Source organism: Cobetia sp. QF-1, from assembly GCF_002213105.1.
GTDB classification, from domain to species: Bacteria; Pseudomonadota; Gammaproteobacteria; order Pseudomonadales; family Halomonadaceae; genus Cobetia; species Cobetia crustatorum.
The window spans coordinates 575,039-775,497 of the sequence record NZ_NBVS01000001.1 but is presented as its reverse complement, the minus strand read 5'-3'; the positions used below and the strand labels follow the sequence as shown (position 1 = coordinate 775,497).

The window sequence follows — 200,459 nt, the reverse complement described above, 5'->3', positions numbered from 1 at the left end:
CTTAGCGCCGATGGTAGTGTGGAGTTTCTCCATGCGAGAGTAGGTCATCGTCAGGCACCTATACTGAACCGCCCCTGTAGCCTTGCTGCAGGGGCGGTTCTCTTTGTAAGTCAAAAAGTATGCGTGAGATTTAATGCTTCGGTGATTCAGTCACTGCAGCCATGCGTGCACGTTTGTAGAAGGTAGGGGCAAGACGTTAGACTCCCCAGCCTTCTGTACTGGAGATGATGATGCAACCTCAAGAACTGTTGCTGTATTGCCGCCCTGGCTTCGAGGCTGATCTTGCTGCAGAAGTCTGTGAGAAAGCTGCCTATGTTGGTGCGCCGGGCTACCCCATTGCGGCACGTAACAGTGGTTTTGTGCGTTACGTGGTGACTGGCGACGAGCCTGCCAACACCTTGCATCGTGAGATGCCGCTGGAAGCACTGGTGTTTGCGCGCCAGACGCTCGTGGCATTGGAGCCGATGGTAGGCATGTCACGCGAGAATCGCGTCTCTCCGATTCTGCAGCAGGTGGTGGATGCTGGCTGGAGCTTTGAAGAGATTCGTCACGAGATGCCGGACACCAATGACGGCAAGGCGCTCTCCGGGCTTGGCAAGGCGGTAGGTCGCCCGTTGGAATCTGCGCTCAAGAAGCGTGGTGCACTGCGTCGCAAGGCTGGTGGTCGTGCGCTGCATGTGTTCTGGACTGATGGCGATGAAGTACAGCTGGGGATGAGTTTCCCGGGTAACCGTAGTGAGTACGCCAATGGTATTCGCCACTTACGTTCGCCGAGTCGCGCACCGAGCCGCTCTACTCTCAAGCTGGAAGAGGCGTGGCATGAATTCGTACCGCGCGATCAGTGGGAGCGTCGTATTGCGACCGGTATGCAAGCTGCTGATCTGGGGGCTGCGCCGGGAGGCTGGACTTTCCAATTGGTAGAGAAGGGCATGTTTGTGTTTGCCATCGATAATGGCCCCATGAACAAGGACCTGATGGCGACCGGACAGGTAGAGCACCTCAAGGAGGATGGCTTTACCTGGGAGCCGCCATTGCGCCTTGATTGGTTGGTCTGCGATATTGTTGATCGCCCCATCCGTGTGACTGAGATGGTCGAGCGCTGGCTGAAGAAGCGCTGGTGCAACGAAGCGGTCTTCAATCTCAAGCTGCCGATGAAACAGCGCTGGAAAGAAGTGTCGCGTTGCCTTGATTACCTGGCACAGAGTCTTGAGAACTCTCATGTCGGGGCTGAGATTCGCTGTCGCCATCTCTACCATGATCGGGAAGAAGTCACTGTACACGTACGTATCACGCACTAAGCTCAGCCATCTTGTGGCCTGATATATCAACAAAAATCCCACGGCCGCGATTGCGGTACGTGGGATTTTTGTTTCAGTCTTTCGTTTTCGCTTTGAGTAGCCAACCAGCAGCCGAATGCACTCAGGTGTGCTCGAGCATCACGATACGCTCAGGTTGGGATAGCATGGGGCCCAGACGCGCCATCATACGGTCTCGTGCGTTACTGACTGACCATTCCTGCCAGGCTCTTGCATCTCGCCATGAGGTAATCAAAATACGATGACCTGGGCGGCCACTTTCCACCAGGTTCTCACCGGAAATGAAGCCTTGTGCATGCATGGCCTCCCTCACGACTTCTCGTGAAGCTTGTTCGTAATCCTGTTCCAGCCCCGGCATGATATGCCGTTCGATCAGTACCTTGATCATGCCTGTCTCCCCCCACTTTGCACATGCCGTCTCTTGGCGGCAGGATTTTCAGGAGCCTTCGATGACCGATACTACTCTACCTGTGCCTGATGCTGAACTCGAAACCAGTGGGCTATATTGCCCAGAGCCCATCATGATGCTGCACAATAAGGTACGTGAGCTATCTTCTGGAGATTTGCTCAAAGTGATAGCTACTGACCCCGCGACCACTCGGGATGTGCCCAAGTTTTGCACCTTCCTTGGACACACTCTGGAGCTACGTCATGAAACGCCGGAGCAATTCCTGTATTACATCCGCATCAGCTGAGCTCAGCAGGTAGCAGGTTCAGCATGTCAGGCTTCGCAGTCATGAACCCCTACGCTGACCTGATCGCTGTTGTCGCCGGTCATCATCACCGCGAGAGCTTCCAGCGTTGCCGGGTCCTGCTCACGAATCTGATTGGCTACGGCGCGCTGGAAGAAATAGACCATATCGTGGCGACTCCGACCAGGATATAGGCAGTCATCGCCCGCCAATACTGGAGTCTGCGTTACACGAGCCTCATCGACCAGTAACGCTTCGATATTGCCATCACTGTACAGACGCCAGCCAAAGACCTGCTTGAGCTGCCACTGCGATGCACTATTCGTCATGCATAGTGCATGAGTTCCCAGCGTATCGGGTAGCTGCTGCAATAGCGTGGTCTTTTCCGATGCTTCATAGTCGTAATAGGCCGCCGCGTGTTCCAGCTCGAACACCTTGTGATCAGGTGCCAGCATGAAAACATCATCGGTTTCCGGATCGCGATAACCGACAAAATGGCCTTGCTGTGGGTCTTCAAGCTCGTGGCAGGGGATTAGACTCTCCATCCACGGCACCATACCGACCACTTCACCATCCTCACGTAGCCCCCAAGCCAGCACTGGAATGCTGTAATAGCTCTCCGGGTCGCTGTCGAGTTGATAGAGCATTTCGAGACCATCGTTTTCCGGTGCAAGACGGAGAACGCGGCGTCTTGCCCGCATTCTGTCGCGCATGACACTTAGGTCGATGACCTTGGCAGAGCGGGGGGAAGAAACTGGTACGCCCATGACGAACCCTCCTCAGCAGCTTGTCGATCGCCCTCGGCGTGTGCTGGTACGTCTTTCCCCGTGCAGAAAGATCAAGTCTTGGGGTAAAGAACGTACCGCCCTCAATAACCATTAGCACAGCCTTAGCCTTGACGGTAACCCCTTCTTGGACGAAATGACCGTCCATGTTCACTTTTCTGTTTAAACGCAAGAGCTCACTGACCAGATGGGAACCAGTCAGTGAGCTCTTGTGGAATGCTATGTCGCGTTAGATAAAGCCTGTAATGGCGCCTCGTAATCAAGCACTCGAGGAGTGCTTGATTACATGCAGTACTTATCCGGGCAGGCCATCACCCTTGATAGCGCGACGCGCAATGACCCATAGCCGCCAACCGAGAAGAATCGCTGCGACGGTGAGTCCCGCGACCATGCCAATCCAATAGCCATAGACGCCCATTTCCTCTACAGGCCATGGCCAGACAGGGAAGGCTTCACTGCCGACGCCCAGGAGATGGCCACCGCCAAGTCCGACGACCCAATAGGCGAACATGGTAATCAACATGATGATACGAGTGTCCTTGAAGCCACGTAGTGCGCCTGCCATCGCGACCTGCAGGGAGTCGGACACCTGGTAAAGCATCGCTAGCGTTATCAATGACAGTGCCAGCGCCTGTACTTTGAGGTTGCTGGTATAGAGAGCAACTGCTGGTTCTGCCAACACCCAGATCACCATATCATTGACCAGCGCCACTACTAGCGAGAAAGCGACACCATTCCATGCGACGAAGCGCGCCTCACGCATATCTCCACGTCCGATGGTATGGCCGACCCTCACGGTAAGCGCCATTGCCATCGATAGCGGCAGCATGAACAACAGCGAGGTGAAGTTGAGTGCTACTTGATGTGCAGCGACCTTGATTTCACCAAAGCTAGCCACGAATAGAGCAATGACCGTGAACAGAGTGACTTCAAAGAAGATGGCGATGCCAATAGGCAGGCCGACCTTGAGCAGTTCCGCTATTTTCTTGAACTGTGGCGGGCTGGGCTGGCACCACAGCGCGACTGCACGATATGCGCTGCTGCGACGAGTATAGGCGAACATGCTCAGGCACATGATCCACATGGCGAGACCTGTTGCAATGCCACAACCGGCGGCACCCATGGCGGGAATATCGCCCAATATTCCGGGAAGGGTGATTCCCAGCAGCTCGTCTACCCCCGCGGAGCCGTAAATCAATACGTAATTGAGCGGGATATTCGATAGCAGCCCTACCAGGCTGATGATCAAGGCAGGCCGGGTATGATTCATGCCATCGGAATAGGCGCGCAGTACCTGATAGAAGGCTGCGCCTGGCATCCCCCATGCAATGGCCATCAAATAGAGCGTCGCTTGCTCAGCAACAGCAGAAGGCACGTCCATTGCCGTGAATATAGGGACTGCCAGATACCAAAGTGCAAGCCCTGATACGCTACCGAGCACGAGTGAAATCCATAGTGATTGGTGCACATTATCGCGCACCTCACCGCTACGATTACCGCCCATCAATTGCGCGACGACCGGCGTCAGCCCCATCAGCGTGCCAGCCATCAGTAGCAACAAGGGTACCCACAGGCTTGAGCCTACTGAAACCGCGGCAAGATCTGTGGCACTGGAGCGCCCTGTCATCAGTATGTCTACGGCACTCATACCAGCCTGAGCCAGCTGAGCGCCACAGATAGGCAGCGCTAGTTTAAGCAGGCGCGAGGTTTCTATGCGCACCCTGGGAAGAAGGGGGGGAGGTGGGCCTGAAGAGGGCGGTGAATCAGCGGCGTGCACGATGGGCTCCTGCTAGTAATCGAGAATCATTCTTGCTTAAGGGCGCCATCCTAGCAGATAAGGCCTGCCCGCGGGACGGAGTAGAGTGAATTATCGTGGCTGTGCAATGAGCTGTCAGCTGAAATGACGTTCGATGGGCAAGCCACGTATAATGACAACGTTTAGAGGGCTAAAATCTGCCTGCTGTGCCTTCCACTGACATTGTCACGCATGACGTGATTGCTGAGAGTTGCCCGTGCTGCCGTCTTCCGAGTTCTCCTCTACTTGTCGCTCGTTCATGCCCAGTAAAGCCATCCTTGATGCGCCTGTATCGACGCTAGTGCATGGCCATGAACTGGCACCCCTGATCGCGCTGTTCGATGGCCTGTTCGCCGAGACATTCAATACGTTGCTGCGCCGCGCACCTGAAGAACCGCTTTATCTGCCGGCAGGCATGCGCCTGACGCAAACAGGCGAGAGAGGTGATGATGACGAGCGTGAAGAGAGAGAGAGTCGCCATCACCGTATTTATCTGGCGCGTGGCTTCTTCTCCAGTGCATTGCATGAAGTCCATGCATCTCTTTAAAGGTTGACATGCTAGGGAACTCATGTTCGGATGATGTACATCCTAAGGGGATCCTATAATAGGTATGAAAGCAACCCTCAATGATCTTTTTAAATCAACAGCGAGAGTTATCCATTTAAGCCACTTTTATAAGGGACGGTTGATTTGGAAGGAGGGGGAAGCGGACGACGAATATGAATATCACTTTTCCCACCTAGAAGGCTGCGGTTATTTTCCAAAGATGTCAGTCATCCTTCAATCAAACGGACTGCCCTGGGATATTGGTAATGCCTATTTGTTAGGCCAATTAGAAAAGCCAAGCCTTTCTAATATGAGAACGCTCACAGCGAGAGCGACTCACTTAAAGTACTATCTCCAGTACTTAGAAGACTCAGGGCAACATTTTCTAGATCTTCCTAAGCTTTACTACGAACGTGCACCACAAAAGTTTAGAGTGCTCATGAGTCAAGTTTTGGATAACCACGATTTTAGTGCCGAAAGCATTAATAACGTACTTTCTACGGTTGCTCACTTCTATAAAAACATTCGCTATGAATCGCTGGTGACGGAAGCGAGTTTAGAAAATGAGCCATTCACCCCGATAAGAAAGTCAATAATGGTCACCAATCGGGTAGGTTTAGTTCGGAGCACTCAGGTCATTACTAATGACCTTAGAATCAAGAGCAGCAGATATCAAAACTCTCCAGTGGGACAGCTAAGAGACGGGGGGAGTTTGCGTCCTTTAACCCCGGAAGAGCAGCAGATTATTTTTGGTGGGTTTAGAAAAAATTACGCATCTATAGAACTGGAGTTAATGATTCGAACCGCACTCGAAACAGGGGCAAGACAGCAAACCGTATGCACATTAAGTATCGGCTGTATCAAGCAAGCACATAGTGAATTAGAAGCTACTCCGTCAATGACTCATGTTGTTATAAATGGAGGCCAGCGCTTCAAGGCTGATACGAAAGGCAGCAGATTAAATAGGCTGATTTTTAGGCGTGAGCTAATTTATGATTTAATGGCCTATATCGACTGCAAGCGTGCAGAAGATCGAAGGCTTTATAATAATAGTTTTTATGGTGATACAGACGATAACTATGTATTTTTAACTCGAGATGGAAATCCTTACTATACAGCTCAACGAGAAGTCCTAGATCGCCAAGATCCTAACGCGGCCTGGAATATTAAAGCGCCCATGATGGTGCCCAAGAACGGGCAGTCTCTCAGGAATGAGCTGGGGAGGTTTATTTCCCGCATCCAAAAAAACGAACCAGACTTTAAAGTTTTCACTTTTCATGACCTCAGGGCGACTATGGGTATGAATACCGTGAGGTCAATGAGAGCAAACGGTTATCCTGATTCAAAAATCTTTGATCATGTTAGGCAACGTTTGAATCACAGTAATTTTAAAACGACTGAGGGGTATCTCAACTTCGATTCTGAACTTTCTGAGTTTTATGACATACAAGAAGCTTTTGGCGAGATGATGTGTGGTTACGATAATGAATGACTCTGTCGCCAGTCGCCCTTTAATTGAAGTTAATCCTAATAAGTTGCCCCAAGTGTATGCTCCTCAAGCGGTGGTGATAAAAGGCCGCCGGTCGGATGGTATGCACTTTAAAGTGGATGTTGGCAGAGTGTGTTATCTGGAACGCGTCCTAGATTCTGGGCGTTACCTGAGTGGTAAACACTATATCCCCGGCTCGGTTAATACCGAATCTTTATCGTCAGAAAGAGTAGCGTGGCTCCGAAACTATTTGTATATCGCGTTGAGCAAAGGGTGGCGGGATGAAACTCTTCGGCAGAACCTGCATTGCTTGCGCTATTTCTTTCATTTTTGTGACTTTGACGGAGGTTTAAAGCCAACCACATTAGATGGGTTGGTGAGTGAGTACCAGCGTTATCAAAACATTCTTGACCAAAGGGGTAGTGTGAGAGGTGATTTGTCTCTTAAACCATCGTCGATTTTAAAGCGCTTAAATACTGCACGGAGCTTTATCCAGTGGGCATTTCAACTATCGAACAATGAAATTCTTGCTCTTATACCGAAACAACGTAGCCGGCAGTCTAACGCAGTAAACGAGGACAGGGCTGTAAGCCTTCAGGATGGGCAGGACTACTTACGTGCGTGTGCTGTTTATTTCAATCAATTTGCTGACTCTATCTTAGATAATCAATATCCCATCCCGGTTAGCCCTCCGCATGATGAGCGTGAACACCTATATTGGCATTCAAACTTAGGGACTTCTTTGGTAAGTTTGTCAAGTTGCTTTACCAAAGAGGGAGACCCTCTGCCGTTTCATGAAATAAAAGATGTTCTGGCAAAAAACTTTAAAAGCAAATCATCGGAGAAATCCGAATTTTATGATAGAGCGCTTGTTGGTAATAGAAATGAATGGATAAGCGGAAAGTTAACACCTCAAAAGGTCTATGCCTATAATTTAAGTGTATTCTGCTTTTTTCAGATATATCTTGCTTTTACAGCGGCAAATGTTCAACCAACACTTGATCTTAAAATAATCGATATAGATCTCAGTAAGGTAGGGTCTAGTGCTTTTGCAAAGAAACACAAATTTCGCGCGGGCAGAGCGGTTAAATTTGAAGCGCCCAGCCATTTAAAGCGAGAGATCATAAAGTTTTTAAAATTAAGGGCCTGGGCTGAAACTCTTGAACTGCCTGGAAATGCCCAAGAGTACCTGTTCGTCAAAATTGGCGAAAGTAATAAATTACAACGGTTCGACAGAAGTGGCGGTGTAATCCTCACCAGAAAGTCTCCCCTATTTAAAGGACTTGCCAAAATATCATCAAGGGATATAAGGCAGCTTGCGGGTGAGTATTTCATTCGCAAATCACAAGGTAAAGTTTCTTTAGTTGCTAAGAAGCTAAACAACTCACTGGCAACGACAGCAAGGGCTTATACGTCAATTGATATAGAAGCTCAGGCTAAGGAAATGAATCGTTATCATGAGGAGCTGACTTCTCAAATTAGGTATTTTAATCGAACAACTCATAGTCCCTTACCTGTGAGTATTGCAAGTGAAGACGGATCTGAACGAATCGCCTCCGGATCATGTGCCAACATGAACGGTGTAATCCCTTTAAGGGCCAAGGGGTTTAACTCTAAAGCCCCTGAGCCAAGCTGTGGTACGTTCGAAAGTTGTCTTTTCTGTGAATACTACGCAGTCCATGAAGATTTTGAAGATATCCATAAGCTCTTGAGTCTTAAAGAAGCGCTGAATGCCACGTCAATGATTCGAAATGACTCAGAACACTATGAAGCTGTTGTTAAACCAGCAATCTTTCGAATTGACGAAATCTTGGACTTTGTAAGCAAAAATAATCCTGAGCTTAGGAAAGTAATAAGGCAGGCCGAAGACGAGATAGAAATGGGAAACTATAACCGACATTGGGGTAGGCAGGTTGAAATTTTGACCCGCTTGGCAAGCAATTCTGGAAGAGGGTTATAGTTTGTCAAAATTAATGTTTCGTAATCCCATTGTTAACGAGGCCTATCTACCAAATGAATTCTCAGCTCTAAAACCTGCTGATGATATGGTGGTTACGATCAATAAAGATGGAAGCCCTAGATCGATATTTCGGGATGATACTTGGGATTACAGCGCCACAAGCTCAACGGTTCGATTACTTAATTTCAGAGCAAAGATGGAGAGCATTACCCCAGTTGATGGGGTAAAACCAGCGCGCACACATAGATCAGATATCGCCAATGAGTTTCTTAAAATTCTTACGCTACATTGGATAAGTGCGCTGGGTGGTTGTTCAATGTCAAAGCTTAACGGCGATGTGACGGCAATTTCGTTTTTGGTACGTTACTGTTCAGATAGAGAGATTTCCCCGAAAAAAATCTTCTCAACCCCCGACGCAATAGATTTCTTAACGAGCCGAGCTTCAACAACAAAACAGGCAGGGCTTTTTCTCGGAAAAATTCAGCGCATCGCGGATACCGCAACGGTACTCAGCAATAACATATTCTGGCAAGAAATAAGGCCTTCGGTTGAGTTTCTGAATAAATTGAAAAGAACCAGAAAGAAGTTTCCAGAAACCTCGGATTCAGTACAGACGCTACTTATTCCTTCAGAGATCTATCAAAGTGTGCTCAAGAAAACCATTGAAGATCTAGATTGTTTCTTACAACACGAGAAATATATAAAGCTTGTCTTTTCTATGCGAAGTCTTGCGAGAGATAAAGGAGTTGCGCTGGATAGAAGCTTGGTTCCTACTACAACAACAAGGCGCCAGGATGGGCGGACTCAGTACTACTGGAAAAAGTTATTGTGTGAGAACGTAGATGTTTCTGAAGCCTTGAAAGGGCTTTATAAAGCAGGTGTTTCAAAAAGTGAAAGCTGGGCTGGGCTTGTCGAAAACCTTAAGCGCTGGCAGCTTCGGTGTGCCATTTTAATTTCTGCGTTTACTGGCATGCGCAAGAGTGAATTGTTGGCCGTTCCCCTTAACGGATTAAAGACAATAAATACCGATAATGGTCCTATCCCTGTTGTTTGGTCGACAACTACCAAGCTAGAGGCCAATGGTGCTCCTCGGTTTACGAAGTGGGTGACATGCTTAGCCGTCGAAGCTGCTTTTAAGGTTGCAAAGATAATTACTGAAGGTGTGCTTGAATGGTCTGGCGACAGGCGAATAACGGATATCCAAGAACAAGAAACGCCTCTTTTTATGTCAATTGAACACGGAAAAAGCGGTATTCCACATCGGCAATTTCGGTTTACAACAACCTCTTTCTGCTTAAAACGTATTAATGAAGATCTTTACAAGAAAGAGCTAGAAGTCACAGACCAGGATATAGCAGAAATAAGTTGGTTTTTATATGGGGAGGGCGTACCAGAAGCTATCAAAGCTGGTAAGGTCTGGCCACTAACATTCCACCAGTTTAGACGGTCAATGACAGTCTATGCGGCAGCTAGCGGAATGGTGTCATATCCGGTACTCAAGGCACAGCTTAAACATATCAGCATGGTGATGACAGTATATTACTCAGACTCAAATTCAAGAGCTATAAATATTCTGGGTGAAGAAGCTGAGATCAAGTCCCTGCGTGCTGAGTGGTCAGATGCCAAAGCACGTGCTGAAGCGGATAGCATCCATACGCTTCTAGAAAGCGATCAGCCATTAGAGGGTATCGCAGGCAGAAGATTGAATGCCCAAAAGGACAGATATGAATTGCCTATGTTCCTAGAAAGCCGGGTGTCGACAAAGCAAGCAGTAAAAAAGGGAAAGTTTCGTTATAGGCCCACACTAGTTGGAGGATGCATATCTGTGGCGGCCTGTAATAAAGGCGCTGGAGTACTAGCATCCGCCTGTATCAGTTGCGAAAATGCCGTATTCCTTCCAGGGTCAAGAGCCGCGCTAGAGCAGACAAAAGAGTTTTATGAGGCCCAGCTAGCCGAAGGCGCCCCTAAGCGAGCACGACAAGAGTACGAGACCAATATTAAGAAAATTGATAGTTTTTTGCAGCGACTTGTTGAAACAGAGGAGGTCACTTGAAAACACGAAGTAAAATCGAAGAGGAGTATTGGGAGGCTCTTGCGCGCTTGAAAAGTGGCACAACCAAGTTTGTCGATACCAAGTCGACTAGATTTAAAGTCACTAAAGATGCAGTGGGGCGTGAGGCTGGCCGAGGAAAAGGGTACGTGCGTTATGAAAGATACCCATTACTGTGCGAAGCCATCGCAGATGCAGAGGAAGCTAGAAAGAAAAATGGTCCAGCAACACCAACGGCCAATTCTAAGATTGAGCAGCAGAAAGTACTAAAACAAAAAGCAATCAGTGACTATAACCAGCTCAAGCAAGAATACGACCTGTTGATGACGGAATACCTAAATGTAGTGAGGCGCAATTTTGAGCTTGAGACAGGTTTTGTCGAGAATAATAAGGTCAGACTTGTTCGGATGCCAAATAAGAGATAGTTAATAATATAGCTGACCTTTCTGGTGGAATCTCGAGATTTATTGGTTGTCTCTAAGTGCTTTGTTGTTATCCGGCAAACGGGTTGTTCTCAGGAGTTTATAAATGGATCTTAATGAAGATGAATGCTGTCAGTATTTGATTGACGCATTTGCAGGTATTTTCCCCGGCCTGAAAATAACTGGGGGTGCAGAAGAGCCGTTTTATGTGGCACCTAAAGAAAATACAGGTGCAATAATTTATTTTAGGAGTAACTACCCGAGAAGTTTGCTGCACGAGATATCGCATTATTGCTTAGCGGGTGATAGGCGACGAAGTATTGATGATTTCGGTTTTTGGTATTCTCCATGTGGAAGAACTGTGGAAGAGCAGTCACGATTCGAGATCGCGGAGGCCAGACCTCAGGGATTAGAGAAGGCCATGTGCGAGATTGTAGGTTTAAAATTCTCACCAAGCTTGGACGACTTTTCTGGGCGTCCTCCGTCGGAAGACTTCCTAAAAAACTTGGAAGTGGCTTATCGAGAGATGATGACGAGTCCGCCTCCTACCGCAGGAAAAGTTTTATGTGGACTAAAAAAATATGGGGATGCTAATGGTCGGCTGATGCTTGTCTGAAAATCGATTCTCAACGTTACCTCATTCCGTTTCGTTCGATGTTGAGCTCTTTCTCGAACATAGTATAGGGTGTCACCCCCTTCATGTTGCGCCCTTGGTGGGGGCGTTTGTTGTTGCAGATGACGAGGTCGTTATCCATGTTCTGCTGCATCTCATCCAGGGCTTTGTACCACTTGACATGATCTTGGATACGGAAGTGCTCGTCCAGTAGCGTTCGGTGCAGCCGCTCGATGAATCCGTTGCCTTGCGGCCGGCGCACCTTGGTTGTGCGGTGCTCGATCTCTTCGAGCTGGAAGAACAGCTCATACGAATGATGATCCTTTTGATCGCCGAATTCACGACCGTTGTCGCTGAGTATTGTGCTAATACTGGCATCTTGCGATTCGAAGAAGAGCAGCAGCATGCCGTTGCTGCGCACGTTAATGCGTAATGGACAGCTTGTTGGTGTAAAGGTGGCCCTAGACACTTCTCACGCCGTTAGAGCTGATCTGGATGCCGCGGGGCAAGCTCTTGTGAGACACACACTGGGCTGTGTGTGGGAAGGCCAGGCTGTGCTCGAGGATGGCCGTTTCGGTCTCTTCACTGACTCGGTTGGGGAGAGGGCCGCGCAGCCCGGGTAGCTTGGCGACCGAGCCCCTCGGAGCCGAAGGTCTGGTAGTTACGCCGGATCTCATAGAACTGCTGCCGCGAGTAATCCATCAGCTTGCACGCCTTGCTGACATTCTGGATATCTTTGGCCACCTCGCTTTCAGTAGCCAACTGTTAGGTAAATGCCGTCATCCCTCATGTCGGTTTTCTGCTTGTGATTCCCCTAATTTTCTCATATTCTCCCAATTGTCTACGATGGGGGAAAGCAATGGCCGAACAAATATTGACCATCAAGGAAGTCGCTGACTTCCTCAAGCTGACGGAGAAGACGGCCTATAGGCTGGCAGCTGAGGGAAAGTTGCCAGGGTTTAAAGTAGGAGGGAGTTGGCGCTTCAAGCAATCCGATATCGATAACTGGATTGAAGAAAGTAAAGCCGGTCAAAAGAAATAGGGAAGCAGACTATGTTGTTGGATAACAAGAATAGCGGCTATGTGGGAACGGAGCTAAAGGCTCATGCCTATGAAGGCTCGAAGTTGTCCGTGCTGTCTGCGTTATTCACGCTTTATGGTTTTTCCTCCCTCAAGAAAGAGTTCTCAAAATTATCGGACGTTCGGTTATTGCTGACTGATTGGCCGCATTCGAGCCTGCAATCTCTTATAGGCTCGGAAAACGAATTACGGCTTATCAACAAGCTCGATCAGAAGCGTATTGCCCAGGAGTGCGTCAAATGGCTATCCGGCAAGGTTGAAGTCAAAGCGTCTGATGGCCTCAATCAGAGCAATCAAAACCTGTTTCATATCACGAACCCGGATAAGCCGGATTTTGCGGTTCATGGTAGTGCCACACTCAGCCCCGTTGGTTTAGGCGCAGTACAGTCTGACCACTTTCAAATGAATACAGGCATCAGCGATCCGAAGACAAGCAAGCAGCTATTAGGCTGGTTTGACTCGATATGGGCAGATGAATCGGCAGTGAAAGATATAAAGGCCGATTTTATCCGGAAGTTGGACTTTATCGCAGCAGATCAGCCTGCAAATTTCATATATTTCCTTACGCTTTACAATATCTTCAAAGATTTCCTGCAAGATATTGATGAAGAAAATATCATCAAAAGCAAAACCGGCTTTAAAGACACAGCTGTCTGGAACAAGCTTTACAAGTTTCAGAAAGATGGTGTGCTAGGGGCTATTGACAAGCTTGAAAAGCACAACGGCTGCATTATCGCCGATAGTGTCGGTCTCGGTAAGACTTTTGAAGCCCTCGCCGTTATCAAATACTACGAACTCCGCAACGACCGTGTACTGGTGCTTTGTCCGAAAAAGCTGCGCGATAACTGGACAATGTACACGATCAATGACAAGCGTAATCTGCTTGCCAGTGACCGGTTCAACTACGATGTACTGAATCACACCGACCTTAGCCGCGTGAAAGGTTATTCGGGAGAAATCAATCTAGAAACCCTGAACTGGAGTAATTACGACCTCATCGTTATCGATGAATCTCATAACTTCAGGAACAACCCGAACAAAGCCGAGGGCAAAACCCGCTATGAGCGTTTGCTTGACGACATCATTCGATCAGGTGTCAAAACCAAAGTCCTGATGTTATCGGCCACACCGGTGAATAATCGGATGAACGATCTAAAGAACCAGATAGCGTTCATCACCGAAGGCCAGGACGATGCCTTTCAGGATGTCGGGATCAAGAATATTGAAAGCACGTTGCGTCTTGCTCAGCGCCAGTTTAACTCGTGGCTCAATGAACCCATTGAAAACCAAAACCGCACGACAGCAACCTTGCTGGACAGCATGAGTTTTGATTACTTCAAGCTGCTTGATGTCGTCACGATTGCCCGCTCGCGTAAGCACATCGAGAGATATTACGGCACATCCGACATCGGGAAATTCCCGACGCGGCTGAAGCCGGTCAATATCTATGCGGATATTGATCTTTCCAATGAATTCCCGCCACTGAAAGAGGTCAACAAGACCATCCGGCGGTTATCCCTGGCCGGTTATTCACCGCTCAAGTTTGTGCGTAACGATAAAAAGGAAGAGTATGCCCGCCGTTACGATAAGGCCGTAGGCGCGGGTAAGGGCGTTTTTAAACAGATTGACCGTGAAGAAAGTCTGATCCACTTGATGCGGGTGAACTTGTTGAAGCGAATGGAGAGTTCAATCCACTCTTTCTCCCTGACAGTTGAAAAGCTTCTCGCTCAGGTTGATACGCTACGCGCCAAGATCGAAGAGCATGAGCAAGGTGACATTGATGCCCTGAACATTGAGGATATTCAAGACATCGAAATGGATTCGCCCGAGTTCGAGCCATTCCTGATCGGCAATAAAACCAAAATCCTTTTGCAGGATATGGACCTGATCCGCTTCAAACAGGAGCTCGAAGCGGATCATCTCTTGCTAGAAAGTATTCTTGAGGACGCCAAGAAGGTGACGGCGGACAGGGATGCCAAATTAGAGCAACTCAAAACGATCATTGTTCAAAAGGCAGAAAATCCCCTAAATCCAGGCAATAAGAAAGTTATCATTTTTACTGCCTTTGCGGATACCGCGCAGTATCTATACACCCATCTTGCCGGGTGGGCCTCAAAAGAGCTTGGTATCCACAGCGCGTTGATTACGGGGACGGGAACGAATAAGACGACGCTTACCGGCCTATGGTCGGACCTCAATAATCTGCTGACGGCCTTCTCGCCTGTATCAAAAGAGCGTGCCAGGATCGATCCGGAGGCGACGCAGGAAATTGACTTGCTTATCGCAACGGACTGTATCAGTGAAGGCCAGAACCTACAGGATTGCGATAGCCTTATAAATTACGATATCCACTGGAACCCTGTCCGGATTATCCAGCGTTTTGGTCGTGTTGACCGGCTGGGTTCAAAGAACACCCAAATCCAGCTTATTAACTTTTGGCCAAATATGGAGCTGGACGAATATATCAACCTTGAGGCAAGGGTCTCGGGACGAATGGTGCTTCTCGATATTTCCGCTACAGGCGAAGAAAACGTCATCGACGAAAACGCGAAGGAAATGAATGATCTGGAGTACCGCCGTAAACAGTTACAACAGCTCAAGGACACTGTTGTTGATCTGGAGGATATGACGGGTGGTGTCTCTATTACCGACTTGACGCTAAACGACTTTCGAATGGATTTGTCGGATTATCTCAAAAGTGAAAAGCAAAATATTGAGAAAGCCCCGCTCGGACTGTTTGCAGCGATTAAGCTGGATGAGGAAATGAGGACGGATGGTCTTGAGCCTGGGATTGTCTTCTGCCTGAAAAATGTCAGGACAGGGCACGAGGCCGTTCAAGTAGATGATAACTATCCGCTATCACCGTATTTTCTTGTCTATGCTACCGACAATGCGGATATCAGGCTTAATTTTACCCAGAGTAAGAAAGTGCTGGATTTGATGAAGCGTCAGGCCTTTATGGTCCGTGACGTAGATGAGCCTGCAATGGCGCAACTGAATTCGGCCACTAAAAATGGCGCCGACATGGCGCATTATCAGCATCTGCTTGCCGTGGCCGTAGATAGTATTGCCGGTAAGAGTGAAGAAAAAGGTGTTCAAAGCCTGTTTGCCAAAGGCGGAACTGTGCTGACAGCAACCAGCAGTCAGGGAATAGAAGACTTTGCGGTCGTTTCCTATCTCGTCCTTCTCTATTAATCAGGGTAAGAAATGGATATTCATAACCTCGAAGATTTCCTGGATAGCTTGCAGGTTCCAGCTTCTTGCCAGCTTAATAAGCCGGTTTACAAAAAGATGTTCCTTGATATGGGAGCACTGGACGCAACCGATAAAGTCTGTCTGAAGGATGATGTCAGCAAAATTCGTTGGCTGTATACCTTCAAGCCCGGCACGATCAACGTTCCGGCCTACAGGGATTCCGAACGTGAATATGAAGAGGTGGCGATTCTTCTGGTCGAGTTGACTAGTCGTACAAGGATCAAGCGTATAGCAGGTTTTATCCAGCGCTCAATTCCGTATCCTCTCGTGTTGATATTTTCCAATAGTTTCGAAGGGCAAGAATATATTTCGACCAGTGTTTCCGATAAGCGGATCAACCTGGCTGATAAAGAAAAATGGGTTATTGAGGATACTGTGTACTCTGACTGGATAAACCTCCGGGAACAATCGGATGAAGAGGCCGCTTTTCTACACAGTCTATCTATCAACAACCTTTCCTTTAAGAACTTTTGGGACTTCTACAAATCATTTACAAAGCGTGTTATAGCCATTAATTGCGCTGAGCATAGTGGCTTATTTTCTTTGGGCGAGGCCGGAGAACCTGAACAAGGGGGCAGGCTTGGAAAGCTTAAAGAGCTGGAGCGACTTGAAGTTCATAAGACGGAACTTGCCAACAGGCTAAAAAAAGAGAAGCAGATGGGGCGTCAGATTGACCTCAATACACAAATTAAAAAGATTAAAGAAAAAATGTCCGCCATCAAAGGCAGTCTTTGATTAAACCGAATTTGATAAAAGGTAGCAATATGGAACAAGTTAAATTTGAAGACGGACAAAGTCTGGACGTGATATCAGAGAATATCGATAGGCTAAAAGAGCTTTTCCCTGAAGCTTTCTCTGAGGGAGCGGTGAACTTCGATACCCTTCGTCAGTTACTTGGTGATGCTGCCGTTCTGAATGAGGGTGAGGAAAAGTTTGGGCTGAGTTGGTATGGAAAAAAGAGGGCGAGACAGATCGCGTTAACCCCCTCTACCGGGACTTTGCTTCCATGCCCGGAAGAGAGTGTGGACTGGGATATAACAAAAAATTTGTTTATTGAGGGTGATAATCTTGAAGTGCTAAAGCTGCTTCAGAAGAGTTATGCGAACAAGGTTAAGATGATTTTTATCGATCCCCCTTATAATTCTGACAATGATTTTATATATCCTGACAAATATTCTGAGGGGCTAGATACATACTTAAAATACACCGGCCAAAAATCCGAAGAAGGTGATTGGGTTGTTAGTGATAGCGGGAGGGAGACTACGGGAAGGAAGCATACTAATTGGTTAAACATGATTTACCCAAGGCTGAGAGTTGCCAAAAATTTGTTATCTCAGACTGGGGTATTGTTTATAACAATTGATGATAACGAGCAGAGTGTATTAAAACAAGTTTGTGACGAAATATTTGGAGAGGAAAACTTTGTTTCATGTGTGGCTTGGCAAAAAGTTTTTGCAAAAAAGAATAAGGCATTAATTTCTGGTAGTCATGATCACATATTGGTTTACACTAAGAATATTGAGCTCTGGGCGAGAAACCTGTTGCCGCGTTCTGACAAACAAATCAAAGCATTTAAAAATCCTGACAATGATCCACGGGGAGCGTGGCAGAGTGTTTCATTTTCAGTTCAGAGTGAAAATGAAAAAAAGAGAATTCCATATAGATATAAAATCACGTTGCCTTCCGGGCGTGAAGTAATGCCTCCAGCCGGTAGGCATTGGAATGGTTTGCCCGATAAGTATGATAAGCTAAAGAATGATAATCGTATTTGGTTTGGTGCCGAGGGAGATAGCCCACCCCGAGAGAAGGTTTTTTTGACAGAAGTTCAAGGTGGTATCGTCCCCGACACATGGTGGCGTCATGAGGACTCTGGAAACAATCAAGAAGCCAAGAAAGAAATACTAGAACTCTTTGGTGAGGGGGAGCCGTTCTCTACCCCTAAACCGACAAGATTGATTGAGCGTATGCTTCAAATATCAACTAGTAACGACTCAGGTGATATAGTTCTTGACTTCTTCTCTGGCTCGGCAACTACGGCTCATGCTGTATTAAAATCAAATAGTTCAGACCAAGGTAATAGACGCTATATTATGGTCCAGCTTCCGGAACCAACTGGTCGACAAGACTATAAAAACATCTTTGATATTGGTGTTGAGCGAGTTCGACTGGCGGCGAATAAAATAAAATCAGATAACCCTTTGTGGGATGGGGATATCGGTTATAAAGTTTTTAGGTTGTGTCAATCAAATATAAAGACTTGGAATCCAGATGCTTCTGACTTAGACGAAAGTTTGCTAGCTAACATAAATCATATTGTTGAAGGTAGAACTGAACTCGATATTCTTTACGAGTTGCTCCTGAAGCGTGGCGTAGACCTAGCCGTTCCAATTGAGAGCCGCGAAATTGGTGGGAAAAATATTTATTCCATCGGTTATGGTGTTCTCTTTGCTTGTCTGGATGAATCTATAAACCGTGAGCAAGTGGAAGATGTAGCGCAGGGAATTCTGAATTGGCATAAGGAGTTAGCGCCGAGCTCCGAGACTCACGTCTTCTTCCGTGACAGTGCGTTCCGTGATGACGTTTCAAAAACCAACATGGCCGCCATCCTTGAGCAGAATGGCATAAGCCATGTGCGCAGCTTGTAAGGAGCGTTTTTATGAAGCTGCATTTTGAAGACGATCTTGACTACCAGCAATCCGCGATTGAATCGGTGGTAGGCCTGTTCAAGGGACAGGAAATCTCACGCTCGGAGTTTACAGTGACGTATAGGCCTGAGTCCGGGCCGCAGACTGCATTGGGTTTTGATGAAAATTCCTTGGGTATCGGTAACCGCTTAAAACTTATTGATGATGAAATCCTGGAGAACCTGAAGACTATCCAGCTTGCCAATGGCCTTCGCCCGTCTGAGAGCCTGGCAAGCGGTGATTTTACTGTCGAGATGGAAACAGGGACAGGTAAGACCTACGTCTATCTCCGTACAGTCTTTGAGCTCAATAAGAATTACGGCTTTTCCAAGTTCGTGATTGTTGTGCCGTCAGTCGCGGTTAAAGAAGGCGTTTATAAAACGCTTCAGATCACGCAGGACCACTTTGAAGGGCTCTACCCGAAAGCGAAGGGGTACGAATACTTCCAGTACAACTCATCTAAGCTTGGACAGGTGCGCAATTTTGCAACCAGTTCGAACATCCAGATCATGGTCACCACTGTCGGGGCTATCAACAAGAAAGAGGTCAACAACCTCTATAAGGAAAACGAAAATACCGGCGGTGAGAAGCCCATTGATCTGGTGCGCGCAACCAACCCCATCATCATCGTCGATGAGCCCCAGAGCGTTGACGGGGGGCTGACCGGCAAGGGAAAAGAAGCCCTTGCCGCTATGAACCCGCTTTGCACTTTGCGGTATTCGGCGACTCACATCGATAAGCATCACATGACGTATCGCCTTGATGCCGTAGATGCCTATGAGCGCGGTTTGGTAAAGCAAATCGAGGTTGCCTCGCTCGAAATTGATGGTGGGCATAACAAGCCCTATGTCCGTTTGGTCTCTACCCATAACCGGAAAGGATCAATCACGGCCAAGATCGGGATTGATGTTCAGCGCGGAAAAAATATCCGTCGTGAAATCCTGACTGTCGAAGACGGTGACGACCTGGAGCAGATTGCTAACCGGGGCATCTATGAAAATATGCAGATCGGCACGATTACGTGCGGCAAAGACAATGAGTCCATCGAGGTAAAAGGTGACGGATTAGATGAAGTCTTGAGGCCTGGTGATGCAATTGGCGGCGTTGATTCGGATGCTGTTAAGCGCATGATGATCCGCCGGACGATCAAGGAGCATCTGGACAAGGAACTGACCTTTGCGGCCAACAAGCAACTGATCAAGGTCCTGAGCCTGTTCTTTATCGATAGTGTCGAGCATTACCGGCAGTACGATGCAGACGGCAATCCGGTTAAAGCTAAGTACGCCAAAATGTTCGAGGAAGAGTACCGGAAGCTGGCTAAGTCAGCCGACTACCAGAGCCTCTTTGCCGAGATCGACCTTGATATGGATGCGGCAGAGGTACATGAAGGCTATTTCTCTATCGATAAGAAAGGCAAGTCTGTCGATACTGCCGAAAACAATCAGTCCAACAGGGACAACGCCGAGCGTGCCTATAACCTGATTATGAAGGACAAGGAAAAGCTCCTGTCCTTTGATACCAAGCTGAAGTTCATCTTCTCCCACTCTGCGCTGAAAGAAGGCTGGGATAACCCCAACGTGTTCCAGATTTGTACCCTCCGTGACATGGGGAGTGAGCGGGAAAGGAGGCAAACGCTTGGGCGTGGTTTGCGTCTGTGCGTCAATCAGGAGGGCCTGCGCCTTCGTGGCAATGACATCAATACATTGACCGTCATTGCTACGGAAAACTACGAACAGTTCGCCGAAAACCTCCAGAAGGAGATTGAGGAGGATACCGGCATCCGCTTCGGTATTGTCGAGCAGCACCAGTTCGCCACGATCAAGACCGTAGATGATAAAGGCCAGGTATCCAACCTTGGTGTCGAGCAATCCGAGAAGATATGGCAGTCCCTGAAAGACGAGGGCTTTGTCGATGCCAAGGGCAAGGTGCAGGATACTTTGAGAACCGCCATCAAAGACGGTTCGTTTGCGCTACCTGAAGAGATCAAGCAGGAGCTTGCCGCTCAACATGGCGATGAGCAGGCCAAGGCCATAGCCGTCGATGTGCAGGCCGTGCTTCGTAAGCTTGCTGGCAAGCTGGACATCAAGAATGCCGATGACCGGCGCACAATCCGGACCCGCGAGGCGGTCCTTCAAAGTGAAGAGTTCAAGGCGCTCTGGGAGCGGATCAAGTATAAGACCACCTATCGTGTCGAGTTCGACAACGACAAGCTGATAGCGGATTGTGCCGAGGCCATTCGCGATTGCCCGCCGATCACGAAGACGCGGGCGCAGTTCCGGAAAGCTGACATAGCTATCGGAAAGGGCGGTGTGACAGCCGATGAGACTTCGGCGTCCGGTTACACGACGCTCCATGACGATGATATCGAGCTGCCGGATATTATTACCGATTTGCAGGACAAGACCCAGCTCACCCGTAAGAGCATTGTCCAAATCCTTCGTGACAGCATGCGGCTGGAGGATTTCAAGCGGAACCCGCAGCAATTTATCGATTACTGTTCGGAGTCCATCAACCGGACCAAACGCTTGGCTCTGGTGGACGGGATCAAGTACCGGAAGATCGGGGAAGAGCATTTCTACGCCCAAGAGTTATTCCAGCAGGAAGAGCTGAAAGGTTACCTGAAGAACACGCTGGAAACGCAGAAGTCTGTCTACACCCATGTTGTCTATGACTCTGCCGGTATCGAGAAGACCTTTGCCGAGGACCTGGAGAAGAGCGAGAAGATCAAGGTTTACGCCAAGCTGCCATCCTGGTTCAAGGTACCCACCCCGCTTGGAACCTACAATCCGGACTGGGCCGTTGTTGTAGATGATGAGGGTGAAGAAAAACTATATTTCGTCGTTGAAACCAAGGGCAGCACATGGTGGGGTGACTTGCGCCACGCCGAAGGCGCGAAGATCAAGTGCGGCGAGAAGCATTTCGAGGAAATTGCTTCCGGCACAGACGAACCGGCCAGGTACATCAAGGCCACTGGTGTTGATGGCATGATGGATTATGTGGGGTAAGCTGGCAGACATGGATAAGACTTGGATCACAGCGATAAAGGTTACAGGGCCGGTCGGAGTTGTCGGCTTTCTCCTTTGGGCTTTAATGAGTTTCCTCTTCCGCGAGGACGTTATCGGTTTGTTCGGCAGCGAAAAGCTTTTCATTCTTGCTGTGATTCTAGTCTCTTGCTTATTTATTGCTCTGATAACAGCAATTCTAGTGTATCGGGATACCAAGAAGGCGGGTGTTAACCCGCCTGAAAATCAACCGCAGGGTAATAAGGTCATTATTAACAGGTCTAAAATCGATGGCGATTTTGTCATAGGAAACAAGACCGTGAACTCAAGGAAAGATAATGACCAATAACGCAAATGTTTCCAAAAGTTCGTTCGGCGATTTTGTTCAAGGGGACAAATACGTCAATGCGCCAAGCTTACTACCGCTAGAAAAGGCCATTGCAGCTATCCAGGCAAGTATTGTTGATAACCCTCAAATGGAAGAAATTATTGAGGAGCTTGCTGAATATACGACAAACAGGCCTGGTAGAGAAATCATCGGGGTTGAAAAAAAGCTTGAGAACGGCGAACGAAAAGATTTAATTGACAATGCCGTCTATCTGAAAAATAAATTCGAAAGATATCTTGCAAAGAGGCAGCTGTCGCTCGTTGAGCAGCATGTTCATGTACACGTTCTTGCAATGATAGATACGACTTTTAACCAAAAAATAAGGCCTTTGATTTTAGATGATAGGTCTAAATCTGAAGTCGATACAGCAGTGCATGAATATATAATAGAGCCAGTATATCAGTCGATTGTTGGATATAACAGTTCGGTAACATCCAGTCTGGTTGCCGGGATGTTGTATTTCCTGACAGGCAAATGCCATTTAATTTGGGGGAAATAATGCTTATCTATCACCCCGCATATGACATAAATCACTGTATCTACAGGATGCTTCTTGTTCTGGAGTCGAGCGATGTTGAAAGCTTCGATTGGGATGTCTTTAGAATGATGGATTACTATGTATTATTCCCCCATATTTTAAAGAGAATTGAGCCGTTTCCTGCCGCTTTGAGGGCTTACAGAAAGATTTTTAAGGCGCTGCCGGAGGCTTATGAAGTTATGCGGAATGATAAGCGTATCTTCTTCGAGCTGGAGGCGATCCAAAATACTAGTATACAGAACCTGATGGCAAAGGGCCTGGTTTGTCCGGATAAATTCAAGGACCGGATTGTGGTGAGGTCAGATAACGAGATTCCAGAGCGGATACGTGAAGCGATAAAAACAGATAATACAGCAGGTCAGGAATGGTTCCGATGTGTTGTCAATGAGCTACCTCTTATCAATTTCGAGGGTAAGAGTGGATTAAAGGCTAGGTCTCAACTGATGGAGTATCGATATGATGGATAGAAGTCACAGGGATAGCGTGAGACCTTTTCTTCAAGTTAAAAGATTCTGCGTTTTAAAATCCGGTGGGTTTGTTTACGACCAGCCCTTCCAGCTTGGTGTCAACATCATCAGGGGTGACAACGGAACCGGTAAATCCACCATCATGGATTTGCTCTATTTTGCGCTCGGTGCAGAGTTGAGTGATTGGACAGACGAGCAGGAACGGTGTGATGAAACTCTTGTTGAGGTTCTTATAAACTATAAGCCATTCACTTTTAAAAGGGAGATCGTCTCGTCTGGAAAAAGTGCTATGTATATTTTCGAAGGGACTATTGATGCCGGTTTGTCAGCAGGTAGCAACTGGTTCAGGTTCCCTTATGCACGAAGCGTAGATACACACAGCTATTCACAAGAAATTTTCAATCTTCTGGGCTTGCCATCGCATAAAATCGATGAAAGCAAGAATTTAACCATGCACCAGATATTACGTCTGATGTATGTAGACCAATTGTCCGAGACGACAAAGCTTCTCAAAGAAGACAAGAAGTATGATAACGCTTCTATACGGCGGGCAATTGGCGAATATTTGCTTGGCATTGATGATCTTGAAGCACATAATTTGCGTCAGGAGCTTATTAAGTCCAATTCTGAATTTGATAGCGTAAACTCCGAGCTGAAAGCGATATATCGGTTCATAGGTTCTGATAACTCAATTCTAAGCTCAGCGCAAATCGATAACGAAATCAGTGAGCTTGAAAAGAAAATAGAAGCTCTGGAAAATGACCGTAAGGATGTCAGAAAGAAAAGCGCTGAAGCTCTTAATGACGATATAAAAGCGCGTGTTATTGAGATAAACGATAAGCTTGAAGATCTTTCCTCTAAAGAATACGATCTGATAGAAACTAAAGATGAAATATCTACGGAGTTGGTTGATACCAGTCTTTATATTAACTCGCTTTACTCTCGTGTGAAGTCTCTTGAGCAATCCAGGCTGGCGAATTCTGAAATTGGCGAGCTAGTATTCAAATATTGCCCCGCTTGCCTGTCACCTCTGGAGGATCATACCGAGGAAGGTCATTGCACATTGTGCAAGTCCGACCTAGCTAGTACCGAAAGGCATTATTCATATATTCAAATGTCAAACGAGATAAACTTCCAGATCAAGGAAAGTAAAAAGCTCGTAGAGGTGTTTCATGAGGAGCTGAGTTCAATCAATTCTACCCTCAGCTCGATACGAAGAGACATTGTCACCTTAAAGAAAGAATATCTTTCGCTGAGTTCGACAGCTGACAATATCGATGCGGCGCTTTCACAAATCGGTATCGAGATCGGATACCGTAGAAGCCAGATCGTTGCATTAAATGATAAGCGCGAGATGGTGGATCAGATTGCCGCGCTTGTGGATAAGAAACAGACCATAAATAAGACAATCAGTGGCCTAAACGAAAGGCTTGAGCAAATAGAAGCCGCTAATAAAAACCGTTACCTGGAGGTATACTCCCATATCGAAGAGATTGCCGCGTCTATTATCAGGGAGGATGGTGGTTACGAGAGCGTCTTCGAAAATGTGGAGGAAGTTACGCTCGACTTTGGAAAGGACAAAATGTATGTCAATGGGCGGTCAAAATTTTCGGCCAGTTCAATGACAATTATGAAAAATGCTATCAGGATGGCAATCTTTATTCATTGCGTCGGAGACAACCAGGGCAGGCTCCCGAGGTTTTTGATGCTGGATAACGTGGAGGATAAAGGAATGACTGAAGAGCGAAGCCAAAATTTCCAAAGGGTAATAGTTGCTGCTTGCGATCAACTGACTGACGATTACCAGCTTATTTTCACCACTTCTATGATCGACCCGGCGCTAGATAAAACAGATTACGTTGTCGGTCCGTTCTACAAGAAGGGCGATCATACATTAAAATTTTCGAGTGCTTAGGACATAGGCTAGCATAGGGTCGGTGCCGGGTTCTTGTAAAACACCTGTTACTCTGACGCAGGCTTTCAAAACGCCTTAGGTGCATATTGTCTTTATGGGGGCTAGATCGTAAAAGTGTACAAAAGCAAAATTTTATCGTCATTTTGTACATTTCTAATGATATTTTCTGGTTTCCAAGCTGGAATCATTGGTCTTTGTTAATCAATGGGTTATGCATGTACATATGTGGTCATGAGATTACTAGAGCTTAGCCACTGGTGCATCGCGGGTGCTGCTCGCCGTCTCAAGGAAGACTACGGCTATTGGTACGCGCCTGACGGGCGTGATACTGAGCAGCAGACAGCCTTCGAGAGTGTGGAAGTCGCCCCGCAGGCGCTGGAGATGCTCTTCCACGCTGCGGTGGACAAGCCGTTTCATGTCAGCGTTGATAATCTCGGGCTTGAGGTTGATCGCGACGCCTTTGCCCAGCGAGTTACTCAGCGGGCGGCAGAGTATGAACAGAATGGCATGCCTGCCCGTGCTGCAGCCTTCTGTCATGCACTGAAAGATGTCTGGCAGCGTGGCCTGACAACGGAAGACGCGATAAAGCGAGCACTACCGCTATTGCCCGCGCGGGGACAGGATGGGCGGCTGTCATGATGCAGTGGCGGGATTGCGTATCATGCAAGTCAGCGTTGCACTCACGTTGCGGTCGCAAAGGCTTTGTGATTAGAATGATTCGCATTGTCACAATCATTCTGCTTTTCCTGCATCGTCGGGTATAAGGCAGAGACCTTTTGAACAGGGGCATTCGATGACTGCTGTATCCACGATTTCTGCATCCTCCTTCCGTAAGCTGTTACTTGGCGCGCTTGTTGGTGCTACTGCGGTCACCGCGTTGCCGGCGCAGGCTCAGGAAGAGGTCAATGTCTATTCCTATCGCCAGGCTTATCTGATTGAACCGTTCCTCAAGGAATTCACCGAGGAAACTGGCGTCAAGGTCAATGTAGTATTCGCCAAGCAAGGCTTGGCAGAGCGTCTCAAACGCGAAGGCCGCAACACGCCTGCTGACGTGTTGTTGACCGTCGATGTGGGACGCCTGCAGGAGCTGGTCGATGAAGAACTGGTCAAGAGCGTCAATGACGAGGTCATCGAGGCCAATCTGCCTGCGCAGTATCATGGTCCGGAGAATCAGTGGTTTGGTATCACTACGCGCGCCCGTGTGCTCTATACCAGCGTGGATCGTCTTGAAGCTGGTCAGGTCTCGAGCTATGACGACCTGGCTGATCCGAGCCTGAAGGGCCGCGTCTGCTCACGTGCCGGTGATCACCCGTACAACGTCGCGCTGATTGCCTCACGTATCGCGCACAATGGCGAAGAAGCGACTCGCGAGTGGCTGGAAGGCTTCAAGAACAATCTGGCGCGTAAGCCGCAAGGTGGTGATCGTGATCAGATCAAGGCGATTCGTGACAACGTCTGTGACGTGGCCATCGGCAATAGCTATTACTACGGCAAGATGCTGGATAATGACGAGCAGCGTCCGTGGGCCGAGAAGGCACGCATCGAATTCCCGGATCAGAACGGCGTTGGCACGCACATGAACATCTCCGGCATGGCGATGACCAAGTACGCGCCGCATGAAGAAAATGCACTCAACCTGATGCGTTTCCTCACCGAGAAGACCGCTCAGCACATGTATGCCGAGGTCAATTTCGAGTATCCGGCCAATCCGGAAGCAGAAAGCTCTGAACTGCTCACTTCCTGGGGTGAGTTCAAGCAGGATGACTTGTCACTGACGGAAGTCGCCAAGTACCGCAAGCGCGCCGCGCAGATGGTCAATGAAGTCGGCTTCAACCAGTAAGGACGCTCGCCGACGGAAAATACCGCCGGACGAGGCGTCATGAACGAAGAGGGGCTGTCGCGATGCGACAGCCCCTCTTCGTTTGCGTAAACCATGTAAAATAGACGCAATTGCAGTTGGCGGGATAGCGAGGAAGTCAGATGACGCAAGGCAAGCGGCTGTTGGCAGAGCAAGGTGCAGGCCTTGAGGATGCTCCTTTCTCGACAGGGAGTACGGCAGGGGGTTCAACAGTGGGTATTGATACGACAGCAGACGACGCTGCTATTCGGCGCCGACAGCGTCGTCTCGGCACCCATATGGGTTGGTTCGTCACGGCCTGGGGGGTCGCTGCACTTGTTGTCATGCCGGTGTTGGCCATTATCTGGTTGGCACTCTTTGGGGATGATGGCAGTGATCAGGCGGGGGTCGGAATATGGCCACATCTGGCATCTACTGTACTGCCGGATTACGTGATGACCAGCCTTGCGCTAGTCGCAGGCGTGGCGATACTCAGTGGCAGCATGGGTGTGGTCTCGGCTTGGCTGACCACCATGTATCAGTTTCCGATGCGGCGGACCTTTGAGTGGTCGTTGCTGCTGCCGTTCGCGATTCCTGCCAATGTGATCGCCTATATCTATACTGATGTCTTCGAGTACGCGGGACCCTTTCAGGGTGCGCTGCGGGCGCTGTTTGGCTGGAATTCACCTCAGGATTACTACTTTCCCGAGATCAGGAGTCTGGGCGGCGCCATCATCATGCTATCGCTGGTGCTGTTTCCCTATGTCTTCATGCTGGCGCGCTCAGCGTTTCTTGATCAGTCACCTTCGCTGAGAGATGCCAGTCGTACACTGGGCTGCAATGGCTGGCAGAGTTTCTGGCGCGTAGCGTTACCCAGTGCTCGCCCGGCGATTGCCGTCGGGCTGGCGCTGGCCATGATGGAAGCGCTCAACGATTTCGGCACGGTGGACTATTTTGCCGTGCGTTCGCTGACGGCAGGCATCTTTAATGTCTGGCTCAATATGGGCAGCCTGCGCGGTGCCGCCCAGATCGCTCTGTGTCTGATGATCTTCGTAGTAACGCTGATCTGGCTTGAACGCCATGCACGTCGCCGTCAGCGTCAGTTCGGTAAGGGCGATCGCTATCGCCGCTATCAGCGTCCCAGGCTAACTGGCTGGCGTGCGGCACTGGCATCGTTGGCGTGCTTGCTGCCGCTGTTATTCGGCTTTCTATTGCCCGTTGGGCTGTTGGCGCGCCACGCCATTCGCTACTTCGATGAGTCGTGGACACTCGACTTCGCCGGCTACGCGCTGAATAGCTTGATGCTGGCGGTCAGCGCTGCAGTGTTGACCCTGATCATTGGTGTATTGCTGGCCTATGCCAAGCGACTGGACCGTACTGCCAGCGTACAGCAGGCACTCAAGTTATCGAGCCTCGGCTATGCCATGCCCGGTGCGGTACTAGGCTTGGGTGTACTAGTACCGCTCGCAGGCTTCGATAATGCGCTTGATAGCTTCCTGCGTGCCAACTTCGGTATCTCCAGCGGTCTGCTGCTGACCGGCACTATGGGCGCGATCATCATCGCTTATGTTGTGCGCTTTCTGGCGATTGCTGCCGGGGCGATCGAATCGAGCCTCGACAAGGTCACGCCATCGATGGACATGGCAGCGCGCTCACTGGGGGAAAATACGCTCTCGACGCTCCGACGCGTGCATCTACCGCTGATTCGCCCCGGTTTGCTGACCGCAGCGCTGGTGGTATTCGTCGATGCCATGAAGGAGCTACCCGCTACGCTACTACTGCGGCCCTTCAACTTTGACACTCTCGCCACGCATGTCTATCAGTACGCTTCTGATGAAATGCTGGAGCAGGCGGCTCTGCCAGCGTTAGTGATTGTTGCAGTCGGTATCCTGCCGGTCATCGTGATCTCGCGCACTATCGTGGCCTCGCGTAGCGAGAGCTAAGTCTAAGTCAGCTAAGTCTGGCGATGCATGAGCTTATTGCCATACAGCAGTTGCTCGTACTGCGTGCTTCGCATAGTGTGCCCTGCTCGATAAATAGCGTGTCTTGCTCAACAAGCACGCGATGAATACCTGTGGATATTGAAGATATGATCAAGCCTTACGTTGCCAAGATGCGTGGCGGGCCTTTAACACGAGGCAAGCCTCATATTGCTGATGCGCTGTGGTCATGGTTGGGTGCCTTTCTTGGCATGGCACTGATTGGCTGGTTGTCTTCGCACTACTTTGCGGTCAGTTCATTGTTGTTGGTGGGGTCCTTCGGTGCTACCTCAGTACTGTTATATGGTGCGCCCCATAGCCCTCTGGCCCAGCCGCGGAATGTGGTAGGAGGTAACATGCTGTCGGCACTGGTGGGCGTGGCCTGCTTTCAATGGCTGGGCGACGGCTGGTTGGCGGCCGCGATGGCAGTCTCGGTGGCATTGTTGGTGATGCAGATGACGCACACTTTGCATCCGCCAGGCGGGGCGACAGCACTGATTGCGGTAATTGGTGGCCCGACGTTGCATTCTTTTGGTTACTGGTATGCCTTGCTGCCCGTAGGGTTTGGATGTGTCGTCATGCTGATGCTGGCTGTGCTGATCAATAATCTCGCCCGTCATCGTCGCTATCCCCTGCACTGGCATTAAGTCAGGTCATTCGGTTCGACAGCGACATGAGTCGTGGTACGTCATCAAGTCGCCTTCTGCAGTCATGCTCGGAAGATGGTAGACTGGGGCATCGCCTGACGCGAGCGACTGGCAGCAGTCCGACGAGGTCTCCCTGACCGACTCCTTCATCTCTGCGCCTGATACGCCTCGCTCCCCCTTCCCGGCACGTGCCCGGCCAGGCGCTATTCCTTAATGATCGACCAGTACGTGGCCGGTCAGCCGAAGAGATATTGATGACTGAGACTACTGCCAATTCCGTCCCGGCTTTTGCCGCCTTGGGGCTGTCTGCTCCTATTCTTAAAGCAATTGCTGAGATGGGCTATACCACGCCTTCTCCGGTGCAGGCAGGCGCGATTCCTGCTGTGCTGGAAGGCCGTGATGTCATGGCTGCCGCGCGTACAGGTACCGGCAAGACCGCTGGTTTTGCACTGCCGCTGGTTGAGCGCCTGAGCCAAAGTACCCCCGCAGGTGCCCGCAAGATCAAGGCCTTGATCGTCACGCCCACACGCGAGCTGGCCGCACAGATCGACGACAACGTCACTGCTTATTCACGTCACCTCAAGCTGCGTAATGCGGTGGTATTTGGCGGCGTGAAGATCAACCCGCAAATCAGCCGTCTGTCGACCGGTGTCGAGATTCTGACGGCCACGCCGGGGCGCCTGCTTGATCTGCACTCTCAGAAAGCCATCGACTTCTCTGATCTTGAAACACTGGTGCTGGACGAAGCTGACCGCATGTTGGACATGGGCTTCATTCACGACATCCGTCGCCTGCTCAAGCTACTGCCGACCAAGCGTCAGACGCTGCTGTTTTCAGCGACGTTCTCCGATGAAATTCGCAGCATGACCAGCAAGCTGCTTAATAATCCGGTTGCCGTGGAAGCTAGTCCGCGTAACTCGGCTGCCGAGAAAGTCGAGCAGCATATCCACACCGTGGAGAAGAGCCACAAGCCTTCACTGCTCAAGCACCTGATCATCAAGGAAGACTGGCGCCAGGTGCTGGTCTTCACCCGAACCAAACACGGTGCCAACCGTCTGGCCACCAAGCTTGAAAAGTCAGGTATCAGTGCCGCGGCGATTCATGGCAACAAGAGTCAGAATGCGCGCACCAAGGCGTTGGCTGGTTTCAAGAATGGCGAAGTACGTGTGCTGGTCGCGACCGACATCGCGGCACGTGGTCTGGATATCGAGCAGCTGCCGCAGGTCGTGAACTACGAATTGCCCAATGTGCCGGAAGACTATGTACACCGTATCGGTCGTACCGGTCGCGCCGGTGCCAGCGGGCGTGCCATTTCACTGGTATCCAGTGATGAGCGCAAGGAGCTGAACGGTATCGAGCGTCTGCTCAACGGCAAGCTCAAGCGTGTTGTCGTGGAAGGCTTCGTACCGGAAGTCGATGTCGAGCCGGAACGTGAGCCACGCCAGCCACGTGGCGGTCAGCGCTCTGGCGCTGCCAAACCGGGTGCCAAGCCAGCCAGTGGTCAACGTTCTAGTGGACAACGCACGGGTGGTCAGCGCTCTGACGGTAAGCCGGCCAGTGAAGGTCGTGGCAATGGCGGCGGCCAGCGTACGGGCGGTCAGCGCTCTGATGGTCAGCGTTCTGGCAGCAAGCCGGCCAGTGAAGGTCGTGGCAATGGCGGCGGCCAGCGTACGGGCGGTCAGCGCTCTGATGGTCAGCGTTCTGGCAGCAAGCCAGCCAGTGAAGGTCGTGGCAATGGTGGCGGCCAGCGTACGGGCGGTCAGCGCCAAGCGACACCGCGTGTTGTGCAGGATGATGATAATCGTGGCAACCGCGCGCCTGCACCACGTGAAATTGATGGTAATCGTGTTGCATCACGCCCAGAGGTTGATGGCAATCGTACATCGGCTGGTCAGCCGTCGAAGGATGAGCAGCCGCGTCGCCGTACTCGTGGGGGCCGTAATCGCTCCAGTGGCGGTAATGGTGGTCAGTCCAGCTGATAGGCCTGATGCCGTAAGTGCTGATTGGTACTCATCTCGGTACTGCACATGAAAAATGCCCCGGCAACCAATGGTTGCCGGGGCATTTTGTATTCTGAGCGCTTACGAGCAATGGCACATCCGTCATCAGGTCGATGCTGGGTAGATGTCAGACATCCTCTTCCCAATCGATCTCATAATCCGGACCAGTGCCATTGATCACCTCGTCGCCACGCACGCCATCGCCACGCAGGCGAGTATGGATGGCGAGCATGACCAGCACTTCGTTGTCGGGGCGGAAAGGCTGTAGGCCTTGTTCAAACATCATGTTGTTGCGCTCACGCGCCCACTCGCCTGGTGAAAGTTCAGGATAGAGCCCTTCCGCGGGTGCGAACTCGATGAAGGGGTCCATGTTGTAAGCATCGAACAGGCGCGCGAGAGAGTGCTCATCATCATTGATGCCAGTGGTATAGAGCGTGGTCTGGTAATAATCTTGCTCCAGCTCCTTGAGGACGTCGAGTGGGCTGACACCGAAGCTCCTCAAGTCCTCAAGGCTATAATCGCCTAGCTCGAGTAGCTCATCATCGAGCCATTCATCGTCAGGCTGGATCAAGACATGTTTCATCTGACCGTCAGGCAGTGCCCAGGCGATGGCTAGCGGTAGGCTAGAGTCTTCTCCAGTCTCGACGGCGATGAAGGCCGGAAAGTCGCCAGTTTCGGGTTCATACTCGTGCATGATCGTGTCCACAGCAGGTGAAATCGGAAGTAATGGCGTGTTAGCAGGCATGCTGAGTATTTTTCCAGAATGATCTTCCGAATTCAGTCTCAGCAGGTCGGTAGACGGAAGAAGCTCGTGGCGGTGCGGGTGGTGACATCGGCTAATTCGTCAATTTCCATGTCACGCAATGCCGCGACCTCGGCCAGAATCCACACCAGTAGCGAGGGTTCGTGGCGACGGCCTTTTAGCTTTGCTGGCAGGTTGCGTGGCACCAGGTAGGGGCAATCCGTTTCCAGCATCAAGCGCTCCAGCGGAATCTCGCGGCATAGGCTACGTAGATGTTCGCCACGGCGTTCGTCACATAACCAGCCGGTCAGGCCAATATGTAGATCCAAGTCTAGATAACCATAGAGCGTATCGCGCTCGCCGGTGAAACAGTGCACCACGGCATGCGAAATATCGTCGCGCCAATGCGTGAGCATCTCGAGCATCTGGCGGCCAGCATCGCGCTCATGAAGAAAGAGCGGAAGGCCACTTTCAGCGGCCAATGTCAGCTGGGCTTCAAAGGCCTGTGTCTGTTCTTGAGGTGTCGAGAAATTACGATTGAAGTCGAGACCGCATTCACCTACCGCGACCACCTCAGGTTGGCTGAGTAGCTCACGGATACCGCTCTCTACACTACGGTTCCACTGACTGGCATCGTGAGGATGCACGCCCGCAGTGGAAAATAGTCCGTGATAGCGAGCGGCCAGTCCACGCGCATCACGTGAGCCATCGAGACTTGTCCCCGTCAATATCTGCTGTTGAACACCGGCAGCACGAGCCCGCAGAAGCACACCTTCGATATCACTGGCGTAGCTTTCATGCGTCAGGTTGGCACCGATATCCACTAGTGGCATTGGGCTAGCGAAGCGTAGCTCCGGCGCCAAGCGAGTCAGAGCTTCCTTTCTCCCTTCTTCGTCAAGGGACAGATCCGCACATTCATCAGCAAGTGCGACGTCAGAGAGACCATCAACGGAATAGCGCGGCAGAGCAGCGGGGTCGGCATGCGGGAGAAGTGCGGACATCAGATACCCTTGAATCACGGTAAGACAGAGGAGGTAGGCACGGGGAAGATAGTCATGGAACAGGCAAACAATACAAGGAGCGGCCAAGCAGACCATTGTGCGGTCCGCCATTCTACCTAAGCCGAGCCTGTATTTCAGTCTTCGATCGTTATTGCAGATAACGCGAACGTTGTCTGTGCATCGCCTGCACGTCATGCCTCGGGTAGAATGGCCTCATTCACCAGCGAATCTCGCTGGCGACGGCTCCCGCCGTCAGATTCCCACTTCCTCCGTGGCCTTCCCGGCCATGGACACGTCACGAGTCGCTGTTGCACATGGCATTGTTACGACTGGAAAATCTTCAGCTGGCCTATGGTCACCACGTTTTGCTCAATGGCGCCGACCTTGTGGTCGAGCGCGGTGAGCGCCTGGCACTTGTTGGCCGTAACGGCACGGGCAAGTCCACGCTGCTCAAGCTGATTACCGGCGAGTTCCAGGCGGACGCCGGTGAAATATGGAAGGCACCTGGCCTCAAGATCGGTGTGTTGTCACAGGACCTGCCGGCTCCAGAAGGCCGCACCATCTTTGATATCGTCGCAGAAGGGCTCCCGAAGGCCGGGGCCTTGTTGGCCGAGTACCATCATCTGGTCAGCGATCCGGACCCGGATCTCAAGCGCCTTGAACACGTTCAGGTCGCGCTGGAAAGCGTCGATGGCTGGCAGTTCCAGCAACGCATCGACAACGTGCTGACCCGGCTAGGTCTGCCGGAAGATACGATGATGGAAGACCTGTCGGGTGGCTGGCGTCGTCGTGTGGCTCTAGCGCGTGCATTGGTGTCTGACCCTGACTTGCTGCTGCTCGATGAGCCGACCAACCACCTGGATCTCGACACCATCGCCTGGCTGGAAGAGCAGGTCGCCGCCTTCTCTGGCGCCGTGCTGTTCATCACGCACGATAGGGCCTTCCTCAAGCGTCTTGCTACCCAGATTCTGGAGCTGGATCGCGGCCGTCTCGGACGTTATCCAGGCGACTACGAAGGCTACCAAGCTCAGAAGCAGCATGAGATGGACGTCGAGGCGAAGGAGAACTCCGAGTTCGACAAGAAGCTGGCTCAGGAAGAAACCTGGATCCGGCAGGGGGTCAAGGCGCGCCGCACCCGTAACGAAGGCCGCGTACGTGCACTGGAGAAGATGCGTGATGAACGTGGCCAGCGCCGCGAAGTGCAGGGCCGTGCGCGTATCGCCGTCGACACCGCCGAGCGCAGTGGCAAGCGGGTCGTGGAGCTGGAAAATGTCAGTTATCGCTACGATGAGACGCAGGATCAGTGGGTTATCCGTGACCTGAGTGTCGAGATTCAGCGCGGCGACAAGGTCGGTCTGCTGGGTCGCAACGGCGCGGGCAAGACGACACTGTTGCATATTCTGCTCGGCCAGCTCGAAGCCAGTGAAGGCAAGCGCATCGAAGGGACCAAGCTGCAGATCGCTTACTTCGATCAGCTGCGCAAGGGCCTCGACATGGAAGCCACCGTCTACGATAACGTCGCGCGCGGCAGCGACCGTGTCACGGTTGGCGGGCGTGACATGCACGTGATGAGCTATCTGCAGAACTTCCTGTTCACGCCGGACCGTGCCCGTCAGCCGGTGCGCTCGCTGTCAGGTGGTGAATCCAATCGCTTGCTGCTGGCGCGTCTGTTCACCATGCCGGCCAACGTGCTGGTACTCGATGAGCCGACCAACGACCTGGATGTCGAGACGCTGGAGCTGCTGGAAGAGCTACTGCTCGACTTCGACGGCACTGTGCTGTTGGTTTCTCACGACCGTGCCTTCATGGACAACGTGGCCACCAACATTCTGGCCTTTGAGGGTGAAGGACAGGTTACACCTTATGTCGGTGGTTACAGCGACTGGGTGCGTCAGGGCGGACGTCTGCCGTCTGCCCCCTGGGAGCAGGAACGCGAGCGTCAGGAAAAGCATCGGCGCGAAGCTCGCGAGGAAGATGAACGCCGTCAGCGTGAGGAAGCCAAGGCGCAGCAGGCGAACAAGAAGGTCAAGTTGGCCTACAAGTTTCAGCGTGAGCTTGATTTGATTCCGGCGGTCATCGAGAAACTCGAGGGCGAGATCGCAGCGCTTGAGGCGTCTATTGCAGCACCGAGTTTCTATGCTGGCGAGGCGACGGCCATTACCGCCACGCTTGAGAAGCTCAGTCACAAGCAGAAAGTGCTGGAAGAAACAATGGAGCGTTGGATGGAACTCGAAGCTATGCAGGAAGGCTGATAGACGACACCGAGTACCATGTCGTCACAACAAGGGCTGCCCATGGGCAGCCCTTGTTGTGAGTGATTGTGACTCCTGTCAGCTGCCACTAACAACGGTGGTTACTTCATTCTTCGCTGTCATCAGCCCCGACGCGTACCGCCAGTACGTCACACTGGGCGCCATGCAGCACACCCGTTGAGGTAGAGCCCAATAGCAGGGCAAAACCGTGACGGCCGTGGGAGCCGACCACGATGAGATCCACGTCATGTTCGGCGGCGAAGCGATGAATTTCGCTATCTGGCATACCGACCACGACATACTGGTCTTCGTTGGCGATACCGTGGGGCGTGGCAATGTCACCCAGACGCTCACGCGCGTGGGAATCCAGCTGATCCTGAATGCTGGTCAGGTCCATCGGGATATCGCCGCCATAGGCGAAGCCCAATGGCTCCAGCGTATGGATGATAGAGACCTTGGCACCGTTCCGCTCAGCGATGGGCAGTGCGCGCTCCAGTACCAGGTGGGAATCCTTGGTCAGGTCGACAGCGACCAGTACATGCTTGTATTCGTTGCTCATCCTGAGATCCTCCTGCAGAGGGTTGGCCATTCGAGTGACATCGTACACCTGCTTCCATGCTAGGCTTGCCGCCCCCCTGAAGACAATGACGTACATCAACGTATTTAGAGTGCGTGATACGCAACAGCGCTGAAAAAATGCCGAAACCAGCGTTGTGGCGCATTCATATGCACATGAGCGCGGGAATTTTTTGATACTCCAGCGGGACACTTCATGACCACTGCTCTGATCATTATCTTTATTATGCTGGCAATGCTGTCGCCGCTGACCTGGTTACGGCCCAGCAAGCGCGAGACGCGAACGGCGTCGGTGCGCAAGGCAGTTATCGCGGATGGCATGCGGGTGGACCTCAAGCGCCCAGTGCTCTCGGATGCTCCCAATGGCATCGTGGGATATCGACGCCCTTGGCCGACTGAGCGCGATGTGACGCCGTTTATTCTGGTACACGAGGACTGGGCCAGCGAGGCGCTGCGTGAAGCGGTGCCAGGTTATCGCTGGCGTGAAGAGAGTCGTCTCGCCGATGACGCTGACGTCTCAGCGGCGATTCTACAGCTCACACGTACGCTGCCAGACGATGCATTGATGTTGGAAGCATCACTCTCCGGCCTGACGCTGTGGTGGGGCGAGAGTCTGAGTGTCGAAGGGTGTGCCGAGTGGCGACGCGAGTTCGAGGCATTGCATGCGTTGTTGATCCACAAGGCACCAATCTCACATAAGCGGCGGCCATTGGTGGGTACTGAGCCGAAGATGCCTGACGCCTAGCGCTGCCTTCCTAGTTCGACTCGAAATTCAATAAAAAGCCCCTGTCGACATGATCGACAGGGGCTTTTTATTGTCTTGCAGAGACTGTGTCTCTTTTCCAGTGCTCGCTTTTCAGCGCTGGTATCAGGCAACTCTGCATGATCTTGAGCCTGAAAACGCCGGGACACTCGACAGGTATCAGGCGTTTTCAGGCACCTTCTCAGCAATCTCCAGTCCATTTTTCTCCATCACCATCAGACACTCGCAGAACTGGTCAACCTGCTCGGCACTGAGTCCTTCGAGCATTTCGACGCGCGTCTGCTCGGCGATGGCGTCAATCTTCTCTATCAGGGGTAACGCTTTACGCGTCAGGAATATGCGCTTGGTACGGCGGTCTTCTTCGCAGGCGCGACGTTCGACCAGCCCCTGCTCGCTGAGTTGATCGAGCGTGCGCACCAGTGAAGGTGCCTCGATGCCGATGGAACGTGCCAAGTCGCATTGTGGCTGACCATCGCCCATGCGCCAGAGATGAACCAGCGTCATCCAGCGTGTTTGGGTGAGGCCCAGCGGGGACAGTCGCTGGTCCAGGATGGCACGCCATAGGCGCGGCAGGCGGGAAAGCTTGAGTCCGATATCTTCATGCATGATAGGTCGTCCGCTGAGTGCAAATAATGAATAGGCATTTTATCGATGGCGCATCTGCGCAGCCCTTCTTATCAGAATGCTAGGCAGCTAGTGTAATTACAAGCCTGCGAACGAATTTTACGCCCAAGGTCGGGTAACCGACCGTTTCATCCTGGTATTTCATCACGCCTTCCAGACAAGAAGTTCACCTCATAACCCCGGGATAAGGTTGGTGATTCTCCAGCCGGGAATGCCGGGTGGATGGCTAAGACTACTGTCGGCAAGTGTCGCGAGTGACGGATCATCACTTACCGTAAAACGCAGGCTACCAATTCGTTGGCCATTCAGGGTTTCGACATCAATACGCCACTCACCGTCACTGTCGCTCGGGAAGGCAGTCTTGTGAGTCCATGCGCGATACCCCTCGCCCCGCCCACCATTGATGTTGAGCGCGATGCGGTCCACGACTTCGCCATCGTGACGCCAGACGTGATAGACCTTCTCTGACAGGCCACGTGGCGCACGAATGGCAGTGAAGGCATACAGGCCATTGGCCGATAGTTGAGCGGGTGTCAGACGCATCTCGCCCTGCGGAGCGCGGGCGGCAGTATCAAACGCAGGCGATAGACTGCTTTCATTGATCCACAGGGTGGCGGGGGGAATCCATGCTCGTGCACTCCAGGCACCGACACCCAGCATCACGCTGATCCCGATCATCGCAAGCCCGCCTGTCAATCCGCGCGCAATCCGTAGATTGGCCACGCTGGGCAGTGCAAATAGACTCATGGCACCACAGGCGGCCAGCAGGCTCTCTCCGGTCGTCAGCTCCAGCATCAACGGCAGAGTGACCAGCACCACGACAAACACGCATAACGCATGGAAACCGAAATACAGCCAGCGATGGCGCTCTGCCAGGCGGTAATAGAACGGGTCAAGAATCGACAACAGAGTCGCGCCACACATCAGCAGTGTAAAGCCGGCTTGGCCACTGGCCCAGTCGGTGGTGGCCAAGAAGAAGGGCAGCGTAAAGCACAGCGTTTCCTGCTGAATCAGCTGTGCCACAAAGGTAGCCAGCTTGCGCGGCAGGGCATTCTTGCCACGATGGCGACGAAAGCGACTCCACAGACCTTCAGTAATCAATATCAGCCAGGCCAGTAGCATGCCAATTGCCAGCATGGCACCTAACCATTGTTGGCGATTGACGAGAAAGAAGCTGCCGATACCCGCGGCAAAGCCGATAGGTGGCCAGAGCCAGTGCCAGCGTTTGGTGTGTTCGACCACGTTTGTCAGACGCAGGTAGAGGGCTGAGAGAGTCGTGCTCATGAAAGCATGGTATCGGTGAAGCCTTTGAAAGCGTGACGGCCAGTGCCCTCACGCAGAAATTGGAAAAGCATGTCAGGGTAACGCGAGACATCACTTGGGTGTAGCGTCGATTATCAGTCACGCGAGCTGTCGAAATTCTGCGTCACCCCTCTTGCGGTCATTTTAGAGCGACTGAGACTCTCCTTGCCTTGTGTACATTCACGACCCACGACCTTTCGCTAATATCAGCAGGCTTGATCTTTGTTGGCTGCTGGCCCAAGCTGACTCTATTCAAACGCTTGTATGAAGCGCTGAGGGGAATGTCTGAAATTTCTCTTGGTACCTCTGCCAGCGGCGAGTCCGGCGAGGCCGGCTGCACGAGTGCCAAGCACCGTTGCGACCGCCTCCACCTCTTTCTCTTGTGGAGATCCGTGGATGATCTATTCAGGCAAAACGCTTTCGGTCGAGGCCAATCAGGATGCCATCGCCCTGTTGACCATCGACCTCGAAGGCGAGTCGGTCAACAAGCTGGCCAGCTATGTGATCAAGGAGCTGGGTGAGGCGGTCGAGGCGATCAAGGCCACTGCCGATCTGAAGGGGCTCGTCATTCGCTCCGGCAAGGAGGCGTTCATTGTCGGCGCCGACATCACCGAATTCCATCAGATGTTCGAGAAGGATGAAGCCTTCCTGATCGACATGAACATGACCATCCACGGTATCTTCAATGCCATTGAAGACCTGCCGTTCCCCACCGTCACGGCCATCAATGGCCTGGCACTGGGCGGTGGTTGTGAGATTACCCTGACCACCGATTTTCGTGTCATGGCCGACAGCGCCAAGATTGGCCTGCCGGAAACCAAGCTCGGGATCATTCCGGGCTGGGCGGGCTGCGTGCGCCTGCCGCGTCTGATCGGGGCGGATAACGCCATCGAGTGGATCTGTGGTGGTACCGAGAATCGTGCTGACAAGGCGCTGGCAGCAGGTGCCGTGGATGCAGTGCTGCCCGTCGCTGAACTGGACGCTGCGGCACTCGACATTCTGGCGCGGGCCAATAGCGGCGAGCTGGACTGGCAGGCGCGTCGTCTCGAGAAGACGTCACCGCTCAAGCTCAATGCCATCGAACAGATGATGGCCTTCGAGACAGCCAAAGGCTTCGTGGCTGGCAAGGCGGGTCCGCACTATCCCGCGCCGGTCGAAGCGATCAAGGTCATTCAGAAAGGCGCTGGTGAATCTCGTGAGCGGGCTCAGGCGATTGAAGCCAAGACCTTCGCACGCATGGCATTGACAGACGTGGCGTTCAATCTGGTCGGCCTGTTCATGAACGACCAGGTGGTCAAGAAGAAGGCTAAAGGTCATGAAAAGCAGGCGCGTGAGATCAAGCAGGCGGCGGTGTTGGGGGCCGGCATCATGGGCGGCGGCATTGCCTATCAGAGCGCCAGCAAGGGCACGCCGATCCTGATGAAGGACATCAATGGTGATGCGATTGAGCTGGGTCTCAAGGAAGCACGTAAGCTGTTCGGCAAGGGGCTTGAGCGCGGCAAGCTGACTACTGACAAGATGGCGCAGGGCCTGTCCAACATTCGTCCGACACTCAGCTATGGTGATTTCGGCAATGTGGATCTGGTCGTCGAGGCCGTGGTCGAGAATCCCAAGGTCAAGGCCGGCGTGCTGGCGGAGCTTGAAGACAACGTCGGCGATGACACCATCCTGACATCCAATACCTCGACCATTTCCATCACGCGTCTGGCCGAATCGCTCAAACGTCCCGAGAACTTCTGCGGCATGCACTTCTTTAACCCGGTGCACCGCATGCCGTTGGTGGAGGTCATCCGTGGCGAGAAATCCAGTGATGCCGCCATCGCCGCGACCGTCGCTTATGCCCGTCAGATGGGCAAGACGCCGATTGTGGTCAACGACTGCCCAGGCTTCCTCGTCAATCGCGTACTGTTCCCTTACTTCGGCGGCTTCAGTCTGCTAGTCGAGAAGGGCGCCGATTATCAGCGCGTCGACAAGGTGATGGAGAAGTTCGGCTGGCCGATGGGTCCGGCCTATCTGCTCGACGTGGTCGGTATGGATACTGCGGTGCACGCCAATGCCGTGATGGCGGAAGGTTTCCCGGAGCGCATGGCGCGCGAAGGAAAGACTGCCATCCAGGTGATGTACGACAACAAGCGTCTTGGCCAGAAGAATGATCTTGGCTTCTATCGTTACGAGGAAGATCGCAAGGGCAAGCCGAAGAAATTGTCGGATGAAGCCGCTCAGGCACTGGTGGCTGAGGTCGTCACCGAGACTCGTGAGTTCTCCGATGAAGACATCATCGCGCGCATGATGGTGCCTCTGTGCATGGAAACCATTCGCTGCTTGGAAGACAACATCGTGGGTTCGCCGGCAGAGGCCGACATGGCGCTGATCTACGGCATCGGTTTCCCGCCGTTCCGTGGTGGCGCATTGCGTTATGTGGACGCGATGGGTGTCGCCGAGTTTGTGGCGTTGGCTGATAGCCTCGCGGAAGAGCTGGGTCCGTTGTATCGCCCGACCGACGCACTGCGCGAGCGCGCTACCCGTGGTGAAGCCTTCTACGGCTGATCCTGTCGTGCGGGCCAACGGCCCTGATGCGCTCCCGTTACGGCATTGTCCACGGGGGCGCCTGCTAGCACCATCCGACCAGAATTCAGGCTCACGCGAGAGCGGGGGCCATGAGGGAGCCAGACCATGAACCTGAACCCGAGAGATGTGGTAATCGTCGATGGCGTGCGTACCGCCATGGCCAAGACCAAGAACGGCGCCTTCCGCCACGTGCGGGCCGAGAACCTCTCCGCCGCTGTAATGCAGGCACTGTTTGACCGTAATCCAGCTCTCGTACCGGCTGAGGTCGACGACATTATCTGGGGGTGCGTCAACCAGACCCTTGAGCAAGCCATGAACATCGCGCGTAACGCCGCCATCATGACTGGAATTCCGCGTAGCGTGCCGGCCCAGACGGTAAACCGTCTGTGTGGTTCCTCGATGAGCGCGCTGCATATCGCGACCGCCAATATCAAGGCCGGTATGGGGGACTTCTATATCATCGGTGGCGTCGAGCACATGGAACACGTGCCGATGGCACACGGCATCGACATCAATCCGGGCGCCAGCAAGTATGCTGCCAAGGCCGCAATGATGATGGGTCTGACAGCCGAGTTGCTGGGCAAGATGCACGGTGTCAGCCGTGAGAAGCAGGACGAATTCGGGGTGCGTTCTCACCAGCGTGCTCAGTCAGCCGCGGATGAAGGCCGCTTCGACAATGAGATCATCGGCGTTGAAGGACATGATGCTGAAGGTCGCCGTGTGCTGGTGACGCGTGATGAGGTCATCCGTGGCGATGCCAGCATGGAATCCATGGGCAACCTGAAGCCGGTGTTTGATCCCAAAGGTGGCACCGTGACGGCAGGGACGTCCTCTGCGCTATCAGTTGGTGCCTCTGGCATGGCAGTGATGAGCGCCGAGCGCGCTGAAGCGCTGGGCCTAAAGCCTATCGCTCGTGTACTAGCGACCGGTGTGGCAGGTTGTGATGCTTCCATCATGGGCTATGGTCCGGTGCCTGCGACCAAGTTGGCGCTCAAGGCAGCCGGTCTGACCATCGACGACATCCAGACCGTCGAGCTCAATGAAGCTTTTGCGGCGCAGTCGATTCCGGTGCTCAAGGACCTCGGGCTACTGGAGCGTGCTGATGCGGTGGTCAATCTCAACGGTGGCGCCATCGCGCTGGGACATCCGCTGGGTTGCTCTGGCTCGCGTATCTGCACCACGTTGCTCAATGTCATGAAACAGCAGAATACCCGCATTGGTCTGGCAACCATGTGCATTGGCATGGGGCAGGGCGTGGCGACTATTTTCGAGCGTCTTGACTGAGCGGCCACTCGCTAACGCAGCGGTAGCCACACAGAAAGCGGCATGTCTTCGGACATGCCGCTTTTTTATTGTCTAGAAATGCTTGCCCAGACTCTCTTGTCTGGAATCAGGGCGGTCAGCGCAGTATCGTGAAGGGGGCGATAGCTATCAAAGACCGTCTGACACTTGATGAATTGGGGTTACGCGAGGGAGCCGCATCGATGGACTGGAATCATGTCGAGCAGGACCTGCCGAGCGCCGTGCCGCCACGGCCCTTGCCATATCCGCTGACGTTTCGACTGCCGGCAGGCAGTATTGATTGCCACCTGCACCTGTTTGGCGACTCGGTACGTTACCCGCTGTCAGAGGATAGGACCTACAATCCTGCCGAATTCGGCCTCAAGGATGCGCTCGAAATGCATCAAGCGATGGGCACCAGTCATGGTGTGTTCATTCAACCCAGTGTCTATGGTTACGATAATCGACTGTTGTGCGATAGCCTGGTGGCCTGCCGTGAGCGCGGGCTGGATTATCGGGGCATAGCGGTCGTCAGCCCCGATATCAGTGACGAGGAGCTGGAACGCCTTTCGGCACTGGGTGTGTGTGGGGTACGCCTTAATCTTATCTTCTCTGGTGGCCTGCGCTGGCGGGATGTCGTGGTGCTGGCGGACCGTCTGGTGCGCTTCAAATGGCATCTTGAGTGCCTGATTGATGTTTCCACCTTCCGTGATATGGAAGCGCGCCTCGGTAGTCTGCCGGTGCCTGTGGTGATTGATCATATGGGACACTTGGCCGCGACGCGTGGCCCGGATTGCACAGGCTTTGCAGCACTATGTCGAATGCTCAAGCAGGGGCGGACCTGGGTCAAGCTGTCGGCACCTTATCGACTGACCACGCGAGGGCGGCTGCCGTATTCCGATGTCACCGCGCTGGCGCGTGCGCTGGTGAATGCCAATCCGGAACGCGTGATATGGGGCAGTGATTGGCCGCATCCGTATATCGGTATCGAGATGCCGGAAGAAGATATGCTCGCCGAGTTGATGCAACACTGGTTGCCGGAGCGCGAGGTGCGCGAGAAGATCTTCCGCGATAATCCGCGCAAGCTCTATGGCTATCCGGCCTTCGTGAAGTCGAAGGCCGACGCAGCGCACTGAGTCTCGATCCAAGAACCCAAGAGACCCACTGGCAATGATGCCAGTGGGTCTCTTGGGTTCTATCTATGCATCCATGCACCTGACCGGATGTCTCGATGACAGCGTCGGGTGTTACACCACCTTGTAGGCGTGCGGCAGTTCCGCCAGCGGCCCACGGCCACCGGCCAGTGTCAGCGCCAGATCGACCATGCCATCCCATACCGGCAATGCCATGCCACCCTTGACCGCCATGTCAAGACGCTGGGAGAACAGCAGAAGCTTGTGCAGGCGTTTGTGCGGTAGTCGATTGATCGCTTGCTGATAGAAGGGACGACGCTTGTCGAAGATCATCGGCTTCTGGGCCTTGCAGGCGTGCTCGAAACTCTGGCCTTGATCAAGATGCTGGCGCAACGAAAGCAGGGTGCGTAGCTCTCGTGTCAGTGCCCACAGAATGACGGGGGGCTCGACGCCTTCACCGCGCAGGCCCAGTACGATACGTCCGCTGCGTTCGATCTCACCCTTCAGGCAGGCATCCGCCAGCGTGAAGACATCATAGCGAGCGTTGTCCTCGACCCCCTGGGCAATGGCATTGCCATCCAGTCGCGCGCCAGGCGGATGCAGCAACGCGAGCTTCTGCAGCTCTTGATCCGCTGCCAGCAGGTTGCCTTCAATACGCTCGGCCAGCAGGCGTGAGGCATCCTGATTCAACTCCAGTCCATGCAGCCGGGCGCGATCTCGTATCCAGAAGCCCAGACGTGAGTGATCAACGGGCCATACCGCGACGAAGACCCCTACCTTTTCCAGAATCTTGAACCACGCTGTCTGCTGTACCTTGCGATCAAGTCGCGCAGCAGTGATCAGCAGGATATCGCCATTCTTCTCGATTCGCTCGGCGTAGGCTTTGAGTACCTTGCTACCTTCCTGACCTGCACTCTGACTACCAAGACGCAACTCGATCAACTTGCGTGAGGCAAACAGTGACATGCTCGCCGCCGACTCGGTCAGACGCCCCCACTGAAAGCCGTTCTCGACGTGCAGTACTTCGCGTTCTTCGACACCAGCAGCACGTGCTGCCTTGCGGATGGCATCGCAGCTCTCCTGATGAATGAGCGGTTCGTCACCGGCCACGATGTAGACGGGATACAGGCGTTTGCTGAGCTGCTCGTCCAGTTTGTCGGGATAGACCTTCATGAATGTCCTTCGGTCATGCACATGTCGTAACGGCGGCTGCCGCATTGCATTCGGTCGAAAAGATGGCCCAGACAGGCACGGCTCCGTGATAGTCGGTTGCCCGGTATCGCGAAGCCGTGCCTGTCAGTCAGCGGAAATAGTGAGCCCTCTGAATCAGGGGGTGATCACGCGCAGGCGCTCCAGCAGCTGACGACTCAAGTCACGATTGATCTGCCGGCCAGCACGCTCACGGACATCATCGGTATTGAGCAGGTTGTCGTCGTTGGTGTAATAGTTGCTGCTGGCCTCAAGTACTTGCTGGTTGGCCAGATAGGCACCGTCGGACTTGCGCTGTATGGAGTAGACGATGTTATAGGTCAACTCACGCTTGATGCTGCCAGCGTCACCGAAGGTCACCTGCTGGACGTTTTCATTGACCTTGCCCAGATTGAGCGTGAGCGGAGCGCTGTCACTCAGACTGATATCAGCACGTTTGAGTGCGTCACGCAGCGCGCTGTGGGTCTCACTGATCGGTGCCTTGACATCGAGCTGAGTGATAGCCATTGGCGCATCGTTCTGGCCGCGCAGTTGAAAGCCGCACCCGCTCAGTGTCAGCGCCATGCCAACACCGAATGCTGCTAGCAATCGGCGGCCAGCGCGGCGGGATATACGCGTTGATTCGCGTACAGATGCAATGGAATGATTCGCTTGCGTCACCGTGACCTCCTGTCATGAGCGGGTGTCATGAATGTCTTGCGAGGGCATGGCTTGATGGCGAGTCACAATGGACAACATCAGGCCATGCACGAGAATTTGGTTGCTATCGGCTCAGAGCATTTTGCGAAACCTCTGAGCCGATAGCGGAGCCCTGATCGCTCAAGCCATCGGGGCATCTAGTCGTATCGTGGATCAGTTGGCAACGATATTGACCAACTTTCCCGGTACCACGATCACCTTGCGAACCGTTTTTCCATCGACGAACTTGACGACATTGGCATCTGCCAGCGCTGCCGCTTCGATGGTGTCGCGATCAGCGTCGGCCGGGAAGGACAGACGCGCGCGCAGCTTGCCATTGACCTGCACGACCAGCTCGATGCTGTCCTTCTTCATGGCATCAGCATCAGTGGCCGGCCACGGAGCATCGATCACGGCTTCTGCGTGCCCCAGCGTGGCCCACAGCGTATGCGTGGCGTGCGGGATGATCGGCGACAGCAGCAGCACACAAGCCTCGACGGCTTCACGTGCGACTGCCAACCCTTGCGGGCTTGTATCTTCGAAGCGGCTGATGGCATTGACCAGCTCCATCACGGCAGCAATTGCGGTGTTGAAGGTGGTGCGACGGCCAATGTCATCGCTGCACTTGGCGATGGTCTCGTGTGTCTTGCGACGCAGTGCTTTCTGATCGTCATTCAAGGTGGTCATGTCGAGCGCGACTGGAGTACCTGCTGCCACGTGTTCGTGGACCAAACGCCAGACGCGCTTGACGAAGCGGTGCGCGCCTTCGACACCGGAGTCAGACCATTCCAGAGACTGTTCGGGCGGCGCGGCGAACATCATGAACAGGCGCACGGTATCAGCACCGAAGCGGTCGATCATCGACTGCGGATCAACGCCATTGTTCTTGGACTTGGACATCTTCTCGGTGCCTCCGATGACCACCGGCAGGCCATCCGAGAGCAATGTGGCGCTGAGAGCACGCCCCTTGTCGTCTGTCTTCACTTCAACGTCGAGCGGGTTGAACCAGTCGCGGCCACCTTTCTCGTTGATGCGGTAGAAGGTATCCGCGATCACCATGCCCTGGGTCAGCAGCTGCTTGAACGGCTCGTTGCTTTCGACCAGGCCGAAGTCACGCATCAGCTTGTGGAAGAAGCGCGCGTAGAGCAGGTGCAGGATGGCGTGCTCGATACCGCCGATGTAGTAATCGACCGGCAGCCAGTAGTTGGCGCGCTCGTCCAGCATGGCATCGTGGTTGTCCGCGCAGCAGAAACGCGCGTAGTACCAGGAAGATTCCATGAAGGTATCGAAGGTATCTGTCTCGCGCTGCCAGCCATCGCCCAGGTCACTGAAGGACGGCATCTTCTTGATCGGTGAGCCGCCGGAGGCATCGAATTCGACATCCAGCGGCAGCGCCACCGGCAGCTCGGCGTCGGTCAGCGGGATGGATTCGCCGTTCGGGCCGTTCTTGACCGGAATCGGCGCGCCCCAGTAACGCTGGCGGGATACGCCCCAGTCGCGTAGACGGAAGTTGGTCTTGATCTCGCCACGGTTCTGCTCGACAAGGCGGTTGGCAATGGCATCGAAGGCGCTCTCGAAGTCGAGGCCATTGAACTCGCCAGAGTTGATCAGTACGCCGCGCTCGGTGAAGGCGGCTTCGCTGATGTCCGGCGTGTTGCCTTCAGCATCGGCGATCACGGCTTCGATGGGCAGCTCGTACTTGGTGGCGAATTCGTGGTCACGCTCATCGTGTGCCGGCACGGCCATCACGGCACCCGTGCCGTATTCCATCAGCACGAAGTTGGCGACGAATACCGGCACTTCACGGCCGGTCAGCGGGTGGATGGCCTTGTAGCCTGTGTCCATGCCGCGTTTTTCCATGGTCGCCATGTCGGCTTCGCTGGTACCACCACGCGCGCACTCGGCGTTGAACTCGGCCAGTGCCGGGTTGTGCTCTGCCGCGGCCTTGGCCAGCGGGTGAGCAGCGGCGACGCCGACGTAGGTGACGCCCATCAGGGTATCCGGACGGGTGGTGAAGACGGTCAGCGATTCCTGCACCTGGCTTGCTGCGGTATCGAGACCGAAGCTCAGCTCAACCCCGCGCGACTTGCCTATCCAGTTGCGCTGCATGGTCTTGACCTGTTCCGGCCATTCGACCTTGTCGAGATCAGCCAGCAGTTCTTCGGCATAGTCGGTGATGCGCAGGAACCACTGCGGGATTTCCTTGCGCTCGATCAGCGCGCCGGAACGCCAGCCACGGCCATCGATGACTTGCTCGTTGGCCAGTACGGTCTGGTCTGCCGGATCCCAGTTGACGATGGAGCTCTTCTTGTAGACGACCCCCTTCTCGACCAGCTTGGCGAAGAACCACTGCTCCCAGCGATAGTATTCGAGATCGCAGGTCGCGAACTCACGGCTCCAGTCGTAGGCAAAGCCCAGCGCCTTGAGCTGATCGCGCATGTAGGCGATGTTCTCATGCGTCCACTTGCCCGGCGGGACGTTGTTCTTCATGGCAGCATTTTCTGCCGGCAGGCCAAACGCATCCCAGCCCATCGGCTGCATCACGTTCTTGCCCTGCATGCGTTGGAAACGGGAGATCACGTCACCGATGGTGTAGTTGCGTACGTGCCCCATATGTAGCTTGCCGCTGGGGTAGGGGAACATCGACAGGCAGTAAAACTTCTCGCGGTTGGCATCTTCCACCGCCTTGAAGCACTGATTTTTCTCCCAGAACTGCTGTGCAGCCTGTTCGATCTGATCGGGAGCGTACTGTTGAGAAGCGTCCTGTGAGTCCATCGGTTCCGTTACTACCTTGGCATTGGCCTATACCTGTCGGGGAGACAGGCAGGGCGTGAAGAAATGAGCAGGCACGACGAGGTGCCATTACTGTCAGAGATACCGCCAAGTCTACCCCAGACGCCAAGCCTCAGGTAGGGGAGGCTGTTGCTGGGCGTAGCGAGTGAGCATCATGAAAAAGCGCTGCATGACTGATGTGCATCAGGGAGTGTTCGGGTGTGGCTTGTGAAGCGACGCCAACGCCGCCATGCTGAAGGTAGAGCGCCACGCCCTCCTGCACCTAGGGAGGAGGTGAAGACACAAGGAGAGTCCATGAGCCAGCAACGTGAATCCCGTGATCCGCATGACCCGATCAGCCCTGCGCGCCATGATGCGAGTGGCGGTTCCTCGCATGATAGCGGCTTTGAAGATACGCCGATGCCGGCCACGGAACAGCACAATGAGAGCGAAGGGCGACTGGGAGAGGCCTACGGCCGCATTCTGACGCGCCTGGAAGAGAGTAGCGGTGAACTGTCCTGGGATGGCCTCAAGGCTGAACTGGACGAGGCAGTGCGCTTCGAGTCTGAGGTCGAGGAGTTCACGCTCGACGAGCTGGCGCTGCTACGTGCTTGGGTCGAACGCGACATGCACGAATTCCGTCGTCACCTGGCGGCTGGCGGAGAAGGTATTGCCAGCTGGCTGGGGATCGACCTCTCCGTGCTGTCACGCAGTGTCAGCTCCGCATTGCTGTCGATTGCCGATCGTACCGTCGTTGATCAAGCGCATTTCGAGGAAGATCTAGAAGCTGCGCGCGCTGACTACACCAGTGGTGAAGTCATCGCACCGGGCCTGCTGCACTGCGTGCACTGTGATGCGACCACCACGCTGACGCATCCATGCGTGCTTGAACCCTGCCATGCCTGCGGACATCGTTTCTTCGCGCGCGGTGCTCCGAAAGTGGCTGCCACGCCTGGGCGTGCATCACGTGATCCGCATGATCCGGATGATGCACGTACCCTCTCTAGCCCGTCGAAGGCTGATCAGCAGGCCGACCCACGTTATGCACGCGGCAATAGTGCCGAGGGTGGCAATGATCATGCTGGCAATGCAGGACACAGTGGCGACGACGACTGATGGCGGTGCCGAGGGAGTGGTTCGTGCCTGCCCAGCAGGCATGGCAAGCGGATCGCAGACCTCAGGCTGTACAGCTGCTGATTGAGCACTTCAATCGGCAGCCACGTCCGCGTGTCGCGGGGCTCTTCAAGCAGATTTCCTACTACCTGTTCATGTTGGGAGATTATCGCGCTGCCAGCCAGATTCTTGAGCATGGCCGCACGGAATGCCCACAGGATGAAGAGATCGCGCTCAATCATGTGGTGTGTCTTTCGCGGGCCGGTGAGCGCGTGGCATCCTGCGCGGCGGGAGAAGTGTTGGTAGAGCAGCAGTGCACGAATCCTGTGCTGTTTGATTCGCTGGCCAGTAGCTGTGCATCGCTCAAACGTCATGACAAGGCGCGCCAGTACGGTAGCCGTGCTCTTGCACTCAAGGATGCCAAGCATGGCAGCTTGCCATTGGCAGCTGGCTGGCAGCTGCCGACTGACTCGCCGAGTGCATTGACGGCAGGCAAGACGCGTGTGTTGTCCTTCGGCGTGTGGGGTGGCGAGCCCCGCTATCTGAATGGCATGCTGCATAATCTGCTGTTGGCGCCGGTGCTGTATCCGGGCTGGCGGGTACGCCTCCATCATGATGCTAGCGTGCCTGACGACTTTCTGGCGCTGGCACGCCAGCTAGGGGCCGAGCTGATGGAGCGGCCTGCCAGTGACAGCCTCCGCCAACGGCTGTGTTGGCGATTCGCAGTCGCGGATGACCCCACGGTGGGCTACTTCGTGGTGCGTGACTGTGACAGCGTGATCAGTCTGCGTGAGGTGCGCGCAGTACAGATGTGGCTGACCTCCGGACGCTTCTTTCACGTGATGCGTGACTGGTGGAGCCATACTGATCTGGTGTTGGCAGGGCTGTGGGGTGGCGTTGCTGGCGTATTGCCATCGCTTGAAGGCATGTTGAGCGAATGGCAGCTGCAGCAGGTCGAGACGCTGAATGTCGATCAATGGTTCATGAAGGAGTGTGTCTGGCGTTATATGCGTACCAGCGTCATCAGTCATGACCGCTGCTACTCGCTATCGATCAACGGACGCGACAGCTTGTGCTTCCCCGATGATGCACTGGGCGAATTTCCGCTCGGCAATGCCCACGTGGGCAGCGATGAATGGACGCGAGACCGCGCCTTTCAGCGTCGTCAGCTGGGGCCGTGGCTCAAGGATGCCAGCTGGATGCAGAACGAACAGTGAGGTGCGAAGTAGCGAAAGGCCGCGCGCGAGCCGTGACACAAGAAAGGGCTGCCAAATGGCAGCCCTTTCTTGTGATGCAGTAATGAGATCAAGCAGAGTTCAACGACCGACCAGCCAGCCTATCCACTCATGCAGGGCCCAGCGGGACTGGGTCAGTGCGGAGCTGTTGGGTATCCATGCATCCATTCCCAGGCTTGAAACCGAGGTATAGCCGACGGGAGCAGGGATGATGGTACGGAAACCCTGGTTCTGGAAATTACGCATGGCGCGTGGCATATGCCATGCGCTGGTCACCAGCACGATCTTGTTGATGTCGTCCTTCTTGAGCGCCTCGCGAGTGTACAGAGCGTTCTGCTGAGTATTCTCGCTGCGATTTTCCAGCCAGCGGGCGGGATAGTCGAACTCGTCGATGAGCGAGCGCTGCATGAGATCCGCCAGTGTGCCGCTATCCGAAGAGGACACCCTGCCGCCCGTGAGCAGAATTGGTAGCTCTGCATTACGCGCGACACGGACTCCCTCATCCAGTCGGCTTAGTGTTTCGCCATTGATGCGATCACGTCCCTGTAGCTCCGGGGCATCATAGTAGCGTCCTCCAGACAGCACGACGACGGCCTGGGCTTGGATCCACTCGGCTGGCTCACTAGGCTGAATGCGCTCCAGGCCAGCCATCAAGCGAGTAGAGACAACGGGCGATGACAGCAACCATAGGGTAAGAATGGCCAGTGCCATGAACGCGCGTGCTGTGCTTGGCCAGCGCTTGAGAATCAGCATAGCCAGAATAAGCAGCAGTAGTGGCCCGCCGGGCGGCAGTATCAGATCCTTGATGATGCCGAGTAACTCGGTGAAGCCCATGACATTCTCGCTTGGTCAGATGCTATGCCGGGCGTCTGCCCGGCAGATGATTATGATGAACGACGTACCTGACGGCGTGCTCCGATACGTTCGGTAATACCTAGAACCAACCCCGGTGCTAGCAGCAAGGCGATCAATATCCACACTGGCAGCATCCCGAAGCGCATCCAGGGCGTCATGCCCAGTTGCAGACGAATGTCGCCGGTGACGGTGGCTTCCTCGAATTGCGGGGCCTGCTCAAGAATTTCACCCTGCGGCGATATGATCGCAGTGACACCGTTGCTGGTTGCACGTAGCAGATAACGACCATTCTCCAGTGCCCGCATCTGAGCCATCTGCAGATGCTGCAGTGGGCCGATGGAGTGCCCGAACCAGGTGTCGTTGGAAACCGTCAGTAGTACGGTAGAGCTGAGTGCGCGTTGGCGTACCAGTTCCGGGTAGACGATTTCATAACAGATCGCCACGCCAATGCGCAGGCCACTGACGCTGAGTGGCGGCTGGTCACTTCCTCCCGCTGCCATGCTCGACATCGGCAGATCGAGGAAACTGATCACACCGCGCAGCACGTTCTCCAGCGGCACATACTCTCCGAAGGGCACGAGGTGCTCCTTGCGATACTGAGTGCCGGGCGCATCGATGGGAATCACGCTGTTATAGAAGCGACCATCGGCATCACGTTCCACTATTCCGGTAATAAGACCGGTTTTAGGTGGCAGAGTTGCCTGAATGCGTTCAAGAAAAGGCTCGGCCTGATCGCGCAGCATCGGTAGCGCCGTTTCTGGCCAGACGATAAGGTCGGCGTCGTCCTGCACGGCGCGGGTCATCGCGGCGTAGGTATTGGCAGCGCGACGTTGGCCTTCAGCACTCCACTTGATCAGCTGTGGCAGGTTGCCCTGTAGCAGCGCAACGCGTGCAGGTTGGCCGCCGGGCTGTGTCCAGTTAGCGGGCAGTAGCAGACCTGCGCCCCACAGCACCACCAGCGGCGCAATGGCCAGCCAGCGGCGGCGTAGCGCCAGATTCCACAATAGCGCGCCGGAGAGCGCGATGATCAGCGAGATGCCGTAGACGCCGAGTATTGGCACCCAATGTGCCAGCGGGGAATCGGCAGCGCTGTTACCCAGCAGCAACCACGGGAAGCCGGTAAAGGCCCAGGTACGAAATAACTCACTGATGACGAACATGGCCGCGAAAGACAGCACATCGAAGCGACGTGAGCAGAAACGCTGCCACAACCCCATCCAGAGTGCAGGGAATAGTGCCATGCAGGCCACGAAGAGCATGGTGAGTAGCACTGCCAGTGGCATTCCGGTGTAGCCGTAGTCGTGAATCGAGACATAGACCCAGCTGGCACCGCTCCCGAATAGCCCTACGCCATACCACCAGGCGCGCATGAAGCCGCCACCTTCCATGCGCAAGGTGCCGTAAAGCAAGCCGGCGCCGAGCGGTCCTAGCCACCATTGATCAAAAGGGGCAAAGCTCAGCGTGACAAGACCGCCGGCAATGATTGCCAGTACGTGACCCAGTATTGAGATGCCGGTGAAGGCGGCTGGGCGGGGGGAATCGGACATACCGCTCTCCTTGTAAAATGCCAGACACACCGAAAGATGTGTCTGGCATTGTCCGTCATCATGACAGGCGACATCGCTAGCCCGTCTGATATGCGTGATGGTGTCATACAGTGTCTTGTGAAGACTGTCATTCAGTGACTCACACCATCATTCACCGCTGATGTGCGCACGGTGTTCTTCCGAGGGCGGTGCATCACCGGTGGCATCCTCCAGTCGGCAGACCTGAACCTGGCGAATGCGTCGGTTGTCGGCGTTGAGTACCGTGAAGCGCCAGCCGGTGAAGTCGGTCGATTCCTGACGACGTGGCATGTGACCAAAGCGCTGAATCATCAACCCGCCCACCGTATCGAATTCTTCATCGGAGAAGTCGGTGGAGAAGTGCTCGTTGAAGTCATCGATGGTGGTCAGTGCACTGACGGCGTACTGGCCATCGCCCAGCTCACGGATATCCTCGTCTTCATCGGTGTCATGCTCGTCCTCGATATCACCGACAATCTGCTCGAGAATGTCCTCGATCGTCACCAGCCCAGCGGTACCGCCGTATTCATCAATGACTACCGCCATGTGATTACGCGTTTCGCGGAATTCCTTGAGCAGGCTGTTGAGGCGCTTGGATTCGGGGATGAACATGGCCGGACGGATGGCTTCGCGCAGATCGAAGCGCTTGCGCTCGCTGTCGTTTTGCAAGATCAGCGGCAGCAGATCCTTGGCCAGCAGAATGCCGAGTACCTCATCGAGATTCTCGTCAATCACGGGATAGCGGGAGTGAGCCGATTCGAGGATCAGCGGCAGATATTCTTCAGGGCGCTGGTCGACCTGAATGGCCTGCACCTGAGAGCGGGGGATCATGACCTCGCGGACCTGCTGGTCGCTGATTTCCAGCGCACCCTCGATGATGGCAATCGCATCCTGATCGAGATTCAGGCGTGGGCCTACCTCTGACAGGAACTGGAGCAGCTCGCTACGGGAGCTGGGTTCGTCGGTGTCGCTTGAGAAGGCGCCGAACAGCTTATCGAGCCAGGATTTCGATTGGCTTCCCGATCGGTCTTCGCTCATGCGTTAGTTTCTCTTTTCCTCGGTGGCGATACCCCATTGTCGTGGTGGTATCGGGGCAGTCGAGCACGACAGGATCATGCTCTGTCGTGCTCGGCGGCGGTCGATGCGGATGCAGGAATGCATCCGCATCAGTGATTCTCTTCCCGGTACGGATCGGAAAATCCCAATCCGGCGAGTATATGGCGTTCGAGCGCTTCCATCCGCTCGGCTTCATCGTCCTCGATATGGTCATAGCTGAGCAAGTGCAAGGTGCCATGAACCAGCATATGAGCGAAATGTGCCTCCAGCGTCTTGCCTTGCTCGCGGGCTTCGCGGGCCACGACATGGACGCTGATGATCAGATCACCCAGAAAGCGTTGTTCATTGTCTTCGGTCTGCTCAAATGACACATCAGTATCGTCGAGATCACCTGACGCCAAGCTGACAGCCTCGGAAGAAGGTGCCTCCAGGGCATCAGCGTCAAGGGCAGGGTCAGCATCAGCATCCTCCTCACCGACCGCCAGCCATGATTCGTCGCTTTCATCCTCACCTTCTTCGGCAAAGCGAGCGGCCAGCTCCGGCGGCAAGGCGAAGTCGTCCAGATCCAGCGGCTCATGTGGGAAGGAGAGCACATTGGTGGGATAGTCCTTGCCGCGATAATCGCGATTCAGGCCCTGGCTCTCTTCTTCCTCCACCAGACGTACGGTCAGCTCGCAGAGCGTGCTGCCGGAATCCAGCGCACCATCTTCTGCTGCACCGATGAGCGCCGCGGCGACCCACGCTTCCAGCTGATGGCTTTCCGGCAGAGGCTGACCGTCGAATTCACGCTCGTCAACGGCCAGTTGCAGGTCAACGACGACGGCAGGCGCTTCGCTCACTGCTGGCCTCCGGAAGTCGTGGGGTTTGTGTTGTTCTGAGGAGCATTGCTTGCAGAAACATTGCCCTGAGCATTCAGCGTGGCCATGCGGGCTTCGCGTTCGGCCTGACGCTGTTCGCGGCGCTCGCCTTCCTGCTTTTCTTCCTCTGCCTCGAAGCTGTCATAGGCTTCGACAATACGCTGTACCAGCGGATGACGTACGACATCCTTGGCCAGGAAGTGCGTGATACTGATGCCAGGAGTTTCCTTGAGCACTACCATCACGTGCGCGAGACCCGACAGAGTGCCCCGCGGCAGATCGACCTGCGAGACATCACCGGTAATCACGGCGGTGGAGCCGAAGCCGATACGCGTCAGAAACATCTTCATCTGCTCACGTGTCGTGTTCTGGGCTTCATCGAGAATGATGTAGGCATTGTTGAGCGTACGTCCGCGCATGTAGGCCAGCGGTGCAATCTCGATGATCTGACGCTCGATCATCTTGTTGACGTGCTCGAAGCCGAGCATCTCATAGAGCGCGTCGTAGAGCGGACGCAGGTATGGGTCGATCTTCTGGGCTAGATCACCCGGCAAAAAGCCCAGCTTCTCGCCGGCTTCGACCGCAGGACGTACCAGCAAAATACGACGAACTTCCTGATTGTTGAGTGCTTCCACCGCCGCAGCCACGGCGAGATAGGTTTTCCCTGTGCCCGCCGGACCAATGCCAAAATTGATGTCGTGGTTACGCATCTCGGTGACATAGCCCTGCTGGTTAAAACCGCGCGGGCGAACCAGTACCTTGGGCGTACGAACCACCACATCACCGTAGCTGATGGCTTTATCTTCAGCAGCTTCTACCAGTGCCTCAACACCGGATTCCTGCAAGAAGAGGTGTACGGTTTCGGCTTCAACCTCACCGGCACCTGTCTCGCGGTACAGATGCTCCAGCACATTGCCGGCGGCCTTGACGGCACTTGAGGGGCCGGCAATCTGGAAGTCGTTACCACGGTTGCGCAGGGTGACGCCGAGTCGGGATTCAATCAGCTTGAGATGCTCGTCGCGCTGACCGGTCAGGCTGGCAAGACGTTGCGGGTCTGCCGGCTCAAGCGTCATGTTGAGAATGCGATTGGCTTGCTGGGGCTGGTGGCTCAAGGCGTCGAATATCCTGGTGAAGATGAATGCGGAAGTCGGCGTGGGCATGCGTTTCGCCATCGAGGAATGAGCATGCGACACGTAGATGCAACGAGCTTAATGCGCGATGGCCGTAGAGGGCAATTGTCCTGTACGGCCACCATGGCTATCTGCTTGATAATGATGGGGTTGAGCGTTATTGGCTCGTGAGGGTTTGGCTCAATAACGATAAGGAGAGCTGAGCTCACCGCGCAGCGAGTTGGGATAGGCCTCGGTAATTTCGACATCCACCAGGTAGCCGATCAGCTCGGTCGGGTTGGCGGCGCGGAAGTTGACCACGCGATTGTTCTCGGTACGTCCGGACAGCATGCCCGGGTCGCGCGGCGAGAAGCCTGATACCAAGATACGCTGAGTAGTGCCCACCATCTTGCGACCGATCTGCATTGATTGCTGATTGATGCGCTCTTGCAGGATCAATAGACGCTCTTTCTTCACGTCCTCGGGAGTATCGTCCTCGAGATTTGCCGCCGGTGTGCCGGGGCGTGACGAGTAGATGAAGCTGAACGAGTGATCGAAGCCAATCTGGCCGATCAGGTCCATGGTGTCCGCAAAATCCTGATCTGTTTCACCGGGGAAGCCGATGATGAAGTCGGAAGAGAAGCTCATGTCCGGACGCAAGGTGCGGATACGCTCGAGCTTGTCGATGTACATGTCACGCTCATGGCCACGCTTCATCGCTGCCAAAATACGGTTGGAGCCTGACTGCACTGGTAAATGCAGGTGGCTGACCAGTTCCGGGATTTCGCCAAAGGCCTCGATCAGCGAGTCCTTGAACTCCACCGGATGTGAGGTAGTGAAGCGAATGCGATCGATGCCCTCGACCTGCGCCACGCAACTGATCAGCTCGGCGAGATCTATTTCCTCACCCAGTAGATTGAGTCCTGCGTAGGCGTTGACGTTCTGGCCGAGCAGATTTATCTCGCGCACGCCTTGGTCGGCGAGGTGAATCACTTCGTCCATCACCTTCTCGAATGGGCGCGAGACTTCTTCGCCTCGCGTGTACGGCACCACGCAGAAGGTGCAGTACTTGGAGCAGCCTTCCATCACCGAAACGAAGGCACTGGCGCCATCACTGGTGGGGGCGGGAAGATTGTCGAACTTCTCGATCTCGGGGAAGGTCACATCTACTACCGAGATCTGCTTCAGGCTGTCACGACGAGTGTCGAGCATCTTTGGCACGCGGTGCAGTGTCTGAGGGCCGAAGATCATGTCGACGTGAGGGGCGCGCTTGCGGAGATTGTCGCCTTCCTGGCTGGCCACGCAGCCGCCAACACCGATCACTAGCGCCGGATTCTTCTCCTTGAGCTTCTTCCAACGTCCCAGCTGATGGAAGACCTTCTCCTGCGCCTTCTCGCGGATGGAGCAGGTGTTGAGAAGGATGACGTCCGCTTCGGATTCGTCATTCGTGACTTCCATCTGATGGGATTCACCGAGCAGATCCGCCATGCGAGCGGAGTCGTACTCGTTCATCTGGCAGCCGTGGGTCTTGATGAAGAGTTTCTTCGCCATTGCCTTGTGTGAACGCTCTGAGCTGCGCGCCGAACCTTCGTACGCCTGCGGTCCGTGACACATCAAGGTGACGGGCGACGAATGAAGCGGTCAGGAGAAGGGGCGCGACTTTGTAATGAATGAGTCCCGAGACGTTGACGCTAATCGGGAGTCTGGGGCGCGGCATGTTGCCGAGGCCTAAATCAGGACGGCACAGTATAGGAGGCTGCTGTCCATGCGGCCAGTCTTGTCGGCGTAGCTCCTCAAAAGGTGGGGTATGGCGAGCGCTCCCGCTTGCCGATGGCTGTGGTATCCTCACGAGCAGATTGGCTGAGGCTGCATGTTTCTTTCCGGTTTTGTCCCCGCGAGACATAGGCAGTAACGAGAACATGGAACTGTCAATGGCTTGATTTGTTAAGGTTTTCATGCCGATAGCGTGCATGTCTGAGCTGGTTAAAAAATGAACAATGTGTTGGCGGGGCAGGCATTTCGCCGCGTGCGCGTCCTCCCTTCCAACGTTGTCCCAAGACTTATCCACAGAAAGTGTGGATGTCTGAAGACACTGAAATGTGTGGTACGTCCAAGCACTATAGTGATGCCAGGCAGGAAGCCTTGCATTACACAACCTGGTAGACAACGCATGGGCAGACAAGGCGTGCTTCGGCGCACCGATTCGCGGTTGATCATGTTCAGCAAGTGAGTCCCATGGGCTTATCACTATAGCCTTATGAGCATGACGGCCATCGCCCTCAGACAGCCATGAAGAACGTGACATGATGCGATTACTCTCTTTCAGCAGCTTTTCATCTCTTGATAACTTTTCATCTCGTTCACTCCGTGAGGCAACGTTGCGTTCATTACGCCGTGTACTGATGGGACTTGGCATTACCGGCAGCCTGATGCTGGGTGTGTCTGCCCCGACTGCCAGTGCCGCTGAAGATCACTGGGTCTCGGATGCCTTGACCACTTTCGTGCGCAGCGGGCCGACCGATGGCTATCGTATCGTGGGCACGGTTGAGGCCGGCCAGCCCGTTGAGTTGCTCGAGGTGCAAAACGACTACAGCAAGATTCGCACGGATAGTGGTGATGTGGTGTGGTTGCCTTCCTCTGAGCTGCAGAAGACGCAAAGCGTCAATGCTCGAGTGCCGACGCTGAGTGCCAAGGTCAAGAGCCTGACGTCGCGACTCGACGGTATCGATCAAGAGTGGGAAACCCGTGTCGCGGACATGAAGGTAGGGCTTGAAACCCGTCAGGCGCGCATCGAGGAGCTGGAGCAGGCCAGTAACAGCCAGTCATCCGAGCTTGCAGAGGCGCGCGACAAGATGGGCAGAATGCAGGCATTGCTGGATACCCAGAAGCAAGACTTGCTGGTGCGTTACTTCATGTATGGCGGCGGTGTCGCTGGCGCTGGCTTGTTGGTCGGCCTGATTGTGCCGCATCTTCCGAGGCGCAAGAAGAAGCGTCACGGCTTCCTGTAAGGCTTTGACAATGTCGAGCCAGATCGTGTGTGACAAACGGGAGTGACGATGTCAGCAGGTGCCTCTGATAGATCCGCCAGTGACCCCTGGTTGTCTCGCTGGCAGGAAGGACGGATTGGATTCCATCTCCCGGCGACACATGCGGCTCTCGAGCGTTGGTGGCCACATCTGGAGGTGGCTGCCAGCGCCAAGGTGCTGGTGCCGCTGTGCGGCAAGAGCCTGGACATGCGCTGGTTGGCAGCTCAAGGTCATCCAGTGTTGGGTATCGAGCTGGCGCGTCAGGCGTGTGAGCAGTTTGTGGCTGAAGGGGTAGGGGATGTTTCGCGCTATCGTCTCGAGTATTTCGATTGCTTCCGTCAGGGACCGGTGGAGTTATGGTGTGGTGATTTCTTCCACTTCCATATTGATCACGTAGACCATCTTGATGCTTTCTATGATCGTGCTGCACTGATTGCACTGCCGCCTGCCACGCGTCAGCGCTATGCCTTCCATCTGGCCCAGCTGTTGCCGCCGGGCGCGCGAGGGTTGTTGATCAGCCTAGAGCGTGAGCAGGATGTGCAGCAGGGGCCACCGTTTCACGTGGCGGAGGACGAGGTGCGTCAACTGCTGAGCTCCAACTTCACGCTTGAGGTATTGGAGCGTCGTGCGGCCGATGAACGTGGGTTGCGCGAAACCGTATGGGGGCTGGTACGTAAAGGACCGCGCACCTGACACATCCTGCGATATCGAATCTGCCTCATGAAGAATGTAAAACGCCCCCGCTGGCCATTGGCAGCGGGGGCGTTTTCATATCTGAAGCAGTGTCTGAGTGCTACTGGTCCAGCTGGCGGATCAGTGTGGTGTCCTGGAAAGCGCGCGTCAGCGCATCGCCAATCACCTTGGAGACCAGCTCAGTATTCTTTTTTTGGCTCGGCTTGAGGGCATAGCCCTGGTCACGCGTTGCAGTATAGCTGCCGGTATAGCGCTGCTGGCCGGACACTGCTACGGCTTGAATGACGCCATTGAGCGCTGCGGTATCGGTGATCAGTCCGCCACGCTTCACGCCATAGGCCAGCTCGGTCAGTGAGATGGTCAGCTGGGAGGCACCTGGATTTGCCTGCTCGGCCGAGACTGGCACGAAGCCCATGCGGCGTAGCGCGCTGATGGTCTGTGCTTCAAGCTTCGGTGTCAGATCGCCAGTCGGCACGACAAGGTAGCTTGAGGCGTTGGTCGCGCCATCGCGTGAGCCGATCCGCTCGGAGGGGCGCTTGTCGATCACCCCAACCACGATTTGCTGACCGTGACCGACCACGCCCATCTCACCGACTTGAGGATTGACGTAAAGTCGCTGAGGGCTGGTGCCGCAGGCGCTCAGTAGAGAGGTAATGGCAATCATTGCCACGGTTATGCAGGTGTTGCGCAATGTACGCATCATTATGGGGGGCTCCAAAGCAAGGACCGCTCGTCATGAGAGGTAAGTGATGTGCTGAATGGCGCGAGTATAGGGGCAGTCAGGTTATCGAGCGTAGTGGAAATTTACGCTCAGCGTTGTCCCTTTTCAGCTACACCTCCTGTTATTCTCCATCATTTTACCGTGCGTGCCAGTGCCAGCAGGCCAAGTAACGGGCCAGGCAGCAGTGCGAGTAGAACAAGACTGCCATGGCTGGCGACCCACGGTGCCAGGAGTGCAATCGAGACCAGCGAGAGACTGAAACCGAATGCGTTCATCATGGCTAGCGCGCTGGCTTGCAGTTCAATCGGCGTACCGCTGGCGGCCAAGGCAGAGAACTGCGGTGAGTCGATCACTGCCAGCAAGCTCCATAGCGCCAATAGGCCCAGCAATATGGCGTAGCTGGCTTCCATCTCCATGGCGGCCACGAAAATCAGAGTCAGGACGACGGATCCCGCAAGGCCAAGACGTGCGACCCACAGGCTCCCCCAGCTACGTGATAACCAGCCCCCCATGACACAGCCGGGTGCTCCCACCGCAATGACCACAAAGCTATGCAGCGCCAGCTGTACCGACGATAACGTCTCGCCGGTCAGGCTCACCATTTGCGCAAGCAACAGTGGCACTAGTGCCCATAGCGTGTAGAGCTCCCACATGTGGCCGAAATAGCCCAGCGCACCACGTACAAAGCCCGGATGCTGCCACGCTGCCAGCCCACGTGTGGCACGCGAGATGATACTGGGGGGCGGGGCGGGCAATGGCGATGAGGAATATGACGAAGCGGATGTTGCAGCATGAGTCGCCATGGGCGGCGAGATTGAAGCCGGTGCCGGAGTCTTCAATGTCGCCACCAATCCGGCCCCGATCACCGCCAGCAGTGATGCCGCACCGACAGCCGTGCCCCAAGGTAGCTCAAGATCACCGGAATTCTGTAGTGCCGCCAGTCCATGAGGTAGCGAAGTGCCCAGTACCAACATGCCGACCAGCCATCCCAGTGCCGCACCTGCCCGCTGTGGAGCGATCTGTACCATCAGCTTGAGTCCGATGGGATAGATACCTGCCAGTGCCAAGCCCGTCAGTACACGTAATCCGGTCGCACTGACTAGCCCCGGTGCGACGAGCAGCGCCAGATTGGTGAGCGCACCCAGCAGGCAAGAAGCCATGAATAGGCGGCGCGCTGCAAAGCGGTCCGCCAGCCCTGCCAGCCCCAATACCAGCGTGCCCAGTATAAAACCACCCTGTACGGCGGCTGTCAGTTGGCTGAGCGCAGCAGCACCAGTCCCTGTGATTTGCCAGTCGCTCAGCATTGGCATCAATACCGCGTTGGGCGTGAACCATAGGCTGGTGCCAAATAGCTGGGCTAGTGCAATCAATGCGACGGGATAACGATTGGCTATTCGCCGCCAACAGCAGCCGTAAGACATGAGAGGCCGGAGGGAAGAGGACAAGAAACCACCTTGTAAAATACGTGGTGCAGATGAATGTAGTCTCGGATCAGACAAGCAGAGTGACGAGGTCATGAAACGAAAACGGGCGACACATGAAGTGTCGCCCGAGAGAGATGACCTGACCAGTCATGGCCGATCAATATTCACCATCACGTCATGTGGCTCGCTTACAGCCCCATGGCCGAGGAGGTTGAGCGGCGCGGGTCGGCACCGCCATAGAAGGTGCCGTCCTGGATCATCACGGACTGGATGGCCCCCATGGCGTCCTTGGTGACGACCTTGTGGCCCATCGCCTCGAGCAGGCGGATGGTGTCCTGACTGATGCCCGCCTCGATGCGGATCTCGTCCGGTAGCCACTGATGGTGAATGCGCGGCGCGCTGACGGCCGACTGGATGTTCATGCCGTGATCGATCACGTTCATGATCACCTGCAGTGTGGTGGTGATGATGCGTGAACCGCCGGGGCTACCGGTGACGAGGAAGTTTTTGCTGTCCTTCATCACGATGGTCGGGCTCATTGAGGACAGCATGCGCTTGCCTGGCTCGATCTTGTTGGCGACGCCGCCGATCAACCCATAGGCATTCGGCACGCCCGGCTTGGCGGAGAAGTCATCCATCTCATTGTTGAGCAGGAAGCCTGCGCCATCCACGACGATGCCGGAGCCGTAGCTGAAGTTGATGGTATAGGTGTTGGAGACCGCCAGACCGTTTCCATCGGCGATCGAGAAGTGGGTGGTCTGGTTGGACTCATAGGGCTGTGGTTTACCGGGCTTGATCTCGCTGGACGGCGTGGCCTTGTTCATGTCGAACTGGGCGCGCAGCTCCTTGGCGTAGTCCTTGGAGATGATGCCGGTCAGCGGCACATCGACGAAGTCGGTATCGCCCAGGTATTCGGAACGATCCGCATAGGCGCGGCGCATGGCCTCGGCCATCACATGAATGGTAGCGGCGGAGTTGAAGCCCATCGCCTTGATATCATCGCCTTCCAGCATGTTGAGAATCTCGACGATGTGCGCGCCACCAGAAGAGGGCGGGCTCATCGAGAAGATGTCATAACCGCGGTAGGTGCCGTGAACTGGCTCACGGACTTCCGGCTCGTACGCCTTGAGGTCATCCAGTGTCATGATGCCATCGTGGCGGTCCATCTCGGCGACGATCAGCTTGGCGGTTTCGCCTTCATAGAATTCGCGCGGCCCTTCTGTGGCGATCCGTTTCAGCGTGGCAGCCAGTTCGGGCTGTTTGAACAGCTCGCCTGCTGCATAGTTGCTGCCATCCGGCTTGTAGAACACCTTGGCGGTGCTGTCCCATTTTGCGAGACGGTCCTTGGCATCGCTCAGACCCTTGGCGAAGCGAGAGGGAATGACAAAGCCATCTTCCGCCAGCTTGATCGCCGGAGCGAGTGCCTGCTCAAGCGTCAGTGTGCCGTAATCTTCCAGCGCCTTGGCAAGCCCTGCCACGGTACCGGGCACGCCAGCGGCGCGGTGCGTATAGCGCGACCACTCAGAGACTGCCTCTCCATTCTCGTCCTGGAACATGGTCTCGCTGGCGGCTGCCGGTGCCTTCTCGCGATAATCGATGGCGACCACCTTGCCGGTTTTCTCGTCGGAGACCAGCATGAAGCCACCGCCACCAATATTGCCCGAACGTGGTTGGGTCACGGCGAGCGCGAAGCCAGCGACCACTGCGGCATCCACTGCATTACCGCCTTCGGCCAGCACATCACGTGCGACCTGAGAAGCCAGATAATGGCTGGTAGCGACCATGCCCTTGTGGCCTTCCACCGGATGGAAACGCTCGCCTTCCAAAATGGCGGAGCTATCAGCGAAGGCGAGCGGTGCTGTGATCGGAACGAGACCTGCCAGCGGTAACAGTACAGATGCGGCCAGTATTTTCAGGCGCTTGCAGCCTGCAAGAGAGGTATCAAGCATGAGTGGTATGTTCCATTTATCATTATTGGAGTGCTGCATGGTCAGCAGATGATGCGAGAGCCATGCGCGTGACGGCACAAGCATCCGTCAGCCGGTGTGGCAGTTGTGTTGATATGACCCCGGAGGCCCATATGCTTTGTCCCTTTGCACACGACGGATCTGTTAACTATCAGATGCTAATACATGAATTTCAACACCGATCTGTATTCTCGGATGCGCACGCCGCCATGTTGGCCTTTTTTATTGGCAGTTAAGCGCTGTATACACTGCCCATCTTTATGCTTGTATTGCCTTCACACGTCGCCTGTTTTTTGTGAGAGGGTGACGTAAAATGGTATCTCCACTTCCTGATGGCCCTTGATGACATGTCTGATCTATTGCCGAACGACTTCAAGATTGCTCCGTCGATCTTGTCAGCTGACTTCGCCCGTCTAGGGCAAGAAGTCGATGATGTACTCGCCTCTGGTGCTGACATCGTTCACTTCGACGTGATGGATAACCACTATGTGCCCAACCTCACCATTGGGCCGATGGTGTGCAAGGCGCTGCGTGATTACGGCATTACGGCCGAAATTGATGCGCATCTGATGGTGACGCCGGTGGACCGCATGATCGGGGATTTCGCCGAGGCGGGCGCCAGCTACATCACCTTCCACCCAGAAGCCTCTGGCCACGTTGATCGCTCCTTGCAGTTGATTCGTGGCGCAGGCTGCAAGTCGGGCCTGGTCTTCAATCCGGCCACACCGCTGTCTTACCTTGATTACGTGATGGATAAGGTCGACATGATCTTGCTGATGAGTGTCAACCCGGGCTTCGGCGGCCAGTCCTTCATCCCGGGTACGCTCGACAAGCTGCGTGAAGCACGTCGTCGTATCGATGCCTCCGGCTACAACATCCGCCTTGAGATCGACGGTGGCGTGAAGGTGGATAATATCGCCGAGATCGCACGTGCTGGTGCGGATACCTTTGTTGCGGGCTCTGCCATCTTCAATGCCCGTCGCGATAGCGATGCCAATCGTTATGACAGCGTGCTGGCCAAGCTACGTGCTGAGCTGGCCAGTGTGCGTGGCTGACAGGGACATGGACGAGCCAGAAGCTGCCAAGCCGTCAGGCAGTGAGTGGTTTCTGTATCTGCTGTTGACCGCGCAGGGGCGTCTATATACCGGCATCAGCACGGACGTGATGCGACGGTTAGGCGAGCATGAGTGTGGCAAGCGCGGTGCACGTGCCCTAAGAGGGAAGGGGCCGCTGACACTGTGTTATCAACAGGCGGTGGGTGATCGTTCGCGTGCACTCAAGCTTGAGTATCGCGTCAAGCAGCTCAGCGTAGCCGCCAAGCGGCAGTTGATTGCCGGCGAGTTGAAGTTGGATAGCTTGCTCGAGTAAGCATCAAGGTTGATTGTTATCAGGATTGAGCGCCATCAGTAGCCATGGCGAGACCTTGAACGTAAAACGCCCCCAGCGGAGTTCGCTGGGGGCGTTTTACGTTATGCATCGTGATGTAGCAGGAGAGCAGGGTTCAGCGAGTGATCAATGCAGCTTCATCTTCGGGCGCAGATAGCGATTGAGTCCGTCGACGATAACTGTCATTCCCGTCTTGACCACACCGTGTATCGCCATCTGGTGCATGCGATACAGCGAGGCATAGAAGAACTTGGCCAGGCGACCCTCGATGAACAGTGAGCGAGCGGAGGCGCCACGCATCAGTGAGCCGACCGCGTCGAAGTGTGCCAGCGAGATCAATGAACCGTAGTCCTTGAAGAGGAACTCTTTCAGTGGCTTGCCGGCCAACGCAGCGCGCAGATTCTTGACCATCAAGCTGGCTTGCTGGTGAGCGGCCTGGGCACGGGGCGGAACGCGCTTGTCGTCCGGTTGCGGGCAACTGGCACAATCGCCCAGCGCGAAGATGAACTCATCATCAATGCTCTGCATGGTCTGATGAACCTTGACCTGATGATTGCGTTCGGTGGACAGGCCCAGTTCCGAGAGGAACGAAGGCGCACGAATGCCGGCGGCCCACACGCTCAGATCAGCCTCGATCAGCGTGCCATCGGCGGTAGTGATGCCACGTGAGTCAGCGCAGGTCACGCGAGTATCGACATGAATATCGACGCCCAGCTTGCTCAGTTCCTTGGCGACTGGTTTGCCGATACGTTCTGGCAGGGCGGGCAGGATACGTGGCGCGGCTTCGATCAGGTGTACCTTTACCTGGCGGTCTTCCAGAGAGGAGAAGCCATAGCTGTGCAGCATCTTGGAGGCATCAAACAGCTCTGCGGATAGCTCCACGCCCGTGGCACCTGCGCCAATGATGGCAACGTTGAGCTGCTGGCGCTCACATTTATCACCATTGGCGCTGAAACGCAGGAAGGTATCGAGCATGTCGCGACGGAATTTCTCGGCCTGCTGCGGGCTATCTAGGAAGTGGCAATACTCGGCCACGCCTTCGGTACCGAAGTCATTGGAGACACTGCCCAGTGACAGCACCAGATAATCATAGCTGAGCTGACGAGCAGGCAGCAGTACGGTGCCCTTGGTATCGTGAATGGCTGCCAGTGTCAGCTGCTTCTCTTCGCGCTTGAGGCTTTCAAGCGTACCGCGCTGAAACTTGTAGCCGTGGGTCTTGGAGTGACCCTGATAGGACACTTCATCGAGGCCGGAATCCAGCACGCCGGTGGCCACTTCATGCAACAGTGGCTTCCAGATGTGCGTGGAATTGCGATCAATGAGGATGATTTCGGCTTTCTTCTTGCGACCCAGCTTGTGGCCAAGCTTGGTGACAAGTTCTAGCCCGCCAGCGCCACCGCCGACAACAACGATGCGAGGAATAGCCATGTGTAGCTCCTGAAAGTGACAAGATCGAAAAGGACAGACAAATCTGGCTGTCGCCGGAGCGTCGGGCTGCGCGGTTTCTCGATGTCACTGGCGCCACACCCGGAGGGACGGTCGACTGAATGGCGCTATGGTAACGCTCTGGATGGCATGCTAATAGTGGTTGAGGCAAGTAATGTAGTTTTTATACGATATTTTCCAACGAAAGTTGAGAAACGTCGAGTTGCATGAATAGACTCACTCGCAACGAGTGTTTTCAGGCTGATGACATGACAGGAAATTTTATGCCCGATACCATTGTAGATGGCCTCGCAGCGACTTCTCAGAGAGCCTCTGAACTCAGCCACCCGGCACTGCAGGGCATTGCGTTGGTCGCCTTTGATCTCGACGGTACCTTGATCGACTCCGTGCCGGACCTGGCTCACGCCGTTGATCTGATGCTTGAGGATGAAGGGCTGTCGGCATTGGGCGAGACACGTGTGCGTGATTTCGTTGGCAATGGCTCGCGTGTGCTGGTCGAGCGTGCATTACAGGCACATGGACGGCAAATCGATGACATCGATATGGTCGAGCGCGCGCACCATGCATTCATGACGCATTATGCGGCAGATCCCAGTAGTCGTACGCGATTGTACTCTGGCGCGCGTGAGTGCCTGGATGGTTTGCATCGAGCAGGTCTGTCGCTGGCGTTGATTACCAATAAGCCAGAAGACTTCATTGCGCCACTGCTGGAACATTTCTCACTGGCGGAGCATTTCGTGCTGGCGCTAGGTGGTGACACTCTACCGACACGCAAGCCAGACCCTGCACCGTTACTGTTCGTTGCTGAGCGTTTGGGCGTGACGCCGAACCAGGCGTTGATGGTCGGTGATTCTCGTCATGACATCGCGGCCGGCAAGGCGGCAGGCTTCCGTACGTTAGCCGTGCCTTACGGTTATAACCATGGTGATCCGATCTCTGCCAGTCAGCCGGATTATCTAGTGGAATCACTCGCTGCGCTGGTGGCCACTTATTGATATGCCATACGGCGTGATCTTGCCTGTCGAGAGCACTGCTGCCACTCGTCGGCAGTGATAGACTCTGCAATACACGTCGGCCACGTGCTGGCAGAGCATCCCCCGTGCAAGGAACAGCAGGTCATGATGACCCCACAACGCTTCGCTGAATTGGCCGATGCCGGCTATAACCGCATTCCTGTTACCCGTGACGTGCTGGCAGACCTCGATACACCGCTATCGACGTATCTCAAGCTCGCCGACATGCCGTGGACCTTCCTGTTGGAGTCCGTGCAAGGCGGCGAGAAATGGGGGCGTTACTCCATCATTGGTCTGCCGTGCCGAGAGCGTATAGAAGTGCGTGGGCAGGTTGTCTCGCATCTGGTCAATGGCGAACAGACGGGGGTGGCTGAGGTGGAAGACCCGCTGGACTGGATCGAGACATTTCAGACTCGCTTCCGCGTGCCGGTAATAGAAGGTGCACCGCGATTCAATGGTGGTCTGGTGGGTTATTTCGGGTATGACACCGTGCGTTATATCGAACCGAAGCTGCGTGGCGTCGTGAAGCCGGACCCGCTGGGTGTGCCGGACATTCTATTGATGGTCGCCGATGAGTTGGTCATCTTCGATAATCTGTCGGGCCGTCTGACGCTGCTGACGCATGCTGACCCTGCCAACGACAATGCCTACACCGCTGCCTGTGAACGCCTTGAGCGACTCGAGATTCAGCTGCGCAGTGCCACGCTGAATACTGTAAGCCCCGGTACGGGGGGAGATCCGGTCAAGGAGACCGATTTCACTTCCGGCTTCACCGAGGAAGGTTTCAAGGGTGCCGTCGAGAAGATCAAGGAATACGTGCTGGCCGGTGACGTGATGCAATGCGTGCCGTCTCAACGGATGTCGATTCCTTATCGCGCCGCACCGTTGGACCTTTATCGTGCGCTGCGTAGCTTGAATCCGTCACCGTACATGTTCTTCTTCAATTTGGATGATCACCACGTCATCGGCTCGTCGCCGGAGATTCTCTCGCGCCTTGAAGATGGTGAAGTCTCTGTTCGCCCCATCGCGGGAACGCGTGTGCGTGGCGCGACGGAAGAAGAAGATCTCGCGCTCGAGAAAGACCTGCTGTCTGACCCGAAGGAAATCGCCGAGCATCTGATGTTGATCGATCTGGGGCGTAACGATGCAGGTCGTATCAGCCAGACAGGTACCGTCAAGGTGACCGATCAGATGGCGGTTGAGCGTTATTCTCATGTCATGCACATCGTGTCCAATGTCACTGGCAAGCTGAAAGAAGGCCTTGGCCCGATGGATGTGCTGCGTGCGACCTTCCCGGCAGGTACGCTGTCCGGCGCACCGAAGATTCGCGCGATGGAAATCATCGACGAGCTGGAGCCGGTCAAGCGCGGTATCTACTCGGGCGCGGTGGGCTATCTCTCCTGGCACGGCAATATGGACACCGCGATCGCGATTCGTACCGCAGTGCTCAAGGACAAGGTGCTGCACGTACAGGCCGGTGCCGGTATCGTTGCCGATTCTGTGCCGCAGTCTGAGTGGGATGAAACGCTCAACAAGGGGCGGGCGCTGTTCCGCGCCGTCGCGATGGCCGAACGCGGCCTGGATAATCTGGACTGAGTTGCGCGCGCGGCGAAGTGATCACAGGAACGGGTGTACCGTTAAGCCGTTCCTGCGATTGACACCCTCGTCAGCTCAACGCACTATTGATGACATGACAATACGCTCCCAGTACGAATTCAGCCTGCAGTGGTGGCGCTCCTGACAAGGGGGAGGCTTTCGCATGTCTGAAGTTTGAGGACGTACGACCACGAAAATGCCGCCGACCAGGGCGGCATTTTCGTTACTGGATGGCAGGCGCGGAATCACAGGAGAGCAGGCAGCGACGCATTCATTTGCCTCATGACCCGCTCCCGATAATGGACACGAACCATGCAAGCATTTACTTCCCGGGATGCCAGCACTCCTCGCGTGCTGATGATCGATAACTTCGATAGCTTTACCTACAACATCGTCCAGTACCTGAGTGAGCTGGGGGCTGAGGTGATCACGATACGCAATGACGCCTTGACGCTTGACGATATCGAGACGCTTGTGCCGTCACATCTGGTGTTGGGGCCAGGCCCGTGTACGCCTAATGAAGCGGGCATCACGATGGATGTCATTCGTCACTTTGCCGGTAAGCTACCGATTCTGGGCGTCTGCCTTGGCCACCAGGCCATCGGTCAGGTGTACGGTGGCAAGGTGGTGCGTGCATCGCAGGTGATGCACGGCAAGACATCAGCCGTGCATCACAACAATAGTGGTGTTTTCGCTGGACTGGCTGAGCCATTGGAGGTGACCCGCTACCATTCGCTAGTCGTGGATCGTGATAGCTTGCCAGCAACGCTTGAAGTGACCAGCTGGACAGGTGATGACGATGTGACTCCGCAGCTGATCATGGGTCTGCGTCATCGAGAGCTTGATGTAGAGGGTGTTCAATTCCACCCTGAGTCAATCCTTACTTTGCAGGGTCATGAGCTTTTAGCTAATTATCTAAAAAGAAGTGCGGTTTCCAAGAGCACTTGATTGGTTGATGTTGTTGCAGAATTTCCCTGCTCCTTTTTATTGTCATGCGCCAGTGATGACTGTTTAGCGCTCACGGAGAGATTGAACATGCAGATGCGAGAGGCGATCGGCGCAGTGATGCGCCGCCAGCACCTGAGCTACGACGATACCCATGCAGTGATGATGGCGATCATGACGGGCGAAGCGACCCAGGCGCAGATAGGCGCACTGTTGATGGCGCTATCCATGAAGGGCGAGACGGTTGATGAAGTGGCCGCTGCTGCTCAAGTCATGCGTGAGTTGATGACGCGCGTCAGTGTGCGTGCCACGGATGCGGTTGATATCGTCGGTACCGGCGGTGACGGCGCTAATCTATTCAATGTCTCCACTGCGGCCAGCTTTGTGGTGGCGGCAGCGGGTGGTCATGTCGCCAAGCATGGCAATCGCAGTGTTTCTTCCTCCTCTGGCAGTGCGGACCTGCTCGAAGCCGCCGGTATCAATCTTGCGCTGAATGCTGTGCAGGTGGGGCGTTGTATCGATGATATCGGAGTCGGCTTCATGTTCGCGCCGAACCACCATGCTGCGATGCGCCACGTCATTGGTCCGCGCCGTGAGTTGGGTGTGCGCACGGTATTCAATATTCTTGGTCCGTTGACCAATCCTGCTGGTGCTACTCGCCAGGTGCTAGGCGTTTATGACGCCGCACTAGTGCCATTGATGGCCGAAGCGCTCAAGCGACTCGGGGCTGAACATGCGCTAGTCGTACATAGCGATGATGGATTGGATGAGATTTCACTGGCGGCACCGACGCTGGTCAATGAGCTGAAGGATGGTGAGATTCTCGAGTATCGTATCGCGCCGGAAGACTTCGGGATCGCGCGTCAGTCGCTCGATTCACTGGCGGTAGAAACCTCTGACGACAGCCTCAAGCTGGTGCAATGCGCCTTGAAAGGGGAAGAGGGGCCCGCTGGTGATATCGTCGCGCTGAATGCTGGTGCTGCACTTTACGTCGCGGGTATTGCCGATAGTCTCAAGGAAGGCGTCAACATTGCCGAAGATGTGCAGGCCAGCAAGCTGCCGTTTGAAAAGATGAAAGAGCTAGCGGACTTCACACGCGTGTTTGCCCAGGTCAATAGCGAAGGAGCGTCTCGCTGATGAATACTGATAGCCTGAGCGGTGCCAGTGACAAGGTACTGCCGACCATTCTGGCCAAGATTCTGGCGCGTAAGGAAGAAGAGATTTCCGAGCGTAGTGCTGCGGTGAGTGAGGCTGACCTGCATGCCCTTATCGAAAAGCAGAGCGCACCGCGTGGCTTCATTGCAGCATTGACGTCACGGATTGACCGCGGTGAGCCCGCGATCATTGCCGAGGTCAAGAAGGCCTCGCCGTCAAAGGGTGTGATTCGTGAAGACTTCGTGCCAACCGAAATTGCCGTGGCCTATGAGCAGGCGGGTGCCGCCTGTCTGTCCGTGCTGACCGATGCCGATTTCTTTCAGGGGCATGAAGACTTCATGATCGAGGCGCGCGACGCCGTCTCGATCCCGGTGATCCGCAAGGACTTCATCATTCATCCGTACCAGGTGTTGGAAGCACGTGCCATTGGCGCTGATTGCATCCTGCTGATCGTCGCGGCACTGGATGATGTCCAGTTGAGTGCGCTATATGCACAAGCGCGCGAACTGGGCATGGACGTGCTGGTTGAAGTGCATGACGCGGAAGAGCTCAAGCGTGCATTGGCGTTGGGCATCGAGTTGGTTGGTATCAACAATCGTGACCTGCGTACGTTTGAGACATCGCTGGAGACCACGCTCGACCTGTTGGCAAACATGCCAGAGGGTGTGCGTGTCGTGACTGAGTCTGGTATTCACACTCGTGACGATGTGGCGAAAATGCGTGATGGCGGCGTACATGGATTCCTGGTCGGTGAAGCCTTCATGCGCTTTGCTGACCCAGGGGTAGGCCTGAAAGGGCTGTTCTTTTGATTATTAATGGCATGATAAAATACTGATTAATTATCCTTGAGATAATAAAAGCCCGCATCGTTAGTCTGTTGCGGGCTTTTTTATGTGCCTGTATTAGCTTTTAATGGCGTTGATCCTCAAGAGATTTTGCGCGCTACGATCAGCGCATCAGCAATTTCCTCAACCCCTGCACCGTGGCTATGGCGGGTTAGCCAAGTGGGCTCCCAGCCGAGTGAGGCACGATGCTTGATAATATTGGCTACGCCAACGGTGTGCCGGAAGGTGGCAAACATCGGCGCATCATTCGGGGCATCACCGACATACATCACCTCGTTTTCCAGCTGCATGCGGTCGAGCCCAAAGGTTTCGGTCAGCAGACGTACAGCCATGCGTGCCTTGTCGAATTCACCCTGCCAGGCATTGATGTGAATGGAGCTGGCGCGCGCCTGAATACCGGCCGCGGTGAACCCGGTAATGATGGCTTGGATCTCCTGTTGGGATAGGGGAGTCACGGCTTGGCAGTGGTCTACCGCGACATCGGCGAAGCGGAAGGGTTGATCTTGTGCGAGTGCCGCTTGCGGATGATTGAGCAGCAGCTGACGCGTGACTGTCATCACATGCCGCTGACGTGCCCGTAGACGCGCCTCATCTTCCCACCAGGTGGTCAGTAATCGTTGGCCTTGCAAGCGAAAAGCAAAGGCGCCGTTCTCGCCAATCACAGCGGCGACGGGCCAGGTGCGCGCAATGTGATCACACCAGCCAGCACAGCCCCCAGTGACTGGAATGACCTGGATGCCAGCTGCGGCCAGACGCTCCAGTGCTGCCAGCGTCGAGGCATTCAGACGGCCTTCTCGCGTGAGAGTGTCGTCAATATCAGTCAGCAGATAGCGAATGCCTGACAGCGTGCTGGTGGGACAATGGGCAAAGGCTTGCATGGTGAATCCGACCATCCTTGTGGGCGACGAGGCGCGAAATACGCTGCGAGTAATATCTGTTCAATTACGACTCAGGTGGTAAATCTGACCTGTAGTGAGTGCTTGCCTGCTGCATTCAGTGCTGTGCGATAGTCTGCGCGATGCGGCGGTTCGTCGGTGACCAGCAAGTCGACAGCGTTGAGCGTGCCAATACGGCACATGGCGGCACGCCCCCATTTGCTGGCATCCACGACCAGGATTCGTCGTTGCGCATGATCGAGCAGAGCGCGGCTGACCGCTGCTTCTTCAGGGTCGAAATCCAGCAACCCCTTGGCATCCAAACCTCCACAGCCCAGCACGGCAATATCCACTTGATGACGTGTAAAGAACGCCACAGTGGCACTGCCGACTACGTCAAGATCCTGCGGTCGTAGTCGTCCTTCGGCCAGCTGTACGCCGATATCGGGGTGGTTGGATAACACTTGCGCGACTTGCAGATTGTTGGTGATGACACGGAGGCCGCGCCGAGCGATCAGCGCTTCTGCGACCGCGACCACACTGGTGCCAATGCCGAGTGCAAGTGAGGCACCATCGGGGATTTCATCGACCACTCTAGCCGCCATCTTCTGCTTGGCAGAGCGTGCCATGACGCTGCGCTGAGAGTGGACGAGATTGTGACCGCCAGGTGGACGCTCGATGCCACCATGGCGCCGGCGTGCCAATCCGCGTTCACATAACGCGCCGAGATCACGCCTGATGGTCTGTGGTGTGACAGAAAAATGCGCCGCCAGCGGTTCAACCGCCAACTGGCCTTCGCGCGCCAGCCGTTCGAGAATTTGCTGCTGGCGTGTGGTCAGGACATCAGGCCTTTGGCTTCCTGCCCCCTTGTTCTCGACGCTTTGACTATCGATTTCAACATTCTTGTTCATGACGACCTCAACATGAGGACTGCTCGGTAGTGCTGATTACTGACGGACTCTCCTCACTGAAGATACTCGGATCATCACTGATCACAGCATCAACTCCCCAAGCCCAACGTGGTGCAAAGGCGGCTGCATCGTTGGGTGTATAGCAGAGCAGCTTACGACCGCTAGCTGCGACATCGCTGGCGGCAACGCGGGTGAGTGCGCGCCAGTCGGCATGCACTGAGACGGCGGAAAGCTCATCGGCCAGTACCAGCCAATCCTTTGGGATGTCGTCGTAGAGCAAACCGATATTGACGACGGCATTCTGCTGGCGCGTCAGACGCAATGCTTGCGGGTCGAAGGAGGAGATGATCAAGCATTCTGCGGGGAGATGAGTGACAGCCATGGGGATGACGGCATCAATCAGCGCTTGCACGTCATGGCCGGGGCTGAGCTTGAGTTCCAGATTGAGACCCATGCCGAGACTGGACAGCAGTGTGAGCATGTCTTCGAGTGTGGCCATGCGCTCATTGGCGAAGCAGGCATTGAACCAGCTACCGGTATCCAGTGCCTGTGCAGTGGCTAGATCAAGATTCTTGAGGCGACCACGGCCATCTGAGCAGCGATTGACGCTGGCATCGTGCCAGATGACCGGGGTGCCATCACCAAGTAGCTGGACATCCAGCTCGACCCAGCTCAAGCCGGCCTCATGCGCTGCACGGACTGCCGCGAGAGTATTTTCAGGTGCATAGGCGGACAGGCCGCGATGAGCTATCGCCAGCGGTAAAGAGAGCGCGTCAGAAGAAGGCAATGACGATGATGACATCTGTGATCCTCGCGTATTCGTGGCGTGGGCTCGCATCGACTACACGAACCCTTCTGCAGCATTACCATCTAATGATGACGCTATGGGAGCAATCGATTTCGATGACAAATGATGAGATGTTAAATGTTGGGGCTGCTCATGCCAGCCTATTCAGCAACATGTCGTCAGTCGCCGGCCATCAGCACCAAACAGATGTGCACGGGCGGGGGGTATCGCCAGCCGAAGCTGCTGATCTTCCGCCACGACATGCTCGCCATCCAGGCGTACTACCAATGGCTCGGTCTGGCCGGCCAGGCGGCAGTAAGCGAGGGTGTCAGCACCTAGCGGCTCGACCAACTCTACTTGCACGTTCAGTTCAGCAGCGTCTTTTGGCAACGGGCTATCGGTTTCCAATACATCGAGATGCTCAGGGCGGATACCGAGGGTCAATGTGTTGTTGATGACAGTATCGATGACAGCAGTTTCCGGTCTCAGCGCCAGACGTGCTCCGCAGGGAAGGGCAAGCGTGGCATCCTGGCCGCTGCCTTCTGAAGCATCTTCGAGCGTGGCATCAAGAAAGTTCATGGCTGGAGAGCCGATGAAGCCAGCGACAAACTTGCTGGCTGGCTTGTCATATAGCGCCATCGGCGTCCCGAACTGCTCGACATGCCCCTCATTCATCACTACGAGCCTGTCCGCCAGGGTCATGGCTTCAGTCTGGTCGTGCGTTACATAGACCGAAGTGACCTTGAGGCGCTTCTGCAGGCGGCGAATTTCCAGGCGCATCTGCACGCGCAGCTTGGCATCGAGATTCGAGAGCGGCTCATCGAACAGGAAGACCTGCGGCTTTCGAACGATGGCGCGGCCCATGGCAACGCGCTGGCGCTGGCCGCCGGAGAGTTGCTTTGGGCGACGATCGAGCAGTTCGGTCAGTCCCAGCAGCTCGGCGGCCTCACTGACGCGTTGCTGTATCTCGTCCTTGGGCGTGCGGCGATTGCGTAGGCCATACGCCATGTTGTCGAACACGCTCATGTGCGGATAGAGCGCGTAATTCTGAAACACCATCGCGATGTCGCGCTCGGCGGGTTCGAGGTCATTGACGCGCTTGCCGTTGATCTCGAGATCGCCCTCGGAGATATCCTCGAGACCGGCCAGCGTACGCAAAAGAGTGGACTTGCCGCATCCGGACGGGCCGACGATGACGATTAGCTCGCCCTCACCGAAATCCAAGTCGATGCCGTGCAGGGCCTTGTAGCCATTGGGATACTGCTTCTTGAGCTGCTTGAGTGTCAGTGTTGCCATGAGATGAATATCCAAAGCGGTGCCGTGACAGGCATGAGAGCGGCCCATCACGGCGGAACGGAATCAGGTGGCCGGGCGCAAGGCGTCAGGTAAAAGGAGCGCGAATCACGAGGTGCCGGGGCGAGAGGAGGTCACTTCTCGCTGTCCACCAGCCCCTTGATGAAGTAGCGCTGCATGAACAGGATCACCAGTACCGGCGGACCCATGGCCAACAAGGTGGTAGCGGTGACGTCCTGCCAGGGCACCAGGCCATCGCCGGTAGTCAGCATGCGCTTGAGGCTGACGACGATGGTCAGATAATCGGCATCGGTGGTGATCAGCAGCGGCCACAGATACTGGTTCCAGCCGTAGATGAACATGATGACGAACAGGGCAGCGATGTTGGTCTTCGACAGTGGCAGTAAAATATCCTTCAGGAAGCGCCACGGGCCAGCGCCGTCGATACGCGCCGCCTCGACCAGTTCGGTAGGAATGGTCATGTAGAACTGACGCAGCAGGAAGGTCGCGGTAGCACTGGCGATCAGTGGCAGAATCAGCCCCGCGTAGCTATCCAGCATGTTGAGGTCAGCCACCACCTTGAAGGTCGGCAGGATGCGCACCTCCACCGGCAGCATCAGCGTGATGAAAATCAGCCAGAAACACAGCTTGCGGAAGCGGAACTCGAAAAACACGATGGCATAGGCGGCAAGCACCGAGATGATGATCTTGCCGAGTGCGATGCCCAGCGCCATGATCATCGAGTTGAACAGCAGTGTCATGACATCGGCGCCCAGACTGCTGACGGGGTCTTCGAGCAGATGGCGGTAGTTGTCGAGTCCTGCCTCGCCTATCCATACGGGGGCGACGTTGGAGTAAAGATCGCCCATTTCGTGGGTACTGGCGCTGAAGGCGATCCACACCGGCAGGAAGAACAGGGCGCAGCCGACAATCAGTAGGAGGTGGCTTGCGATATCAAGCCCGGGGCGGTTGTAGCGCATCAGTACTGCACCTTCTTCTCGACATACTTGAACTGGATCAGCGTCAGCACGCCGACGATGACCATCAACAACACCGACTGGGCGGCACTTGAGCCCAGGTCCTGCCCGACGAAACCATCCTCATAGACCTTGTAGACCAGGGTGCGCGTCGAGCCGCCCGGGCCACCGGACGTGGTGGCATCGATGGTGCCGAAGGTCTCGAAGAAGGCGTAGACGACGTTCATTACCAGCAGGAAGAAGCTGGTCGGCGAGAGTAGCGGGAAGGTGATGGTCCAGAAGCGACGCCACGGGCCGGCGCGGTCCATTGCGGCAGCCTCCAGCAGACTCTTGGGGATTGCCTGTAGGCCAGCGAGGAAGAAGACGAAGTTGTAGCTCATCTGCTTCCAGATGGAGGCCAGTACCACCAGCAACAGCGCTTGGTTGCCATTGAGGTTGTGATTCCAGTCGATGCCGATGGCAGACAGCAGCTCCGGCAGGATGCCCAGCGTTGGGTCGAACAGGAACAGCCACAGCACACCGGCCACGGCAGGCGCGACCGCATAGGGCCAGATCAGGAAGGTCTTGTAGGTGTTGGCGCCGCGAATCACACGATCAGCGAGCACGGCCATTCCCAGCGCCAGTGCCATCGCACCCAGCGCGACCGAGAAAGAAAAGACCATCGTCGTCCAGAGTGTCTCGAGGTATTCCGGCTCGCTCAGTACGCTGATGAAGTTGGTGAGGCCCGTGAATTCACGCGACAACCCGAAGGCATCCTCAATATAGAAGGCCTGCTCGATGGCTTGAAAAGCCGGCCAGAAGAAGAACACGCCAACGATGATCAGCTGGGGCGCCATCAGTAACCACGGCGTGATGGGATGTCGGTTGAAGTGGGCCATGCAGGAGGTATCTCGCAAGAGGTGAGGCACTGACGGAAGCCGTTGCGCTTGGAACATTCAGCGAGCCCCTGGGCAATGCCACCACCCGGCGTTCACTCTAGAAAGGAAGAAAGAGACGGGAAAGTGCACCTGTTTCTCGTATGCACTTTCCGTTCTCTGTCACTGTGCGTGAGGTGTCGCATGTCAGATAGATCATGGGCGGGCTGCGAGGCAGTCCGCCCATGGTTCATGCGCGTGAATGATCAGCCGTTGGCACGCTCGAATTTCTCGAGCAGCTTGTTGCCGCGCTCGACAGCATTATCGAGGCCGTCCTGCACGCCTTCTTTGCCTGCGAAGATCTTTTCGAGTTCTTCATTGATGATGTCGCGGATCTGCACCATGTTGCCCAGACGCAGGCCTTTGGAGTGTTCTGTCGGCGTGGCGCTGGTCATCTGGGTGATGGCGACATCCGTGCCCGGATTCTTGTCGTAGAAGCCTTGCTCGCGGGTCAGCTCAGCAGCAGCGGTGGTGATCGGCAGGTAGCCAGTGAATTGGTGCCAATCTGCCTGGACTTCCGGCTTGGAGAGGTACTGGAAGAACTTGGCGACGCCCTTGTATTCCTCATCGCTGTGACCGGACAGCACCCACAGGGAGGCGCCGCCGATGATGGAGTTCTGCGGGCTATCGATCACGTCGCTGTCGTAAGGCAGTGGCGCAACGCCGAACTCGAAGTCTTTGGTACTTTCCTTGACGCCGGCGTAGCTGGCGGAGGAGGCCATCAGCATGGCGCATTCGCCAGAGTAGAACTTGGGCGCGGCATCATCGAAGCGACCGCCGAACACGAAGCGCTTGTCGGCTTGCCAGTCATCAAGACGCTGAATCTGATCAACGACTGCAGTCTTGTTGAATTCCAGACGTGCGTCGCTGCCGGCAAAGCCATTGGCCTGGCTGGCGAAGGGCACGTTATTGCGCGCGGAGAAGTTTTCCAGCATCACCCAAGACGGCCAGGTCGTGGTCAGACCACAGCTGCCTGCGCCGGAATCAACCACCTTCTTCAGTGCTTCGCCAAGCTCTTGCCATGTGTCGGGCACGGACTCGACGCCAGCCTTGGCCAGCATATCCTTGTTGTAATAGGTGACCGGCGTGGAGGAGTTGAACGGCATTGACAACATCTGGCCATCAGTATCGGTGTAGTAGCCGGTCACGGCGGATAGATAAGCTTTCGGATCGAAAGCTGCACCTTCTTCAGGAGCATACTTGTCCATCAGCTGGTAGACCGGCATGATCGCGCCCTTTGCGCTCATCATGGTGGCGGTGCCGACTTCGAAGATCTGCACGATATCCGGGCCCTTGCCCGCACGGAAGGCGGCGATGGCAGACGTCATGGTCTCGGAGTAGTTGCCTTTGAAGACCGGCTTGACGATGAATTCATCTTGGCTCTTGTTGAAATCGGCAGCGATCTCGTCAACTTTCTTGCCTAGTCCACCACCCATGGCATGCCACCATTCCACTTCGGTGGCGGCGAGTGCGCTGGTCGATGCAGCAGCAAATCCGGCCGCCATGGCCAGGCTGATGAGGCGATGAGTGGCGCGAGTACTAAGGGTTGCTTGATGAGTCGGGCGGCGCATGGTCGAACTCCTGAAAGGTTCCCTGGCCAGTGTTCGCAATGGAACGGGTGCTGGCCGCTGACGATCAATGGCGAGAGCGATCAAGTGAACATTTTTTTGTTCTTTTCATGATCGTCCGAAAAGCGTAGACGACTTTAAAGCGCTATCCTTACAACTTTGTGACAGGTTGATGTTCATTCGAGGATGTGTCGTTGTTGAAGTGTGTATCTGATGCAAGGGTTTTCCTGTGTTCATCGAGATGGTTTCCGGTCACCGATGTGTAACGGATAATCAGTCGATAAGTGGCCTTGTAAGCCATCGCTAGACGAGTGTGCTAGGCTTGCGCGCTGAAAATGCCTGTGGCGGAGAATCCGATGAAAGTGGTTGAAGTGAGTGCCGGTGCTCGGCGTGATGCGTGTCTCGCGATGCTGTGTGCTGAAGTGCATGGCCGTGAAGGTGGTCTGGATGCGCTGGTGAGTTATGCCGGTGTTCGCGGTGTCTGGTTCGAGAACGAGAGCGCGCGGCTGTTCGCGTTGGTGGATAGCGGTGAACGTATCCACTCGGTCGCGCTGTTGGTGCTCGACGAGAATGCCCGTGGCCTCAATCTGGCGCTGTGGGCAACGCCGCCGGTACATCGCGGTCACGACCACGGCATCGCGCTGGTGTCTCAGTTGTCGGAACACGGCCGACTGCAGGTTCGCCTCACCGATAGTGCACTGGTCAGTGTGCTACGCCGCACCGGTATCAATGACTGGCTGGAGGCAGAGGCGGAAGGCGATCGTCCGCGTGAACTGGTTGGCATGAATCCAGCGGCGCGCGTTGGCTCCTTGGCGGCGCTCGATGAGCCGCTGCGTCTGGATCGTGAGCGAATCAAACGTACCTTCAAGGCACGTCCGAAGGACTTCGAGACCTATAAGAACGCCTTCGTGCGTGATCTCGAACACTTCTCCCGCCACGTCTGATACTCGTCATTCCATCGGCCTTTTCTCGATACGAAAATTGTGCACTATTGACGAAAAAAGCCCCGCTCATAGAGCGGGGCTTTTACGTTTTCAGCTGACTACCATTCACTTTCTACCAGCAACAGCAGAGTGATGCGCTGCTATCAGGCAGCATTCTGCTGATCGTTGGAGGAGGTACCTTCGGTACTCATTGTCTGGCGCACGAAAGCATCGAACTCGAAGTGATCGACGGTCAGCATGTCGAGGACCTCGGCTTCAAAGGTGCGCATGAAGTCGCCATCTTCGCCGGACAGAATACCTGCCTCGACTGCTGCTTCGATGCGCTCTTCCGGGGACAGGGCGTCAGCGGGAATCTCGCCCTTGTGATATGCCTTGGCCAACGTCTTGTAGATAGGCTCTGCGCGCGGATAGTCCTTGAGCAGCGCGTTGTAGCGCGCGAGGGCATTGTCCTGCTGGCCTTCGTCCTGCACATCCCAGGTATTGGCGGTCAGCTTGGTGCGTAAGGCACTGTCGGTGGAGACGGCGCGGGCGATTTCACGCGTCAGCGTATCCTTCGGCATCGCGAACTGACGGCCACGCGGTAGGGCAATGACACGCAGGATGGTACCGAGTGCTCGGTTGGGCAGATTGGCGAATAGCTCATCCAATGCCGTCTCTGCACGATGCAGCAACCACTGCATGCTGTAGTGGAACAGCGCCTCTTCGTGCTCGGTAGCCTCTGTCTCGTGCCACTGCTTTAGCGTCAGTGATGCCAGATACAGATTGGACAGCACATCACCCAGACGCGCAGAGAGCATCTCGCGTGCCTTGAGGCTGGCCCCGAGGCTCGCCATGGCCGCATCGGCAGACAGCGAGAAGGCGGCGCTGACGCGATTGATGTGGCGTGCGTAAGGGGTAGCGATCGCATCGAAGCCACTAGCCTTGCCACCGATGCCGAAGCTTTGGGTGAAAGCGCGGGCCGCGTTGCCGAAGATCAGGCCTGCGTGGCTGAAGAAGGCGCTATCGAAAGCGTTGAGGTCATCAGCATCCTTGGCTGCCAGTTCATCGAGTACATATGGGTGGCAGCGAATTGCCCCCTGACCGAAGATCATCAGGTTGCGAGTCATGATGTTGGCGCCTTCCACCGTGATGGAGACAGGGGTGCCCGCATAAGCCACGCCGATATAGTTGCGCGGGCCCAGTGTCACGCCACGGCCGCCGTGGATGTCCATGCCGTCCGCCAGCAGCGAGCGGGCCATTTCGGTCAGCTGGCTCTTGAGGATGGCGGAGGGCACGGCCGGCTTGTGGCCATTGTCGATCATGTTGGCGGTATGCAGCACCGCGGCCTGGCTGATGTAGTTCATCGCGGCCATGCGAGCCAACGGCTCCTGTACGCCTTCCATCTCGGCGACAGGCAGGTTGAACTGACGACGGACACGCGCAAAGCCAGCGCTCCAGCCCAGTGCATAGCGCGAGATACCGGCAGAGCCTGACGGTAGCGTGATGCAGCGACCAACGGACAGACATTCGACCAACATCTTCCAGCCTTGACCTGCCATCTCCTGGCCACCGATCAGGTAGCTGAGCGGAATGAAGACATCCTTGCCGAAGATGGGGCCATTCATGAAGGGGGCGCCGATCGGATGGTGACGACGGCCGATATCCATGCCATCGGTGTCTCGTGGAATCAGAGCACAACTGATGCCGATATCTTCCACATCGCCCAGCAGGTGCTCCGGGTCAAACATGCGGAATGCCAGACCCACTACGGTGGCGACTGGTGCCAGTGTGATCCAACGCTTCTCGAAGTTGAGGCGAATACCGACGACTTCTTCGCCTTCATGCATGTCACGACACACGATACCGGTGTCAGGGATTGAGGTCGCGTCACTACCGGCACGCGGCCCGGTCAGACCGAAGCAGGGGATCTCGCGGCCATCCGCCAGGCGCGGCAGATAGAAGTCTTTCTGTTCTTCAGATCCATACTTGAGCAGCAGCTCACCCGGGCCGAGGGAGTTGGGCACACCGACGGTGACCATCAGCGTCTCGTTGACCGCAAGCTTCTGCAGCACCAGTGACTGTGCCTTGGCCGAGAAGCCGAGGCCGCCGTACTGCTTGGGAATGATCATGCCGAAGAACTTCTCGCGCTTGAGAAATTCCCACAACTCAGCGGGAAGATCCGCGCGCTCGCGGGCGATCTCCCAGCTGTTGGTCATGCCACAGGCGATGGAACATTGCTGGTCAATGAAGGCCTGTTCTTCGCTGGAAATGCCGTCATTTCGCTGTGCGGTGAGAGTGTCCCACTGCGGCTTGCCAGAGAACAGTTCGGCGTCCCAGAACACGGTACCGGCTTCCAGGGCGACTTTTTCGGTCGCGGAAACCTTCGGTGAGACCTTCTTGAACATGTCGAACAGACGCGGGCTAAGCCACTTGGTGCGTAGTGCCGGTAGGCCGCAGATGGCTACCAATGCTGCTGCGATCAGCAACAGGCTGCCCAGTATTGGCGCATCAACACCAAGGCCGATCAAGCCGGTGACGGCCAGCACACCAATGGCGGCGAGTGCGCCGGCTTCACGCGCCATGACGGTCAATAGACCGGCAAGGGCGACAAGGATAAGGATGATCTGCGTCATGGCAGGACCTCCGGGTAGCGAGGGGATGAGCTCTAGAGAATGGCCTTCTTCACCAGCATAGCAGCCATGCGTTTAGAACAGTTGTTTGAATTGTATTTAGAGTATCCCATGTTCTCACTCTCTGCCAGTTCACCCAAGGTCGAATGCCTTCCAGTATCAGGTCCGCTGTGTGAGCGATAGACACAAAAAAGGCCCCGCGATGCGGAGCCTTTCGCTGGCGGGAAGCACTGAGGGCTTCCCTATATCAGTCGTTGATCGGGACTGAATCGATCTGACGCTTGGATGGCTGCTTGGCCGGAGTGCCAGGCTCGACCACGAAGTAGTCAGCCTTGGAGGCAGGTAGTGCCTCGCGGCCACGAATCTTGTCGGCCATTTTTTCGGCCAGCATGATCGTCGGCGCATTGAGATTGCCCGTCGGGATGATCGGGAATAGCGATGCATCCACGACACGCAGGTTCTCGAGCCCATGTACGCGACCTGCGCCGTCGACGACAGAGGTCGCATCACTGCCCATTCGGCAGCTGCCACATGGGTGGTAGGCGGTCTCGGCGTGGTTACGTACGTACTCGTCGAGCTCTGCGTCGGTCTGTGCTTGCGCGCCTGGTGCCAATTCCTGTCCGCGATAGTCGTCCATTGCCGGCTGCGCGATGATTTCGCGCGTCAGGCGAATGGCGGCACGGAATTCCTGCCAATCACGTTCTTCAGCCATGTAGTTGAAGAAGATCGACGGTGCCACCTTGGGATCCAGCGAGGTCAGGCGAACGCGACCCTTGCTTTGGGAGCGCATGGAACCGACGTGTGCCTGGAAACCATGACCTTGTACGGCGCTCTTGCCGTTGTAACTGATCGCGATCGGCAGGAAATGGTACTGCAGGTTCGGCCATTCTTCGTTGGTATCGCTGCGAATGAAGCCGGCAGCTTCGAATTGATTGCTGGCGCCAATACCGGTGCCCTTGAGCATCCATTCCAGCCCGATCGGCGGCTGGTTGTACCACTTGAGTGACGGGTACAGTGAGATCGGCTTGGTGCACTCATACTGGATGTAGAGTTCCAGGTGATCCTGCAGGTTTTCACCCACGCCCGGCAGGTGATGCACCATCGTCACGCCCAGCGGCTCGAGGTTTTCACGGTTGCCGACACCAGAGCGCTGCAGAATCTGCGGTGAAGCGATGGCACCTCCACACAGCAGCACTTCCTTGCGTGCGCGAACGCGATGATCCTGCCCTTTACGCTCGTATTTCACGCCAACGGCTGTCTTGCCTTCGAAGAGGATGACATCAGTAGTGGCGCGCGTCTCGATGGTGACGTTAGGGCGCTTCTTTGCAGTATCCAGGTACCCGCGGGCGGTGGAGGCGCGACGCCCATTCTTGGTCACGAAGCGGTCCATCGGGCCGAAACCTTCCTGCTGGTAGCCATTGACGTCTTCGGTGGCCGGGTAGCCAGCCTCGATACCTGCGGCGATGAAGGCGTGGTACAGCTCGTTGTTACCTTCCTTTGGCGTGGTCACGGAGACCGGACCATCGCCACCGTGATAGTCGTTCGCGCCGATGTCACGTGTTTCGCACTTGCGGAAGTAGGGCAGGCACTGACGGTAGTTCCAGTCGGCGAGGATCGGATCCTTGGCCCAGTTATCGTAATCCAGCGCATTGCCACGGATGTAGCACATGCCATTGATCAGTGAAGAGCCACCCAGGCCCTTGCCACGACCACATTCCATACGGCGGTCATTCATGTGCGGCTCGGGATCGGTACGGAAATCCCAGTTGTAGCGCTGGCCCTGAAGCGGGAAGGCCAGTGCCGCCGGCATCTGGGTGCGGAAATCGAAGCGATAATCGGGACCACCGGCTTCCAGCAGCAGCACGCTGATATCAGCATCTTCGCTCAGGCGGGTGGCCAGCACGTTACCGGCGCTACCCGCACCGATGATGACGTAGTCGTATTCACGATCGAAATGGCTCATGCATTCTCCTCAGGCATTCTGCGTCTCTGTCATGAGACATCACAGGGCTGGCGATTGACTCGTGGGTCTTGTCGGAATCATCTGGTCTCGTGGCAAGACCCGAGTGATCGAGCTGGCCCCGCAGGGCAGAAGCGTCAAATGGTCAGGGTCATAACTATCATCGAGCTATCATTGATTGATATGCATCGATGACATGGCATCGTCAGTGCCTTGCGTGACGTGAAGAGCAGTCAACGGAGGGTACGACGAGACATGGGAATCAGGGCACTGACCGCACCGCATGGCTGTCATCCGATGGTGAACCCATTGAGATGAAAGCGGACGCTCAGTGCAGTCCGGCATGACGAGTGATCGCCATGCCGGCAGGTAGGACATCGGGTGCTTTGCTGTCCGGCACCCGCCGGATAAACCCTTCAAGCAGGCCAGCGCGCTCAGGTCGCTGCTGGCCCAGGACTTGCGAGCTTTGTGTTCTGAGGCCTTAGAAAGCGGACTCGAACGGCCCCATCTCGATCAGAATAGACTTGGTCTGGGTGTAATGCGCCAGCGTTTCTACGCCGTTCTCACGGCCGATACCGGACTGCTTGTAGCCACCGACCGGCATTTCAGACGGAGATTCACCCCAGGTGTTGACCCAGCAGATACCGGCTTCGAGCTGATGAATCACGCGATGCGCGCGGTTCAGACTCTCGGTGAACAGGCCAGCAGCCAGGCCGTAGGTAGTGTCGTTGGCGCGACGGATAACTTCTTCTTCGCTATCGAAAGACAGAATGGCCATCACCGGACCGAAGATCTCTTCCTTGACGATGCGCATGTCATCGCTGCAATCGGTGAAGACGGTCGGTGCTACCCAGGCGCCCTTGGCGAATTCGCCTTCGGTCATGCGCTCGCCACCGGCAATCAGACGCGCTCCATCCTGACGGCCGATCTCCAGGTAGGAGATGACCTTGTCGAGGTGCTCAAAGCTGACCATCGGGCCAAAGGTGGTGGAGTGATCCTGCGGATCGCCTGCCTTGATACGAGCGACACGCTCGAGAATCTTGGCTTCGAAGGCATCCTTGACGCTGGACTCGACGAACACGCGAGTACCGTTGGTGCAGACCTGACCGGAGCTGTAGAAGTTGGCCATCATGGCACCGTCGGCAGCACGATCGAGATTGGAGTCCGCGAACACCAGCAGCGGGGACTTGCCGCCCAGCTCCATGGTGACTTCTTTCAGGCTCGAGGAAGCGGACGCGGACATGACCTTCTTGCCGGTACCGGCTTCTCCAGTGAAGGAAATCTTGGCGATGTCCGGATGTTCGGTCAGCATCACACCGACGCGAGCGTCACCCTGTACGACGTTGAACACACCGTCTGGTAGGCCGGCTTCGGTGAATATCTCGGCCAGCTTCAGTGCAGTCAGCGGAGTGACTTCGCTGGGCTTGAAGACCATGGAGTTGCCAGCAGCGAGTGCCGGGGCAGACTTCCAGCAAGCGATCTGTATCGGGTAGTTCCAGGCACCAATGGCGCCAATGACACCTAGCGGTTCCTTGCGGGTGTAGACGAAGGCTTCCTGGCGCAGCGGGACTTGGGTGCCTTCGATAGCCGGCGCGAGGCCCGCGTAATATTCGAGAGCATCGGCGCCGGTCACGACGTCGGCCACTTCGGTTTCGGACAGCGGCTTTCCGGTGTCGAGAGTCTCGATTAGTGCCAGCTCATCGTTGCGCTCACGTAGCAGGTCGACGGTACGACGCAGGATGCGCGAACGCTCCATGCCGGTCATCGCAGCCCACACTTTCTGCCCCTTCAGAGCGCTTTCGACAGCGGCATCGACATCAGCGCCGTTGGCCTGCTGAATCTCGGCGATGACTTCGCCTGTCGCAGGGTTGACGGTCTCGAAGGTTTCGCCGGAAGTGGCTTCCACTCGACGGCCACCGATATAAAGGGTCTGGATCGGAAAGCTAGTATTGTCGTTAGCCATGCTTGCGCTCCTAAAGGATTCAGGGAAATGGGGATGGGTGTTCATGACGGAACGTTAAAGGCTGCCGTCACTGATAAAACGTTAGTTTTCAGCCTGGCAGCAGGCGCAAAGATCAGGCGTGCTTTCCGGTTCGGCGATCATCGAGGTGCTTGCGTGAAGCGCTAGCTGATACTCGACGTACTCATAGGCCAAACGACGTGCCCGCTCAACATCAAGGCCATCCGGTGCCAATGCGCCACGCAGCCAAAGACCATCAATCAATGCGGCGAGCCCTGTTGCAGCATCGCGCGCCTCGTCACGTGGCATGGCGCGTCGGAACCGTGCTGACAGATTGGACACCAGCCGGCGATCGTTGACCCTCTGCAGGCGTTCAAGCGGTATGCGGTGCATGCTGGAGGCCCAGAACGCCAGCCATGTCTTGGAGACGGTCTGACTGACTTGGCTACGATCGAAATTACCGTCGATCACGGCATGAAGATGACTGCGCACATCATCGTTGGCCAGGTTGGCACGGCGTTCACTGACAGCACTGCGTAGATCAGTCAAGATCTGACGCATGGTGGCTTCCATCAAGCCATCCTTGCCGCCGAAGTAATGGCTGATGATGCCGGCGGAAACGCCTGCGTGGCGTGCAATGCGCGCCACAGTCGCATCGGCCAAACCTGCCTCATCGATAGCCTGCATGGTGGCCAGGATCAATTGGCGGCGACGGATGGGCTCCATTCCCACTTTCGGCATCAGCTTGCTCCTTGTCGAGTGGCATATCGGGGGAATCACGTAATGATGCTAGGGTACGTGTTTGTTACCGTTTTGCTGAAAGCCACATGTATTCTGCTCCGGCGCCCCGTTATTGTTGGGGCAGGTATGATGCCCTTGATCGGCTGACCCCCATGACAAAGGGAAGCATGAGGAAGTGCATCACCCAAAATATTTTATTGAACGTTCAATTAACAAAAATTGTAGTGGCTACCGAGATGTGCGTCAAGTTGCATAATAGATACTTATTGAAAGTGGGGCTTGGTAAAACGCAGGATGTCAGGTAGAACACTGGGTAACACTGTCAGGGTATCTTGATATATGCGCCATGGTGCTCTGTGCAAGGCGGTGACTTATGCAAGAACATTGCGTATTACGGTGTACGGACGCCGAATGAAAATCGAACAACAAGACAAGGGGTAGGCATGAAACCATTATTGGGTATTGCAGTGTTGCCGGTAGGTCTGGCGATGGGACTACTATTGGTGCCGCAGGCACAAGCAGAGGTATCGAAGGAGTGCCGCACGGTGCGTTTCGCTGAGGTTGGCTGGTCAGATATCACGGCGACCACGGCATTAACACGCAGTGTGCTTGATGGGCTGGGCTACAAGACCACTTCTGACACCATCTCCGTGCCGATAGCCTATGCCGGAATGAAGAATAACGACTTCGATGTCTTCCTGGGTAACTGGATGCCGTCGATGGCATCGATCAGTGACCCGTACATCGACAAGGGGCAGGTCGAACGCCCGCGTGCCAATCTCGAGGGTGCCAAATATACCTTGGCCGTGCCGCAGTATGTGCTCGATGCAGGCGTCACGTCAGTGGCTGACCTTGCCAAGAACATCGACAAGTTCGATGGACGTATCTACGGCATCGAAGCTGGCAATGATGGCAACATGATCATTTCCGACATGATTGATGATGATGCCTTCGGCTTGGGAGAATTCGAGATGATTGATTCTTCCGAGGCCGGCATGCTGGCTGAAGTGAAATCAAAGATTTCTGCCAAGGAATGGATCGTCTTCCTAGGCTGGGAACCGCACCCCATGAATACGCGTTTTGACATGGGCTATCTGAAAGGCGCCGATGACTACTTCGGTCCGAACTTTGGTGGGGCGACTGTCTATACCAATACCCGTGCGGGCTACAGTGCCGAATGCGGTAACGTAGGCACCCTGTTGGCCAATCTGGAGTTCACGCTTGAGATGGAAAACCAGGTCATGAGCGACATCATGGATGAGGGTGCTGATCCTGATGAGGCTGCCGTAAGCTGGCTCAAGGATCATTCGCAGGTATTGGATGCTTGGCTGAAAGGCGTGAAGACTGTTGATGGCGAGCAGGGCCTTGCTGCAGTAAAATCGTCTCTGGGGCTTTGAGTCATCCTGACGCGCGGCGAGCGTGTCAGGAGAGAAGAGCAGCGGCGGGAATGTATGTCAGGTCTTTTATAAAAACTGCTTGCAATTCAGCAGCCTGACCTGCAATATACGCTCCGTCGTGTGGCTACATAGCTCAGCTGGTTAGAGCACATCACTCATAATGATGGGGTCCCCTGTTCGAATCAGGGTGTAGCCACCAGTGATTCCAAGGCCTGCATCCGTGCGGGCCTTGTCACATCCGAAAGTCGCTTTGTATGCTTTCAGAAGTGAATCCGAAAGGAGGGATCAAGCGGGTTTTACGGTCGTCTGAATGGCTGAAGGTGGTTGACGCCATTGAGTATTTCCGTATAATTCGTCGCGTGCTTAAGGTTGTTCCTCGATAGCTCAGTTGGTAGAGCAAATGACTGTTAATCATTGGGTCACAGGTTCGAGTCCTGTTCGAGGAGCCAATAGCACAGGTATATGCTTGAAATGTCATGCTGATAATGTCAAAAATGATGATATCGATGACAAAAGGATTTCCGGTCGTTCCTCGATAGCTCAGTTGGTAGAGCAAATGACTGTTAATCATTGGGTCACAGGTTCGAGTCCTGTTCGAGGAGCCAATCCAAGGCTTCCTGCCAATGCCGGAAATTACGCTGAACGATGACTATCTTCATCGCCAGCAACAGTATCGCTATGATGCTGTCTGATATTTGATGTTCCTCGATAGCTCAGTTGGTAGAGCAAATGACTGTTAATCATTGGGTCACAGGTTCGAGTCCTGTTCGAGGAGCCAATATCACACTTTCTCTCTTCCCTTGTTAGTCGATATGCTCTGCTTTACCTGGTTTCCTGAAGATCTCCTGTGGCATTGAGGCTATCTTTCCGCTCGAAGCTCCTATCTGTTCGAAGCTCCTACCTGTTTGAAGTTCTGACTTGCTTGAAGTCTCTGTGCGTTTGAATTCCCGATCGTTCGACATCTATCTGCCTCTTATCTCTATCGTTGCTGGCATCTCGCTTGCGGCGCTTTGTCGTGAGTGTCTCTGCCCTTGCCGGCATGGCCCTCGATCGCCTATCCCTATTTTATCTCTGTCTATCAATTGATTAATTAACGAAAAGACCCCTGCGCTCATGGAGCGCAGGGGTCTTGATCTTCGAGACGCAACCTCGTGGTGTACTACTTGTCGCCGTTCAGGTGGGCATAGTCGAGCAGGATCTCTGCGCTTTCCTGCAACTGTGCCTGATCGATGGGGTCCTTGGCTTCCTTGTCATCGCTGGCGGTATCGATCACTTCGGGCTCACTGCCGCTGGCTGATACGTGATCGCTGCTAGCATCCAGCTCTGCAAAACTTGCCAGTTCCTTGAGGCCCAAGGCGCGGCGGCGCTTGTTCTCCAGTGCCAGCTGTTCGGCTTCCTGTGCATCCATTTCGCGCTTGCGCTGCTCGCGGTTGAGGCTGATGCTCGTTTGCTGGGCGCGCAGCGTTCTGGACAGGGATACCTCGCTTTGCAGGTAGGAGAAGTTAGGCTCTCGCTCGGCGCGGCTTTCGTGGCGGGCACGAAGTGCTGCCAGATAGCGCGCGGGGTCTCCGTGGCGGCGATATTTCACTGGACGCACCTGGTCCCAGGGTAAGGCGTAGTCGAGGCTGGATTCACCGATTTCCTTCGGGTCAATGACACTTGGGAAGTCGATATCCGGCTTGACTCCCTTGTTCTGAGTGGAGTCACCGGAAATACGGTAGAACTTGGCGCGTGTCAGCTTGATCTCACCCTGTGTCAGCGACGAGATGGTCTGTACGGTCCCCTTGCCGAAAGTCTGGCTGCCAATGATCAGGCCGCGTCCGTAGTCCTGGATAGCACCGGCAAAGATCTCGGATGCTGAAGCGGAAAGACGATTGACCAGTACGGTCAGCGGGCCATCGTAGTGCGTGCCAGCTTCGGTATCGCCATACAGACTGATGCGTCCGCGTGCGTCACGTACCTGCACGGTGGGGCCGCGATCGATGAACAGGCCGATCATCGAGTTGGCCTCCTGCAGTGCACCGCCGCCATTGTTGCGCAGGTCCAGTACGATACCTTCGACCTTCTTGGCCTTGAGTTCGTCGATCAGGCGCGCCACATCACGAGTCGTGCTGCGGTAGTCGTCTTCACCGGCCTGCCAGGCATCGAAGTCGACATAGAAGGCGGGTACGTGAATCACGCCGATCTTGTGCATGCCATCTTCGCGTTTGACGTCGATGACCTTGGCGTTGGCTGCCTGATCTTCAAGCTTGACGGTGTCACGAGTGATGTCCACTTCACGCGTCTTGGTGACATCCAGTGACTGAGCCGGGATGACCTCAAGGCGCACGATGGAGCCCTTGGGGCCGCGAATCAGATCGACCACGTCATCAAGGCGCATGCCCACGACGTTGGTCCATTCGTCATCTTCCTGGCCAACGGCAACGATGCGATCCGCAGGTTTGAGTTCACCGTCCTTTTCGGCGGGGCCGCCCGGGACCAGGCTCGAGACCTTGACGTACTCGCCTTCCGACTGCAGCAGTGCGCCAATGCCGTCGAGTGACAGTTTCATCTGGATATCGAAGGACTCACCCTGGCGCGGCGAGAAGTACTCGCTGTGCGGATCAATGCTGCCGGTCACGGCATGCATGATCAGTGTCAGGATGTCTTCATCGTTGGTCTGCTCGATGCGATTGAGCTGGTTGCTGTAACGCTCGCTCAGCGTCTTGCCGATGTCCTCATCACTCTTGTCGGACAGTGACATGGAAAGCCAGGCGTTCTTGAGGCGCTTGCGCCACAGTTCGTCGAGGTCTTTCTCGCTATCGGCCCATGGGCTGTCCTTGCGGTCCAGCGCTAGGCGGTCGTCTTTCTCGAAATCAAAGGTTGGGTGAGCATCCAGCGTCTTCACCAGCCATTCCAGGCGTGAGGTGAGTCGTTGTTGGTAGCGGTCATAGAGTGCGTAGACGCGCTCGAGGTCGCCATCGACCATGGCGTCGTCAAAATCATGACGCAGATCGCTGAACTCACTGATGTCCGTATCGAGCAGATAGGCTTTTTGCGGGTCAAGGGTCTTCAGGTACTGGGCGAAAACCTGGCTGGCCCAGTGATCATCCAAGGTCACATCTTCGTAATGCCCATAGCGCAATGACTCGGAAACTTCGCGAGCAGCCTGTGCATCGGCGTCAGTAGGTGTGACCGTGGCACTGGCAGGGCCGGCCAAGGCAAGACACAGGGCAATAAATGCCGTGCGCCGGACGTTTACGAACAGGCTCATCAATGAAGCACTCCCGATTCATGTACACTCAGCTCCCTGAACGACCTCCCCGCAGGGCGGTCGAGCGGGCATTGTAGCAGTCTCCCGCGTCAGGCACAGTTGCCTGCCGTTGATACGCGGGCCTTGCGGCTGTTGCGTCAGCGCAGGGGGATCGTAGCCACAGCGCTTCGGTCGACAGCCTGAGTAGCACCTGTTTGCCGGCCATCACTTCACGAGATGAATGGTTTCAGGCTTTTTCTAGAATGTCTCTTCTTATACAGTGCCTTGCATTCATCTTCGAGGACTTGACGCCATCATGACTCATGCGATTGCAGATTCCCGTGTTCCAGCGTTACTCGACTTCCTTTCTGTCTCGCCGACTCCTTGGCATGCTACCGCTACCATGGCGCAGCGTCTTGAGCGAGAAGGCTATCGACGACTCGACGAAACCTCGAACTGGCAACTGGTGCCGGGCGAGCGTGCTTACGTCACGCGTAATGACTCTTCACTGATTGCCTTCCGGCTTCCTGATAGTCATACGGCGCTAACCTCATTGCGGATGATAGGGGCGCACACTGATTCCCCTTGCCTGCGACTAAAGCCCAGTCCGGCCCAGGCCAGTCAGGGTTGGTTGACCCTGGGTGTCGAAACTTATGGTGGTGTGCTGCTAAGTACCTGGTTTGATCGTGATCTTGGCTTGGCAGGCCGAGTACAGGTACGTCATCAGGATGGCCGGCGCGAAAGCCTGCTATTGACAGTGGCACGCCCTGTTGCCTGCGTGCCGAGTCTTGCCATTCATCTTGATCGTGACGTCAATAGCGGGCGTGCCATCAATGCTCAGACGCAGATGTCGCCAGTGGTCATGCAGCTGCCAGAAAGCGGCGACACACCAGTAGAGGTCTTCCATGCGCTGTTGATCGACCTTCTCGAAGAACAGCACGGCGTTCGTGTCGCTGACATCATTGATTTCGAGCTAGGGCTACATGACGTGCAGCTGGCAGCGCAGTCTGGCTTGCGTGGTGAACTGATTACCAGTGCACGACTCGATAACCTGCTGTCATGCTTCGTTGGTCTTGAGGCATTGCTCGAGGCTGATGGAGAGCAGGGAGCCTTGTTCGTCGCGACCGATCACGAAGAAGTAGGTAGCGCCAGTGCCTGTGGCGCGCAGGGGCCTTTCCTGGCCGATGTGCTCAAACGCATCAATCACTACGTGGGTTTGGACAACGAGGAGGGCTATCAGTGCCTTGTGCAACGTTCATTGATGATTTCCTGTGACAATGCACATGCTGTCCACCCCAATTTCGCGGATAAGCATGATGCCGGCCACGGTCCGAAGCTGAATGCGGGACCAGTGATCAAGGTCAATGCCAATCAGCGCTATGCCACCAACAGTGTCACGGCAAGCCTGTTCCGTGAGCTGTGTCGGGAGCAGAATGTGCCGGTACAGACCTTTGTCAGTCGTGCCGACATGGGATGTGGCAGCACGATCGGGCCGATTACCGCCAGTGAAGTTGGTGTGCCGACATTGGATATAGGTTTGCCACAGTGGGGGATGCACTCGATTCGCGAAACGGCAGGCAGTCACGATGTTGCCTTGCTGATCAAAGTGTTGGTGGCGTTCTGCAATCGCGAGGTGCTGGAATGATCAGCGCATGCCCGTGATGCAGTGAGCCGTGTGTGCAAGATGCAAAAAGGCAGCCCTGAGGGCTGCCTTTTTCAGTTGTCTCGCATGCAGCGTTGTAAGTGTCTCTCCAGCGCTGGTAACGAAAAAGGCCCTGACTGATACAGTCAGGGCCTTTCGTAATCTTGTTTGGTGGCTACACCCTGATTCGAACAGGGGACCCCATCATTATGAGTGATGTGCTCTAACCAGCTGAGCTATGTAGCCGTCCAACGGGGGCGAATAATACGGATTGGCTATGAGGCTGTCAAGAAACCCATGGGTATTCATGCTGCTAGTTGTGGAAATTCACCTTGAGATTCGAGGGTAGATCATCGCCTGAGATAGCGCGCGTAATGAGGTCAGCACTGCCGCAGGCTAGCGTAAAGCCAAGGCTGCCATGGCCGGTGTTCAGCCATAGATTATCTGGCGCATCGTGCTTTTTTCTACCGTGACGAGCGTGTCCGATGAGCGGCGGACCCTTGGGAGTGCTAGGGCGCAAACCTGCCCACGGTGTCGCATCGGCGAAATTGCCTGCTTCAGGGAAGCTCGTGCTGGCAATGCGACGCAGTGCGGCGATACGCCCCTCGTCGATTGCAGGATGAGAGATATCACGCTCGTGGCTACCAATATCCACCATCGCCGCGATACGTAGCTGGTGACTATCGGCGGACCCAAGGTTTGCATAAACCACCTTGCGCGCAGCGTCAGTCACGCTGATACGTGGTGCAATCGCGCCTTCTGAAAGCGGTAGGGTGAGGCTATATCCCTTTAGTGGCTGGATAGGCAACCGGATGCCCAGTGCACGAACCATCGCTGCACTATGATTGCCTGCCGCCAATACGACTTCCTCCACCTTCCAGCGTTCACGGCTGCCATCGATATGGATGAGGTCAAGATATTGAATGCGCCCGTTCTCTTTCGAGAGCGGGGCCACATGGGTGCTTGCGAAGCGCGTGTAGCGACCTGAATTGATGAGTTGACGCTCGAGTGCCTGACAAAAGGCGTGACAGTCTGCCGTTTCATCCGAGGCGCTGAAGATGCCGCCTGCCAGGGACGCCTGTTGCGAGAACAATGCGGGTTCCAGTGCGATACATTGGCGAGCATCAAGGGGCTGTTGGTCATCGGGCGCAATCCGCGCACCAATCGCTTTGTTGAGCGCCTGTTGATCGCGATGAACGACCAGCTTGCCGGTTTGTTGCCAAGCGAAACCTGATAGCCCGTCTTGTTCACGCCACTCTGCCAGTATCTGCTGGCTATGCTGTGCGAGTGATAGCAGCTGCGAGGCGCTTTGGTGGTGTTGACGGCGATGGCAGGCTGCCAGAAATTGCAAGGCCCAGCGCCACTGAGCAAGATCGAGCTGTGGGCGAAACCTGAGAGGTGCCTCACTGCCAGCCAGTAGCCACTTGATGGCCTGTAAGGGCACACCACTATCCGCCAGTGGCGCCACGTAGCGATAGCTGAGTTGGCCGCCGTTGGCATGGCTGGTTTCGCTGGCAACCTCGGCATGAGCATCGATGAGCGTGACGTGATGGCCGGCGCGCACGAGTGAATGGGCGCTGGTGAGGCCGATCACGCCACCGCCGATAATGGTGACATGACGCTGCATGGCAGACTCCTGAAGGAAAGTCATGCAGCATGACTGCCGCGCGTAAGTTGAGCGAATGAAAACCTGTCGATATGCCATAACCTGAGGTTATTGCCGTAAAGCTGTGATGGGGAATGTCTCTCGCAGATATGACTCGCGTATGCTGTTTGTTCACAGGATATTTAACGCCGCGATCGACGCGTGACAGGAGGAAGATATGCGGCTCAGAGATCTCGAAATCTTTCATGCCGTATTGCAGGCGGGCAGTGTCACCGGCGCCGCGCGGCTACTGCACATCTCTCAGCCGGCAGCGAGCAAGGCCTTGCAGCAGGTCGAACGTCACTGGGGCATCGTGTTGTTTACACGCAGTGCAGGGCAACTTTATCCCACTGAGGAAGCTCGTCAGTTGGAGGAGGCCAGTCAGGGGATGCTGGGGCAACTGGATGAGGTGAAGCGGCTGGCTGCAGGCTTGCGGAGTGGTGAAGAGCAGGCGCTCAAGGTCATCGCAACGCCAGCGATTGCTCAACAGTTGTTACCCCAGGCGTTGGGGCAATGGCGGCGGCGTCATGCGCAGGTAAGGTGTGAGTTGGCGACTCAGCATACGCGAGAGATTGTTGATGCCTTGTTGCTGCATGAGGCAGAGCTTGGGTTCACGCTCAGTGCGCCAACGCATCCGGCTCTGGCGACACGCGCGCTGTTCAGCCTGCCATTGATGGTGCTGGCACCTGAAGGCTATTGGGCGCAGGAGAGCCACAATGTTCCCTTGCCGGTTTCGACATTGGCGGGAGTGCAACTGGTGGCATTGGGCACACATGATCCACTGGCGCGGCGTCTTGATAGCCTGTTGGCAAGTGCTGAGCAGCATGAGCCGCGTATGTATGATCACCCGCCGCATATCATCACGCGTGTACAGACCTATCCGTTGGCAGCGGCGTTGGTACAGTCAGGGGAAGGTCTTGCGGTGGTGGATGCACTGACGGCGTATATCGCTTGCACGACTCAGGGGCTGATGGCACGGCCCTTGCCTGCGGCAGGTGAGTTGGTCCTCAGTGCCGTCTGGCGACGCAAGGAAGGGCGCTCGCGTCTGGCCCAGTCTCTCGCGGATAGTCTGGCGCGTCAGGCGGCACAGTGGTTGACGCCCGCAGCTAAAGCCTGAGGTCTGAAGTTTGAGGCATCTGGAGTTCATGGCATCATGAAAACGTAAAACGCCCCTGGGCTCATAAGAGATCAGGGGCGTTTTGTATCTCAGGCAGAGGTCACTCGGCATTCTCTGGCTGTAAGTCCAAGTCCAAGTCCAAGTCCAAGTCCAAGTCCTGGGCTGGGCTGGGTTCAAGCTCAGGCTTAGACATTGAAACGGAAGTGCACGACATCACCATCCTTGAGGATATAGTCCTTGCCTTCCAGGCGCCACTTGCCAGCATCCTTGGCGCCCTGTTCGCCGGTATAGGCGATGAAGTCATCATAGGCCACGACTTCGGCACGGATGAAGCCTTTCTGGAAGTCGGTGTGGATAACGCCGGCACCTTCCGGCGCAGTCGCGCCAATCTTGATGGTCCAGGCACGGACTTCCTTCACACCTGCGGTGAAGTAGGTCTGCAGACCCAGCAACTCGTAACCGGCGCGGATCACGCGATCCAGGCCTGGCTCTTCCATGCCCAGCTCATTGAGGAACATCTCGCGCTCTTCTTCATCAAGCTCAGCGATCTCGGCTTCAATCTTGTTGCACACTGGCACTACGATGGCGCCTTCCGCCGCCGCAATCTCGCGCACGATATCGAGATAGGAGTTGTTCTCGAAGCCTTCTTCGCTGACGTTGGCGATATACATGGTCGGCTTGAGGGTCAGGAAGCCGAAGCCTCTGAGCGCCTTGAGGTCATCATCGGTCAGTCCGAAGCTGCGCAACGGCTGTCCTTCGGCCAAGTGCGGCTGGATACGCTCCAGTACGGCCTTGGTGGTGATGGCTTCCTTGTCGCCGCCCTTGGCGATACGTGCCAGACGCTGGATGCTGCGCTCGACGCTATCGAGATCGGCCAATGCCAGTTCGATATTGATGGTCTCGATATCGGCAGTCGGGTCGACATGATTGGCAACATGGATGACGTTGTCGTCTTCAAAGCAGCGGACCACGTGCGCGATGGCATCAGTTTCGCGAATGTTGGCGAGGAACTTGTTGCCCAAGCCTTCACCTTTTGAGGCGCCAGCGACAAGACCTGCGATATCCACGAATTCCATGGTGGTCGGCAGTATCTTCTCGGGCTTGACGATCGCGGCCAGTGCACCCAGGCGCGGGTCAGGCATCGGTACGATACCGGTATTCGGCTCGATGGTGCAGAAGGGGAAGTTCTCGGCATCAATGCCAGACTTGGTCAGTGCATTGAAGAGAGTGGACTTGCCGACGTTCGGGAGGCCGACGATGCCGCAATTGAAACCCATGGCGCTAGATCCTGGTGTGACGTATCGAATGGGGCGTGTCGCTGGCAGTCATCTCGACCAGCAGACCATCGTCCAGAGAGGACATCGGTCGTGCGGGGAAATGAGCTGACAGGCACGGAGTTAGCTAGGCGGGAAGTGTAAGGCCTCATGCCGCCGAGGTCATCCATTGGGCGCATGTTGCGCGATAAATGATGATGTTTGCTGCTGAGCGCACGGTGCAAGGCACGCACGGCAGCGAGGCGATACGCAGAGGCGCGGATCACCGGAATTCGAAAGGAGGATAGTACAGAGCGATTCAGTTCTTGAAGGCGTCAGGTCTTGAGGACATCAGTCCTTGAAGGCTTCAGCTCTTGAAGATGTCAGCCCTTGAAAGAGTGCAGGCGATTCATGGCGCGTGCCCATTCGCTGCTGATGGCTTCGGGGAGAGTCATGACAATTTCGTCGATGGCAGCATCAATGGATTGACGGTCTGCCTTGCCGGGGCGGCCGAGGACGAAATTGGTCACCAGGTTGGCATTACCGGGATGGCCGATACCAATGCGGGCACGATGGAAGGACTTGTCGTTGCCCAGCGCACTGATGATGTCACGCAGCCCGTTGTGTCCCCCATGGCCACCACCCTGCTTATAGCGAGCGGTACCGGGGTCGATGTCCAACTCATCGTGGGCGACGAGCAGTTCATCCGGAGCGAGCTTGTAGAAGTTGCACAATGCGGCCACGGCCTGACCGCTGCGATTCATGAACGTTGATGGGAACAGCAAATGCAGATCCTGGCCCGCGAAAACAATCTTCGCGTATTGGCCATGGAACTTGCGTTCCGGACGCAACGTGGTGTGACCGTGGCGCGCAAGGGCGTCAAGGAGCCAGACGCCGGCATTATGACGGGTGTCTTCGTATTCGTTCCCCGGGTTACCGAGGCCGATGATCGCTTTCACCTGTGACATTGCGGTATCTGGCTCCTTGATCAGGCTGCGTTATTCTGCTGCAGCTTCTTCGCCTTCACCGGCAGCTGCATCTTCTTCAGCAGCGGCGATGTTCGGGCGAGTGACGTTGACCACAGCGGAGTCGTGATCGGCACCGTGGGACAGTGCAACGGACTCGGAACCTTCCGGCAGAGTGATGTCGGACAGGTGCAGAGTGTGACCGACTTCAAGTGCGGACACGTCCAGCTCCAGGTATTCCGGCAGTGCTGTCGGCAAGCAGCTGATTTCGATGTCTGTCGCCATGACGTGCAGTACGCCATCTTGATCCTTGACGCCGACACAGGCTTCCTGACCAGTGATGTGCAGCGGCACATTCATGGTCAGTTTCTGAGTCAGGTCGATGCGCAGGAAATCGATGTGAGTCAGCAGCGGCTTGAACGGGTGACGCTGCAGGTCACGGATGACGACTTTCTCTTCCTTGCCAGCAACATTCAGAGTGATGATGGAGGAGTAGAACGCCTCGTCATCAACTGCCTTGTACAGGCTCGGCTTGTCGACCATGACCGGAGTCGGGGCTTTGTCAGCGCCGTAGATGATGCCCGGCACGAAATCGTTCGTAAGACGCAGGCGGCGGCTCGCACCTTTCCCGAGGTCTTGACGAACTTCAGCATTCAGTTTGAACAGTTTCATTTTACAAATACCTCAAGGGCTAATGAGAATCCGGCAGCCCCCGCGACCAGAGCGCTACCGGATTCATGAGGCTGACTCGAAGGTTTCCGAGCCAACCGCTTGTCAGCAGGAAACGAGTCTCCTGCTGCTGTCAGTACCATCTTCCGAACCATCGGCGAAAAGCATTCGCCAAGCGGAACTTAGTGGAACATGGCGCTGACGGATTCTTCATTGCTGACACGACGGATTGCTTCAGCGATCAGACCTGCCACGGTGAGCTGGCGAATCTTGCCTGAGCGACGAGCTGCATCGGACAGAGGAATGGTATCGGCAACGACCACTTCGTCAAGGACGGAGTTGGTAATGTTGTCGACCGCCGGGCCAGATAGAATGGCGTGTGACGCGTAGGCCACAACGCGGTTGGCGCCGTGATCCTTGAGCGCTTCGCCTGCCTTGCACAGTGTGCCAGCAGTATCGATCATGTCATCGACCAGCACACAGGTGCGGCCTTTGATATCACCGATGATATTCATCACCTGAGCCTGATTGGCCTGGGGACGACGCTTGTCGATGATCGCCAGCTCGCAGTTAAGCTGCTTGGCGATGGCACGGGCACGCACCACACCACCTACATCCGGGGAGACGACGATCAGATTGTCATAATTCTGACGTTCGATGTCGTCGAGCAGAATCGGTGAGCCGTAGACGTTGTCCACCGGCACATCGAAGAAGCCCTGGATCTGGTCAGCATGCAGGTCCATGGTCATGACACGGTTGACGCCAGCCTTGACCATCATGTCCGCGACCACCTTCGCCGAGATCGGCACGCGAGCAGAGCGCACACGGCGATCCTGGCGTGCGTAACCGAAATACGGCACGACCGCAGTGATACGCGCCGCTGACGCACGACGCAACGCATCCACCATCAGGATCAGCTCCATCAGGTTGTCGTTGGTCGGTGCGCAGGTGGACTGCATGATGAAGACGTCCTTACCACGAACGTTTTCGTTGATTTCTACCGCAATCTCGCCATCGCTGAACTGACCGACGGTTGCATGGCCCAGGCGGGTATCGAGGGCTTCAGCAACCTTGCGGGCGAGAGCGGGATTGGCATTCCCCGCGAATACCATCAGTTTAGACACGCGCAGCCACCTTTGGAGTCTTGTGGGATCTCGGGAGTGGAGAATTCCGGGTTGACCGGGAACGGCCAGGATTGGCTGGGGTACCAGGATTTGAACCTGGGAATGTCGGTATCAGAAACCGGTGCCTTACCACTTGGCGATACCCCAGCAACGTTCACTTCAACCAGTTGCTGTGCTCAGGCCTGAGCCAGAGCGGCATGTAGGGGAGAGATGTTGCAACCGCGTGCCGAGAAGGTGTGCCACGTCGGGCGCTCGCATGCGAGTCTACCCAGCACCTTGCTGGCCTGTCGTGCGTCATCAAACGCACAGAACACACAGGCGCCGGTGCCCGTCAGTCTGGCGGTGCCGAAATGATTCAGCCAGTTCAGGGCGTCGGCGACTGCCGGGTACAAAGCGCTTACCACGACTTCGCAGTCGTTTCGGCCCCCCTGCAGTGCGCGCGCCATACTAATAGCGGGGCTGGAACGTGTCAATTGTGGGTGGCCGAACACCGCGGGGGTCGAGACTTCGATACCGGGATGAATAACCACGAACCATGGGGTGTCCAGCGCAGCAGGCATCAGTTTTTCGCCAATGCCTTCGGCCCAGGCAGCAAAGCCACGCACGAAGACTGGTACATCAGCGCCCAGTTCAAGACCCAGCTCGGCTAGAGTGTCTTCATCCAGCGATAGCTGCCATAGGTGATTGAGTGCCAATAGTGTTGTAGCGGCATCACTGCTGCCACCACCGAGGCCACCGCCCATTGGCAGTACCTTCTCAATCTGGATGTCGACACCGGGCAGGGCTGATGCCTCCGCTACCTTGCCGTATGACACTGCGGTTTCACGCAGTCGTCGTGCTGCACGCACGATCAGGTTGGCTTCCTCGGGCACGCCGTCAATAGCAGGTGTCAGAGTGATGGCATCGTCGTCACGCAGCTGAAAGTGCAGAGTGTCGCCATGATCGAGAAACTGAAACAGGGTCTGCAGCTCGTGATAGCCATCAGGACGCTGTCCAGTGATATGCAGCATACGATTGAGCTTGGCGGGAGCCGGCAAACTGAGAGCAGAAAGTGTCGAGTGAATCACGGGCGAGGCGGTCCTGGTTAGATGTCGGGCGCGTTGAACAAGGTCGAACTCAACTGTTATCAGCAAGACGGCCGGCCTGTGAGCAGGTCGGCCGTCTTGCTGATAACGATACCGCTGATGCATGCGAGCGATTGATGCGGGGACTTGAGCTTGAGATAGAGATAGAGATAGAGCCCAAGCAGGGTACTCGCTATAGCGCCTGCCACTGATTGACGATCAGTGTAGCGGTCAGGTCGCCGTAATAAAGCTTGAGTTTTCGCGGTAGCCACAGGCCTTCAGCGCGCGTCCAGTCTTGGTAGCTCACCTTCCAGCCATCCTGATACAGCGTAGCGGGAAAGCCTTGTGCATCTTCCTCAAGCTGATGAGTCCCCTCGCTCGGCAGGCCGCGGACCCAGTCATTCAGCGCGCCTAACGGCAATGACCAGCCCAGCTGCTGCAGCATCAGGCTTTCGGCATCGGGTGCCTCAAAGTCACCATCCGAAGAGTTGAGGCGGACACCGTCAGCGTCACGCGTCACGGTAGTGCGGCCTGCGCCCAGCGGACCAGTGATCAGCATGCGATAGTCATCACCATCCTGCTGCCAGTCAAGATTGGCGCTGTGGCCTTCATCCGGCGTACGGATACCCACCTTGCCAGCCAATTGCCAGTGCGTTAATGCATCGAGCTGTGTTGCCTGTTGCTGCCAATCACCTTCACTGCGTGTCAGGTCGCCGGCAACGTCACTGGCCATCTGGCTGGCGCAGCCGCCCAGCAGCAATGTCATTGTCAGCAAGGCAGAGGTCAGCAGGCGATGTGCCAACGGCAATAAAGCGTTAAATATAGGCAATGAAGGGGTCGTCATGACGCAGAGGCCTTTCAGATGGCGAGAGAATTGAGAGCGATGATAAAGAGAGTCAGGGTAATGGACCCGTGGCCATGCGGAAAGTGCCGTGCAGCTAGTGCACGGCAGTCATGTCATGAGGGTAGGCGCAGGGCGATTCAGGGCGAATCTACCACCGGGCGCAAGGCCGGGATGCGCCGGAATAATGTCTCCAGCTCGGTGGCTTCTTCGAAGCGTTCGCTTAATTCGACTGCCAGGCCACGCGCCTCGTCCTGGCGATCCAGCGCCCACAGTACTTCGGTGAGATGAGCCCCGATCTCGGCGTCCTGCTGCTGAGCCCAAGCGGCTTCCAGCGGTGGAAGCGCCTGCTTGGCGTTGCCCGTCAGGAAGTGTCCCCACCCGAGGCTATCGAGAATGGCCGAGTCATTCGGAGACAGTTCGTGAGCGCGCTTGATCAACGTCAGCGCTTCGTCACGACGATCAGTTTCCACCAATAAGGTATAGCCCAGTGCGTTATAGGCGCTGGCATTGTCCGGTTCAAGTGAAATCACTTCGTGTAGGTCCTGCTCCATGCCTTCAAGCTGGTTATCTTCCAGTCGACGAATGCCACGCAGGAATAGCAGGCTACCCAGCTCACTCTTGACAGCATCGCGTGCCTCTTGGTCCTCGCTGGCAACCATTTTATTGAGTGCCTTGCGGCGCGTGCTGATACTACCGTCGAGCAAGGTGTCGGCGTCAGTGAAGGCCTCTTGAGCGTCGAGCAAGTCAATCTCGAAGCTAAGTAGTGTCATGGCATGGCGTGGATGACGTAGACGCTCCACGTCCAGGAACTGACGCGCCTCGTCAATACGGTCATGTTCAGCCAGCAGTTGGGCTGCGCGCGCGCGGCTGGAAATATAGCGCTCACCTTCTGGCACCTGACGGTAATAGAGGATGGCGTTGTCGATCTCGCCGCTGGCTTCGGCAGCCAGACCCAGCATGGCAAAGGCGGCATCCGGAGTCGGATCTTCCTCCAGCAGTGGTAGCAACAGTCGATGGGCATCCTGAGGTGCATCGGCATCCAGGTACAGACTGGCCAGCGCGAGGCGCAGACGAGGGGCGTTGGGATGGCGAGCGACCAGGGTGTCGATACGCTCGCGAGCAGACGACCTGTCGCCGCTGGCCAGTTCTGTCTGGGCAGCACTCAGCACCAAGCGACTGTCATCGGGGGCGAGTTCAAGTCCGCGTGTTGCAGCCTGACGTGAGGCGTCAAGATGTCCAGCATCACGCTCTATCTCACTGCGCGCCAACCACAGATCTGGCAGTTCGGCATGCGTGGCTTCCAGTTGGATCAGGCGTGTGCGTGCCCTGCGCTCATTACCAAGGGCCGCTTCGAACAGGGCGGCTGCGATCTTTGGCATCGGCTGAGTGGGGTGTTGCACAATATGTGTGGCGAGTAGCGACAAAAGTGGTTCGAGGTCAGCCTCGGCATCAATAGCCTGTTCCGCCACGGTCGCCAGGTTGCCATTACCGCCATTGGCTTCCACCATCAGCCGTTGCTCAAGTGCTGTCATCCAGTCACCACGTGCCATCGCCAAACGAGCACGGATGATGCTGGGCTCGCTGGCGGTGTCATCTAGCTGTTGCCAGCGTTCAGCAGCACGCTCCAAAAGAGCGGGATTGTCGGCGTAGCGTGCGGCCAGCACGGCGCGACGGGCCAATTCAGGATCATCGAAGCGACGACTGGCCGCCAGATATCCATCAGCGGCGCGAGGATAGTTACCACGCTGACCGGCAAGCTCCGCACTCAATAGCTGATTCAGGCTATCAGCATCTAGTCCCTGCTGAATGGCGGGTGCTGATGCCAGTGGATCAGGCTGATTCGAGAAGGGAGCGGGAGCGCTCACCGACTGACAGCCGGCCAGGCCCACTAGTAATCCGCCCAATAGTGTACTTTTCAGTATGCTCGGTGCCTTCCATAGGCTCCTGACTTGGCTACTGGCAGTTGTCGGCAGGCAACAGTCAGTAGTCGCTGATGCGCTTTGGGAGACGCCTTTGGAGGCGCCGGCAAGTGAGCTCGCGTGCGCCGTCTCGCGGAGCGTATGTTCAGCGGCAGTCGAAGCGTGCATGCAACCTCGCGATCAGCGGTCGGAGTCTACAGGGTGACCCGCCAGCAGGGCCGGATCAGAAGAATGGATGTCGTGAAGTCCATCATTCCAGCATAACGGCTGCCGACCAGCGGGCATAGTGTTGCGGGTAATGACGCGTATTGAGAAGGCTGGAGGAGTTATGTGAAGGTGATAGCGTCAGCCTGCTAGCATCATGGTAAATCCTCATCGGCTGCGGCACGCTACGGGGTCGCGTGGTGCAGGCGCTGTGATAGAATGAGCACGCTAATATTATAATTTCAGCCGCTTCGGCGACTGCGTTTGCCGGTCTCAACCCCATGCCTGCACTCATTGCCCATGCCGACAGCCGCCTGTTTATTGACGCCAATCCTGCCGGCCAGACCCTGACGACTGACTGACTCCATGACCCTTCTTGCCCTTGGCATCAATCATCGCACCGCCGCCGTGGATGTGCGCGAACGCGTTGCTTTCACGCCTGCGCAGCTTGACGCCGCGCTGGGCGAATTGAAGCGCCTGCCAGCAGTCTCCGAGGCAGCCGTGCTGTCGACCTGCAATCGGACTGAGCTTTATTGCGTGACCAATGATGGTGCGCAATCGGTACTTGAGTGGCTAGGACGCTTTCATAACCTGCCGGTAGAAGATCTCGAACGCTGCAGTTACCAACATCTGGGTGATGAAGCCGTACGTCATCTGATTCGTGTTGCGGTCGGGCTTGATTCCATGGTGCTGGGCGAGCCGCAGATTCTGGGCCAGTTGAAGGACGCTTATCAGTTCGCTCGCAAGTCGGTAGGTCTCGGCGGTGAGCTAGAGCAGCTCTTTCAACATATTTTTCAGGTGGCCAAGCAGGTACGTACCGAAACCGGCATCGGCGAGAACCCTGTCTCGGTCGCTTATGCTGCCGTCAGCATGGCGAGCCATATCTTTGATGACTTCGCACGTGCCAACGCGCTACTGATTGGTGCCGGCGAGACCATCGAACTGGTCGCACGTCATCTTAAGGAAGCGGGCATTGCCAATATCTGCATTGCCAATCGCACGCTGTCCCGAGCCGAGCAACTGGCCAATGAACTAGGCGGTACGGCAATTGGGTTGGAGGGTATCCCGCATGCGCTTGAAAAGGCCGATATCGTGATTTCCTCGACGGCTTCCCAGTTGCCGATTCTAGGTAAGGGTATGGTCGAGCGAGCTCTGAAAAAGCGCCGCTACAAGCCGATGTTCATGGTCGATATTGCTGTACCACGTGATGTTGAGCCCCAGGTAGGCGAACTCGATGATGTCTTCCTCTACACGGTTGATGACCTGCAGGAAGTGATTGAGGAGAATCGTCGTCATCGTGAACTGGCTGCCGCACAGGCAGAAGAGCTGATTCGTCAGGGCGTCAACGCCTGGTTGCATCTCAAGCGCGTGCGCAGTGGTGGCGAAGTCATCAAACGCTACCGTAGCCATGGCGAGCAATTACGCGCCGAGTGCGAAGCGCAGGCACTGGCTGAACTCCAGCAGGGCCGAGACCCTCAGGAAGTCGTCGCGCAATTGGCGCGTCAACTGACTAATCGTTTCATGCATTATCCGACGCTGGCATTACGCCAGGCCTCGGGTGATGACCGACAGGATATTCTTCAGACGGCGCAGACGCTTTTGCTCGCGCCGGTTGATTCATCACAGGACCCTTCATGAAAGACAGCCTCATCACCAAGCTCGATACTTTCCATGATCGCTTTGAGGAAATCTCCGCACTGTTGTCGGAGTCCGAAGTCATCGGGAATCAGGCCAAGTTCCGTGACCTGTCGCGGGAGTACGCCGAGCTTGAGCCGTTGATCGAGGCATGGCGTCGCCATCGCGCCCTGAAGGAAGATCGTGATGCCGCTCTGAGCATGTGTGACGACAGCGACCCCGAGATGCGTGACATGGCGCGTGAGGAAGTCCGCGATACCGATGATGCGCTCGAGGTGCTGGAAGGCGAGATCACTCAGCTGCTGATTCCGCGTGATCCGGATGATGGTGCTAACGTCTTCCTCGAAGTGCGTGCGGGCACCGGCGGTGATGAGGCCGCGCTATTTGCGGGTGACCTATTCCGTATGTATTCGCGTTACGCCGAGCTCAAGGGCTGGAAAGTCGAGACCGTCAGCGCCAGCCATGGTGAGCATGGCGGTTTCAAGGAAGTCATCGCCCGCGTGAAGGGTGAGGGTGTCTATTCGCGGCTCAAGTTCGAGTCCGGTGCCCACCGCGTTCAGCGTGTGCCAGCCACCGAGTCGCAGGGGCGTATCCATACCTCTGCGTGTACCGTCGCGGTGATGCCTGAGGCTGATGAGGTCGGTGATATCGACATCAATTCGTCTGATCTGCGTGTGGACACTTACCGCAGTTCCGGTGCGGGTGGTCAGCACGTCAATACCACCGACTCTGCCATTCGTATCACTCACTTGCCGACTGGGGTAGTGGTCGAGTGTCAGGACGAGCGTAGCCAGCACAAGAATCGTGCACGCGCCATGTCGCTGCTGGCCGCTCGCCTCAAGCAGGCCGCAGTCGATTCACAAGCGCAGGCGACTTCCGATGCGCGTCGCAAGCTAGTGGGGTCAGGTGATCGCTCCGAGCGCATTCGTACCTACAACTTTCCGCAAGGACGCCTGACCGATCACCGCATCAATCTGACGCTCTACAAACTCAATGATGTGATCGCTGGCCAGCTGGATGAGGTGATTGAGCCGCTGGTCGTTGAATATCAGGCCGACCAGCTGACCGCATTGCAGGAGCACTAAGGTGAGAATTGACGTCGCGCTAGCCGCTGCTACTGCCCGTCTGAGCGAGGCGGGGAGTGAATCGCCGCGCTTGGATGCTGAGCTACTGCTGGGTGAGGTGATGGGTCGCGAGCGCACCTGGTTCTACACCTGGGGCGATCGTGAATTGGAAACAGAGGCGGGTGTTGAGGGTATTGCCCGTTTTGAAGGGCTGTTGGCGCGTCGCGCCGAAGGGCACCCGGTGGCTCATCTGCTCGGACGGCGTGAGTTCTATGGTCTGACACTGGCGTGCTCACCGGTCACGTTGATTCCGCGCCCCGACACCGAGGTAATGGTGGAGTGCGCGCTGGAGCTGGCGGAAGCCTCGGCAGGTCGTCTGCTGGATCTCGGCACCGGTACTGGCGCCATCGCGCTGGCGTTCGCGCGCCATCGCCCGCAGTGGCAAGTGCTAGGTGTCGATCTTGTCGAAGAGGCCGTGGCACTGGCTCGGCACAATGCTGAAGTACTGGATATCGACAATGCCGAATTCCGGCTCAGTGACTGGTTCTCTGCCGTCAATGAGCACGATTTTGCGCTGATTACCGCCAATCCGCCGTATCTGGCCGATGATGACCCGCATCTGATGCTGGGAGATGTGCGCTTCGAGCCGCGCTCGGCGCTGGTGGCGGATCATGCGGGTCTGGCGGACTTCATGCATCTTATCGAGGCTGCGCCGCGCCATTTGACGGCGGGCGGGTATCTGATGCTGGAGCATGGTCTGATGCAAGGCCCTGAAGTGCGTAGTGCACTGCAGTCCGCTGGCTACATCGATGTCGATACACTTGAAGACTTGGGAGGCCGCGAGCGAATCACGCTGGGCAAGAGAGTCTGACGGTGATGGGTATCAAGCAGTGACAGGCGCTAGCAGGTAGATGTTTTTTCCGAATTCAGTGGAGTGTGCGTGGAATCCTCGTCATGTTGCGGTCAGTGAAGGCGTATCCCCTGCGGGCCGGGTATGATAGTAATTAGTCACGCATGATTGGAAAGGTCGTCTGATAACCCCCGCGTTATCCGGCGGCCTGACTGCACGAAAGACAGGAGTAAGGATGATCCTGCTGTAAGTCACCCCGCTGGGAAACTATTACAATGAAAGCGAAATCACGTTCTCTGGACCGTATTGACCTCAAGATTCTGCGGTGTCTGCAAGAAAACGCACGTATCTCTTATGTCGACCTTGCCTCTGAAGTGGGCCTGTCCACCACGCCATGTCTGGAACGCGTCAAGCGTCTTGAACGTGCTGGCGTCATTCAAGGTTACAGAGCAGTGCTTGATCCCAAAGCACTCAAGGCCAATCTGTTGGTCTTTGTCGAAATCAGTCTGGAAACCCAGTCGCCCTCAGTCTTTGACGAATTCCGTCGCGCAGTATCCAAACTGCCGCAGATTCAGGAATGTCATCTCGTCTCTGGTCAGTTCGACTACATCCTCAAATGCCGGATTCCGGAAATGTCTGCTTATCGCCAATTGCTTGGTGATGTGGTGCTGACGCTGCCCGGGGTCAAGGAATCAAAGAGTTATGTAGTGATGGAAGAGGTCAAGGAACAGTTCTCGTTGCACGTGCCAGATATCGAGGAACTGGAGGCCAAATAACCTTTCGCGCCCTCTATCAACACCGCAGTGCTATTTCTGAACTGTTATTCGCGAGCCGTTATTCATAAGCAGCGACCGACAGACTGTGACTCACGGACAGGCAGCCAGCGTTCCATGCAAGATTCTCAACTACTGCGCTATTCGCGCCAGATTCTTCTTCCTCAGGTCGATATCGTTGGTCAGCAGCGACTGCTGGCGGCCCGTGTGCTGGTGATTGGCGCGGGCGGGCTAGGTTGCCCAGCGGCGTTGTATCTGGCTGCAGCCGGTGTCGGTACGCTGGTGTTGGCTGACGACGACCATGTCGAGCTTTCCAATCTTCAGCGCCAGATCGCCCATGGTGACGCAGATATTGATCAGCCCAAGGCGCAGTCATTGGCATCATCGGTGCTGGCGATCAATCCGGAGCTTGAGGTGATCGCGCTGAATGAGCGGCTGCAAGGTGAGGCGCTGGCCGAGCAGGTGGCCGCCGCAGACGTGGTGCTCGATTGCACCGATCGCTTCAGCTCGCGCTTCCCGATCAATGCCGCCTGTGTGGCTGCGGGCACACCGCTGGTGTCCGGCGCCGCGATACGCTTCTCCGGCCAGCTGGCGGTATTTGATCGTCGCCTGCCGGATGCACCTTGTTACGGCTGCCTGTATCCGCCGGATGAGCTGGGCGATGAAGAGATGACGTGTGCCGAGAGTGGTGTGATTGCGCCGCTGGTAGGCATCATCGGTGCATTTCAAGCTCTCGAAGCGCTCAAACTGATCAGTGGTGCGGGTAGCGCGCATCGTGGCCTGGCGACGTTTGATGGTTTGACCGGCGAATGGCGGCGCATGGGGCTCAAGCGTGACCCTGGTTGCCAGGTGTGTGGGACTGCCCACTCCTGAGCCCGCCGGCGCGGTCGTGGTGGGTTTTCCTTGACGGAAGAGGGAGAAGAGGTGCTTGAAGGGACCCTCCGATTGCTGGCGGACCTTGAGGCGTTTCGGGCCGAGGTCAATGCGCTGCACTAGTGCTTGAGAGGCGAGCTCAATATCGGATTTCTGCCAGACCATCAGGCCGAGGCATGGGTCGCGAAAGGGCTCTTGCGGGTGTTGTGCGAAGCGTCTGCTGAATACATCACGCCCTTGTCGTTATCACGCGCCGGGATCGTAGTCCTCACCGAGCGTGTGTGCTGGGCTCCTCAATACTCTGTTCTTCTTCCGTACGATTTCCCCCATATCCCTTCCGTATTATCCCCTCGATCTTTCTCATACCTTCGCGTGTCCTGAAATTCTCCATTGCTTATCGCCTATCCTCGCTCGTCATCTTCCATCTTGAGCTCCGGTTCTCATGTCTTCTTGCATGCTTCTGTCATCCATTTCTGTTGCCGGATCGATACCTGTTGTCCTGTTGCCAAGCGTGTGTTGATTATTGATTGGCAGTCAATTGATGCGTGGTGCCTTCCTTGTTCGGTTTCCGGGAGTTGATACATTTCACGCAGTAGTTCCGAGGCGGCACATGGTTTCTTGATGAAGAAATGGCGCTAGTTCTAGGCAAGAATGACTCACTCAAGAGCGAAATATTTGTTGTTATTGAATACTTGACACTGGGTGCTGCTCTGAGGCCACATGAAGACAAGCTTGATCAATATGTTTCGGGTGATTCAACAACAAATACAAAACAGATGGATTCCTATCGCATGACTGACTCCATGTCTTCCACGCTGCCAGCCTCCTGGTATCGTGACTCGGTTGCGGTACACCTGGATCCTGCTCCTCCCCTTGAGGATGAGGTCACTGCCGATGTGTGCATTGTCGGTGCTGGTGTCACTGGCTGCTCAGCAGCACTTCATCTCGCAGAGCGCGGTTATAAGGTTGTACTGCTTGAATCCTCGACGGTAGGTCATGGCGCATCGGGTCGCAGTGGTGGCCAGATTCTGCCGGGACTGGGTACGGATATCAGCACCGTGGAGAAGGCGCTCGGTCACGAACGTGCCAAGGATATCTGGGAAATGAGCCGTGAAGCAGTTCGCCTCACGGCGGAGCTGATCGAGCGCCATGCTATTCCCTGCGAGCTTGCCTGGGGATACCTGCATGCCGCAATCAAACCACGGCATGTGAAGGAGTTGCACGACTTTCAGAATCGCATGGCTCGGGATTATGGCTATGAGTCCATGCAATGGCTCGAAGGTCAGGCGCTGCGAGAGCACGTCGTCACCGATGAGTATCCCGGTGCCATGTGGGAAAGCGAAGGCGGCCACCTCCATCCTCTCAATTACACACTGGGTCTTGCGCGTGCTGCGCAACAGGCTGGCGTCAGCCTGCATGAACACAGTCCAGTCGTGGAAATACAGCGCGGCGAGCCTGCGACGGTTATCACCGAGAAAGGGCGCGTCATCGCTGATCGAGTGGTGCTGGCCACCAATGCCTATGGTGGCCGTCTGGCACCGGAAATGGATGGGCGCATCATGCGCGCCGCCAACTACATGATCGCGACCGCGCCGCTCACTCCAGAGCAGGCAGCCCAGGTCCTGCCTCGAAATGATGCCTTGTCCGATGCCAACTTCGTTCTGGATTACTACCGGCTATCTGCTGATCGAAGGCTGATCTATGGCGGAGAGGTGAGCTATGACGGGCGTGAACCTCGTGGACTGGATGCGCGTATCGATAGCAAGATCCGGCGTCTGTTTCCGGTACTTGGAGAAGTGGATATCCAGTATCGCTGGGGCGGTGACGTGGCCATCACGCTAAATCGGGCACCCGATTTCGGGCGCGTAGGCTCAAACCTCTATTACGCTCAAGGCTACTCGGGGCATGGAATGGCCATGGCTGGGCTGGCAGGAAAATTGCTGGCTGAATCCCTAAGTGGCGATAGTGAACGCTTCGATATCTTTGCTGCCATGCCTCATCGCACCTTCCCGGGAGGGCGGCACTTGCGTACGCCGTTGCTGGTGTTGGCCACGACCTTCTACAAGCTCCGCGATCGGCTGTGATGAGCCGTCTGAACGACGAGGATACCCCATGAGTGACCCCCAGATGGTGATGGATGAGAGTCTTCAGCGAGTGGAGCCTCAAGAGTCAGCGGTTGGCGAGAGGGGAGAGCGTCTAGCGGCGTCTTCCATCGAGATGAAAGGACTTCACAAGCGATTTGGCAATGACGCCGTGGCGCTCAATGGTGTTGATCTGACCATTCGCGCAGGCGAGTTCTTCACGCTGCTGGGTCCATCAGGCTGTGGCAAGACCACGCTGCTGCGCATTCTGGCAGGACTTGAAGAAGCCGATGATGGCACGCTGATCATCGGTGGCAAGGACGTGACAGAAGAGCCTCCTCACCGGCGTAGCGTCAATACGGTATTTCAGTCTTATGCGCTGTTTCCGCATCTTTCCGTGCGCGAAAACCTGGCGTTTGGTCTGAAGATGCGCGGTGTCGGTGCGCAAGAGCGCGAAGCCAAGGTCGCGGAAGTCGCCAATCTGATCCAGCTGGGTGAGCTGGTTGACCGGCGTATTGATCAGCTTTCCGGCGGCCAGCGTCAGCGTATTGCGCTGGCCCGTGCTCTGGTCTGTGAGCCGGATGTATTGCTGCTGGATGAGCCACTTTCGGCACTGGATGCCGGTTTGCGCTCTCAGCTTCAGGTGGAGCTGCTTCGAGTACAGAAGCGACTGGGAATGACGTTCGTGTTTGTGACCCATGATCAGCAGGAAGCGATGGTGATGTCCGATCGCATCGCCGTACTCAATGGCGGCAATATCCAGCAGATAGGGTCGCCGCGTGAGATCTACGAGACGCCCATCAATGTCTTCGTGGCGCGCTTCATGGGGCATGACAACCTCTATGCCATCACTGAACGAGAAGGTTGTCGGGTAACGACTCCAGTGGGGACACTCGAACTCGAAGGTGGAAGTGAAGGCGAATTCGTGCTGATTCGTCCCGAGACGCTGGACTTGAAACTGGGCCATGTCGCGGGGACCAACCACTTGCCCGGGCGTATCACCGAGCGGCTTTATCGCGGCAGCCACGCTGAATATCGAATAGCGATCGGCGCTACCAGCCTCCAGGCGACGGTGAACAATCGTGGCCATCATCTCCCTGACGTCGGCGACGAGGTGACCCTGGTGGTCTCTTCGGAAGACCTCGTCACGCTAAGTGAGTGAGGTCAGACATGTCGAAGACGACTGCCGTGATTGGACGTAGACAGGCCATCGTGCGTGAAACGCGCCACCTGCTATTTACCGTGACACCGGGAGCTGCCTGGATCTTCATCTTTCTGGTATTGCCCAGTGCATACCTGATGAGTGTGGCCTTCATGAGCAATGGCCCCTACGGGCTGCCGGAAATGCCGTTATCGCTGACATCGTTTCAGCAGCTGGCGGGGCAGGGCTTTCTAGGTTGGAGTCCGGGCAACCTACTGACACTGATGCGTTCGTTGTGGCAGACGGTGCTGTCCACCGTGCTGGTAGTGCTGGTGGCGTATCCGATCGCTTACTACATCTCGCAGGCAGACATACGCTGGCGGCCAATCATGCTGTTGGCCGTGGTGGTGCCGTCCTGGACCAATCAGGTCATTCGCACCTTTGGCTGGATGAATCTGTTGGCGCCGGGCACGCCGCTGGCGGAGCTTGCGGAAGCCATGGGCATGATCGCACCCAACATGGGGCTCTATCCCTCCAATTTCGCGGTCACACTGGGGTTGGTCTACAACTTCCTGCCATTCATGGTGCTGCCGTTGTATGCCGCTTTCGAGAAATTGAATTTCGCGCTGGTCGAGGCTGCGCGTGACCTATATGCCTCACCATTCAAGGCATTCTGGCATGCGGTCTTCCCTCAGACATTGCCAGGGTTGCTGGCGGGGGTGGTACTGGTCGCGATACCGGCGTTTGGCATGTACGTGATTCCGGAGCTGCTGGGCGGTGGCAAGGGCATGATGCTGGGGAATCTGGTCGCCAATCAATTCGCCGGCAGTGCCAACTGGCCGCTGGGAGCAGCGGGCGCGATTCTGATGCTGATCGCCACCTTCATTGGTCTGTATGCGATGCGACGCATCGGCAAGCGCCTGGGTGGCGGTGAAGAGGTGGTGATATGAAGCGCTCAATATTCAAGAAGGGATTACGGGGCTTTTGGTGGCTGACAATTGGCTTCCTGTACTTGCCATTGATCGTCGTGATGCTGTTTTCCTTCAATGCCTCCAACAGTGCCGCTAGCTTCACCGGTATCTCGCTGCGTTGGTATCGACGGTTATTGGGTAATGACGCGATTCTGTCGGCGCTGAGCAATTCGCTGTTGCTGGCGGTGATTTCTTCGCTGGTGGCACTCGTGATTGGTTGTCTCATCGGCTACGGCATGTATCGGCATCGGCATCGCAAGCTGGGCTGGCTGATCGTGTTGATCTATCTGCCTATCGTGCTGCCGGACATCGTGTTCGGTATCTCGGAAATGACCTTCTTCGTGAAGATCAACGAGTTGACCGGCCTGTTGTCACCGGGGCTGAGCACCATGATCATCGCGCATGTCACCTTCCAGATTCCCTTCGTGGCATTGATCGTCTATTCGCGTTTCGTCGGGCTTGATCCCTCGCTGTTCGAAGCGGCGAAAGACCTTTACGCGACACCGCGTCAGCGAGTCCAGTTCTTCATGCTGCCAACGCTGAAGCCAGCATTGATCTCGGCCTTCTTTCTGTCATTTACGTTGTCGCTGGATGACTTCGTGATTAGCTTCTTCACCTCTGGCCCCGAGAGCGCAACGCTGCCCATCTACATCTGGAGCGCGATTCGCAAGGGAGTGACACCGGAAATCAACGCCATCGCGACACTGATGATGATGGCAGTCGCCATCGCGGCAATTGCCAGTCTGTGGCTATCACGACGGCGTACGGTGTCCTGAATGTCTCGCGGGAATGTTTTCAAAAGCGGCACTGTTTTCGAACGTGAACCAGGCAATTATCGCTACTACGATCAGGCAGGTATCCCGTCAGCGCACTACGTGTTGAAGGGATAACACCTGAGTAACCCTGCAACACCCTCACGACAATTAAAACGGAGCATCACAATGACAACTAACAAGCTGCGTTTCGCTGTTGCCATCGGCAGTATTCTGTTGGCAGGTGCTAGCCAGGCAGAAGAGAAGAAGTTGTATCTCTTCAACTGGACTCAGTACATGGACCCGGAAATAATCACCGCTTTTGAGGAGAAATACGGAGTTGAGGTGGTCGAGAATTACTACAACTCGCTACCGGAAATGTTGGCAAAATTGAATGCAGGTGGTGTCTCTCAGTACGACATCATCGTGCCGTCCAACTACTTCGTTCCGCGCTTGATCGAGACAGGTATGGTGCAGAAGATCGACAAGGCCAAGGTGCCGAATCTGGCCAATGTCGCCGAGCAGTTCAGCAGTCCGAGCTTCGACCCTGGCGCAGAATATGCCGCGCCTTATCAGTGGGGCGTGACGGGCCTGGTCTACAACGCCAGTACCTTCAAGGATGCGCCCAAGAGCTGGTCTGTGCTGTTTGATCCCGCCGTCAATGACGCCTATCCCTTCAGTCTGATGGGCGATGGTCAGGTCAGCATGGGAACAGCCTGTGCCTATCTCGGTCATGGCTATGACTGTACCGATCTGGATGACTGGCGTGAGGCCGCCAAGCTGCTGATCGAGACCAAGCATCGCGACAACTTCAGCGGTTTCTCCGATGGTACGCCTGCGTTACAGCAGCTGGCACGCAAGGTCACGCATGGTGCGCTGTCTTACAACGGCGACTACTTGTTCTATCTGGATGAGAATCCAGAATCCTTCTCCGACATCAAGTTCGTCATTCCCGACGAAGGTGCCGAGAAGTGGGTGGATTCAATGATGATTCCTGCCAAGGCGCCGCATCCAGAACTGGCCAATGCCTTCATCAACTTTATCCTGGACGCCAAGGTCGGTGCGCAGCTCTCCAACTACAACTACTACGCCAGCCCCAATGCTGCGGCTGCACCGTATCTGGATGAGGTGCTGACTCAGCCGCCGATTCAGCCATCGGAAGATGACATGGCGCGTCTACGCTTCTCGCCGAGCCTCTCCGGAAAGCAGCTACAGATATTCCAGCAGTTGTGGTCTGAAGTGCAGGCGCGCTGAGTATGGATGTCTGGGATATTTCGGTGATGGAGTGTGGGGAAATAGATGCCACTTTCAATCTATGATGCGTTCACGAAAGGCATTGTTAATTGCGCAGATTAAGGTCAAGGGTGCGCTGATAGCGAATGAAGTGATGTGGTCTTAGGCCATTTTTAATGGAGCATAATAATGATAATTAACAAGCTGCGTTTTGCTGTTGCCATCGGCAGTATTCTGCTGGCAGGTGCTACCCAAGCAGAAGAGAAGAAGTTGTATCTCTTCAACTGGACCCAGTACATGGATCCGGAAATCATCACCGCTTTTGAGGAGAAGTACGACGTTGAGGTGGTCGAGAGCTACTATAACTCGCAGCCGGAGATGCTGGCCAAGTTGAATGCTGGTGGTGTTTCCCAGTACGACATCATCATACCGTCTAGTTACTACGTGCCGCGCTTGATCGAGACGGGGTTGGTGCAGAAGATCGACAAGGCCAAGGTACCGAATCTAGCCAATGTCGCTGAGCAGTTTCGTGATCCAGTGCTTGGCGCCGGTCTTGATTATGCTGCGCCGTATCAGTGGGGTGTGACAGGGCTGGTCTACAACGCCAGTACCTTCAAGGACGCGCCCAAGAGCTGGTCCGTATTGTTTGATCCCGCCGTCAATGATGCCTACCCCTTCGGTCTGATGACTGGCGGTCAGGTCAGCATGGGGATCGCCTGTGCCTATCTGGGGCATGGCTATGACTGTACCGATCTGGACGACTGGCGTGAGGCGGCCAAGCTGCTGATCGAAACCAAGCATCGCGGCAACTTCAGTGGTTTCTCTGATGGCACGCCGGCGCTTCAGCAGTTGGCACGCAAAGTCACACATGCTGGACTCTCTTTCAACGGTGACTATCTGTTCTATCTGGATGAAAATCCAGAATCCTTCTCCGACATCAAGTTCGTCATTCCCGATGAAGGTGCCGAGAAGTGGGTGGATTCAATGATGATTCCTGCCAAGGCGCCGCATCCGGAACTGGCCAATGCCTTCATCAACTTCATCCTGGACGCCAAGGTCGGTGCACAGCTCTCCAACTACAACTACTACGCCAGCCCCAATGCTGCGGCTACACCATATCTGGATGAGGTGCTGACTCAGCCGCCGATTCAGCCATCGGAAGATGACATGGCGCGTCTACGCTTCTCGCCGAGCCTCTCCGGCAAGCAGCTACAGATATTCCAGCAGTTGTGGTCTGAGGTGCAGGCGCGCTGAGCATAGCCATTCAAGAGCGCTGTCATTCAAGCACTGGTATTCAAAAGTGCTGGCATTCGGATGTTCTTCAAGCAGGCCACTGGGTGCCGTGGCCTGCCATGCATTGTTCAAGGAAGGTTTCATGAAGTACGAACCCACTGGTCACGAAGACGAAGAAGCCGTGTTGCAAGAATGGTTCACGGCACATGGCATCACCGAGGTGGAATGTCTGGTCACTGACCTGACTGGCATTCTCAAGGGCAAGATCATGCCGGCGCGCAAATACCTCAATGGTGGCCGACCGCGTCTGCCGGACTCGATCTTCATTCAGACTGTCACTGGCGGTTATCCGGACGATGAAGACAGTCGCTTCTGGAATCCTGCTGAGCAGGACATGGAGCTGATTCCGGATACCAGTGCGGTTTACCTAGTGCCGTGGGCGGAAGACCCCACCGCACAGATCATTCATGACTGTTATTACCTCAATGGTGATCCGGTGGAGCTGTCGCCGCGCTATGTGCTAAAGCGCGTGCTGGCGCTTTATGCTGCGCGTGGCTGGAAGCCGGTCGTGGCGCCGGAAGCCGAGTTCTATCTCGTCAAGACCAACAAGGATTCTGACTATCCGCTGGAGCCGCCTATCGGTCGCAGTGGGCGTCAGGAGAGCAGTCGTCAGTCCTATTCCATTGATGCGGTCAATGAGTTTGATCCGCTATTCGAGGAGATGTACGACTACTGCGAAGCGATGGGACTTGATCTGGACACCTTGATTCACGAAGAGGGTGCCGGCCAGATGGAGGTCAATTTCGAGCATGGCGATCCGTTGGCACTGGCCGACCAGGTCGTGATGTTCAAGCGTACGTTGCGTGAGACGGCGCTGCGTCATGGCATGTATGGCACCTTCATGGCCAAGCCGATGGCTTATCAGCCGGGTAGCTCGATGCATATTCACCAGAGCTTGGTGGATGTCGAGACGGGAAAAAATCTCTTTGCGGATGAGGATGGACGCGCAAGCACGCTGTTCCGTAACTTCATCGGGGGCTTGCAGACCTACATACCGTCCGCGATGCCGTTCTTCGCACCTAACGTCAATTCCTATCGCCGTCTGATGCGTAGCGAAACCAGTGGTTCTGCGCCCATCAACGTGGAGTGGGGCTTCGACAACCGTACCGTAGGGTTACGTGTGCCGGTGTCTGATGCCGCAGGTACACGGGTCGAGAATCGTCTGGCGGGTGCTGATGCCAATCCGTACCTGGTGATGGCGGCATCACTGGCCTGTGGCTATCTGGGCATGATGGCGCAGATCGAACCGCGCCCCCCGGCTGTCGGGTCTGCCTGGAAAGGCGGCAACACGCTGCCGGACGACATTGGGCCGGCGCTCAATGCGCTCCACTCCTGCAAGCCACTGGCGGACATCCTCGGCGAACGTTTCGTGAAGAGTTATCTGGCCGTCAAGCGTGCCGAGCACCGCGAGTACTTCCAAGTCATCAGTTCCTGGGAGCGTGAGCACTTGCTGCTGAGAGTGTAAGTGGCGCGAAGATTGGTATGTCTTTCTCGACAGCCAGTATCAGCAAGGGGTCGTGGCAGTCGTCACGGCCTCTTTCTGCTTATGAAGCCCTCTCGGTTGTCGTGAGGTTGCAGTGCTTCGGGATCTGCTTATTCGGTGATTATTGCACGTCAAAAACTGCAAGTTTGACAGTTTGTTCCGTGGTAGGGTGTTATTGTGTTGATTAAAATAACCACAAGGAAACTGTCATGAGTGCACCTCTGCCCATTGAACATGCTGCCTCCTGGTATGCATCCTCCGCCAATGCCTCTCCTGAACGCCCATCACTATCGGGTGAGGTCAGCTGTGATGTCTGCGTCGTTGGTGCTGGCTTCACGGGGATATCGGCAGCGTTGCATCTGGCCGAGCAGGGCCTCAAGGTCATGGTGCTGGAGGCAGCCCGCGTAGGTTACGGGGCTTCTGGTCGCAATGGTGGGCAGATCGTCAATAGTTACAGTCGTGACATGGATGTCATCGAAGAACGCTTCGGCGCACAGACCGCGCGTGCGCTGGGTGATATGGCCTTTGAGGGCAACAGCATCATTCGCGAGCGTATCGTGCGTTATGGCATCGACTGTGATCTCCGCGAAGGGAATCTGTTCGCGGCCTGTAATACTCGACAGATGAAAGGCTTGCGCGAGCACAAGGCACTGTGGGAGCGCTACGGCAATACCAGTCTCGAGCTGCTGGAAGGCGACACCTATAAGCGTGAAGTCAGCGCCGAAGGCTATGTAGGAGCACTGGTTGATCACTCCGGTGGCCATATTCACCCGCTGAATCTGGTGCTGGGTGAAGCCGCCGCATTCGAGTCACTGGGCGGTGTCATCTTCGAGCAAAGCCCGCTGGTGAGTCTCGAACATGGCTCCCCTGTGGTGCTGAAGACGGCAGGTGGCACCATCCGTGCTGACCGTGTGGTGATGGCAGGCAATGCCTATCTGAATGGCGTGTTGCCGGTACTGGAAGGCAAATCGATGCCGTGCGGGACTCAGGTCATCACGACCGCGCCACTGGAAGCGGACGTCGCGCGAGCGCTGCTGCCCAACAACATGGCGGTGGAAGACTGCAATTACCTGCTTGATTACTATCGTCTGACTCGCGATAACCGACTCATCTTCGGTGGTGGCGTCAACTATGGCGGCGAAGACCCAGCCAACATTGAGGCGCTGATTCGTCCCAAGATGCTCAAGGCCTTTCCGCAGCTGGCGGATACCAAGATTGATTATGCGTGGAGTGGCACCTTTCTGATGACGCTCAATCGGCTGCCGCAGTTCGGTGTGCTCAATGACAACGTCTATTACGCCCAAGGGTATTCTGGTCATGGTGTGACGTGCAGCCATCTGGCGGGCCGCCTGATCAGCGAGGTGATGACAGGACGTGACGAGCGTTTCGATGCCTTCGCTGGCCTGCCGCATCTGCCATTCCCCGGCGGTCGCATGTTGCGCGTACCGTTGTCCGCCGTAGGTGCCTGGTACTACCAGACACGTGACAAGCTCGGCATCTGATCAACCTGCCGCTGCCGTCGCTCCAGAGCCGCCTTCCTGCATGATGGGAAGGCGGCTTTTTCATGGGCCTCCAACGCAAGATGCCCCATCCAGAAGGGTGGGGCATCTTATTGCCTGGCAGATCATCAAGCCGCTAGAGAGATAGGCAGACGACAGCTTAGCCGTTGATCCAGAAGCCCAGCGCCAGGAAGCCAGCGGTAGTGATTGCAGCGCCTATCATCGTATAGGGCAGCTGTGTCAGCGCATGTTGCATCGGTTGGACACCACAGCCCTGAGACGACAGTACCGAGGAGTCCGAGAAGAAGCAGGCATGGCTGCCGAAGCTTGAGGCCGACAGCAGAGCCCCGACGATCAGGGGAATCGAAGCATCCATATGTATCGCAATGGGAAGCACGATTGGAATCGAGATCACGAACACCCCCCAGGACGACCCCGTCGCAAACACCACCACTGCCATGCTGACGAACACGATGGCCGGCAGAATCGCGGGTGTCAGGTAGGGCGTCAGGCTATCGATCATGAAGGTGGTCATGCCGAGCTGATCATTGACCTCACGCAGCACGAAACCGACGGCGACGATGGCCAGTGGCAGCATCATGGTGCGAAAGCCGTCCATCACGGCATCCATCAGTGCAGAGAAGGACACCAGGCGCTGGGCGAGATAGAGCACGATGGTGAACAAGGTTGCGACGATCACGCCCTTGAGCAGGTCAATCTCGAACCAGGCACTGGCACCGATCAGCACGGCCATGGGAAGCACGAAGTTCATCAGGCCAATCCACGGACTGGATTTCGGTGCATCGGCTTCTGGCATCGGCTCCGGGGCACCATCGGGAATGGGTTGGCCGGCTTTCGCGCGCAGCTCAGCCGCCTTCATCGGGCCAATATCCGGCATCAGACCGATGGCAACCAGCATGGCCAGCCCCATGGCGATCCAGCCATACAGCATGTACGGAATGGCCTGAATATAGAGCGACATGCCGTTCTCGGTAGCGCCGCCTTCTTCCAGCAATTGCGAGAAGTACACGGCCCAGGTCGAGAGGGGGACCAAGATGCAAATCGGCGCGGCGGTGGAGTCGACGATATAGGCCAGCTTCTCGCGCGAGACGCCAAAGCGATCAGTGAGGCGCTTCATGGCTGCTGGCGTAGCGAGTGCATTCAGGTAGTCATCAATGAAGATGAGAATGCCCAGTACCACGGTGCCAATCAGTGACTGGCGGCGCGTTTTGAGCAGTCGGCCGATCATGTTGCTGAAGCTCAATGTGCAGCCGGACTTCTCCATCATGGCGATGAAGCCGCCCATCAGGCCGCAGACCAGAATCAGCCAAGCGATAGTCTCGTTCATCATCACATTCAGTGAGATGTCAGCAAGTTCGCCGATGTAGTCCTCGGGTTGCAGCATCAAGAGACCAGAGAGTGCACCGATGGCCAGTGCTTCCAGTGTGCGGTGGGTGGCAATGGCGACCACCAGCACAATCAGCGACGGCATCAGACTTATCCAGCCAAATGGCGTACCAGCGTCATGTGTGAAGGTGATGCCAAGCACCAGTGCCAGTATGGTGCCAAACATAGCGATACTGCGGCCTTTGCCGCGCGTCGCCACAGAAGGGGCGAAGGCATGTGGTTTCGCGTGAGTCGGCGAGTTCATGCGAGATTCTCCCGTGCAAGGAGGGAGCTGCTTAGCATGCTGAAAGGTGGAATGTGATAGGTGTCGCGGGCAGCGGCTGATTTTATGATTGTCATGTTACGAGCCCAGAGAGATGTTGTTGGGAAGGCGCTATTGGCTAGATGTGACGCAGGTACCAGTCATATTCCATGCGGCTGATGATCTGCATGGCCGCTTCGCGTTCGGCCCGACGTCCTGAAATGAAGACGTTGAGGAATGGCGCACCAAAGGCATCCGTTAGCGGCGGGCTCTCTTCCAGCAAGGTCAGAGCTTCAGACCAGCTATTGGTCAGGCTGGGCTCGAACTGGTCATAGGCATTACCTGTGACGGGTTCGCCGGGCGAGACCTGATGCGTGATGCCATGAGCAACGGAGGCCAGCAGGGTGGCCAGCAACAAGTACGGATTGACGTCTGCCCCGGCGACGCGGTGCTCAAGGCGACGCGCTTCATTGGGGCCGGAAGGGATACGGATGGCGACAGAGCGATTATCGAAGCCCCAGGTCGGTGCCATCGGGACATAAAGCCCCTGCTGGAAGCGGCGATAGGAATTCAAATTGGGGGCGAATAGCGCCATGGACGCCGGCATCAGTTCCAACAGGCCGCCGATGGCGTGGCGTAGCATATCGGTACCCAGCGGGTTTTCATCTGCGGCTGAGAAGACGTTGTTACCGTCACGATCCAGCAGGCTCATGTGTGCGTGCATGCCGTTGCCTGCTTCATCACCATATGGCTTGGCCATGAAGGTGGCATCAAAGCCATGACGCAGAGCGACACCCTTGATTAGACGCTTGAGCAGTACGGCGCTGTCGCAGGCCTTCATGACATCATCAAGGTGGATCAGGTTGATCTCGAACTGGCCCGGCGCGCACTCCTTGAGTGCGGTATCCAGTGGCAGCTTTTGAATGCGCGCTGCATTCTGGATCTCTTCGAGGAAGTCAGCGTACTCATCCAGCTCACCGATGGAGTAGAGCTGGCTTTCGGTGGCCCGCTCACCTGTCACGGGTGAGCAGGGCGGCTGCGCCATGCCCAGGTCGTCGCGTTCGCGATCGACCAGATAGAACTCAAGTTCCAGTGCCACGACTGCCGTCAGGCCCATTGCAGCGAGGACATCCACCTGCTTCTGCAGCTGATTGCGCGGATCGGCAAAGAAGGGACCATCCTTGTCATCACGCATGTTCATCAGCAGTTGGCCCTGCTTGCCATTACGCAACCAGGGAGCCGGCATCAGGGTGCCTGCAATCGGACGGCAGACCTGATCGCTATCCCCGGTTTCCAGCCCCAATCCCGTCTCTTCGATGGTATTGCCCGCAATATCGAGCGCGAAGACCGAACCCGGCAAGTTGATGCCAAGCGCGTAAGCCTTCTCGAGGTTTTCACGAGGGATACGCTTGCCGCGCTGAATACCATTGATATCGCTGATCAGCAGATCGATATTCTCGATCTCTGGATGACGGTCCAGAAATTCTCTGACCTCATCGACGGGAAGGCTGTGCATGTGAATCACCTGTGGGCATGGATGGCTGTTATGCATACATATATCGTCACGTCAGTGAGTGTTGTCAAATAATTTACAGTTTTTGCCGAGGTGAGCTGAGATGGTTTATCGATAAATTTGGTTTTAAGTTACTTTAAAACAGTATGTTGAATAGATTTTTGGTAAATCTTCGCTTTGTCGGGTTGGCAAGGAAAGGCGTTCAGTCTATGTTGATAAAAACATACCAACTGTCCAAGGGCTGCAAGCACGCCTTGAAGGAGATTTCATGGAACCCCGTCCTCTGGTAGGCGTTATCGCCTGCCGCCGTACTGTCGAAGGTCATCCGGCCCATATGGTGACGGACAAGTATGTGAGTGCATTGCGTGATGTGGGCTTGCAGCCGGTGATGATTCCGGTATGGGAGGACATGGATTCCGCTGCTGATATCGATGCCATGCAAGCCCTGCTGTCACGTCTGGATGGACTGCTGCTGACGGGTAGTTATTCCAATATGCACCCCTCGCGCTATGGTGAATCGCTGGCGCCGGAAAATACCTATGAAGATCGCGCGCGTGATGCTGCGGCGCTGCAATGGGTGCCGCTGGCACTGACGCTGGGTATGCCGTTGCTGGGTATCTGTCGTGGCTTCCAGGAGTTGAACGTCGCCTTCGGCGGCAGTCTGCATCAGGCCGTACAGCAGGTGCCGGGCCTGATGGATCATCGTGAACCGAAGGGTGATCAGGACGCACAGTTCGCGCCTTCACACGACATCTCCATCGTGGCCGGTGGCCAGCTGGCGGCGCTTTACGATGTGCCAGAGGCGCGCGTCAACTCATTGCATCAGCAGGGTATTGCCCGGCTGGGTGACGGTTTACGCATCGAAGCGCTGGCACCGGATGGCCTGGTGGAAGCGGTATCGGTCAGTGCGGCTTCATCCTTTACGCTGGCGGTGCAGTGGCATCCAGAGTGGAAGCCGCGCGAACACCCACTGTATCTCGCGATTCTTGAAGGCTTCGCTGCTGCCTGTCGTGACAAGGCAGCACAGGATCGGTGACCTATATCCGATGATCTGACGGTCAGTCCGCCGTTGGCAGTGCATGTCGGATGGCATTTCAGCGTATCCACAATAATTTCAAGCAGACCTCTTAGACGGGAGACATGACCATGGCCTCGCCAGATACCACACGCTTAAAGGCGCTGGACAGTGATCATCATTTGCATCCATTCACCGACTTCAAGGCGTTGAGTGAGGAGGGCAGTCGCATCATTACCGCCGCCTCAGGCGTGTATATCCAGGATGCTGACGGCCAGCGGATGCTTGATGGCATGGCGGGATTATGGTGCGTGAATCTCGGTTATGGGCGTCAGGAGTTAGTGGACGCTGCCAGCCAGCAGATGACACAGCTGCCGTACTACAACACCTTCTTCAAGACTGCCCATCCGCCGGCCATCGAGCTTGCAGCTGAGTTGTGCCGTCTGGCACCGGATCACATCAATCATGTCTTCTTTACCGGCTCCGGTTCTGAAGCCAATGACACCATGCTGCGCATGGTGCGCCGTTTCTGGGCACTCAAAGGCAAGCCTGAGAAGCAGTGGATCATCTCGCGGGAGAATGGCTATCACGGTTCTACTGTCGCTGGCATGAGTCTGGGAGGCATGGCGCCGATGCACGAGCAAGGCGGCCCCTGTGTGCCGGGCATCACGCATATCCGTCAGCCCTACTGGTTTGGCGAAGGACGTGACATGAATCGTGAGGAGTTAGGCAAGGTCTGCGCCGATGCGCTCGAAGCCCGCATTCTCGAGTTGGGGGCGGATAACGTGGCCGCCTTCCTGGCGGAACCGGTGCAGGGCGCGGGCGGAGCGATCATGCCTCCTGACAGTTACTGGCCAGCAGTCAAGGCAGTGCTTGAGAAGTACGACATTCTGTTGGTGATCGATGAGGTCATCTGCGGCTTCGGGCGGCTGGGAGAGTGGTTCGGCAGCCAGCACTACGACCTCAAGCCGGATTTGATGCCGATTGCCAAGGGGCTGTCATCAGGTTATCTCCCGATTGGCGGTGTGCTGGTGGGCGATCGTATCGCCGAGACTCTGGTTCAAGAGGGCGGCGAGTTCTATCACGGCTTCACCTACTCCGGGCATCCGGTGTGTGCGGCGGTGGCGCTCAAGACGCTCGAGATCATGCAGCGCGAGAATATCGTCGAGCGGGTGCGCGATGATCTCGGCCCCTATCTTGCCAAACGCTGGGCGACGCTGGCTGATCATCCACTGGTGGGTGAGGCTCGCTCGCTGGGGCTGATGGGGGCGCTTGAGCTAGTGGCCGACAAGGCCACCGGTGAGCGTTTCGATTCGTCTTTGGCAGTGGGGAGCATGTGTCGCGATACCTGCTTCGATACTGGACTGGTGATGCGCTCGGTGGGTGACACCATGATCATCTCGCCGCCGCTGGTCATCACGCATGACGAGATTGACGCGCTGGTCAGCCTGGCGCGTGCAGCACTCGACGAAACGGCTCGCCAGCTGGCGGCCTCATCTCATCTTACTTCTCTGACATCGGAATCCTGCTCATGAGCCGTCCACAGACCCTGACTGACTGGCAAGCCTTTGCGGCCCGCCTGACGACGACACTGAACGATCGTGCCTTCATCAATGATGAATTCGTGACTGCTGTCAGCGGCGAGACGTTCGAGACGATCAATCCGGCCACCGGTGAAGTGCTGGCCCACGTGGCCAGTTGCGACAGTGCCGATGCCGAGATCGCCATTCGTCATGCGCGTGCTGCTTTCAAGAGTGGTGTCTGGTCACGTATGGCACCCGGCGAGCGCAAGCGCGTATTGCTCAAGCTGGCGGATCTGCTGGAAGTTCATCAGGACGAGTTGGCGCTGCTGGATACCCTCGATATGGGCAAGCCGGTGACCAGTGCGCTGGATGACATGGCAGGAGCCATCGGGTCGATTCGTCATCAGGCTGAATCCATCGACAAGCTTTACGGCGAAGTCGCACCGACGGGTCAGCAGGCGCTGGGCATGGTACTGCGCGAGCCGCTGGGCGTGGTCGCTTCCATCGTGCCGTGGAACTTCCCTATGATGATGACGGCATGGAAGATCGCGCCGGCACTGGCGGCGGGTAATAGCGTCATCCTCAAGCCGTCGGAGAAATCACCGCTGTCAGCACTTAGATTGGCAGAACTGGCGCGTGAAGCCGGTATTCCGCGCGGTGTCTTCCAGGTATTGCCGGGCTTCGGGCATACCGTCGGGCGTGCGTTGGCACTGTCGATGGATGTGGAATGCCTGGCTTTCACAGGCTCTACCGCGGTTGGCAAGCAGTTGATGCAATATGCTGGGCAGTCCAATCTCAAGCGTGTCTTCCTTGAGTGCGGCGGCAAGAGTCCCAACATCGTCTTCGCCGATTGCGCCAATCTGGACCGCGTGGCTGAGAGTGCCGCGGCGGCCATCTTCTACAATCAAGGGGAGGTGTGTATTGCAGGCTCCCGTCTATTGGTCGAGCACTCGATCCGCGAAGCCTTCGTCGAGAAGGTTGTTGCCGCGGCTGAGCGCATGCAGCCGGGTGATCCGCTCGATCCTGCAAGCTTCATGGGCGCGATGGTCGACAAGACTCAACATGAGCGCGTGATGGGGTATATCCGCCAAGGCGTTGAAGAGGGTGCAGCGCTACGAGCAGGCGGTGAGGATATCGCCGGGCCGGGCCTGTTCATCCGTCCGGTGGTCTTCGATGGCGTGACGTCGCAGATGGCAATCGGCTGTGAGGAAATCTTCGGGCCGGTGCTGTCAGTATTCGGCTTCGAGACGGAAGCAGAGGCGCTGGCACTGGCCAATGACAGTGACTTTGGGCTGGCGGCAGGGCTTTGGAGTCAGGATATCGACCGCATCATGCGCATGACGCACCAGCTGGAATCTGGGCAGGTGTTCGTCAACAACTGGGCAGGTGGTGATCAGACCATGCCCTTTGGTGGCGTCAAGCAGTCGGGCAATGGGCGTGACAAGTCGCACCACTCGCTGGCGGAATATACCCAGCTCAAGAGCGTCTGGATTTCTCTGACGCCCTGATGGGCTGATGCTCTCGTTGTTCAGCTCTACAAGAAAAGGGCCACGCATTCGCGTGGCCCTTTTGGTTTCATCTTTGCTGCGATTCAGCGTCAGAACATGCGGGCGGGTGTGGCGCAGCTGACCAGGCGACACTCGACGTCACCGATATTGCGGAAGCGATGTGGCACGTTGGTGTCGAAGTAATAGGCTTCGCCGGCTTTCAGCACTCGCGTGTCGCCACCGATGGTGATCTCGATCTCGCCTTCGAGGATCACGCCAGCTTCCTCACCCTGATGGGTGATCATCTCGCGGCCAGTATCACTGATTGGCGGATAGGTCTCGACCATGAACGACAGACCACGATTCTTGCGATTGGCACCCACCAGCTTGAATATCACCTCACCACTACCGACATTGGTGAGTTCTTCCTCGCTGTAGAACACCTTGCCGGTACTCTCGAGCTCCATGGTGAAGAAGTCCCCGACGCTCATCGGAATGGCGCCAAGAATCTTGGAGAGTGAACTCACTGACGGGCTGACCTTACCCTGCTCGATCAGCGACAGGCTGGAGTGTGTCACGCCACAGCGCTTGGCCAACTCGCGTTGCGAGATGCCACGCAGGGTGCGTAGCGCTCGTAGGCGGGCACCGACATCATCTGCCATCAGAACATCCTTGAAGTAGCAACGAGTGACTGGGAATAAGGGCATCCATCGTAGACTGACAACGGCCAGTCTCGGAATGTCCGCGACTGGCCGTTGCATGTGGCGGTTGGGTGGTTCAGGGCGTCGCGCTTAGCTGAGGCTATCCAGCTTGTCCTTGAGGACCTTGTTGACCTGTTGCGGATTGGCTGTCCCGCGCGAGGCCTTCATGACCTGACCGACGAAGAATCCGATCATCTTGCCGCGCTTGTCTACTTCAGCTTCCTGATACTGGGTCACCTGGGCGGGGTTGTCGGCAATCACCTGGTCGACCACGGCTTCGATGGCACCGCTATCCGTGACCTGTTTGAGGCCGCGTGATTCGATGACTTCGTCAGCGCTCGTGCCTTCACCGTCCCACAGCGCGGCGAATACCTGCTTGGCCGCCTTGCCGTTGATGGTCTCGTCGACGATGCGCTTGACCAGACCGCCGAGTTGCGCGGCAGACACTGGGCTTACGCTGATGTCGAGATTTTCCTTGTTGAGGCGACCGGACAGTTCGCCCTGTACCCAGTTGGCGGCCTGTTTGGCATCGCCGCAGACACCCTTCACTTCTTCGAAGAAATCTGCCATTTCACGAGTGCCGGATAGCACGCTGGCGTCGTAGGCCGATAGACCCAGTTCGCTTTCGAAGCGCGCGCGCTTCTCGGCCGGCATCTCAGGCAAGGTGCCGCGCAGGTGCTCGATATAGGCTTCATCAACTTCAACGGGCAGCAGGTCAGGACACGGGAAGTAGCGATAGTCGTTGGCCTCTTCCTTGCTGCGCATGCTGCGTGTCTCGTCCGCTTCGGGATCATACAGGCGTGTTTCCTGTACGACGCGGCCACCATCCTCGATCAGATCGATCTGACGCTCGACCTCGAAGTGGATGGCGCGCTCGATGAAGCGGAAGGAGTTGACGTTCTTGATCTCCGCGCGCGTGCCGTAGTCTTCCTGGCCCTTGGGGCGCATCGAGATGTTGACGTCACAGCGCAGTGATCCTTCTGCCATGTTGCCGTCAGAGATGCCGAGATAGGTCACGATGGCGTGGATCGCCTTGACGTAGGCTACGGCTTCCTTGGCGGAGCGCAGATCTGGCTCGGAGACGATCTCCAGAAGTGGCGTGCCCGCACGGTTCAAGTCGATGCCCGTCATGCCCTGGAAGTCTTCATGCAGTGACTTGCCAGCATCTTCTTCAAGGTGAGCATGGTGGATGCGGATCGACTTGCGCGTGCCGTCTTCCAGCAGGATTTCAAGCACACCTGGGCCGACAATGGGTTGAGACATCTGGCTGGTCTGATAGCCCTTGGGCAGGTCAGGATAGAAGTAGTTCTTGCGCTCGAACACTGAGTGACCGGCGACAGCCGCATTGACCGCCAGGCCGAAGCGCACGGCCATGGCCACGGCCTGCTCGTTGAGTACCGGCAGGGTACCCGGCAGACCGAGGTCGACGGCGCTGGCCTGGGTGTTGGGCTCGGCACCATAGGTGGTGGAGGAGCCAGAGAAGATCTTTGACTGGGTGGCGAGCTGAGCGTGAACCTCAAGCCCGATTACGACTTCCCATTGCATCAGGCTTGCTCCTGTCCGAATTCCGGGCGCTGGCGGTGCCAGTCGGTGATTTTCTGGAACTGGTGCGCGACGCCCAGCAGGGTCTGCTCACCGAAGTGCGGGCCGAGAATCTGTAGGCCGACCGGGCGCTTGCCTGCCAGTCCGGCGGGTACGCTGATGCCCGGAATGCCCGCCAGGTTGATGGCGATGGTATAGAGATCCTGCAGGTACATGGACAGCGGGTCCTTGTGCGCACCGAGATCAAACGCCGGGGTCGGTGCCGCCGGTCCCATCAGCACATCGACCTGGTCGAAGGCATCGAGGAAGTCCTGACGGATCAGGCGACGCACCTTCTGGGCCTTGATGTAGTAGGCGTCGAAGAAGCCTTCGGACAGAGTGTGAGTGCCGATCAAAATACGGCGTTTCACTTCGTCACCGAAGCCTTCCTCGCGAGTGCGCTTGTAGAGGTCTTCCAGGTCTTTCGGGTCAGCGCAGCGATGGCCGAAGCGCACGCCGTCGTAACGCGACAGATTGGAAGAAGCCTCGGCCGGTGCGATGACGTAATAGGTCGGGATGGCCAGGTGGGTATGCGGCAGGGAAATTTCCTGCACGCTGGCGCCGGCGTCCTCGAAGACCTTGATCGCGGCGCGTACGGAAGATTCGACTTCCGCGCTCAGGCCTTCTCCGAAATATTCCTTGGGCAGACCAATCTTCAGGCCCTTGAGGTTATAGTTCAGGCCTTCGATGTAATTCGGCACGCTGCGCACGACGCTGGTGGAGTCGCGCGGATCAGCACCGGCGATCACATTCATCAGGCGCGCGCAGTCTTCTGCGCTACGGGCCATCGGGCCGCCCTGGTCGAGGCTGGAGGCATAGGCGATCATGCCGTAGCGCGAGACACGACCATAGGTCGGCTTGAGGCCCGTGATGCCGCAGAAGGCCGCTGGCTGGCGGATGGAACCGCCAGTGTCAGTGCCCAGGGCAGCAGGTGCGAGACCCGCAGCAACGGCGGCGGCACTGCCACCGGAGCTACCGCCAGGCACGGCGGTCAGATCCCACGGATTCTTGACGGCGCCGTAGTAGCTGTTTTCGTTTGAGGAGCCCATCGCGAACTCATCAAGGTTGGTCTTGCCCAGCATCACCACGCCTTCGGCGCGCAGCTTCTCGATCACCGTGGCGTCGTAGGGCGAGATGAAGTTGTCGAGCATCTTCGAGCCGCAGCTGGTGCGAACACCTTCGGTGCAGAAGATGTCCTTGATGGCCATCGGCACGCCGGTCAGAGGTGCAGCCTTGCCGGCAGCACGGCGCGCGTCTGCGGCATCTGCGTCACGCAGTGCCTCTTCGCGACACACAGTGATGTAGCTATTGAGTTCGCCGTCGAGGCGCTCGATACGCGCCAGGAAGGCTTCCGTCAGCTCGCGACTGGTGTATTCGCCGACCGAGAGGCCTTGCGCCAGCTCGCTGAGCGTCTTGTCATGGAGTGCTATGGACGATGACATGTTCGATTCCATCAGTGCTAGCGCTGCTTCAAGGCAGCACTAGCATAAATTCCGGGGCGGACGGGGAGGCGTGCCGCGTGACGTTGAGCTGAGATAAGACACATGACGATAAGCAATCGGTGTCCCAACATGTTTACTCGACGACGCGGGGTACCAGATATAGCCCCTGTTCGGTGGCCGGAGCCACCTGCTGGAAGTGTTCGCGCTGATTCGACTCGGTGACTTCGTCGGCGCGAAGACGCTGGGTTGCTTCCAATGGGTGCGCCAGTGGCGCGATGCCATCAGTATTGACCTGTTGCAGCTGGTCGACCATGGCGAGAATCTGATTGAGATCCTCGACGTAGGCTTCGGCATCCTGCGAGGCAAGACCCAGGCGTGCGAGGTGAGCGGCACGCAGCACATCTGAATGTTCAAGGGCCATGAAGTTTCCCTGTCTTGGCTTCGAGAGGCTTTGAGGTGACGGCAGCCACGCTTCATTCAACTGAATGTGATGGCTCGTCACCTGGTGAACAACGCGATGACAGTTGCGTAGCAACCTATGGTCCAAGGCGTTGTCACAGTGTGATCCGTCGTGAAATGTACCACATCTGCGTCGCTCTGGCAGGCGTGTCAGCTTGCCGCCATGGGGCGGCAATGGTACCGTTCGCGTCTGCACAGGGTTCCGGTCTGGACTAGGTGATCAACTTCCATGTTTAAACGTTTACGTGGGCTGTTCTCGAGCGATCTTTCGATCGATCTGGGTACCGCTAACACGCTTATTTATGTGCGCGGTCGCGGTATCGTGCTCGACGAGCCTTCTGTTGTGGCCATTCGCCAATCCGGGAATACACGCAGTGTGGCGGCCGTCGGTGCCGATGCCAAGCGCATGCTGGGGCGTACCCCCGGCAATATCACGGCCATTCGCCCGATGAAGGACGGCGTCATTGCCGACTTTACCGTCACCGAGCAGATGCTCCAGCACTTCATTCGCAAGGTGCATCAGAGCACCTTCCTGACGCCCAGCCCTCGTGTGCTGGTATGTGTGCCGTGCATGTCGACTCAGGTCGAGCGGCGCGCTATCAAGGAGTCGGCAGAAGGTGCCGGCGCGCGTGAGGTCTATCTGATCGAGGAGCCAATGGCTGCCGCGATTGGTGCTGGTCTTCCCGTCGAGGAAGCCATGGGCTCGATGGTGGTGGATATCGGGGGTGGTACTACTGAAATCGCCATCATCTCGCTCAACGGCGTGGTTTACTCCGAGTCAGTGCGTATCGGTGGCGACCGCTTCGATGAAGCCATCACCTCCTATGTGCGTCGCCATTACGGCAGCCTGATCGGTGAAGCGACTGCTGAGCGCATCAAGGAAGAGATCGGTTGTGCCTACCCGGGTGGCGAGCTGCGCGAGATTGACGTGCGCGGCCGTAACCTGGCGGAAGGTATTCCGCGCTCCTTCACGCTCAACTCCCACGAGATTCTCGATGCGCTGCAGGAACCGTTGGCAGCAATTGTCTCCGTGGTGAAAAGCGCACTTGAGCAGTCACCGCCAGAGTTGGCGTCAGATATTGCCGAGCGCGGCTTGGTGCTGACCGGTGGTGGGGCGCTGCTGCGTGATATCGACAAGCTGATTGCAGAAGAAACGGGGCTACCGGTGATCATCGCCGAAGACCCGCTGACCTGCGTGGCGCGTGGCGGTGGCAAGGCGCTGGAAATGATCGATCAGCATACCTTCGAGCTGCTGTCGAGCGATTGACCTCGTCCGGGGCCGGGCATGATGTTTACTGTACGGCTGGTCCCGGCCCGTGGGAGGAAGTGCTATCAAACCCCTGTTCACGCGTGGCCCCGTGCCCGGCTATCGCATGCTGTTGTGCGCGGTACTGTCGTTCGCGTTGATGTTTGCCGAAGATCGCTTCAGCTGGATGGTCGACGTGCGTGCCAGCATGGCGACACTGGTTTCCCCTGTGCAGTGGGTGGTCAGTCTGCCAACCGAAGGCCTCAGCTGGGGCGCGCTGGTGTTTGCTGACCAGCAGGAGCTTGCCGACGAAAATCGGGCACTGCGTGAGCAGCTGCTTAATCTGTCTAGCCGTGTGCAACGCATGGCGAGTCTGTCCACCGAGAATGCGCGCCTACGCAAGCTACTCAATGCCGGGCAGCGCAGTGACGTCCCCTATATCACCTCTCAGCTGCTGACACTGGATGCTGATCCGTTCTCTCATCGCATGGTCGTTGACCGAGGTGAGCAGGATGGTGTGCGGATCGGACTGCCAGTGCTGGATGCTTATGGGCTGGTTGGCCAGGTCATTTCCACCTCTGCTTATAACAGTCGTGTACTGATGATCAGTGATGCCAGTCATGCTGTGCCGGTAGAAGTGAATCGTAATGGATTGCGTTTTATCGCTCAGGGCAGTGGCAAGATTGATCAGGTGAATGTGCTGCATGTGCCGGACACCGCGGATATTCGTGTGGGTGACTTGCTGGTGACTTCTGGCCTTGCGCTGCGTTTTCCGCGGGGCCTGCCAGTGGCTCGTGTCACTGAGGTCTATCACGATCCCGGTAAGCCTTTTGCACGTGTCAGCGCTGAACCCGTTGCCCAGTTGGAACGTTCGCGCAATTTCCTGATCCAGATGCCGCCCGAGATCGACGCAGCTAATCTCTATGTCGGCGACAGTCTCGATGAGTTGCCGCGCGATAATATCGCTGCACCTAAGGACGCCGAAGCAACGTCCGCTGAAGCCGCTACGGAAGCACAGGCGGCTGCCGACGCCGCTGGGGAGAATAACTGATGGCCTTTCGTCCCCAGACCACGCTGCTGTGCTGGTTATCGTTATTACTTGCACTGTGCCTGCAGGTGATGCCATTACCGGATGTCTGGTTGATCTGGCGTCCCCAGTGGCTCGGTCTGATGCTGGTTTACTGGTGCATCGTATCGCCACAGAGTGTCGGTGTTGTCCATGGTTTTGCCTTTGGTTTGGCGCTGGATGTCCTGCAGGGCGCACCATTGGGGCACAATGCACTAGTACTGTCATTGACAGCTTTCATGGGTGTGCTGCTCTATCAGCGGATTCGTGCTTATTCATTATTGCAGCAGGCCTTCTTGGTCATTGTGGTACTGGGGATCGCTCAGCTGGTGGATCAGTGGCTCAGAAGTATCTTTGGTGCGGGGCCGGTGGATCTCTCCTTCCTGCTATCGGCCGTGATTGGTGGGGCTTTGTGGCCGTGGCTCTATACGCTGCTGCAGATGCTGCGCCGGCGACTGACAGCCTGATGTTGCTGCCATGTATTCAGTATGACGAAAAGCCGCCCACGGGCGGCTTTTTGCTGTCTGTCACGTTCAATTTAAGTACCTCGTGCAAGCTGTCTCACGATTTTCCCTATTCACTCTATCCGTGAGGTATTCATGACACATGATATTTCCGTCACTGTCTCTGACTCTGGTTTGAGTTCTGGTGCCGCAGGGGGCGCTACTCTCTCATCGCCGCAATTGATACTGGCCTCAGGTTCGCCACGCCGCCGTGATCTGCTGGCCAGTATTGGTGTGCCCTGCGAGGTCGCGCCAGCGGACATCGATGAGTCTCCACGGGTGGGTGAGTCACCAGAGCATTACGTGCTGCGTATGGCGCGCGAGAAGGCACAGACCGGCTACCGTGCCCAGGCGGATAGGTGGGAGGGTCATGTACGATCCAGTGCTGGCGTAGTGGTATTGGGTGCCGATACGGCATTGGCGCTTGAGGGCAGGATTCTGGGCAAGCCGCGTGATGAAGCCGATGCATGCGAGATGCTGTTGAGTCTGTCAGGGCGCAGTCACCAGGTATTGAGCGGCATCGCACTCTGTCGTGGCACCGTTGGAGGGCGGGACGTCACGCACTGCGATGCTGAACTGGTCGAGAGCCGCGTCACTTTTCGTCATATCACTTCAGATGAAGCGAAACGCTATTGGGCGACTGGCGAACCAGCCGACAAGGCTGGTGGCTATGCCATCCAGGGGCTGGGCGCCGTGTTCGTCAGTCACCTGGAGGGCAGTTACAGCGCGGTGGTCGGGTTGCCGCTATATGAGGCTTCGCGGATGCTGATGGCGCAAGACATAGGCTGCTGGGAAGGCTGATGCATGCTGTCGTTCCAAATTCTGTTGACAGAAAATACGCGCTGAAGAAAATCCTTAGTCGATAGATCACAGCCGGGGCCTACCTTGCTATGTCATAATCGCAAGCAACGACTTTACAAGGACTTGCGCTATGAGCGGCGAGGTATTGATCAACCTGACACCGATGGAGACCCGCGTAGCGGTCGTCGAAAATGGTGTCCTGCAGGAAGCGTTCATTGAACGCAGCGGGCGACGCGGCATTGTCGGTAACATCTACCGCGGCAAGGTCGTACGAGTGCTACCGGGCATGCAGGCTGCTTTTGTCGATATTGGTCTCGAACGTGCGGCCTTTATCCATGCTCAAGAGGTGATGCCAGCACATACGCCGCATGATGAGCAGCGTTCGATTCGTGACTTGCTGAGTGAAGGGCAGTCGCTGGTGGTTCAGGTCACCAAGGATCCCATTGGCACCAAGGGCGCTCGGCTGACAACACATTTGTCAGTGCCGTCACGCTATCTGGTTTATATGCCGGACTCTCCACACACCGGGGTATCTCAGCGGATTGAAAGCGATGCCGAGCGGGATCGTCTCAAGGAGATGACTGAGCGCTGCCTGATGGCACTTGATCCTGAGGCGCCCGGTGGCTTTATCTTGCGCACCGCTGCGGAAGGTATCAGCGAGGCAGAGCTCAAACAGGACATGCACTTCCTGTTGCGGCTATGGCGCAAGGTCAGTGAGCGTCGCCTGACGGCCGCGGTGCCGAGCGCGATCTACGATGATTTGCCGCTATTCATGCGCACCCTGCGCGACGTCATGCGTGACGAGATCGAGCGTGTCCGCATTGACTCTCGTGAGAACTTTCTGCGCCTGAAGGAGTTCGCCAGCGAGTTCATGCCGGACATGGAAAGCCGCATCGAGTACTACCCCGGTGAGCGGCCGATCTTCGATCTGTTCAGCGTCGAGGATGAACTCCACAAGGCGATGGGGCGCAAGGTCCAGCTAAAGAGTGGTGGCTACCTCGTCATCGACCAGACAGAAGCGATGACGACCATCGACGTCAACACGGGCGGCTTTGTCGGGCATCGCAATCTTGAAGAGACCATCTTCAAGACCAACCTCGAAGCCGCAACCGCCATCGCCCGCCAGCTTCGACTGCGTAATCTTGGTGGCATCATCATCATCGACTTCATCGACATGGAAGAGACCGAGCATCAGCGCCAGGTACTGCGCGTGCTCGAGAAGTCGCTGGAGCGTGATCATGCCAAGAATAAGATGACCGGCGTCACCGAACTTGGCTTGGTACAGCTGACGCGCAAGCGCACCCGTGAGAGTCTTGAGCAAGTCCTGTGTGAAGCCTGCCCGACCTGCCAGGGCCGCGGCACGCTTAAAACGCCGGAAACGATCTGCTACGAAATCTTCCGCGAGATCATGCGTGAAGAGCGTGCCTATAGTCCGGATACCTACATGGTGCTGGCGTCCCAGAATGTCGTGGATCGCCTGTTGGATGAAGATTCTGCCTCGGTGGCAGATCTCGAAAGCTTTATCGGCAAGACCATCCGTTTTCAGGTCGAAACGCATTACACTCAAGAGCAATATGACATTGTTCTCATGTGATGGAGTGTCGGTATCTACGACTCGACACTGAAATGCTCGATGCTCTGGCCCTGGAGGTTGCAGTGCCAGAGCAGTGTGCTATCAGGCGTGTGGCAGCACACGCTGGTTAAGGTAAGGGCATTGTTCATCCTGGTCTGTTCGGAGATTTGCAAGTGACCCGTCCTATCCCCGATGAGGTAGCACCGCAAGGCGCTGACGAGCTTTCATCATCTCCCCCCAAGATGTCTCCTTCGCGTAAACGGCGCGGATGGAGTGCATTGCTGATGGCGATTGCCATATTGCTTACGCTGTTGGCGGTGGTGATTGGCGGTATGCGCTGGTGGCTAACGACGCTGGATGCCCGTGAAGACTCGGTCAGCGAATTCATTGCCGCGCAGACCAACGCCAACGTCGGCTTTTCTTCTATCTTGGGGCGGATGGACTATCTCGATCCGGCCGTGATGCTCTCTGGCTTCAATCTTTTTCGCCCTAGTGAGATGGATGCTGCACCGTTACTGAGTATTGCCAGTCTGGATGCTCGTCTCGATGTTCTGTCCTCCCTGCGCCATCTTGCGCCTGTCTTTGATCGTGCGACTGCCACTGGCGTTGTGCTACATCTCTATCAGCGTGAGGATGGCAGCTGGGGGTGGCCGGGGCCGCCACGTCCGCCGGAGGCGCTTGAGCCACAGGGGAAAATAAGTCTCGACGAGATAGAGCAAGGGCTGGCGCTGCTTGCGCGTCAGCGTGTGCGTCTCGAGGATGTACGACTGGTACTGCATGGTCGTAATGACACGCTCAACCTGAATGCCGCCGAAATGATGCTGTCTGGGCAGGATGACCGTACTCATCTTGAGGGGCAGGTGCGTGTGGGAGAAACCCTGCAGGCAGGTGCCAGCTTTGTGCTGGATGTCGTACCAGGGCAGCAGGGACTAGCCGATTATTCGGCGCAATTGCAGATGGAGCTGGATGCCGGTGCGTTGGCCAGTGTCGGGCGGCTGATGGGCGAGCGTGACAGCTTGATGCTGAGTGATGCTGATGGCAACGCAACGCTATGGGCGCGTTGGCGCAAGGCGCGCTTGGAAGATGCACGTCTGCGCCTGGATCTTAACCGCCTGACGCTTGATCACGACGGTGCTCAGTTGGCGCTCAAGAACATCCATGCGCGTGGCCAGTGGTTGCGTGACATGGGTGGCAGTGATCGCTGGCAAGCCTGGCTGAATCAGCTCTCGATTGGTGCTCAACAGCTGGATGACCCCACGGCAGCGCCTGATACAAAGAATGCCGGCGAGAAGAGCGAAGGTGTCAAAGGTATTGCTACGGCGAGTGAAGACGTCGACGAGGATATTGGCGCCGCAATCGCCAGTCTGCCCGAGCGTATAGCGCTCTCTGGTGATCTCTCGGATGGCAGTCTGTCATTGGTCACCAGCGGCTTTGATCTTGAACGCGTCGCCCGTTGGCGCCATGTGCTGGCGCTTGGCGAGCTGGGCGATATTCTCGATACGCTCTCACCGCGTGGTTCAGCGACAGGGCTATCGCTTGCCTTGGGCGGCATTGGGCATGATGTGCCGATGACGATGCGGCTGGCACTGGGGCTTGAAAATGCCGAGGTTGATCCTTGGGAGGGTGCGCCGGGTGTGGGGCCATTGGCAGCATGGGTGACAGCAGCAAGCCGTGATGGAGGAAGCCTCGGCGGTAGCGTTACATTCCGAGGTGCACCCGGAATGCGTTTCCACTTTCCCGAAGTCTTCGGTGACAGCTGGTCGCTGGACGCGGCGGATGGCGTGGTGGACTGGCAGGTTGATGATGTGGGCAGCAGTATCAGTGGGCGTGATCTTCACATTCAACGCCATGGCGCCAGTGTGGCCGGTAGTTTCGGGCTACAGATCCCTACCGATGACGCTGATCGCTTCCAGCTTGATCTCGATATGCGTGATGTTGATGCGCTCACGATACCGCTATCGCAATGGTTGCCGATGAAGGTGCTCGATCCTTCGCTAACCGAGTGGCTGACACGTGATGTGGCGGGTCGTGTGCCGCATGGACGTTTGCATCTGAGTCAGGTGTGGGATGAGGACAGCGCTGGCCAGGAAGATGAAAGCTACGGCCTTGACGAAGCGCTGGATCTTGAACTTGCTATCGAGGGTGGCCGGCTTGGTTACGCTGAGGGCTGGCCGGCACTCAATGGACTGAAAGGCGAACTGGCGTTACATAATGATCAGCTGGACGGCAGTGTCACGGCGGCGCACTCCCAGCCGATGACCTCGTTGGGCAAGGCGGCGGCATTATCGGTCACACAGGCCAAGGTTGAGATGCGAGACGATGTGCTCGGCATCACGGGTGATATCACCGGCAGTGTTCAGGCGTTGTTTGATTTCCTGGGTCATGCGCCGCTTGAGGAAACCTCTGAACTGCTACGTGAATGGCAGGGCAGCGGCTCACTGAGTGCTGCGCTTGATATACGCGTACCGCTCGAGGATGCCGAGCAAAGTCGCGTTGCGGTCAAGGGCAAGGTCGGTGAGAGCCTTCCGGCAACTCTCGCTTTCCCCGAGTCTGGTATCGCCATTGACAGTATCCGTGGGCCGCTGAACTTCCTGCATGATCCGGCGAAGCCTGAGGGTCAACAAGAACAGCTGACGGGGACCTTGACCGGTAAGCTGTTTGGCGGTGCGGTGAAGGCTGCGCTCAATATTGGTCAGTCGGATTCGTTGACCAAGGGCGCTGTGACCTTCTCCGGACGCGCACCCTTGGCTCCGCCGCTTGAGTGGCTAGGCGCACCGGCGGCGCTATTGGGAGATGCTTCGCAGAATACACAGCAGGCGCTTGATACCGGTAGCACACCGCGTGCGGTGGGTGGCGAGTTCAACTATCAGGCGCGCTTGATGCTGCCGGATAGTGGTGCGCGTCTGATACTGTCGAGTGATCTCAAGGATGTTGCCATCAATCTGCCAGAGCCTTTCGGCAAGGCACGTGGCATTGCCGTCCCACTGGCCGTTGACGTAGGGCTCGCCGAGGGTGGTGGTGATATCACGCTGGCCAATCGAGCACGGGCACGCTGGCGCGGCGGCAATGTGCGTGATGATGGCCAACAGGTACCGATGACGGGTCAGCTATGGCTGGAGCGCTGGCCAAGCCAGCCACAATGGCCAGCGCGTACTGGCTGGGATATCGCTTGGCGCAGTCCCATGTTGTCTCCCGTGCAATGGAAGCCGTGGTTTGGTGCACTGTCGAATGATTCTACTTCTTCCCAGGACAGTGCCGCGAGCGGTGAGTCACTGCGAGCGCTGAATCATCTGCGCATCGCCACGGACTGCCTGGTGATTCAGGCACAGTGTACGGGGCCGATGGCGCTGGAAGCCACACCACGTCAAAGCTCACAGCAGCAAGGGGTGGGACTTGGTGCAACACTTGATGGCCAGCTGGCTAGTGGTGAGATGGCTTGGCAGCCAGGAGCTGCACGGCCACTGATTCTGGATCTCGACACTCTCAATCTTGATGCCTTATGGCCAGCAGATGAAGGAGAAGTGGCTGCCGCACCGAGTAATTTTACCGAGGCTGTGGCAACCGGTATTGAGCCAACGCCTTATCCGACAGCGCTGTCGGATCTTCCTGCTGGCAGTTTGCGATTGGCACATCTGATCTGGCGCGAGCAACAGCTAGGTCCGATCAGTGCCGAGTGGCAGTCCGATCAAAAGCATCTGACGGTTTCACCGCTCTCCGTGACGTTGGGCAAGATCACGGCGCAGGGCAGTGTGACCTGGGAGGATGCAGGCACTAATAGTCTGACGCGCGCACGTTTGTCAGCTGATGGCAGCGATGTGGGTGATCTGCTGGTGCGCTTGTCGCAGCCACGAGGAGTAGAGGCAGAGCGTGCGCGTGCCGAGGTCAAGCTGGCCTGGCCGGGCGCGCCGCAGGACTTTGCGTTGTCGCGCTCCAGCGGGCGACTTGAGGTCAAGTTGGATAATGGTCGTTTCATGAATCTTGGTTCGGCTTCGGCGCGCCTGCTGGGACTCGTCAATGTGGATAACCTGCTGCGTCGCCTGGCGCTAGACTTCTCGGATGTCACCGATAAGGGTACGGCCTTTGACAAGGTGCGTGGCGCAGCGACGCTTTATGATGGACGTCTTGAAAACGATGGCCCCTTGCGTATCGAGGCACCATCTACCACCGTGACGCTCAATGGGCAGGTTGACCTGCTTCGCGGTACCCTTGATCAACGCATGGCCATCACAGTACCGGTTAGCCAGAATCTACCGTTGGCCGCTGTGCTGGCAGGTGCGCCCGCCGTGGGCGGCGCGCTCTTTGTGGCCGACAAGATCTTCGGCCGCTTCATCGATAAGGTGACGCAAATTCACTATCGGGTAACTGGCCCCTGGGGCGACCCGAACATTACTCTGGAAAGTGCCGAATGACGCAAATTGCGAGTTCCGGTCGTGTGCTGGACGATGCCGCGGCCCTGTTGCTGACCCCGGGCGGGCTTAGCCTGGATGATCTTGATGCTGGTCTGGCCCATGCCATGGGGCCGGGCACCGACTATGCCGATCTCTACTTCCAGCGTATCTGGCAGGAGAGCTGGGTGCTGGAAGATGGCGTCGTCAAGGATGCCAGCTACAACATCGACGGCGGTGTGGGCGTACGCTCACTGGCTGGCGAGAAGACGGGCTTTGCCTACTCCAATCAAATTGATGCGGCGGCGCTTGCCGATACCGGTCGCACGGCAGCAGGTATCTCGCGCAGTGGCAGCAGCGGCACCGTTGCACGCTCCATCATCACTGAAGCACCGGCCTTCTATGCGGGTATCGATCCGCTGGGTGGCTTGAGCGCTGAAGAAAAGGTCGCACTGCTGAAAGAGGCGGATCGTATTGCGCGTAGCCTTGATCCATCCATCAGCCAGGTTTCGGCCTCGTTGTCGGCGCTCTATGAAGTGATCATGGTACGTGCCAGCGATGGCACTCTGGCTGCTGACTTACGCCCGCTAGTACGCTTCAACATCAGTGTGATCGCAGTGCGTAATGGTCGTCGTGAGCGGGGCAGTGCCGGTGGCGGTGGTCGCTTCCCGTTGACGCGTCTGCGTGATGAGAATGTTGCCGAGCGTTATGCCCGTGAGGCGGTGCGCCAGGCATTGGTCAATCTGGAGGCTGTCGATGCGCCTGCTGGCCAGATGCCTGTCGTGCTGGGTAACGGCTGGCCAGGCGTACTGCTGCATGAAGCCGTCGGCCATGGCCTGGAAGGCGACTTCAACCGCAAGGGTAGCTCAGCGTTCTCCGGTCGCATGGGCGAGCAGGTTGCCGCACGCGGCGTCACCGTGGTCGATGATGCGACGCTGGCAGATCGTCGTGGCTCATTGTCCGTCGATGATGAAGGCACGCCGGGCCAGTACACGCCGCTGATCGAGGACGGCATCCTGACCGGTTACATGCAGGACAAGCTCAATGCACGCCTGATGGGCATGGCACCGACGGGTAATGCTCGCCGCGAGTCCTTTGCTCACCTGCCGATGCCGCGCATGACCAATACCTACATGTTGGGTGGCGATCGCGATCCGCAGGAAATCATCAAGAGCGTCAAGCGTGGCCTCTACGCAGTCAGCTTCGGTGGCGGTCAGGTCGATATCACCTCCGGGCGTTTCGTGTTCTCTGCCAGTGAGGCTTACCTGATCGAAGATGGCAAAGTGACCACACCGGTCAAGGGCGCGACCCTGATCGGCAATGGGCCGGAAGCGATGGGGCGTGTCTCGATGATCGGCAATGATCTAGAGCTGGATACTGGCGTCGGCGTGTGTGGTAAGGATGGTCAGTCAATACCGGTAGGCGTGGGTCAGCCAACTCTCAAGCTTGATGAACTGACGGTCGGTGGAACCCAGTCCTGATTGCGTGGGTCGCGCCGAACTGGTCGTGTGGCAGGCAGATCCTGTGAGAGGCAGGTCGTGTAACAAGCCAAGTGCTTCTGCTTGAATCAGAGACGACAACGCCGCAGTGGGATGACCACTGCGGCGTTGATGACGCAATACGTGAAGAACTGCTCTGTTACAGATCTAGCTCTGCACGTAGCAGCTTGAACAGCTTCTTGGAGCTGTTGGGCTCCTTGCCTGCATCACGCTCGGCACGTGCATTACGAATCAGCTGGCGCAGTGCCTGACGGTCTACATGAGGATAATCCTCAACGAATATCACGAAAGCCTCGTCATCGTCGAGCAGGCGATCACGCCAGCGATCAAGGCGCTGGAAGGATGCATCACGACGCACGTTTTGCTGCTCCATGGCCTGGAAGACGGCACGCACTGCATCGAGATCTTCCTTGCGCATCAGCTTGCCGACGTACTGCATGTGACGACGCAGTCCTTCGTGACTACGAATACGGTGAGATTCGTCGATGGCGGCCAGCATGTCATCAGAGAGCGGGAACTTGTCGCGCTGACCGGCCGGCAGTTCGATGATCTGCTTGCCCAGTGCCTGCAGCTCGATCATTTCACGCTTCAACTGGGATTTGCTGGGACGCTCGGCGAGCTCCACAGGTCTTTCTTTACGCATGCCAATTCCAACGAGTCGGGGAAATTTGCGGCAGTATAGCACTGCCAGCGCTCCGTCTCCTCAGAAGGAGAACATCATGAGCCAGGCCTTTGATGCCGTTGCTCAGCAACAACTGCTCGAGCGTCGTGTCAGTGAAGCTCTTGAGCTGGCCCGCACGCTGGGTGCCGACGCCTGTGAGGTCGGCGCTAGCGTCGATCAAGGCGTGAGTATTTCGGTGCGTGATGGCGAGGTAGAAACCGTTGAACTGTCACGTGATCAGGGTATCGGCGTGACGGTTTATCTCGGTAATCGCAAGGGCAGTGCCACTTCCTCGGATGCCGGCAGTGAGTCGATCAGTGCTGCTGTCGAGAAAGCGATCTCCATTGCGCATTACACCGGCGAGGATAGCTTTGCCGGACTGGCCCCTGCTGAGCTGATGGCCACTGAATTCCCGGATCTGGATGCACATCATCCTTGGGCGATCAGCGTCGATGAAGCGACGGATCTGGCCTTGGCCTGTGAGAGTGCGGGGTTGGCGATAGAAGGGATTGCTCAGTCTGAAGGTGCGAGCTTCTCCAGCGGTGAAGGCGTGCAAGTGTATGGCAACAGCCACGGCTTCCTCGCCAGCCAGTGCGGCAGTCGTCACTCGATGTCCTGCATGCTGATTGCCAAGGATGACCAGGGCATGCAGCGCGACTATGACTACACCAGCGTGCGTAATCCGGTCGACCTGCGTTCACCAGAAGAGGTGGGTCGTGAAGCGGCGCGGCGTACACTTGCGCGTATGAACGCTCGCAAGGTTGCGACGGGTCGTATGCCGGTATTGTTTGATCCGCAAATGTCCGCTGGGCTCGTGGGCCACTATCTGTCGGCAATTGCCGGCGGTGCCTTGTACCGTGAATCGAGCTTCCTGTGCGATAGCCTGGAGCAGCCACTTTTCCCGGAATGGCTCACTATCTGTGAGAAGCCACGTGAAGTGGGCGGCATGTCCAGCGCAGCCTTCGACAACGATGGCGTGGCGACACGTGACAATGTCTACTTTGCCGATGGCAAGGTGAAAAGCTACATGCTCAGTGCCTATAGTGCTCGTCGCTTGGGTATGGAGACCACTGGTAACGCTGGTGGTGCGCGCAATGTCCGTCTCGAGGCACCATTGACCTCGCTGGAATCCATGCTGGCCCAAATGGGCACTGGCGTACTGGTCACTGAATTGATGGGGCAGGGCGTGAATGGTGTGACGGGTGACTACTCGCGCGGCGCGTCTGGTTTCTGGATCGAAAATGGCCAGATCCAGCATGCTGTGGAAGAGTTCACCATCGCGGGTAATCTGCGCGACATGGCAGCGAACCTGCTCGCGATCGGTGATGATGTTGACACTCGCGGTAGTATTCATTGCGGTAGCTGGCTGATTGGAAACATGACGGTGGCGGGCATGTCGGAAGCCGGTGATGAGGAAGGCGAGCTTGAAGGTGAGTAAAGCTTAAAGCACGAAGCAGCGTCTGAGCTGTAAGTCACGTGCGATTGAGTCGATAAAAAAAGGCCGCCCCGATGAGGGGCGGCCTTTTTGTCTTTCTGTCTGGCAGCGGGGGGCTGATACACGATGCTGGTGTCGCAGGTAAAACTCGTTATAGATAGAGCCAGGTCGCGAGGCCGAGAAACGCCATGAAGCCGATCACATCGGTCACGGTCGTCAGGATGACGCTACCGGAAAGCGCCGGATCAATACTAAGCTTCTTGAGCAAAACCGGCAGCAGGGTCCCCGTCACGGCAGCGATGACCAGGTTGATCATGATGGCCGCGCCGATAATGGCCCCTAGTTGAATATCGCCAAACCAGGCAATGGCAATGCCGGCAACCACTACAGCCCATAGCATGCCGTTGAGCACAGCGACGATGATCTCGCGTTTGAGCAACCAGCGGACATTGCCGCTTTTGACGTGACCTAGTGCGATACCACGGATCAATACTGTCAGTGCCTGAGAGCCCGCGATGCCCCCCATGCTGGCGACGATCGGCATCAGTACGGCGAGCGCCGTGATCTTCTGGATAGTGCCTTCGAACATACCGATGACGGCTGACGCCATGAAGGCCGTCAGTAGATTGATGCCTAGCCAGATGGCGCGGCGCCAAGAGGTACGTAGTACGGGTGAAAAGGTATCTTCGTCCTCATCCATCCCCGCCATCGACATTACTTGATGCTCGGCATCGCCGCGGATGACGTCGACTACGTCATCGATGGTAATACGCCCGAGTAGATTGCCGTCGCCGCCTACCACGGGCGCCGAGATCAAATCGTGTTTCTCGAACAGCGAAGCGACTTCAGTTTCTGGCATCAGAGCAGCAATCACTACGCTATCGGTATCCATTACCTCGCGCACCGTAACGCTGGGGTCAGACACCAGCAAACGATTGATGGGCAGGGTACCGATGAATTCATCACGTCGTGAAACGACCAGCAGTGTATCGGTAGAGTCCGGTAGGCGTTCGTGACGGCGAATATAGCGCAGTACTACATCGAGGGTGATGTCCGGGCGGATAGTGATGGTATCCGTGTTCATCAGGCCGCCGGCAGTATCCTCGGGGAAGGACAATACCGTCTCGACGCGTTGGCGTTCTTGCGCTTCCATCGAGTCGAGGACTTCGAGAATCACTGCATTCGGCAGTCGCTGGAGGATGTCAGCTACGTCATCCGGCTCCAGGTTCTCGGTCGCCGCGAGAACATCTACGGCGTCCATATCGCGCAGGAAGTCGGTCTGGATATCCTCGCCAAGGTACTGGAGGACATCACCCTGTAATTCGGCGTCGACCAGCTCCCATAGCAGGTTACGTTCCTTGGGCGGCGACGACTCGAGCAGGTGAGCGACGTCGACGGGTGCCAGGCCACGATTGAGCATGCGCCTTGCCTGATTCAGCTCGCCGTTTTCCAGCGCCTGTGACAAGCGGTCGAGTTTTGGCTTGATTTTACGTGACGTCTTGCTCATCCGTCGGCTTCCCCTGTCGACATTAAGGACAGCGTTGATTCTACCATTGGCGCAGGGGGTCTAGTCGATAAAAGAAAACAGTGTTTCTTATCAAAAGGACAATAGTCGCTCACGAAGAAGAGGTTTAGCCCTTGGTCAATGACGTGATCAGGTATAGATGAGTAGAAAGGCGATACGGAAATGCGGGGGGAGAGGACAGGCGGAAGAGATAGTCAGAAACAGGGAGGGGGGCGCAGGAGGAGTGAAAGAGGCGAAAGAGGTGCCGCGGCAGTATCATCGTGACAAGACCGGCGCTTATTCGTCCTCCTCGAAGCGAGCTTCGAATAGCGCTGTGATGGCAATCATGGCCTCGTCAGCATGTTCGCCCTCAACGTCGATTATCAGCGATGTGCCGCAGGGGGCCGCCAACATCAATAACGCCATGACATTGGTGGCATTGGCGCGGCGCTCTCCGTGGCTGACCATGACTGTCGCTGCAAAAGGAGCGCAGCAGTTGACCAACTTGGTTGCGGCTCGAGCGTGCAGGCCGCGTTTGTTGGTCAGTGTTAGCTCGCGACTACGCATCGCCATCCCCTTGCGCATCTGCTCCATTGAGCGCGGTATGAATACCGAGTTCACGGTGGCGCAAGCGGACTTCCGGCAGTAATGCTGCAAAATGAGCAGCAAGCTTTTCACATAGATAGACACTGCGATGCTGTCCGCCAGTACAACCGACCGAGACCGTCAGGTAGCTACGATTGCTGGCCTGATATGCCGGTAGCCAGCGTTCTAGCCAGCCGGCGATATCATCGTGCATCGCCTGTACGTCGGGATAGTGTTCGAGGAATTCCACAACGCTTGCGTCGCGGCCGGTATCGGCGCGCAGATTGATATCCCAGTAGGGGTTGGGCAGGCAGCGCGCATCGAACACCATGTCAGCATCAGTAGGGACGCCGTGCTTGAAGCCAAAAGACTCAAACGTGAGAGTCAGGTGGCGAGAACTATGTTGCGCGACTTGCTCGGTAATGCGTGAGCGCAAGTCATGCACGCTCAAACTGGTTGAATCGATGATGAGGTCAGACTTCTCGCGGATAGGCGCTAGCGTCTGCTGCTCAATCTCGATGGCTTCTGCCAGGGTGCGGTCGTTATCGCGTGTCAGCGGGTGACGACGGCGTGTGGCGGAGTAGCGCTCCAGTAACACGCGGGAATCGGTCGTGATATAGACGACCTGTACGTCCATGCCACTCTGACGTACATCGTCGAGCAGCTCAGGGAAACGCGTCAGGGCATCAGGAAGATTGCGTGCATCGATGGATACCGCGATGCGACGACGTGTAGGACTGTCTTTCTCTAGCTGTTCGACAAGCGGTGCCAGCAGCATGCCGGGAAGATTATCGATGGCATAGTAGCCAATGTCTTCCAAGGCCTGAAGGGCGATCGATTTACCGGAGCCAGAGCGGCCACTGATGATCACGATCTTCATGAATGCTCTCCAAAGGCGAGGTCAGCGTAGAGTGAGTGCAAATGGCGCCTGAGAGGGCAGCCCGAACAGTGGCTGTCAGTACAAAAGCCCGGACGATGTCCGGGCTCGATGATCAACGCGCCGGAAGTTCGGCGATGGCTGATGTCAGTACATCGTAGAGTGCACGCTGGCTATCGGCTTGACGTAATGCTGACCGATTGGTGGGCGAGTTCAATAGCTCAGCCACCTGCCCGAGCAAGGTGAGATGTGTGTCATCTGCCTCCTCAGGGACCAACAGCACAAACAGCAGGTCGATGGGCTCTCCATCAATGGCATCAAAGTCGATGGGGTCACCGAGCTTCAGAAAGGCCGCGATGGGCGTCTTGCAATGCGGGCTGCGTGCATGTGGCACGGCCACACCATGGCCGATACCGGTCGACCCTAGTCGTTCACGACCAATCAGGCGTGAGAAGACTTCCTGACTATCCAGGCTGGGAATGTTCTGGGCAATGAAGGTGCTGAAAAATTCCAGCACCCGCTTCTTGCTCCCCCCGGGGACACCGTAAAGCGTGCGCTCGGGGGGAAGGATCTGATCAAGTGTCATGGCAGAAGGTCAACGGGTCCCGGTGCCCTGAGAGCGAGCCTGGGACTTTTCCTTGTGTTTGACCAGCTGGCGATCCAGCTTGTCGGCGAGCGCGTCGATGGCAGCGTACATGTTGAGGTCTTCTGCCAGGGCGTGGAGATCTGCGCCGGCAGCATGCAACGTGCAGGCTGCCTGCTGGCGCTCCTTCTCGATCGACAAAGTCACCTGAACATTGGTGATGTTGTCGTAATGCCGTTCGAGGCGAGCGAGCTTCTCGTTGATATAATCGCGGAGAGGGTCGGTAAGTTCCACATGATGCCCGGTAATATTCACTTGCATGGACACGCTCCTTTATCCAGCGGGTTACCTTTCAATTGTAACCCTTTTTGACTGCGAGCAAACCCTGATAAGACGCTCTGCTACATGGTTTCCGTGCCTGCCGCTGCCAGTAACAAACTTGGCTCGTGTCAGGTGCGTCGAGCGCCTACCCCGACAATGCCCAAGCTTTGAGCAAAGATCAACGCTGCGCTGCATCGTGGCGCAAGGCTTGTCTTCAACTCACTGGGGGAGAACGGAACGTTCCATGACAGAGGAGTGTGACGGTTTGCGCTGGAAGAGTGACAAGAAGGCGACTGTTAGTCGCTAATGTCAGCATGTACGTCGATGTTAGTGGGCGTCTTGGATTGGTCAAAAGTACGGGATGAGCACGAAGGAGGCGGGGTTTTGCGTAAGAAAAGCCGCACGAATGATCGGTAATACTATCGAAAGTGATTTTAAAAACATGCAATTGGGAGTGAGAGGTACATGCTGGCGGTCATGCCTTGGGAGAAAATCGCCGGCTTTCCATGCAAGCCGGCTGATCATGATGTGGATATTTACGATTTTTAAGGCCATGACAGAGGTAGTGGCCTCTGGCTAGCTAGATGATCAGGCCAGTCGCTTGCGTTCGCTAGAGGAAGGAATACTCATGGCTTCGCGATATTTTGCGACGGTGCGGCGTGCGACTTCAATGCCATCGCTGGCGAGTAGGTCGACCAGACGTGAATCCGACAGCGGTTTGCGCGCCGGCTCGTCCGCAATCAGTTTTCGGATACGTGCGCGAATGGCGGTACTGGAATGTGCATCGCCATTGCCGCTCCCTCCCACTTGGCTCGAGAAGAAGAATTTGAGTTCGAAGACGCCGCGAGGGGTATGAATGTACTTCTGAGTCGTGACGCGCGAGATAGTGGATTCGTGCATCTCGACCACTTCAGCGATATTGGCGAGGATCAGAGGCTTCATGCCTTCCTCACCTTGCTCAAGAAAGTCGATCTGCCGCGCCATGATTTCACGCCCTACCTTGAGCAGTGTGTCATTACGTGACGAGAGACTTTTCATCAGCCAGCGCGCTTCCTGAAGATTATCCTTGAGGAAGGTGTTGTCCACAGACTTGTCTGCCCGCTTGATGAGCGCTGCATATTCCGGCTGGATACGTAGCTTCGGCAGCGCTTCGGGATTGAGCTCAACCTGCCAGCCGTGACGAGTATGGCGTACCAGCAGGTCAGGTATCACATAGTCACTGGCGGGCTCCCCCCAAGCGGAGGCTGGGCGTGGGTCCAGTGCTCGTATCAGTCGAATGACGTGGTCCAGCTCAGCATCATCCAGTCCCAGGCGGCGCTTGAGTAGCTTGCGATCATCGTTTCCCAGCGCTTCAAGAAACTGACGTACCAATCGCCGAGCCTGCGCGAGTAGCGGCAGGTCATCGGGCAGCAATGCCAGTTGTAGCAGCAGGCATTCGCGTAGATCGCGGGCGAAGACGCCAGTGGGATCGAACTGCTGCAAGCGTAGCAGTACCTGCTCTAGTTCCGAGGCTTTGAGGCCAGCCAGCCCTTGCCCCCGCAAGCCATCGACTAGCTCGTCCAGGGTCAGGCTCAGGTAGCCTGCACCGTCCACGGCATCAATCAGGCTTTCCGCCATTTGCCGTTCACGGTCGTCGAGGTCGGTCATCGCTAATTGCCAGCGCAGATGATCTTGCAGGCTTTCTACACTGGTGTTGCGCTCGAAATCCTGGCCGTCATCACTGCCGCTACTACTTCCTGAGCTTGTCAGGCTGCCAGCGTGATCCTGATAGAGGTCCGACCAGTCACTATCGAGAGGATACTCTTCCGGGATCTCGCTGTTTGTTTCGGCAGTGGAAATCTCGCTCGCATCCTGTGCTTCAACGACTTCCAGCGCCTCATAGTCCTCGTCGAGTTCCAGCATGGGGTTGGACTCGAGCGCCTGTTGAATTTCCTGACGCAGGTCGAGCGTCGACAACTGAAGCAGTTGAATAGCCTGCTGCAGTTGTGGCGTCATAGTCAGCGAAGTGCCAAGGCGGAGTTGCAAGGTGGGTTTCATGGGGCTGTCGATTCACGGCAAAGGAACGTGCTTCTACGCTATACCGTGGGTCGGGGCACTGACAAGGGGCGAAAGAGATTATTCAAGCAACTTGTATGCCATGTTTCAACGAAGGTGGTATGGACGTCATGCTCAAGGCTGATACCAGTGAGGTAACAACATCCTTGAGCATGTAATGTCATTCTGCGAGGGACGGCGATACGAGGTGCCTTGCTCTCATGCTACCGATTAAAGCTTGAACTCATGCCCCAGATACACATCGCGTACCTGCTGATTGGCTAGAATGGTATCGGCATCACCGTGCGCGATGATCTGACCGTCACCGACGATATAGGCGGTATCACAGATATCGAGTGTTTCTCGAACGTTGTGATCGGTGATCAGTACGCCAATGCCGCGATCACGCAGTTGTCGCACGATGCTCTTGATCTCGCCTACCGAGATGGGGTCAACACCGGCAAAGGGTTCATCCAGCAGTATGAAATCCGGCTCTGTCGCTAATGCGCGTGCAATTTCGACACGCCGACGCTCACCGCCAGAGAGGCTCATGCCGGTGCTGGCGCGGATATGCGTGATGCTGAACTCATTCAGCAGCTCTTCAAGGCGCGCTTTGCGCCCGTTGCGATCAAGGTCCTTGCGTGTCTCCAGAATCGCCATGATGTTGTCGGCCACTGACAGCTTGCGGAAGATTGAGGCTTCCTGTGGCAGATAGCCGATGCCAGCGCGTGCCCGCAAGTGCATGGCAGAGTCGGAGAGATCATTGTCATCGATGGTGACGCTGCCGGCATCGGCGCGTACCAAGCCGACAATCATGTAGAACGAGGTGGTCTTGCCAGCACCATTGGGTCCTAGCAGGCCGACGATGTCGCCTTGACGAATTTCCAGCGAGATATCCTTGACCACCTTGCGCCCCTTGTAGGCTTTGGCCAGGTGGCGTGCGCTGAGCGTGCGGAGGGGAGCGGCAGTCATGACTCAGTTTTCCTTGCTGGTGTTGGCGCCACGCGGTGTCAACGTCATGTGTACGCGTGAACTGCCGTCGCTCTTCTGTGAGGCGTCGCTGCTGTTGTTGGCATTGACTTGGCGTTTGTCGAGGAAGTACTCCACGTAGCCACCTTCGAAGGTGTCATCACCCTTTTCGAGACGAGCGTTACCGACCAGTTCTACTCTACGTTCCAGTGCATGGTAGAGAATGGTATCTGCCCAGCCTTTGACCAGCTTGTCGTCTGGAGTGGGTTTCTGTTCCAGATAGGCACGCTTGCCTGTTGCCTTGACCAATGAGATCTCGCCGCTGTTGGCGCGGCTAATGTCAACGCGGCTGGCATCCAGCTTCATGCTGCCCTGGCGCATTTCGACACGGCCGGTATAGGTTGCAGTGCCGGCTTTATCATCCAGTGACAGGGAGTCGGCAGCGATGTTGATCGGCTGATTGGCATCATTGTCGAGCGCTAATGCTGCTGGCGCAGTGATAGCCATGCCGAGTGTCAGGCACAAGGCCATGACACTGCTGTTAAGAGTCTGTCGCCAGGCCGTCAAGGGCTTGAGAGTCGTTGAAGTCATGGGGTGCTCCTTGGCAGAACCGGGTATGTCTTCTCGATCAGGCATGCCATCGGGAAGCAGTGAATAAGGGAGTCTATTGGACTGGCAGCACGTGGGATGTGCTCAGCCGCGCTGACTGTACGCTAAGTACCATGATGATTACTGACTGGCTTCAGGTGCGGCTTCGAAAGTGCTGTTGACGCGTCCTTCGCTATCGTTTGAGGTAGCATCGCTGCCCTCATCGATACGTTCAGCTTCCTTGCTGGCCGCACTCTTGCCCTTGCCGGGTTGAAGCGTGCCGCGTACACGACCGTCCAGCACGGCGGAGTCCTTGGAAAGATCCGCGCTGAAGCTGTTGCTTTCGATATGCTGACCATTCTGGGTAATGACGACGGGTACGTCGCTCCAGGCACGGTTCTGTTCGCGGCTGTAGTTCAGTACGTCAGTATCCAGTGTCCAGGCATCGGAAGGCTGACGCAGCTGTGCGTTGCCCTCTAGCGTGAAGGTGTCGCCACCGGCACTGAGAACGCCGCGCTTGCCAGTGGCATACCAGCGGCGGTCCTCGCTATCGTTGGTGCTAATCTTTGGAGCTTGCGCGATGGTGACATCATCCTCGGGCGTATGCTCAATGTGCGGGGAAGTCATGTCTTGAAACGGCACGCCCCGCGCATCGAAGCGAGTCATGTCAGCCCCGTCAAGATAGTAGTCCGGCTCACCGCTGTTGACCTGTGTACCTATGGCAGATTCAAGGCTATTGCGCTGCTCTATCAGGGCGAGTACGCCACCGACCAGCAGCAATAGCAGCATCAACCATAGACGCGGAGAAGGACGGGGCAAACGTAACATCAGGCGTTCGACCTCTGTAGATAGGTATCGAGCACTGACGCCCAGTGGCCCTGTGCCTTGAGCAGTAGGTCACAGATTTCGCGTACGGCACCCTCACCGCCTGAGTGAGAGGTCACCCAGTTGGCTTCGCTCAACACATAAGGCATGGCATTGGGCACGCTGATACCGAGACCGACGCGACGGATAGCTTCGCGGTCCGGCAGGTCGTCACCACAGTAGGCAACCTGGTCGAGCTCAATATCGTGTTCACGGCACAGTTGGCTGAGCGCGACCAGCTTGTCTTCACGGCCCTGAATGACGTCCTGAATCCCCAGTTCCTTGGCGCGTCGTTCCACCATCGGAGAGGTACGGCCAGTGATCAAGGCGACACGAATGCCACTGCGCAGAATCAGCTTGAGGCCATGGCCATCCTGCACATGGAAGCTCTTGGTTTCCACGCCATTGGCGTCATAGTGCAGGCGATTGTCGGTCAGCACGCCATCCACATCCAATGCCAGCAGGCGCACGTGACGTGCCCGATCAATGATGTCCTGTGGGTAGTCTTCCGTCAGGGAAATACTCTCACTCATGATGTTTCTCCTCGCACTCCGTGCGTGCTTGACGCTGTCCTGTGAACGGCTGGTGATGTGGCTCAAACAAGTGACTGTCCGTAGTGGCGTCAAACGCCGCGCTAGCTTGCTGAATGCACTGCTGTCGTAGAGGACAGCACTCGCGTCCAGTGGTTCAGATCACACCGCTGGCCAGCAGGCCGTGCATGTGGATGGCTCCGATAGGATGCTCATCCTCATCACAGACTACCAGAACGCTGATACGGTTTTCTTCCATGATGCGCACTGCTTCGGCGGCTAGCATGCTGGAGCGGATAGTCTTGCCACCGCGGGTCATCACGTCATCGACCTTTAGCGCGCGCAGATCACCATGTTGATCCAGTGTACGCCGCAGGTCGCCATCGGTGTAGACGCCGACAAGATGCTCGTCTGCATCGATCACGCAGGTGAAGCCCATGCCTTGACGGGTGATCTCGAGTAATGCGTCACGCAGCGGGCTGCCCAGATTCACGCGTGGCAGATCATTGCCCTTGTGCATTACATCCTGCACGCGTAGCAGTAGGCGGCGACCGAGGGTGCCGCCAGGGTGCGAGAGGGCAAATTCTTCTGCCGTGAAGCCGCGGGCTTCGAGCAATGCCACGGCGAGCGCATCACCCATTACCAGTGCGGCGGTGGTTGAGGCCGTTGGCGCCAGATTCAGAGGGCAGGCCTCTTGCGCGACACTGGTATCCAAGTGTGCATCCGCATCACGTGCCAACGTCGAACCGGGCTTGCCTGTCATCGAGACCAGCGGCGTGCCCATGCGCTTGAGCAAGGGCAGCAGGGCGGTGACTTCGGCTGTCTCACCGGAATTGGAGAGCGCCAGCACCACATCGGCCGAGGTGATCATGCCGAGATCGCCATGGCTGGCTTCGCCTGGATGCACAAAGAAGGCGGGAGTCCCGGTGCTGGCCAGCGTCGCAGCGATCTTGCTGGCGACATGGCCTGATTTGCCCATGCCGGTGACGATGACACGGCCCTGTGTGGCCAGCATCAACTGGCAGGCACGATCGAAATCAGCATCGAGATGCTGCTCGAGGGCGATGATGGCAGCACCCTCAATCGCGAAGGTACGTCGTGCGCTGGCGCGAAAATCGGCATCGGCAGCGTTGGGCGAATCGGTCGCGCTGGCGGCATCATTTAGCGCAGTGTGCTGGGTGCTGGAAGACGTGGTCATGATCAGATTGTTGCCTGTTGTGTGGCCAGGACTCAAGCCGTGTGAGAAGGAGTGTCATTGCTCGCACGGCGGTGACAAGAATGGTGCTAGTCAGTGGGTCAGGCTGATGGCTAGCCAGGCGCTGTAGGCCAGATAGCAGCCGAGTAGAATAACGCCGGGCCCGCGCCCGATCTTGCCGCGACGCTGCCAGATGAGTAGAGCGGCCAGCAGCAGGGTCAGCCCCAGCATCACCGGATAGTCACGGCTGATGGCGCTGCCATCGACGGGCCCCGGCGCTATCAGCCCCGGCATCGGCAGTACTGCCAGGATGTTGAAGAGATTGGAACCGATGATATTGCCGATAGCGATGTCGTGGTGACGTTTGAGTGCGCTGGCGACACTGGCGGCTAGTTCCGGCAGGCTGGTGCCGATGGCGATCACGGTCAAGCCAATGATCAATTCTGGCACACCGAACGCCTCAGCGATGTCAGTGGCACCCCATACCAGTGCTCGGGAACTGGCGATCAGGACTGCCAGGCCAATGAGTAGCCAGAAGACGGCGCGCCCGGCCGTCATGTCAGGGATATCGCCACCGGCTTCTTCTTCGCTTGGAGCATCGACCTTGAACAGCCACACGATCGTAAAGACCAGCAGTGCCAGTAGCAGGATGCCATCGAGGCGACTCAGGGCGCTATTGGAAAGGGCGTAACCCGCCAATGCCGTGGCTGCCAGCAATAGCGGTAGCTCTCGACGTACCAATCCAAAATGGACAGGGATTGGTGCGACAAGTGCTGTCACGCCCAGCACCATGCCGATATTGGCGATGTTGGAGCCTAGTGCGTTACCCGTCGCGATATCCGGAGTGCCATCGAGTGATGCCATGATGGAAACGACGATTTCCGGTGCTGACGTGCCGACGGATACGATGGTCATCCCGATCAAAAGCTTGCTCATTCCGGCACGCCGGGCAGTAGCGGCAGCGCCTTCGACAAACCGATCGGCGCTCCAGACAAGGCCAATCAGGCCAAGGATGATTGCAAGGATGGGATATAGCATCAGGACTCTCGAGGCAGGAGGAGGGGCAGTGGCGTATTGCTGGGAACCGCGTCATTAAACGCATCCCCTAAAAGCTTTGCAAGGTAACGGGGTGTATCACTGACGAGTGAGACTGGCGGCAGAGGGGTGGGTTCGGATACGATGTTCGCTAACTAACTTGATCCTTGGATCTCATGATTCGGACATTCGGCGTGATTACGAGCTGCAGATGGTTGGCTCTGCGTGTCGATATTCCCTCACAGCGGATGCTTTTATGACTGAATTGCCCGGTCAGACCGCAACACCGACCGATGCGAACGGCCAGGATGCGGGCGACCAGGATGCATCGTCATCCTCCTTGGGCACGGAAAGTGGCATTGATCTTGATGATGCGCTGATTCGTGTTGAAGGCCTGCGTTTTACTCGGGGCGAGCGCGAAATTTTCTCCGGTATTGAACTCAAGGTCCCACGCGGTAAGATCACCGCCATCATGGGGCCGTCGGGGACCGGCAAGACGACGTTGCTCAAGTTGATCGGCGGGCAATTAACGCCCTCCGCGGGTCGCGTCGAGATTGCAGGACAGCACGTGCATGGCTTGTCGCGTCGCGAGTTGTTCCGCATGCGTCGCCGCATGGGTATGTTGTTTCAGAGCGGCGCACTATTTTCTGATCTCAGCGTGTTTGAGAATGTGGCCTTTCCGTTGCGCGTACACACCGATCTTCCTGATGCAATGATTCGTGACATCGTGCTGATCAAACTCGAGTCTGTTGGCTTGCGTGGTGCACGCGAACTGATGCCGGCTGAGCTTTCTGGTGGCATGACGCGTCGTGTCGCACTGGCGCGCGCCATCGCGCTCGATCCTGATTTGATCATGTATGACGAACCGTTTGCCGGACAGGACCCTATTTCGATGGGCGTGTTGGTCAATCTGATTCGTCGTCTCAACGATGCGTTGGATATGACAGCGTTAGTCGTTTCCCACGATATCAAGGAAACGCTGACCATCGCCGATTACGTCTATGTCATTGCCGACGGCAAAGTGATGGCGCAGGGCACGCCCGCAGAGCTCAATGCCGATGCAGACCCTCGCGTGGCCCAGTTCATCCACGGCAAACCCGATGGGCCAGTACCGTTCCATTATCCCGCGCCGGACTTTGAAGGTGACATTCTCGATGGGCGTGAATCGTCAGCGGAGTCATCAGGCAGGAGGCAGTCATCATGAGCGCGCTGAATCGTGGGCTGCTAGGCTCGATTACTTCACTCGGTCGTAGCAGTATTGAAGTGATTGCCGCTGTCGGTCGTGCGGGTATTTTGCTGGTACAGGCCGGTATAGGTATTCCTTCTCGCGAAGGCATCGGGCTGTGGGTGCGTCAGATGCATTTTGTCGGTGTGTTGTCACTGGCGATCGTGCTGGTCTCGGGACTGTTCATCGGTATGGTGCTTGCCCTGCAGGGATACACCATCCTGGTAGGCTTTGGTGCTGAAGAGGCGCTGGGCCAGATGGTGTCGCTGTCGCTATTGCGAGAGCTGGCTCCCGTCGTGGCAGCGCTGCTGTTCGCAGGGCGTGCCGGATCAGCACTGACAGCCGAGATTGGCTTGATGAAGGCGACTGAGCAGTTGACCAGCATGGAGATGATTGGTGTTGACCCTCTGAAACGCATCGTGGCACCGCGCTTGTGGGCTGGATTCGTTTCTCTGCCGCTGCTGACCATAGGCTTCAGCGTGGTGGGTATCTGGGGGGGCAAGCTGGTCGGTGTCGACTGGCTGGGCATCTATGAAGGTGCCTACTGGAGCAGCATGCAGTCGAATGTCGATTTTATCGGCGATGTCATGAATGGTGTCGTCAAATCACTGGTCTTCGGGCTGGTGGTGAGCTGGATTGCAGTTTTCCAAGGCTATGATCTTATCCCGACCTCGGAAGGCATCTCGCGCGCAACCACACGTACTGTGGTTTATTCATCGCTGGCGGTACTGGGGCTCGACTTTGTCCTCACGGCCGTCATGTTTGGAGATATTGGATGAAACGTACCCGCATGGTCGAGTTTGGCGTGGGCCTGTTCGTGCTCGCCGGTTTTCTTGGCATGGTGTTTCTGGGCCTGCGCGTCAGTGGTGTCACTTTTCAGCAAGCGGATGACACCTTCGTGCTCAATGCCAACTTTTCAGGGATCGGAAGCCTCAAGGCGCGGTCAAAAGTCACCATGGCAGGCGTTGCCGTCGGTAGTGTCGAAAGCATCGAGCTGGACCCGAAGTGGTTTGATGCCCGTGTGACGATGAAGCTGGACAGCGGCCTCAAGGACAAGCTGAGCAAGGACACTACGGCCGCCATCCTGACTTCCGGCCTTCTGGGGGAGCAGTATATCGGCCTGAGTACTGGCGGAGACCCGGAGATGCTTGAAGATGGCGATACCATCCGAGATACCCAGTCAGCGTTGGTGCTGGAAGAATTGATTCAGCAGTTCGTCTCTAATTTCTCGAAGAGCTAATTCGGGCATTTCCTGAAGCGCTGACGCAAGCCTGACTCGCCGTTCGCGCGATGCATACTTTCAAGGAGCAAACCTGATGACCCATTTTCTCAAGCAGCTTATTCGTCCGCTGAGTGTACTGAGCTTGTCGGCCCTGATGACAATGAGCCCGCTGGCGGCGGCCGCCTCGCAGGAACCTGATGTCCTGCTGCGTGATACCGTCGAAGGCCTGACCACCAAGATCGACAGTCGCGAGAGCTACTACAAGGACAACATCAACGAGCTGGAAGGGCTGGTGGATACCGCGCTCAAGCCGGTCGTGGATTATCGCTATATCGCGGCAAGCGTGATGGGCAAGTATTTCAAAGCAGCTTCGCCAAAGCAGCGTACCGAGTTCTCCAAGGTCTTTCACGACACCTTGATCGGCACCTACGCCAAGGGTTTGGTGAGCTTCGACTACGCCAAGCTTGAAGTGAAGGACAGCGAAGGTGATCGTCGCTACGAAGATCAGGATACTGTCTACATGGACGTGATCGATACCAAGGGCAAGGTCTATCCGGTCGCCTACTCCATGCGCCTGCGTAATGACGAATGGAAGGTGGTCAATGTAATCGTCAATGGCGTCAATCTTGGCCTGACTTTCCGTAATCAGTTCGATCAAGCCATGCGTGACAACGGTCGCGATATTGATGCCGTGATCAATGGCTGGCAGCCAGATGTTGACCTCGACAAGACGGCCGCGGAGGACAAGGGCAACAGCAATAGCTGAGCCCTTTTAGTGGCGATATGACCATGAAAACACTCTTTGATAGCGACGGTATAAGACTAGAGGCAGATGAGGTCCAGCTGGCGTTAAGTGGCCAGCCGGACTTTGACAATGCCGCTGAGCTCGCTGAAGCCGGTAAGAAATGGCTGGGGCGCCGTAGTGATGGTGTGTCCATTGATCTGTGTGGAGTGGAAAGCGCGAGCACTGCCACCTTGAGCGTACTGCTTGAATGGCAGCGTCATCTTGCTGACTACTCCGGGCATATCACTCACTTGCGTCTGTCGCCCGCGTTGAGTCGTTTAGCAGCTGTTTCCGGGCTTGAAAGCTTTTTGCCAGGCCTGGAGAGTAGTGGGGTGGCTGTTGAGGCACCGGCCTCTATCGACACTGCCTGAAGCGTTAAATGAGGCCCGATAGATTGCTTTGGCAGCTGCTTTGGCAAGTGCCTTCGTTAAAGCTCTCCTGACAACTCGTAAGTTGTTACTACGCTGCGCGGGAACGTGAAGGGCCGGATGCTTCCTGCCAATCGCGTTCCCGCGCGCTTTTGATTACCATGTGCGGTCTTATTGTATTGGTCATATTCACTGACCCCGCCATGCACAGCGAAGGAGTTACCGCCCGTTATGCAACCGAATGATGTCAAGGCCCTGCTCGAGGCTCGAATCGAGAACGTCGATTTTCATATCCAGGGCGAAGGCTGCAATTTCCAGGTCGTCGCCGTGGGTGAGATCTTTGCTGACCTCAGTCGCGTCAAGGCGCAGCAGCTGGTGTTCTCCGCAATCAATGACGAAATTCGCTCTGGTGCGCTGCATGCCATCAGCATTCGTACCTATACCCCGGCGCAGTATGATGCTGCTGCCGGCAATGCTCAGGGCTGACCGGAACATTTCATGGATAAGCTGATCATCACCGGCAACGGGCCGGTCAATGGAGAAGTCTGGGCCAGCGGTGCCAAGAATTCGGCACTGCCCATTCTGGCGGCAACCCTGCTTTCGGAAGGTCCCGTGACCATCAGCAACCTGCCGCATTTGCAGGACATCACCACTAGCCTGGAGCTGCTCGGGCGCATGGGTGTCGAGCCGGTGATGGGCGATAATATGACCGTGCAGCTTGATGGCTCCAAGGTCGAGCACTGTCACGCACCGTACGACCTGGTCAAGAAGATGCGTGCTTCGATTCTGGTGCTGGGCCCACTGCTGGCGCACTTCGGCAGTGCTGAGGTCTCACTGCCGGGTGGTTGTGCCATTGGCTCGCGTCCGGTCGATCTACACATCCGTGGCCTTGAAGCCATGGGTGCCGAGATCACGGTGGAGAACGGTTATATCCGCGCCAAGGCTCCGACAGGGCGCCTCAAGGGTGCACGTATCGTCTTTGATGTCGTGACCGTGACCGGGACGGAAAACCTGCTGATGGCTGCGACGCTGGCGGAAGGGCGTACCGTGCTTGAAAATGCGGCGCGTGAACCGGAAGTTGTCGATCTGGCGCAATGTTTGATCGCCATGGGTGCAAAGATCAGTGGTCACGGCAGCGATACCATCATCATCGAGGGTGTCGAGAAGCTGCATGGCTGTGAATATTCCGTCATGCCTGATCGCATCGAGACGGGTACCTTCCTGGTCGCGGCCGCCGCCTCGCGCGGCAAGGTACGTGTCACTCGTACACGTGCTGATACGCTTGACGCTGTGCTGGCCAAGCTGGAAGAAGCCGGTGCCACCATCACGACTGGTGATGACTGGATTGAACTGGACATGCACGGCAAGCGTCCGAAGGCGGTCAACATCCGCACCGCACCGTATCCGGCATTTCCCACCGATATGCAGGCACAGTTCGTGGCGATGAATGCGGTTGCGGAAGGCACCAGTACCGTGATCGAGACCATCTTTGAAAATCGCTTCATGCACGTGCAGGAACTCAATCGCATGGGCGCACACATCGCGCTTGAAGGAAATACTGCAGTGGTGACCGGAACTGAGCGTTTGTCCGGTGCACCAGTGATGGCGACGGATCTGCGTGCTTCGGCGTCGCTTGTCATTGCCGCTATCGTCGCGGATGGCGAGACAATGGTTGACCGCATCTATCACATTGATCGCGGTTACGAATGCATTGAAGAGAAGCTCTCGGGGCTTGGCGTACTCATTCGCCGTACCACGGGCTGAGCCGGCGTTCTCGCTACTCCAGGCTTTCCTTACTTACGCTACGTCGCCGTTGGCATGTTCATATCGGCGGCGATTGCCGAGTTCTTCTGAAGAGAGCTCTGGCGCGAATTCTTCTACACAAGTACGGGCGAATACCCCATGAGCAAGCAACTGGTCGTCGCCCTTTCCAAGGGGCGTATCCTCAAGGAAACCCTGCCGCTGCTGGCCGATGCCGGTATCGAGCCGCTTGAAGACCTGAGCAAGAGTCGCAAGCTGCTGTTTGATACCAATATCCCTGATGTAAAACTGGTCATCATTCGCGCGACCGACGTGCCGACCTATGTCCAGCTGGGTGCTGCTGATCTCGGAATTGCCGGCAAGGATGTATTGCTCGAGCACGGCGCCGAAGGCTTGTATGAGCCGCTGGATCTGGAGATTGCCAAGTGCCAGTTGATGACGGCTGGTGTCGTCGGTCAGCAGCAGCAGGGCGCGCGTCGTCGTGTCGCGACCAAGTTTGTCGATGTGGCGCGTCGCTACTATGCCGAGCAAGGTATCCAGGCTGAGGTTATCAAGCTGTATGGCGCGATGGAGTTGGCACCGTTGATGAATCTCGCCGATGAGATTGTCGATATCGTCGATACCGGCAATACCTTGCGTGCCAACGGTATGGAGCCGCGTGAGCTGATTACCGATATCAGTACGCGATTGGTGGTCAACAAGGCTGCCATGACCATGAAGCATGATCGTCTCAAGCCGCTGATCGACCGTCTACGCCAAGCGGTGGAAGCGCGCCGTAAAGGTTGAAAATCATTTATCACACAAGGTCGCCTAGACGACCATGGCAGCTGGAAACGCCCGTCCCGTTCAGCCTTTCTGCCCAAGATATAACATGAGGTTCGCATGGATACTCTGATCAACCGGCTCGATAGCCGTGATACCGATTTTACTTCACGCCTTGATAACTTGCTGTCCTGGGAAGGGGTTTCCGATGCCGAGGTTCAGCACCGTGTCGCCGATATCCTGACGCGGGTCAAGGCAGAAGGCGATTCAGCACTGGTTGAGTTCTCCAATCGGTTTGATCGATTGAATGTCTCCAGCATGGCGGAGCTTGTCATTGGCGCTGAGCGTCTGGCCAAGGCGTATGTCGAGCTGCCTGAGGCACAGCGTGAAGCGCTGGCGATAGCAGCCGAGCGCGTACGGGTCTATCACGAACACCAGAAGCCGGAGAGCTGGTCGTTCCGTGATGAATACGGCAGCTTGCTGGGGCAGAAGGTAACGCCACTGGATCGTGCGGGCATCTATGTACCTGGCGGCAAGGCAGCGTATCCATCTTCCGTGCTGATGAACGCGATTCCGGCACATGTTGCCGGCGTGCGTGAAATCATCATGGTGGTGCCGACGCCTGATGGTGTGGTCAATGATCTAGTGCTGGCAGCGGCGCATCTGGCCGGTATCGATCGCGTCTTCACCATCGGTGGTGCGCAGGCAGTTGCAGCGCTGGCTTACGGTACCGAGACAGTGCCACGTGTCGACAAGATCGTTGGCCCCGGTAATATCTATGTCGCGACCGCCAAGCGCGCCGTCTTCGGTCAGGTGGGTATCGACATGATTGCCGGGCCCTCCGAGATTCTGGTGGTCAGCGATGGTGTGACTGATCCGGACTGGCTGGCGATGGATCTGTTCTCGCAAGCTGAGCACGATGAAGATGCCCAGGCAATTCTCATCGGCTGGGATGATGAGCACTTGGCAGCAGTAGAAGAAGCCATCACGCGCCTTGTGCCGACCATGGAGCGTGCTGAAATCATTCTTGCGTCCCTGCGTGCGCGCGGCGCATTGATTCGCGTCAGTGGCCCAGAAGAGGCGCTGACGCTGATCAATCGAATTGCACCGGAACACCTGGAGCTGTCGGTCACGAAACCTGAAGAGTGGGTCGAGGGAGTGCGGCACGCAGGGGCCATCTTCATGGGCTCGTACACGTCGGAAGCGCTGGGGGATTACTGTGCAGGTCCCAACCATGTACTGCCGACCTCCGGCACGGCGCGCTTCTCCTCGCCGCTGGGTGTCTATGATTTCCAGAAACGCTCTTCGCTGATTCAGTGCTCGCCGGAAGGGGCGTCGACTCTGGGGCGTACTGCTTCTGTGCTGGCGCGTGGTGAGTCGCTCACAGCGCATGCACGCAGTGCTGAGAACCGCATCATCGATTGAGACAGTGGTCAGCAATCAGCGGCTGGTTATTGAGTTAAACCAGGCGCAGCTGAACCAAGAACGCCCGCCACGGATTCCGTGGTGGGCGTTCTTATGATGGGATAGGCGTGACTGCTAATGATCCACTGCCATTGTCAGGCTGCGCTCAGCCCTGGCGGTTTTCATCTTGCTCAATCGGCGGTGGCGTGTTGTCCGGAATGGGGCGCTCACCGACCTGGACGTCGATATTCTGTGCCTTGCCGTCACGCAATATACGTAGTTGAAGAGTGTTGCCGGGTTTTACAGCAGCGATATCTGCCATGGCCAGTCGAGCGTCGATCAGGCGCTTGCCGCCGATACCGACCAGTATGTCGCCTGGCTTTAGCCCTGCGCGCGCGGCAGGGCCATCGCGGAGTACGGCAGCCACGACGACGCCCTGTGGTGCACTGAGGCCAAAGGAGTTTGCCAGCGAGGGCGTTAGCTCTTGCACCTCTAATCCCAGCCAACCGCGAATCACACGGCCGTGGTCGACCAGTGCTTCGAGGATTTCGCGCGCCAGGTTGGCAGGGATGGCAAAGCCAATGCCTTGCGAGCCGCCTGAGCGTGAGTAGATGGCAGTATTGATACCGACCAGTGAACCATCGGTATTGACCAGAGCGCCGCCGGAGTTGCCCGGATTGATCGCAGCATCAGTCTGGATGAAGTCCTCATAAGCGTTCAGGCCCAGATGGTTGCGCCCTGTCGCCGAGATGATACCCATCGTGACGGTCTGGCCAACCCCGAAGGGATTACCGATTGCCAGTGAGACATCGCCGACGTGTACCTGGGTAGAATCTGCTATTGCCACTGTGGGCAGGTTGTCGAGATCGATCTTCAGCGCGGCGATATCAGACTCCGGATCAACGCCGACCACCTTGGCCAATGTTTCTCTGCCATCGCGTAACGCGACTTGAATCTGGTCTGCCCCCTGAATGACATGGTTATTGGTCAGGATGTAGCCATCGCTGGACAAGATGACGCCAGACCCCAAGCTCGACAGCATGCGCTGGCTGCGCACGGCATCGTCGCCATAGAACTGATTGAAGAAGGGATCTGACATCAACGGATGCTTGCTGTCGTCGCTGATCTTGCGTGATGAATAGATGTTGACGACAGCGGGTGCGGCAGCATCCACGGCGGTCTGATAGCTAGCGGGGCCGTTATTGCGCTGTAGCGGTGGGGCTTCGCGCAGCACTGGATCAGCCGATTCCTCACGCTGTGCTGCTGACAGTGTCAGGCTTGGAGCGGGCAACACTTGCTGCGCTACCGGCTCTGGCGCAGGGTAGGGCTCGACAGTCGTCTGGTCGTTTTGTGCAGTGGCTGGAGCGTTATCAAGGCCTAATGCAGGGAAGCGATCAAGCACGACAATCGCCAGCAGAACCCCGGTAACGACAGGCCAGAGCAAGGGAAGTAAAGAGCTGCGAAGAGAGCGGCGCATCTGAGGCATCGTGAATCCTGATGAAAAGCCCGTGAGCCCCGTTAGGCGCGCAGCGGACACAGAAATAAAGAAACTGAATATTACGTGCAATGCTCCTCTCTGAGAATCTCGAGAAGAGCAGCGCGCTTACATGGCGACGCTGCGCCGTTACAATGAGCGCAAGTGTAACACTCGATGACTCTAACTGCTGGAGGCCCAATGGCTGATCGTGACACGCTAATTGACGCTTTGGATGCCTGTTTGGAGGTAAAAGCCTTCAAGGACTACACCGTCAATGGCCTGCAGGTAGAAGGGCGGCGCGACGTGCGGCGCGTGATGAGTGGTGTCACTGCTTGCCAAGCGCTGCTGGATGAGGCCGTTGCCTGGCAGGCTGACCTTGTTCTTGTCCATCACGGCTATTTCTGGAAGAACGAGCAGGCGCAGGTGACGGGTATGAAGCGTCGTCGCCTGAAGACGCTATTGGTGCATGACATCAATCTGGCGGCCTATCACCTGCCATTGGATGCACATCCGACACTTGGGAATAACGCGCGCCTCGCCGAGCGCCTCGGGTTGGTCAGCGAAGGATGCCTGGACGGTGTCATCGGCCGTGGGCTAGTACATGTCGGCCGGTTGTCAGACGAGCTACTGGCAAAGAAAGGTCTAACAGGAGAAGGGCTGGACAGTGCCGCACTCGGCGTAGAGTTCAGTCAGCGGCTGGGCCGTGAGGTATTGGTGGTCGCAGGGCATGAGCGACCGATCAAGCGTGTTGCCTGGTGTACCGGTGGGGCACAGGACTATCTCAAGTTGGCCATTGAGACAGGCGTCGATGCTTTCTTGTCCGGTGAGATATCCGAGCGCACCACGCATGATGCGCGTGAGGAGGGCGTCACCTACTTCGCCGCAGGTCATCATGCTACCGAGCGGGATGGGGTGAAGGCACTAGGAGAGTGGTTGGCAGCAGAGTACGGGCTAGAGCATCGTTTCGTGGATATCGACAATCCGGCCTGATGGGATGAAGCGGATTTGATTGTGATGTCCCAGCAAAAAGACCGCCCATGAGGGCGGTCTTTTTGCTGGGACAGCGATAACGATACGGTTAGATCCGTGGTGGCGTGGCCGGTGCAGCATCCGTGTCTTCAGGCTGCGGCTTGAGCCCGAAATCTTCAGACAGCGTGCCGCGATTGTCTGCGTAGTCCCGCGGAAGATCGAGCGTGTTGTCCTCGTTGTCTTCTTCGCCGGTGTCGGTGTCCAGCAGGCGGCGTTTGAGCTGGCTGTCATCGCACAGTGTCGCGGCACCGCTAGCTAGATGCTGGCGCAGTTCGTTACCGGCACGCTGAATCTGGTCAGTCAGATCGCTGGCCTTGGAGAAATGATCATTGAGTGCATCACGGAATTGGGTGAGTTCCAGTTCACGTTCTGCCAGTTTCTGACGAGTTTTCTGATTGCGCGCCACGTTGGCATTCAGCAGGTGGTAGCACAAGGCGCCGATACCGATGCCGGCCAGAAAACAGGCAATGGCCAGGATCCAGTCAATATTGCTCTCGTTCACGTCGCTCTCCTTGTGTCACGACTGCGGTGATCATCACCGCTGGGGCACAGTGCCGATATTCAATGATGCCGATGTTTGATCGGTCTAAGGTCCAGCAGAACCCATGTTCTTCGTTTTGCCAATGGCGGGCGCTGTTGCCAGCATGCCATTGGTGTTTGAAAGGTGTCCGCAGGCCATTATATCGGTGCGATGCCGCGATGCGTCAATTCGCCTTGAGAGATACCTTGGTCGTTTTCGTTCGCGTCATAACGGGAAGTCGATGATGTTTGCCTGACTATTGTGAGTCTCTTTCAGGATATTACCCCGTGGATTTACGTGCACTGCAGTGGGTAAAGAGCAGTTCAAGGCGTATAATGCCGCGCAAATTCGTCCTTGCCTGCCGGTTATGCCCGTTCAGGTGTGATCTTCGTCCTTTCCGCGTCAGGCGCAGCGATTTGCTGGGTCTGGCCTGCACCGGGTTTCTCCATGCCAGCACTTACGCCCCTCGAGAAGTACCAGGCAGATCTCAAGCGTGATGATTTTGCCTACGATGCCGCCCAGGAAGATGCGGTTCGACATCTGCAACGACTCTATGACGATTTGGTGCGTACCCCGCGCCAGACACCTGGCAAGATTTCAGATGCCACGGGCAACAGTGGTTTGGGGTCCAAGGTGCGCCGATTGTTCGGTAAACCTGCACTGCCGGCAGCAGTCGATGAAGTGCCTGAAATCATGGGGCTCTATTTCTGGGGTGGTGTGGGACGTGGCAAGACCTACCTGGTCGACACCTTTTACGAAAGCCTGCCCTTCGCTGACAAGATGCGCACGCACTTTCATCGCTTCATGCAGCGTGTCCATAACGAGCTGGGTCATTACAAGGGCGAGAAAAACCCTCTGACGCTAGTGGCGGCCAAATTTGCCGTTGAGGCACGAGTGATCTGCTTCGATGAGTTCTTCGTCAAGGACATCACGGATGCCATGATTCTCGCCACCCTGTTCGAGGAGCTTTTCCGGCAGGGTGTGGTGTTGGTCGCCACCTCCAATATCGTGCCCGATGAGCTTTACAAGGATGGCCTGCAACGAGTGCGCTTCATGCCGGCCATTGATCTGGTCAAGCGTCATTGTACCGTGGTCAATGTCGACTCGGGCATCGACTATCGCTTGCGTGCACTGGAACATGCTGAGCTGTTCCACAGCCCGCTGAACGATGCCAGTGCCGCGAAACTGGCGCGTGAGTTTCGCTCCATTGCCGGTGCAGAAGGTCATCATGATGAAGGCCTCAGTATCAATCATCGCGTCCTGCACGCATTACGTCGTCATGAAGATGTGGTGTGGTTTCATTTCGATGAACTGTGCGATGGCCCGCGCAGTCAGAATGACTACATTGAGTTGGCACGTGAATTTCATACCGTACTGGTTTCTGAAGTGCCGCAGATGGGGCGTGATAGTGATGACCAGGTGCGTCGCTTCATCAACATGGTTGATGAGTTCTATGACCGTGGTGTAAAGCTGTTGATGAGCGCCGAGATGGCAATCGAGAACCTCTATACTGGCGGAAACCTCGACTTCGAGTTCCAGCGTACGCTGTCGCGGCTGCAGGAAATGCAATCGCGCGAATATCTGGCGTTACCGCACAAGCCGTAAGGCTGCGCAGCGAGACAAAATAGCCTTTGTGATGGGCGCGCTTGGCATGTACAATGCGCGCTCGCTCGAACTGTTGGCCGGTTCCCGAGTCGTCCTGAGTCCTTCACTCTTGATGAGCGGGAGCAGTCTGGAGATGGGATGAACATGACTGCGCAAGCAGCAAGTCACTCACTGCCAGGCGTCGGACAACCAAGAAAAATAGGGATTGGTCGCGCACTAAGTGCAAGACCCGACTATAGGTGATTCATCCATGAAGACGTTTACTGCCAAGCCGCAGTCCGTCCAGCGTGACTGGTTCGTCGTCGACGCAGCCGGCAAGACGCTGGGCCGTATGGCTACTGAAATTGCTCGTCGCCTACGCGGCAAGCATAAAGCCGAGTACACTCCGCACGTTGATACCGGCGATTACATCGTCGTCATCAACGCCGAGAAGGTAGCAGTGACTGGCCGCAAAGCTGAAGCCAAGACCTACTACCGTCACACCGGTTACCCGGGTGGCCTGCGCTCCATGACCTTCAACCAGATGATCGACCACAAGCCTGAGCGCGTGATCGAACTGGCTGTCAAGGGCATGCTGCCGAAGGGTCCGCTGGGTCGTGCCATGCAGTCCAAGCTGAAAGTCTATGCTGGCGCCGAGCATCCGCACGCTGCGCAGCAGCCGCAAGAACTGAACATCTGAGGGAAGCATCGCCATGACACAGCAGCATTATGGTACCGGGCGCCGCAAGACTTCTACCGCGCGCGTCTTCATGAAGCCGGGCACCGGCAAAATCACCGTCAACCAGCGTGACCTTAACGACTACTTCGGTCGTGTGACAGGTCGCATGGTGGTTCGCCAGCCGCTCGAGCTGACCGAAACTACCGAACAGTTCGACGTTTACGTCACTGTCGCTGGTGGTGGTGGTTCTGCTCAAGCAGGCGCTATCCGTCACGGCATTACTCGTGCCCTGATGGCATACAACGAGGACTTCCGTCCGGCACTGCGTGCCGCTGGTTACGTCACTCGCGACGCTCGTGAAGTCGAGCGTAAGAAAGTCGGCCTGCGCAAGGCCCGTCGTCGTCCGCAGTTCTCCAAGCGTTAAGAGAACAGCGTCGACCACAAAAACGTCCAGTACCCGCAAGGGTGCTGGACGTTTTTTTTGCTGTATTGATGTGCAGTTGAAGAAAGTGGCTTTTTACAAGGCTATTTTCTTGAGTTGTTAGGTTCCGCTTATTGCCCTTTAATACATTCAAGCTTCGAATGCTTAGCGAGGGGATAGCTGGGCATCATGCGGTGGTGTTTGGGAGGCAATAACAAAATGGCAAACCGCGGTGTGAATCGAGGACGGCGACGTTTCCTTGTCAGTGCGACAACCGTGGTCGGAGCGGTAGGCGTTGTTGGAATCGCGACTCCCTTTCTGGCCTCATGGCAGCCAAGCGCGCGTGCACGTGCGGCGGGTGCGCCCGTGACTGCGGATATTTCACGCCTGGCACCTGGGCAACAGATGACCATTGAATGGCGTGGCAAGCCGGTGTGGGTGGTTAATCGCACTCCCGCAATGATTGCAGATATTCGTGCCATTCCTCCTGCAGAGCTCCAGGACCCCGAATCACAGCGGCCGCAGCAGCCGCCATACGTTGACGCGGTGTTGCGCTCTATCAAGCCTGAATATGTCGTGTTGGTGGGGATATGCACGCATCTTGGTTGCTCTCCGGGATATCGTCCCGAGATAGGCGCGGCTGATCTTGGTGCCGATTGGCCGGGTGGCTATCTATGTGCGTGTCATGGTTCTAAATTCGATCTCGCTGGGCGCGTTTTCACTGGAGTGCCAGCACCTTCGAATCTGGAAGTACCTCCACATCGCTACGAGAGTGAGCAGGTGTTGGTCATCGGTGTCGACGAGGAGACTGCATGATGGGTAATCCTGACCGTCCCAAGGCGCCGCGAGGCGTGATGCGCTGGATCGATGACCGCTTTCCGGCCACTCAGTTGATGCAAGATCATTTGACGGGCTACTACGCGCCGAAAAACTTCAATTTCTTCTATTTTTTCGGCTCACTTGCGATGCTGGTACTGGTCAACCAGATCATTACCGGTATCTGGTTGACCATGAGCTACACCCCGACAGCAGAAGGGGCCTTCGCTTCGATTGAGTACATCATGCGTGATGTGGAATATGGCTGGTTGATCCGCTATATGCATTCCACCGGTGCCTCGGCCTTCTTCGTGGTAATCTATCTGCATATGTTTCGTGGTCTGCTTTACGGTTCTTACCGAGCGCCGCGAGAGTTGGTGTGGATCTTTGGCATGTGTATTTATCTGGCGCTGATGGCCGAAGCCTTCATGGGTTACTTGCTGCCCTGGGGGCAGATGTCTTATTGGGGCGCGCAGGTGATTATCTCCCTGTTTACCGCTATTCCCGTGATTGGAGGCGATCTGGCACAGATGATTCGTGGTGATTACCTGATTTCGGGTATTACCTTGAATCGGTTCTTTGCATTGCATGTCATTGCGCTGCCGTTGGTGATTGTGGGGCTAGTGGTGCTGCATCTTGTGGCACTGCATGAGGTAGGGTCGAATAACCCGGACGGTATCGAGATCAAGGATAAGAAGGATGAAGCGGGCAATCCACTGGATGGTATTCCGTTTCATCCGTATTACACAGTGAAGGACCTGGTAGGTGTGGGGGTCTTCCTATTCGTGTTCTGTGCGGTAATATTCTATTTCCCGGAAGGCGGTGGCTACTTCCTCGAAACGCCCAACTTTGAACCGGCGAATTCGCTGCAGACGCCTGAGCATATTGCCCCTGTCTGGTACTTCACGCCTTTCTACGCAATGCTGCGCGCAGTGAATTATCCATTGTTTGGTGTCGATGCCAAGTTCTGGGGTGTCGTGGTCATGGGGTTGGCCATTGCCATTCTGTTTGTGCTGCCGTGGTTGGATCGCTCTCCGGTTCGCTCGATTCGTTACAAGGGCTGGTTGTCACGCATAGCCATTGTCGTGTTTGTAGTGAGCTTTGTGACACTGGGCGTGCTGGGTGTGATGCCGCCAACAGCCGAGCGCACGATAATTGCGCAGGTGGCAACGGTGGCTTATTTTGCCTTCTTTATACTGATGCCGTTCTACACGCGCTTCGAAGCGACGCGAGCGGTGCCGGGTAGGGTGACAGGCCGATGAGAAAGCATCTTGCGACCTGCCTGTTGGCAGTGATGGGTTTATTTGCATCGGCGCTTGCGATGGCGGCAGGCAGTGAAGTCCGTCTGGACACAATGAAGCCAGACCTGCGAGACCAACCTTCGTTACAGCGCGGCATGCAGCTTTATACCAATTACTGTTTAGGCTGTCATAGTCTGCAATATCAGCGTTATTCACGGGCTGCTGAGGACTTGGGCATGCCTGAGGATCTAGTCGAGAAATTCTTGATTTTCTCGCCAGAACTCAAGATCAATGACACCATGCGTATCGGCATGAGTGCCGAGGATGCCACTGACTGGTTTGGTGCGCCGCCGCCGGATCTCTCGCTTGAGGCGCGGCTGCGTGGCACGGACTGGATCTACACCTATCTACGCAGCTTCTATCGCGATGAGTCGCGCCCTTGGGGCGTCAATAACTCTGTTTTCCCGCAGGTGGGGATGCCGCACGTGCTGGAGCCGCTGCAGGGGGTGCAGGAGAAAGTGTGCACCCAGAGTGATATTGCGCTGCTGGGGGCAGAGCTGGACCTTGAAACAGGTCGCTATCAGTCCTGTGAGGTGCTTGAAATAACCCAGTCGGGCAGTATGACGACGCAGGAGTTTGATCAAGCCATGTGGGATCTGACTAATTTCCTCTCCTATGTTGGCGAGCCATCCCGACTCAAGGCTGAGAACATGGCGCCCAAGGTGTTAATATTCATTTTGATCTTTACCTTGCTGGCGTATCTTCTCAAGAAGGAATACTGGCGCGACATTCATTGATGGCACTTGCTGAGCGTGCTCATCGATAATGGCGAGTCGGCAGTGACGGGCGCGCGGCTGATCAGTCGCGCGCCCGCTTGCGTCACCGTAAGATGACGCAAAGCTGACCCTTTGATCGGTTCTTCTTCATTGATGTGCCGACCAGAGGAAACTTATCCCCGATTGTCAGGCCAAAAGCTGACACGGGCATGTCTCGAACAGATGCGAGGACAGTTTCATGGGTGTTGTGGCCAAGCGTTCATCGATGACCTTCTACTCTGGTGGTGACGACCACTTCAGCCACCGAGTACGGATCGTACTGGCCGAGAAGGGTGTAGCCGTCGATATCATTGATGTGGATGATGATAATCGTCCGGCCGAATTGGCCGACCTGAATCCGTATAACAGTGTGCCGACGCTGCTGGACCGTGACCTGGTGCTCTATGAGTCCAAAGTCATGATGGAATATCTGGACGAGCGTTTTCCGCATCCGCCGTTGTTGCCGGTGTATCCGGTTGCGCGCGCCCAGAGCCGTTTGTGGATGCATCGCATCGAGCGCGAATGGGTGCCGATGATGGAAACCATTCAGACAGGCACCAAGAAGGAAGCCGACAAGGCGCGCAAGGAGTTGCGTGAGAGCCTGATCGGCATTTCTCCAATCTTCGATGACATGCCGTTCTTCATGAGCGACGAGTTCTCGTTGGTGGACACCTGTATTGCACCGATCCTATGGCGTTTGCCGACACTGGGTATCGAGTTGCCAGAGAAGCAGGTCAAGCCTCTGCTGAACTACATGGAGCGACTGTTCGGGCGTGATGCCTTCAAGGCATCGTTGTCTGAGGCTGAGCGTGAAATGCGTCTCTGATCCATGTCTGGTTGGCCATCGTGAGGGTGGCCAGCCTTGCTGGCAGGCTTTTTGCCTGACGGTTATCTCTAGCCTTCATAGCTAGTGAGGCACTGTCCGGTGGCCACAAGGCACCGGTTGTCGCTGACACCCATTGCAGTCCAAGAGGTTTTCTCATGCTTTCCAGTCGCCCTTATCTGGCACGCGCACTCTACGAGTGGCTGCTGGATAACGACAATACGCCGTACATTGTGGTGGACGCCGAGCAGGATGGTGTCCAGGTACCGCGTCAACACGTCCAGAATGGTCAGATTGTGTTGAACATTGCACCGGGTGCGGTGCGTGATCTGTTGATCGCCAATGAAGGTGTCAGCTTCAATGCCCGTTTTGGCGGCCAGCCGATGCACGTCAGTGTGCCGACCCCTGCGTTGGTAGCGCTTTACTCGCGTGAGAATGGCGTGGGTATGGTCTTTGGTCATGAACCGGTAATGCCGGGTGCAGACGAAGAGACCTTCGGTGAGGCTGCTGACCTTGAATCCAGTGCTTCGCCGCGACCGACACTTGCCAGTGTGGGCAGTGCTAGTGCGGCGGTGGATGAAGGTAATGGCAAGCAGGCCTCAGCAGCGACAGAAGAGAGTCCTGTTGAGGTGAAGGATGGCGAAGCATCTGATTCTGATGAACAGAGTACTGATGGTGATGATCAGCCGAAGCCGCCACGTAAGGGGCGTCCTTCACTGCGCGTGATCAAGTAATATCTTGTTCGTCGATCTCATATAGTCGCAGTGTGATTAGGGTGAGATTGCCGTTCAAATAAAAACGCCCCGCAGACCATGTCTGCGGGGCGTTTTTATTTGAATCGTACAGATGTACTAATGCTGGCACTGATCAGTCGAGGTATTCAAAGACCTTGGCAATGCGCTGAATGCCGCCGACTTCAGACACCTTGTTGACGATCTGCTTGGCTTCCGATTGCGTGACGATACCCATCAAGTAGACGCTTGCATTCTCGGTGAGCACCAGAATGCGCCCAGAGTCGATGTTGGCATCCGCTGCAAGCTTGGCCTTGATGCGAGTTGTCAGCCAGGTGTCCTGAACACGCTGACTGGCCGGTGCGTTGGCGCTGATTTCCAGCGCATTCTGCACTTGGCGCACACGACGTACATCCTTGGCGACATCCGTGGCACGCTGCTTGAGCTCATCGCTGGGTACCTGACCAGTCAGTAGTACCATGCCGTTGTAGGCATTGACGTTGACGTGGGCATCATTGAAGCGAGCGTCGACCTTGCCGAGATTGACCTCGACCTTGGTTTCGATGCTTTCATCTTCTACCTGGGCACCGAGCGTGCGATCACCGTAGTTCTCATCGATCGGACCGCTGTGCGTCAGATCGGCTACGGTCGTACAGCCCGTGAGGGTCAAAAAGCCGGCGGTGGCCATGAGGGAAAGCAGATACTTGGGCGTCATGCCGTAATCTCCTGTAGGTCGCCGTGCGACACAATAGGTTATTCGTTGCTACCGAACAGCTGGTGGTCAATCAGATCACATAGGCAGTGGATAACCAGCAGGTGAACTTCCTGAATGCGTGCGGTAGAGGTTGCCGGAACGCGAATCTCGCAATCGTCGCTGCCCAATAAAGAGGCCATGTCGCCTCCGTCGCGGCCCGTCAATGCCACGACATGCATGTCGCGATCGTGAGCGGCCTGAATGGCTTGCACCACGTTGGCAGAGTTGCCGCTGGTCGAAATGGCCAGCAGAACATCGCCAGGCTGACCCAGTGCACGAATCTGCTTCGAGAAGACTTCGTTGTAGCTGTAGTCATTGGCAATGGAGGTCAGCGTGGACGTGTCCGTCGTCAAAGCAATTGCTGGCAGGCTTGGGCGTTCACGCTCGAAGCGATTGAGCAGCTCCGATGAGAAGTGCTGGCTATCACCAGCGCTGCCGCCGTTGCCGCATGCGAGGATCTTGCCGTCATTGACCAGGCTCTGAACCATCATCTGGCTCGCCGCTTCAATGAAGGGCGGCAGCACTTCGCTGGCGTAGGTCTTGGTGTCGATGCTGGCGTTGAAGTGGCCGAGAATACGCGATTGGAAATCCATGATGGCTCTTGGTCGTTGGCTTCAGAACGCTTCGAAGGCGTGGCGAATCCATTGGATGGATCGAGGGGTTGTCCCCTCCACGCCTACCACGTCGAAGCGGCAGGAACATGATAGCCCGTGCTGGGCTAGATAAAAACGCGCAGCCTTGATTAGTCTGCGTTGTTTGCTGCTGGTCACGCTTTCAAGCGCGCTACCGAATCGATTATTGGCACGATAGCGTACTTCAACGAAAACGAGAGTATCGCCATCGCGCATGATCAGGTCGACCTCGCCGCCCTTGGCATGCTGATTCCGTGTGACGGGTGTCATGCCTTGCGTTGTCAGCCACTGTTCAACTTCAGCCTCGATGACAGCACCACGCGCTCTTGCGCGGTGCTGTGGAGGCTCAAGGCCGTCGTTATTTGGCGGCTGGCCAATTCGTGACATATCAGGGCGTGTACGCGTTGGCAGTGCGGCTATCAGTACCTTTCAGTGGCGGGCGCGGCACGCCCTCACGGAACTCGGCCCACTGAAGCGTGCGCTGGATACGGCCATCGTGACGGGGATAGAGACTACCGGTAGCCCCGAAGAGTTCCCCGCCTGCGCCAGCCAGCATCAGTGGTACGCGCTGGGCCAGACGGTAAGCGTCGACACCCATGGCGTTGAGCTTGAGCATGCTGGGAGAGGCGTCAGATAGGGCGCGATAGGTGTCGACATCCGGTAGGGATGCAGTGCCTCCGGAAGAAGCTTCCGGCACTTCCCAAGGGATATCCACAAAGTCGACGTCATTGAGGTCGCCATCCTGGCGTGGCTGAGGCGTACCCTCATAGACATGAGAAGTGGCATAAATCGGCAGGTTGCTCGCATAGTAGAAGTCTAGCATCGGTGGTACTTGGCGAGCATAGCTCGGCAGTGCCAGCAGGAAGATCATGTCGATCTTTCCAGAATGCGCCCGGCCGTATTTACCGCCTTTTGTCTTGGCTGCCTTCATGCGTGCTTGATCCTGGCTGGAAACAGACAGCAGGTCTTTGACGGCACTGCTGACAGCACCCTTCGGGTTGTAGCGTTCTATCGACACGATATCGCCGCCATCCTGCTCGAATCGTTCCCGGAAAGCCTCATATACGCGCTGGCCCCAGGCATTGTCGGGAATCAAGGCAGCAGCACCGCGGTGGCCATCCAGCCTGGCACGCTGTGCGACCTGGCGTGCTTCGTCTTCTGCAGACAGGCCGTACTGGAATAGGTTGCGCGCACGGTTGCTGTCGTGAGTGCCATAGTTAAGGGCTAGTGTCGGTAGCGGCAGGTTATCCTGAGTTTCCAGTTGGCTGACCAGGTCCTTGTCGAGCGGACCAAGCACTACTTGTGCGCCTTCCATGGTGGCACGTGCATAAAGTGTTTTGAGGTCGGCGCTGGTGGTATCGAAGAAGCTTAACTGCGGCGTGGCTTCGGCATCATCAATAGCACTGCGATGGCGCGCCTCGATTCCTTCGCGAATCGCTTGAGCGACTCGCTTGAGCGGGCCGGACTCTGGCAGGAAGACCGCAATCTTGCGCACTTCCTGCCCTGAAAGTTCGCGCAAATCAAGAATGCCCTGTGGCATCTGGCGGGCAGCCGGGTGCTGCGGATTGGCGTCGCTCCAGCTATTGATGGCATCGAACATTTGCTCGATATCACTGCCATAGCGCCTTTGAAGACGAGCCAGCTTGACCCAGCCACTTGCTGTAGCGCTTGCGCTTGCCAGTTGATTGAGCTGGTCCGGAGAGAGGCGTGTCAGCTGCTCCCACACGGTGTCATTGATGCTCAGGTCATCGGTATCGACTTGTAGGGCGATAAGCGTCTGTGAACTGGCCAGTGGTTCGCCAACCATACCGAGTGCGCGGCCACGACGTTTGCGCAGCGTGCGCTGATCATCGTCGGAGATCTGGATATCATCATCGAGTACGGAGGTGGCAAGAATCGTGTTCCAGCCGTCCTGCTGTTCCAGTGCAACGCGCGATAGCAGCAAAGCCCATTGGATGCGTTGTTGCGGGTCCAATGTAGTCGGGTCGATGTCAGCGGCAATGTTGATCGCCTGCGCGTTGTCGCCGCTGCGTGCTAGGATATCGGCGGCTCGTAGGCGGGTGCTGGAGGCCTGTTTGCCTTGTTGCTGCTCTGCCTGTGCGAGCAGTGCCTGAGCACCGGGGCCGCTGGAGATTGGAGATTGTCCGGCACACCCTGCCAACAGCATGGCTGATACGGCCATGCCGGCCAGCGCACGCAAGCCGGTACGGGGATGACGAGAAGTCTCCTGCCGGATGGCTGACGAAGTGCGCAGCACGCTGGCTGATGCACGGTTCCATGTCTGTCGCATGTACGACGGTCCCTTGGCTAGTGAGCGAGGCGGCTTGAGACTGTGTCGCCGCCTACTGTGATGACGGATTGAGAAGGTATTCTTGAGAAGACGTTCTTGACAAGACATTATGGCGCTCGATCGTGCATGTGCGCGAATATTAAGGGTCTTGGGCAAAGAGCCTTGGGCGCAGAAATTTAGTTATAGTGCTTTAGATACAGAGCCTTGGCACAAAAGACTTCGCATGGAGCGCCTTGGACCGTGAGCTAATTTGCCTGCGTCTGATGACCATTTCTACCATTGAGTTCAACGAGTCGAAGCATTGAATGTCTGAGTCTTCTGAAGGCGTATTGTACGTGGTCGCCACACCGATTGGTAACCTCGATGATCTCAGCGCGCGCGCGGCGCGGGTGCTGGGTGAGGTTGATTTGATCGCGGCCGAAGATACCCGCCATAGCGCACGCTTGCTGCGCCATCTGGGGCTGGAAGTGCCCATGATGTCGTTGCATGACCACAATGAACGCGGTCGAGTCGAGCAGCTCTGTCAGGCGTTGGAAGAAGGGCGTCGTGTCGCACTGGTTTCCGATGCGGGCACGCCGTTGATCTCCGATCCCGGCTTTATCCTTGTGCGCGCTTTGCGTGAGCGTGGCTTCAAGGTTGTACCGCTACCCGGTGCCTGTGCGCTCATTACAGCCTTGAGTGCCGCCGGTTTGCCGACCGATCGGTTTACTTTCGAGGGCTTTCTGGCCCATAAGGGCGGGCCGCGTCAAGCACGCCTCGTCGCGTTACGTGACGATAGCGCCACGCATGTGCTGTATGAATCTCCGCACCGTATTCAGGCACTGCTCGGCGATATCCGGGATGTGCTGGGCGGGCGTCGTGTAGTGCTTGCACGTGAGCTGACCAAGACTTTCGAGACATTTCTTGATGGTACGGCGGCTGAGTTGCTGGTGCGCATGGAAGAAGATAGTGACCAGACTCGCGGTGAGTTCGTCGTGATGATCGAAGGTGCGCCGGCGCGCGAGGGCGATGAAGCTGCCAGCGTCGAAGGTGATGCTTTGCTGCAAGTGCTGTTCGAAGAAGGTGTTGGCGTCAAGCAGATGGCCGCTATCGCGACCCGTCTTGTCGGTGGCCGCAAGAAGTCCTGGTACGCCAAGGCGCAGGCCATAAAGGATGCGGTTGACTAGTAAAGGTGGGCGGGTGGTGAGCGCTAGGGTGGCGATGGTGGCTGTCTGTGCTGCTCTCCCGGCATATCTTCTCTGTCATGGCGGAATTGATTTTTCTATTTCCCCTGCTGCCCGAAAACGCCAAGTGTTTGCCGTGACAGTATTTTTGGCGTAGAGCGATGTGATGATCTGCAGTGCTTCAGCTTGTGAAAGCGGCGTGACGCTGCTAGTCTTGCGCGCTTGGGAGACGGCCAGACAGTCGCCGCCAACTTCGGTTGGGGGAGGAAAGTCCGGGCTCCATAGGGCAAGGTGCCAGATAACGTCTGGGCGGCGCGAGCCGACGGCAAGTGCAGCAGAGAGAAGACCGCCTACGTCAACTTCGGTTGGCCGGTAAGGGTGAAAGGGTGCGGTAAGAGCGCACCGCGCGGCTGGTAACAGTTCGTGGCGAGGTAAACCCCACCTGGAGCAAGACCAAATAGGCCCCCTATGCTGCTGCCCGCAGTGGGGGCGGGTTGGTTGCTTGAGCCCTGAAGTGATTCAGGGCCTAGATGAATGACTGTCCACGACAAGACCCGGCTTATCGGCCGTCTCCCGCCTTACATTGAATGTGCTCTGCAGCGAGTCGCTTTGCTGCAGGTACTATGATCCGCATAACCGGCGCCGTCCGCTTTGTGTTTCGTGATTGACCATTGCTGGCTGAATGGCAACGAACATGAGGTCATGACAGGCGCCGGTTATCGGTTATGTCGTCTTGATTCTATTTGTCTCTGTTGTTTGATCGCCCCTGAAGAGTGATCACTCCTCACGTTTGTTCGTCGCTAGTGTGTTGTCGCTATCGTCGGCTTTACTGCCCGCATCGCGTGCCAAGGTTCCGAGTTTCGTCATGTCCAAGCCCAGTGCTCCTTCTGTTGCCGAGTCCGATGTCATTGATCGCTTCGCGCACGTCAGCGTCATGCTCGATGGCGCAGTCGATGGCTTGATTCAGGATCCTTCTGGCACTTACTTCGATGGCACCTTTGGTCGCGGTGGTCATTCACGCTTGATTCTGTCGCGCCTTGCCGCTGATGGTCGGTTGATTGCCTGTGATCGTGATCCACAGGCCCTGACAGAAGCGGCGACTATCGAGGATGAACGCTTCACCATTCATTCTGGTGAGTTTGCGCGTCTTGCAGAGTATGCCGAGCGTGAAGGTGTGGATGGTCAGCTGGACGGCATTCTGTTGGATATTGGTGTGTCGTCTCCACAGTTGGATGATGCGGAGCGTGGCTTCAGCTTCATGAATGACGGCCCGCTTGATATGCGTATGGACCCAACCAGTGGCGTGAGCGCTGCTGACTGGCTATCACGCGCAAGTGCCGAGGACATGGCATGGGTCTTCAAGACCTATGGTGAAGAGCGTTACGCCAAGCGTCTCGCGCGTGCCGTCGTTGAGCGTCGTGCTGAGCGTCCCATTACACGCACTGGTGATCTGGCTAGCTTGATCAAGGATGCCCACCCGAACTGGGAGAAGCACAAGCACCCGGCGACGCGCGTTTTCCAGGCGGTCCGCATCCATATCAATGGTGAACTGGATGAGCTGACGCGCGCATTGGATGCTGGTCTTGAAGCGTTAAAACCGGGTGGGCGTCTGGTCGTGATCAGCTTCCACTCGTTGGAAGATCGCATCGTCAAGCGCTTCATGCGCGACAAGGCGCGTGGTGATCAAGCTCCTCGTGGCATGCCCATCCGTGAAGATCAGCTCAACAAGCGTCTCGTTCTAGTGGGTAAGGCCCAGAAAGCTTCCGACAGTGAAGTGAATGCCAATGTGCGTTCACGAAGTGCCGTGATGCGTGTTGCTGAAAAGCTCAAATAGCGTTTCCGCTCACCATCTGTATCTTGGTCATTCTTGCGCCTGCCTACCGGCAGGCGCGCTCGTAAGAGCACTGTAGTGAGTGGGCGACAGAGTCGTTGCGTTGCGGCAACTCTTAGCAGCCGGCGCTACATGCTGACATAATGCGCCGGTCGTGGCTGTGTGGATCACGGATGTGTTGATCCCGCACAATGGTAATCTGCAGGGATAATCCGTGGTGCAGGGCATCACGTTCAGAGTGATTAGGGAGTCAGCATGGCGGGACGGAGTCAGGGTGGCAGGTTGGGGAATTGGCCGATCAAGATTCATATGCGTTGGCGCCACCTGTGTTTCGTGGTGTTGATGCTGTGCCTGCTTGGTTCTGCTGCTGCTGTCGTGGTCAGCTCCCATCTGTCCCGTGCTCAGTACGCCCAGCTTCAGACGCTTGAGGCGGCGCGTGATGATGCCCGTGCCCGCTGGGGGCGTTTGTTGCTGGAAGAGAGTGCCTGGTCTGCGCCTGCGCGCATCGAGAGTATCAGTAGCGAGCGTCTGGAAATGCGCGTGCCCGATGTGCACGACGTTGAGGTTATTCGCTAATGGCTACACGTCGTCCCGATTCGCCCCGCGACAAGCCCTCTCGTGACAATGCTTCCAAAGAGAAAGCATTGCGTGGTAAGGCCGCCGCAGCCGCTCGTAAAAGTGCCCGCGCCCCAATGGGGGCTGGCCGCTATCGCATCATGCTGTTTATCGTGCTGGCCGGATTGTTGGCGCTGATTGGGCGTATTGGTTATTTGCAGCTCTTTGATCAGCAGTTCCTGCAGGACCAGGGCGACGCCCGTACTCTGCGTGTCGACAGTATCAATGCTCATCGCGGCATGATCACTGATCGTTCTGGTGAGCCGCTCGCGATCTCTACCCCTGTCGTAACGTTATGGGCTGACCCTCGTAAGGTCCCCGATGATCCCGTGCGCCTGTCACTTCTCGCACGTGCTCTTGGCCAGAAGCCTGATGACCTTATCCGTCGTATCCGCAGGTACCGCGATGGCGGCAAAGGCTTCATGTACATCAAGCGTCAGATGACGCCGCCTCAGGCACAGCCGGCGATTGATCTCGATATTCCTGGTGTGAGCCACAAGCAGGAATACAAGCGCTACTACCCTTCTGGAGAAGTTTCCGCTCAGCTGGTCGGCGTCACCAATGTTGATGACAAGGGACAAGAAGGGCTTGAACTTGCCTACAACTCCTATCTTTCCGGCACGCCGGGCAAGCGCCGTGTCCTCAAAGACCGTAAGGGTCGCTTGGTTCGCGATCTGCACTTGATCAGTGAAGCCAAGCCTGGTGGTGACCTGACGCTATCGATTGATCTACGTCTGCAGTACATGGCCTATCGTGAGCTAAAGGCTGCCGTGGCCGAGCACCGTGCTGATGGCGGTACACTGGTGATGATGGATGCGCGTACCGGTGAAGTGCTGGCGATGGTCAATCAGAAGTCCTATAACCCGAACAACCGTGCAGGACTTGATCCCGCTGGCTTGCGTAACCGTGCCATCACGGACGCCTTTGAGCCTGGCTCTGTCATGAAGCCACTGGCGATGAGCGCCGGTCTGGCTTCCGGCAAGTATCAAGCCGATTCCGTGATCGATACCACGCCAGGCTACATGCGCGTTGATCGGTTCACCATTCGTGACTTCCGTAATTACGGAAAGCTCGATATGGCCGGTATTCTCTATCACTCCTCCAATATTGGCATGAGTCGCATGGCTTTGAGCCTTGAGGATGATGCCGTATGGAATCGCTACTATTCATTAGGACTGGGCCAGAGCCCGGGAACAGGTTTCCCCGGAGAGACCACTGGTGTCCTGCCAGCGCCCACCAACTGGTCACGGAGCAAGCGTGCGTCCATGTCCTACGGGTATGGTATCAGCGTCTCGGCACTGCAGCTGGCCAGCGCCTTTACGGCATTGGCCAATGATGGCCGTCGCCTGCCACCATCTCTGCTCAAGGTGAGGACGCCCCCCGTGGGTGACCAGGTGATTGATCCTGATAATGCCCATGCACTGCTTGGCATGATGGAGAAGATCGTGCAGCCCAACGGCCCTGCCAAGCGCGCGGTGGTCGAGGGCTACCGTATCGCTGGCAAGACAGGTACGGTGCGCAAGGTGACCTCTAGCGGTTATCAGAAGACGGCTTATCGTTCGTTATTTGTGGGAGTGGCACCGGTATCTGATCCGCGCATCGTTACGGTGGTGATGATCGAAAATCCCAAAGGCCAAGAATACTATGGTGGCCTGGTGGCTGCGCCGGTCTTTGGGCGTGTCGCGGGCAAGGCCTTGCGTCTGTTGGATGTGCCACCGGACAGCAAGATCGGCGAGTAACGAATTTTGTGCGGCATGCGCGTGACCCACGTAGGGGCGAGTGTGCCTTTATCCATCATGTAGCGAATACGTTCCGGTGCAGCAGGAACAAGGAAGGTCTTCCGACATGACTTCACCACGATCTACTCACGAGCAAGCGCCAGATAGTCAGGACGCGCGCGAGCGTCTTGGCGAGTTCTTGGCACGGCCTGTGGCAGCAGCGAGTGATATGCTGAATGCCCTCATGATGTTGTGGCCGCAAGCATTCAATGACAGTTGTCTGGCAGCAGCGCTCCCTTCGCGCACCGATTGGCATCTCACCATCGATAGCCGTCGTGTGAGTGTAGGGTCTCTCTTTATTGCGATTCCGGGCCTCAGTAGTGATGGCCGTGATTATATTGCTCAAGCGCAGCAGAACGGCGCCGCACTGGTGCTGGCTGAGCGAGCTGACGTAGACGATGTGCGAATTGCCGCATACGCACACGATGAGACTGTCATATGGCTTGAGGACCTTGGTGGGCAGCTCGGTGAGCTGGGCCGTCAGGCTTTTGGCGTCCCCGAATCATTGACTCTGATCGGGGTCACGGGCACCAACGGCAAGTCTTCGGTTACCCATTACATCGCTGAATTGGCAGAAGCATTGGGTACGCCTGCTGGCATGGTCGGCACCTTGGGTGTGGGTCGGCCCGGTGCGCTGGTCGCAGGTGAGCGCACCACGCCTGATGCGCTGGCGGTACAGGCAGCGCTCAAGGGATTGAGTCTGGTGGGCGCCGAGCTGATCGCGATGGAAGTCTCTTCCCATGCGCTTGATCAGGGGCGGGTCAATGGCTGTCGTTTTACCGTCGCGGGCTATACCAATCTCTCGCGTGATCACTTGGATTACCACGGCAGCATGGCAGCCTACGCGGCAGCCAAAGCGAAGCTATTCAAGCGTCCGGAGCTCTCGTTGGCGGTACTTAACGCCGATGATGCATTGGCGCGCCTGATGCTTGCTGGCATGCAACGTGGTGTGCGAGTGCTGGCGATGGGGCGTGATGATGTCGCGACGCTGCGGGTATTGGATGTCTTCCCGGAGCTGTTGGGGCAGGTGGCAGTGATTGCGACGCCAGACGGTGAGCGTGAGCTTGGACTCAACCTGATGGGGCGCTTCAATCTTGATAATGCGCTGCTGGCAATGTTGATCCTGCATGGTCTGGAATACTCATTGGCAGAATTGTTTGCTGCTGCACCGAGTCTGACGCCTGTGCCCGGACGCATGCAGCGTCTAACACGAGAAGGCGCGCCAGTAGTCGTGGTGGATTACGCCCACACGCCGGAGGCCGTCGAAACTGCCCTGACAGCCTTGCGTGCTCATTTGCCAGCGCGTGACGATGCGCGTCTGTGGTGCATCCTTGGGTGTGGCGGTGATCGCGATGCTGGCAAGCGTCCGCTGATGGCGAGCGCAGCCGAGCAGGGGGCTGATCGCGTCGTGATTACGGATGACAATCCACGTAATGAAGATGCTGCCGGTATCCGTCAACAGATGATGGAAGGCATTCACGCATGTGAGCGTATCGAGAACATCGCCGATCGTGGAGAAGCCATCGCACAGATCATTCGCGAGGCTGGTGAGCATGATGTCATTCTGATTGCCGGTAAGGGGCATGAGGACTACCAGGAAGTCTGCGGTCAGCGTCTGCCGTTCTCTGATGTTGAGCACGCAGTCGCTGCACTTGAGCGTCGCGAATTCTCCACTCTGGAAGGTCAGGAGAGTGACGCATGAATGCGGGTGATGCCCTTCAGGTCGGGCTGGATTCCTTTGATGAGCTGGCGCAGGCGTTAGGCTGCTGCTTGCCTGAAACCTTGGTAGGCCAGCCGCTGGGCGCAATCGAAACGGACACACGCAAGCTCTCGGATCAGCCCGCACCGTTATTTGTGGCACTGCGGGGAGAGCGCTTCGATGCTCACGATTTTCTAGCGCAAGCACGTGAAAATGGTGCCGTAGCAGCACTTGTCGAGCGGCAGATGGATGATCCGTTACCGCAGATCATCGTGCCGGATACGCGGTTGGCGTTTGGCCTGCTGGCGGCGGCTCGTCGTCGACGTTGGGGGCGCCCGCTGATTGCTGTCACTGGCAATAGTGGCAAGACCAGCGTGAAAGGACTGATTCACGCGATCCTGTCACGCGATGCTGCGCGCTTTGAGGCCGAGAGTCTTGCCAATCATGGCAACCTGAATAACGATTTCGGTCTGCCGATGACACTGTTGCGTCTTGACGAGTCACATCAGCACGCTGTCGTTGAATTGGGCGCCAATCATCTCGGTGAAATCGCCTGGACTACAGCGCTGGCGCGCCCACAGGTGGCAGTGATTACCAATGTCACTGGCGCTCATGTCGGTGAATTTGGTGGCATGGGGCAGATTGCGCAAGCCAAGGGCGAGATTCTGGCGGGGCTTAGTCCATTGAGTGGCCGGCGACCGGTCGCGGTACTTAACCGTGATGATGCTTATTTCCCGCTCTGGCAGTCGCTGGCGGCCACAGGTCAGGCCATCGAGGTGATCGATTTCAGCCTGATGAGCACGAATGATGATTCTGCGCGGCTACAGGCGCGTGACCTAGGCGCGGATGGCCTCGGGCGTTATGCTTTCGAACTGACGTTTGATGGTGAGTCCCTTGGGCGCGTTCAGCTCAAGCTGCTAGGGCGGCACAATGTAGCCAATGCGCTGGCGGCAGCAGCGGCGTGCCTGGCACTGGGTATTGACAGCCAGTTGGTGGTCGAGGGGCTTGAAAGTGCCGAAAGCGCACCGGGTAGACTGGGTGTCGTGGCAGGTCTCAATGGCTCGCGTTTGTTGGATGACAGCTATAACGCGAACCCTGGTGCCATGATGGCGGCACTCGAGTTGCTGGCCAGTCTACCGGCGCCACGCTGGTGCCTGATGGGCGCCATGGGCGAGTTGGGAGACGACGCTGAACGACTGCATGCCGAAGTGGGGGCTTATGCTTGCCAGCTCGGCATAGATTTTTTTGCCACTTGCGGCGAAGAGGCTCAGGCTGCGACCGAGGCCTTTGGCGCTGGTGGAAAGCACTTTATCGAGCGGACGGCGCTGGAAGCCTATGTCCGTACCCATCTACCCACCGGGGCCAGTGTATTGGTCAAGGGGTCTCGCAGCGCCGGCATGGAGAATGTCATTGCCGCGCTCAAGGTCGACGCATCAAGGTGAATGTGAGTCATGCTGCTGCTGCTTGCTGAGTTTCTGGCCCAATTCAATGGCGCCTTCACGGTTTTCAACTATCTAACCCTGCGTGTAGTGCTCGCCACGCTGACGGCACTGCTGTTGTGCTTATGGCTTGGGCCTTGGGTCATCCGCAAACTTGTCGACGGTCAGATTGGCCAGGCCGTGCGTGATGATGGCCCCAAGTCTCATCTGTCCAAGGCTGGTACGCCGACCATGGGCGGTGTGATGATTCTGCTGTCGATGGCATTTTCGACGCTCTTGTGGGGCGACCTGACCAACCTGTATGTCTGGGTGGTGCTTGGCGTAACACTGGGCTTCGGTATCGTTGGCTGGGTGGATGATTATCGTAAGGTCGTGGAGAAGAATCCGCGTGGCTTGCCGGCACGCTGGAAGTATTTCTGGCAGTCGGTGGTCGGCCTCGGTGCTGCGGTGGTGCTGTATCTCACTGCGAGTACCCCTGCAGAGACTGGCCTGTTGGTGCCGTTTTTCAAGGACGTTGCCATTCCGTTGGGCCTGTTTTATATCGTGCTGACTTATTTTGTCATCGTCGGTAGCTCGAATGCCGTCAATCTGACTGATGGACTCGACGGTCTGGCAATCATGCCGACCGTGCTGGTGGCCATGGGGCTCGCGATCTTCGCCTATGCCTCGGGTAATCTGAAGTTTGCCGAGTACCTGCACATTCCCTTCATCGCGGGTTCCGGTGAGTTGGCAGTATTCTGCGCCACCATTGCTGGCGCCGGTCTCGGATTCCTATGGTTCAACACCTATCCGGCTCAGGTCTTCATGGGTGATGTGGGTGCGCTGGCACTCGGTGCTGCATTGGGTGTCGTGGCGGTCATCGTGCGTCAGGAAATCGTGCTGTTCATCATGGGTGGCGTATTCGTGATGGAGACCGTGTCAGTCATTCTGCAGGTCGGTTCCTACAAGCTGACAGGGCGGCGTATCTTCCGAATGGCCCCTCTGCATCACCACTTCGAGCTCAAGGGCTGGCCGGAACCGCGCGTTATCGTGCGTTTCTGGATCATCACCGTCGTGCTGGTGCTGCTTGGCCTGGCCACACTCAAGGTTCGCTGAGGACGCCCTGCGATGACCCTCTCTGCTGTCACTGCACCGGCGTCGCCGATGCTTGCCAAAGGACCGACCCTGGTGGTCGGTCTTGGTGTTTCCGGCCAGGCAATTGCTCAACATCTGAGTGACCGTGGGATCGATTTCGCGGTTGCCGATACCCGTAGTGCACCGCCCGGTCTCGAGAGGCTGCGCGAGTACGCTCCACAAGCATCCGTATATCTTGGGCCGCTGGAAGCGCTGGACCTATCACGCTTCGATGAAGTCGTGCTTAGCCCGGGCATTGACCCACGTCAGGCAGTTTTCGATCCTGTGCGTGAGCGACTCGTCGGCGAAATAGCATTGTTCGTGCGTGCACTGGATGAACGTGAAGCTGACAGCCTGCATGAGCAGTACAAACGCCCGGCACTGGTGGCGATTACAGGCTCCAACGCCAAATCGACTGTCACCACGCTGGTGGCGCAGATGGCTGAGCGCGCGGGTCGCCACGTCGCAGTAGGCGGCAATCTGGGTACGGCTGCACTGACGCTTCTGCGTGAGCAGCCGAATGCCGAGCTCTACGTACTCGAACTGTCCTCCTTCCAGCTCGAAACGACGCCTGAGCTCAAGGCTGACGTTGCCTGTTTTCTCAATCTCTCTGAAGACCACCTCGATCGTCATGACGGCATGCTTGGCTATCAGGCAGCCAAGCGCGCCGTTTTCCGTGGTGCAGGTTTGGCGGTCATCAATGCTGATGATGCTTGGAGTTGGCCAGCGGAAGATGATTTGGTATCGCGAGTCTCCTTCAGTGTTCAGCTGGATGTGCTAGAAGGCCAGAAATCACGCAATAACGCGGCGGAGTGGTGCCTGGCAGGGAAGGGTAGTTCGCTGTCTCTGTGTCATGTCGAAGCGCAGGGCTTGCACGAGATCATACCAGCAGAGGCTGTGCGCTTGGCGGGACGACATAATCAGGCCAATGCGTTGGCGGCGCTGGCGATGGGCACGGCGATCGGTCTTGATGAAGCGGCGATGGTGAGCGAGCTCGAGAGCTTTGCCGGCTTGCCGCATCGTGGCGAGCTGATTGCTCACCGACATGGCGTGCGCTGGATCAATGATTCCAAGGGCACCAATGTAGGGGCGACGCTGGCGGCGATTGCTGGGCTTGGGCCGACGCTTGACGGCAAGTTGGTATTGTTGGCTGGTGGCCAGGGCAAGGGGGCTGACTTTTCTCCGCTGGCGGCTCCGCTTTTAGACTATGCGCGTGAGGTAGTGGTCTTCGGTCAGGATGCCGCATTGCTGGCTGCCGCCTTGCCTGACAGCGTGACAGTGACGCGTGTGAATACGCTGATTGATGCTCTGGAGCATGCCCAGCAAGTGGCCTGTCCAGGTGACTGCGTGCTGTTATCTCCTGCGTGTGCGAGTCTGGATCAGTTTGCCAACTACATGGTGCGGGGTGACGTCTTCCGTGATTGGGTTGCACAGCATGTCGTTATTGAGAGTGCCGGTGAGGAAGAACGTGATGCGTGACAAGGCCAGTCGACTGCGTGACACCCTGAACACTGATCAACAGCCCATTGATGGCTGGTTGGTCTTTGCGTCGATAGCGATCCTGTGTATTGGCTGGGTGATGGTGACCTCAGCCTCCAGTGAGATTTCCAGTGAGCGCTTCGATGGCAACGCTTTTTACTACAGTCTGCGTCACGGCATCTTCATCCTGATCGGATTGGTCGCCGCCTGCTGTACGCTTCGAATACCAATGTCTGCCTGGCAGCAGCGGAGCTTTGCCATGCTGATGCTTGGCTTTGCATTATTGGTAGTGGTGTTGGTGGTCGGGCGTGAGATCAACGGCGCAAAGCGCTGGATTCCGCTGCCTATTATCGGGGGGGTGCAGGCATCGGAAATTGCCAAGTTGTGCCTGATGATCTGGCTGGCCGGTTACCTCGACCGACGGCTGGACAAGGTCCGTAGCAGTGTCGTCAATGGCCTGATTCTACCGTGCCTACCGTTGATGTTGATGGTGTTATTGCTGGCGCTGGAGCCTGACTTCGGGTCTGTCGTTGTCATGGGTGGCGCTGTCATGGGTATGTTGCTGCTATCGGGTGTGGCGTGGTGGGGCTTTATCGTGCTGCTGGTGCTTGCCTTGGGTGGCGGCTGGCTGCTGGCCATTGCTGAGCCGTATCGCTGGGAGCGCCTGACGACCTATACCGATCCTTGGGCCAACATGTATGACAGTGGCTACCAGCTGACGCAGGCGTTGATCGCATTCGGCCGTGGGCATCTGACTGGCATGGGGCTGGGCAACAGTGTGCAGAAACTCTTCTATCTGCCGGAAGCGCATACTGACTTTGTGTTTGCGGTGCTGGCCGAGGAGCTTGGGTTGATCGGTGCCACGGCGGTTGTCGGCCTGTTTGCCTTGCTGATTTACCGTGCATTCAAGGTCAGTCGTCGTGCGGAGCTGGCGAACATGCCATTCAGTGCTTACCTCGGTTACGGTATCGCTCTCGTATTTGGTGCCCAGGCCTTTATCAATATTGGTGTGGCCAGTGGTCTGCTACCGACCAAGGGGTTGACGTTGCCGCTGATGAGTTACGGCGGTTCCAGTCTGATTATCAGCTGCGTACAGGTGGCTATTTTACTGCGTATCGACGCCGAGGTCCGTGCACTTTCTCGTGGGACTGCCACGCCACGGCGCAAGGCCAAGAAGCCCACTGACACCCCTCAAGGAGCCAAGGCATGACGTCTTCTTCCGCATCCTCTACTCCTTCTACGGTCGAACCTGGCGTCGCAGAGACAAGTACTGTTCTCGAAACACCTGTCACGGCATCAGCCGGCGTGGTGTTGATGATGGCCGGCGGGACGGGGGGGCATGTGATCCCCGCCCTGTCATTGGCGCGCGCCTTGGAGAATGTTGGCCATGAAATTCACTGGTTGGGCAGTCCGCGCGGTATCGAGAATCGGTTGGTGCCTGAGGCGGGTTATCCGCTACATCGCGTCGAAGTGGCGGGTCTGCGTGGCAAGGGTCTTGTCGGTTACGCGGCGATTCCGTTTCGTCTGACGCGAGCCGTGCTGCAGGCGCGACGTATCATTCGTGAACTCAAGCCTGTGTTGGTCGTGGGCCTGGGAGGTTTTGCCAGTGGCCCAGGTGGGCTCGCGGCGCGTCTTGAAGGTATCCCGCTGGTAATTCATGAGCAGAACGCGATTGCCGGCCTGACCAACAAGGTACTGGCCCGGATGGCAACGCGTGTCTATGCCGCCTTCCCCGGAGCTTTTCCGCCGGTGCGTGGCGCTCAGGTGGTGGGCAATCCGGTACGTGATGAGATTGCCGATGTAGGTGCTGTGGCACGCGATGTCACTGAGCTTGAACAACGCCCGCTGCGTCTGTTGGTGATGGGGGGCTCGCTGGGCGCTCAGGCGCTCAATCAGCAGCTGGCACCCGCGCTGGCACTGCTCGCAGAGTCTGAGCGTCCTGTCGTCCGTCATCAGGCGGGTCGTGACAAGCGTGACGCGACCGTTGCTGTCTATGCGACTGCCAAGGTAGAGGCCGAGGTGAGTGAGTTCATTACTGATATGGCTGAAGCCTATGCATGGGCAGACCTCGTGGTCTGCCGTGCAGGCGCTTTGACAGTAGCCGAGCTTGCTGCTGCGGGGCGTCCTGCCATTTTCGTGCCGTTTCCTCACGCAGTGGATGATCACCAGACCATCAATGCCACGGTGTTGGTGGCCGCTGATGCAGCACGCTTGATGCCCCAGAATACGCTGAACGCCCAATGTCTTTCCGAGACGCTGGGTGAATTGCTTGATCCCAAGATACTCACTGGCATGGCCGCTCGCGCCCGCGAAAGCGCGGACCTCGACGCGGTTGCGACCATGCTGGCAGGCTGCATGGAGACTCGCCTTGAACGCTAGGAATTCTGATCGTGGTGCTGGTATGCGCCGTATCCGTCGTATCCACTTCGTGGGCATCGGCGGTGTGGGCATGTGTGGTATTGCCGAGGTGCTTGGTAACATGGGGTATGAGGTCAGTGGTAGTGACCTTAAGGAATCTTCAGTCACGGCACACCTGCGTGACTGCGGCGTGCGTGTTGCCATTGGTCATGCTGCCGTCAATGCCGAGGGTAGTGACGTTGTGGTGGTATCGACGGCTGTCGATACCACCAACCCTGAAGTTGCGTGGGCGCGCGAGCACCGCATCCCTGTCGTGCGTCGTGCCGAGATGCTGGCTGAGCTAATGCGCTTCCGTCAGGGTATTGCTATTGCCGGGACTCACGGCAAGACCACCACCACCAGCCTGACGGCGACACTGCTCGCCGAAGGCGGGATGGATCCGACCTTCGTGATCGGTGGCAGGCTGACCAGTGCCGGCACCAATGCGCGTCTCGGTGAAGGTGAGTACCTAGTGGCAGAAGCGGATGAATCCGATGCTTCCTTCCTGCATCTTCAGCCACTGATCTCTGTCGTCACCAATGTCGATGCCGATCATATGGCGACCTACGAAGGCGACTTCAATCGCCTCAAGGACACCTTCATCGAATTCCTGCACAACCTGCCGTTTTATGGCCTGGCGGTGTTGTGCATTGATGATGCGAATCTTCGCGAGCTGTTGCCGCGCGTACAACGTCAGTTCGTGACCTATGGTTTCAGTGACGATGCCGACTATCGCATCAGCAACTTCCGCCAGGGTGGCGGACAGCTGAGCTTCACGGCACTGCGTCCGGAAGGGCATGCGCCACTGGAGATCACGTTGGCGATGCCCGGCGAGCACAATGCCCTCAATGCGCTGGCGGCTATCGCGGTTGCGACCGATGTTGGCGTCAGCGATGAGGCGATCGCGCGCGCGCTGGCCAGCTTCGCCGGTGTCGGTCGTCGCTTCCAGGTACATGGTGAGTTTGCTGCGCCCAATGGTGAGCAGGGCGTCATGTTGGTAGATGACTACGGACACCATCCGCGTGAAGTCGAAATGGTGATTCGCGCCGTGCGTGCTGGTTGGCCGGATCGTCGCCTGGTGATGGCGTATCAGCCGCACCGTTATTCACGTACCCATGACCTCTACGAGGATTTCGTGCGTGTGCTTTCCGAGGTCGATACTCTGCTACTGCTGGATGTCTACAGTGCGGGTGAAGCCATGATCCCCGGGGCCGATGGTCGCTCGCTCGCGGGTTCTATCCGTCAGCGTGGTCAGGTTGATCCGCTGTTCGTCGAGCACAAGCGTGCATTGCCTGAACTGCTCAATAACGTCCTGCGCCCCGGTGATATTCTGATCACGCAGGGGGCGGGTGATGTGGGTGGTATCGCGCTCGCACTGGCTGGTGCTGACCTGAAACTTTCTGAGGTGGTGCTATGAGCGAGCAAACCTCTATGTCTTTTCGTGGCGAAACACGCGGGAAAAGCACAGTCATACCAGAGCAGGCGGTGCGTTACGGTCGCGTTGTCGTGCTGTTTGGTGGGATGAGCGCTGAGCGTGAAGTCTCTCTGAAAAGCGGTGCTGCCGTGCTCGCTGCACTGGAAGGTGCAGGTCTCGATGTTCAGGGCTATGACATGGCTGGTGGGCTTGCAGGGCTTGAGGCCTTGCGGCCAGACCGAGTCTTCATTGCCATGCACGGTCGAGGTGGTGAAGATGGCACCCTGCAGGGCGCATTGGAACTACTCGGTATCCCCTATACCGGCAGTGGCGTGATGGCGTCGGCGCTGGGTATGGACAAACTACGCACCAAGAAACTGTGGGACGCTGAAGGCCTACCGACACCACGTTCCTGCCAGCTGGCAGCCGATACTGATTGGCAAGTCGTGCTCGATACACTAGGCGCCCCTGTAGTGGTCAAACCGGTTCATGAAGGCTCCACGCTGGGCATTCATATCGTCGAGGATGCCTCGGCGTTGGAAGCTGCGTGGCGTGATGCCAGCCAGTTCGATGCGGTGGTGATGGCAGAACGCTTCATCAAAGGGCCCGAGTACACCGTCTCTATTCTTGATGACGTGGCTCTGCCAGCGATCTGTATTGAAGCGGATAGTGGTTTTTATGATTACGACGCTAAATACATAGCTAACACCACACGCTATCTGTTGCCCTGTGGCCTTTCCGCAGAACGGGAAGCTGCGTTGGCTGAGTTGTCCCTCAAGGCGTTTTCTTCGCTAGGCTGTGAAGGCTGGGGACGTGTGGATGTAATGCAGGATGCTGAGGGTGCTTTTTGGCTACTTGAGGTGAATACCTCGCCAGGTATGACAGACCACAGTCTGGTGCCGCAGTCAGCTGCATATATTGGTCTCGATTTTGCTGCACTCGTGCTGCGTATTCTTGATACGACTCTGACCGAGCGCGCTGGCGCTGATGTGTCAGATTGCTTGCCGAGCGGTCATTGATTCATGGCCTCACGTAGCTCTGCCGGCACTCTATTCGGTCTGGTGCTAGGCTTGGCCCTGATGGTGGCGGGTGGCCAAGCCCTGTGGACATGGCTGGATCGACCTATTGAACGTGTCACCATCAAGGGTGACTTCGAACACGTCAGTGCTGCCTATCTGCAGCGCCACATTGCACCGTTGATTCGTGGGCAAAGCTGGCTTTCTGTGCCATTGGGTGATGTTCGACAGCGCGCATTGACGATTGATTGGCTCAGTGAGGTCAGTATTTCCCGTCGCTGGCCGGATACACTCGAATTTGAGCTGTTTGAGCAGCAGCCAGTTGCCTATTGGAATGATGGTGAATTGCTTAACGTTCGTGGTGAAGCGTTCAAGGCAGGTCCTGTCACTCGCTTGGGGAATTTGCCGAATTTGGCAGGTCCACAAGGCAGTGGTTCAGAGGTTCTGGCTGAGATGGATGCGCTGCAGAGCCAGCTCGGTGGGCTTGGGCTCAATGTTTCCCAGTTACGACTGGAGCCTCGCGGTGCATGGCGTTTTCAAGTCAATGACACTGTCTGGGTAATGTTAGGACGTAATGATCGAGAGGCGAGGTTGGCGCGCTTCATGGCCGCTTGGCAGCGCCGTTTGAGTGATGAGGCGTCGCAAATTCGCTACATAGACCTGCGTTACCCTAATGGCGTAGCAGTGGCATGGCATGGCGAGACAACAGCACTCGAAAATGGGCAAGAGGGTTGAAGAAAATGGCGACACCTGTTTTTAGGGGCTTTTAAGGCGCAGTATTAGTGAAATGAAGTTTTCGCCAGTTTCATTTAAGTACAATCCCGCCTATTCTAGCGGGGTTTTGTGCCACCCTGTATATTTGGCTGGTATGCCTGAACTTGCTCCTCCTATACTGAGGAGCTGAATCACCTCATCGGGTTAAACGGAACGTAAACTCGATTCGGGTAGTGTTGAGGTGATATGCCGCCTACCGATCGCACCATTATTTTTATGACGAACCAGAATCAAGGAGCTGGCCCGACCTATGGCAGGACATTCCAAATCACAGGATATGGTGGTCGGGCTGGACATCGGAACCTCCAAGGTGGTCGCGATCGTGGGCCAGCCCACCGATGATGGCGGCATTGAAATTGCTGGTATTGGCTCGCATCCTTCTCGCGGCATGAAGAAGGGTGTCGTGATTAATATCGAGTCAACTGTGCAGTCGATTCAGCGTGCGGTGGAAGAAGCCGAGCTGATGGCCGGGTGTGATATTCACTCGGTATATGTCGGCATTGCTGGCAGCCATATCAGCTCGATGAACTCCGATGGCGTAGTGGCAATCAAGGACCGTGAGGTCACGCCGTCAGATATCGAACGTGTGATCGACTCTGCTCGCGCACGAGCAATTTCTGAAGGTCAGCGCATTCTTCACGTGCTGCCACAGGAATATGCCATCGACCGGCAGGAAGGTATTCGTGAGCCGTTGGGCATGTCCGGGGTGCGCCTTGAGGCGCGCGTTCACCTGGTCACAGCGGCACTGAATGCTGTGCAGAACATCGAGAAATGTGTGCGTCGATGTGGTCTTGAAGTCGACGACATCATTCTGGAACAACTCGCCTCAAGTCATGCAGTACTGACTGAGGATGAGCGTGAATTAGGTGTGTGCATGGTCGATATCGGAGGAGGGACTACTGATATCGCGGTGTTTACCGAAGGAGCCATTCGACATACGGCAGTGATCCCCATCGCAGGGGATCAAGTGACCAATGATATTGCCATGGCTCTGCGCACACCGACTCAGTACGCTGAAGAAATCAAGGTCAAGTACGCCTGTGCTCTGACCCAGTTGGCGTCCAGTGATGAGACGATCAAGGTGCCCAGTGTTGGTGATCGACCGGCCCGAGATCTGTCTCGCCAGGCGTTGGCAGAAGTGGTTGAGCCCAGGTACGAGGAACTCTTCACTCTGATCCGCGATGAGCTACGTCGTAGTGGCTATGAGGATCTCGTGGCAGCCGGTGTAGTACTAACAGGCGGCACGTCACGCATGGAAGGTGTCGTGGAGCTGGCGGAAGAGATCTTCCACATGCCAGTACGCATAGCCTGCCCGCAAAATGTTCGTGGTCTGGCGGATGTAGTCCGCAATCCAATTTATTCTACGGGTGTAGGTTTGCTACATTATGGAATGAAGCAGGAACGGCATACGCCATCGTCGACTACGGTCGCGGTGCGCAGAGAGGAATCTGCCGCGCGACGCGTTCACGGCCACGAGCACGACATCTCCACGCTGGAGCGGATCAAGGGCTGGTTCAAGGGAAATTTCTGACAGGGATTACAGAAAGACTGTGATCCAGGAGACAGGGCATATGTTCGAACTGGTAGATAACGCACCCTCCAGCAGCGCGGTCATCAAGGTGATCGGTGTTGGCGGCGGCGGCGGTAACGCCGTCAATCACATGGTCGAGAGCAACATCGAAGGCGTCGAGTTCATCTGCGCCAACACCGATGCTCAGGCGCTCAAGCGCGTGGCCGCCAAGACTATCCTTCAGCTGGGCAGCGAAATCACTAAAGGGCTTGGCGCTGGCGCCAACCCGGAAGTGGGTCGTCAGGCCGCGATGGAAGACCGAGAGCGTATCGTCGAGCTGCTGCAAGGCGCCGATATGGTCTTCATCACTGCTGGCATGGGTGGCGGTACCGGTACCGGTGGCGCACCTGTCGTTGCACAGGTTGCCAAGGAACTCGGCATCCTTACCGTTGCTGTGGTCACGCGTCCGTTCCCGTTTGAAGGGCCGCGTCGCCAGAAGGCTGCTGAGCAGGGCATGAAGGAGCTCTCCGAGCACGTCGACTCCTTGATCACCATCCCCAATGAGAAGCTGCTCTCGGTCCTTGGCAAGAGTGCCAGCCTGCTGAGTGCTTTCAGCGCAGCCAATGACGTTCTGCTGGGTGCCGTTCAGGGTATCGCTGAGCTGATCACCAGCCCGGGTATCATCAACGTCGATTTTGCCGATGTGCGCACCGTCATGTCCGAGATGGGCATGGCGATGATGGGCACCGGTGATGCAGTGGGTGAGAATCGTGCTCGCGAAGCCGCTGAGAAGGCCATTCGCAGTCCGCTGCTGGAAGACATCGATCTCCACGGTGCACGCGGTATCCTGGTCAACATCACGGCGGGCCCAGACCTGTCCATCGGCGAGTTCAATGATGTCGGTGCGACGGTTCAGGAATTCGCCTCGCCAGACGCTACCATCGTTGTCGGTACGTCCATCGATATGGACATGACCGATGTACTGCGCGTCACTGTCGTGGCAGCAGGTCTTGATGGTCGTGTCGAGAAGCCCGCCGCTCGCGAAACAGCGCCGGCCAAGCGGACTGTCGAGAAGCCTGCTGATTATCGCAGTCTGCAGACCCCGACTGTTACGCGCCAGGCCAAGGAAGATCAGGCAGCAGCTGCCAAGAAGTCAGAGCCACGCAAGAGTCGTGACATGGATGACTATCTTGATATTCCGGCATTCCTGCGTCGTCAAGCTGACTGAGCGCACTACGATGTCAGTGATATGAACTGACATCGCCAGGTGTTGGCTCACCTTGAGTCTTGCTTCACCCATCCGGGGTCACTCGGATGGGTGAAGTCGTTTTCAGGGTAGGCAACCAGGTAAAAGACGGGGCGTCACAGGTTATGTCGTGCCCAATAAAGGCTTGGCAGGTGCATCCAGTGGCACTCTTGCGCACGTAGGTTGGAAGAGCCCCAGAGTTCTTTCACAATGGTTGACGTTTTAAGGCAGTGAGAGTGAGAACTGTTTGGGGATTATGTGTTCATACTCAACATGGGGCTAGTAGGCGCTTCGTTTGGCCTGAATGGTGCTCTAAAAGCAATGTTGAATTTCCCTAGCAGCGGCAGGTGACAATTTGTTGAATACCTGCTTTGCTGTTATCATGAACACTGTTTCCAAATTCAGGCTGACTGGCTATCTACCTATGATTAGACAAAAAACACTTCAAAATACGATCCGCGCCACGGGCGTTGGTTTGCACTCTGGCGACAAGGTATATCTGACCTTGCGTCCGGCTCCGGTCAATACGGGTATCGTCTTCGTGCGTACCGATCTTGAACCGCATGCACACATCCGTGCAGACGCAATGAACGTACGTGATACCACCATGTGTACCGCCGTTTTCAATGGCGAAGCCAAGGTGACCACGGTCGAGCATCTGATGTCCGCCTTTGCTGGCCTCGGTATTGATAACTGCTTCGTCGAGTTGTCTGCACCGGAAGTGCCGATCATGGATGGCAGTGCTGGTCCGTTCGTCTTTCTGATCCAGTCCGCTGGTATTCAGGAGCAGTCCGCACTCAAGAAGTTCATTCGTATCAAGCGTGAAATTGAAGTGCGTGATGGCGACAAGGTCGCTACCTTTCTGCCACACAACGGCTTCAAGGTTTCCTTCGCCATCGACTTCGACCACCCGGTATTCGAGCAGCAGAAGCAGACCACTACCGTCGACTTCTCCACCACGTCCTTCGTGAAGGAAGTGTCTCGTGCTCGTACCTTTGGTTTCATGCGTGATCTGGAGTTCCTGCGTTCTCAGAACCTGGCGCTGGGCGGCAGCCTGGATAACGCTATCGTCGTGGATGACTATCGTATCCTCAACGATGAAGGCCTTCGTTATGACGACGAGTTCGTCAAGCACAAGGTGTTGGACGCCATTGGCGATCTCTACCAGCTTGGCCATAGCCTGATCGGTGAATTCCGTGGTTACAAGTCAGGTCATGGCCTCAATAACCTGCTGTGCCGCGCACTGCTGGAAAATGCTGATAGCTACGAAATCGTGACGTTTGAAAATTCTGCCGCGATGCCGATTTCCTATGCATCTCCGGCACTCGCCGTCTGATTGCTTTAGCAATATCGCGCAACGAAATACTGTGACCTAGCCCGTCCAGCCTGAAAGTATTTCTCCAGCCTTGCCAGCCGGAGATTGGAAACGACAACAGCCGCGCCGCCCTTGAAGGGCGGCGCGGCTGTTTGTATTGAGGATAAATATTTGATTGACCGCTTTTCAGTCTCAGTCTGAGGTGTTCTGACGACATCTGATGCGGCCATGAGGCTACTTGCAGGCGTCCGTGTTGTTATCGGTGTCGCTGCTATCGGCGTCGTTACCCTCATCAATGCCTTGGCTATCGCTGGCGTGAGAAGCCAATCTTTGCAGTGCCTCACGCAGATGGGAATCTTCGGTATGCGAGGCACAATCCAGCAGATGCTCTGCGGCGGCTTCTGGTAGATGCCTAAGCTGCCTGGCGGGTACAAATGCTGGACGAACCGGCCTGACCTTGAATGTCAGACTGGAAAGCGTGGCCAGTTCGGGCAGTTCGCGCAGCACGCTGATCAGACGACGCTGTTCATAGCGTAACCAGGTGAGCCAAGTCGCACGATTAGTGATGAGAGACAGCTTGTTGTCATGATAGCCCCCCACAAAAACATGCTCGCGCATGTCTTCCGGCAGAGATTCGCGCAAGCGTATCTGGGCCTGTTCGAGCATGCGTGCCTGACGCATGACGCTACCGAGCTGCCCTTTGCCGTTCAACAGGCGCGCCGCGGGCTGGGCGCGGAAACGCTTAGCCTTTATACTCATGGGCTTGCATGCCGGTTTAGTGATTTCCGGCAATCTATCATGAGCGGGAGTCTGGCAACAGCATGAGCCCTGTCGACACCACAGCACGCCCTCGCACGCTACCGGCTTCCGGTAGCGTCGCTTCGCGTCGTTGGTCGGTTCGTACGGCGCCGCGCTGGTTGCTGGCCAGTCTTCTGCTCAGCTGTTTGTTCCCTGCTGGTCTGAGCGTGGCCCAGGTCGAACGCGTCAATCTGACGTTGGCCAGCATTCAACTGCTGGCGCCAGCAGTTATCCGCGCGGAAAGCCGTCGTCAGGGCCTACGCTCGCTGCGAAGGCTGGCGCGTCCTGCGCGGAAAAGTTGCCCTCGTTCACCCTGTCATCGCCGCTACTTCTCTGGTGTCTTTACGCTATTACGTGGTTTGGTCAGTGCGGCCTCACCACGTGCTCCGCCCGTCCTGTCCTGAAGCTTTCTGTCATGTGCCTGGCATTGTCAGTGCCAGTACTGCAGAAAATCATCATGGTAATTCCTTTCTTCGAGTTTGAGTTTCAATGCATTCTCCATCGCATTGACCTGTCTTTTGACGGTACTCCGCTCGAGTTTCATGACATTTGAAGGCGTGGCTCTCCGATGAGTCGCGGATAAGGACAGATAATGCTGGGTAAATTCCTGACCAAGGTAGTGGGCTCCAAGAATGATCGTGAGGTAAAGCGACTGCGCAAGCGAGTCAATGCGGTCAATGCATTTGAGAGTGAGCTGGAACCCTTGTCGGATGAAGCGCTGACGGCCAAGACGGCTGAACTCCGTGAGCGACTTGCCAAAGGGGAAAGCCTCGAGAAGCTGCTGTCAGAAGCCTTTGCCGTGGTCCGTGAGGCCAGCAAGCGCGTCATGGGCATGCGCCATTTTGATACTCAGGTCGTTGGGGGTATGGCGCTGCATGAGGGCCGTATCGCGGAGATGAAGACCGGTGAGGGCAAGACGCTGGTCGGTACCTTGTCGGTCTACCTGAACGCATTGTCGGGCGAAGGCGTGCACGTGGTGACCGTCAATGACTATCTGGCTACGCGCGATGCCAACTGGATGCGTCCGTTGTACGAATTCCTCGGCATGAGTGTCGGTGTCATTTACTCGGGGCAGAACAACGAAGACAAACGAGCCGCTTATAAGGCGGACATCACCTACGGCACCAACAATGAGTACGGCTTCGATTATCTGCGCGATAACATGGCCTTCTCGTTGGAAGACAAGGTCCAGCGCACACTGCACTACGCCATCATCGATGAAGTCGATTCCATCCTGATCGATGAAGCACGTACACCGCTGATCATCTCGGGCCCGGTGG

Annotated in this window: 168 protein-coding genes, 6 tRNA genes, 1 other RNA gene and 3 pseudogenes (1 of these 178 cut by a window edge); 108 read left to right on the top strand and 70 right to left on the bottom strand. The window is 56.3% G+C overall.

Going from position 1 to position 200,459, the window contains the following annotated elements:
* Window positions 1–224 precede the first annotated feature (224 nt).
* Window positions 225–1,298, top strand: a complete 1,074-nt coding sequence (rlmM, locus tag CFN46_RS03420) for a 23S rRNA (cytidine(2498)-2'-O)-methyltransferase RlmM (RefSeq protein WP_035160575.1) — start codon at window positions 225–227, stop codon at window positions 1,296–1,298.
* A gap of 121 nt (window positions 1,299–1,419) precedes the next feature.
* On the opposite strand, the gene CFN46_RS03415 is transcribed toward rlmM, so the two are convergent.
* Window positions 1,420–1,704, bottom strand: a complete 285-nt coding sequence (locus CFN46_RS03415; protein ID WP_024953371.1) for an antibiotic biosynthesis monooxygenase — start codon at window positions 1,702–1,704, stop codon at window positions 1,420–1,422.
* 61 nt (window positions 1,705–1,765) lie between these two features.
* Here CFN46_RS03415 and tusA point away from each other — a divergent pair, with 61 nt between their 5' ends.
* Complete coding sequence (gene tusA, locus CFN46_RS03410; protein WP_024953372.1) at window positions 1,766–2,011, top strand: sulfurtransferase TusA; 246 nt, start codon at window positions 1,766–1,768, stop codon at window positions 2,009–2,011.
* A gap of 26 nt (window positions 2,012–2,037) precedes the next feature.
* Here the strand turns inward: tusA and CFN46_RS03405 are convergent, their stop codons facing one another.
* Both CFN46_RS03405 and CFN46_RS03400 read right to left on the bottom strand, forming a co-directional pair.
* Window positions 2,038–2,775, bottom strand: a complete 738-nt coding sequence (locus CFN46_RS03405) for a hypothetical protein (RefSeq protein ID WP_024953373.1) — start codon at window positions 2,773–2,775, stop codon at window positions 2,038–2,040.
* Window positions 2,776–3,088: 313 nt separating this feature from the next.
* The gene (locus tag CFN46_RS03400; protein WP_024953374.1) at window positions 3,089–4,513 is read right to left on the bottom strand and encodes an MATE family efflux transporter; all 1,425 of its coding nucleotides are present in this window, start codon (window positions 4,511–4,513) and stop codon (window positions 3,089–3,091) included.
* Window positions 4,514–4,805: 292 nt separating this feature from the next.
* Between CFN46_RS03400 and CFN46_RS03395 the strand changes: the two genes are divergently transcribed.
* The 6 genes from CFN46_RS03395 to CFN46_RS03370 all read left to right on the top strand — a co-directional run bounded on the left by CFN46_RS03395 (window position 4,806) and on the right by CFN46_RS03370 (window position 11,672).
* Window positions 4,806–5,135, top strand: a complete 330-nt coding sequence (locus tag CFN46_RS03395; RefSeq protein ID WP_254918388.1) for an elongation factor P hydroxylase — start codon at window positions 4,806–4,808, stop codon at window positions 5,133–5,135.
* Window positions 5,136–5,199: 64 nt separating this feature from the next.
* Window positions 5,200–6,627, top strand: coding sequence for a tyrosine-type recombinase/integrase (locus CFN46_RS03390; protein WP_088742664.1), 1,428 nt, complete (start codon window positions 5,200–5,202; stop codon window positions 6,625–6,627).
* Window positions 6,620–8,584: a hypothetical protein gene (locus tag CFN46_RS03385; protein ID WP_088742663.1), complete on the top strand. Its 1,965-nt coding sequence runs from the start codon at window positions 6,620–6,622 to the stop codon at window positions 8,582–8,584. Before CFN46_RS03390 ends, CFN46_RS03385 begins: the two co-directional genes overlap by 8 nt.
* Before the next feature lies 1 nt (window position 8,585).
* Window positions 8,586–10,637: a hypothetical protein gene (locus CFN46_RS03380; protein ID WP_141103623.1), complete on the top strand. Its 2,052-nt coding sequence runs from the start codon at window positions 8,586–8,588 to the stop codon at window positions 10,635–10,637.
* A complete protein-coding gene (locus CFN46_RS03375; protein ID WP_088742661.1) occupies window positions 10,634–11,059 on the top strand; it encodes a hypothetical protein in 426 nt (141 codons plus the stop codon). Before CFN46_RS03380 ends, CFN46_RS03375 begins: the two co-directional genes overlap by 4 nt.
* A gap of 103 nt (window positions 11,060–11,162) precedes the next feature.
* Window positions 11,163–11,672 (top strand): elongation factor P hydroxylase, encoded by a 510-nt coding sequence (locus CFN46_RS03370; RefSeq protein WP_088742660.1) that lies wholly within the window; start codon window positions 11,163–11,165, stop codon window positions 11,670–11,672.
* A gap of 16 nt (window positions 11,673–11,688) precedes the next feature.
* Here CFN46_RS03370 and CFN46_RS03365 read toward each other — a convergent pair.
* Window positions 11,689–12,431 (bottom strand): annotated as a pseudogene (locus tag CFN46_RS03365) (integrase core domain-containing protein).
* A gap of 97 nt (window positions 12,432–12,528) precedes the next feature.
* Between CFN46_RS03365 and CFN46_RS03360 the strand changes: the two are divergent.
* The 14 genes and pseudogenes from CFN46_RS03360 to CFN46_RS03295 all read left to right on the top strand — a co-directional run.
* Window positions 12,529–12,711: a helix-turn-helix domain-containing protein gene (locus CFN46_RS03360; RefSeq protein ID WP_088742659.1), complete on the top strand. Its 183-nt coding sequence runs from the start codon at window positions 12,529–12,531 to the stop codon at window positions 12,709–12,711.
* Between the two features lie 11 nt (window positions 12,712–12,722).
* Window positions 12,723–15,944 carry a helicase-related protein gene (locus CFN46_RS03355; protein ID WP_088742658.1) on the top strand — a complete coding sequence of 1,074 codons (3,222 nt, stop codon included), beginning with the start codon at window positions 12,723–12,725 and terminating at the stop codon, window positions 15,942–15,944.
* Between the two features lie 12 nt (window positions 15,945–15,956).
* Window positions 15,957–16,739: a DUF4391 domain-containing protein gene (locus CFN46_RS03350; protein ID WP_088742657.1), complete on the top strand. Its 783-nt coding sequence runs from the start codon at window positions 15,957–15,959 to the stop codon at window positions 16,737–16,739.
* Between the two features lie 29 nt (window positions 16,740–16,768).
* Window positions 16,769–18,649: a site-specific DNA-methyltransferase gene (locus tag CFN46_RS03345; RefSeq protein ID WP_088742656.1), complete on the top strand. Its 1,881-nt coding sequence runs from the start codon at window positions 16,769–16,771 to the stop codon at window positions 18,647–18,649.
* Window positions 18,650–18,660: 11 nt separating this feature from the next.
* Window positions 18,661–21,693 carry a type III restriction-modification system endonuclease gene (locus CFN46_RS03340; protein ID WP_088742655.1) on the top strand — a complete coding sequence of 1,011 codons (3,033 nt, stop codon included), beginning with the start codon at window positions 18,661–18,663 and terminating at the stop codon, window positions 21,691–21,693.
* A 10-nt stretch (window positions 21,694–21,703) separates the two neighbouring features.
* On the top strand, window positions 21,704–22,039 hold the full coding sequence (locus tag CFN46_RS03335) for a hypothetical protein (RefSeq protein WP_141103622.1): 336 nt from the start codon (window positions 21,704–21,706) through the stop codon (window positions 22,037–22,039).
* Window positions 22,029–22,577 carry an ABC-three component system protein gene (locus CFN46_RS03330; RefSeq protein WP_088742653.1) on the top strand — a complete coding sequence of 183 codons (549 nt, stop codon included), beginning with the start codon at window positions 22,029–22,031 and terminating at the stop codon, window positions 22,575–22,577. The genes CFN46_RS03335 and CFN46_RS03330 overlap by 11 nt, the downstream gene beginning before the upstream one ends.
* The gene (locus CFN46_RS03325) at window positions 22,577–23,083 is read left to right on the top strand and encodes an ABC-three component system middle component 5 (protein ID WP_217897771.1); all 507 of its coding nucleotides are present in this window, start codon (window positions 22,577–22,579) and stop codon (window positions 23,081–23,083) included. Before CFN46_RS03330 ends, CFN46_RS03325 begins: the two co-directional genes overlap by 1 nt.
* On the top strand, window positions 23,073–24,998 hold the full coding sequence (locus tag CFN46_RS03320) for an AAA family ATPase (RefSeq protein WP_088742652.1): 1,926 nt from the start codon (window positions 23,073–23,075) through the stop codon (window positions 24,996–24,998). The genes CFN46_RS03325 and CFN46_RS03320 overlap by 11 nt, the downstream gene beginning before the upstream one ends.
* A 204-nt stretch (window positions 24,999–25,202) precedes the next feature.
* A complete protein-coding gene (locus CFN46_RS03315) occupies window positions 25,203–25,637 on the top strand; it encodes an elongation factor P hydroxylase (RefSeq protein ID WP_088742651.1) in 435 nt (144 codons plus the stop codon).
* Window positions 25,638–25,791: 154 nt separating this feature from the next.
* On the top strand, window positions 25,792–26,838 hold the full coding sequence (locus CFN46_RS03310) for a Fe(3+) ABC transporter substrate-binding protein (protein WP_024953376.1): 1,047 nt from the start codon (window positions 25,792–25,794) through the stop codon (window positions 26,836–26,838).
* 140 nt (window positions 26,839–26,978) lie between these two features.
* Window positions 26,979–28,778, top strand: coding sequence for an iron ABC transporter permease (locus tag CFN46_RS03305; RefSeq protein WP_246116623.1), 1,800 nt, complete (start codon window positions 26,979–26,981; stop codon window positions 28,776–28,778).
* Between the two features lie 146 nt (window positions 28,779–28,924).
* Window positions 28,925–29,461, top strand: a complete 537-nt coding sequence (locus CFN46_RS03300; RefSeq protein WP_176426397.1) for an HPP family protein — start codon at window positions 28,925–28,927, stop codon at window positions 29,459–29,461.
* Window positions 29,462–29,715: 254 nt separating this feature from the next.
* Window positions 29,716–30,870: pseudogene (locus tag CFN46_RS03295) on the top strand (DEAD/DEAH box helicase); the annotation flags it as partial.
* Window positions 30,871–31,588: 718 nt separating this feature from the next.
* Here the strand turns inward: CFN46_RS03295 and CFN46_RS03290 are convergent.
* Window positions 31,589–32,155 carry a hypothetical protein gene (locus CFN46_RS03290; RefSeq protein WP_246116624.1) on the bottom strand — a complete coding sequence of 189 codons (567 nt, stop codon included), beginning with the start codon at window positions 32,153–32,155 and terminating at the stop codon, window positions 31,589–31,591.
* A gap of 89 nt (window positions 32,156–32,244) precedes the next feature.
* On the bottom strand, window positions 32,245–33,036 hold the full coding sequence (locus CFN46_RS03285) for a TatD family hydrolase (protein WP_051511154.1): 792 nt from the start codon (window positions 33,034–33,036) through the stop codon (window positions 32,245–32,247).
* A 482-nt stretch (window positions 33,037–33,518) separates the two neighbouring features.
* Between CFN46_RS03285 and CFN46_RS03280 the strand changes: the two genes are divergently transcribed.
* Complete coding sequence (locus CFN46_RS03280) at window positions 33,519–35,456, top strand: ATP-binding cassette domain-containing protein (RefSeq protein ID WP_024953382.1); 1,938 nt, start codon at window positions 33,519–33,521, stop codon at window positions 35,454–35,456.
* Window positions 35,457–35,562: 106 nt separating this feature from the next.
* Here CFN46_RS03280 and CFN46_RS03275 read toward each other — a convergent pair whose 3' ends face one another.
* Window positions 35,563–36,015 carry a universal stress protein gene (locus tag CFN46_RS03275; protein WP_024951418.1) on the bottom strand — a complete coding sequence of 151 codons (453 nt, stop codon included), beginning with the start codon at window positions 36,013–36,015 and terminating at the stop codon, window positions 35,563–35,565.
* A gap of 213 nt (window positions 36,016–36,228) precedes the next feature.
* Between CFN46_RS03275 and CFN46_RS03270 the strand changes: the two genes are divergently transcribed.
* Complete coding sequence (locus tag CFN46_RS03270; RefSeq protein ID WP_024951417.1) at window positions 36,229–36,777, top strand: hypothetical protein; 549 nt, start codon at window positions 36,229–36,231, stop codon at window positions 36,775–36,777.
* Window positions 36,778–36,954: 177 nt separating this feature from the next.
* On the opposite strand, the gene slyA is transcribed toward CFN46_RS03270, so the two are convergent.
* Window positions 36,955–37,401 (bottom strand): transcriptional regulator SlyA, encoded by a 447-nt coding sequence (gene slyA / locus CFN46_RS03265; RefSeq protein WP_088742649.1) that lies wholly within the window; start codon window positions 37,399–37,401, stop codon window positions 36,955–36,957.
* A 189-nt stretch (window positions 37,402–37,590) separates the two neighbouring features.
* Entirely contained in the window at window positions 37,591–38,703 is a 1,113-nt protein-coding gene (locus CFN46_RS03260) for a DUF5924 family protein (RefSeq protein ID WP_024951416.1), read from the bottom strand.
* Window positions 38,704–39,117: 414 nt separating this feature from the next.
* On the opposite strand from CFN46_RS03260, the gene fadB reads away from it, so the two are divergent.
* From fadB to CFN46_RS03245, 3 genes are all read left to right on the top strand, one after another.
* Window positions 39,118–41,268 (top strand): fatty acid oxidation complex subunit alpha FadB, encoded by a 2,151-nt coding sequence (gene fadB, locus CFN46_RS03255; RefSeq protein ID WP_088742648.1) that lies wholly within the window; start codon window positions 39,118–39,120, stop codon window positions 41,266–41,268.
* A gap of 126 nt (window positions 41,269–41,394) precedes the next feature.
* On the top strand, window positions 41,395–42,573 hold the full coding sequence (gene fadA, locus CFN46_RS03250) for an acetyl-CoA C-acyltransferase FadA (RefSeq protein ID WP_024951414.1): 1,179 nt from the start codon (window positions 41,395–41,397) through the stop codon (window positions 42,571–42,573).
* Window positions 42,574–42,773: 200 nt separating this feature from the next.
* Window positions 42,774–43,706 (top strand): amidohydrolase, encoded by a 933-nt coding sequence (locus tag CFN46_RS03245; protein WP_088742647.1) that lies wholly within the window; start codon window positions 42,774–42,776, stop codon window positions 43,704–43,706.
* Window positions 43,707–43,817: 111 nt separating this feature from the next.
* On the opposite strand, the gene holA is transcribed toward CFN46_RS03245, so the two are convergent.
* The 3 genes from holA to leuS form a co-directional block, all read right to left on the bottom strand.
* Window positions 43,818–44,876 carry a DNA polymerase III subunit delta gene (gene holA / locus CFN46_RS03240; RefSeq protein ID WP_024951412.1) on the bottom strand — a complete coding sequence of 353 codons (1,059 nt, stop codon included), beginning with the start codon at window positions 44,874–44,876 and terminating at the stop codon, window positions 43,818–43,820.
* Window positions 44,877–45,029: 153 nt separating this feature from the next.
* Complete coding sequence (gene lptE, locus CFN46_RS03235) at window positions 45,030–45,572, bottom strand: LPS assembly lipoprotein LptE (protein WP_024951411.1); 543 nt, start codon at window positions 45,570–45,572, stop codon at window positions 45,030–45,032.
* A 192-nt stretch (window positions 45,573–45,764) separates the two neighbouring features.
* Window positions 45,765–48,365, bottom strand: a complete 2,601-nt coding sequence (gene leuS / locus CFN46_RS03230) for a leucine--tRNA ligase (RefSeq protein ID WP_088742646.1) — start codon at window positions 48,363–48,365, stop codon at window positions 45,765–45,767.
* Between the two features lie 312 nt (window positions 48,366–48,677).
* Between leuS and CFN46_RS17840 the strand changes: the two genes are divergently transcribed.
* Both CFN46_RS17840 and CFN46_RS03220 read left to right on the top strand, forming a co-directional pair.
* Entirely contained in the window at window positions 48,678–49,478 is an 801-nt protein-coding gene (locus CFN46_RS17840) for a hypothetical protein (protein ID WP_024951410.1), read from the top strand.
* A 23-nt stretch (window positions 49,479–49,501) separates the two neighbouring features.
* Complete coding sequence (locus CFN46_RS03220) at window positions 49,502–50,692, top strand: M48 family metallopeptidase (protein ID WP_024951409.1); 1,191 nt, start codon at window positions 49,502–49,504, stop codon at window positions 50,690–50,692.
* A 99-nt stretch (window positions 50,693–50,791) separates the two neighbouring features.
* Here CFN46_RS03220 and CFN46_RS03215 read toward each other — a convergent pair whose 3' ends face one another.
* From CFN46_RS03215 to miaB, 6 genes are all read right to left on the bottom strand, one after another.
* A complete protein-coding gene (locus tag CFN46_RS03215) occupies window positions 50,792–51,544 on the bottom strand; it encodes a YdcF family protein (protein ID WP_088742645.1) in 753 nt (250 codons plus the stop codon).
* A gap of 50 nt (window positions 51,545–51,594) precedes the next feature.
* On the bottom strand, window positions 51,595–53,112 hold the full coding sequence (gene lnt, locus CFN46_RS03210) for an apolipoprotein N-acyltransferase (protein WP_024951407.1): 1,518 nt from the start codon (window positions 53,110–53,112) through the stop codon (window positions 51,595–51,597).
* A gap of 147 nt (window positions 53,113–53,259) precedes the next feature.
* Entirely contained in the window at window positions 53,260–54,168 is a 909-nt protein-coding gene (locus CFN46_RS03205) for an HlyC/CorC family transporter (RefSeq protein WP_024951406.1), read from the bottom strand.
* Between the two features lie 128 nt (window positions 54,169–54,296).
* On the bottom strand, window positions 54,297–55,025 hold the full coding sequence (gene ybeY / locus CFN46_RS17835) for an rRNA maturation RNase YbeY (RefSeq protein WP_024951405.1): 729 nt from the start codon (window positions 55,023–55,025) through the stop codon (window positions 54,297–54,299).
* Entirely contained in the window at window positions 55,022–56,116 is a 1,095-nt protein-coding gene (locus tag CFN46_RS03190) for a PhoH family protein (protein WP_051510766.1), read from the bottom strand. Before CFN46_RS03190 ends, ybeY begins: the two co-directional genes overlap by 4 nt.
* 237 nt (window positions 56,117–56,353) lie before the next feature.
* Window positions 56,354–57,703, bottom strand: a complete 1,350-nt coding sequence (gene miaB, locus CFN46_RS03185; RefSeq protein WP_024951403.1) for a tRNA (N6-isopentenyl adenosine(37)-C2)-methylthiotransferase MiaB — start codon at window positions 57,701–57,703, stop codon at window positions 56,354–56,356.
* Window positions 57,704–58,530: 827 nt separating this feature from the next.
* Between miaB and CFN46_RS03180 the strand changes: the two genes are divergently transcribed.
* Window positions 58,531–59,160: a TIGR04211 family SH3 domain-containing protein gene (locus CFN46_RS03180; protein WP_024951402.1), complete on the top strand. Its 630-nt coding sequence runs from the start codon at window positions 58,531–58,533 to the stop codon at window positions 59,158–59,160.
* A gap of 48 nt (window positions 59,161–59,208) precedes the next feature.
* Window positions 59,209–59,871 carry a thiopurine S-methyltransferase gene (gene tmpT / locus CFN46_RS03175; protein WP_024951401.1) on the top strand — a complete coding sequence of 221 codons (663 nt, stop codon included), beginning with the start codon at window positions 59,209–59,211 and terminating at the stop codon, window positions 59,869–59,871.
* A gap of 100 nt (window positions 59,872–59,971) precedes the next feature.
* Here the strand turns inward: tmpT and CFN46_RS03170 are convergent, their stop codons facing one another.
* The 3 genes from CFN46_RS03170 to ggt form a co-directional block, all read right to left on the bottom strand.
* The gene (locus CFN46_RS03170; RefSeq protein WP_088742644.1) at window positions 59,972–60,574 is read right to left on the bottom strand and encodes a YajG family lipoprotein; all 603 of its coding nucleotides are present in this window, start codon (window positions 60,572–60,574) and stop codon (window positions 59,972–59,974) included.
* Window positions 60,575–60,723: 149 nt separating this feature from the next.
* A complete protein-coding gene (locus tag CFN46_RS03165; protein WP_254918387.1) occupies window positions 60,724–62,037 on the bottom strand; it encodes an MFS transporter in 1,314 nt (437 codons plus the stop codon).
* Window positions 62,038–62,204: 167 nt separating this feature from the next.
* Window positions 62,205–63,965 (bottom strand): gamma-glutamyltransferase, encoded by a 1,761-nt coding sequence (gene ggt, locus CFN46_RS03160; RefSeq protein ID WP_088742712.1) that lies wholly within the window; start codon window positions 63,963–63,965, stop codon window positions 62,205–62,207.
* Between the two features lie 365 nt (window positions 63,966–64,330).
* Here ggt and rpe point away from each other — a divergent pair, with 365 nt between their 5' ends.
* Window positions 64,331–65,038: a ribulose-phosphate 3-epimerase gene (gene rpe / locus CFN46_RS03155; protein ID WP_024951398.1), complete on the top strand. Its 708-nt coding sequence runs from the start codon at window positions 64,331–64,333 to the stop codon at window positions 65,036–65,038.
* A 7-nt stretch (window positions 65,039–65,045) separates the two neighbouring features.
* Window positions 65,046–65,351: a GIY-YIG nuclease family protein gene (locus tag CFN46_RS03150; protein ID WP_141103621.1), complete on the top strand. Its 306-nt coding sequence runs from the start codon at window positions 65,046–65,048 to the stop codon at window positions 65,349–65,351.
* 144 nt (window positions 65,352–65,495) lie between these two features.
* Here CFN46_RS03150 and CFN46_RS03145 read toward each other — a convergent pair whose 3' ends face one another.
* Entirely contained in the window at window positions 65,496–66,797 is a 1,302-nt protein-coding gene (locus CFN46_RS03145) for an NAD(P)/FAD-dependent oxidoreductase (RefSeq protein ID WP_088742642.1), read from the bottom strand.
* Window positions 66,798–67,078: 281 nt separating this feature from the next.
* Here CFN46_RS03145 and CFN46_RS03140 point away from each other — a divergent pair, with 281 nt between their 5' ends.
* From CFN46_RS03140 to trpC, 5 genes are all read left to right on the top strand, one after another.
* The gene (locus tag CFN46_RS03140) at window positions 67,079–67,810 is read left to right on the top strand and encodes a phosphoglycolate phosphatase (protein WP_024951397.1); all 732 of its coding nucleotides are present in this window, start codon (window positions 67,079–67,081) and stop codon (window positions 67,808–67,810) included.
* 126 nt (window positions 67,811–67,936) lie between these two features.
* Complete coding sequence (trpE, locus tag CFN46_RS03135) at window positions 67,937–69,424, top strand: anthranilate synthase component I (protein WP_024951396.1); 1,488 nt, start codon at window positions 67,937–67,939, stop codon at window positions 69,422–69,424.
* A 312-nt stretch (window positions 69,425–69,736) separates the two neighbouring features.
* Window positions 69,737–70,372 (top strand): aminodeoxychorismate/anthranilate synthase component II, encoded by a 636-nt coding sequence (locus CFN46_RS03130; RefSeq protein ID WP_088742641.1) that lies wholly within the window; start codon window positions 69,737–69,739, stop codon window positions 70,370–70,372.
* A gap of 87 nt (window positions 70,373–70,459) precedes the next feature.
* Window positions 70,460–71,506 (top strand): anthranilate phosphoribosyltransferase, encoded by a 1,047-nt coding sequence (trpD, locus tag CFN46_RS03125; RefSeq protein ID WP_024951394.1) that lies wholly within the window; start codon window positions 70,460–70,462, stop codon window positions 71,504–71,506.
* Window positions 71,506–72,333 (top strand): indole-3-glycerol phosphate synthase TrpC, encoded by an 828-nt coding sequence (gene trpC, locus CFN46_RS03120; protein WP_035159148.1) that lies wholly within the window; start codon window positions 71,506–71,508, stop codon window positions 72,331–72,333. Before trpD ends, trpC begins: the two co-directional genes overlap by 1 nt.
* Window positions 72,334–72,449: 116 nt before the next feature.
* Here the strand turns inward: trpC and CFN46_RS03115 are convergent, their stop codons facing one another.
* The 7 genes from CFN46_RS03115 to ugpB form a co-directional block, all read right to left on the bottom strand.
* Window positions 72,450–73,247 (bottom strand): HAD-IIB family hydrolase, encoded by a 798-nt coding sequence (locus tag CFN46_RS03115; RefSeq protein ID WP_024951392.1) that lies wholly within the window; start codon window positions 73,245–73,247, stop codon window positions 72,450–72,452.
* A gap of 71 nt (window positions 73,248–73,318) precedes the next feature.
* Complete coding sequence (locus CFN46_RS03110) at window positions 73,319–74,155, bottom strand: DeoR/GlpR family DNA-binding transcription regulator (RefSeq protein ID WP_051510750.1); 837 nt, start codon at window positions 74,153–74,155, stop codon at window positions 73,319–73,321.
* A 7-nt stretch (window positions 74,156–74,162) separates the two neighbouring features.
* The gene (locus CFN46_RS03105; RefSeq protein WP_024951390.1) at window positions 74,163–74,957 is read right to left on the bottom strand and encodes a glycerophosphodiester phosphodiesterase family protein; all 795 of its coding nucleotides are present in this window, start codon (window positions 74,955–74,957) and stop codon (window positions 74,163–74,165) included.
* Between the two features lie 150 nt (window positions 74,958–75,107).
* Complete coding sequence (locus CFN46_RS03100; RefSeq protein ID WP_088742711.1) at window positions 75,108–76,238, bottom strand: sn-glycerol-3-phosphate import ATP-binding protein UgpC; 1,131 nt, start codon at window positions 76,236–76,238, stop codon at window positions 75,108–75,110.
* A 131-nt stretch (window positions 76,239–76,369) separates the two neighbouring features.
* Complete coding sequence (gene ugpE, locus CFN46_RS03095) at window positions 76,370–77,215, bottom strand: sn-glycerol-3-phosphate ABC transporter permease UgpE (RefSeq protein WP_088742640.1); 846 nt, start codon at window positions 77,213–77,215, stop codon at window positions 76,370–76,372.
* Window positions 77,215–78,090: a sn-glycerol-3-phosphate ABC transporter permease UgpA gene (gene ugpA / locus CFN46_RS03090; protein ID WP_024951387.1), complete on the bottom strand. Its 876-nt coding sequence runs from the start codon at window positions 78,088–78,090 to the stop codon at window positions 77,215–77,217. Before ugpA ends, ugpE begins: the two co-directional genes overlap by 1 nt.
* 242 nt (window positions 78,091–78,332) lie before the next feature.
* Complete coding sequence (ugpB, locus tag CFN46_RS03085; protein ID WP_088742639.1) at window positions 78,333–79,697, bottom strand: sn-glycerol-3-phosphate ABC transporter substrate-binding protein UgpB; 1,365 nt, start codon at window positions 79,695–79,697, stop codon at window positions 78,333–78,335.
* A 353-nt stretch (window positions 79,698–80,050) separates the two neighbouring features.
* Here ugpB and CFN46_RS03080 point away from each other — a divergent pair, with 353 nt between their 5' ends.
* Window positions 80,051–80,638 carry a hypothetical protein gene (locus tag CFN46_RS03080; protein ID WP_024951386.1) on the top strand — a complete coding sequence of 196 codons (588 nt, stop codon included), beginning with the start codon at window positions 80,051–80,053 and terminating at the stop codon, window positions 80,636–80,638.
* A gap of 143 nt (window positions 80,639–80,781) precedes the next feature.
* On the opposite strand, the gene CFN46_RS03075 is transcribed toward CFN46_RS03080, so the two are convergent.
* From CFN46_RS03075 to betI, 4 genes are all read right to left on the bottom strand, one after another.
* Window positions 80,782–83,250, bottom strand: coding sequence for an acyl-CoA dehydrogenase (locus CFN46_RS03075; protein WP_024951385.1), 2,469 nt, complete (start codon window positions 83,248–83,250; stop codon window positions 80,782–80,784).
* Window positions 83,251–83,494: 244 nt separating this feature from the next.
* Window positions 83,495–85,210: a choline dehydrogenase gene (gene betA / locus CFN46_RS03070; protein ID WP_088742638.1), complete on the bottom strand. Its 1,716-nt coding sequence runs from the start codon at window positions 85,208–85,210 to the stop codon at window positions 83,495–83,497.
* A gap of 478 nt (window positions 85,211–85,688) precedes the next feature.
* Window positions 85,689–87,170 carry a betaine-aldehyde dehydrogenase gene (gene betB / locus CFN46_RS03065; protein ID WP_024951383.1) on the bottom strand — a complete coding sequence of 494 codons (1,482 nt, stop codon included), beginning with the start codon at window positions 87,168–87,170 and terminating at the stop codon, window positions 85,689–85,691.
* An 81-nt stretch (window positions 87,171–87,251) separates the two neighbouring features.
* Window positions 87,252–87,908 carry a transcriptional regulator BetI gene (gene betI / locus CFN46_RS03060; RefSeq protein WP_176426396.1) on the bottom strand — a complete coding sequence of 219 codons (657 nt, stop codon included), beginning with the start codon at window positions 87,906–87,908 and terminating at the stop codon, window positions 87,252–87,254.
* A gap of 488 nt (window positions 87,909–88,396) precedes the next feature.
* On the opposite strand from betI, the gene CFN46_RS03055 reads away from it, so the two are divergent.
* The 5 genes from CFN46_RS03055 (at window position 88,397) to CFN46_RS03035 (ending at window position 90,083) form a co-directional block, all read left to right on the top strand.
* A complete protein-coding gene (locus tag CFN46_RS03055) occupies window positions 88,397–89,305 on the top strand; it encodes a choline ABC transporter substrate-binding protein (protein WP_088742709.1) in 909 nt (302 codons plus the stop codon).
* Between the two features lie 122 nt (window positions 89,306–89,427).
* A tRNA-Met gene (locus CFN46_RS03050) sits at window positions 89,428–89,504 on the top strand.
* 174 nt (window positions 89,505–89,678) lie between these two features.
* Window positions 89,679–89,754 (top strand) — tRNA-Asn (locus CFN46_RS03045).
* 80 nt (window positions 89,755–89,834) lie between these two features.
* Window positions 89,835–89,910 (top strand) — tRNA-Asn (locus CFN46_RS03040).
* A gap of 97 nt (window positions 89,911–90,007) precedes the next feature.
* Window positions 90,008–90,083 (top strand) — tRNA-Asn (locus tag CFN46_RS03035).
* Window positions 90,084–90,464: 381 nt separating this feature from the next.
* Here CFN46_RS03035 and CFN46_RS03030 read toward each other — a convergent pair.
* Window positions 90,465–92,558, bottom strand: coding sequence for a carboxy terminal-processing peptidase (locus CFN46_RS03030; protein ID WP_024951381.1), 2,094 nt, complete (start codon window positions 92,556–92,558; stop codon window positions 90,465–90,467).
* A gap of 295 nt (window positions 92,559–92,853) precedes the next feature.
* On the opposite strand from CFN46_RS03030, the gene CFN46_RS03025 reads away from it, so the two are divergent.
* Complete coding sequence (locus CFN46_RS03025) at window positions 92,854–94,182, top strand: M18 family aminopeptidase (protein ID WP_088742637.1); 1,329 nt, start codon at window positions 92,854–92,856, stop codon at window positions 94,180–94,182.
* Window positions 94,183–94,348: 166 nt separating this feature from the next.
* On the opposite strand, the gene CFN46_RS03020 is transcribed toward CFN46_RS03025, so the two are convergent.
* Window positions 94,349–94,425, bottom strand: a tRNA-Met gene (locus tag CFN46_RS03020).
* 67 nt (window positions 94,426–94,492) lie between these two features.
* Window positions 94,493–95,830, bottom strand: a complete 1,338-nt coding sequence (locus CFN46_RS03015; RefSeq protein WP_141103620.1) for a D-amino acid dehydrogenase — start codon at window positions 95,828–95,830, stop codon at window positions 94,493–94,495.
* Window positions 95,831–96,002: 172 nt separating this feature from the next.
* Here CFN46_RS03015 and CFN46_RS03010 point away from each other — a divergent pair, with 172 nt between their 5' ends.
* Window positions 96,003–96,941 carry a LysR family transcriptional regulator gene (locus tag CFN46_RS03010; protein WP_088742635.1) on the top strand — a complete coding sequence of 313 codons (939 nt, stop codon included), beginning with the start codon at window positions 96,003–96,005 and terminating at the stop codon, window positions 96,939–96,941.
* A 185-nt stretch (window positions 96,942–97,126) separates the two neighbouring features.
* Here CFN46_RS03010 and ychF read toward each other — a convergent pair whose 3' ends face one another.
* From ychF to CFN46_RS02970, 8 genes are all read right to left on the bottom strand, one after another.
* The gene (gene ychF, locus CFN46_RS03005; protein ID WP_088742634.1) at window positions 97,127–98,218 is read right to left on the bottom strand and encodes a redox-regulated ATPase YchF; all 1,092 of its coding nucleotides are present in this window, start codon (window positions 98,216–98,218) and stop codon (window positions 97,127–97,129) included.
* A 359-nt stretch (window positions 98,219–98,577) separates the two neighbouring features.
* On the bottom strand, window positions 98,578–99,162 hold the full coding sequence (pth, locus tag CFN46_RS03000; RefSeq protein WP_024951377.1) for an aminoacyl-tRNA hydrolase: 585 nt from the start codon (window positions 99,160–99,162) through the stop codon (window positions 98,578–98,580).
* Window positions 99,163–99,192: 30 nt separating this feature from the next.
* Complete coding sequence (locus CFN46_RS02995) at window positions 99,193–99,831, bottom strand: 50S ribosomal protein L25/general stress protein Ctc (RefSeq protein WP_024951376.1); 639 nt, start codon at window positions 99,829–99,831, stop codon at window positions 99,193–99,195.
* 179 nt (window positions 99,832–100,010) lie between these two features.
* Complete coding sequence (locus CFN46_RS02990) at window positions 100,011–100,952, bottom strand: ribose-phosphate pyrophosphokinase (protein WP_024951375.1); 942 nt, start codon at window positions 100,950–100,952, stop codon at window positions 100,011–100,013.
* Window positions 100,953–101,024: 72 nt separating this feature from the next.
* Window positions 101,025–101,099: transfer RNA gene (locus CFN46_RS02985), tRNA-Gln, on the bottom strand.
* A gap of 29 nt (window positions 101,100–101,128) precedes the next feature.
* A complete protein-coding gene (ispE, locus tag CFN46_RS02980) occupies window positions 101,129–102,019 on the bottom strand; it encodes a 4-(cytidine 5'-diphospho)-2-C-methyl-D-erythritol kinase (protein ID WP_254918386.1) in 891 nt (296 codons plus the stop codon).
* A 190-nt stretch (window positions 102,020–102,209) separates the two neighbouring features.
* Window positions 102,210–102,860, bottom strand: coding sequence for a lipoprotein insertase outer membrane protein LolB (gene lolB, locus CFN46_RS02975; RefSeq protein WP_246116422.1), 651 nt, complete (start codon window positions 102,858–102,860; stop codon window positions 102,210–102,212).
* 137 nt (window positions 102,861–102,997) lie between these two features.
* Window positions 102,998–104,947, bottom strand: coding sequence for a DUF6584 family protein (locus CFN46_RS02970; protein ID WP_141103619.1), 1,950 nt, complete (start codon window positions 104,945–104,947; stop codon window positions 102,998–103,000).
* A 402-nt stretch (window positions 104,948–105,349) separates the two neighbouring features.
* On the opposite strand from CFN46_RS02970, the gene hemA reads away from it, so the two are divergent.
* The 14 genes and pseudogenes from hemA (at window position 105,350) to CFN46_RS02905 (ending at window position 120,634) form a co-directional block, all read left to right on the top strand.
* A complete protein-coding gene (hemA, locus tag CFN46_RS02965; RefSeq protein WP_024951372.1) occupies window positions 105,350–106,621 on the top strand; it encodes a glutamyl-tRNA reductase in 1,272 nt (423 codons plus the stop codon).
* Window positions 106,618–107,703: a peptide chain release factor 1 gene (prfA, locus tag CFN46_RS02960; RefSeq protein ID WP_024951371.1), complete on the top strand. Its 1,086-nt coding sequence runs from the start codon at window positions 106,618–106,620 to the stop codon at window positions 107,701–107,703. The genes hemA and prfA overlap by 4 nt, the downstream gene beginning before the upstream one ends.
* A gap of 1 nt (window position 107,704) precedes the next feature.
* Window positions 107,705–108,553 (top strand): peptide chain release factor N(5)-glutamine methyltransferase, encoded by an 849-nt coding sequence (gene prmC / locus CFN46_RS02955; RefSeq protein WP_088742631.1) that lies wholly within the window; start codon window positions 107,705–107,707, stop codon window positions 108,551–108,553.
* A 254-nt stretch (window positions 108,554–108,807) separates the two neighbouring features.
* Window positions 108,808–109,308: an Lrp/AsnC ligand binding domain-containing protein gene (locus tag CFN46_RS02950; RefSeq protein WP_024951369.1), complete on the top strand. Its 501-nt coding sequence runs from the start codon at window positions 108,808–108,810 to the stop codon at window positions 109,306–109,308.
* Between the two features lie 114 nt (window positions 109,309–109,422).
* Window positions 109,423–110,178, top strand: a complete 756-nt coding sequence (locus tag CFN46_RS02945) for a molybdopterin-synthase adenylyltransferase MoeB (RefSeq protein WP_024951368.1) — start codon at window positions 109,423–109,425, stop codon at window positions 110,176–110,178.
* Window positions 110,179–110,187: 9 nt separating this feature from the next.
* Window positions 110,188–110,298: pseudogene (locus CFN46_RS17695) on the top strand (LysR family transcriptional regulator); the annotation flags it as partial.
* A 671-nt stretch (window positions 110,299–110,969) separates the two neighbouring features.
* On the top strand, window positions 110,970–112,262 hold the full coding sequence (locus CFN46_RS02940; RefSeq protein ID WP_246116421.1) for an FAD-binding oxidoreductase: 1,293 nt from the start codon (window positions 110,970–110,972) through the stop codon (window positions 112,260–112,262).
* A 28-nt stretch (window positions 112,263–112,290) separates the two neighbouring features.
* On the top strand, window positions 112,291–113,421 hold the full coding sequence (locus tag CFN46_RS02935; RefSeq protein WP_084487978.1) for an ABC transporter ATP-binding protein: 1,131 nt from the start codon (window positions 112,291–112,293) through the stop codon (window positions 113,419–113,421).
* Between the two features lie 8 nt (window positions 113,422–113,429).
* Window positions 113,430–114,350, top strand: coding sequence for an ABC transporter permease (locus CFN46_RS02930; RefSeq protein ID WP_024951365.1), 921 nt, complete (start codon window positions 113,430–113,432; stop codon window positions 114,348–114,350).
* Window positions 114,347–115,147: an ABC transporter permease gene (locus tag CFN46_RS02925; RefSeq protein ID WP_024951364.1), complete on the top strand. Its 801-nt coding sequence runs from the start codon at window positions 114,347–114,349 to the stop codon at window positions 115,145–115,147. Before CFN46_RS02930 ends, CFN46_RS02925 begins: the two co-directional genes overlap by 4 nt.
* 165 nt (window positions 115,148–115,312) lie before the next feature.
* Window positions 115,313–116,377: a PotD/PotF family extracellular solute-binding protein gene (locus CFN46_RS02920; protein WP_024951363.1), complete on the top strand. Its 1,065-nt coding sequence runs from the start codon at window positions 115,313–115,315 to the stop codon at window positions 116,375–116,377.
* 168 nt (window positions 116,378–116,545) lie between these two features.
* Window positions 116,546–117,610, top strand: a complete 1,065-nt coding sequence (locus CFN46_RS02915; RefSeq protein ID WP_024951362.1) for a PotD/PotF family extracellular solute-binding protein — start codon at window positions 116,546–116,548, stop codon at window positions 117,608–117,610.
* Window positions 117,611–117,731: 121 nt separating this feature from the next.
* Window positions 117,732–119,114, top strand: coding sequence for a glutamine synthetase family protein (locus CFN46_RS02910; RefSeq protein WP_051510749.1), 1,383 nt, complete (start codon window positions 117,732–117,734; stop codon window positions 119,112–119,114).
* Between the two features lie 227 nt (window positions 119,115–119,341).
* Entirely contained in the window at window positions 119,342–120,634 is a 1,293-nt protein-coding gene (locus CFN46_RS02905; protein WP_088742630.1) for an FAD-binding oxidoreductase, read from the top strand.
* Between the two features lie 157 nt (window positions 120,635–120,791).
* On the opposite strand, the gene CFN46_RS02900 is transcribed toward CFN46_RS02905, so the two are convergent.
* Entirely contained in the window at window positions 120,792–122,282 is a 1,491-nt protein-coding gene (locus tag CFN46_RS02900; RefSeq protein WP_024951360.1) for a Na+/H+ antiporter NhaC family protein, read from the bottom strand.
* Between the two features lie 136 nt (window positions 122,283–122,418).
* Window positions 122,419–123,795, bottom strand: a complete 1,377-nt coding sequence (locus tag CFN46_RS02895; protein WP_024951359.1) for a glutamine synthetase family protein — start codon at window positions 123,793–123,795, stop codon at window positions 122,419–122,421.
* 265 nt (window positions 123,796–124,060) lie between these two features.
* Here CFN46_RS02895 and CFN46_RS02890 point away from each other — a divergent pair, with 265 nt between their 5' ends.
* From CFN46_RS02890 to CFN46_RS02880, 3 genes are all read left to right on the top strand, one after another.
* Window positions 124,061–124,828, top strand: a complete 768-nt coding sequence (locus CFN46_RS02890) for a gamma-glutamyl-gamma-aminobutyrate hydrolase family protein (protein ID WP_088742629.1) — start codon at window positions 124,061–124,063, stop codon at window positions 124,826–124,828.
* Window positions 124,829–124,938: 110 nt separating this feature from the next.
* On the top strand, window positions 124,939–126,342 hold the full coding sequence (locus CFN46_RS02885) for an aspartate aminotransferase family protein (RefSeq protein ID WP_088742628.1): 1,404 nt from the start codon (window positions 124,939–124,941) through the stop codon (window positions 126,340–126,342).
* Complete coding sequence (locus CFN46_RS02880; RefSeq protein ID WP_088742627.1) at window positions 126,339–127,838, top strand: aldehyde dehydrogenase; 1,500 nt, start codon at window positions 126,339–126,341, stop codon at window positions 127,836–127,838. The genes CFN46_RS02885 and CFN46_RS02880 overlap by 4 nt, the downstream gene beginning before the upstream one ends.
* Window positions 127,839–127,927: 89 nt before the next feature.
* On the opposite strand, the gene CFN46_RS02875 is transcribed toward CFN46_RS02880, so the two are convergent.
* From CFN46_RS02875 to gatC, 4 genes are all read right to left on the bottom strand, one after another.
* Window positions 127,928–128,479, bottom strand: coding sequence for a cupin domain-containing protein (locus tag CFN46_RS02875; RefSeq protein ID WP_024951356.1), 552 nt, complete (start codon window positions 128,477–128,479; stop codon window positions 127,928–127,930).
* A 129-nt stretch (window positions 128,480–128,608) separates the two neighbouring features.
* A complete protein-coding gene (gene gatB / locus CFN46_RS02870; protein ID WP_088742626.1) occupies window positions 128,609–130,063 on the bottom strand; it encodes an Asp-tRNA(Asn)/Glu-tRNA(Gln) amidotransferase subunit GatB in 1,455 nt (484 codons plus the stop codon).
* The gene (gene gatA / locus CFN46_RS02865; protein WP_088742625.1) at window positions 130,063–131,541 is read right to left on the bottom strand and encodes an Asp-tRNA(Asn)/Glu-tRNA(Gln) amidotransferase subunit GatA; all 1,479 of its coding nucleotides are present in this window, start codon (window positions 131,539–131,541) and stop codon (window positions 130,063–130,065) included. The genes gatB and gatA overlap by 1 nt, the downstream gene beginning before the upstream one ends.
* Before the next feature lie 133 nt (window positions 131,542–131,674).
* The gene (gene gatC / locus CFN46_RS02860) at window positions 131,675–131,962 is read right to left on the bottom strand and encodes an Asp-tRNA(Asn)/Glu-tRNA(Gln) amidotransferase subunit GatC (RefSeq protein WP_024951353.1); all 288 of its coding nucleotides are present in this window, start codon (window positions 131,960–131,962) and stop codon (window positions 131,675–131,677) included.
* A 267-nt stretch (window positions 131,963–132,229) separates the two neighbouring features.
* Between gatC and CFN46_RS02855 the strand changes: the two genes are divergently transcribed.
* The 7 genes from CFN46_RS02855 (at window position 132,230) to tldD (ending at window position 143,055) form a co-directional block, all read left to right on the top strand.
* Window positions 132,230–133,267 (top strand): rod shape-determining protein, encoded by a 1,038-nt coding sequence (locus tag CFN46_RS02855; protein WP_024951352.1) that lies wholly within the window; start codon window positions 132,230–132,232, stop codon window positions 133,265–133,267.
* Window positions 133,268–133,316: 49 nt separating this feature from the next.
* The gene (gene mreC, locus CFN46_RS02850) at window positions 133,317–134,297 is read left to right on the top strand and encodes a rod shape-determining protein MreC (RefSeq protein WP_254918383.1); all 981 of its coding nucleotides are present in this window, start codon (window positions 133,317–133,319) and stop codon (window positions 134,295–134,297) included.
* The gene (mreD, locus tag CFN46_RS02845; RefSeq protein WP_024951350.1) at window positions 134,297–134,779 is read left to right on the top strand and encodes a rod shape-determining protein MreD; all 483 of its coding nucleotides are present in this window, start codon (window positions 134,297–134,299) and stop codon (window positions 134,777–134,779) included. The genes mreC and mreD overlap by 1 nt, the downstream gene beginning before the upstream one ends.
* Before the next feature lie 132 nt (window positions 134,780–134,911).
* Complete coding sequence (locus CFN46_RS02840) at window positions 134,912–135,616, top strand: nucleoside triphosphate pyrophosphatase (protein ID WP_088742624.1); 705 nt, start codon at window positions 134,912–134,914, stop codon at window positions 135,614–135,616.
* Window positions 135,617–135,746: 130 nt separating this feature from the next.
* Window positions 135,747–137,210, top strand: a complete 1,464-nt coding sequence (gene rng / locus CFN46_RS02835; RefSeq protein WP_024951348.1) for a ribonuclease G — start codon at window positions 135,747–135,749, stop codon at window positions 137,208–137,210.
* A gap of 152 nt (window positions 137,211–137,362) precedes the next feature.
* Window positions 137,363–141,598: a YhdP family protein gene (locus tag CFN46_RS02830; protein WP_141103618.1), complete on the top strand. Its 4,236-nt coding sequence runs from the start codon at window positions 137,363–137,365 to the stop codon at window positions 141,596–141,598.
* Window positions 141,595–143,055 carry a metalloprotease TldD gene (gene tldD / locus CFN46_RS02825; protein WP_024951346.1) on the top strand — a complete coding sequence of 487 codons (1,461 nt, stop codon included), beginning with the start codon at window positions 141,595–141,597 and terminating at the stop codon, window positions 143,053–143,055. The genes CFN46_RS02830 and tldD overlap by 4 nt, the downstream gene beginning before the upstream one ends.
* 157 nt (window positions 143,056–143,212) lie before the next feature.
* On the opposite strand, the gene yjgA is transcribed toward tldD, so the two are convergent.
* Window positions 143,213–143,716 (bottom strand): ribosome biogenesis factor YjgA, encoded by a 504-nt coding sequence (yjgA, locus tag CFN46_RS02820; RefSeq protein ID WP_024951345.1) that lies wholly within the window; start codon window positions 143,714–143,716, stop codon window positions 143,213–143,215.
* A gap of 76 nt (window positions 143,717–143,792) precedes the next feature.
* On the opposite strand from yjgA, the gene pmbA reads away from it, so the two are divergent.
* A complete protein-coding gene (pmbA, locus tag CFN46_RS02815) occupies window positions 143,793–145,172 on the top strand; it encodes a metalloprotease PmbA (RefSeq protein ID WP_024951344.1) in 1,380 nt (459 codons plus the stop codon).
* 148 nt (window positions 145,173–145,320) lie between these two features.
* Here the strand turns inward: pmbA and mgtE are convergent, their stop codons facing one another.
* The 12 genes from mgtE to CFN46_RS02755 form a co-directional block, all read right to left on the bottom strand.
* Window positions 145,321–146,676 (bottom strand): magnesium transporter, encoded by a 1,356-nt coding sequence (gene mgtE, locus CFN46_RS02810; protein WP_088742622.1) that lies wholly within the window; start codon window positions 146,674–146,676, stop codon window positions 145,321–145,323.
* Between the two features lie 294 nt (window positions 146,677–146,970).
* The gene (locus CFN46_RS02805) at window positions 146,971–147,240 is read right to left on the bottom strand and encodes an HPr family phosphocarrier protein (protein ID WP_024951342.1); all 270 of its coding nucleotides are present in this window, start codon (window positions 147,238–147,240) and stop codon (window positions 146,971–146,973) included.
* Window positions 147,233–148,138 carry an RNase adapter RapZ gene (rapZ, locus tag CFN46_RS02800; protein ID WP_088742621.1) on the bottom strand — a complete coding sequence of 302 codons (906 nt, stop codon included), beginning with the start codon at window positions 148,136–148,138 and terminating at the stop codon, window positions 147,233–147,235. Before rapZ ends, CFN46_RS02805 begins: the two co-directional genes overlap by 8 nt.
* Window positions 148,139–148,250: 112 nt before the next feature.
* Window positions 148,251–148,721: a PTS IIA-like nitrogen regulatory protein PtsN gene (ptsN, locus tag CFN46_RS02795; RefSeq protein WP_024951340.1), complete on the bottom strand. Its 471-nt coding sequence runs from the start codon at window positions 148,719–148,721 to the stop codon at window positions 148,251–148,253.
* A gap of 9 nt (window positions 148,722–148,730) precedes the next feature.
* Window positions 148,731–149,039: a ribosome-associated translation inhibitor RaiA gene (gene raiA, locus CFN46_RS02790; RefSeq protein ID WP_024951339.1), complete on the bottom strand. Its 309-nt coding sequence runs from the start codon at window positions 149,037–149,039 to the stop codon at window positions 148,731–148,733.
* A 588-nt stretch (window positions 149,040–149,627) separates the two neighbouring features.
* Window positions 149,628–151,076 carry an RNA polymerase factor sigma-54 gene (locus CFN46_RS02785; protein ID WP_024951338.1) on the bottom strand — a complete coding sequence of 483 codons (1,449 nt, stop codon included), beginning with the start codon at window positions 151,074–151,076 and terminating at the stop codon, window positions 149,628–149,630.
* A 228-nt stretch (window positions 151,077–151,304) separates the two neighbouring features.
* On the bottom strand, window positions 151,305–152,045 hold the full coding sequence (gene lptB / locus CFN46_RS02780) for an LPS export ABC transporter ATP-binding protein (RefSeq protein WP_024951337.1): 741 nt from the start codon (window positions 152,043–152,045) through the stop codon (window positions 151,305–151,307).
* Between the two features lie 3 nt (window positions 152,046–152,048).
* A complete protein-coding gene (gene lptA / locus CFN46_RS02775) occupies window positions 152,049–152,633 on the bottom strand; it encodes a lipopolysaccharide transport periplasmic protein LptA (protein ID WP_246116420.1) in 585 nt (194 codons plus the stop codon).
* A gap of 138 nt (window positions 152,634–152,771) precedes the next feature.
* Entirely contained in the window at window positions 152,772–153,458 is a 687-nt protein-coding gene (lptC, locus tag CFN46_RS02770) for an LPS export ABC transporter periplasmic protein LptC (RefSeq protein ID WP_088742620.1), read from the bottom strand.
* The gene (locus tag CFN46_RS02765) at window positions 153,458–154,027 is read right to left on the bottom strand and encodes an HAD family hydrolase (RefSeq protein WP_051510745.1); all 570 of its coding nucleotides are present in this window, start codon (window positions 154,025–154,027) and stop codon (window positions 153,458–153,460) included. The genes lptC and CFN46_RS02765 overlap by 1 nt, the downstream gene beginning before the upstream one ends.
* Window positions 154,028–154,181: 154 nt before the next feature.
* Window positions 154,182–155,222 carry a KpsF/GutQ family sugar-phosphate isomerase gene (locus tag CFN46_RS02760; RefSeq protein WP_024951334.1) on the bottom strand — a complete coding sequence of 347 codons (1,041 nt, stop codon included), beginning with the start codon at window positions 155,220–155,222 and terminating at the stop codon, window positions 154,182–154,184.
* 90 nt (window positions 155,223–155,312) lie between these two features.
* Entirely contained in the window at window positions 155,313–156,257 is a 945-nt protein-coding gene (locus tag CFN46_RS02755; RefSeq protein ID WP_024951333.1) for a calcium/sodium antiporter, read from the bottom strand.
* Window positions 156,258–156,510: 253 nt separating this feature from the next.
* On the opposite strand from CFN46_RS02755, the gene CFN46_RS02750 reads away from it, so the two are divergent.
* The 9 genes from CFN46_RS02750 (at window position 156,511) to hisD (ending at window position 163,801) form a co-directional block, all read left to right on the top strand.
* Entirely contained in the window at window positions 156,511–157,458 is a 948-nt protein-coding gene (locus tag CFN46_RS02750; RefSeq protein ID WP_024951332.1) for an ABC transporter ATP-binding protein, read from the top strand.
* Entirely contained in the window at window positions 157,455–158,258 is an 804-nt protein-coding gene (gene mlaE, locus CFN46_RS02745) for a lipid asymmetry maintenance ABC transporter permease subunit MlaE (RefSeq protein WP_035159122.1), read from the top strand. The genes CFN46_RS02750 and mlaE overlap by 4 nt, the downstream gene beginning before the upstream one ends.
* Complete coding sequence (gene mlaD, locus CFN46_RS02740; protein WP_024951330.1) at window positions 158,255–158,719, top strand: outer membrane lipid asymmetry maintenance protein MlaD; 465 nt, start codon at window positions 158,255–158,257, stop codon at window positions 158,717–158,719. Before mlaE ends, mlaD begins: the two co-directional genes overlap by 4 nt.
* A 76-nt stretch (window positions 158,720–158,795) precedes the next feature.
* On the top strand, window positions 158,796–159,467 hold the full coding sequence (locus CFN46_RS02735) for a phospholipid-binding protein MlaC (protein WP_088742619.1): 672 nt from the start codon (window positions 158,796–158,798) through the stop codon (window positions 159,465–159,467).
* A gap of 23 nt (window positions 159,468–159,490) precedes the next feature.
* Window positions 159,491–159,856 carry a lipid asymmetry maintenance protein MlaB gene (locus CFN46_RS02730; RefSeq protein WP_024951329.1) on the top strand — a complete coding sequence of 122 codons (366 nt, stop codon included), beginning with the start codon at window positions 159,491–159,493 and terminating at the stop codon, window positions 159,854–159,856.
* A gap of 228 nt (window positions 159,857–160,084) precedes the next feature.
* Window positions 160,085–160,339: a BolA family protein gene (locus tag CFN46_RS02725; protein WP_024951328.1), complete on the top strand. Its 255-nt coding sequence runs from the start codon at window positions 160,085–160,087 to the stop codon at window positions 160,337–160,339.
* A 12-nt stretch (window positions 160,340–160,351) separates the two neighbouring features.
* Window positions 160,352–161,617 carry a UDP-N-acetylglucosamine 1-carboxyvinyltransferase gene (gene murA / locus CFN46_RS02720; protein WP_024951327.1) on the top strand — a complete coding sequence of 422 codons (1,266 nt, stop codon included), beginning with the start codon at window positions 160,352–160,354 and terminating at the stop codon, window positions 161,615–161,617.
* Between the two features lie 138 nt (window positions 161,618–161,755).
* The gene (gene hisG, locus CFN46_RS02715) at window positions 161,756–162,400 is read left to right on the top strand and encodes an ATP phosphoribosyltransferase (protein WP_035159120.1); all 645 of its coding nucleotides are present in this window, start codon (window positions 161,756–161,758) and stop codon (window positions 162,398–162,400) included.
* Window positions 162,401–162,496: 96 nt separating this feature from the next.
* Complete coding sequence (gene hisD, locus CFN46_RS02710) at window positions 162,497–163,801, top strand: histidinol dehydrogenase (protein WP_088742618.1); 1,305 nt, start codon at window positions 162,497–162,499, stop codon at window positions 163,799–163,801.
* Window positions 163,802–163,946: 145 nt separating this feature from the next.
* Here the strand turns inward: hisD and CFN46_RS02705 are convergent, their stop codons facing one another.
* Window positions 163,947–165,257, bottom strand: a complete 1,311-nt coding sequence (locus CFN46_RS02705) for a S1C family serine protease (protein ID WP_035159169.1) — start codon at window positions 165,255–165,257, stop codon at window positions 163,947–163,949.
* Window positions 165,258–165,455: 198 nt separating this feature from the next.
* Here CFN46_RS02705 and CFN46_RS02700 point away from each other — a divergent pair, with 198 nt between their 5' ends.
* Window positions 165,456–166,247: a Nif3-like dinuclear metal center hexameric protein gene (locus CFN46_RS02700; protein ID WP_024951324.1), complete on the top strand. Its 792-nt coding sequence runs from the start codon at window positions 165,456–165,458 to the stop codon at window positions 166,245–166,247.
* A gap of 88 nt (window positions 166,248–166,335) precedes the next feature.
* On the opposite strand, the gene CFN46_RS02695 is transcribed toward CFN46_RS02700, so the two are convergent.
* Complete coding sequence (locus tag CFN46_RS02695) at window positions 166,336–166,788, bottom strand: YhcB family protein (RefSeq protein WP_024951323.1); 453 nt, start codon at window positions 166,786–166,788, stop codon at window positions 166,336–166,338.
* 465 nt (window positions 166,789–167,253) lie between these two features.
* Here CFN46_RS02695 and zapE point away from each other — a divergent pair, with 465 nt between their 5' ends.
* The 8 genes from zapE (at window position 167,254) to CFN46_RS02655 (ending at window position 173,919) form a co-directional block, all read left to right on the top strand.
* On the top strand, window positions 167,254–168,411 hold the full coding sequence (zapE, locus tag CFN46_RS02690; RefSeq protein ID WP_035159168.1) for a cell division protein ZapE: 1,158 nt from the start codon (window positions 167,254–167,256) through the stop codon (window positions 168,409–168,411).
* Window positions 168,412–168,661: 250 nt separating this feature from the next.
* Window positions 168,662–169,090 (top strand): 50S ribosomal protein L13, encoded by a 429-nt coding sequence (gene rplM, locus CFN46_RS02685; RefSeq protein ID WP_024951321.1) that lies wholly within the window; start codon window positions 168,662–168,664, stop codon window positions 169,088–169,090.
* 13 nt (window positions 169,091–169,103) lie between these two features.
* A complete protein-coding gene (rpsI, locus tag CFN46_RS02680; RefSeq protein WP_024951320.1) occupies window positions 169,104–169,493 on the top strand; it encodes a 30S ribosomal protein S9 in 390 nt (129 codons plus the stop codon).
* A gap of 216 nt (window positions 169,494–169,709) precedes the next feature.
* A complete protein-coding gene (gene petA, locus CFN46_RS02675; RefSeq protein ID WP_024951319.1) occupies window positions 169,710–170,306 on the top strand; it encodes a ubiquinol-cytochrome c reductase iron-sulfur subunit in 597 nt (198 codons plus the stop codon).
* Window positions 170,306–171,568, top strand: a complete 1,263-nt coding sequence (locus tag CFN46_RS02670; protein ID WP_024951318.1) for a cytochrome bc complex cytochrome b subunit — start codon at window positions 170,306–170,308, stop codon at window positions 171,566–171,568. The genes petA and CFN46_RS02670 overlap by 1 nt, the downstream gene beginning before the upstream one ends.
* Window positions 171,565–172,344, top strand: coding sequence for a cytochrome c1 (locus CFN46_RS02665; protein ID WP_088742617.1), 780 nt, complete (start codon window positions 171,565–171,567; stop codon window positions 172,342–172,344). Before CFN46_RS02670 ends, CFN46_RS02665 begins: the two co-directional genes overlap by 4 nt.
* Window positions 172,345–172,561: 217 nt before the next feature.
* The gene (gene sspA, locus CFN46_RS02660) at window positions 172,562–173,188 is read left to right on the top strand and encodes a stringent starvation protein SspA (protein ID WP_024951316.1); all 627 of its coding nucleotides are present in this window, start codon (window positions 172,562–172,564) and stop codon (window positions 173,186–173,188) included.
* 155 nt (window positions 173,189–173,343) lie between these two features.
* Window positions 173,344–173,919, top strand: coding sequence for a ClpXP protease specificity-enhancing factor (locus tag CFN46_RS02655; RefSeq protein WP_088742616.1), 576 nt, complete (start codon window positions 173,344–173,346; stop codon window positions 173,917–173,919).
* Window positions 173,920–174,052: 133 nt separating this feature from the next.
* Here CFN46_RS02655 and CFN46_RS02650 read toward each other — a convergent pair whose 3' ends face one another.
* Genes CFN46_RS02650 through CFN46_RS02635 form a run of 4 tightly spaced genes read right to left on the bottom strand, consistent with a single transcriptional unit; the run spans window position 174,053 to window position 177,592 of the window.
* Window positions 174,053–174,631 (bottom strand): BON domain-containing protein, encoded by a 579-nt coding sequence (locus CFN46_RS02650; protein ID WP_024951314.1) that lies wholly within the window; start codon window positions 174,629–174,631, stop codon window positions 174,053–174,055.
* A 38-nt stretch (window positions 174,632–174,669) separates the two neighbouring features.
* Window positions 174,670–175,263: a phosphoheptose isomerase gene (locus tag CFN46_RS02645; RefSeq protein WP_024951313.1), complete on the bottom strand. Its 594-nt coding sequence runs from the start codon at window positions 175,261–175,263 to the stop codon at window positions 174,670–174,672.
* A 21-nt stretch (window positions 175,264–175,284) separates the two neighbouring features.
* Window positions 175,285–175,689 carry a YraN family protein gene (locus CFN46_RS02640; RefSeq protein WP_051510743.1) on the bottom strand — a complete coding sequence of 135 codons (405 nt, stop codon included), beginning with the start codon at window positions 175,687–175,689 and terminating at the stop codon, window positions 175,285–175,287.
* A gap of 1 nt (window position 175,690) precedes the next feature.
* Complete coding sequence (locus CFN46_RS02635; RefSeq protein ID WP_254918382.1) at window positions 175,691–177,592, bottom strand: penicillin-binding protein activator; 1,902 nt, start codon at window positions 177,590–177,592, stop codon at window positions 175,691–175,693.
* Window positions 177,593–177,897: 305 nt separating this feature from the next.
* Here CFN46_RS02635 and rsmI point away from each other — a divergent pair, with 305 nt between their 5' ends.
* From rsmI to lpxC, 17 genes are all read left to right on the top strand, one after another.
* A complete protein-coding gene (rsmI, locus tag CFN46_RS02630; RefSeq protein ID WP_024951310.1) occupies window positions 177,898–178,758 on the top strand; it encodes a 16S rRNA (cytidine(1402)-2'-O)-methyltransferase in 861 nt (286 codons plus the stop codon).
* 222 nt (window positions 178,759–178,980) lie between these two features.
* Window positions 178,981–179,333, top strand: an RNA gene (gene rnpB, locus CFN46_RS02625) — RNase P RNA component class A.
* Window positions 179,334–179,620: 287 nt separating this feature from the next.
* A complete protein-coding gene (rsmH, locus tag CFN46_RS02620; RefSeq protein ID WP_024951309.1) occupies window positions 179,621–180,589 on the top strand; it encodes a 16S rRNA (cytosine(1402)-N(4))-methyltransferase RsmH in 969 nt (322 codons plus the stop codon).
* A gap of 252 nt (window positions 180,590–180,841) precedes the next feature.
* Window positions 180,842–181,162, top strand: coding sequence for a cell division protein FtsL (ftsL, locus tag CFN46_RS02615; RefSeq protein WP_024951308.1), 321 nt, complete (start codon window positions 180,842–180,844; stop codon window positions 181,160–181,162).
* 116 nt (window positions 181,163–181,278) lie between these two features.
* The gene (locus CFN46_RS02610; protein WP_051510759.1) at window positions 181,279–182,940 is read left to right on the top strand and encodes a penicillin-binding protein 2; all 1,662 of its coding nucleotides are present in this window, start codon (window positions 181,279–181,281) and stop codon (window positions 182,938–182,940) included.
* Window positions 182,941–183,046: 106 nt separating this feature from the next.
* Window positions 183,047–184,681: a UDP-N-acetylmuramoyl-L-alanyl-D-glutamate--2,6-diaminopimelate ligase gene (locus CFN46_RS02605; RefSeq protein ID WP_246116418.1), complete on the top strand. Its 1,635-nt coding sequence runs from the start codon at window positions 183,047–183,049 to the stop codon at window positions 184,679–184,681.
* On the top strand, window positions 184,678–186,120 hold the full coding sequence (murF, locus tag CFN46_RS02600) for a UDP-N-acetylmuramoyl-tripeptide--D-alanyl-D-alanine ligase (RefSeq protein ID WP_088742615.1): 1,443 nt from the start codon (window positions 184,678–184,680) through the stop codon (window positions 186,118–186,120). The genes CFN46_RS02605 and murF overlap by 4 nt, the downstream gene beginning before the upstream one ends.
* Before the next feature lie 9 nt (window positions 186,121–186,129).
* Window positions 186,130–187,212, top strand: a complete 1,083-nt coding sequence (gene mraY / locus CFN46_RS02595; protein ID WP_088742614.1) for a phospho-N-acetylmuramoyl-pentapeptide-transferase — start codon at window positions 186,130–186,132, stop codon at window positions 187,210–187,212.
* 12 nt (window positions 187,213–187,224) lie between these two features.
* Window positions 187,225–188,709: a UDP-N-acetylmuramoyl-L-alanine--D-glutamate ligase gene (gene murD, locus CFN46_RS02590; RefSeq protein ID WP_254918381.1), complete on the top strand. Its 1,485-nt coding sequence runs from the start codon at window positions 187,225–187,227 to the stop codon at window positions 188,707–188,709.
* The gene (gene ftsW, locus CFN46_RS02585; protein WP_088742613.1) at window positions 188,702–189,919 is read left to right on the top strand and encodes a putative lipid II flippase FtsW; all 1,218 of its coding nucleotides are present in this window, start codon (window positions 188,702–188,704) and stop codon (window positions 189,917–189,919) included. The genes murD and ftsW overlap by 8 nt, the downstream gene beginning before the upstream one ends.
* Before the next feature lie 107 nt (window positions 189,920–190,026).
* The gene (gene murG, locus CFN46_RS02580; RefSeq protein WP_088742703.1) at window positions 190,027–191,088 is read left to right on the top strand and encodes an undecaprenyldiphospho-muramoylpentapeptide beta-N-acetylglucosaminyltransferase; all 1,062 of its coding nucleotides are present in this window, start codon (window positions 190,027–190,029) and stop codon (window positions 191,086–191,088) included.
* A gap of 22 nt (window positions 191,089–191,110) precedes the next feature.
* Window positions 191,111–192,523: a UDP-N-acetylmuramate--L-alanine ligase gene (gene murC / locus CFN46_RS02575; protein WP_051510757.1), complete on the top strand. Its 1,413-nt coding sequence runs from the start codon at window positions 191,111–191,113 to the stop codon at window positions 192,521–192,523.
* Between the two features lie 14 nt (window positions 192,524–192,537).
* Window positions 192,538–193,539: a D-alanine--D-alanine ligase gene (locus CFN46_RS02570; RefSeq protein WP_051510756.1), complete on the top strand. Its 1,002-nt coding sequence runs from the start codon at window positions 192,538–192,540 to the stop codon at window positions 193,537–193,539.
* A 3-nt stretch (window positions 193,540–193,542) separates the two neighbouring features.
* Window positions 193,543–194,271 carry a cell division protein FtsQ/DivIB gene (locus tag CFN46_RS02565; protein ID WP_024951300.1) on the top strand — a complete coding sequence of 243 codons (729 nt, stop codon included), beginning with the start codon at window positions 193,543–193,545 and terminating at the stop codon, window positions 194,269–194,271.
* A gap of 289 nt (window positions 194,272–194,560) precedes the next feature.
* Window positions 194,561–195,841 (top strand): cell division protein FtsA, encoded by a 1,281-nt coding sequence (gene ftsA / locus CFN46_RS02560; RefSeq protein WP_024951299.1) that lies wholly within the window; start codon window positions 194,561–194,563, stop codon window positions 195,839–195,841.
* Between the two features lie 40 nt (window positions 195,842–195,881).
* Complete coding sequence (gene ftsZ / locus CFN46_RS02555) at window positions 195,882–197,048, top strand: cell division protein FtsZ (protein ID WP_024951298.1); 1,167 nt, start codon at window positions 195,882–195,884, stop codon at window positions 197,046–197,048.
* A gap of 442 nt (window positions 197,049–197,490) precedes the next feature.
* Window positions 197,491–198,402, top strand: coding sequence for a UDP-3-O-acyl-N-acetylglucosamine deacetylase (gene lpxC, locus CFN46_RS02550; RefSeq protein WP_024951297.1), 912 nt, complete (start codon window positions 197,491–197,493; stop codon window positions 198,400–198,402).
* 213 nt (window positions 198,403–198,615) lie between these two features.
* On the opposite strand, the gene CFN46_RS02545 is transcribed toward lpxC, so the two are convergent.
* Entirely contained in the window at window positions 198,616–199,140 is a 525-nt protein-coding gene (locus tag CFN46_RS02545; protein WP_088742612.1) for a DUF721 domain-containing protein, read from the bottom strand.
* 62 nt (window positions 199,141–199,202) lie between these two features.
* Here CFN46_RS02545 and CFN46_RS02540 point away from each other — a divergent pair, with 62 nt between their 5' ends.
* Both CFN46_RS02540 and secA read left to right on the top strand, forming a co-directional pair.
* Window positions 199,203–199,583 (top strand): hypothetical protein, encoded by a 381-nt coding sequence (locus tag CFN46_RS02540; RefSeq protein ID WP_088742611.1) that lies wholly within the window; start codon window positions 199,203–199,205, stop codon window positions 199,581–199,583.
* 188 nt (window positions 199,584–199,771) lie between these two features.
* Window positions 199,772–200,459 carry the 5' end (the start) of a preprotein translocase subunit SecA gene (gene secA, locus CFN46_RS02535; protein WP_088742610.1) on the top strand. 2,054 nt of this gene lie beyond the right edge of the window, so the window shows 688 of its 2,742 coding nt (coding positions 1–688); it begins with the start codon at window positions 199,772–199,774; its stop codon lies off the right edge, out of view.

Bases quoted from the DNA above. Each gene is read 5' to 3' on its own strand.
- CFN46_RS03260 (WP_024951416.1), bottom strand. From the start codon at position 38,703: ATGAGCACGACTCTCTCAGCCCTCTACCTGCGTCTGACAAACGTGGTC.
- CFN46_RS02570 (WP_051510756.1), top strand. From the start codon at position 192,538: ATGTCTTTTCGTGGCGAAACACGCGGGAAAAGCACAGTCATACCAGAG.
- sspA (WP_024951316.1), top strand. From the start codon at position 172,562: ATGGGTGTTGTGGCCAAGCGTTCATCGATGACCTTCTACTCTGGTGGT.
- CFN46_RS02890 (WP_088742629.1), top strand. From the start codon at position 124,061: ATGGAACCCCGTCCTCTGGTAGGCGTTATCGCCTGCCGCCGTACTGTC.
- CFN46_RS03415 (WP_024953371.1), bottom strand. From the start codon at position 1,704: ATGATCAAGGTACTGATCGAACGGCATATCATGCCGGGGCTGGAACAG.
- CFN46_RS03030 (WP_024951381.1), bottom strand. From the start codon at position 92,558: ATGAGCCTGTTCGTAAACGTCCGGCGCACGGCATTTATTGCCCTGTGT.
- CFN46_RS02920 (WP_024951363.1), top strand. From the start codon at position 115,313: ATGACAACTAACAAGCTGCGTTTCGCTGTTGCCATCGGCAGTATTCTG.
- CFN46_RS02940 (WP_246116421.1), top strand. From the start codon at position 110,970: ATGACTGACTCCATGTCTTCCACGCTGCCAGCCTCCTGGTATCGTGAC.
- CFN46_RS03355 (WP_088742658.1), top strand. From the start codon at position 12,723: ATGTTGTTGGATAACAAGAATAGCGGCTATGTGGGAACGGAGCTAAAG.
- CFN46_RS03385 (WP_088742663.1), top strand. From the start codon at position 6,620: ATGAATGACTCTGTCGCCAGTCGCCCTTTAATTGAAGTTAATCCTAAT.
- mreD (WP_024951350.1), top strand. From the start codon at position 134,297: ATGGCCTTTCGTCCCCAGACCACGCTGCTGTGCTGGTTATCGTTATTA.
- CFN46_RS03275 (WP_024951418.1), bottom strand. From the start codon at position 36,015: ATGAGCAACGAATACAAGCATGTACTGGTCGCTGTCGACCTGACCAAG.
- prfA (WP_024951371.1), top strand. From the start codon at position 106,618: ATGAAAGACAGCCTCATCACCAAGCTCGATACTTTCCATGATCGCTTT.
- CFN46_RS03055 (WP_088742709.1), top strand. From the start codon at position 88,397: ATGGGACTACTATTGGTGCCGCAGGCACAAGCAGAGGTATCGAAGGAG.
- CFN46_RS02895 (WP_024951359.1), bottom strand. From the start codon at position 123,795: ATGCACAGCCTTCCCGTCGATGAGGTCAGAGAATTTCTGGACCGTCAT.
- yjgA (WP_024951345.1), bottom strand. From the start codon at position 143,716: ATGCGTAAAGAAAGACCTGTGGAGCTCGCCGAGCGTCCCAGCAAATCC.
- CFN46_RS03115 (WP_024951392.1), bottom strand. From the start codon at position 73,247: ATGCAAGCCTTTGCCCATTGTCCCACCAGCACGCTGTCAGGCATTCGC.
- CFN46_RS03130 (WP_088742641.1), top strand. From the start codon at position 69,737: ATGCAAGCATTTACTTCCCGGGATGCCAGCACTCCTCGCGTGCTGATG.
- ftsA (WP_024951299.1), top strand. From the start codon at position 194,561: ATGGCAGGACATTCCAAATCACAGGATATGGTGGTCGGGCTGGACATC.
- CFN46_RS03100 (WP_088742711.1), bottom strand. From the start codon at position 76,238: ATGGCAACACTGACACTCAAGCAGCTCAAGAAGCAGTATCCCAATGGC.
- ftsW (WP_088742613.1), top strand. From the start codon at position 188,702: ATGCGTGACAAGGCCAGTCGACTGCGTGACACCCTGAACACTGATCAA.
- lnt (WP_024951407.1), bottom strand. From the start codon at position 53,112: ATGTCCGATTCCCCCCGCCCAGCCGCCTTCACCGGCATCTCAATACTG.
- CFN46_RS03015 (WP_141103620.1), bottom strand. From the start codon at position 95,830: ATGACTTTCCTTCAGGAGTCTGCCATGCAGCGTCATGTCACCATTATC.
- rsmI (WP_024951310.1), top strand. From the start codon at position 177,898: ATGTCTGAGTCTTCTGAAGGCGTATTGTACGTGGTCGCCACACCGATT.
- betB (WP_024951383.1), bottom strand. From the start codon at position 87,170: ATGGCTAACGACAATACTAGCTTTCCGATCCAGACCCTTTATATCGGT.
- CFN46_RS03245 (WP_088742647.1), top strand. From the start codon at position 42,774: ATGGACTGGAATCATGTCGAGCAGGACCTGCCGAGCGCCGTGCCGCCA.
- CFN46_RS02925 (WP_024951364.1), top strand. From the start codon at position 114,347: ATGAAGCGCTCAATATTCAAGAAGGGATTACGGGGCTTTTGGTGGCTG.
- hemA (WP_024951372.1), top strand. From the start codon at position 105,350: ATGACCCTTCTTGCCCTTGGCATCAATCATCGCACCGCCGCCGTGGAT.
- murC (WP_051510757.1), top strand. From the start codon at position 191,111: ATGCGCCGTATCCGTCGTATCCACTTCGTGGGCATCGGCGGTGTGGGC.
- CFN46_RS02995 (WP_024951376.1), bottom strand. From the start codon at position 99,831: ATGAAACTGTTCAAACTGAATGCTGAAGTTCGTCAAGACCTCGGGAAA.
- CFN46_RS02665 (WP_088742617.1), top strand. From the start codon at position 171,565: ATGAGAAAGCATCTTGCGACCTGCCTGTTGGCAGTGATGGGTTTATTT.
- rplM (WP_024951321.1), top strand. From the start codon at position 168,662: ATGAAGACGTTTACTGCCAAGCCGCAGTCCGTCCAGCGTGACTGGTTC.
- CFN46_RS03145 (WP_088742642.1), bottom strand. From the start codon at position 66,797: ATGGCTATTCCTCGCATCGTTGTTGTCGGCGGTGGCGCTGGCGGGCTA.
- lptC (WP_088742620.1), bottom strand. From the start codon at position 153,458: ATGTTACGTTTGCCCCGTCCTTCTCCGCGTCTATGGTTGATGCTGCTA.
- CFN46_RS03290 (WP_246116624.1), bottom strand. From the start codon at position 32,155: ATGCACGAGTATGAACCCGAAACTGGCGACTTTCCGGCCTTCATCGCC.
- lptA (WP_246116420.1), bottom strand. From the start codon at position 152,633: ATGACTTCAACGACTCTCAAGCCCTTGACGGCCTGGCGACAGACTCTT.
- zapE (WP_035159168.1), top strand. From the start codon at position 167,254: ATGCCAGCACTTACGCCCCTCGAGAAGTACCAGGCAGATCTCAAGCGT.
- CFN46_RS02905 (WP_088742630.1), top strand. From the start codon at position 119,342: ATGAGTGCACCTCTGCCCATTGAACATGCTGCCTCCTGGTATGCATCC.
- CFN46_RS02650 (WP_024951314.1), bottom strand. From the start codon at position 174,631: ATGACGCCCAAGTATCTGCTTTCCCTCATGGCCACCGCCGGCTTTTTG.
- CFN46_RS02900 (WP_024951360.1), bottom strand. From the start codon at position 122,282: ATGAACTCGCCGACTCACGCGAAACCACATGCCTTCGCCCCTTCTGTG.
- mlaE (WP_035159122.1), top strand. From the start codon at position 157,455: ATGAGCGCGCTGAATCGTGGGCTGCTAGGCTCGATTACTTCACTCGGT.
- rapZ (WP_088742621.1), bottom strand. From the start codon at position 148,138: ATGAAGATCGTGATCATCAGTGGCCGCTCTGGCTCCGGTAAATCGATC.
- CFN46_RS02545 (WP_088742612.1), bottom strand. From the start codon at position 199,140: ATGAGTATAAAGGCTAAGCGTTTCCGCGCCCAGCCCGCGGCGCGCCTG.
- CFN46_RS03280 (WP_024953382.1), top strand. From the start codon at position 33,519: ATGGCATTGTTACGACTGGAAAATCTTCAGCTGGCCTATGGTCACCAC.
- leuS (WP_088742646.1), bottom strand. From the start codon at position 48,365: ATGGACTCACAGGACGCTTCTCAACAGTACGCTCCCGATCAGATCGAA.
- CFN46_RS03370 (WP_088742660.1), top strand. From the start codon at position 11,163: ATGGATCTTAATGAAGATGAATGCTGTCAGTATTTGATTGACGCATTT.
- CFN46_RS03360 (WP_088742659.1), top strand. From the start codon at position 12,529: ATGGCCGAACAAATATTGACCATCAAGGAAGTCGCTGACTTCCTCAAG.
- CFN46_RS03025 (WP_088742637.1), top strand. From the start codon at position 92,854: ATGACTCATGCGATTGCAGATTCCCGTGTTCCAGCGTTACTCGACTTC.
- CFN46_RS03320 (WP_088742652.1), top strand. From the start codon at position 23,073: ATGATGGATAGAAGTCACAGGGATAGCGTGAGACCTTTTCTTCAAGTT.
- CFN46_RS03190 (WP_051510766.1), bottom strand. From the start codon at position 56,116: ATGACGCTTGAGCCGGCAGACCCGCAACGTCTTGCCAGCCTGACCGGT.
- CFN46_RS02950 (WP_024951369.1), top strand. From the start codon at position 108,808: ATGAAAGCGAAATCACGTTCTCTGGACCGTATTGACCTCAAGATTCTG.
- CFN46_RS03335 (WP_141103622.1), top strand. From the start codon at position 21,704: ATGGATAAGACTTGGATCACAGCGATAAAGGTTACAGGGCCGGTCGGA.
- CFN46_RS02735 (WP_088742619.1), top strand. From the start codon at position 158,796: ATGACCCATTTTCTCAAGCAGCTTATTCGTCCGCTGAGTGTACTGAGC.
- petA (WP_024951319.1), top strand. From the start codon at position 169,710: ATGGCAAACCGCGGTGTGAATCGAGGACGGCGACGTTTCCTTGTCAGT.
- trpD (WP_024951394.1), top strand. From the start codon at position 70,460: ATGCAGATGCGAGAGGCGATCGGCGCAGTGATGCGCCGCCAGCACCTG.
- ggt (WP_088742712.1), bottom strand. From the start codon at position 63,965: ATGCTTGATACCTCTCTTGCAGGCTGCAAGCGCCTGAAAATACTGGCC.
- rsmH (WP_024951309.1), top strand. From the start codon at position 179,621: ATGTCCAAGCCCAGTGCTCCTTCTGTTGCCGAGTCCGATGTCATTGAT.
- CFN46_RS02885 (WP_088742628.1), top strand. From the start codon at position 124,939: ATGGCCTCGCCAGATACCACACGCTTAAAGGCGCTGGACAGTGATCAT.
- CFN46_RS02540 (WP_088742611.1), top strand. From the start codon at position 199,203: ATGAGCCCTGTCGACACCACAGCACGCCCTCGCACGCTACCGGCTTCC.
- CFN46_RS02880 (WP_088742627.1), top strand. From the start codon at position 126,339: ATGAGCCGTCCACAGACCCTGACTGACTGGCAAGCCTTTGCGGCCCGC.
- mgtE (WP_088742622.1), bottom strand. From the start codon at position 146,676: ATGAGCAAGACGTCACGTAAAATCAAGCCAAAACTCGACCGCTTGTCA.
- CFN46_RS03390 (WP_088742664.1), top strand. From the start codon at position 5,200: ATGAAAGCAACCCTCAATGATCTTTTTAAATCAACAGCGAGAGTTATC.
- CFN46_RS03150 (WP_141103621.1), top strand. From the start codon at position 65,046: ATGGACGAGCCAGAAGCTGCCAAGCCGTCAGGCAGTGAGTGGTTTCTG.
- mlaD (WP_024951330.1), top strand. From the start codon at position 158,255: ATGAAACGTACCCGCATGGTCGAGTTTGGCGTGGGCCTGTTCGTGCTC.
- murA (WP_024951327.1), top strand. From the start codon at position 160,352: ATGGATAAGCTGATCATCACCGGCAACGGGCCGGTCAATGGAGAAGTC.
- ugpE (WP_088742640.1), bottom strand. From the start codon at position 77,215: ATGCGCTACAACCGCCCCGGGCTTGATATCGCAAGCCACCTCCTACTG.
- CFN46_RS03315 (WP_088742651.1), top strand. From the start codon at position 25,203: ATGGGTTATGCATGTACATATGTGGTCATGAGATTACTAGAGCTTAGC.
- CFN46_RS03340 (WP_088742655.1), top strand. From the start codon at position 18,661: ATGAAGCTGCATTTTGAAGACGATCTTGACTACCAGCAATCCGCGATT.
- lolB (WP_246116422.1), bottom strand. From the start codon at position 102,860: ATGACGACCCCTTCATTGCCTATATTTAACGCTTTATTGCCGTTGGCA.
- lptB (WP_024951337.1), bottom strand. From the start codon at position 152,045: ATGACTGCCGCTCCCCTCCGCACGCTCAGCGCACGCCACCTGGCCAAA.
- CFN46_RS03075 (WP_024951385.1), bottom strand. From the start codon at position 83,250: ATGACGCAGATCATCCTTATCCTTGTCGCCCTTGCCGGTCTATTGACC.
- rng (WP_024951348.1), top strand. From the start codon at position 135,747: ATGAGCGGCGAGGTATTGATCAACCTGACACCGATGGAGACCCGCGTA.
- betI (WP_176426396.1), bottom strand. From the start codon at position 87,908: ATGCCGAAAGTGGGAATGGAGCCCATCCGTCGCCGCCAATTGATCCTG.
- CFN46_RS03300 (WP_176426397.1), top strand. From the start codon at position 28,925: ATGATCAAGCCTTACGTTGCCAAGATGCGTGGCGGGCCTTTAACACGA.
- CFN46_RS02610 (WP_051510759.1), top strand. From the start codon at position 181,279: ATGGGGGCTGGCCGCTATCGCATCATGCTGTTTATCGTGCTGGCCGGA.
- ftsL (WP_024951308.1), top strand. From the start codon at position 180,842: ATGGCGGGACGGAGTCAGGGTGGCAGGTTGGGGAATTGGCCGATCAAG.
- CFN46_RS03010 (WP_088742635.1), top strand. From the start codon at position 96,003: ATGCGGCTCAGAGATCTCGAAATCTTTCATGCCGTATTGCAGGCGGGC.
- CFN46_RS03310 (WP_024953376.1), top strand. From the start codon at position 25,792: ATGACTGCTGTATCCACGATTTCTGCATCCTCCTTCCGTAAGCTGTTA.
- CFN46_RS03105 (WP_024951390.1), bottom strand. From the start codon at position 74,957: ATGTCATCATCGTCATTGCCTTCTTCTGACGCGCTCTCTTTACCGCTG.
- gatB (WP_088742626.1), bottom strand. From the start codon at position 130,063: ATGCAATGGGAAGTCGTAATCGGGCTTGAGGTTCACGCTCAGCTCGCC.
- CFN46_RS03215 (WP_088742645.1), bottom strand. From the start codon at position 51,544: ATGGGCTTCACCGAGTTACTCGGCATCATCAAGGATCTGATACTGCCG.
- CFN46_RS03140 (WP_024951397.1), top strand. From the start codon at position 67,079: ATGCCCGATACCATTGTAGATGGCCTCGCAGCGACTTCTCAGAGAGCC.
- betA (WP_088742638.1), bottom strand. From the start codon at position 85,210: ATGAGCCATTTCGATCGTGAATACGACTACGTCATCATCGGTGCGGGT.
- rpsI (WP_024951320.1), top strand. From the start codon at position 169,104: ATGACACAGCAGCATTATGGTACCGGGCGCCGCAAGACTTCTACCGCG.
- CFN46_RS02910 (WP_051510749.1), top strand. From the start codon at position 117,732: ATGAAGTACGAACCCACTGGTCACGAAGACGAAGAAGCCGTGTTGCAA.
- CFN46_RS03080 (WP_024951386.1), top strand. From the start codon at position 80,051: ATGAAAGTGGTTGAAGTGAGTGCCGGTGCTCGGCGTGATGCGTGTCTC.
- ugpA (WP_024951387.1), bottom strand. From the start codon at position 78,090: ATGGCCCACTTCAACCGACATCCCATCACGCCGTGGTTACTGATGGCG.
- CFN46_RS02805 (WP_024951342.1), bottom strand. From the start codon at position 147,240: ATGCGTAGTCGCGAGCTAACACTGACCAACAAACGCGGCCTGCACGCT.
- CFN46_RS03345 (WP_088742656.1), top strand. From the start codon at position 16,769: ATGGAACAAGTTAAATTTGAAGACGGACAAAGTCTGGACGTGATATCA.
- lpxC (WP_024951297.1), top strand. From the start codon at position 197,491: ATGATTAGACAAAAAACACTTCAAAATACGATCCGCGCCACGGGCGTT.
- hisG (WP_035159120.1), top strand. From the start codon at position 161,756: ATGAGCAAGCAACTGGTCGTCGCCCTTTCCAAGGGGCGTATCCTCAAG.
- CFN46_RS02730 (WP_024951329.1), top strand. From the start codon at position 159,491: ATGAAAACACTCTTTGATAGCGACGGTATAAGACTAGAGGCAGATGAG.
- gatA (WP_088742625.1), bottom strand. From the start codon at position 131,541: ATGTCATCGTCCATAGCACTCCATGACAAGACGCTCAGCGAGCTGGCG.
- CFN46_RS02700 (WP_024951324.1), top strand. From the start codon at position 165,456: ATGGCTGATCGTGACACGCTAATTGACGCTTTGGATGCCTGTTTGGAG.
- tusA (WP_024953372.1), top strand. From the start codon at position 1,766: ATGACCGATACTACTCTACCTGTGCCTGATGCTGAACTCGAAACCAGT.
- CFN46_RS02640 (WP_051510743.1), bottom strand. From the start codon at position 175,689: ATGTCACGAATTGGCCAGCCGCCAAATAACGACGGCCTTGAGCCTCCA.
- CFN46_RS03325 (WP_217897771.1), top strand. From the start codon at position 22,577: ATGCTTATCTATCACCCCGCATATGACATAAATCACTGTATCTACAGG.
- fadA (WP_024951414.1), top strand. From the start codon at position 41,395: ATGAACCTGAACCCGAGAGATGTGGTAATCGTCGATGGCGTGCGTACC.
- murD (WP_254918381.1), top strand. From the start codon at position 187,225: ATGACCCTCTCTGCTGTCACTGCACCGGCGTCGCCGATGCTTGCCAAA.
- mraY (WP_088742614.1), top strand. From the start codon at position 186,130: ATGCTGCTGCTGCTTGCTGAGTTTCTGGCCCAATTCAATGGCGCCTTC.
- CFN46_RS02565 (WP_024951300.1), top strand. From the start codon at position 193,543: ATGGCCTCACGTAGCTCTGCCGGCACTCTATTCGGTCTGGTGCTAGGC.
- murG (WP_088742703.1), top strand. From the start codon at position 190,027: ATGGCCGGCGGGACGGGGGGGCATGTGATCCCCGCCCTGTCATTGGCG.
- CFN46_RS02765 (WP_051510745.1), bottom strand. From the start codon at position 154,027: ATGAGTGAGAGTATTTCCCTGACGGAAGACTACCCACAGGACATCATT.
- CFN46_RS02645 (WP_024951313.1), bottom strand. From the start codon at position 175,263: ATGGATTTCCAATCGCGTATTCTCGGCCACTTCAACGCCAGCATCGAC.
- tldD (WP_024951346.1), top strand. From the start codon at position 141,595: ATGACGCAAATTGCGAGTTCCGGTCGTGTGCTGGACGATGCCGCGGCC.
- CFN46_RS03170 (WP_088742644.1), bottom strand. From the start codon at position 60,574: ATGATGCGTACATTGCGCAACACCTGCATAACCGTGGCAATGATTGCC.
- CFN46_RS02945 (WP_024951368.1), top strand. From the start codon at position 109,423: ATGCAAGATTCTCAACTACTGCGCTATTCGCGCCAGATTCTTCTTCCT.
- CFN46_RS03330 (WP_088742653.1), top strand. From the start codon at position 22,029: ATGACCAATAACGCAAATGTTTCCAAAAGTTCGTTCGGCGATTTTGTT.
- hisD (WP_088742618.1), top strand. From the start codon at position 162,497: ATGGATACTCTGATCAACCGGCTCGATAGCCGTGATACCGATTTTACT.
- CFN46_RS02935 (WP_084487978.1), top strand. From the start codon at position 112,291: ATGAGTGACCCCCAGATGGTGATGGATGAGAGTCTTCAGCGAGTGGAG.
- CFN46_RS02855 (WP_024951352.1), top strand. From the start codon at position 132,230: ATGTTTAAACGTTTACGTGGGCTGTTCTCGAGCGATCTTTCGATCGAT.
- ugpB (WP_088742639.1), bottom strand. From the start codon at position 79,697: ATGCGCCGCCCGACTCATCAAGCAACCCTTAGTACTCGCGCCACTCAT.
- CFN46_RS02605 (WP_246116418.1), top strand. From the start codon at position 183,047: ATGACTTCACCACGATCTACTCACGAGCAAGCGCCAGATAGTCAGGAC.
- CFN46_RS03305 (WP_246116623.1), top strand. From the start codon at position 26,979: ATGACGCAAGGCAAGCGGCTGTTGGCAGAGCAAGGTGCAGGCCTTGAG.
- CFN46_RS02970 (WP_141103619.1), bottom strand. From the start codon at position 104,947: ATGCACGCTTCGACTGCCGCTGAACATACGCTCCGCGAGACGGCGCAC.
- ychF (WP_088742634.1), bottom strand. From the start codon at position 98,218: ATGGGTTTCAATTGCGGCATCGTCGGCCTCCCGAACGTCGGCAAGTCC.
- CFN46_RS03405 (WP_024953373.1), bottom strand. From the start codon at position 2,775: ATGGGCGTACCAGTTTCTTCCCCCCGCTCTGCCAAGGTCATCGACCTA.
- slyA (WP_088742649.1), bottom strand. From the start codon at position 37,401: ATGCATGAAGATATCGGACTCAAGCTTTCCCGCCTGCCGCGCCTATGG.
- rlmM (WP_035160575.1), top strand. From the start codon at position 225: ATGATGATGCAACCTCAAGAACTGTTGCTGTATTGCCGCCCTGGCTTC.
- CFN46_RS03270 (WP_024951417.1), top strand. From the start codon at position 36,229: ATGACCACTGCTCTGATCATTATCTTTATTATGCTGGCAATGCTGTCG.
- CFN46_RS02670 (WP_024951318.1), top strand. From the start codon at position 170,306: ATGGGTAATCCTGACCGTCCCAAGGCGCCGCGAGGCGTGATGCGCTGG.
- CFN46_RS17840 (WP_024951410.1), top strand. From the start codon at position 48,678: ATGAGCCAGCAACGTGAATCCCGTGATCCGCATGACCCGATCAGCCCT.
- CFN46_RS02655 (WP_088742616.1), top strand. From the start codon at position 173,344: ATGCTTTCCAGTCGCCCTTATCTGGCACGCGCACTCTACGAGTGGCTG.
- pmbA (WP_024951344.1), top strand. From the start codon at position 143,793: ATGAGCCAGGCCTTTGATGCCGTTGCTCAGCAACAACTGCTCGAGCGT.
- murF (WP_088742615.1), top strand. From the start codon at position 184,678: ATGAATGCGGGTGATGCCCTTCAGGTCGGGCTGGATTCCTTTGATGAG.
- CFN46_RS02785 (WP_024951338.1), bottom strand. From the start codon at position 151,076: ATGAAACCCACCTTGCAACTCCGCCTTGGCACTTCGCTGACTATGACG.
- CFN46_RS03110 (WP_051510750.1), bottom strand. From the start codon at position 74,155: ATGAACAAGAATGTTGAAATCGATAGTCAAAGCGTCGAGAACAAGGGG.
- raiA (WP_024951339.1), bottom strand. From the start codon at position 149,039: ATGCAAGTGAATATTACCGGGCATCATGTGGAACTTACCGACCCTCTC.
- CFN46_RS03285 (WP_051511154.1), bottom strand. From the start codon at position 33,036: ATGCCACTAGTGGATATCGGTGCCAACCTGACGCATGAAAGCTACGCC.
- gatC (WP_024951353.1), bottom strand. From the start codon at position 131,962: ATGGCCCTTGAACATTCAGATGTGCTGCGTGCCGCTCACCTCGCACGC.
- CFN46_RS02915 (WP_024951362.1), top strand. From the start codon at position 116,546: ATGATAATTAACAAGCTGCGTTTTGCTGTTGCCATCGGCAGTATTCTG.
- CFN46_RS02840 (WP_088742624.1), top strand. From the start codon at position 134,912: ATGACACATGATATTTCCGTCACTGTCTCTGACTCTGGTTTGAGTTCT.
- holA (WP_024951412.1), bottom strand. From the start codon at position 44,876: ATGAAGGTCTATCCCGACAAACTGGACGAGCAGCTCAGCAAACGCCTG.
- CFN46_RS02875 (WP_024951356.1), bottom strand. From the start codon at position 128,479: ATGGCAGATGATGTCGGTGCCCGCCTACGAGCGCTACGCACCCTGCGT.
- CFN46_RS03350 (WP_088742657.1), top strand. From the start codon at position 15,957: ATGGATATTCATAACCTCGAAGATTTCCTGGATAGCTTGCAGGTTCCA.
- fadB (WP_088742648.1), top strand. From the start codon at position 39,118: ATGATCTATTCAGGCAAAACGCTTTCGGTCGAGGCCAATCAGGATGCC.
- tmpT (WP_024951401.1), top strand. From the start codon at position 59,209: ATGTCAGCAGGTGCCTCTGATAGATCCGCCAGTGACCCCTGGTTGTCT.
- pth (WP_024951377.1), bottom strand. From the start codon at position 99,162: ATGTCACAGGTGAAAGCGATCATCGGCCTCGGTAACCCGGGGAACGAA.
- trpE (WP_024951396.1), top strand. From the start codon at position 67,937: ATGACCCCACAACGCTTCGCTGAATTGGCCGATGCCGGCTATAACCGC.
- CFN46_RS02930 (WP_024951365.1), top strand. From the start codon at position 113,430: ATGTCGAAGACGACTGCCGTGATTGGACGTAGACAGGCCATCGTGCGT.
- CFN46_RS02750 (WP_024951332.1), top strand. From the start codon at position 156,511: ATGACTGAATTGCCCGGTCAGACCGCAACACCGACCGATGCGAACGGC.
- trpC (WP_035159148.1), top strand. From the start codon at position 71,506: ATGAATACTGATAGCCTGAGCGGTGCCAGTGACAAGGTACTGCCGACC.
- CFN46_RS02705 (WP_035159169.1), bottom strand. From the start codon at position 165,257: ATGCGCCGCTCTCTTCGCAGCTCTTTACTTCCCTTGCTCTGGCCTGTC.
- rpe (WP_024951398.1), top strand. From the start codon at position 64,331: ATGTCTGATCTATTGCCGAACGACTTCAAGATTGCTCCGTCGATCTTG.
- CFN46_RS02755 (WP_024951333.1), bottom strand. From the start codon at position 156,257: ATGCTATATCCCATCCTTGCAATCATCCTTGGCCTGATTGGCCTTGTC.
- miaB (WP_024951403.1), bottom strand. From the start codon at position 57,703: ATGGCGAAGAAACTCTTCATCAAGACCCACGGCTGCCAGATGAACGAG.
- ptsN (WP_024951340.1), bottom strand. From the start codon at position 148,721: ATGACACTTGATCAGATCCTTCCCCCCGAGCGCACGCTTTACGGTGTC.
- CFN46_RS02725 (WP_024951328.1), top strand. From the start codon at position 160,085: ATGCAACCGAATGATGTCAAGGCCCTGCTCGAGGCTCGAATCGAGAAC.
- CFN46_RS02760 (WP_024951334.1), bottom strand. From the start codon at position 155,222: ATGACCACGTCTTCCAGCACCCAGCACACTGCGCTAAATGATGCCGCC.
- CFN46_RS02635 (WP_254918382.1), bottom strand. From the start codon at position 177,592: ATGCGACAGACATGGAACCGTGCATCAGCCAGCGTGCTGCGCACTTCG.
- CFN46_RS03205 (WP_024951406.1), bottom strand. From the start codon at position 54,168: ATGAGCGAAGACCGATCGGGAAGCCAATCGAAATCCTGGCTCGATAAG.
- ftsZ (WP_024951298.1), top strand. From the start codon at position 195,882: ATGTTCGAACTGGTAGATAACGCACCCTCCAGCAGCGCGGTCATCAAG.